At 43.0% G+C, this 230686-nt stretch carries 204 protein-coding genes and 2 pseudogenes (2 of these 206 running past the window's edge); 51 read left to right on the top strand and 155 right to left on the bottom strand.

What is annotated here, in order from left to right:
- From MKZ02_RS04675 to MKZ02_RS04665, 3 genes are all read left to right on the top strand, one after another.
- On the top strand, nucleotides 1-816 hold the 3' portion of the coding sequence (locus tag MKZ02_RS04675; RefSeq protein ID WP_340852132.1) for an S-layer homology domain-containing protein. 615 nt of this gene lie to the left of the window's left edge; only the last 816 of its 1431 coding nucleotides appear in the window; the start codon falls outside the window, past its left edge; its stop codon occupies nucleotides 814-816.
- Nucleotides 817-966: 150 nt separating this feature from the next.
- A complete protein-coding gene (locus tag MKZ02_RS04670; protein ID WP_120035064.1) occupies nucleotides 967-1428 on the top strand; it encodes a competence protein ComK in 462 nt (153 codons plus the stop codon).
- Nucleotides 1429-1710: 282 nt separating this feature from the next.
- Entirely contained in the window at nucleotides 1711-2172 is a 462-nt protein-coding gene (locus MKZ02_RS04665) for a low molecular weight protein-tyrosine-phosphatase (protein WP_340852130.1), read from the top strand.
- A 96-nt stretch (nucleotides 2173-2268) separates the two neighbouring features.
- Here MKZ02_RS04665 and MKZ02_RS04660 read toward each other — a convergent pair whose 3' ends face one another.
- Nucleotides 2269-2643, bottom strand: a complete 375-nt coding sequence (locus MKZ02_RS04660; RefSeq protein ID WP_340852128.1) for a cytochrome-c oxidase — start codon at nucleotides 2641-2643, stop codon at nucleotides 2269-2271.
- A gap of 185 nt (nucleotides 2644-2828) precedes the next feature.
- Between MKZ02_RS04660 and MKZ02_RS04655 the strand changes: the two genes are divergently transcribed.
- Nucleotides 2829-3047 carry a hypothetical protein gene (locus MKZ02_RS04655; protein ID WP_259455622.1) on the top strand — a complete coding sequence of 73 codons (219 nt, stop codon included), beginning with the start codon at nucleotides 2829-2831 and terminating at the stop codon, nucleotides 3045-3047.
- An 88-nt stretch (nucleotides 3048-3135) separates the two neighbouring features.
- On the opposite strand, the gene MKZ02_RS04650 is transcribed toward MKZ02_RS04655, so the two are convergent.
- The 4 genes from MKZ02_RS04650 to MKZ02_RS04635 all read right to left on the bottom strand — a co-directional run bounded on the left by MKZ02_RS04650 (nucleotide 3136) and on the right by MKZ02_RS04635 (nucleotide 9679).
- The gene (locus MKZ02_RS04650) at nucleotides 3136-5601 is read right to left on the bottom strand and encodes an S-layer homology domain-containing protein (protein WP_340852127.1); all 2466 of its coding nucleotides are present in this window, start codon (nucleotides 5599-5601) and stop codon (nucleotides 3136-3138) included.
- A gap of 296 nt (nucleotides 5602-5897) precedes the next feature.
- Nucleotides 5898-7079, bottom strand: a complete 1182-nt coding sequence (locus MKZ02_RS04645) for a M14 family metallopeptidase (protein WP_120035074.1) — start codon at nucleotides 7077-7079, stop codon at nucleotides 5898-5900.
- 118 nt (nucleotides 7080-7197) lie between these two features.
- Nucleotides 7198-8442, bottom strand: coding sequence for a polysaccharide deacetylase family protein (locus MKZ02_RS04640; protein ID WP_340852124.1), 1245 nt, complete (start codon nucleotides 8440-8442; stop codon nucleotides 7198-7200).
- A 298-nt stretch (nucleotides 8443-8740) separates the two neighbouring features.
- Entirely contained in the window at nucleotides 8741-9679 is a 939-nt protein-coding gene (locus tag MKZ02_RS04635; protein ID WP_182917030.1) for a lysozyme inhibitor LprI family protein, read from the bottom strand.
- A 570-nt stretch (nucleotides 9680-10249) separates the two neighbouring features.
- Between MKZ02_RS04635 and helD the strand changes: the two genes are divergently transcribed.
- Entirely contained in the window at nucleotides 10250-12583 is a 2334-nt protein-coding gene (helD, locus tag MKZ02_RS04630; RefSeq protein WP_340852122.1) for an RNA polymerase recycling motor HelD, read from the top strand.
- 18 nt (nucleotides 12584-12601) lie between these two features.
- Entirely contained in the window at nucleotides 12602-13222 is a 621-nt protein-coding gene (locus MKZ02_RS04625) for a metallophosphoesterase family protein (protein WP_340852120.1), read from the top strand.
- Nucleotides 13223-13422: 200 nt separating this feature from the next.
- On the opposite strand, the gene MKZ02_RS04620 is transcribed toward MKZ02_RS04625, so the two are convergent.
- Complete coding sequence (locus tag MKZ02_RS04620; RefSeq protein ID WP_120035083.1) at nucleotides 13423-14829, bottom strand: purine-cytosine permease family protein; 1407 nt, start codon at nucleotides 14827-14829, stop codon at nucleotides 13423-13425.
- A 343-nt stretch (nucleotides 14830-15172) separates the two neighbouring features.
- Here MKZ02_RS04620 and speE (MKZ02_RS04615) point away from each other — a divergent pair, with 343 nt between their 5' ends.
- Nucleotides 15173-16033: a polyamine aminopropyltransferase gene (speE, locus tag MKZ02_RS04615; RefSeq protein WP_340852118.1), complete on the top strand. Its 861-nt coding sequence runs from the start codon at nucleotides 15173-15175 to the stop codon at nucleotides 16031-16033.
- 74 nt (nucleotides 16034-16107) lie between these two features.
- Nucleotides 16108-16665: an O-acetyl-ADP-ribose deacetylase gene (locus MKZ02_RS04610; RefSeq protein WP_340852116.1), complete on the top strand. Its 558-nt coding sequence runs from the start codon at nucleotides 16108-16110 to the stop codon at nucleotides 16663-16665.
- A gap of 39 nt (nucleotides 16666-16704) precedes the next feature.
- Here MKZ02_RS04610 and MKZ02_RS04605 read toward each other — a convergent pair whose 3' ends face one another.
- The 25 genes and pseudogenes from MKZ02_RS04605 to MKZ02_RS04490 all read right to left on the bottom strand — a co-directional run bounded on the left by MKZ02_RS04605 (nucleotide 16705) and on the right by MKZ02_RS04490 (nucleotide 39755).
- Nucleotides 16705-17502 (bottom strand): YwqG family protein, encoded by a 798-nt coding sequence (locus MKZ02_RS04605; RefSeq protein WP_120035089.1) that lies wholly within the window; start codon nucleotides 17500-17502, stop codon nucleotides 16705-16707.
- Nucleotides 17503-17586: 84 nt separating this feature from the next.
- On the bottom strand, nucleotides 17587-18363 hold the full coding sequence (locus tag MKZ02_RS04600; protein WP_120037972.1) for a sulfite exporter TauE/SafE family protein: 777 nt from the start codon (nucleotides 18361-18363) through the stop codon (nucleotides 17587-17589).
- 17 nt (nucleotides 18364-18380) lie between these two features.
- On the bottom strand, nucleotides 18381-18479 hold the full coding sequence (cydS, locus tag MKZ02_RS23975) for a cytochrome bd oxidase small subunit CydS (protein WP_445324260.1): 99 nt from the start codon (nucleotides 18477-18479) through the stop codon (nucleotides 18381-18383).
- Nucleotides 18480-18492: 13 nt separating this feature from the next.
- Nucleotides 18493-19505: pseudogene (locus tag MKZ02_RS04595) on the bottom strand (cytochrome d ubiquinol oxidase subunit II).
- The gene (locus MKZ02_RS04590) at nucleotides 19495-20832 is read right to left on the bottom strand and encodes a cytochrome ubiquinol oxidase subunit I (protein ID WP_120035091.1); all 1338 of its coding nucleotides are present in this window, start codon (nucleotides 20830-20832) and stop codon (nucleotides 19495-19497) included. The pseudogene MKZ02_RS04595 and the gene MKZ02_RS04590 overlap by 11 nt, the downstream one beginning before the upstream one ends.
- A 296-nt stretch (nucleotides 20833-21128) precedes the next feature.
- Nucleotides 21129-21764 carry a response regulator gene (locus MKZ02_RS04585; protein ID WP_120035093.1) on the bottom strand — a complete coding sequence of 212 codons (636 nt, stop codon included), beginning with the start codon at nucleotides 21762-21764 and terminating at the stop codon, nucleotides 21129-21131.
- On the bottom strand, nucleotides 21745-22797 hold the full coding sequence (locus MKZ02_RS04580; RefSeq protein ID WP_340852111.1) for a PAS domain-containing sensor histidine kinase: 1053 nt from the start codon (nucleotides 22795-22797) through the stop codon (nucleotides 21745-21747). Before MKZ02_RS04580 ends, MKZ02_RS04585 begins: the two co-directional genes overlap by 20 nt.
- Before the next feature lie 190 nt (nucleotides 22798-22987).
- Nucleotides 22988-24397, bottom strand: a complete 1410-nt coding sequence (locus MKZ02_RS04575; protein WP_340852109.1) for a rhodanese-like domain-containing protein — start codon at nucleotides 24395-24397, stop codon at nucleotides 22988-22990.
- A 27-nt stretch (nucleotides 24398-24424) separates the two neighbouring features.
- Entirely contained in the window at nucleotides 24425-24976 is a 552-nt protein-coding gene (locus MKZ02_RS04570; protein WP_120035099.1) for a DUF1641 domain-containing protein, read from the bottom strand.
- Nucleotides 24977-24999: 23 nt separating this feature from the next.
- Nucleotides 25000-26193 carry an NAD(P)/FAD-dependent oxidoreductase gene (locus MKZ02_RS04565; RefSeq protein WP_340852107.1) on the bottom strand — a complete coding sequence of 398 codons (1194 nt, stop codon included), beginning with the start codon at nucleotides 26191-26193 and terminating at the stop codon, nucleotides 25000-25002.
- Nucleotides 26194-26476: 283 nt separating this feature from the next.
- Nucleotides 26477-27418, bottom strand: coding sequence for a malate dehydrogenase (gene mdh / locus MKZ02_RS04560; RefSeq protein ID WP_340852104.1), 942 nt, complete (start codon nucleotides 27416-27418; stop codon nucleotides 26477-26479).
- A 20-nt stretch (nucleotides 27419-27438) separates the two neighbouring features.
- Nucleotides 27439-27822, bottom strand: a complete 384-nt coding sequence (locus tag MKZ02_RS04555) for a BMC domain-containing protein (RefSeq protein WP_340852102.1) — start codon at nucleotides 27820-27822, stop codon at nucleotides 27439-27441.
- Nucleotides 27823-27837: 15 nt separating this feature from the next.
- Nucleotides 27838-28110: a EutN/CcmL family microcompartment protein gene (locus MKZ02_RS04550; protein ID WP_120035108.1), complete on the bottom strand. Its 273-nt coding sequence runs from the start codon at nucleotides 28108-28110 to the stop codon at nucleotides 27838-27840.
- Between the two features lie 237 nt (nucleotides 28111-28347).
- A pseudogene (gene pduL / locus MKZ02_RS04545) lies at nucleotides 28348-28977 on the bottom strand (phosphate propanoyltransferase); the annotation flags it as partial.
- A 32-nt stretch (nucleotides 28978-29009) separates the two neighbouring features.
- On the bottom strand, nucleotides 29010-29306 hold the full coding sequence (gene eutM, locus MKZ02_RS04540) for an ethanolamine utilization microcompartment protein EutM (protein ID WP_041095247.1): 297 nt from the start codon (nucleotides 29304-29306) through the stop codon (nucleotides 29010-29012).
- 19 nt (nucleotides 29307-29325) lie between these two features.
- On the bottom strand, nucleotides 29326-30852 hold the full coding sequence (locus tag MKZ02_RS04535) for an aldehyde dehydrogenase family protein (RefSeq protein ID WP_340852096.1): 1527 nt from the start codon (nucleotides 30850-30852) through the stop codon (nucleotides 29326-29328).
- Between the two features lie 38 nt (nucleotides 30853-30890).
- Complete coding sequence (gene eutL, locus MKZ02_RS04530) at nucleotides 30891-31544, bottom strand: ethanolamine utilization microcompartment protein EutL (protein WP_120035114.1); 654 nt, start codon at nucleotides 31542-31544, stop codon at nucleotides 30891-30893.
- A gap of 15 nt (nucleotides 31545-31559) precedes the next feature.
- The gene (eutC, locus tag MKZ02_RS04525; protein ID WP_120035117.1) at nucleotides 31560-32507 is read right to left on the bottom strand and encodes an ethanolamine ammonia-lyase subunit EutC; all 948 of its coding nucleotides are present in this window, start codon (nucleotides 32505-32507) and stop codon (nucleotides 31560-31562) included.
- A 12-nt stretch (nucleotides 32508-32519) separates the two neighbouring features.
- Nucleotides 32520-33884 (bottom strand): ethanolamine ammonia-lyase subunit EutB, encoded by a 1365-nt coding sequence (locus MKZ02_RS04520; protein ID WP_120035119.1) that lies wholly within the window; start codon nucleotides 33882-33884, stop codon nucleotides 32520-32522.
- 18 nt (nucleotides 33885-33902) lie between these two features.
- Nucleotides 33903-35348 carry an ethanolamine ammonia-lyase reactivating factor EutA gene (locus MKZ02_RS04515; RefSeq protein WP_259455624.1) on the bottom strand — a complete coding sequence of 482 codons (1446 nt, stop codon included), beginning with the start codon at nucleotides 35346-35348 and terminating at the stop codon, nucleotides 33903-33905.
- Between the two features lie 144 nt (nucleotides 35349-35492).
- Nucleotides 35493-35987: a EutP/PduV family microcompartment system protein gene (locus tag MKZ02_RS04510; RefSeq protein WP_340852094.1), complete on the bottom strand. Its 495-nt coding sequence runs from the start codon at nucleotides 35985-35987 to the stop codon at nucleotides 35493-35495.
- Between the two features lie 13 nt (nucleotides 35988-36000).
- Nucleotides 36001-36342, bottom strand: coding sequence for an ethanolamine utilization microcompartment protein EutS (gene eutS / locus MKZ02_RS04505; RefSeq protein WP_120035123.1), 342 nt, complete (start codon nucleotides 36340-36342; stop codon nucleotides 36001-36003).
- A gap of 11 nt (nucleotides 36343-36353) precedes the next feature.
- Entirely contained in the window at nucleotides 36354-37637 is a 1284-nt protein-coding gene (eutH, locus tag MKZ02_RS04500) for an ethanolamine utilization protein EutH (protein ID WP_120035125.1), read from the bottom strand.
- 113 nt (nucleotides 37638-37750) lie between these two features.
- On the bottom strand, nucleotides 37751-38326 hold the full coding sequence (locus MKZ02_RS04495) for an ANTAR domain-containing response regulator (RefSeq protein ID WP_120035127.1): 576 nt from the start codon (nucleotides 38324-38326) through the stop codon (nucleotides 37751-37753).
- A complete protein-coding gene (locus MKZ02_RS04490) occupies nucleotides 38319-39755 on the bottom strand; it encodes a sensor histidine kinase (protein ID WP_120035129.1) in 1437 nt (478 codons plus the stop codon). Before MKZ02_RS04490 ends, MKZ02_RS04495 begins: the two co-directional genes overlap by 8 nt.
- A 731-nt stretch (nucleotides 39756-40486) precedes the next feature.
- Between MKZ02_RS04490 and MKZ02_RS04485 the strand changes: the two genes are divergently transcribed.
- Together MKZ02_RS04485 and MKZ02_RS04480 are read left to right on the top strand one after the other, a co-directional pair.
- Nucleotides 40487-40981 carry a sigma-70 family RNA polymerase sigma factor gene (locus MKZ02_RS04485; protein ID WP_120035131.1) on the top strand — a complete coding sequence of 165 codons (495 nt, stop codon included), beginning with the start codon at nucleotides 40487-40489 and terminating at the stop codon, nucleotides 40979-40981.
- 57 nt (nucleotides 40982-41038) lie between these two features.
- Nucleotides 41039-41584 (top strand): methyl-accepting chemotaxis protein, encoded by a 546-nt coding sequence (locus MKZ02_RS04480; RefSeq protein ID WP_340852092.1) that lies wholly within the window; start codon nucleotides 41039-41041, stop codon nucleotides 41582-41584.
- 43 nt (nucleotides 41585-41627) lie between these two features.
- Here the strand turns inward: MKZ02_RS04480 and MKZ02_RS04475 are convergent, their stop codons facing one another.
- The 6 genes from MKZ02_RS04475 to MKZ02_RS04450 all read right to left on the bottom strand — a co-directional run bounded on the left by MKZ02_RS04475 (nucleotide 41628) and on the right by MKZ02_RS04450 (nucleotide 47675).
- A complete protein-coding gene (locus MKZ02_RS04475; RefSeq protein WP_340852090.1) occupies nucleotides 41628-42497 on the bottom strand; it encodes a LysR family transcriptional regulator in 870 nt (289 codons plus the stop codon).
- A gap of 169 nt (nucleotides 42498-42666) precedes the next feature.
- Nucleotides 42667-43857 carry a M20 metallopeptidase family protein gene (locus MKZ02_RS04470; RefSeq protein WP_340852089.1) on the bottom strand — a complete coding sequence of 397 codons (1191 nt, stop codon included), beginning with the start codon at nucleotides 43855-43857 and terminating at the stop codon, nucleotides 42667-42669.
- The gene (locus tag MKZ02_RS04465; RefSeq protein WP_340852087.1) at nucleotides 43854-45335 is read right to left on the bottom strand and encodes a sodium:solute symporter family protein; all 1482 of its coding nucleotides are present in this window, start codon (nucleotides 45333-45335) and stop codon (nucleotides 43854-43856) included. The genes MKZ02_RS04470 and MKZ02_RS04465 overlap by 4 nt, the downstream gene beginning before the upstream one ends.
- On the bottom strand, nucleotides 45332-45532 hold the full coding sequence (locus MKZ02_RS04460) for a DUF3311 domain-containing protein (RefSeq protein ID WP_120035139.1): 201 nt from the start codon (nucleotides 45530-45532) through the stop codon (nucleotides 45332-45334). The genes MKZ02_RS04465 and MKZ02_RS04460 overlap by 4 nt, the downstream gene beginning before the upstream one ends.
- A gap of 494 nt (nucleotides 45533-46026) precedes the next feature.
- Nucleotides 46027-47235 (bottom strand): MFS transporter, encoded by a 1209-nt coding sequence (locus MKZ02_RS04455; RefSeq protein ID WP_340852085.1) that lies wholly within the window; start codon nucleotides 47233-47235, stop codon nucleotides 46027-46029.
- 11 nt (nucleotides 47236-47246) lie between these two features.
- On the bottom strand, nucleotides 47247-47675 hold the full coding sequence (locus tag MKZ02_RS04450) for a MarR family winged helix-turn-helix transcriptional regulator (RefSeq protein ID WP_406908934.1): 429 nt from the start codon (nucleotides 47673-47675) through the stop codon (nucleotides 47247-47249).
- 364 nt (nucleotides 47676-48039) lie between these two features.
- On the opposite strand from MKZ02_RS04450, the gene MKZ02_RS04445 reads away from it, so the two are divergent.
- On the top strand, nucleotides 48040-48534 hold the full coding sequence (locus MKZ02_RS04445; RefSeq protein WP_120035143.1) for a hypothetical protein: 495 nt from the start codon (nucleotides 48040-48042) through the stop codon (nucleotides 48532-48534).
- 141 nt (nucleotides 48535-48675) lie between these two features.
- On the opposite strand, the gene MKZ02_RS04440 is transcribed toward MKZ02_RS04445, so the two are convergent.
- Nucleotides 48676-49323, bottom strand: a complete 648-nt coding sequence (locus MKZ02_RS04440; protein WP_340852084.1) for a Bax inhibitor-1/YccA family protein — start codon at nucleotides 49321-49323, stop codon at nucleotides 48676-48678.
- 144 nt (nucleotides 49324-49467) lie between these two features.
- A complete protein-coding gene (locus MKZ02_RS04435; protein WP_120035147.1) occupies nucleotides 49468-49980 on the bottom strand; it encodes a DoxX family protein in 513 nt (170 codons plus the stop codon).
- Nucleotides 49981-50248: 268 nt separating this feature from the next.
- On the opposite strand from MKZ02_RS04435, the gene MKZ02_RS04430 reads away from it, so the two are divergent.
- Nucleotides 50249-51694, top strand: coding sequence for an APC family permease (locus MKZ02_RS04430; RefSeq protein WP_340852081.1), 1446 nt, complete (start codon nucleotides 50249-50251; stop codon nucleotides 51692-51694).
- A gap of 74 nt (nucleotides 51695-51768) precedes the next feature.
- Here MKZ02_RS04430 and MKZ02_RS04425 read toward each other — a convergent pair whose 3' ends face one another.
- The gene (locus tag MKZ02_RS04425; RefSeq protein ID WP_120035152.1) at nucleotides 51769-52698 is read right to left on the bottom strand and encodes a helix-turn-helix transcriptional regulator; all 930 of its coding nucleotides are present in this window, start codon (nucleotides 52696-52698) and stop codon (nucleotides 51769-51771) included.
- Nucleotides 52699-52792: 94 nt separating this feature from the next.
- Here MKZ02_RS04425 and MKZ02_RS04420 point away from each other — a divergent pair, with 94 nt between their 5' ends.
- The 3 genes from MKZ02_RS04420 (at nucleotide 52793) to modB (ending at nucleotide 55445) form a co-directional block, all read left to right on the top strand.
- Nucleotides 52793-53884 carry an ABC transporter ATP-binding protein gene (locus tag MKZ02_RS04420; protein WP_120037978.1) on the top strand — a complete coding sequence of 364 codons (1092 nt, stop codon included), beginning with the start codon at nucleotides 52793-52795 and terminating at the stop codon, nucleotides 53882-53884.
- Between the two features lie 96 nt (nucleotides 53885-53980).
- Nucleotides 53981-54787 (top strand): molybdate ABC transporter substrate-binding protein, encoded by an 807-nt coding sequence (gene modA, locus MKZ02_RS04415; RefSeq protein ID WP_120035155.1) that lies wholly within the window; start codon nucleotides 53981-53983, stop codon nucleotides 54785-54787.
- Entirely contained in the window at nucleotides 54768-55445 is a 678-nt protein-coding gene (gene modB, locus MKZ02_RS04410) for a molybdate ABC transporter permease subunit (protein ID WP_120035157.1), read from the top strand. Before modA ends, modB begins: the two co-directional genes overlap by 20 nt.
- Before the next feature lie 66 nt (nucleotides 55446-55511).
- On the opposite strand, the gene MKZ02_RS04405 is transcribed toward modB, so the two are convergent.
- The 19 genes from MKZ02_RS04405 to MKZ02_RS04315 all read right to left on the bottom strand — a co-directional run bounded on the left by MKZ02_RS04405 (nucleotide 55512) and on the right by MKZ02_RS04315 (nucleotide 75864).
- The gene (locus tag MKZ02_RS04405) at nucleotides 55512-56846 is read right to left on the bottom strand and encodes an ABC transporter permease (RefSeq protein ID WP_340852076.1); all 1335 of its coding nucleotides are present in this window, start codon (nucleotides 56844-56846) and stop codon (nucleotides 55512-55514) included.
- Nucleotides 56824-57513 (bottom strand): ABC transporter ATP-binding protein, encoded by a 690-nt coding sequence (locus MKZ02_RS04400; RefSeq protein WP_120035159.1) that lies wholly within the window; start codon nucleotides 57511-57513, stop codon nucleotides 56824-56826. The genes MKZ02_RS04405 and MKZ02_RS04400 overlap by 23 nt, the downstream gene beginning before the upstream one ends.
- Before the next feature lie 118 nt (nucleotides 57514-57631).
- Nucleotides 57632-58138, bottom strand: coding sequence for a VanZ family protein (locus tag MKZ02_RS04395; RefSeq protein ID WP_259455628.1), 507 nt, complete (start codon nucleotides 58136-58138; stop codon nucleotides 57632-57634).
- 71 nt (nucleotides 58139-58209) lie between these two features.
- Nucleotides 58210-59502 (bottom strand): hypothetical protein, encoded by a 1293-nt coding sequence (locus MKZ02_RS04390; protein WP_142927227.1) that lies wholly within the window; start codon nucleotides 59500-59502, stop codon nucleotides 58210-58212.
- A gap of 79 nt (nucleotides 59503-59581) precedes the next feature.
- On the bottom strand, nucleotides 59582-60703 hold the full coding sequence (locus MKZ02_RS04385) for a DegT/DnrJ/EryC1/StrS family aminotransferase (protein WP_340856325.1): 1122 nt from the start codon (nucleotides 60701-60703) through the stop codon (nucleotides 59582-59584).
- Between the two features lie 71 nt (nucleotides 60704-60774).
- Nucleotides 60775-61422, bottom strand: coding sequence for an acetyltransferase (locus tag MKZ02_RS04380; RefSeq protein ID WP_340852071.1), 648 nt, complete (start codon nucleotides 61420-61422; stop codon nucleotides 60775-60777).
- Entirely contained in the window at nucleotides 61419-62021 is a 603-nt protein-coding gene (locus MKZ02_RS04375) for a sugar transferase (RefSeq protein ID WP_340852070.1), read from the bottom strand. Before MKZ02_RS04375 ends, MKZ02_RS04380 begins: the two co-directional genes overlap by 4 nt.
- Nucleotides 62005-63261, bottom strand: coding sequence for a glycosyltransferase family 4 protein (locus MKZ02_RS04370; RefSeq protein WP_340852069.1), 1257 nt, complete (start codon nucleotides 63259-63261; stop codon nucleotides 62005-62007). The genes MKZ02_RS04375 and MKZ02_RS04370 overlap by 17 nt, the downstream gene beginning before the upstream one ends.
- A gap of 9 nt (nucleotides 63262-63270) precedes the next feature.
- Nucleotides 63271-63990, bottom strand: coding sequence for an acyltransferase (locus MKZ02_RS04365; RefSeq protein ID WP_120035169.1), 720 nt, complete (start codon nucleotides 63988-63990; stop codon nucleotides 63271-63273).
- Between the two features lie 49 nt (nucleotides 63991-64039).
- Nucleotides 64040-65203, bottom strand: coding sequence for a DegT/DnrJ/EryC1/StrS family aminotransferase (locus MKZ02_RS04360; RefSeq protein ID WP_340852067.1), 1164 nt, complete (start codon nucleotides 65201-65203; stop codon nucleotides 64040-64042).
- A 27-nt stretch (nucleotides 65204-65230) separates the two neighbouring features.
- Complete coding sequence (locus MKZ02_RS04355) at nucleotides 65231-66334, bottom strand: glycosyltransferase family 4 protein (protein ID WP_340852066.1); 1104 nt, start codon at nucleotides 66332-66334, stop codon at nucleotides 65231-65233.
- Nucleotides 66331-67623, bottom strand: a complete 1293-nt coding sequence (locus tag MKZ02_RS04350) for an oligosaccharide repeat unit polymerase (protein WP_340852065.1) — start codon at nucleotides 67621-67623, stop codon at nucleotides 66331-66333. The genes MKZ02_RS04355 and MKZ02_RS04350 overlap by 4 nt, the downstream gene beginning before the upstream one ends.
- A gap of 29 nt (nucleotides 67624-67652) precedes the next feature.
- Nucleotides 67653-68933, bottom strand: a complete 1281-nt coding sequence (locus MKZ02_RS04345) for a lipopolysaccharide biosynthesis protein (protein WP_340852064.1) — start codon at nucleotides 68931-68933, stop codon at nucleotides 67653-67655.
- Between the two features lie 21 nt (nucleotides 68934-68954).
- Complete coding sequence (locus MKZ02_RS04340) at nucleotides 68955-70283, bottom strand: nucleotide sugar dehydrogenase (protein WP_340852063.1); 1329 nt, start codon at nucleotides 70281-70283, stop codon at nucleotides 68955-68957.
- 12 nt (nucleotides 70284-70295) lie between these two features.
- Nucleotides 70296-71327, bottom strand: a complete 1032-nt coding sequence (locus tag MKZ02_RS04335) for a Gfo/Idh/MocA family protein (RefSeq protein ID WP_120035182.1) — start codon at nucleotides 71325-71327, stop codon at nucleotides 70296-70298.
- Between the two features lie 17 nt (nucleotides 71328-71344).
- Nucleotides 71345-73183, bottom strand: coding sequence for a polysaccharide biosynthesis protein (locus MKZ02_RS04330; RefSeq protein WP_340852060.1), 1839 nt, complete (start codon nucleotides 73181-73183; stop codon nucleotides 71345-71347).
- A gap of 357 nt (nucleotides 73184-73540) precedes the next feature.
- Nucleotides 73541-74311: a tyrosine-protein phosphatase gene (locus MKZ02_RS04325; protein WP_340852057.1), complete on the bottom strand. Its 771-nt coding sequence runs from the start codon at nucleotides 74309-74311 to the stop codon at nucleotides 73541-73543.
- 112 nt (nucleotides 74312-74423) lie between these two features.
- Nucleotides 74424-75128, bottom strand: coding sequence for a CpsD/CapB family tyrosine-protein kinase (locus tag MKZ02_RS04320; protein ID WP_340852056.1), 705 nt, complete (start codon nucleotides 75126-75128; stop codon nucleotides 74424-74426).
- Nucleotides 75118-75864: a YveK family protein gene (locus MKZ02_RS04315; protein ID WP_120035190.1), complete on the bottom strand. Its 747-nt coding sequence runs from the start codon at nucleotides 75862-75864 to the stop codon at nucleotides 75118-75120. Before MKZ02_RS04315 ends, MKZ02_RS04320 begins: the two co-directional genes overlap by 11 nt.
- A gap of 620 nt (nucleotides 75865-76484) precedes the next feature.
- Here MKZ02_RS04315 and MKZ02_RS04310 point away from each other — a divergent pair.
- The gene (locus MKZ02_RS04310) at nucleotides 76485-77165 is read left to right on the top strand and encodes a hypothetical protein (protein WP_340852055.1); all 681 of its coding nucleotides are present in this window, start codon (nucleotides 76485-76487) and stop codon (nucleotides 77163-77165) included.
- A gap of 175 nt (nucleotides 77166-77340) precedes the next feature.
- On the opposite strand, the gene MKZ02_RS04305 is transcribed toward MKZ02_RS04310, so the two are convergent.
- The 6 genes from MKZ02_RS04305 to MKZ02_RS04280 all read right to left on the bottom strand — a co-directional run bounded on the left by MKZ02_RS04305 (nucleotide 77341) and on the right by MKZ02_RS04280 (nucleotide 85738).
- The gene (locus MKZ02_RS04305) at nucleotides 77341-78270 is read right to left on the bottom strand and encodes an LCP family glycopolymer transferase (RefSeq protein ID WP_120035194.1); all 930 of its coding nucleotides are present in this window, start codon (nucleotides 78268-78270) and stop codon (nucleotides 77341-77343) included.
- A 251-nt stretch (nucleotides 78271-78521) separates the two neighbouring features.
- A complete protein-coding gene (locus tag MKZ02_RS04300; RefSeq protein ID WP_340852053.1) occupies nucleotides 78522-80591 on the bottom strand; it encodes a methyl-accepting chemotaxis protein in 2070 nt (689 codons plus the stop codon).
- A 145-nt stretch (nucleotides 80592-80736) separates the two neighbouring features.
- On the bottom strand, nucleotides 80737-82572 hold the full coding sequence (locus MKZ02_RS04295) for a WG repeat-containing protein (protein WP_340852051.1): 1836 nt from the start codon (nucleotides 82570-82572) through the stop codon (nucleotides 80737-80739).
- A gap of 226 nt (nucleotides 82573-82798) precedes the next feature.
- Nucleotides 82799-83521, bottom strand: a complete 723-nt coding sequence (locus MKZ02_RS04290; protein ID WP_120035200.1) for an SH3 domain-containing protein — start codon at nucleotides 83519-83521, stop codon at nucleotides 82799-82801.
- A 303-nt stretch (nucleotides 83522-83824) separates the two neighbouring features.
- Complete coding sequence (locus MKZ02_RS04285; protein ID WP_340852049.1) at nucleotides 83825-83998, bottom strand: superinfection immunity protein; 174 nt, start codon at nucleotides 83996-83998, stop codon at nucleotides 83825-83827.
- A gap of 105 nt (nucleotides 83999-84103) precedes the next feature.
- The gene (locus MKZ02_RS04280) at nucleotides 84104-85738 is read right to left on the bottom strand and encodes an S-layer homology domain-containing protein (RefSeq protein WP_340852048.1); all 1635 of its coding nucleotides are present in this window, start codon (nucleotides 85736-85738) and stop codon (nucleotides 84104-84106) included.
- A 395-nt stretch (nucleotides 85739-86133) separates the two neighbouring features.
- Here MKZ02_RS04280 and MKZ02_RS04275 point away from each other — a divergent pair, with 395 nt between their 5' ends.
- Nucleotides 86134-86634 carry a competence protein ComK gene (locus MKZ02_RS04275; protein WP_340852045.1) on the top strand — a complete coding sequence of 167 codons (501 nt, stop codon included), beginning with the start codon at nucleotides 86134-86136 and terminating at the stop codon, nucleotides 86632-86634.
- A 969-nt stretch (nucleotides 86635-87603) separates the two neighbouring features.
- Here the strand turns inward: MKZ02_RS04275 and MKZ02_RS04270 are convergent.
- The 7 genes from MKZ02_RS04270 to MKZ02_RS04240 form a co-directional block, all read right to left on the bottom strand.
- Complete coding sequence (locus MKZ02_RS04270; RefSeq protein WP_340852043.1) at nucleotides 87604-91731, bottom strand: S8 family serine peptidase; 4128 nt, start codon at nucleotides 91729-91731, stop codon at nucleotides 87604-87606.
- 596 nt (nucleotides 91732-92327) lie between these two features.
- On the bottom strand, nucleotides 92328-95384 hold the full coding sequence (locus tag MKZ02_RS04265; protein ID WP_340852041.1) for a YhgE/Pip domain-containing protein: 3057 nt from the start codon (nucleotides 95382-95384) through the stop codon (nucleotides 92328-92330).
- A gap of 1645 nt (nucleotides 95385-97029) precedes the next feature.
- A complete protein-coding gene (locus MKZ02_RS04260; protein ID WP_340852039.1) occupies nucleotides 97030-99696 on the bottom strand; it encodes an S-layer homology domain-containing protein in 2667 nt (888 codons plus the stop codon).
- 1531 nt (nucleotides 99697-101227) lie between these two features.
- On the bottom strand, nucleotides 101228-103936 hold the full coding sequence (locus MKZ02_RS04255; RefSeq protein ID WP_340852038.1) for an S-layer homology domain-containing protein: 2709 nt from the start codon (nucleotides 103934-103936) through the stop codon (nucleotides 101228-101230).
- A gap of 498 nt (nucleotides 103937-104434) precedes the next feature.
- Entirely contained in the window at nucleotides 104435-105544 is a 1110-nt protein-coding gene (locus tag MKZ02_RS04250) for a glycosyltransferase family 4 protein (protein ID WP_340852036.1), read from the bottom strand.
- Nucleotides 105545-105600: 56 nt separating this feature from the next.
- Nucleotides 105601-106317 (bottom strand): WecB/TagA/CpsF family glycosyltransferase, encoded by a 717-nt coding sequence (locus MKZ02_RS04245; protein WP_340852034.1) that lies wholly within the window; start codon nucleotides 106315-106317, stop codon nucleotides 105601-105603.
- A gap of 11 nt (nucleotides 106318-106328) precedes the next feature.
- Entirely contained in the window at nucleotides 106329-107624 is a 1296-nt protein-coding gene (locus MKZ02_RS04240) for a nucleotide sugar dehydrogenase (protein ID WP_120035216.1), read from the bottom strand.
- Between the two features lie 269 nt (nucleotides 107625-107893).
- Here MKZ02_RS04240 and csaB point away from each other — a divergent pair, with 269 nt between their 5' ends.
- On the top strand, nucleotides 107894-109000 hold the full coding sequence (csaB, locus tag MKZ02_RS04235; RefSeq protein ID WP_340852033.1) for a polysaccharide pyruvyl transferase CsaB: 1107 nt from the start codon (nucleotides 107894-107896) through the stop codon (nucleotides 108998-109000).
- A gap of 14 nt (nucleotides 109001-109014) precedes the next feature.
- A complete protein-coding gene (locus MKZ02_RS04230; protein WP_340852032.1) occupies nucleotides 109015-110181 on the top strand; it encodes a glycosyltransferase family 4 protein in 1167 nt (388 codons plus the stop codon).
- 191 nt (nucleotides 110182-110372) lie between these two features.
- Here the strand turns inward: MKZ02_RS04230 and MKZ02_RS04225 are convergent, their stop codons facing one another.
- A complete protein-coding gene (locus MKZ02_RS04225) occupies nucleotides 110373-111197 on the bottom strand; it encodes an STAS domain-containing protein (RefSeq protein WP_182917034.1) in 825 nt (274 codons plus the stop codon).
- Nucleotides 111198-111326: 129 nt separating this feature from the next.
- Here MKZ02_RS04225 and MKZ02_RS04220 point away from each other — a divergent pair, with 129 nt between their 5' ends.
- The gene (locus tag MKZ02_RS04220; protein WP_340852031.1) at nucleotides 111327-111809 is read left to right on the top strand and encodes a TspO/MBR family protein; all 483 of its coding nucleotides are present in this window, start codon (nucleotides 111327-111329) and stop codon (nucleotides 111807-111809) included.
- Here the strand turns inward: MKZ02_RS04220 and MKZ02_RS04215 are convergent.
- Nucleotides 111790-112062 (bottom strand): hypothetical protein, encoded by a 273-nt coding sequence (locus tag MKZ02_RS04215; protein WP_340852029.1) that lies wholly within the window; start codon nucleotides 112060-112062, stop codon nucleotides 111790-111792. The genes MKZ02_RS04220 and MKZ02_RS04215 overlap by 20 nt on opposite strands.
- Nucleotides 112063-112261: 199 nt before the next feature.
- Here MKZ02_RS04215 and murJ point away from each other — a divergent pair, with 199 nt between their 5' ends.
- Nucleotides 112262-113788: a murein biosynthesis integral membrane protein MurJ gene (murJ, locus tag MKZ02_RS04210; RefSeq protein ID WP_340852028.1), complete on the top strand. Its 1527-nt coding sequence runs from the start codon at nucleotides 112262-112264 to the stop codon at nucleotides 113786-113788.
- Nucleotides 113789-113793: 5 nt separating this feature from the next.
- Nucleotides 113794-115305 carry a hypothetical protein gene (locus MKZ02_RS04205; RefSeq protein WP_340852026.1) on the top strand — a complete coding sequence of 504 codons (1512 nt, stop codon included), beginning with the start codon at nucleotides 113794-113796 and terminating at the stop codon, nucleotides 115303-115305.
- A 96-nt stretch (nucleotides 115306-115401) separates the two neighbouring features.
- On the opposite strand, the gene MKZ02_RS04200 is transcribed toward MKZ02_RS04205, so the two are convergent.
- The 4 genes from MKZ02_RS04200 to MKZ02_RS04185 all read right to left on the bottom strand — a co-directional run bounded on the left by MKZ02_RS04200 (nucleotide 115402) and on the right by MKZ02_RS04185 (nucleotide 122393).
- Nucleotides 115402-117390: an S-layer homology domain-containing protein gene (locus MKZ02_RS04200; RefSeq protein ID WP_340852024.1), complete on the bottom strand. Its 1989-nt coding sequence runs from the start codon at nucleotides 117388-117390 to the stop codon at nucleotides 115402-115404.
- A 147-nt stretch (nucleotides 117391-117537) separates the two neighbouring features.
- Nucleotides 117538-118560, bottom strand: coding sequence for a C40 family peptidase (locus tag MKZ02_RS04195; RefSeq protein ID WP_340852023.1), 1023 nt, complete (start codon nucleotides 118558-118560; stop codon nucleotides 117538-117540).
- Nucleotides 118561-118944: 384 nt separating this feature from the next.
- Nucleotides 118945-120882 carry a S8 family serine peptidase gene (locus tag MKZ02_RS04190; protein WP_340852021.1) on the bottom strand — a complete coding sequence of 646 codons (1938 nt, stop codon included), beginning with the start codon at nucleotides 120880-120882 and terminating at the stop codon, nucleotides 118945-118947.
- 101 nt (nucleotides 120883-120983) lie between these two features.
- Nucleotides 120984-122393 carry an N-acetylmuramoyl-L-alanine amidase gene (locus MKZ02_RS04185; protein ID WP_259455631.1) on the bottom strand — a complete coding sequence of 470 codons (1410 nt, stop codon included), beginning with the start codon at nucleotides 122391-122393 and terminating at the stop codon, nucleotides 120984-120986.
- 1313 nt (nucleotides 122394-123706) lie between these two features.
- Between MKZ02_RS04185 and MKZ02_RS04180 the strand changes: the two genes are divergently transcribed.
- Complete coding sequence (locus MKZ02_RS04180; RefSeq protein ID WP_340852017.1) at nucleotides 123707-125344, top strand: hypothetical protein; 1638 nt, start codon at nucleotides 123707-123709, stop codon at nucleotides 125342-125344.
- Nucleotides 125337-128126, top strand: coding sequence for a DEAD/DEAH box helicase (locus MKZ02_RS04175; protein ID WP_340852016.1), 2790 nt, complete (start codon nucleotides 125337-125339; stop codon nucleotides 128124-128126). The genes MKZ02_RS04180 and MKZ02_RS04175 overlap by 8 nt, the downstream gene beginning before the upstream one ends.
- Before the next feature lie 133 nt (nucleotides 128127-128259).
- Here MKZ02_RS04175 and MKZ02_RS04170 read toward each other — a convergent pair whose 3' ends face one another.
- Together MKZ02_RS04170 and MKZ02_RS04165 are read right to left on the bottom strand one after the other, a co-directional pair.
- Nucleotides 128260-128409: a hypothetical protein gene (locus MKZ02_RS04170; RefSeq protein WP_182917035.1), complete on the bottom strand. Its 150-nt coding sequence runs from the start codon at nucleotides 128407-128409 to the stop codon at nucleotides 128260-128262.
- A gap of 26 nt (nucleotides 128410-128435) precedes the next feature.
- Entirely contained in the window at nucleotides 128436-128801 is a 366-nt protein-coding gene (locus tag MKZ02_RS04165; protein ID WP_120035239.1) for a single-stranded DNA-binding protein, read from the bottom strand.
- Nucleotides 128802-129040: 239 nt separating this feature from the next.
- Here MKZ02_RS04165 and MKZ02_RS04160 point away from each other — a divergent pair, with 239 nt between their 5' ends.
- Nucleotides 129041-129475: a YwpF family protein gene (locus MKZ02_RS04160; RefSeq protein ID WP_120035241.1), complete on the top strand. Its 435-nt coding sequence runs from the start codon at nucleotides 129041-129043 to the stop codon at nucleotides 129473-129475.
- A 123-nt stretch (nucleotides 129476-129598) separates the two neighbouring features.
- Here the strand turns inward: MKZ02_RS04160 and MKZ02_RS04155 are convergent, their stop codons facing one another.
- The 9 genes from MKZ02_RS04155 to MKZ02_RS04115 all read right to left on the bottom strand — a co-directional run bounded on the left by MKZ02_RS04155 (nucleotide 129599) and on the right by MKZ02_RS04115 (nucleotide 135736).
- Nucleotides 129599-129772, bottom strand: coding sequence for a hypothetical protein (locus MKZ02_RS04155; RefSeq protein WP_182917036.1), 174 nt, complete (start codon nucleotides 129770-129772; stop codon nucleotides 129599-129601).
- On the bottom strand, nucleotides 129772-130170 hold the full coding sequence (locus MKZ02_RS04150) for a hypothetical protein (RefSeq protein WP_340852015.1): 399 nt from the start codon (nucleotides 130168-130170) through the stop codon (nucleotides 129772-129774). The genes MKZ02_RS04155 and MKZ02_RS04150 overlap by 1 nt, the downstream gene beginning before the upstream one ends.
- 258 nt (nucleotides 130171-130428) lie before the next feature.
- On the bottom strand, nucleotides 130429-130851 hold the full coding sequence (gene fabZ, locus MKZ02_RS04145) for a 3-hydroxyacyl-ACP dehydratase FabZ (RefSeq protein WP_120035246.1): 423 nt from the start codon (nucleotides 130849-130851) through the stop codon (nucleotides 130429-130431).
- Nucleotides 130852-130865: 14 nt separating this feature from the next.
- On the bottom strand, nucleotides 130866-131009 hold the full coding sequence (locus MKZ02_RS04140; RefSeq protein WP_340856324.1) for a DNA-directed RNA polymerase subunit beta: 144 nt from the start codon (nucleotides 131007-131009) through the stop codon (nucleotides 130866-130868).
- A gap of 81 nt (nucleotides 131010-131090) precedes the next feature.
- Complete coding sequence (locus tag MKZ02_RS04135) at nucleotides 131091-131909, bottom strand: flagellar hook-basal body protein (RefSeq protein WP_120035250.1); 819 nt, start codon at nucleotides 131907-131909, stop codon at nucleotides 131091-131093.
- A 21-nt stretch (nucleotides 131910-131930) separates the two neighbouring features.
- Complete coding sequence (locus tag MKZ02_RS04130) at nucleotides 131931-132767, bottom strand: flagellar hook-basal body protein (protein ID WP_340852012.1); 837 nt, start codon at nucleotides 132765-132767, stop codon at nucleotides 131931-131933.
- 240 nt (nucleotides 132768-133007) lie between these two features.
- On the bottom strand, nucleotides 133008-134009 hold the full coding sequence (locus MKZ02_RS04125; RefSeq protein ID WP_340852011.1) for a rod shape-determining protein: 1002 nt from the start codon (nucleotides 134007-134009) through the stop codon (nucleotides 133008-133010).
- Between the two features lie 208 nt (nucleotides 134010-134217).
- A complete protein-coding gene (gene spoIIID, locus MKZ02_RS04120) occupies nucleotides 134218-134499 on the bottom strand; it encodes a sporulation transcriptional regulator SpoIIID (protein WP_120035257.1) in 282 nt (93 codons plus the stop codon).
- 322 nt (nucleotides 134500-134821) lie between these two features.
- Nucleotides 134822-135736: a M23 family metallopeptidase gene (locus tag MKZ02_RS04115; RefSeq protein WP_120035259.1), complete on the bottom strand. Its 915-nt coding sequence runs from the start codon at nucleotides 135734-135736 to the stop codon at nucleotides 134822-134824.
- 175 nt (nucleotides 135737-135911) lie between these two features.
- On the opposite strand from MKZ02_RS04115, the gene MKZ02_RS04110 reads away from it, so the two are divergent.
- Nucleotides 135912-136346 (top strand): VanZ family protein, encoded by a 435-nt coding sequence (locus MKZ02_RS04110; protein WP_259455632.1) that lies wholly within the window; start codon nucleotides 135912-135914, stop codon nucleotides 136344-136346.
- Between the two features lie 24 nt (nucleotides 136347-136370).
- Here MKZ02_RS04110 and spoIID read toward each other — a convergent pair whose 3' ends face one another.
- The 22 genes from spoIID to MKZ02_RS04000 all read right to left on the bottom strand — a co-directional run bounded on the left by spoIID (nucleotide 136371) and on the right by MKZ02_RS04000 (nucleotide 155406).
- Nucleotides 136371-137381, bottom strand: coding sequence for a stage II sporulation protein D (gene spoIID / locus MKZ02_RS04105; protein ID WP_340856323.1), 1011 nt, complete (start codon nucleotides 137379-137381; stop codon nucleotides 136371-136373).
- Nucleotides 137382-137657: 276 nt separating this feature from the next.
- On the bottom strand, nucleotides 137658-138974 hold the full coding sequence (gene murA / locus MKZ02_RS04100; protein ID WP_120035263.1) for a UDP-N-acetylglucosamine 1-carboxyvinyltransferase: 1317 nt from the start codon (nucleotides 138972-138974) through the stop codon (nucleotides 137658-137660).
- A 29-nt stretch (nucleotides 138975-139003) separates the two neighbouring features.
- Nucleotides 139004-139723 (bottom strand): YwmB family TATA-box binding protein, encoded by a 720-nt coding sequence (locus MKZ02_RS04095; protein WP_340852007.1) that lies wholly within the window; start codon nucleotides 139721-139723, stop codon nucleotides 139004-139006.
- A 210-nt stretch (nucleotides 139724-139933) separates the two neighbouring features.
- Nucleotides 139934-140170: a DUF1146 family protein gene (locus MKZ02_RS04090; RefSeq protein ID WP_120035267.1), complete on the bottom strand. Its 237-nt coding sequence runs from the start codon at nucleotides 140168-140170 to the stop codon at nucleotides 139934-139936.
- 118 nt (nucleotides 140171-140288) lie between these two features.
- Nucleotides 140289-140696: a F0F1 ATP synthase subunit epsilon gene (locus MKZ02_RS04085; protein ID WP_120035269.1), complete on the bottom strand. Its 408-nt coding sequence runs from the start codon at nucleotides 140694-140696 to the stop codon at nucleotides 140289-140291.
- Between the two features lie 22 nt (nucleotides 140697-140718).
- Nucleotides 140719-142137 carry a F0F1 ATP synthase subunit beta gene (gene atpD / locus MKZ02_RS04080; protein ID WP_120035271.1) on the bottom strand — a complete coding sequence of 473 codons (1419 nt, stop codon included), beginning with the start codon at nucleotides 142135-142137 and terminating at the stop codon, nucleotides 140719-140721.
- Between the two features lie 337 nt (nucleotides 142138-142474).
- Complete coding sequence (gene atpG / locus MKZ02_RS04075; RefSeq protein WP_120035273.1) at nucleotides 142475-143335, bottom strand: ATP synthase F1 subunit gamma; 861 nt, start codon at nucleotides 143333-143335, stop codon at nucleotides 142475-142477.
- A gap of 91 nt (nucleotides 143336-143426) precedes the next feature.
- A complete protein-coding gene (atpA, locus tag MKZ02_RS04070) occupies nucleotides 143427-144935 on the bottom strand; it encodes a F0F1 ATP synthase subunit alpha (RefSeq protein ID WP_120035275.1) in 1509 nt (502 codons plus the stop codon).
- 76 nt (nucleotides 144936-145011) lie between these two features.
- A complete protein-coding gene (locus tag MKZ02_RS04065) occupies nucleotides 145012-145551 on the bottom strand; it encodes a F0F1 ATP synthase subunit delta (RefSeq protein ID WP_120035277.1) in 540 nt (179 codons plus the stop codon).
- Entirely contained in the window at nucleotides 145551-146066 is a 516-nt protein-coding gene (locus tag MKZ02_RS04060; protein ID WP_120035279.1) for a F0F1 ATP synthase subunit B, read from the bottom strand. The genes MKZ02_RS04065 and MKZ02_RS04060 overlap by 1 nt, the downstream gene beginning before the upstream one ends.
- A gap of 286 nt (nucleotides 146067-146352) precedes the next feature.
- Complete coding sequence (atpE, locus tag MKZ02_RS04055; RefSeq protein WP_006838507.1) at nucleotides 146353-146565, bottom strand: F0F1 ATP synthase subunit C; 213 nt, start codon at nucleotides 146563-146565, stop codon at nucleotides 146353-146355.
- 80 nt (nucleotides 146566-146645) lie between these two features.
- Entirely contained in the window at nucleotides 146646-147371 is a 726-nt protein-coding gene (atpB, locus tag MKZ02_RS04050; protein ID WP_120035281.1) for a F0F1 ATP synthase subunit A, read from the bottom strand.
- 6 nt (nucleotides 147372-147377) lie between these two features.
- Entirely contained in the window at nucleotides 147378-147767 is a 390-nt protein-coding gene (locus tag MKZ02_RS04045; protein ID WP_340851983.1) for an ATP synthase subunit I, read from the bottom strand.
- Between the two features lie 6 nt (nucleotides 147768-147773).
- Nucleotides 147774-147992, bottom strand: coding sequence for an AtpZ/AtpI family protein (locus MKZ02_RS04040; RefSeq protein ID WP_120035285.1), 219 nt, complete (start codon nucleotides 147990-147992; stop codon nucleotides 147774-147776).
- A 527-nt stretch (nucleotides 147993-148519) separates the two neighbouring features.
- Nucleotides 148520-149659, bottom strand: a complete 1140-nt coding sequence (gene wecB / locus MKZ02_RS04035; RefSeq protein ID WP_340851980.1) for a non-hydrolyzing UDP-N-acetylglucosamine 2-epimerase — start codon at nucleotides 149657-149659, stop codon at nucleotides 148520-148522.
- Between the two features lie 21 nt (nucleotides 149660-149680).
- Nucleotides 149681-150310 (bottom strand): uracil phosphoribosyltransferase, encoded by a 630-nt coding sequence (upp, locus tag MKZ02_RS04030; protein WP_120035289.1) that lies wholly within the window; start codon nucleotides 150308-150310, stop codon nucleotides 149681-149683.
- Between the two features lie 198 nt (nucleotides 150311-150508).
- On the bottom strand, nucleotides 150509-151744 hold the full coding sequence (gene glyA / locus MKZ02_RS04025; RefSeq protein WP_120035291.1) for a serine hydroxymethyltransferase: 1236 nt from the start codon (nucleotides 151742-151744) through the stop codon (nucleotides 150509-150511).
- 175 nt (nucleotides 151745-151919) lie between these two features.
- On the bottom strand, nucleotides 151920-152495 hold the full coding sequence (locus tag MKZ02_RS04020; RefSeq protein WP_340851976.1) for a TIGR01440 family protein: 576 nt from the start codon (nucleotides 152493-152495) through the stop codon (nucleotides 151920-151922).
- Nucleotides 152496-152511: 16 nt separating this feature from the next.
- Nucleotides 152512-152952, bottom strand: a complete 441-nt coding sequence (gene rpiB, locus MKZ02_RS04015) for a ribose 5-phosphate isomerase B (protein ID WP_120035295.1) — start codon at nucleotides 152950-152952, stop codon at nucleotides 152512-152514.
- Between the two features lie 77 nt (nucleotides 152953-153029).
- Entirely contained in the window at nucleotides 153030-154322 is a 1293-nt protein-coding gene (locus MKZ02_RS04010; protein WP_182917037.1) for a methyl-accepting chemotaxis protein, read from the bottom strand.
- A complete protein-coding gene (locus MKZ02_RS04005; protein WP_340851973.1) occupies nucleotides 154309-154779 on the bottom strand; it encodes a low molecular weight protein arginine phosphatase in 471 nt (156 codons plus the stop codon). The genes MKZ02_RS04010 and MKZ02_RS04005 overlap by 14 nt, the downstream gene beginning before the upstream one ends.
- An 87-nt stretch (nucleotides 154780-154866) precedes the next feature.
- Complete coding sequence (locus MKZ02_RS04000; RefSeq protein WP_340856321.1) at nucleotides 154867-155406, bottom strand: manganese efflux pump MntP; 540 nt, start codon at nucleotides 155404-155406, stop codon at nucleotides 154867-154869.
- A gap of 197 nt (nucleotides 155407-155603) precedes the next feature.
- On the opposite strand from MKZ02_RS04000, the gene MKZ02_RS03995 reads away from it, so the two are divergent.
- Nucleotides 155604-156377, top strand: a complete 774-nt coding sequence (locus MKZ02_RS03995; protein ID WP_340851970.1) for a DUF3891 family protein — start codon at nucleotides 155604-155606, stop codon at nucleotides 156375-156377.
- A 55-nt stretch (nucleotides 156378-156432) separates the two neighbouring features.
- Here the strand turns inward: MKZ02_RS03995 and MKZ02_RS03990 are convergent, their stop codons facing one another.
- From MKZ02_RS03990 to MKZ02_RS03935, 12 genes are all read right to left on the bottom strand, one after another.
- Complete coding sequence (locus tag MKZ02_RS03990) at nucleotides 156433-157479, bottom strand: L-threonylcarbamoyladenylate synthase (RefSeq protein WP_182917160.1); 1047 nt, start codon at nucleotides 157477-157479, stop codon at nucleotides 156433-156435.
- 226 nt (nucleotides 157480-157705) lie between these two features.
- On the bottom strand, nucleotides 157706-158332 hold the full coding sequence (gene spoIIR / locus MKZ02_RS03985) for a stage II sporulation protein R (RefSeq protein ID WP_120035304.1): 627 nt from the start codon (nucleotides 158330-158332) through the stop codon (nucleotides 157706-157708).
- 59 nt (nucleotides 158333-158391) lie between these two features.
- Nucleotides 158392-159255 (bottom strand): peptide chain release factor N(5)-glutamine methyltransferase, encoded by an 864-nt coding sequence (gene prmC, locus MKZ02_RS03980; protein ID WP_406908987.1) that lies wholly within the window; start codon nucleotides 159253-159255, stop codon nucleotides 158392-158394.
- On the bottom strand, nucleotides 159251-160321 hold the full coding sequence (gene prfA, locus MKZ02_RS03975) for a peptide chain release factor 1 (RefSeq protein WP_120035309.1): 1071 nt from the start codon (nucleotides 160319-160321) through the stop codon (nucleotides 159251-159253). The genes prmC and prfA overlap by 5 nt, the downstream gene beginning before the upstream one ends.
- 484 nt (nucleotides 160322-160805) lie before the next feature.
- The gene (locus MKZ02_RS03970) at nucleotides 160806-161423 is read right to left on the bottom strand and encodes a thymidine kinase (protein ID WP_120035313.1); all 618 of its coding nucleotides are present in this window, start codon (nucleotides 161421-161423) and stop codon (nucleotides 160806-160808) included.
- A gap of 103 nt (nucleotides 161424-161526) precedes the next feature.
- Nucleotides 161527-161733 carry a 50S ribosomal protein L31 gene (rpmE, locus tag MKZ02_RS03965; protein ID WP_120035316.1) on the bottom strand — a complete coding sequence of 69 codons (207 nt, stop codon included), beginning with the start codon at nucleotides 161731-161733 and terminating at the stop codon, nucleotides 161527-161529.
- 136 nt (nucleotides 161734-161869) lie between these two features.
- Nucleotides 161870-163153: a transcription termination factor Rho gene (rho, locus tag MKZ02_RS03960; RefSeq protein ID WP_120035318.1), complete on the bottom strand. Its 1284-nt coding sequence runs from the start codon at nucleotides 163151-163153 to the stop codon at nucleotides 161870-161872.
- A 365-nt stretch (nucleotides 163154-163518) separates the two neighbouring features.
- Complete coding sequence (gene glpX / locus MKZ02_RS03955; protein ID WP_340851966.1) at nucleotides 163519-164484, bottom strand: class II fructose-bisphosphatase; 966 nt, start codon at nucleotides 164482-164484, stop codon at nucleotides 163519-163521.
- 105 nt (nucleotides 164485-164589) lie between these two features.
- Nucleotides 164590-165876 (bottom strand): UDP-N-acetylglucosamine 1-carboxyvinyltransferase, encoded by a 1287-nt coding sequence (locus tag MKZ02_RS03950; protein ID WP_120035322.1) that lies wholly within the window; start codon nucleotides 165874-165876, stop codon nucleotides 164590-164592.
- Between the two features lie 119 nt (nucleotides 165877-165995).
- Nucleotides 165996-166643, bottom strand: coding sequence for a fructose-6-phosphate aldolase (gene fsa / locus MKZ02_RS03945; RefSeq protein WP_120035324.1), 648 nt, complete (start codon nucleotides 166641-166643; stop codon nucleotides 165996-165998).
- A 208-nt stretch (nucleotides 166644-166851) separates the two neighbouring features.
- A complete protein-coding gene (locus MKZ02_RS03940) occupies nucleotides 166852-167715 on the bottom strand; it encodes a class II fructose-bisphosphate aldolase (RefSeq protein ID WP_340851964.1) in 864 nt (287 codons plus the stop codon).
- Between the two features lie 120 nt (nucleotides 167716-167835).
- Nucleotides 167836-168198 carry a response regulator gene (locus MKZ02_RS03935; RefSeq protein ID WP_120035326.1) on the bottom strand — a complete coding sequence of 121 codons (363 nt, stop codon included), beginning with the start codon at nucleotides 168196-168198 and terminating at the stop codon, nucleotides 167836-167838.
- Nucleotides 168199-168387: 189 nt separating this feature from the next.
- Between MKZ02_RS03935 and MKZ02_RS03930 the strand changes: the two genes are divergently transcribed.
- The gene (locus MKZ02_RS03930; RefSeq protein WP_340851962.1) at nucleotides 168388-168909 is read left to right on the top strand and encodes a DUF2529 family protein; all 522 of its coding nucleotides are present in this window, start codon (nucleotides 168388-168390) and stop codon (nucleotides 168907-168909) included.
- Between the two features lie 50 nt (nucleotides 168910-168959).
- On the opposite strand, the gene MKZ02_RS03925 is transcribed toward MKZ02_RS03930, so the two are convergent.
- The 10 genes from MKZ02_RS03925 to MKZ02_RS03880 all read right to left on the bottom strand — a co-directional run bounded on the left by MKZ02_RS03925 (nucleotide 168960) and on the right by MKZ02_RS03880 (nucleotide 183039).
- On the bottom strand, nucleotides 168960-170558 hold the full coding sequence (locus MKZ02_RS03925) for a CTP synthase (protein WP_120035333.1): 1599 nt from the start codon (nucleotides 170556-170558) through the stop codon (nucleotides 168960-168962).
- A 196-nt stretch (nucleotides 170559-170754) separates the two neighbouring features.
- Nucleotides 170755-171285 carry a DNA-directed RNA polymerase subunit delta gene (gene rpoE / locus MKZ02_RS03920; RefSeq protein WP_120035335.1) on the bottom strand — a complete coding sequence of 177 codons (531 nt, stop codon included), beginning with the start codon at nucleotides 171283-171285 and terminating at the stop codon, nucleotides 170755-170757.
- Nucleotides 171286-171376: 91 nt separating this feature from the next.
- The gene (locus MKZ02_RS03915) at nucleotides 171377-171598 is read right to left on the bottom strand and encodes a hypothetical protein (RefSeq protein ID WP_120035337.1); all 222 of its coding nucleotides are present in this window, start codon (nucleotides 171596-171598) and stop codon (nucleotides 171377-171379) included.
- Between the two features lie 212 nt (nucleotides 171599-171810).
- The gene (icmF, locus tag MKZ02_RS03910; protein WP_340851959.1) at nucleotides 171811-175080 is read right to left on the bottom strand and encodes a fused isobutyryl-CoA mutase/GTPase IcmF; all 3270 of its coding nucleotides are present in this window, start codon (nucleotides 175078-175080) and stop codon (nucleotides 171811-171813) included.
- 12 nt (nucleotides 175081-175092) lie between these two features.
- Complete coding sequence (locus tag MKZ02_RS03905; RefSeq protein WP_340851958.1) at nucleotides 175093-175731, bottom strand: TetR/AcrR family transcriptional regulator; 639 nt, start codon at nucleotides 175729-175731, stop codon at nucleotides 175093-175095.
- A 143-nt stretch (nucleotides 175732-175874) separates the two neighbouring features.
- Nucleotides 175875-177014: an acyl-CoA dehydrogenase gene (locus tag MKZ02_RS03900; RefSeq protein ID WP_120035341.1), complete on the bottom strand. Its 1140-nt coding sequence runs from the start codon at nucleotides 177012-177014 to the stop codon at nucleotides 175875-175877.
- A 14-nt stretch (nucleotides 177015-177028) separates the two neighbouring features.
- Nucleotides 177029-178165: an acyl-CoA dehydrogenase gene (locus MKZ02_RS03895; protein ID WP_340851957.1), complete on the bottom strand. Its 1137-nt coding sequence runs from the start codon at nucleotides 178163-178165 to the stop codon at nucleotides 177029-177031.
- 33 nt (nucleotides 178166-178198) lie between these two features.
- Nucleotides 178199-179050 carry a 3-hydroxybutyryl-CoA dehydrogenase gene (locus MKZ02_RS03890; protein WP_340851955.1) on the bottom strand — a complete coding sequence of 284 codons (852 nt, stop codon included), beginning with the start codon at nucleotides 179048-179050 and terminating at the stop codon, nucleotides 178199-178201.
- Between the two features lie 421 nt (nucleotides 179051-179471).
- Nucleotides 179472-180650 (bottom strand): acetyl-CoA C-acetyltransferase, encoded by a 1179-nt coding sequence (locus MKZ02_RS03885; RefSeq protein ID WP_120035350.1) that lies wholly within the window; start codon nucleotides 180648-180650, stop codon nucleotides 179472-179474.
- Between the two features lie 208 nt (nucleotides 180651-180858).
- Nucleotides 180859-183039, bottom strand: a complete 2181-nt coding sequence (locus MKZ02_RS03880; RefSeq protein WP_340851953.1) for a (Fe-S)-binding protein — start codon at nucleotides 183037-183039, stop codon at nucleotides 180859-180861.
- A gap of 212 nt (nucleotides 183040-183251) precedes the next feature.
- Here MKZ02_RS03880 and MKZ02_RS03875 point away from each other — a divergent pair, with 212 nt between their 5' ends.
- A complete protein-coding gene (locus MKZ02_RS03875) occupies nucleotides 183252-184445 on the top strand; it encodes a phospholipase D-like domain-containing protein (RefSeq protein WP_340851951.1) in 1194 nt (397 codons plus the stop codon).
- A gap of 43 nt (nucleotides 184446-184488) precedes the next feature.
- Here the strand turns inward: MKZ02_RS03875 and argS are convergent, their stop codons facing one another.
- Both argS and MKZ02_RS03865 read right to left on the bottom strand, forming a co-directional pair.
- Nucleotides 184489-186159, bottom strand: coding sequence for an arginine--tRNA ligase (gene argS / locus MKZ02_RS03870; protein ID WP_340851950.1), 1671 nt, complete (start codon nucleotides 186157-186159; stop codon nucleotides 184489-184491).
- A gap of 83 nt (nucleotides 186160-186242) precedes the next feature.
- Nucleotides 186243-186686, bottom strand: coding sequence for a DUF1934 domain-containing protein (locus MKZ02_RS03865; protein ID WP_340851949.1), 444 nt, complete (start codon nucleotides 186684-186686; stop codon nucleotides 186243-186245).
- A gap of 160 nt (nucleotides 186687-186846) precedes the next feature.
- Here MKZ02_RS03865 and MKZ02_RS03860 point away from each other — a divergent pair, with 160 nt between their 5' ends.
- Complete coding sequence (locus MKZ02_RS03860; protein WP_120035360.1) at nucleotides 186847-187188, top strand: hydrolase; 342 nt, start codon at nucleotides 186847-186849, stop codon at nucleotides 187186-187188.
- 127 nt (nucleotides 187189-187315) lie between these two features.
- On the opposite strand, the gene speB is transcribed toward MKZ02_RS03860, so the two are convergent.
- Both speB and speE (MKZ02_RS03850) read right to left on the bottom strand, forming a co-directional pair.
- The gene (gene speB / locus MKZ02_RS03855) at nucleotides 187316-188203 is read right to left on the bottom strand and encodes an agmatinase (RefSeq protein WP_340851948.1); all 888 of its coding nucleotides are present in this window, start codon (nucleotides 188201-188203) and stop codon (nucleotides 187316-187318) included.
- Nucleotides 188204-188235: 32 nt separating this feature from the next.
- Nucleotides 188236-189066, bottom strand: coding sequence for a spermidine synthase (gene speE, locus MKZ02_RS03850; protein ID WP_120035364.1), 831 nt, complete (start codon nucleotides 189064-189066; stop codon nucleotides 188236-188238).
- Nucleotides 189067-189256: 190 nt separating this feature from the next.
- On the opposite strand from speE (MKZ02_RS03850), the gene MKZ02_RS03845 reads away from it, so the two are divergent.
- The gene (locus tag MKZ02_RS03845; RefSeq protein WP_340851947.1) at nucleotides 189257-191311 is read left to right on the top strand and encodes a transglycosylase domain-containing protein; all 2055 of its coding nucleotides are present in this window, start codon (nucleotides 189257-189259) and stop codon (nucleotides 191309-191311) included.
- Nucleotides 191312-191544: 233 nt separating this feature from the next.
- Here MKZ02_RS03845 and MKZ02_RS03840 read toward each other — a convergent pair whose 3' ends face one another.
- Complete coding sequence (locus tag MKZ02_RS03840) at nucleotides 191545-192051, bottom strand: YwhD family protein (RefSeq protein ID WP_120035368.1); 507 nt, start codon at nucleotides 192049-192051, stop codon at nucleotides 191545-191547.
- Nucleotides 192052-192078: 27 nt separating this feature from the next.
- Nucleotides 192079-192723, bottom strand: coding sequence for a site-2 protease family protein (locus MKZ02_RS03835; protein ID WP_120035370.1), 645 nt, complete (start codon nucleotides 192721-192723; stop codon nucleotides 192079-192081).
- Here MKZ02_RS03835 and MKZ02_RS23970 point away from each other — a divergent pair.
- Nucleotides 192699-193034 carry a 2-hydroxymuconate tautomerase gene (locus MKZ02_RS23970; protein ID WP_259455636.1) on the top strand — a complete coding sequence of 112 codons (336 nt, stop codon included), beginning with the start codon at nucleotides 192699-192701 and terminating at the stop codon, nucleotides 193032-193034. The genes MKZ02_RS03835 and MKZ02_RS23970 overlap by 25 nt on opposite strands.
- 167 nt (nucleotides 193035-193201) lie before the next feature.
- Here MKZ02_RS23970 and MKZ02_RS03825 read toward each other — a convergent pair whose 3' ends face one another.
- From MKZ02_RS03825 to MKZ02_RS03815, 3 genes are all read right to left on the bottom strand, one after another.
- A complete protein-coding gene (locus MKZ02_RS03825; RefSeq protein ID WP_120035372.1) occupies nucleotides 193202-193705 on the bottom strand; it encodes a YwgA family protein in 504 nt (167 codons plus the stop codon).
- A 33-nt stretch (nucleotides 193706-193738) separates the two neighbouring features.
- Entirely contained in the window at nucleotides 193739-195037 is a 1299-nt protein-coding gene (locus MKZ02_RS03820) for an HD domain-containing protein (protein ID WP_120035374.1), read from the bottom strand.
- Between the two features lie 236 nt (nucleotides 195038-195273).
- Nucleotides 195274-195498: a DUF1450 domain-containing protein gene (locus tag MKZ02_RS03815; protein ID WP_340851945.1), complete on the bottom strand. Its 225-nt coding sequence runs from the start codon at nucleotides 195496-195498 to the stop codon at nucleotides 195274-195276.
- A gap of 218 nt (nucleotides 195499-195716) precedes the next feature.
- On the opposite strand from MKZ02_RS03815, the gene MKZ02_RS03810 reads away from it, so the two are divergent.
- Nucleotides 195717-196406, top strand: coding sequence for an RsfA family transcriptional regulator (locus MKZ02_RS03810; protein ID WP_120035376.1), 690 nt, complete (start codon nucleotides 195717-195719; stop codon nucleotides 196404-196406).
- A gap of 127 nt (nucleotides 196407-196533) precedes the next feature.
- On the opposite strand, the gene MKZ02_RS03805 is transcribed toward MKZ02_RS03810, so the two are convergent.
- Both MKZ02_RS03805 and pta read right to left on the bottom strand, forming a co-directional pair.
- The gene (locus MKZ02_RS03805) at nucleotides 196534-197379 is read right to left on the bottom strand and encodes a lipoate--protein ligase family protein (RefSeq protein WP_340851944.1); all 846 of its coding nucleotides are present in this window, start codon (nucleotides 197377-197379) and stop codon (nucleotides 196534-196536) included.
- Nucleotides 197380-197470: 91 nt separating this feature from the next.
- Nucleotides 197471-198445 carry a phosphate acetyltransferase gene (pta, locus tag MKZ02_RS03800; RefSeq protein ID WP_340851942.1) on the bottom strand — a complete coding sequence of 325 codons (975 nt, stop codon included), beginning with the start codon at nucleotides 198443-198445 and terminating at the stop codon, nucleotides 197471-197473.
- A 191-nt stretch (nucleotides 198446-198636) separates the two neighbouring features.
- Between pta and hemQ the strand changes: the two genes are divergently transcribed.
- Nucleotides 198637-199383, top strand: a complete 747-nt coding sequence (gene hemQ / locus MKZ02_RS03795; RefSeq protein WP_340851941.1) for a hydrogen peroxide-dependent heme synthase — start codon at nucleotides 198637-198639, stop codon at nucleotides 199381-199383.
- A 164-nt stretch (nucleotides 199384-199547) separates the two neighbouring features.
- Nucleotides 199548-199964 (top strand): spore coat protein GerQ, encoded by a 417-nt coding sequence (gene gerQ / locus MKZ02_RS03790; RefSeq protein ID WP_120037997.1) that lies wholly within the window; start codon nucleotides 199548-199550, stop codon nucleotides 199962-199964.
- Nucleotides 199965-200006: 42 nt separating this feature from the next.
- On the opposite strand, the gene MKZ02_RS03785 is transcribed toward gerQ, so the two are convergent.
- The 4 genes from MKZ02_RS03785 to MKZ02_RS03765 all read right to left on the bottom strand — a co-directional run bounded on the left by MKZ02_RS03785 (nucleotide 200007) and on the right by MKZ02_RS03765 (nucleotide 202449).
- Complete coding sequence (locus MKZ02_RS03785) at nucleotides 200007-200375, bottom strand: DUF423 domain-containing protein (RefSeq protein WP_120035383.1); 369 nt, start codon at nucleotides 200373-200375, stop codon at nucleotides 200007-200009.
- A gap of 10 nt (nucleotides 200376-200385) precedes the next feature.
- Nucleotides 200386-200673, bottom strand: coding sequence for a YwdI family protein (locus MKZ02_RS03780; RefSeq protein WP_120035385.1), 288 nt, complete (start codon nucleotides 200671-200673; stop codon nucleotides 200386-200388).
- A 317-nt stretch (nucleotides 200674-200990) separates the two neighbouring features.
- Entirely contained in the window at nucleotides 200991-201671 is a 681-nt protein-coding gene (locus MKZ02_RS03770) for a uracil-DNA glycosylase (protein WP_340851936.1), read from the bottom strand.
- 52 nt (nucleotides 201672-201723) lie between these two features.
- A complete protein-coding gene (locus MKZ02_RS03765) occupies nucleotides 201724-202449 on the bottom strand; it encodes a DUF4230 domain-containing protein (RefSeq protein ID WP_340851934.1) in 726 nt (241 codons plus the stop codon).
- 137 nt (nucleotides 202450-202586) lie between these two features.
- Here MKZ02_RS03765 and pdxK point away from each other — a divergent pair, with 137 nt between their 5' ends.
- From pdxK to bshB2, 3 genes are all read left to right on the top strand, one after another.
- Entirely contained in the window at nucleotides 202587-203396 is an 810-nt protein-coding gene (gene pdxK, locus MKZ02_RS03760; protein ID WP_120035394.1) for a pyridoxine/pyridoxal/pyridoxamine kinase, read from the top strand.
- A 106-nt stretch (nucleotides 203397-203502) separates the two neighbouring features.
- Nucleotides 203503-203856 (top strand): YojF family protein, encoded by a 354-nt coding sequence (locus tag MKZ02_RS03755; protein WP_406908982.1) that lies wholly within the window; start codon nucleotides 203503-203505, stop codon nucleotides 203854-203856.
- A 38-nt stretch (nucleotides 203857-203894) separates the two neighbouring features.
- Complete coding sequence (gene bshB2 / locus MKZ02_RS03750) at nucleotides 203895-204587, top strand: bacillithiol biosynthesis deacetylase BshB2 (protein WP_182917161.1); 693 nt, start codon at nucleotides 203895-203897, stop codon at nucleotides 204585-204587.
- 153 nt (nucleotides 204588-204740) lie between these two features.
- On the opposite strand, the gene ilvA is transcribed toward bshB2, so the two are convergent.
- Complete coding sequence (gene ilvA / locus MKZ02_RS03745) at nucleotides 204741-206000, bottom strand: threonine ammonia-lyase IlvA (RefSeq protein WP_259455638.1); 1260 nt, start codon at nucleotides 205998-206000, stop codon at nucleotides 204741-204743.
- A 454-nt stretch (nucleotides 206001-206454) separates the two neighbouring features.
- Here ilvA and MKZ02_RS03740 point away from each other — a divergent pair, with 454 nt between their 5' ends.
- The 3 genes from MKZ02_RS03740 to MKZ02_RS03730 all read left to right on the top strand — a co-directional run bounded on the left by MKZ02_RS03740 (nucleotide 206455) and on the right by MKZ02_RS03730 (nucleotide 210212).
- Nucleotides 206455-207810 (top strand): YjiH family protein, encoded by a 1356-nt coding sequence (locus MKZ02_RS03740; protein WP_340851932.1) that lies wholly within the window; start codon nucleotides 206455-206457, stop codon nucleotides 207808-207810.
- A 132-nt stretch (nucleotides 207811-207942) separates the two neighbouring features.
- Nucleotides 207943-209022: an AI-2E family transporter gene (locus tag MKZ02_RS03735; RefSeq protein ID WP_340851930.1), complete on the top strand. Its 1080-nt coding sequence runs from the start codon at nucleotides 207943-207945 to the stop codon at nucleotides 209020-209022.
- A 374-nt stretch (nucleotides 209023-209396) separates the two neighbouring features.
- The gene (locus tag MKZ02_RS03730) at nucleotides 209397-210212 is read left to right on the top strand and encodes an alpha/beta fold hydrolase (protein ID WP_340851928.1); all 816 of its coding nucleotides are present in this window, start codon (nucleotides 209397-209399) and stop codon (nucleotides 210210-210212) included.
- A gap of 68 nt (nucleotides 210213-210280) precedes the next feature.
- On the opposite strand, the gene MKZ02_RS03725 is transcribed toward MKZ02_RS03730, so the two are convergent.
- Both MKZ02_RS03725 and ybaK read right to left on the bottom strand, forming a co-directional pair.
- A complete protein-coding gene (locus tag MKZ02_RS03725; protein ID WP_340851927.1) occupies nucleotides 210281-211339 on the bottom strand; it encodes a hypothetical protein in 1059 nt (352 codons plus the stop codon).
- Nucleotides 211340-211465: 126 nt separating this feature from the next.
- On the bottom strand, nucleotides 211466-211921 hold the full coding sequence (ybaK, locus tag MKZ02_RS03720; protein ID WP_340856317.1) for a Cys-tRNA(Pro) deacylase: 456 nt from the start codon (nucleotides 211919-211921) through the stop codon (nucleotides 211466-211468).
- A gap of 101 nt (nucleotides 211922-212022) precedes the next feature.
- On the opposite strand from ybaK, the gene MKZ02_RS03715 reads away from it, so the two are divergent.
- Nucleotides 212023-212673 carry a LytTR family DNA-binding domain-containing protein gene (locus MKZ02_RS03715; RefSeq protein WP_120035407.1) on the top strand — a complete coding sequence of 217 codons (651 nt, stop codon included), beginning with the start codon at nucleotides 212023-212025 and terminating at the stop codon, nucleotides 212671-212673.
- Between the two features lie 121 nt (nucleotides 212674-212794).
- Complete coding sequence (locus tag MKZ02_RS03710; protein ID WP_340851925.1) at nucleotides 212795-214318, top strand: acetyl-CoA hydrolase/transferase family protein; 1524 nt, start codon at nucleotides 212795-212797, stop codon at nucleotides 214316-214318.
- A gap of 185 nt (nucleotides 214319-214503) precedes the next feature.
- Here the strand turns inward: MKZ02_RS03710 and MKZ02_RS03705 are convergent, their stop codons facing one another.
- Together MKZ02_RS03705 and MKZ02_RS03700 are read right to left on the bottom strand one after the other, a co-directional pair.
- On the bottom strand, nucleotides 214504-216327 hold the full coding sequence (locus MKZ02_RS03705; RefSeq protein ID WP_340851923.1) for a cation:proton antiporter: 1824 nt from the start codon (nucleotides 216325-216327) through the stop codon (nucleotides 214504-214506).
- A gap of 176 nt (nucleotides 216328-216503) precedes the next feature.
- The gene (locus MKZ02_RS03700; protein WP_340851922.1) at nucleotides 216504-217604 is read right to left on the bottom strand and encodes a fatty acid desaturase family protein; all 1101 of its coding nucleotides are present in this window, start codon (nucleotides 217602-217604) and stop codon (nucleotides 216504-216506) included.
- Between the two features lie 233 nt (nucleotides 217605-217837).
- On the opposite strand from MKZ02_RS03700, the gene MKZ02_RS03695 reads away from it, so the two are divergent.
- Nucleotides 217838-219484, top strand: coding sequence for an ABC1 kinase family protein (locus MKZ02_RS03695; protein ID WP_340851920.1), 1647 nt, complete (start codon nucleotides 217838-217840; stop codon nucleotides 219482-219484).
- A gap of 83 nt (nucleotides 219485-219567) precedes the next feature.
- On the opposite strand, the gene trpB is transcribed toward MKZ02_RS03695, so the two are convergent.
- Nucleotides 219568-220728 (bottom strand): tryptophan synthase subunit beta, encoded by a 1161-nt coding sequence (trpB, locus tag MKZ02_RS03690; protein ID WP_340851919.1) that lies wholly within the window; start codon nucleotides 220726-220728, stop codon nucleotides 219568-219570.
- Nucleotides 220729-220945: 217 nt separating this feature from the next.
- On the opposite strand from trpB, the gene MKZ02_RS03685 reads away from it, so the two are divergent.
- On the top strand, nucleotides 220946-222631 hold the full coding sequence (locus tag MKZ02_RS03685) for a S8 family serine peptidase (protein ID WP_340851917.1): 1686 nt from the start codon (nucleotides 220946-220948) through the stop codon (nucleotides 222629-222631).
- A gap of 199 nt (nucleotides 222632-222830) precedes the next feature.
- Complete coding sequence (locus MKZ02_RS03680) at nucleotides 222831-224393, top strand: sensor domain-containing diguanylate cyclase (RefSeq protein WP_340851915.1); 1563 nt, start codon at nucleotides 222831-222833, stop codon at nucleotides 224391-224393.
- Between the two features lie 12 nt (nucleotides 224394-224405).
- On the opposite strand, the gene purU is transcribed toward MKZ02_RS03680, so the two are convergent.
- Complete coding sequence (gene purU / locus MKZ02_RS03675; protein WP_120035424.1) at nucleotides 224406-225308, bottom strand: formyltetrahydrofolate deformylase; 903 nt, start codon at nucleotides 225306-225308, stop codon at nucleotides 224406-224408.
- A 215-nt stretch (nucleotides 225309-225523) separates the two neighbouring features.
- On the opposite strand from purU, the gene kynB reads away from it, so the two are divergent.
- The 5 genes from kynB to MKZ02_RS03650 form a co-directional block, all read left to right on the top strand.
- On the top strand, nucleotides 225524-226189 hold the full coding sequence (gene kynB, locus MKZ02_RS03670) for an arylformamidase (protein ID WP_340851912.1): 666 nt from the start codon (nucleotides 225524-225526) through the stop codon (nucleotides 226187-226189).
- Nucleotides 226176-227018, top strand: a complete 843-nt coding sequence (kynA, locus tag MKZ02_RS03665; protein WP_445324255.1) for a tryptophan 2,3-dioxygenase — start codon at nucleotides 226176-226178, stop codon at nucleotides 227016-227018. The genes kynB and kynA overlap by 14 nt, the downstream gene beginning before the upstream one ends.
- A gap of 34 nt (nucleotides 227019-227052) precedes the next feature.
- On the top strand, nucleotides 227053-228393 hold the full coding sequence (locus MKZ02_RS03660) for a sodium-dependent transporter (RefSeq protein WP_340851911.1): 1341 nt from the start codon (nucleotides 227053-227055) through the stop codon (nucleotides 228391-228393).
- A 168-nt stretch (nucleotides 228394-228561) separates the two neighbouring features.
- Nucleotides 228562-229944 carry an NADP-specific glutamate dehydrogenase gene (gene gdhA, locus MKZ02_RS03655; protein ID WP_182917040.1) on the top strand — a complete coding sequence of 461 codons (1383 nt, stop codon included), beginning with the start codon at nucleotides 228562-228564 and terminating at the stop codon, nucleotides 229942-229944.
- 145 nt (nucleotides 229945-230089) lie between these two features.
- Nucleotides 230090-230686: the start of a dicarboxylate/amino acid:cation symporter gene (locus tag MKZ02_RS03650; protein WP_340851909.1), read on the top strand. It continues 666 nt past the right edge of the window; only the first 597 of its 1263 coding nucleotides appear in the window; it begins with the start codon at nucleotides 230090-230092; the stop codon falls past the right edge of the window.

The raw sequence follows: 230686 nt of genomic DNA, 5'->3' as shown, positions 1-230686 counted from the left end.
CCGGACTTTTCCGTCAGCTTTTTAAATGTAGGACAAGGAGACGCGACTTTGGTTGAATTTCCTGATGGAAAGACGATGCTCATTGATGCCGGTCCTTCTGAAGCAGCCATTAAGCAAGAGCTCGCTGCGCTCAATATAAAAAAAATCAATGTTTTTGTCGCTACGCATCCCGGTGATGATCACATTGGCGGCGCAGATTATGTCATTAATGAAATGAATGTCGAAAAAATATTTGACTCCGGTTTACCAGGAACAGATGAGGAATATCAGCAGTACGTTCAAGCAGCTGAGAGAAAAAAAATCGACCGGAAAATAACACAAACCGGTCAACAGCTCTCTCCTAACAGCCAGGTAGATGTTGAGGTTCTCCACGCTAATCGTCATGCCAAAAATATCGATGACGGTTCCTCTGTCATCCAGATCACTCATGGAGAGATTAGTTACTTATTAACTTCTGAAGCCGGAAAAGCGGTGGAAGACCAGTTGATGGCAAATGCTTCTCTCCAGGCAGATATCTTAAAGACGGCCAAGCATGGGGCGGAAGGAGCCACTTCACAGCCATTTATAAAAGCAGTCGATCCGCTTATTGCTATTTTTTCAACAGATGGACGCACAGGCTATCCTGACGAAAATGTAAAAAAACGACTCGAAGATCATGGGGCTGATCTCTTTTCTACTGCCAAGGGAACGATTGTTACTATGGGCTCTCAAAATAGCTTTTACATTTTTCAAGAAGATAGATCTAATGTAAGAAATAACGAATTTGCTAGTTTTTCAGCGTCCAGCTTAAAAAGATACACGCTGTCCGACAAGTAAAGCAGAAAAAAGCACTTTATCTGTAGTAAAGTGCTTTTTTTGTTAATTTAAAACATATTTTTACTTTTTTTAGATATTTCATCCTAGTAAAAATTGTTTATAACTGGTACAATGAAATAGTATAGTAGAATAAGGGGGATTTGATACAAAATGGAATTTATTGAAAATTACAAAATCACAACCAATACCATGGCGCTCGTAGAAGAATATCATCAAGACTATAACTCGATCGTTTATGACAAAAATGGCATCTACTACACAAAACAAACCGTACGTTCCCTATTGAACGAAGCTTGCATCGAGAGAATCTCTACCTATGATGGCAGGATTAAAGCGGTGCGCCAACGCTTTCCCTACCGCAAAAAAACACCTCTGGTTATTTGCCTTCAACAACGCATCTGCGCCTTCCCTACTACATCACCAGACAACTATGGCTGCAAATGGATCTTCCCGTATCATATTCATATGGGCACCATGAAAGATGGGCAGCTGGTCGCCTCTTTTAAAAATGGGGTCCAATTAACTCTCTCCTGTTCACTCTATGTTTTTAACCGCCAAAGAGAACGCACTGCCAACTGCCTTAATTATTTTGAAAGCAATTTATTGAGCTAAAAATAAGGGCCCGTCCTCTGCTGTTTTACAACTATGCAGGACGGGTCCTGCTGGATGTACGGATTAGCCGTTTACACAGGACCGCCTTCTTCCCCATTCCTCATATATTCGTCCGTACCCTTTGCTTTATAACCCCATGTAGTGTGGGAACCTTTTGCGGACAGGGACATTGCTTTAACATCCCTCTCTACTCTGACACTAAATAAACATAGAAAAATGACAGATTATGTATGGTTTGGTACGATTGTTTATTATGAATAGGGAAGAGAGGACTGTGTACACATGATCAATGTATTATTTGTTTGTCTCAGGAACATTTGCCGCTCTCCAATGGCAGAAGCATTGTTTAGGGATCTAGTAAAAAAAGAAGGCTTGAAGGATCAGATTGTTGTCGATTCTGCAGGCACTAGCGGATGGCATGTCGATTCTCCGCCACACGAAGGGACATTAAACATCTTACGAAAATATAAGGTTCCAGCAGAGGGACTTGCCGGCAGACAACTCAAAAAAGAGGATGCCGAAAAATTCGACTATATCATCGGCATGGATGAAAGCAACATACAAAATATTAAAAAGATGCTCGGCCAACCAAGACAGCCACATATCATTCGCCTGCTTGACCTAACAGACCATCAAAAAGATGTCCCTGATCCGTACTATACTGGCGACTTTCAAGAAACATATGATCTACTGAGTGAAGGTTGCAAGCGGTTATTAGAGAAAATTAAAGAAGAACAACTGTGAAACAGCCAAAGTTTCCTGCTGAGCTTTTAAGCTTTTAACGCATTTAAAGACAGCCGTCTGCTGCATAAAGCAGTGAACAGCTGTCCTCATTTATTTTTACCGGCTTGCTTTTAAGTTTTTTAGTATATTAATGACAAAGAGAAGGATACCTAGCACGGTCAGTGTAGCACCTGTGGCGACTCCTGCAGTGTAGGAAGAAGATTTTGTGGTAATCAGCAAGAATAAGGAGAGCATCATAATAGGCAAACCAATGTTGTGGAGCCAAACGTGGGCTTTTGCCATTCCATTATGAGCGAGAGCGGGGAAAAGATGATAAACAATACCTGCAAGCATTAAAGCAGTCCAGCCAAGAAGATTTACATGTACGTGCACACTCGTTAAGTCATAGGAATGAACGATAGACATGTAGTACCCCAATAGAACGCCTACCGCGAAGTACACAACAGAAATCTTAATTAACCGAATAGCCATTGTTACTCCTCCTTTCTTATCTTAATTTATTGTGAAAGTTCGCTATAAATGACTCATCTGAAAAAAATTTTTCATAAGAAACTGCCCTCGCTCATGCTTGTTTTAGTTAAAAAAGTAACCATCGTTAAACCTGTGCTAGACTATATATGTAAACAGCCGAAATTTAAATGAAAGGAAGCGAAGCATTGAAAAAGTTTACTTTTGTCATTCCCATCATGATTCTCGTTGGATCCCTCTCTTTGTGGATGCTTAACAAAGATTATTCGGAAATTCCCCTTCAAACAAGACTGTTAATTACAGCGGGTGCTGTCATTTTTTCAGGAATTATTTCTTATTTTTTACTGGGCAGCGATGGTGAGAATGCTACCTCTTCTTCCTCTGGAAAAAAAAGAAAAAGCAAATAGCCAATTCTTTATACGTAAAAAAGCGGACCCGAAGAATTTCGTGGTCCGCTTTTTATTCACCCTTTAACCTAGCAATCTACTCTGTCAGTTAGTTGACTTTCACATTGATTGATGAAGTAGCCAGCGCCACTTTTTCATCTTTTGGTGTAACATAAACCACTAACGTACCTTCCGCACCGTTAGCTATAGTACCTGCCACCATTCCTGAAGAAATGGCAGGAGCTACTGAGAAGTCAGAGGATTTGCCAGAATAACTAACCGTTAATTTTCCTAATACCTCTTCATTGTCTTTCTTTTTATTTTTATTGAGATCTACAAAGATATCTCCATTTGTATCTATCTGAGGCATTAACTCTCCATTGCTTAGCGTAACATTTTCTGGTTTTAGTACCACAACCTCTGTTAAAGCTCCTGCCTTCGTGATATCTTTCACTTCTTCAAATTTTACCGACTTAATTACAGGGGTAGAGTCCGTCACCGTAATTGTGACCGTTTCTCTTGTTACCGTTCCTTCTTTAACAATGATTTGAGCAGTTCCCGCTTTTTTGCCGGTAACGGTGACTGTCTTTTTGTCTTCGTTTACCGCAACACTTGCCACATCTTCATCTGAAGAAGAAACTGAGTAAGCTCCACCAGCTAAAGCTTCAGAACCAATTTTAAATCCGCCTTGATTATATGTGTTCCAAACCAGATTCACTTGATTGTCTCCAGAACCGAACGCCACGTCCAGCTTTAAGTCGTCTGTAGAATTAGCTGTTTCCAGCTTTCTGCTAGCGACTTTATTATCATCAGAAATCGAAACAGCAACAGTTTTTAAAACTTGCGCATTGTTGGCATCTTTGATTTCTAATGTTGTGTCTCCTTTAGCAGAAGCTTTTGATACCACCTTGAATTCAGCTTTGCCATCCTTTGCACTGATTGTTGGATTCTCAGCAGCTGCGATTTCTGGATTTTTAGATGATATATTCAACTTGCCTTCATATTCATCCCCATATTGGTCAGACACAGTAAGTGAAACTGTATCACTATTTTCATTGTATAGCTTAACAGAAGACACACTTGAAGCAGCCGTGGCAGCCGTACGCGCTCCACTTACAACCATTAATGGAACTTCTACCTTGGCAGCATCAGCCGTGATTGTAAACACAACTGCACCGGGCTTGATTGGCGTGATTTTGCCATCGCCATCAATTGTAGCCACCGTAGGATTAGAAGACTTGTAAGTAAGCTTTGGTATGGCAATCGTAGCCCCACTTAGAGATGTGACCTTGCCTGCTGTCAATTGAGCCGCACCATCCTGGACAGATATCTTGCTGCTTTTTACAGTAACAGCCCCTTGGCTGACACCTGTTTCTTCAATAGACGATACATATTGATCAAAATTAAGGACTTTTGCTTCTTTCAGTTCAGACTCTACCTTCGTGTCTCCTTTTTTAAGGATAACTTTATACTTGAAAGTATCGCCTTCTTTAATTTTAGCTTCATCAATTTCACCCGTTGAAGCATCAGCTAATACTGAAGCAGTCGCTTGGAATTCTACTGTATATCCCGCTTGCTTTAATTGTTCAATATCAGCTGCTCCTGCCCCATTATTAATTGTAAAAGAAAGGTACTGTTTATCTTTAACTGCATCCAGACGAACATCAGCTACAGCAACGGAAGTAACCTTTAATGAGTAAGTAAACGGAAATTGAGTGACTTTGTCTGCTGCGCCTTCCACTTTCTCAATAAAGTTTAATTTTAATTCTTTATCGAGCTCGAACGGTTTTTCAAATGTGATGGTAGCTGATGATTTATTCTCACTTACTTTATAAGCTACAACATTGTTCCCTTCTAAATTAAAATTTTCAGATTTTAATTGATCAAGAGCAGAACCCGTAACTTTGATCTCCTTATTGCTTAATGCACTTATTTCTACTACTTCAGGAGCAGCTGGATTTTCGTCATTTAACGTTTCTAATTTATAAAGGAAGATAGCCAGTTCTCCGCGTGTGATCGGATCAGATGTACCAAATTTATTGTTTGCCTTTCCAGAAGTAATTTTGTTATCTACTAAAGCAGCCACAGCTTCAGTGTAACGGGAAGATACATCTGAGAATTTGACATTAGCTGTATTTCCTTTGACTTTATAGGCTTTCGCAAGCATAAGCGCTGCCTCGCCGCGTGTAATGGAAGCATCTGAGCCGAATGATGTAGCTGTTTTACCGTTGATAATGTTTTGTTCTTTTAACGCATCGACATAAGATTTGGCGCGGCCAGGAACATCTGTAAAACCAGAATCCTTAGCATTATTGATTTGCTCTTCAGTTAAAACGGCTTTCGCTACCATAGAAGCTACGTCTACACGCTTGATTTCTTTGGCTGTGCCAAACTGTGTCGAATTAATCCCATTTGTTATTTTATGGTCTACTAAATAATCAACTGCTTCCTTATAACGGCCGGAAACATCTGAGAAAGAGGCTGCTGCCATTGCAGGGGTAACAGCCGTTGCCACTAGCACAGCTGTTGCTGCTGTTGCAGTGAATTTTTGATACGATTTCGGTTGAAAAGCCATGTATACATTCCTCCAATATTATCTAACATTTTCACAAGTTACCATACATTCTACATTATACAACAACATGCAGTAGATTGTATTTGCTGCTTTATATCCCCAATTGCGGGTTAAACATAGACTTAATATGATACCTGTTCCTGCCTCTTGCTGCTTGTATTGATGATATTCTCCCTAATAAATGCATTTTTTAATAAATACATACAATGTTAGGTTTATAGTTTTTATCGACAATATTATAAATATTTAAAGGCCAGCTTTTCCCATTGTAAAGTAAGGAAAAACTGGCCTCTGTTCTATAGCAAGGAATGAATCAGTAATTTAGATACATCCTCGTAAATTTCATCAAATTGCGAAAGCGGAAGAGGATTTTCCCCTTCTCCGAGCTCAATTGTGAACCCTGGCTTGCGAAATTCCTGAATAAACCAATCTTTAAAGCCTGAATGGCTATCGACATAACGGACAGCTTTGTAGCCGCTCACCCGGGAAAATCGTTTGGCGAGCCCTTCAGATTCAGGAGGTTCTAACCCTTCATATCCCCAATAGAATTCTTTTCCTTGTGTATGGAGAGCAATTAGCCTCTCGAAGCTTTCCTTCCGCACTAAAGCAGCCATCGCTTTTGTCTCTGGTTCAGACAGTGGCTGGTCTCCCGGAAAATCCCGGGAGGACGGTGCCTTTGGCTTCCGTGTTGCTTCATATTCCCAATTAGCAGGAAATTGCTTATTTAAGTCTACCCCCCGTATGTTGGCTTTCCAGCCTGAGAAGTCATAGCCTCCTTTATTGATCGCCACTACTTTTTCCTCCACTTCAGGCTGTGGACCATTAAGCACTAAGTTTACTCCATCTGGATCAACCATCGGCACAGCTGATAGCTGTGTTTCCATATATACAGGAAGGGCCCTCACTTCTTTTATGGTTAATTGATTCGTTAACGAAAGCAAATATTCGTTTAAAAACTGCATCAAAATAGGAGTGGTAATCCATTCGTTCGCATGAAAAGAGGCGTTGATCTGTATCTTCCTATCTCCTCTGCCGATCCTCAAATCGTAAAGCGGCAAACCAAGGACACTTTTTCCAGCTTCCTTTCTTTTCATAAACGGATAAATGGTTAGCAGCCGATGCATATCCCTTCTCATCTGTTGAAAATCATAAGGTTGCTTGCCATTCACAATCAGTTCAGTAACTCTTACCGGAATACGCACTTTTTGTCCGATTTGCAGTTCATTAGGATTTATATGGGGGTTCAACAACAATAATGCATCTGCATCCATATCTTGAGCGGCAGCTAACTTCCAAAGCGTGTCCCCTTTTTGGATGGTCCGTATGGTTGCGGTGAACCCCGGAATTCGGATAGCCTGTCCAGGCTTCAATTTATTTATATCCATGTTTAGGTTTGAGTCAATGATCAGCGCAAGTGGAATGTCAAACAACTGGCTATAGTACCAGAAGGTGTCTCCTTTTCTCACAAGAATCTCCATACTGCCTTACAGCCCCCTTACAAAGACTTTTTACCATTGTATGTGGCCAACAGCAGAGCTATGACTAAGGGGTCGATCCTTCAACGCTTTATAGCGAGGAAGAATCGACCCCTTCTCTTCAATAAGTTCCTTCGATTTTTTTAATAAAGTCATCCATCGTATGAGCAGGGCTGATCCCCTGTCTTTTTAATGTATACGGATCATCCCCAAGCCTTACATTTCCTGTTTCGGTCGTAAAAGCAAGACGGATACCGGCTGCTTTGGCCGCTTCAATAGTATGAGGAGCGTATTGGCCCCACGGGTAAGCTAAATATTGGATAGAAGACGGGTCTTTAAGAGCTTGTCCAATATATTCCCGTCCCTTCACTAGATCCGCCTCAATTTCTGCCGTTGTTTTTGAAACTAAATAAGGTACTTGCGTATCTTTTTCTCTTAAATGCATCCCATGGGTATGATGTTGAAAACTGAAAACACCTTCTGTTTCACTTATTTCCTTATGGCCCATGTACTGCAAGGTCATCGGATCCCACGGCTGTGCCTGGGCTTTCACCTTTCCTCCGATAACAAATACAACTGCTTTTTGCTGATTTTGTTTCAAAATAGGGTACGCATACTTTTGAGTCGACAAGTAGTTATCATCAAATGTGACTACTGCGACTTTTCCAGGCAAGTTTTGATTGCGGGTTAAATAGGCATCCAATTCCTCCAGTGAAATCGTCCGCCATCCATTTTGTTTTAAATAATTCATTTGCTTTTCAAATTCCGCTACTTTGATGACCATAGAATTATTATAAAACGGCGTTTCCTGTGGATTCTCTACCATGTGGTGGTACATTAAAACCGGTATTCCCAAATCCTCTGTCACTTTATTCTTATGGATATAACCAACCTGACCAGCAAAATTTATAAGATACCAATCTCCTGATTTCCTTACGACCGGATAACGGATGTTGCCTTTAATTATAGCTATCCCTTTTTGCTCTTTATCGATTCTGTTATATACCACAGCTTCTGACTTTGTAATAATTGATAAATTGGTATTGCTTGCTGCTTTTGTCGGCAGGCTTTTTTGTACTTTCTTAGCCACTAAGAGGCTTGCACTTTTTTTAACAAAAGCCGTCCCATTTCCGAAAGAAATATAGTAATAGCCGTTGTCCTCTTTTAGCACTTCGTAAAATTGATTGGGTAAAAGTGTTCCGACGGCTAGCGGGTTGCCACTTACTTGTTCGTAAGCTGCAACTTGCTGTCTCGTAGTTATCCATTTTGAAGAATAAGCAGCTTCTCCCTTTTCAACGAAAAGGCTATTCATCAAGACAAAAGAAATACTAATAATTAAAGCGATTTTACTACATAACCCCTTCAAAATTCCCACTCTTTTCTATAAAATAGCTATATTTTATTAATCAAACAACCATACTATAGTAACATAAGAAACTACTAATAAAAAGAAGAACATGAAAATAATGCCTACCATCCCATTCCTCTCTTTTCTAGATTCTCTTAAAAAGCAAGGCTGTTTTTTCAATAATTGATTGGAGCAGAAAGCATCCGGCTGCAGGAAAAATCAACCACCGAATATAGCAGGGCCGTTAAATACATACATAAATAAACAAGGAGCCTGCTAATCAGACTCCTTGTTTATTCTTCCTCTATAATAGTAGTTATCTCATGTAAATATTAACGAGTTCATAGCATCTTTCCCTTGTGAGCCGTGCTTGCGTGATCACATATTGCACAGACGCAAAAGACCCTCCTTCATATGCCGCGGCTTCTGCATTGGCTGTACGATCTCTATATTTGATCCACTGGCGCTGCTTATCTCTCAAACTTTTCATTTCACTGGAAGAGAGCTGGGTCTTCAGCACACCATAAATCTCATTCAGCGCATCATCCCACTTTTTGTAGATAGCTCCCTGTGCTTCTTGCATTTCCGCTGTAGTACCGTTTTCATACATGTAGGTTAAATCTGCTAAGCTGCCGTCTATATTATATAACTTTTGCAGATACTTATCTTTTTTACTGGCAGCCGCCTCCGCCTCAGCACGCGCTCTTTCTTTTTCCTCTAAAGCCTCAGCTGCTTTCTGTTGTTGCAGCCGCTCATTGATAGATTCCTCAATGCTGCTTACCTCATCTGAAAATTGAGAGAGCTCTTGGTTTTTCTTCAGTTCATTGATAGAAGCCTGTGCATCATCATAATTGCCTTGCCCGATAGAATTCTTTATCTCTTCTAACTTTTTTGCTACCTCTCCAGATTGCTCTTTTTGACTCTTTGCTGTTTTAACATGCTGTTCTAATTCCTTTTTAATGCTTCCTGCCAAGTCTTCCTCTCTAAGCAGGCTATTTGCTTTCTTTATCGCATCTTCCCATTTAGCATCCTCTATCTCTTTCTTCACTTCATTATAAGCAGTCAAATCTTCATAAAGTCCTTTCGCTTCCTCATCTTTTGGCTTTTCATCCATCGCCAGTTCAAATGAAGCCTGCGCCTTATCAAACTCCCCGTTTGCCAATGCCAGTTTCCCCTGTTCCATTGCTTTATCATAGGTACCGTTACTGCATCCGGCTAACAAAATCAATGTCAATATTGCTCCTGCCCTCTTCATAAGTTCCTCCTGAATGATGATAATTGGTAAGTATAAAGTACCATAATCTATTAGCTGAGTATATAGGTTGTGATAAATTGGACACTTTCTGCAGCTGCCCTCCCAGCTCCTGCTATCATCTATACAAACGAGACTAGGAGGACAATCGATGACACCTCTCCTTCTGCCAAAACTGCAGTCGTTGAAGGCGGCAAAATCCTCACTGTCAGAAAAACCGTCAACTGGCTGGCTACCAGAAGAAAGCGGTTGATTTAACAGGAAAAGCATCGTGCTCCGATGGATTGCCGTGCACAGCCACTTTCCCGTCGCTGCCTTAAATGGCATAAAATAAGGGTTCAGCCTCCCTAGTCGCATGAAAACGATAGAAGACTAAACCCTTAATATCTGATATGCATGAATCGACAAGCATAGAAATCCATTCTAATACATTGAAAAAAATACGATCCTATGGTAAATTTATATAGATAAACATTGTATTATTAATTTAAGTATATTATCCCTATTTTAATTATATAATACAATCTGTTTGTTAGTCAACACTTATATTTATTTTTTTAAGGGGTGTTTGCTGTGAATTCAGAATTTCAGCAGGAGCAAAAACGAGTAGACAGTGTGATAGAAACGATTACGGAGCAAATCAGCAGATTGGAGAAAGAAACCTCCCGATACCGGAACGAAGTGGTTCAGATCCGCAAACACTTTTGGGATGAAGTCAAGGTGAATGTTGATACCTTCGACGATTTCCTCGAAACCATCATCGGCTTGAGGCAAGAAGCTCAAGCTCTGTCCGTAAGTCAAAGCACCCACAGACATGCATCGAAACGATTGTCTGCGCTACGACGTATGCAGGAGGTTCCCTACTTCGGCCGAATTGACTTTACGGAAGCTGGCACTTCCACTCCGGAACAAATTTATATTGGCATCTCCACCCTTACGGATGAAAGCGGTGATCATTTCCTGATCTACGACTGGAGAGCGCCGGTTTCGAGTGTCTACTACGATTGCCAGCCTGGCCCCGCTGAGTATGTGACACCGGGAGGCGTAATCGAAGGCAAACTGGAGAAAAAGTGGCAATATCTTATTCGCAGCGGCGTTCTCCATTCTATGTTCGATACCAGTCTCACCATTGGAGACGAGATTTTACAACAGGTGCTAGGTAAAGGTACTGACAAACATATGCACAATATAGTAGCGACGATTCAGCAGGAGCAAAACCGGATTATTCGTCATGATCGCGGAAGACTGCTCATTGTCCATGGAGCAGCTGGCAGTGGCAAAACATCAGCCGCCCTGCAAAGGATCGCTTATTTGCTCTACAAATATCGAGATAGCCTGAACGCTGATCAAATTATTTTATTTTCGCCTAATTCAATGTTTAACAGTTACGTGTCCAATGTGCTGCCAGAGCTCGGCGAAGAGAATATGCAGCAGGTCACATTCCAAGAATATTTGGACCATCGGCTAAGTAAACAGTTCCAAATTGAACATCCTTACGAGCAATTGGAATATGTATTAACGGCAGAGAATACTCCTGCGCACAAGTCAAGGGTTGCGAGCATCCGCTTCAAAGCATCCACCGCTTTCTTCGAGGCGATCCACTCCTACAGGAAATCACTAGAGTTATCTGGAATGTTATTTAAAAGAATTAGCTTCAGAGGAAAGACCATTGTTACCGCTCAACAAATTGCCGACAGGTTTTATAGGAGCGACACCTCACTCCGCTTTCATAACAGACTGGAACAGTTGAAGGATTGGTTAATACAGCAAATAGATGAGGCCGAAAAAGCCGAACGGACGAAACCATGGGTACAAGAAGAAATCGAGCTGCTTAGCAACGAAGATTATCATAAGGCTTATACGTACTTAGCAAAAAAACGAGGCTTTAAAGAGGAAGCAATAGCCGATTATGATATGGAGCCTAAAGCACTCGCCCAGTTAATTGTTCGGCAGAAGTTTAAGCCTTTACGGAAACAAATTCGAGCCTTTCGTTTCATCGATATCAAGAGAATATACAAGCAGCTTTTTACCGATCCTCTGCGGATCAAACAGTGGCTGGAGGAAACACCCTTAGAGTGGATGGATATTTGCCGGTTGACGATGGACGCGCTGGACGAAGACAAACTATTATATGAAGATGCTACTCCATTCTTACTGATGAAAGAACTCATACTAGGCTTTCAGACGAATAGCTCCATCAAGCACATCATCGTTGACGAAGCGCAGGATTATTCTCCGTTTCAATTCGAGTTTCTAAAACGTTTGTTTCCTTTTGCAAGAATGACTGTGCTAGGTGACTTTAATCAGGCAATATTCGCTCATGCCAGCGAGATGGTTGATTTTCAAACGCTTGCCGGTTTATACGGATCGGCAGAAACAGAAGTGATCAACTTGACACGCAGCTATCGTTCCACAAAACCGATTATTGAATTTACACGAAAACTTATACCTAGCGGCGACCGGATTATCCCTTTCGAACGGGGCGGCGAGCTGCCTGTACTAACACCATTGTCTGATCACGCAGACCTGCACCGCTGCATCGCCTCCAAAGTCGCAGATTGGCGAAAACTAGGCTATCACAGCATTGCCATTATCTGCAAATCAGCTGAGGAAAGTAATCATGCCTATGAAGCCTTGTCCAGCATCGAGGACATTAAGCTCTTGAAAAACGGCTCGATGGAATATGAACAAGGGGTGGTTGTCATACCTTCGTACTTGTCCAAAGGCATCGAATTTGACGCTGTCATCATTTATGATGCATCGAAGCAAGTATACGGCGATGAAAGCCTGCGCAGAGTTTTCTATACTGCTTGTACTAGGGCGATGCATGATTTACAGCTTTACAGCGTAGGTGAACCAAGCCCATTTTTACAAAACGCTTTGCAGGAAAATCTCATCCAAACTTGAGTTCATTGGTTTTTTACGATGAATAAGCAATCAAATGAACCGGCCGGCAATATGCCAGTTTTTCATCGCGACTTCCATACTGCCGGCTTTTTTATATGGAAAAAACAACATTATTCACTGGCTAAATACAGAATGGAGATGAAGACTTTGATAAAGATAGCTGTTTTATCGGATACGCATCTGCCGAAAAAGGGAAAACAACTTCCCGAAATAGTCATGGAGGGAATACAGGATGCCGATCTGATTCTTCATGCAGGAGATTGGACGAGCCTTGATGTATATGAGCAGCTACGGGAAATAGCCCCTGTTATTGGTGTCTTCGGGAATGTCGATCCGCCCGAGGTAAAAGATGTTTTTGAGGAAAAAAGAATCATCGAAGCTGGAAGGTTTCGTATCGGTATCACCCACGGCCATATCGGGAAAAAGAAAAAGACACCCGAACGCGCATGGGAGGCTTTCCAACAGGAAGAATTGGACGCCATTGTGTTCGGACACTCCCATATCCCTTACTCGCAAATGAACGATGACACGCTTTTGTTTAATCCCGGTTCCCCCACCGACAAGCGGTTTCAGCCCAGATTCTCTTATGGCATCATTGAAATAGGAGAAGCATTAGAAGCAAAGCATATCTATTTTTAAGAACAAAGGGACGGAGTCTGGGAATTTCCAAAAGTAGTTACTGTATACAGTCTGGATAAACAAGCCATCATTCTTGATAAATACTTCTTGATTCCAGATAAACAGCACTTCTTCCTAAATCTCCCCTCCAGTCTAGATAAATAGTACTTCACTCTTGATAAACACAAAAAGAGAGCAGGCCTAGCGCCTGCTCTTAACAGTTATGCGATATATTCATCTGCCTCTATGTCGTCAGCAGCTTTTTTGCTATAGTATTTGCCTTTTGTCACAATGGCGAGGACAATTGTCAGGACAAAGGCGATCACAGCCGCGAAGAAGGCAGCAACATTCTGCAAGAAGATTCCCATATATCCGAAGGCAGCTAAGGAGCCGATCACGCTAGCCACGATTAGAGAAACGACTCCAACCGGATTCCAGGCATACAAGTATTCCTGTCGATGTTCAAAATACCTCGGTCCGATTTTGAGTACCCTCTTCACAACGAAAGCATCGCATAAAAGCACAGCCGCCCAGGCAAGCAGGAAAACCCCCTGGAAAGTGAGCAAGCTTCCTAAATGATCCAACACACCGCCAAGCATTAAAACAATCGCTGCAATTGAAGTGAAAACCACCCAGAAATTCCGGCCCGGCTTAAATTTAAATACGTTCTCAAAAAAGTTAGCTAATGAAAGCGAACTGCTGTATAAGTTTGTAATGTTGATTCGGAGCTGTGTCAAGATCGTGAAGAGCGCCCCTCCAATGCCAAGAATTTGCACAAAGTAAACGCCCGGATTTTCTTCTCCCATCTGAACACCAAACCAAATCCCGATGACTCCCATAATAAAAAAGCAGACGAGCTGCGGTAAAAATCCTACAGCGAATACCCCAATTTTAAATTCTTCTTTTTTAATGAACCGCGCATAGTCTGACACGAGCAAAGCCATGATCCCCACGAGGCCATTCATAATCCCGATACAAGCAAGCAAAGAGGCTCCTCCGACTTCTCCTCCCTCCGGCAGAAACGTCCATATGCTTCCTGTGAAGGTAGATTTGTTTAGTACGATGAAAAAGCCTGCACCAAGCAAAAGAATGAAGAGAGGCAATGACCACTTTTGCAGCTTATCAAGTTGCTTAATCCCAAACCAGTTTAATGGAATAACAATCAAACCAAAAAAGATCATTAATCCCCATATAGGCACAAAGGAAATATATTCGTGGACAGCCGAAGCCATAATTGACCCTTCGATCGCACAGTACATAATAAAATTGAGTGCATAAATCAATGAAGTGATCGAAGCGCCAAAATAGCCAAATCCACCGCCTCTTGCCATTAAATTTACGTTTAACCCTGACTTCGCGGCATAAAAACAAATCCCTATTCCGACTCCCCCTGCTACGATTGTTGCATAAATCTCTGCCAGCAAGGCGTTCACTGCCCCAAATGAAATAGCCATTAAACTGCCCATTTGGATAAATAGCATAGCCGTTGCCACGCCTAGCGTGACATTTGTAATACTTGCCCAGCCCATCGTCCGGCCTTCTACAGGCACTTTTTCCAGTGAGAAGTCATCTTTTTTCTCTTCTCTGCTGATTTCTCCCTGCTCCGCTGGCTGTAATCTTTCTACCATCTCATCATCCCCCTACAAGCTTATTTGCATTTCTTCCTCATTTAAGAGTTAATTTCTATAAGCAAGTAACAAGCCAATTTATTGAATTCTCAAAATATATATCAAATTATTTTTGATTCTTTCTTTGTACCTATTAAATAGCTCTTTTCTCTTGTTTTACATTTACAAAAATAGCAAGAACCGTTTCGTTTTCTTTCAAAATTGCAATCTCACTTTCAGTTTTGATGATTTTTCATGATGATAGAAGCCTATAATTTTTAAAACTAGGAAAAAGAATAGACATTGGACAAGGGATTGTATAAGATGGGCGGTAGAAACGAAAAAGTACTAGGAGGTTACCGTTATGAAGGAGGAAAAAGTTAACCAATACATAAAAAATATCGAGGGGGAAATGTGGCTTGTGGAAGATGATCGGGATAACTTAAAAGTAAGCTACCGTATCAAAGAGATCATTTTCACAGCACAGTCTCCTTTCCAGCATATTATGGTTCTTGATACCTATGATTTTGGAAAAATGCTCGTGCTGGACGGAGTTGTACAATCAACTGAGAAAGATGGATACATTTATAATGAAATGATCACCCATGTTCCGCTCCATATCCATCCCGAACCGAAAAAAGTGTTAATTATTGGTGGCGGCGACTGCGGCGCAGCCAGAGAAATTATTAAGTATACAAGTGTTAAAGAGCTTTATTTCTGTGAAATTGATGAACTCGTGGTCAAAGCGAGCAAAGAGCACCTAAAAGGCGTTTCTGCCGGACTTGAAGACGATCGTGTCCATTATATTTTTGCAGATGGCATTCAATACATGAAAGAACACACAAACGAATTTGATGTGATCATTGTTGATTCATCTGATCCAGTCGGACCCGCAACTGAATTATTCGAATTCGGTTTTTATAAAAACGTCTTCGATGCATTGAAAGAAGACGGTTTGATGGTTTGCCAGAGTGAATCACCGATTTTCTATAAAGAAACAATGCAAAATACTTATCAATCTTTAAATCAGTTATTTCCTATTGTAAAACCATATACAGCTGTCGTTCCAACTTATCCCGGCGGCCTTTGGAGCTTTACTCTTGCCTCCAAAAAACATCAATCCTTTACTCAGCCAGACTATGAAGAAACGACGAAATATTTCAACAAGGATATCTTAGAAGCAAGCTTTGCCCTGCCTCAATTCATGTTGAATGATAAAAAGTAATCAAACCGGGTACCGTTAAAATTAACGGTACCCGCTCTTTATTTCATGACAAAACTAGTTAAGGGAGTGACACAATGGAAGTGAAGGTTAACGGCAATTCTCTGAAACTGGTGACAGGAGACATTACAAAACAAACGACAGAGGCTATCGTCAATGCGGCGAATGGATCATTGCTCGGAGGCGGCGGTGTGGATGGAGCCATTCACCGTGCCGCTGGCAAAGAATTGCTTGAGGAATGCAGAAAAATTCGAGAAGAAGCATTAAAAGGAGCGTACTTACCGACAGGAGAAGCAGTTATTACAAACGGATATAACCTTCCCGCGCGCTATGTGATTCACACAGTTGGACCGATCTGGCACGAAAATACGCAGAATGAAGAAGCGCTGCTGTCAAACTGCTATCAAAACGCCTTACAGCTTGCTATGGAAAAGGAAATAACGAGCATTTCTTTTCCCTCTATCTCTACAGGCGTCTATCGGTTTCCTATTAGGCTGGCTTCAGCAACGGCTCTCCAAACGATCGTTCATTTTTTGCAAAATTATTCGTTTGGTGAGGTTGTAATGACGCTCTTCTCTCCTCAGGATTATCATGTGTACGAATCCGCACTTCAACCATTGATTGAGAAACATTAAAAAGAGATGAGGGGCTATTTAGCCTCTCATCTCCTTCAGTTAATAACAATCCCAGTTGTAGAGAACATTTGTGAAGTTAAGGTTCCGCAAATCTTCTTTTGTGATAAAAAAGTTTCCGACTCCACTGTCTCCCCACATGATATCAAGGTCCGTATCTGTATCCACCTGAAGCAGCAGCACATTGTGATTCTGATACTTTTCCCTGTAACTGCGCGGGTCTTCCTGAGTAAAAAAAGGATAGCCGCCGATTTTCGATCCTGTGGCTCCAAAGGCCTCTGCATAGATTTCACCCAATTCCGTGCCGCTGCTCATTTCCTCTAAATCAATGGAAAGTTGCTCCATGCGGTAATCACCTTCAGATATAGGCTCCTCATCTAATTCAAATGATAATTTAATTTCATGTGTCACCGGAAAGAATTCTTCTTCTCCGGGCTTTATGTAGTTAAAATCAGTTGTAAGCTTTGACCGATCATCCGTAACATCCGCATGGTAAAGAATTCGAAAATCCTTCTGGCTTGTTCCGTCCTCGAAATCCATTCCTAACAAATCATCCTCTGGCGCAATGTAAAATTGCAAGATGCCCTTCTTTGGAAAGTCCTTCATTGGCGGTACTTCGGCAAAGTTAATTTGAGCCAGCAGCTGGAGATAGACCCCGTTCTCATCTTTCGGATGCTCCATATTTTTAGGCAAATACGGATGACCGCCAAACTTACTATCAAGCAAACCCGTGCTCGTACGGAGGCCTGCAATCTTTACTACCGGCTCCACCGTCTGCTCCAGCTCTTCTCGATACGGTTCCAATTCTTTCGGCAAATTAAGGCTACGATCAGCAGACATAGAAAACACCCCTTCCCTGAGTCACCAAACAGAAACATACGTTCCTATTTTATACTTGGAATTTTCCGATTGCAAGGAAAAGTTTTACAAAATATCGAGCCAAATTTTAATAGCTGTCGCGGCAATCAGGATCGCCAGCAGCCATTGTAAAATTTTCGTATTCATTTTTTGGCCGGCTTTAGCGCCAAGCGGTGAGGCAATCACACTAGCAATAATCATAATAACGGCCGGCACGAACAGCACCTGGCCGGTCATGAGCTTTCCAGCCGTTGAGCCGATGGATGAAATAAAGGTGATAGCTAAAGAGCTAGCAATCGTCATCCGAGTCGGAATTCTCAAGATGACAAGCATAATCGGCACTAACAAAAATGCTCCGGCCGCTCCGACAATCCCCGCTCCAATGCCGACGACAAAAGCAAGACCGGCGGCGAGCCAGCCGTTAAACGTCACTTCACTCATCGGCCGGTCGTCCAGGTTCTTTTTCGGCACGAACATCATGATAGCAGCGAGTGCAGCCAACACGCCGTAAACGACATTGATGACTTCCTCTGACAATCTCTCAGAGCCAAAACCGCCGACAAAGCTTCCGAGCAGGACAGCTCCCCCCATGTATATAATCAACTTTTTATTTAAATACTCACTCTTTCGGTACGCCCAAACGCCGGCAATGGTCGCAAAAAACACTTGCACCGCACTAATCCCCGACACTTCATGAGCGGTAAAAGCAGCAAATCCAAGAAGCGGCGGAATATACAGCAGCATCGGGTATTTAATAATCGAGCCACCAATTCCGACCATTCCCGAAATGAACGACCCGATAAAACCGATGAGAAAAATAACAAGCCAATAAGAAAGATCCATTTCTACCACTCCCATATTCAATCAAGTTTTTTCTGTTTCGCCCCCCAGGCAAAAACGCTCACCAAGGAAGCGATCACTATAAGAACAGGAGTATACATAATCAAAAAATGATGCATGGGTCCATCCCTCCTATTCCATTCCTTTTACATATTGGCGGTTAAATAAAAACAGTCTCAGCAGCAGGTACAGCGCCGGAATTAAAAGCAGCAGTCCGGCAATAAACGCCACAACTAAATAAATCGCCATCGTTTTGTTCGTAAACCCATCGTAGATTGTCAGCACCGGGTACAGCAGATAAGGATAATGAGAGATCCCGTATGCCAGAAAAGCGGTGAAATACTGGAGCATGACCGCTAAAAAAGCAGTGCCGTATGCCTTTCGTTTGTAAAATAAAGCAAGCGCGGTAACGAAAAAGCCGAGCGAAGCAACGAACATCCAGGAAAAATCGACCATCCGGGCGAAGTGCTCAGAGTTATGTGAACGAAGAGCATAGAAGACGATAATCGCCGCGATGACCGAAGGAGCACTCCAGCCGAGCGTGTAGCGGCGGACAAGCTGTTCAGCCTTGTAATCCTCTGCCTTCCGTGCATAATATGTTAAAAAAGCAGCCGATATAAATAGCACACTTACAAGAGAAATCAACACAACGCTCCATGAGTATGAACTCGTTAACAGCTCTGTCATTTTCAAGTGAACACCGCTGTCCGTAATGTCCAAGAATCCCCCTCGGAAATGGTTAACACTGTCGTCAGCGAAGCTGGGATTAATACACCGGTGATTCCGTATATAAAACTATAAAGCTTATTTTCTTTTGACCCGTACGTACCGAAGGCATAGTAGGAGCCGCGGATCGCCAGCAATATAATTGAAACGCTCGCTGGCACTAACAGGGCGGAACCAAAGTAATAGGCCGTCTTCGGAAAAAAGCCGACGATGCCCACAAAGAAGAAAACGAGAAACACATTCGTCACTTCCCATACCGGGGAAAGATAGCGCTGAATCATTTTGTGAAGAACATGCTTCTGTCCCGTCCAATCACTGTACAGACTAAAGAAACCAGCTCCAAAATCAACAGAAGCGACGATAACATAACCGAACAAAAAGAGCCACAACACACTGATACCTAACAACTCAAGAGACATGTAAATTCCCCCTTGCCTCTAGTTCCTCCTCTGCAGGATTGTTCTTAAACATGTTGCGCAGGACCACGACTGCCCCTACACCTAGAAGAACATATAAAGCACCGAATGCCATAATCATTGTATCCACATGAGGAGAAGACGTAGCCGCTTCCACTGTTTTCAAATAGCCACGTAAGATCCATGGCTGACGGCCCACTTCAGCGAAAATCCAGCCGACCTCAATGGCGATCAATGAAAGCGGAGCAGACAGTACAACCGCTCTCAGCAGCCATTTATTATACATCTTCTTTGGCTTCCATTTTGACAACACAACATAAGTGAAAGAAATCAAGAGCAACACCATGCCTAATGTGACCATAACATCGAACAAGTAATGAATATACAACGGCGGACGTTCATCTTCTGGAAACTCATTAAGCCCGACCACCTCCGTGCTTGGCAAGCTCCCTGCTAAAATGCTTAAAGCCCATGGAATTTTGACCGCACCGCTCACCTTTTGTTCTTCATCCAATTTCCCGAACAAAATTAGTGGGGCTTCTCCTTCCGTTTCAAAGTGCCACTCTGCGGCAGCAAGTTTCTCCGGCTGGTATTCTGCCAAGAACTTTCCGGATAAATCGCCGACAAGCGCCGTAGCGATTGAAAAAACTAATGCAGGAATTAATGTGATCCGCAACGCTTTTTTATAATAGCTATGCTTTCTGCCGCGAAGCAGATGATAAGCGGCAAGCGCCGCTAATATAAAGGCGGACGTCATGTATGCCGATACGAGCACATGCCCTACTTTCGTTGGGACGGCCGGATTAAACATTGCTTTAAGCGGTTCAACGTTCACAAACACTCCGTTGACAAGATCAAACCCTTGCGGTGTGTTCATAAACGCATTTACAGCTGTAATGAAAAAAGCGGACATGGAAGAGCCGATTACAACCGGAACAAGCAGCAGCAAATGAAGTTTCGGATTCTTAAACCGGTCCCATGTGTATAAGTAAATCCCTAAAAAGATCGCTTCAAAGAAAAAGGCGAACGTTTCCATAAAAAGCGGCAGCGCGATTAACTGTCCCGCTTGTTCCATAAAGGAAGGCCAGAGCAGACTGAGCTGCAGCCCAATCGCTGTCCCGGTTACAACTCCGACCGCAACGGTAATCGTAAATCCCCGTGTCCAGCGGCGGGCGAGCAATAAGTAGTGAGCATCATTATGCTTCAATCCCATCCACTGGGCGAGCGCGATCATCACCGGCACGCCGACACCGATCGTAGCGAACAAAATATGAAAAGCGAGTGTCATCTCGGTTAATATACGACTATATAAAACAGCATCATATGACATATTTCCCCCTCCTAGATCATCATCAAGCTGAGTATACTACCAAGAGCCACCATCATCGCTGTCCAGAAATAAGCTGTTTCTCTTTTTTTCATCGTATCTCTTCCTTTCTACTGTGATTGATAAGAAATCACCTTTCCCTTTCAGTATAGAAAGAAAGCGAGCACCGAGACATAGGGGCATCCCCCTATTCCTCTCGCGTTTTTGGCTACTTTATGAAGGTTTGGAGCGAAAGCATAAAAAGAGGATGTTCCTATGTTGCTTTGGAACACCCTCTTGAACACGATAGCCAGCGTTCTTTAATGAATATCGGAAAAATAGTTTTTAATGCCATATTGAATCATTTCATGTTTTTGCTTCAAATCCAGCTTGTTCATAATATTCGCTTTATGATTTTCGACGGTTTTTGCGCTAATATGCAGCTTTTCAGCGATTTCTTTATTCGTATAACCGAGCACCGTCAGCCGCAAAACCTCCTGCTCTCTTAGTGTTAACGGGGAAGACGGCTTTTCTTTTTCTTTCATCATCTTGTCAATTTGCTCTTCGCTTAAGTCGGTTCGGTAATAACGGTGCCCTTGATGCACATTATAAATTGCTTCATACAAATCACTCCCTTGGCTTTTCTTTAAAATATAGCCATGGGCTCCCGACTGGATCGCCTTGCGAATATACGCCTCTTCATCGTGCATCGTTAACAGCACGACTTTCATAGTTGGCTGCTGCTGAAGAAGCTGTTTCGTTGTTGTAAACCCATCCAGTCCATTCGGCATGGAAATGTCCATCAAGACGACATCCGGCTCTTTCTGCATCGCCAGAACGAGCGCTTCGTGACCGTCTCCTGCATCAGCCGCCACTTCAATATCCGCATAGCTTTCTAACAGTAAAATGATCCCTTTCCGGATTAAATCATGATCATCAACTACCATGACTTTCATCGATCTCTTCCCCGCTTTCATCTAACATCATTTTCGCTAAAATGGTTGTTCCTTTACCCGGTGCGGATTCAATATGAAAATGGCCGTTCAGCTGCTCGATCCGCTCACGCATATGTTCTAGCCCGAGCCCGCCTTTGGCCTGTTCTAGATCAAAGCCCTTCCCATCATCATGGACTTCTACAATCAATCGCCCTTGATCTTCTACGAGCAATAAATAGACTTTTTTCGCTTCTGCATACTTCACGACATTATGAAGACCCTCTTGTATAACTCGGTAGACATTGATCTCCACTGCCGAGGGCAACCGGCCGCTAATATTGGTCTTCAGTTCAATCGATAAAGAAGAAGTGGATTGAACTGTATGGATTAACGTTTCCAACGCGGAAACGAGTCCCAGCCCGTCCAAGCTCGTCGGCCGAAGCTGGTGGGAATACGCTTTAATGTCTGACATCGCGCGCTGGAGCTCTGCCCGCACCTCATTAACATAATCATGAAGCCGCTCATCAGCCTGAATGGTCGATTCAATCGCCTGCAATGCAACAGAGATAGTGTAGAGCGACTGACTGACGCCATCATGAAGCTCATGAGCCAGCCGCTTATGCTCCCGCTCCTGCACCTCGATCAAACGCTTAATCATCATTTTCGACAGCCGGACTTCCTCTTCCTTTTGCCGCAAGGTCTGATCGCGCAATACGAGCAAATACTCTTTTTCCTGGTGGTCCTGATCCTGGTAAATCAAAGCCGTGCTCATCTCGACGTCAAGCTTTTTTCCGTGGTAAACAGGCATTTGCGATAAAAAGTATGGCACTTCATTGCGTGCAATTAAATAACAGCGGTTTTCGCCGGCTTCAGCCTTTCGTTCCTTACAATAAGAGCAAAAAGGAACATGCTCGCCGACCGCCCAGCCAGTGAGCCGACCGGCTGCAGGGTTCATCAGCAAGATTTCACGGTTTTGATCCATAACGATAATGCCGTCTTGAATATGTTCAAATATTTGATTCAAGTATTTTGGGTCTACCGGATACTGTTCCATTGGCCTGATCCTTTCATTTTTCTTTTCCACTATTGTAAGCGAAAAACCGCCGGTGATTCACGTCTGCCGGCGGTTTCTTTTATTCTTTTATGTCGGTCCTCCCAAGGAGAAGATTGATTTCCGCTTCTTGATCAACGATATGCTTTCTTAAAACTGATTGAACAAGCAACTGTCTTGTAGGAAAGAACCGTTATTTTACGAGCTGTGGCACGTCTTTCTTCCAGCGTGAAAAGCCCCCTAAAAGGTTTTTTACCTCTTTGAATCCATTCGCCTGTAAAATGCTCGCCGCAATCGCAGACCGCACACCTGAACCGCATTGAATAAGAAGCGGCTGATCTTGCGGCACTTCCTCTAAGCGATCCGGCAGTGTGCCGAGCATCATGTGAACGGCTCCCGGAATATGTCCGGCGTCCCATTCTGATTGATTCCGGACATCCAGTACAGCCACTTCTCCTTTTTCTACTGCTTCCTGCATTTCCACAGGCTCTACATTCATATAACTTTCTAATTTAGAAGCTTGAGCTAAAGCAGTTTTCACATTCATATAGCCTTCTATACGGTCGATCCCAATGGAGCGAAGCCCTATTAATATCTCAGAAAGTTGACCTTCCTCAATCAACAGATAAAGCGGGGCTTCATAGTTCACGAGCCAGCCAGCCCAGTTTGTAAATGATTTATTAAACGGAATATTTACCGTTCCTGGAATATGTTCTTTAGCAAATTCAGCCGCTGAACGCGTATCAATAACCATATCTTGCTTAAGCCATTCATGAAGGGCAGAAGCATCCATCTCTTCAACAGGCACCGTCACATTCTTCAGCAAAGCCGGACCAACTTTGTTCACATGCTTCATGATAGCGAAATACTTAGGAGGCTCAGGCTGGCCATCGAGCAAAGCTTTCACAAAAGCCGCTTCATCGTTACATTTCATTGCCCAGTTAAACATCTTTTCATAGCCGACTGTCGAGGAGGGAATCGCCCCTAATGCTTTACCACACGCGCTTCCCGCTCCATGAGCCGGCCATACTTGTAAATAGTCAGGAAGCTGCTTAAAGCGTTGAATAGAGGTAAACATTTGCTTTGCCCCTTGATCCGCTGTTCCGCTGTACCCTGCTGCTTTTTCCAATAAGTCGGGGCGGCCCACATCACCGACAAACACAAAGTCGCCGGTAAAAATCCCCATTGGACGATCGGCACCGCCGCCGTGATCTGTCAGGATAAAAGAAATGCTTTCTGGTGTGTGCCCCGGTGTATGCATCACTTCCAATGTGATGTTTCCGACTTTGAACGTATCACCATCTTTCAACAGCTGATGATCAATCCTTTCAAGATTTTGGTATTTCCAATTTTCGTCCCCTTCATCGGATACATACATTTTTGCCCCAAACCGTTCGGCTATCTCACGAGAACCTGCCACAAAGTCCGCATGGATGTGTGTTTCTGCTGCAGCTGTCAGCTTCAGCCCTTCTTTGTTAGCCGTCTCGACATATTGTTCAATATTGCGGGATGCATCAATAACAAGTGATTCCCCTGTTTTTTGACAGCCGATTAAATACGAAGCATGAGCTAGCTTTTCATCATAAAAATAACGCAATAACATGTCCGTCACTCTCCCTGTTTTCTGCTTCTATTGAGTCTTTTTAGGCAATGTTTCAATCAGTGCTTGCACATAAGATAATACTCGCTGCACCGATGGATCTTTCATCCACTTTAATACGGTAAAGAGAGAAATATGCTGTGCATTCGCCTCTGCTTTTGCTTGTACTTCTTCCCATAGAGATTGACCTTTTTCCACTTTCTCACGAATCGGTTCTGTATATTCTTCCACACTATTTTGCAAATAAGCGATGGACTTTTCATCAGCTAATACATTTTCCACAAATCGAACAACTGTCTCCAGCTTTTCCATCAGTTCTAACAATAGAGGCAGTTTCTCCAGCAAACGAAGGGCAGCTTCCAGTGTGTTCATATCGATATTTATACCGTCAATCTTCTTTTTCACTTTTTCCATCGTATGTTCATCTTCCAGAACAGATTGTCCAAAGGTTAATAACTGGTCTGCCTGCTCTATCTTTGCTGTTAAATCAGGCAGTTTTTCAATCAGCTTTTGAAGAGAAGCCTGCACTTCCGGTTTGTTTAACTCATCGACCCAGTCCTGTTTTGAAATTGAAACCGTCATTTCTCTCCACTCCCTTCCCGCTGTTACATAATCCCTTTCAACATGCCATCCCAATATATAATGGGCAGCAAATCTTTTTTCATCATATACATACTGCGTCTTTCTTTCGCCTGATTGATCGGAAAAGATTCGCTCGGTATTTTTCCATATTTAAACTCCGCTAATACTAAGCTATTGTAGCCTGTTACAAGTGGACAAGAGCTATACCCATCATATGCTGCCTTCATCGGCTCTTCTTTTATGAGGGCAAGCATATTTTCCGCTACAACTGGAGCCTGCTTACGGATCGCTGCGCCGGTTTTGGACGTTGGCAGATCCGCACAATCGCCAAGGGCAAACACATTTTCATACTTATGGTGCTGAAGTGTATTTGGATGAACATCGACCCAGCCTGCTTCCCCTGCTAAAGAGCTTTCACGGATAAAGCCAGGCGCGCGCATGGGCGGAGTGACATGGAGCATGTCGTATTTCACTGTTGTTTGCTTTTTCGTATCTATATTTTCAAATACCGCTTCTTTTTGGGCTGACCGGATTTCAACTAAGTTTTCACGAAAGCGGGCATCAATTTTTTTGCGGGCCACCACTTTTTCTAATGTTTCACGGTATTTCTGAACATCAAAAATCGCCGGGTTGGCCGAACCAAAAATAACGTTTGTCTGTTCTCTCAGCCCCGTGCGGCTAAAATGATCTTCCGCCAAATACATAATTTTTTGCGGAGCTCCCCCGCATTTTACTGGTGTGGCCGGATGCGTAAACACGGCATTGCCGCCTTTAAATGTGCGGATCGCTTCCCACGTATAATCTGTATACTCATACGAATAGTTGCTGCAGACTCCGCCTTTGCCGAGGGCTTCTCTCAAGCCTTTCACGCCCTCCCAGTGGATTTCGATTCCAGCTGCTACAACTAAATAATCGTAAGAAAGAGACTCCCGATTCGCTAACTGAATCTTATTTTCTTCATGAGTAAAAGAAGCAACGGCTTGTTGTATCCAAACGGCTCCTTCCGGAATAACCTCCTCCATGCTGCGTTCTGTATCTTCTTTCTTGGCTGCTCCCCCGCCAACTAACGTCCACAGCGGCTGATAATAATGCTTATCTGCTGGATCAATAATGGCTACATCGTTCGCAAGCGATTTCATTCCATTCAACAATCTAGCAGCGGTGCTAATGCCTGCTGAGCCCCCGCCAACGATGACAATACGATAGTGTTCACTCATCTTTATCTTCCTCCCAGTTAGAATAATGACAAGTACAAGCTCTGTCCCTGTGAGTAACTCTGTGCTTATATATTCATGATAGAAGATACTTATTCGTGATACTATAGGGGGTTCCCCCTATATTTAATAGGGCCAGCTTTTTCTGAAATAAAAAAACTCCTTTGTAGAAGTTGATTTGTTAATAACAAACAAATCTTCTACAAAGGAGTTTCCACTTTGACTATTAAACTGCAAGAGGGCCTTGATTTTCTGCTCTCCTCAACCATACTGCGAATAGTTTCTATCAATTTTCCAGAATAGCCATCACTTGTTTAACGGAATGAACCGATTTATCGAGAGCAGCTTTTTCTTCAGCGGTAAGCGGCAATTCAATGATGCTTTCAATGCCTTCTCCCCCGATAATCGTCGGCACACCCAGATATAAATCCCGGTAGCCGTATTCTCCCTCCAGATAAGCAATGGATGGAAGAATTCTTTTTTTATCACGGATGATCGCTTCCGCCATTGTCACAAGAGAAGCAGCCGGAGCATAGTACGCACTTCCGTTTCCAAGCAAGTTGACGATTTCGCCGCCGCCTTTTCTTGTTCTTTCCACAATGGCTTCCAGCCGATCACTCGGGATAATTTTTTCCAATGGAATGCCTCCCGCGTATGAATAACGGACGAGGGGAACCATATCATCTCCGTGTCCACCAAGGACAAATCCAGAAATGTCTTCCACAGAGATATTTAATTCTTCGGCAACAAATGTGTTGAATCTCGCTGTATCGAGTACTCCCGATTGACCAATCACCCTGTTTTTTGGAAAATTAGTTGTTTGGTAACAAACATATGTCATTGCATCGACTGGGTTACTTAACACGAGGATAAAGCTGTCCGGGGCATATTCCTTCACCTTTTGCGAGATGGAACGCATAATTTTAGCATTCGTCGAAACCAGGTCATCACGGCTCATACCTGGCTTTCTAGCAATGCCCGCCGTAATGATTACCATGTCTGCGCCTTGAATCTCCCTATAATCAGCTGTCCCTTTAATCTTCGCATTAAACTTTTGTACAGGGCCGGCTTCCAGCAAATCGAGCGCTTTTCCTTTTGTCGGATTGCTTTGTTCAGGTGTATCAACTAGAATAACGTCTCCCAACTCTTTTTGGGCGATCATTAAAGCAGTTGTTGCCCCGGTAAAGCCTGCACCGATCACCGCAATCTTTGGACGCTTAAATGCCATGGCATTTGCTCCTTTCTACCTTATTCTTCTTTTTTAGGGGCTGGGTCAGCTTTCTTCCGATTCGTACGATTAGAAGCAGGAGCCGGCTTAACAGCAGACTTTTCTTCTATTTCAGAAGCTTGATTTAGTTGCTTTCGTCGTTGAACCATCCCATATGTTTCTTCATCCATACGGGGGATGACATGGGCAGAAACCAACTCTCCAACAAGTGCTGCTGCTTCTCTTCCAGCATCAACTGCTGCCTGGACAGCGCCTACGTCTCCTTCTACGAGAACGGTAACGAGGGCACCATCAATTTTTTCTTGATTGACTAATTCGACGTTTGCCGCTTTCAACATGGCGTCTGCCGCCTCAATTGAACCAACTAATCCGCGTGTCTCAATCATTCCAATAGCTTTTGGCATCCATCCCACTCCTTTCTACTGTTGTACAATCTCAGTGGAATCGACAATTCCAATAACGACAGCGTCAATCGGAAGAGGATTGTCCGGCATAATAAATCGGGCCGATCCTCCTTCTGTAATGATCACCTGATCACCTATGCCCGCTCCAATTCTATCAGCTGCAATAATTGGTGTATGGATAGATGAACCATCAGGATGGATAGGCTGGACAAACAATAGCTTTAATCCAGTAAGTCCATCTTCTTTTCTTGTCGCCCATACATTCCCAATAACAGTTCCCATTCTCATCTCCTCACCGCCTTACTTGTCGATCACCTGGATTTTTTTTCCTAACTCACGTGCTGTGTCTTTGGCTAAAGGGGTAACGATTGTTCCTTTTCCAACACGAATCACTTCTTCATTCATTTGTTTGACTTCATGCTGAGATAAGAGCTTGCCTTCAAAAACAGTGCTTAGCACTGGCTTTTCCTGTAGCACTACAGGAGCAGCTTGGACAGGCTGCCTTTGGCCTTCAACAATTATTTCGCCTACTTGTCCAGAGCGGATAAAGCCTGCATTGGCTTCATCAGTATCGATATGCATTTCTAAGCGGTAAGAAGGCGATACACGAATAAGTACCTTTTCAAAAGTGACCGGCCGTTCTGTTTCCGCCCTGACTTGAACGTACTGGCCATCCTGCACTTGAAAGCGCTCCGCATCCTCTGGCGCCATATGAATATGTGCCTGTGCAATAATCAATCCCTCTGGCAGATAGACACTGCCTTTCGGACCGATAACGGTAATTGGAGAAGATCCTTTAATATCACCAGATTGCCGGATCGGCGGCTTAAGTCCAAGTTTGAACGCATCTGTTTGACTTATTTCCACTTGGGTAAGATGGCGCGAAGGCCCGAGTACGCGAACCCGTTCGATCGCGCCTTTCGGACCTGATAAAATAACTGTTTCTTCTGCAGCAAACTGATTCGGCTGTGACAAATCACTTTTTTTCTTCAGTGCATAAGACGGGCCGAATAAAGCAGCCAAGTGCTGTTCAGACAGATGAACATGACGGGCCGATACAGCGATTGGAATGTGATTTGGCCTTTGTGCCAGCTCTTTTCTGCCCAACTGTTGGATTACCTCTTCCACAATGGATTGAATCCATTCTGAATCCATGAGCGTTCACCTCTCCTCTTACACTTCTTTGCTTACTCTACGATTTCTGGGGCTTTTGGCAAAATAGACTCCAATTCATTATGCGGGCGTGGGATAACGTGGACAGAATTCAACTCTCCAACACGCTGAGCAGCAGCTGCTCCTGCATCTGTTGCCGCTTTTACTGCGCCTACATCGCCGCGTACTAATACGGTAACGATACCGCCACCAACATGAACTTTTCCAACTAAGTGAACACTTGCTGCTTTCACCATTGCGTCTGCTGCTTCAATTGAAGCAACTAATCCTTTTGTTTCGATCATTCCTAATGCTGTCATTTCTCTTGCCATTTTACATTCCTCCTAATTTTTATTTGCTGTATTGTTCAATGACTTTATTGACTAGTTCCGCGACTTCTTCTACATTTACTTTTGCACTTTTTCCCATTGAAGCGATCACACTTTTTACAATCTGCTCGGTATCTGCGTTTCCTGTTGGCAAGCTGGATGATAATCCTCTTCCTTTTTTCGGAAGGTTCACCTCTTTAATTCCATAGGCCATCCGCTTAATATTGAGCAAATGACGGGCTGTGATATTGTCAGAGGTAATATTGCCACCAAATGACCCGCAGCCAAGTGTCATGGACGGGGCAAGCCCGGTCGTGCCGCCGACGGCTCCAACAGAAGATAATGTATTGACTAAAATTCTGGAGACTGGCATGTCAAGGGCAAATTCTCGTGCCAATGCGTCATCTTCTGTATGAATCGATAAGCTGTGGCCACGGCCACCTAAATCCAGAAGACGGCTGCATAATTGCTTTGCCTCGGCTTTGTTTTTTGCTGTATATAGCGCAAAAATAGGGGAGAGTTTCTCTAAAGAAAAAGGCACTTCCTTGCCAATTTCGGTTTCTTCTGCGACGAATAACCGAATGGAATCGTCAATATGAATACCGGCCAGTTCAGCAATGTATTGCGGGCTTCTGCCAACAATTTTCGGGTTGACCTTGCCAGGCACCGGAGAAATTACCTTTTCCATACGGGCCTTTTCTTCTTTATTCAATAAGTAAGCCCCATTGTTTTTTAACTCGCGCAGTGTGACAGCTAAGATGCTCTCGTCCACAATGATTGCCTGCTCTGTTGCACAAATCGTTCCGTAATCAAATGATTTGCTGTCTACAATCATAGCCACTGACTTTTCAATATTGGCTGTCTTTTCCAGATAGACCGGCACGTTTCCAGGCCCCACTCCGTAAGCTGGCTTTCCTGAGCTGTAAGCGGCTTTTACAAGCCCTCCGCCGCCTGTCGCCAAAATTAAGTGAACATCCGGATGCTTCATCAGTGACTGAGTTGCCTCCATCGATGCGTAGGATAGCCAGCCGATCAATCCCTCTGGTGCACCTGCTCCCACTGCTGCCTGCTCGCAAACCTTCAGCGCTTCAATCGTGCATTTCACCGCATAAGGATGAGGGCTAACAACGATGGCGTTGCGTGTTTTTAGCGCAATTAATGTTTTAAAGAAAGCGGTCGATGTCGGATTCGTTGTCGGAATAATAGCAGCCACTACGCCAAACGGTGCAGCAATTTCCACTACTTTCTTTTCCTTGTCTTCTCTGATGATGCCGACAGTCTTTTCATCCTTAATTGATTCATATACCGCTTTGGACCCTACTTCATTTTTTATCTTTTTATGTTCAGCTACCCCCATGCCCGTTTCCTCTACAGCCATCACAGCCAGCTCCTGAGACATGGCGAAAGCCGCATCGGCTACTGCTTTAACAATCTGGTCCACCTGTTCCTGTGAGTAAGACATATAACGTAACTGAGCTTCTTTTGCTTTCCTAACCGCTTCCCGCATTTCCTGAATGGCAAGCAAGTCGCGATCGATTGCTACAGACATACTTTCACACTCCTTCAAGGCTTTCCCTACTTAATCTGTCAGTAGCGAAGCGGATTTTTTGCCAGTTCGATAATCGTTTCCCGAAACGCATCGGCAGCTGCTCGGCAAGCTGATTGGCTTCCTGTTAACAAGCCGCCGCCATAATTCGTTTCCGAGGGAGGTTCGAACAGTTCGCAAATATCCACATCCGCTGCCTTCAATGCTGCATCCAGCCCGTAAATTGCTTCAAGAGGCGGAGCGATTAAATAGGCTAGCGCATCTCCTTCGTTAATTCCAGCTAAAGACGATAAATAGCTTCCGGTCCTTGAGACGACATGAGCGTATAATAGATGGCTTTCTTCCTCATTTAACGCTTCAAAGAAAGCGCCGGATTCAATTGTCGTCTCCACTGCTTCCAGTCCGCTTCTTACTTGCTCCGGCGTCGGTCCAGCCAGAATGCCGATCATTTCTCCAGATAATGGGCCAGACGAATAATTGGCTCCTGCATAAAAAGATTTGGCGTACACGACATCGACATCTGCGTACTTTGTCGCCTCGTCCAGTGCCGTGTAGCCAATGTCATCGCTCGTAACCGTAAACATTCCGAGGCTGCGGTGATGGCTTTTCAGCTTAAACTTTTCCGCCAAGCCTTGATCCACATTCGGAATAACCCGCACAGCGAGAATTTCAGCTTTTACACGAGGTAAGTGCATAGCTTGTTCCACCTCCTAGCCTTCTTTTTTGACGAGTGATACACCACTAGCTTGGTGTTTTAGGATTTTTTGAACGACGGTTCCGAGATAGGCACCTGCTTCAACCGGCGGAATGCCGCCTTTGTGAATATTGGAAACGACCATCCGGTCAGCTTCAATGACACCTTTTCTCGGCTTATAACACATGTAAGCACTCAGTGACTCTGCACTCACAAGACCTGGTCGTTCACCAATCAGCATAACGACCACATCAGGTGTTAGAATTTCACCGATTTCATCCATTAAAGCAACCCGGCCTTTGTCAACATAGAACGTCGTTCCTATATCGATCTTCAAGTTACTGAGCGACTGCTGTAAAGACAGGTAGACATCTTCTATATTTGCTTCCACCGCTTTAGCGCTCAATCCGTTAGAAATAACAATTTGTACCGTAGGCGAAGCTTGACAGCGTTCTTTAATTATCTCCCTCGCTTCGTCTGACAGCTGGCGGCCATAATCTGGACGACGAATATATTCTTCCTTATCCTTCACTCTCGTCTGAACAGAAAAAACGCCCAGGTTCTCTAATACATCGGGAGAGACTTCCCCGTATACCGCGTCTACTGCTGCTGCATGATCGAAACGAAACTGAAGCCATGTGCTCGTTCTTGGACGGCTGCCAGCCCGGCCAACAGCAATCCGCGATGGTGTTTTCTTGCGGAGCTCTTCAAGTTGCTGTTCCTTTTTTTCTAATTTTGCAGAATCAGAGAGCAGCTGCCTGGATACCGGATTGTCCCGCTTTGCCCGTTCCGCCTGAAGAGGTTTAAACTGAACCTTCTCCGGCCCTGATTGAACTGCTTCAGCTGGTGCAGGAGCTTTTGGCTTCTTGCTCCATAAAGAGATTTCGGGTTCTTCAGGCGGCTGTTCCTGGCTAAGCTTCTCTACAACGAGCTTCGTAATCGAAGCAATTAATTCTTCCTTCATTCCCCTCGCCCCCTATTTGAAAAATATTGTCGGATCACCTGCATATTTGCTCAGTCTGCCGTTCTCAAAAATCCCCATTTTCTCAAGCCATTCAGCAAATTCAGGAGAAGGCGATTTGCCGAGCGTCTGTCGCAATGTAGCGATGTCATGATAGCTCATTGACTGATAGTTCAGCATACAATCATCACCCATTGGAGTAGCAATAATGAAATTTACCCCCGCTGCTGTTAAGAGCACTCCGAGGTCTTCAATGTCGTTTTGATCGGCACGTATATGATTCGTATAACAAATGTCCACTCCCATTGGCAGGCCGTGCATTTTCCCCATAAAGTGGTCTTCAAGACCCGCGCGGATGACCTGCTTGTTGTTGTACAAATATTCTGGGCCAATAAAGCCGACAACCGTGTTTACAATATAAGGATTATAGTGTCTTGCAAATCCATAGTTTCTTGATTCAAGCGTCATTTGATCAATGCCGTAATGAGCTTCTGCTGATAACTCCGAGCCTTGTCCGGTTTCGAAGTAAAGACGCTCAGGACCCGAACTTGTTCCAAGTTTTTTGGCCATGTCTGCTGCTTCATGAAGGAGCGGAGCCGAGATGCCGAAGGAGCGGTTTGCCTTTTCCGTCCCAGCGATGCTTTGGAAAATCATATCAGCCGGGGCTCCTCTTTCGATGGCTTTCATTTGAGTAGTAACATGTGCAAGCACACAATTTTGTGTTGGAATCTTCCATTCCTCAATGAACTCGTGGCTCGCTTGCAACAGCCTTTTGACGCTTTCAACAGAATCGTCTACCGGGTTAATGCCGATTACCGCATCGCCAACTCCATAAGACAGACCATCCTTCAGCGAAGCAACCATTCCCTCGATGTTATCTGTTGGATGATTTGGCTGCAGTCTTGAAGCAAGTGTGCCTCGCTGTCCAATAGTAATATTACATGTAGATAAAATCTCCAATTTGCTTGCCGCATGAACAAGATCCAAATTGGACATTAACTTTGCGACGGCTGCGATCATTTCACTCGTTAGCCCCTGGCTGATACGCTTTAACTCCCTATCTCCGGTTTCGTCATCTAAAATATATTCACGTAGTTCAGCAACCGACCAGTTCTGCATGTGCTTATAAATGGGTTCATTTATATCTTTTTCAATAATGAAAGACACTTCATCTTTTTCTGCTTCAATAAGCGGATTGTTGCGAATATCAGCTAAAGTGATGTCACTTAAAACAGACTTAGCTGCTATCCGCTCTTGTACCGTTTCTGCTGCAATGCCTGCCAGCCGATCCCCGGATTTTTCCTCATTTGCTTTTGCGAAAAGATCTTTCAAATCGTTAAATTGAAAGGTCTTCCCGCCAATCGTTGTTTTAAGCTTCAATTTGCCTGCCTCCTTACTTTATGAATGGAAAGTGAGTGTTTTAATGACTACAGGCACTACTCCTGATTCAAGAACCTGGCCGATGTCCATGTAATCGCCTTGTTCCACCTCAATTTGATCGATGCACAGCACACTTTCATCCGGCTTTAACGCCTGCAATGTCTGTCCAAGAACTTTTGCATGATCACTCTGCAACGCAATAATGAACGGCTGCAGTGGGTTTGGCTTTAGCCACCGGCACCTGACAAGCTCCTGGGCAATAGACTGAACATCTCTAAATTTAAGATGCGGTAAATTAGTTAAGTAGAGGACAAAATTCTGCCCCTCGTTTCTAGGGTCATATATAGAAATGGCTTCTTCCATGCCGCTGCGCAACTTGGTTACCCCCGTTGAAGCTTCCCCTTCAAATGAAACTTCAAAGACCGGAAGATTTTTTTGAGGAAGCTGACTGCGCTCTACTTGAATGGTAGCTCCGCTAATATCAGTCGTTTGCGTCCCTGCTCCAAGAACAGTCGCCCGCACTGTTTCATCTGGCCTTCTCCACTCATAAAGCTTCAGGCTCTCTTCCTTCATCATCGCTTGGGCAATCTCTATGCCGATATCATCATAAACAGCAGGAGAAGCAGTTGGATCTTCTATTTGATACATGCACTCTGATACGCCGCCAGAAAAAATAATCGCGTCAATCTCGCCGGCCCATTGCGGAGGATGGCCTAACAAGAGAACTTCATCCCCGCTTATCATCGACTTGTTCAACACCCTTCCGATGACCGCTGCCATGTATTCTGTCACCTTATGAATATCAGGATGGTCTTTATTGTCACCCTCTTGCAGCGACCAGCCTTCCTGTCGGATCAGCCTTTCAACAGGTGGGGAAATGCTATGAACCTTTTTATCTTTGAACTCAATAAGTCGACCACCGATGTGAAGTGTGCACGTACCTGCCAGCTTGCCATCTTCATAGACAGCAAGATTGGCCGTTCCACCTCCAATGTCAATGTTAGCCACTGACTTCCCTGTTCGCTTCGAGTAGTTATAGGCTCCCGAGCCTTTAGCCGCAATGATGCCTTCTAAATCTGGACCAGCAGTTGCCACTAAAAACTCCCCAGCTACAGCAGACAAGTGATGAACCGTTTCCTCTGCGTTTTGCTTTGTAGCCGTTTCTCCGGTAATAATAACAGCGCCTGTTTGAATGTCATCTGGTTTTACACCCGCTTTCTCGTACTCGCTTTTCACGATGCTCTCAACTGCGTCCATATCGATGACTGTGGAGGACACTAACGGGGTCCGGAAAATCGGACTGCGGTATAGAACTTCTTTATCGATGATTTCAATTCTTGGCACGTGTGCTCCGCCGGCCATATTCATGAGCGAAAAACGGCTGATTACTAGTTTCGTTGTGCTTGTTCCCATATCAATGCCGGCACTTAGCAACGTTTCTACATGGGATGCTTGGCTTTTCACACTTTTGCACCACCTTAAAAAAACAAAAAACGCCCCTGAGAATCCGTTTGCAACGAATTCAACAGAGGCGCCTTTGCCTGTTTCTATACTTTTGTGAATGTAATACGTTAAATATAACTAAAAAGTCATCTGTTGTAAAGGTTTTCACCTGAAAATGAAATCAAGCTGCTGGTGTGCAGCGGCATACTCCTTCATTTCCTCCAGGGAGCAGCAGGCAGCAAGATCTCGTAATACATCGATGTTTTTTCCGGAAAGGGCGGATGTCACAATAATCGGCCCTTCCGCTATCGCTTGCTTTAGTTTCTGAATCGTGCTTTCTATATTAGCAGCAGGATGATCTGCTTTCGTAATCACCCCTACCGGCAACTTGGGAATTCCAGAGCTAAATCCTGGAGGGAACACCATTTTATCTCCTGTAGCATCCTGAATATAAAAGACGTGTGTCACTTCTAAAGCTGTCGCCATGATATTTTTATAGAATAAAGGATTCTCAGTATATTCACCAGGTGTATCTACTACCCAGTCATGGTAAACAAGAGCCTGCGTCTTCACCGCTTTCACTGGTTTATTTAACAAAGCATTGGTTAACGTAGATTTGCCTGCTCCGATGGAACCGATTAACATGACTCTATTTTTCATTCCACACCTCTCCTCACGATTTGGTTATTGGTGAAGAAGTGTAACCGAGCTGTTCGGAAAGAAAGCGATTAATTTCAATCATAGCCATTTCCACTTCCGACACACTGCCAACGATGACTAAACTGCCTGTAAAACGATCGAGAAAGCCAATCGACACACTGGCGGCCTTCGTAGCAAGGTCACCGGCGATGATGACTGTCTCGCTTGGCGTCAACGTCAGTATCCCTAAGGCGCCCGCTTCCTGGATCCCGAGCTTTGTATACATATCGGGGTCCGGATTGGCAATTAAGTGGCTGAGTGTTATTTGCTTGCCAGGAACGAATTCCTGGATAAATCGTTGTTTCTCTTCACCCATTTGTCTTCCTCCTATTGTGCTGTTTCTTGCGTTTGTGTATTCCCATCTACCACTACTTCTCCCTCTTCTAAATATTCACCCGGGCGGATCGTTCCGTTTGCACGGTCCTCTTCTTCCAGACGAAGGGCAGTCGGTACCGATAACCAGTAAGCCAGACCAATAGCAACGACCCCTGCAGAAATCTTCCCGATAAGAACAGGTAAAATTAAATTAGGCTGAAAGTTAGCTGTGAAAGATAAGTGATCACCTAAAAGAAAGGCTGCACAAACGGCAAAGGAAATGTTGATCACCTTGTCTTTTGGTCTCATGTAACGAACGAGCTGGAACATGGCCAATATATTGGCAATCGTCGCAAGCAGACCCGCGCTTCCGGTTGAACTAAGCCCAATTTTTCTGCCACCTGCTTCTAACGGCTTAGCTGCATATTTACGAAGCAAATATACCATTGGGAACGCTCCAGCCAGCATGATGCCAATGTACCCTGCTGTTTCTAAAGCACGGAATTGGTCTTTCTTATCAGCCATGATTGGATCAAAGCCCCATACGCCGAATAAAGTAGAGAAAAGACCAGTAAAGATTTCGACGATAGAGAAGACTAAGACAAGTTTAATTGCTGCATCCATCACTTTCCCAAAAATCATAAAGCCGCGAATCATTGCTTTTGGGAAGAATTTCAGCCCCGCTGCAATGGCCACTACAAAAATGAGCAACGGCAATAAATTCACTAATATTTTACCGTAAGATAAAGCAAACTCGTAAGTCGAATTACTAGTTGTATCAATGACATCACGAACTTTCGTATTAAATAAAAGCGTTAAGGCACTGGCGATAAATGCTCCAATCGGGATCGTTAATACTCCTGACATCACTCCGAGTGCCATGTATTTATGGTCTCGTTTATCCAGCATGGCAAGCCCCATTGGAATTGAAAACACAATGGTCGCGCCTGCCATGTAGCCGACGATCATAGCCATGATCCATCCTTCATATGTTTCCTTTAGCACGCTTGCTAATTGGTAGCCTCCCATGTCCGTTGCCAATATGGCAGTAGCTGCGAGAGCTGGATCCGCTCCGACAGAATTAAAAAGTGGCCCAATCACTGAATCAATAAATCGGGACAAAAATGGAATAGAGGCCATAATACCTGCAGCCGGGACAAAAATATGGCCGACAGTATGAAGGCCGTTCATAAATTCTTTTCCAAGCCCTTCCTCTGGATTGCGAATAGCTGCAAAAGCTCCCAGCACGGCACAGGTCATGATAATATACACGACAATATTTCCAATCATGCTCATATAACTCGCTCCTTTTTTAATAATTTAAATAAAATGCAATAAAAAAACAGACCCCTCCCGGTGGTTTCATACCATCGTTAAGCGTCTGTGCTTAATTATTTATTCACTTGTCATTAGACCTCTTTATATTTAGCAATAATTTTATCAGCTGTCTGGTTCATCGACAACCGGTGTTTCATGCTGAATTTCCTCATTTTCTGGTAGGCCTCTTCTTCGGAAATCACCAAGTTTTTCATGAGCAGCCCTTTCGCTCTCTCGACAAGCTTGCGTTTTTCCACCTGCTCATTCGCTGCTAAAATTGCTTCCTGCATCGATTTCATCTTAGCAGCCTGGTTCAGTGCCACTTCAACAGCTGGCAGCAAGTTCATCTCGGATACCGGCTTGACAAGATAGCCAACTACATTTGCCTGCTTGGACTTTTCCACAAACTCTCTTTGACTATAGGCGGTCACTAAAATAATAGGAACATCCAGCTTGCTGGAAATGATCTTCCCTGCTTTTAATCCATTTAATTTAGGCATTTTAATATCCATAATAATCAAATCCGGCTTGAGTGAAAAAGCTAGCTCCACCGCCTTCTCTCCGTCACCTGCTTCTCCGACTACTTCATACCCGTTATCTTGCAAAATAGAGGAAATATCTAAACGGATAAGCGACTCGTCTTCCACTAGTAAAATCCGTTTACTCATACTCTTTTACTCCCTCCTGCTCCAGTGTAAATGACACGATGACAGTGGTTCCTTGTGAGGAGGACCCGATATAATATTCTCCGGATAAATCATGCTCAATTAAGTTCTTTACAATATCTAATCCCAGTGACCGCTTTACTTCTTTCTTCATCCCCACTCCATTATCGGCTACCGTTAACGTGATCTTGCCATTCTGTTCAGTAAAGTTCACATCAATTGTTCCGGAAGTACGGTTTTTAAATGCATGTTTAATAGAATTTTGTACTAGCTCATTCACAACAAGTGCAATCGAGACAGCTTTTTTAGAATCAGCTAAGATCGGCTCTCCGCGACAATTCAACTGAAAATCCGCTTGGTCACAGCCGCCGTTTTGAATGATCATTTGGGCAATTTTGTTTGACAAGCCGACAATGTCTACTTCATCATCGTCCACGTTATCATTTGCCAAAATAATTTCATAAACAGAAGCAATGCTTAGCACGCGATTCAAGCTATCCGTTAAATAGCCTCGACTTTCTTCGGATACGCCTTTCCTGATTTGCAGTCGCAGCAAGCTCGCTACTGCCTGCAAGTTGTTTTTGACCCGATGGTGAATTTCTCTAATGACGACGGATTTAACAACGAGCTCTCTTTCTTTCATGCGCAAGTCTGTTACATCACGAATAAGGATCAACATGCCCGTCACGTTGTCATCCTTGTAGATGTCTACTTTTTTTACCTCTAAAAAGAATTTAGATACTTGAATTTCCTTAATTACAAGGTCCTTATTAGAATGAATGACGGGTTGAATAAAAGGCAGGACCTGCTCTGCCGGTTCTCCTTCACACTTATCTAAGTTATAGACCTCAGTAATGAAACTTTTGGCCGATGGATTTGCATAGACTATTTTCATAGAAGAATCCACAAGGATAAAGTGCTCCTTCATAATATCTGACAAGGCAGGACGCTCATGATCCGTGCCGAAGAACAGCTCCCATAACATCTCGGTTGCATGAGAAAGCGATTTCATCTCCTGCACTTCCTTAGGATCATGCTCCTCTTTAATAAGCATGCCAATCACTTGGTTATCGTCATTTTTAATAGGGGCCACACTTTGTTTTACAAAAATCCCCCTTTGTGTCACGGCTTTATTAAAGAGAATGCTTTTTCCTGCTCTCATAGCCAAAAATACACTAGGCTCAAATTGCTCATAGACCACTGTACCAACATACGGCTCATGATAGAGCGTTTCACCAGTAGAAGGAGAAGCTTCCGCTACAACAATCGCATTAGTGGGTTCTTTCATCTGACAATCTATGAAGACATTCGTTCCTGTTAAATCGGCAATCAATTGAAGCTGCCGTGAAACTTCCTCAATCTTTTCGATATCCCTCTTGCCTAACAAAGTATGCTCGCGGCACAGCCTGCCAACTTGAGAACAATTTAACAATAGGACACAACCCTCTATTCCACCAATATTTATAAAATTCCAAATAATTATCCACAGTATAATTTAAAAATTAAGCAAGTGTCAATCATCCATTTTTAAAAAACTGACAAAATATGATGGGCTGTTTTTTTGAATTTCTTCCTTATAAAAAGAAGATCCCCCTTCTCTCTTCTTTGCTGATAGTCATTCAAGCCTATAGAAACCTCTCCATCTGCGCCATAAATTCGCAAATACTCCAAAAAACAACAAAATATTATAAAACTATTTTATTATAAAAAATCATATATTTCCAGTTTTTTCGTACAGAAGACACCAAATGGCCATTCCTGTCGATTATGTAATTATTAGCATCTGCTATAAAAATATACCTTTATAAAAATACTTATGGAAAAGGAGAGAGCAATGAGATTTGAAAAAAATCGCCGTTATTTAAAATAGTTTTTCATTGTCGGATACTCTCTTAAAAACCGGCGCCAATATCTTCCGTGTATGTGATCTTTCTTAAACGGCCAGCACAATATTTGTGAGGAACTATGTTATTAGAGGACTTTTCTCCACTTCACATCACTTCGTTAACTTGCCATCATTAAAATCCCCATATCTCCCCACCGAATTTTACTATTGCTGATTGGAAACAACAGGTTAGCCGGGTCGATCTTAAAATATGATCCCGGCTATGCTTGTCTTGACCCGGGAATACGAGGATGCGCGCTTCCTAAAAGGAAGATTCAATGCCAAATTTTAATGAAACAGTGGCTCAGTTTACTCCCATGATTCATCATGTTATGAACACTCTGCACATCTATAAGGATAGAGATGAATTTATCCAAATCGGAAAAATTGCTCTTTGGCAAGCACAACAAAAATTCGATGAAAGCAAAGGCTTGTTTTCTAATTATGCTTATGCCTATATGAAAGGCGAGATGAAGAAGGCGATGACAAAAACCAACCAAATAGAAGAACGGCACGTGTATCCCGATGATCTTTTTTGGGAAGCAAGAGTAGATGAACAAGAGGAGAAATCACTTGAATTAGAATTATTGCTTTCTTATACAGAAGGCTTGAGCACAAAAGAAAAAAACTGGATTATCTATACTTTTTATTACCATTTGACTGCAAAAGAAATAGCTGCCCAAGAGAACGTATCTCTGTCCGCCGTCAAAAAGTGGCGCAAGCAAGCCATCGCAAAACTAAAAAGCAAAGGCTCCAGCCTGCTCACTGATTAAATAGCAAAAAGCTGGAGAGCAAGCTCTCCAGCTTTCTTCATGCGCCTGGTCTTTATTTTGCAACCGAATCCTTTATTTCTTGAATTGCAGTTTATTGCTGACAGCACCGAACAGCTTGGAAAAATCATCGGCGAGCTCAAATTTTCTTCTGACAAGATTACAAATATTATTGCCATAGTCAAACAAATGGCCGAGCAAACCAACTTGCTTGCTCTCAATGCTTCCATCGAGGCAGCACACGCTGGCATACATGGCATTGGCTTTGCCGTAGCGGCTCAAGAAGTCCGCAAGCTAGCTCAGCAATCCAAACAATCTGTCGAACAGATCACTACACTCGTTTACAATTCGGCTTCATTCACAAATCAGGCCGTTAGTACGACGGCCGACGTTAAACAAAAAGTTTCTCTCGGTTTAGAGAACTCGGCCCAAACCCAAAAGAAGTTTCGGCAGATTCTTTCGGCAATCGATCAAAATGACAAACACATTAATCGAGTGGAAGCAGATGTAACAGAGCTTATCCAAATTATTCATGCAATCAGCGGCGATACCCGCAAAGTAGCCGTAACTGCTGAAAGCCTATACCAAACGGCCAGTACCCTGTAAAATCAAAATCCTTCAAATGTTAGACACTTGAAGGATTTTCGTATTACCTGCTTATCGAATTCCACGTTTCCTTCACTAAACTGGAGAAGGTTTGAATGGGCCATTCCTTTTCCCGGCTTTTACGGTAAACGATAGACGTGTTGAGCTCTCTTGAAAAACGATGAAGAACCGTTAATGTTCCATCTTTTATTTCTTTTTCAACAGTGGCTGAGCCTAAAAGGCACACACCTATTTGATTGAGGACAGATCGTTTGATCGTCTCTTCACTGCTGCATTCAATAAGGGAAGGAGGAGAATAATTCATCTCCTCAAATAGTTTTTCTGATATGGCTTCCAGATTTTTATCGATTAAGATGGGGGAATGCTCAAGCACATGAGACACTCCCAACTTTTTCAATAATTCTGTTGAGGCAACAAATAAGAGAGCCTCTTTATCAATAATGACTGATTCAATGCCAGGAAGCTGATACTCAATCCCGACAATACCAATGTCCGCCTTCTTGTCATGAACCATCTTGATGGCTTCAACACTATTACAGGAAACCAGCTTAATATTGACCTGAGGATACCGGCTGACATAGTCTCTCATAATCAAATATAAATAGTGAGCACAATAAAATTCCGGGCTGGCGATAACAAGATTTCCCTGGAACTTATCTAGTTTGTTTAAATCCTCTTTCATCTCTTGCAGTTGAGTAAAAATCCTTTCTCCATGTTTCTTGAGCAGCTTTCCCGCTGGAGTTAGAAATGTTTTATTCCCTGAACGAGAGATTAAGGAGTGGCCAAGCTCTTCTTCTAATGCCTTGATTTGAATAGTAACAGTGGGCTGTGTATAGCCCAACTGTTCAGCTGCCTTCGAAAGATTCAATTGTTCAGAAACCACCATGAATGTTCTTAAATTTCTTAATTCCATCCTTCAGCACTCACTTTTCCTATCATAATGATTCATTTTACATGAGAAAAGGGAATAGCCAAACTTTTATTAACCGGCGCCCATACTGTAGGAAATTCGCTCACAAAGCTAAAAGGCCACACAGCTGGCTTTTTCCTTCTGTATGGCCTTTCTTTATTATTTACATTTTTTACGGACGGATGCGGCCATCAGATAAATAATTCAGCGCAGCCGCGATAAATACTTTCCCAATCATTAGCATCGCTCTTTCATCTACATCAAACTTCGGATGATGGTGCGGAAATGTGGCGTTAATTTCCGGATTTTCTCCACCTGTAAAAAAGTAAGTGCCCGGGACTTCTTTTTGATAGTAGGCAAAATCTTCACTCCCCATCATTGGCGAAATCTTCTCTACTTTCTCTTCACCAAATAGCAGTGCAGCCATTTCTTCTACTCGGCTCGTTTCAGCAGGATCATTCCACATAGACGGCGCATCCCTATAATAAGTATACTCACAATCAGCCCCCGTTCCGTCACAAGTTGACCGAGCCACTTGACCGATTGTTTCTTCAATTAATGTGCGCGTCTCTTCGTCAAATGTGCGCACAGTTCCTTTGATAGTTGCCGCATCAGGGATTATATTGGGCGCACTTCCACAATTAATCGCGCCAACTGTTAGGACAGCCGACTTCAGCGGATCGACACGCCGGCTGATGATTTGCTGCAAATTCAGCACAAGCTGGCAGGCGGTAACGAGAGGGTCAACGGTTAAATGCGGCTGTGAGCCATGACCGCCTTTTCCTTGCACGATGATCTCAAACTCGTCTGCGGCAGTCGATGCATATCCTTCACACACCCCTACCTGTCCTACTGGGACGTCAGACATGACATGGGCTCCGTAAATCACATCCACTCCATCTAAACAACCGTCTTCAATCATTGGCTTTGCTCCACCCGGTGTAAGTTCCTCGGCAAATTGATGAATGAAAACAATGGTCCCGCTAATTTCTTCTTTTACTTCACTTAATACTTTTGCGACTCCAAGAAGGGCTGCCGTATGGAGGTCATGTCCGCAAGCATGCATCGCTCCCGGGATACGTGACTTGTATTCAACTTCCTTTTCGTCCTGAATGGGCAGCGCATCAAAATCTGCCCGCAAAGCGACCGTTTTCCCCGGCTTTCCGCCTCGCAACAAACCGACGACTCCTCTGCCGCCTACCTCCGTGCGAACTTCCAACCCTAACCCCTTTAAATAATCGCTAATTTTTTTAGGGGTCATTTCCTCTTGAAAAGAAATTTCAGGATACATATGGAGATCCCTTCGAAAAGTGACCATCTCAGGGTATATTTCATCTAATTTGGCTGATAATTGACCGATCATGACAAAGACTCCTTTCTGTCTGTTGCTTCTTTAGCGACAAAACCTTGCACTATAACACTAACAATAATCGTCACTAACGTATTTAATGCCAAGGCAACAATTCCGATATCCAAATCCTTAATAACTTGTGGCAGGGATGGGAAGAGTGTACCGAAAGACGAGTTGTTAAATGTTGTATACATAACAGCTGCTACACCGACGACCATTCCGGCAAATGCTCCGTATTTGTTCACAAAATTATGTTTCAAAAAGCTGAAAAGCAGAGCTGGAAGCAGCTGGGCAATAAATCCATAACCGAGCAAAAGCAGTGTAACGATTGTGTTGCCGCCATTCACAGTAAAATATGTGGCAGCTAGCGCAACGACCGGCACTAAATATTTCGCCACTTTTGTTACTTGCTTGCCTGTTGCAGATGGCACCATTGCCTTATATACGTTCAATGAAAGAGATGTACTCGTTGCCATGAGCAGCATCGACCCTGGAACAAGTGCTGTTAATAATCCGGCTGCGCCAATTAAGCCGATAAACCATGGATCAAATGTTTGAATCGATAACTTCAATAGGGCAAAATCGGTATCAGCTCCTGTTAATCCTGGTACTTGTCCGATAGCAGTAAATCCTACAAAAAAGACAAACAGCAGCATTAAAGAATAAATCGGTTGCATAATCGTATTTTTTCGTATCGCTCTGGAACTTTCAGAAGAATAGATGGCATTAAACAAATGCGGCCATACCATCCCCCCAATTGCACTCAATAACGTAGCAGAAATGAACCAGGAAATGCTCAGTCCCTCATCAGGCAAGTGAAAAAAGCCCGGCTTTATTTTTTCTACCGCCTCAAACATCGGCTGAACCCCGCCGTAATAATGAAGAGGTAAATAAATACCTAGAAAAAGAACAATAAAGAAAATCATAAAGTCCTTCAAAACAGCGGTCCAGGCAGAACCGTGGATCCCTGATACCATTACATAAACGGTAAGGGCTGCTGCTCCAATCACAACGGCAACGGAGGGTGAAATCGCTCCATAAGAAGCAGCCGAAACGATAATCCCGAGGCCCTTCAGCTGTAAAATGAGGTAGGGTACCATAGCAATGACACCGATTATAGCGACTAACACCCCTAAAAATGGACTATTATATTTGCTCGCAAAGAAATCTGGCTGAGATACTAATTTTTGAGACTTTGCATATTTCCAAATCGCTGGAGCAATCCAATACATCATAATAATGGAAAGCGGTAAATAAACGATCATATAAGCAGCAGGTGCCCCTTTGTCATATGCCCAGCCGCTTCCGCCGAGAAAAGTAAACGTCGTATTCATCTCACCAGCGAGCAAAATGAAAATAAGAAAAGCTCCAAAGCCCCGACCTCCAACCGCCCACTGGTCAAGATCCATCTGCTTGCCCTTTTTCGCTTTAATTCCTAAAAAGATGGACAGCACTAAAAATAATAAAATAACAATTAATGCACTATTCATTCGTCCACATCCTCCAGATTCCTAGGATCGAAGTGATAAATCAACCATAGAAACCCACTAATTAATACCGTCCATAGCACAACCCAAAAGAAAATAAACGGCATGCCAAGAATATACAAATCAACTTTGTTTACAAATGGCAATCCCCCTAATGATCCGATGAAAGGAATAATTGATAACAGGATAATTCGCTTCATACATGCGCTCCTCACGAAGTAATAAATTGATTGTTCCCTCACTCACATTATGCATAGAAATTGTATAAACCAAACTTCAGATAAATACCACTAACAGTTGTGAAGATTCAGTAAAGTCTGCTTATAGCCTACCGATGTAGCCGCTTACAACTATTGCGCAATAGCTTTCTGCTGTACAAGTTTTTACTCTGTAATCCTATCACAGTTTCTCAGGCTCCATCATTGAAGGTTTATATACTTGCTATAAAAAAAATTAATACTTGCATAAACTTATTTTGAATCTATGAGAAAAATAGAGAGTTTTATCTGAATTTTAAATAAACAAACGAAAAACCTGACTCCCCTGAACGAATAATCATTCTATAAAAATGTATATTTTTTCATTCAATCCTCCAAAGAAATGACACTCATCATTAACAAAAGAATGCTTAGAAGCTCAACAAGTCTTTTAAAATAAAAAAGAGTTCCAAACAAACGTTTGGAACTCTCCTTTATTACATTGCGGTCGATGCGCTCATTTCCTCTCTTAACTCCTTTTCCTTTCTGCCATATAGGAAGTAATAAAGAACAGAAAATGCAAGAACAGCAATGCCTAGAATCGTATAAAGTGCACTATAACCAGTATGCGGGATAACCAGCCCGAGCACATAAGGACCAAACCCAAGGCCGGCATCAAGAAAGATAAAGAAAGTCGATGTTGCCAGCCCCATCCGGTGAGGAGGTGTCAATTTTACGGCGATTGCCTGCGTGCTGGACTGCATGTTTCCAAAACCAAGCCCGATTAAGAAGCCTGCTGCCAGCAGAGCGAAGCCGTGTGCTGCGGTACTGAGCAGAAGCATTCCTGCTCCAAATAGCAAAAATGCAGGATACATGACAAAGTTAGCCCCTCTCACATCCATTAACCGGCCGGTAAATGGACGGGAGACTAAAACGGCTGCCGCATACACGATAAAGAAAAAGCTGGCCGCGTCCACCAGGTTGATCTCAATCGCATAAAAGTTAATAAACGAAAGAACGCTTGAGTAACAGAAAGCTACAGCCAGCGTGACGAAGGCAATGGGCAAAGCTCTTGGTTCAACAAAGCTCGAAAGCTTCAGACCTTTGGTTTCCGCTGCTTTTACAGCTGATTCTAACGGTGGAACCTTCACTAAAAAAGCAACGGCCAGGCTAATTAATCCGAGGACGAGACAAAAAGAGAAAATGATCGGAAAGCTTGTATGCTGGCTCATGAACAATCCGATAAAAGGACCGATCGCTGTGGCGAGCGTCGCACTCATCGTATAGTACCCGATCCCTTCTCCTTTTCGCGTTGCCGGTATAATTTGAGCTACAATTGTACCGGTAGCTGTACTTGCTATACCGAGTGTCAGACCGTGGACAAAGCGGTTAAACAACAGAAAAGTAATGCCTAAATCTACAAAATATAGAGCTGTTGCTAAAATGAAGAAAATTAGGCCAATAAATAATGTTCTCTTGCGGCCGATAGAATCAATCATCCGGCCGATAAATAAACGCCCGATCAACGTCCCGATAATGAAAATCCCTGTTACAAGCCCCGCCTGGCTGGTTGATGCCTCGAATTCATTGACGGCATAAACTGCGATAGTCACCATTAATAAATAAAAAATCAGCGTTAGGACAAAGTTAATAGAAGAAACAACAATAAAATCCTTGGTCCATAATTTTGGTTTTGATTGACTCACACTTTCATCCCCTATTTTAAAATGTTATGTTGAATGTCTTTCATCATACGAATGGCTGTTAACTGCTCTTCTTCAGAAATTCCCTCTAAAATCTCTTGTTCGAATGCATCTACAGTTGCCCGTACCTCCTTATACACCTCGTTGCCGAGCTCCGTCAGCTGCATTCTCTTTTCCCGTTTATCCTTTGTCGGCACAGCTTCTAAATATCCGAGCTCTTTTAAGCGATGAACCGTTCGGGTCATAGTCGGCTTCTCCACACTCTGATAGTTCGCTAGTTCCACAAGTGTGGCAGATCCAAAATTAAACAGATAATACAACACCGTCCATTGCGCCCTATAGAGCCCATGCTGGCCAAGAAGTGTGTTCAGCCGATTTTCAAACGGGCGGTATAGCATTAACAATTGATAAAAGAACTTTTGAAAAGTTTGAATTGAAATCACTTCCTACAAAAAATAGTTAGCTTAGGTAACTAATTTAATATAACAAATAGCCAAATCTTTGTCCAGTCCTCCATAAATATTTATAATAAGGATAAAAAAGGAAGGAAGATCAGAAGTGCCCTTCAGTGAAAAGAAAAAAAATCACCGTTATTCCCTGTCTAACCTTTTTCTCGATTTGCTCCTCGCCATTCCGGAATTGCTGCTGCTGGCTGTCCGCTCGCTCCTTATTGGATGTAGATATGCCGTGCGCTGGGTGTTAGAAATCCTCTAGTCCTCACTCTACTCCTTTTCATGGGCAGCAATCACAAAAAAACAAGGGATTGCATACTGTAAATGGAAGTTACTATGAAAGGAGATCAGATAGATGGATTATAGAGATTACTCTGATTACTATTCTTCCTTTCCTTTTGGAGGAGAAGATCAATTACTGGAAAGTGAAGCTTTATATGATTTTCCAGAAGACCGTCAATTTCTATTTCCAGGGTTTCCGGGAGTTTCCGGACCGACCGGCCAGCAGCCGACCTTCGGATTACCGGGAATGCCACCTGGTCCTCCTCCAGGAATTCCAGGAGGAGGGCCGGGTGGAGGAGCCCAGCCGGGTGGCCCGCCAACTTCACCGCCTCCCGCCTTTACCCCTCAGCTTCAACAAGGGGGCATTTCCCCCCTCGCCATTGATCCCGGCGCCATAAGAGGATGCTTGTTCCGCTACACTTATGTTTGGCTGACAAACGGTCAGAGTTTCTGGTACTATCCAACCTTTGTAGGAAGAAACTCTATAGCCGGATGGCGCTGGAGAAATTGGCGCTGGGTATATTTTGGCACAGACTTGCGAAGAATCCGTTCCTTCCAATGCTTTTGAGGATTCATATAGCCCAGAGCAGGCTGCCTTTAGGCAGTCTGTTTCTCCTGTTTGCAGCATCATACAACTCATTGGCTGCTATTCTCTTTTATGGAATATATCCAAAAGGGTCAGTCTCTCTAAGAGACCGACCCTTTCTTTTTAATCTTCACTTAAAATTCCAATCACACGCAGTAGATTGATGAATAAGTTAACAAAGTCTAAATACAAGTTAAGTGCCAAGAGCGGAACCATATCTGCAGTAATAGTCATACGCTTCATTTGGTTAAAGTCATACATAACGTAAAGAGAAAAAAGGACGGTTCCAATGATAGAATAAACAAACATGGCAGTTGAAGAAAATGGCCAAAATAAGTTCATAATCGATAACGTAAGGAGTGCTAATAAAACCGTGAGCAACAAACCGCTTAAAAAGGATAAGTCTTTTTTTGTCTTCACGCCAGCAACGGCCATTGCCAAAAACACAACAAACGTAGAGGCTAAAGCCCCCAATACGACTTGTGCTCCGGAAGTCATTAAATAGTAAGCAACAATTGGATAAGTGGTGATTCCGGAAAGGAAAGTGAATACATATAAGAACGTATATCCTACCGCTTTTCTTTTACGCAGAAAAAAAGCACCAACCAACAAAAGAATTTCTAATACAGCCAAAGGTAAAAACAGCGCTGGCGGAACAACCGTACCGACGCTCATTCCAAAAAGCGCCACACCAAGAGACAGCACAAACGCCCGTAGAACAGCATTCATATGGTTATGATTCGACGCTTCAGGTATCGTATAAGACGACATTTCATGACCCCTCCATTAATTTTTACTAACCTATACGGCTTTTTTGCCAAAAAGTTTCAAAAAAGCAGGTAAAAAATAAAAATCATTTAGATTGCCTGAGGAATCATCTTCTCTTACGTCCAGAAGGAGTTGTATGATCCTGTCTCAGGCGCTTTTAGAAAGCGTGCCTGTCTCCGATTTTTTGGCAAATGCCTTTTTTGCATAAGGATAGATCCAGTGGTCAAAGCCTATTCTTCCAGCATTGATTCCAGCAGCCAAAATAAGCAACCCAATAATAACCATTTGCGGATTTGTACTTGTCGTGCCAGAAAGCATGTAAGAGAAATTCATAACAAGCCCCATCAATACTGCATAGGAAGTGAAGGCTCCTAAAATCAAACCGAGACCGACCAGAAATTCTCCCCAGGGCACCAGCACATTAAAAATTCCGATGTTCGGCAAGGCCACTTCTCTTAAAAACTCGCCCCACCACGGCTGTACAGCCGGGTGATCGCCGGACATTTGTCCAATTGCCCCGCTTAGGAAGCCTCCTGCATCAAACTGTCCGCCGCTGATTTTCTCCCAGCCGGCATGCAGCCACTGCCATCCAAGATATAAACGCAAAAAGAACAGTAAACCGGCCGCATAACGATTCTCTTTCAAAAAATGAATAAACATAAAAATCCTCCTAAACTATTAATTGATAATGATTATCATTATCTTTTAAAGGGACAGTATCGTCAATATGAAAATGGTAGCAAAAACAATACGTGACTATTTGACGAAATATTTAGAATAAACAGAAACAATGTAATATAATAGAAGAAGACAACTTGTTTTACATATCTGGATACATATAGGGAAGGGGGTGCTGTTTAATTAGTAAAGTAATTCCAGTTCATTACCTCGTGTACGACTCTGTTAAATTTTGATTGGAGGGGAACGAATGAGTGAACAAAAATTTCTGAAGACGCTAGGAAACAGAGATGTGCTTTCTTTGGCATTCGGGGCGATGATTGGCTGGGGATGGGTCGTGACAACCGGGCTGTGGATCTCCGAAGCGGGTTCGTTAGGTGCCATTCTTGCTTTCGTCATTGGCGGAATCGTTGTGACGTTCGTCGGCTTAACTTACGCGGAGCTGGCCTCCTCTCTCCCGCTAGCCGGCGGCGAACATGTGTATAGCTATAAAGCGATGGGAAGAGTACCGAGCTTTATTACTACCTGGGCGATCGTACTCGGCTATGTATCCGTTGTTGCTTTTGAGGCGGTTGCTCTTCCAACTGTCTTTGAATATTTAATTCCAAACTACAGCAAAGGTTACTTATATACAATTGCGGGCTGGGATGTAACAATCACCTGGGCGGGTGTCGGCATTCTTGGATCGATTATTATCGCCTGGATTAATTACCGCGGCATTAAGTTCTCTATGGCCATTACCTTTATTCTCACACTCGTTATTGCCATTGCCGGAATCCTGTTAATCACTGGCAGCTCCATTTCAGGCAGCACTGCCAACATGCAGCCGTTTTTCGAAAAAGGGACGGCCGGATTATTAACCGTTATTATTATGACTCCTTTTATGTTTGTTGGATTTGATGTTATTCCGCAAGCTTCCGAAGAAATTAATCTCCCGCAAAAGCAAATTGGTAAATTGTTAATTTTTTCCGTTATGCTCGCTGTCGTTTGGTATGTTGCCGTTATATTCGGTGTTTCCCGCATATTAACCCCGGCTGAAATGGCCGAATCGAATCTCGTTACGGCTGATGCGATGGCAAAAGCGTTCGGAAACAGTCCAATGATGGGCAACATTCTTGTGCTTGGAGGAATCGGCGGCATTTTAACAAGCTGGATTGGATTTTATGTAGGCGGAAGCCGGGCCATTTATGCACTCGCCAAATCTGGCATGCTTCCGAAATCTCTCGGAGAACTGCATCCCAAGTATAATACGCCGCATAAAGCGATCCTCTTAATCGCTGTTTTGTCTACTGCCGCTCCGCTGCTCGGACGCCCGGCTTTAGTCTGGCTCGTTGACGCCGGCGGATTGGGATTAGTCGTCGCCTGGTTTATGGTTGCTGTGTCCTTTATTATCCTGCGTAAAAAGCTACCGACGATGCACCGGCCATTTAAGCTGCCCGGCGGCACCACACTCGGCTGGATTGCCGCTCTCATGGCGCTTGGAGTCTCGGTTCTCTATATGCCTGGCATGCCTTCTGCCCTTGTCTGGCCGTATGAATGGATCATCGTCTTCGCCTGGGTCATCATGGGCTTTGTGTTCTATAAAGTATCGATGTCTAAATACGGGACAGCTAACTCCGACAAGCATATGGACAAGGAAATTGACCGGGTGATTCAATATGAGGATGATCCTGAATTAGAAAAAAAGAGTCTTTAGACTGTCTGGGAGCTGCCCAAACCGGGCAGCTCCTCTTGGTGATCATGCAGCGGACAGATAAAGAGGGAGTTTCCCTACGATTCAAAAATGACCTTCCCTGTAAGACGAGTGTCGTAACCGTTTAACTGCTCTAGCTGAGATCGGTATTCAGGCGAAGAAACGGCTGCCTTTATGACTTTGATCAATTCTGCATTTTCTTTTGTTTTTAAAATCACTACATCATATTGCTCTGTAATGAGAGGAATAAAGTCAACATTGACCATTTTAGCGGCGCTTTCAATGCCTACGCCAGCATCAGCCTGCCCGCTGGCTACTGCGGAAGCAACGGAAAAGTGGCTCGTTACTTCTGTTTCATAGCCTTCGATTGACCTGGCAGAGAGGCCGTTTATTCGCAGCTGTTCATCGAGCAGCACTCTTGCCCCGGCTCCTTTTTCCCGATTGACAATCTTAACAGGCAGATGGGCCAGATCACTCCATGTGTTAATAGTTTTCGGGTTTCCTGGCTGTACATAAATCCCAGCCGTTCTGCAAACCAAATTAATAAGAATAAACGGCTGGCTGACTAATATGCGCTTTACATATGGGAGATTGTACTCGCCTGTGTCGCCATCATACAAATGCACACTTACGACATCACATTCTCCTTTATACATAGACATGAGGCTGTTTAAGCTGCCATTATACAGTCTTAAAGGCGTCAAAGAAGCATGAGATTCAATATATTTGCTCAGCATGTCCAGTACGATGTCCTGACCGCTGATGACTATTTGGCTTCTCGCTGGCCTAGCTTCCTGCCGCTCTGCAGAAGTCTCTCTTTCTTCACGGGCTGTACCTGTCCTTGTTTTCAATTTATACTCTTCAAGATCTTGTTCTTCTACCCTCATTTGCCGGCCAACCCGATAGGCAGGCAGCTCCTCTTTTTTGATTAAATCATAAACAGTCAGCTTTGATACTTTTAATAGCTTTGCCACTTCTTCAATTGTATATGATGAGTCAGAATTCATGCGCTCACCCCCTCTTTCTTCTAGTGACATATTATTATAATAAGACATAAAGAGTAATAATTCATATAATTTAATATTCGAAAGGATTATGATGGTGGCTGAATTAAAATTACAACACATCTATAAAAACTACAATAGAAAGGTTACGGCTATAGAAGACTTTAACCTTGATATTAAAGAGAAAGAATTTATTGTATTCGTTGGCCCTTCAGGCTGCGGCAAATCGACTATTTTGCGAATGATTGCCGGACTTGAAACAATCTCACAAGGTGATTTGCTGTTAGATGGCAAACGAATGAACGATGTGCCCTCGAAAGAGCGCGACATTGCCTTGGTCTTCCAAAACTATGCACTCTACCCTCATATGAACGTCTATCAAAACATGGCATTTGGGCTAAAGCTTCGTAAATATGCAAAGGAGGAAATTGACCGCCGGGTGAAAGAAACAGCGTTCCTCCTTGGTCTTGAATCCTGCCTGGACCGCAAACCAAGTGCGCTCTCCGGGGGGCAATGCCAGCGGGTCGCACTCGGCCGTGCCATCGTTCGTGATGCTAAAGTTTTTTTAATGGACGAGCCTTTATCGAATCTTGATGCTAAGCTTCGCGTTCAGATGCGCGCAGAGATTATAAAGCTTCATGAACGCCTGCAAACAACGACCATTTATGTTACACACGACCAGACAGAGGCCATGACAATGGCTACCCGTCTCGTTGTTATGAAAGAGGGAACCATTCAACAGATTGGCTCCCCGAAAGAAGTATACGATAATCCAGTCAATACATTCGTCGGAGGTTTCATTGGTTCACCGGCCATGAACTTTTTTGCCGGTACTCTTTCAGAGCACGCCTTTCAGCTCGGAACGGTGTCCATTCCAATTCCTGAAAGAAAGCTGGCCTGCTTGCGAACGCAAGGATACGTAAATAAACCGATCATTCTTGGCGTCCGCCCGGAAGACTTTTATACAGAGCCTCACGGCGATGCGATGATTCAAGTAAAAGCGGAAGCCGTTGAATGGCTGGGAGCAGAAGCCGTGGTGCACGGAAAAATCTCCTCCCATTCCTTTGCTATCCGGTTTAATCCAAGAGCTGACTTTCAATCTGGCCAAACTTTGTCACTGTCAATCGATATGAACAAAGCTCATTTCTTCGACTCAAGTACAGAAACACGCATTCTCCTTGGCGAATAGAAAAAGCAATTTTTTAAAAAGTACGAAAAAACTATTTCCGTTTAGTTATAATTAGATATAATCTTTTATAACTAATTATAAAATAGGGGTGTGAGGATGAAAAAACATTTTAAGCTAACGGGCATTTTATTGTTTGTATTGATGCTAATGGCGGCATGCTCAAACAATAAGAGCGCTGAATCAGCGGACAAGAACGCTGTCACTGGAAAACAGAAAGAAGTAGAATTAACGATTTCCGCAGCTGCCAGTCTGAAGGATGCGATGGATGATATGCAGGCAGCCTATGAAAAGGAACATCCCAATATCAAGCTGAAATTCAACTTCGGCAGCTCTGGTTCCCTCCAGCAGCAAATCTCTCAAGGAGCGCCAGTGGACTTGTTTTTTTCCGCAGCAGAAGAGAAGTTTGACGCATTAGTGAAAAAAGGAAAGATCCGTAAGGAGGACGGACTGGATCTTCTCGGCAATGACCTTGTATTAATTGCTCCAAAACAAGAAAAGGCTCCTATTAAGAGCTTTAAAGATTTAGGAAAAGCCGGCAAGATTTCGATTGGTATGCCAGAATCCGTACCGGCTGGAGAGTATGCAAAGGAAACATTGGAAAAGATGAATCTGTGGAATACAGTGGAATCCAACATCGTTTACGCGAAGGATGTACGCCAGGTTCTCTCTTACGTTGAAACTGGAAATGTAGATGCAGGGATTGTCTATAAAACCGATGCCCTTGTTTCAAGCAAAGTAAAAATCGCGGCTACAGCTGATCCAAAAATGCATGGACCGATTATTTATCCGGTGGGGGTTATTAAAGACTCCAAACATTATAAAGAAGCCAAGAACTTCTATCATTATTTGCAAAGCGATGAAGCGCTAAAGGTGTTTAAAGACTATGGCTTCACTTCTCAATGAAGCATCCATCGAAGAATTCCTAAGTCCGATTTGGCTTTCTTTAAAAATAGCCATTACAGCCGGTGTTGTAGTGATCATAGCAGGAACATTAGCGGGACGGCTGTTAGCAAGAAAGAACTTTAAAGGACAAGCCGTTTTGGAAACCGTACTTATGCTGCCGATGGTGCTTCCTCCGACAGTGGTCGGCTTTTTTCTCATCGTTGTCTTTGGAAAAAACAGCCCAGCTGGAAGGGCCATTGAATGGCTCTTTCATCAACCGATTATTTTCACCTGGTGGGCCGGTGTGATGGCTTCGGCTATTGTCGCCTTTCCACTCATGTACCAATCCGCCAAATCTGGTTTTCAAGCTGTTAGCCGCGATATCGAAGATGCAGCAAGAGTCGACGGAGCGAGTGAATGGAAAGTCCTTCTATTCATTTCCATACCGCTCGCTTCTAAAGCCCTCATTTCTGGAAGCATCTTAAGTTTTGCCCGGGCTTTAGGAGAGTTTGGCGCTACCTTAATGTTCGCTGGCAACATACCCGGGGAAACCCAAACCATTCCGACAGCTATCTACATAGCCATCGATTCTGGCAATATGACCATGGCCTGGCTATGGGTGCTCTCCATCGTCCTCCTCTCTTTCGTTATGCTGCTCATCGTGCGGATGAGACAATAAGAAAATAGATCAATAGAGAGCTGTCTTACGAAAGTGGACAGCTCTCTTTTCACATCGCTTTCCTTACTACTCAAATCTCAATGCTTGGCTCGGATTCATTCTTGCCGCTTTCAATGCCGGATAAATGCCAAATAAAATACCAACGGCAAACGAAGAAGTCAAGGCCAGCTTCACAGCCCAGAGCGGCAGAACGAGCGAAAAGATAGAAATGGTGTCATTCCAGAGTTCAATAAATAAATAGCCGATCCCCAAACCAATCAGCCCGCCAAGAAAACAAAGAAGAAGCGTTTCAAAGAGAAACTGCACCATCACTTGAAATGTCGTCGCTCCCAGTGCTTTGCGAATGCCAATTTCCCGTGTCCTCTCCCTGACCGACATGACCATGACATTCATAATTCCTGTTCCACTAATAATGAGAGCTGTCACGGTAATCCCAGCGAGCATTGCTTGCAAAATCGCTGTGACTTTATTAAGTGCCTCCAACATCTGCTCTTGCTTCACGACGCTGAAGTCAATCTCCTTATGATTTTTTTTTATAGCCGCAAATACGTCACCGTCGACCCGGTCAATGACCGCGGTGCTATCCGCTTCCACGATCATTTTGTTTAAATTTTTCATATTTGTTTCCTGTAAAGCCGTTTCAATCGGCATCACGACATTGTTGTCAGTACTTGAACCAAGTGAGGCATTTGGCGCCATAACACCGATAACCTTGTAATTCGTCCCGTTCATCACGACTTCTTTGCCGATAAGTGAAGCTTCCTGCTTCTCGGCCGCTGCACTCTGTGGCGCAAGCGAAGAAAATAGCCGCTGCCACCATGGCTTGGTCGCTGCGTCTGCCGGTTCCCTTGTTTCTTCCGGCCTACTTTCTTTTCCAAGCAGCCCTTCATAAATATTGCTACCTAAGACGACAACTCTCGCTTTCGCTTTTTGCTCTTCCTTCGTAAAAAAGCGCCCTTCAGCAAGCTTGGCATGCTGCACTCTGCTGTATTGATCCGTGCTGCCGACGAGGACTGCCTGCAGCTTTTTTATATTCCTCCCTTCTCCCGTCTGTACGGTTGATACAGTTTCCAAGTGAGGTGTGACTGAGCGGACACGTTCCACTTTTTCTATCTCTTTCGCATCCTCATACGTCAGCGTGCTCGGCACGCTCGTTAATCCGCTCAAAAGATCTTTTTGCCCGCTCACGGTATCGAGCACTCGGCCGGGAATAACTAAAATTTGCTCCGCGCCAAGTCCCCCCATCTGCTTAAGTAGCGTATCTTTCACACCAATAGAAATCGAAGCCAGCACAATGACCGCAAACATTCCAATGACGACACCAGCCATTGAAAATAGCACCCGAAAACGATTCGCCCATAGCCCCAAACATGCCAGCTTAAATCCTGTAAGCAGCTTCATTGGCCGACTCCTTCAATATGCCGTTCTTCAATAAAAAAATACGTTCTGCCCGTTTGGCTACTTCTAAATCATGCGTAATCATCACGATGGTCGCCCCGTCTTTATGTACGTGTTCCATTAATTGCAATACTTCATCGGTGGTTTCTTCATCCAAGCTTCCCGTTGGTTCGTCTGCCAAAATCAAGCCTGGCTCATTAACAAGTGCCCTTGCAATCGCCACTCGCTGTTTTTCCCCGCCGGATAGCCGGTTCGGCTTTTGATTCTTTTTATGCAATAGCCCGACTGCGTCGAGCATTTGAAGCACCTTGGCTTTCTTTCCATTCCTTCTTTTCTCCCCATACGTAAGCGGCAAAAGCACATTTTGATAAACAGACAGATTGGGGATAAGGTGGAAGTGCTGAAAGATAAATCCAATCTCCTCATTGCGCAAAGCGGTCCGTCTGCGTGCACTCATTTGATGAACACCCTGCCCTGCCAACTCATATTCTCCACCATCAAGCACATCTAGCGTCCCTAACAAATTTAACAATGTACTCTTCCCCGATCCGGATTTGCCCATAATCGCCACATATTCACCTTTTTCAATATGCAGATTTACTCCTCGCAAGACGGGCAGCTTCTCTCCGCCGGAGCGGTAAACTTTTTGTCCGTTCCGCATTTCAATCATGACATAACCTCCTCTTCCTTTACTAAATATAAAAACCCCGTGATTATCCGGAGCTTATCCAGCATAATCACGGGGTTTTTTATTCGTCTCGATCATTGGCATTTGAAAAACTGTTCAATTACACGTTTATCTTGGGCAACAGTCTGTTTGGCCTTCTTATGTATAGAAATACATAAAGAGTGAGCGCTAACACTGCTCCAATCATATCCAAAAACACATCATTAAGAAGTGGTGTCCGCCCTCCTGTATAGAGCTGGTGCCATTCATCCATCCCGGCATACAGGAAGGTGCCAGCTAAAGCCACCAGTATGCCTTTCCTCACCCGATTCGGCTCCCATACTACGTATACCCGAAATAAGGCGACAGCTAATAAACCGAATAAAAACAGATGAGCAAACTTACGGATGAAAAACTCAAGAAAATAGTAGTATCCTTGCGTCTCAATAGATATCTCTTTTCCCCAATAGGTTACTCTGCAGGCGGACAGCACGCCGGAAAAAGGTTCTCCGGGAAGCACCTGCTCCAGAAAGGGCACAAGCGATTGCTCCTCATAGGTTTGTGAAGAAAAAGAATAAATGATCCCCGCCACAATCAGCAGCATCGCCATCCTTACTAAATACTTCATGAAAAACTCCTTCGGTATCATTGAGTATCCCATATCCTTCTATCATCTGCTGGACAACAATCAGTTGGCCATTATTTCATTTTTGAAGCCAGGACAGCTAAAATTTCCTTAAAGCCATTGTTATAAGTATTAGAAGCGGCAGCAGAGAAATGATTCGCCTTTGTCTTGGCAGGACCTGAATACAAGTCTACTGCCTCGTAAGGCAGTGGAAATTGTTTTGCCAAATCAGCGTATACGTATTTTATTCTGTCGGAGCCGAGAAATACCCACCAGCCCATCGTAAAAGTTCCTGACAGCTCGTATGGTCCGTATCCATTGTTCCGCGTAGTCGCATAATTCCATCTATACAGCCCGTTACGGCCATCCATGAAATTATTTAACTTGTAATAAGGCTTCTTGTCATCGGGATCAACAAGAACCTTATCAAAAAACTGCTTTTCGAGCCCTTGGCGAACGTTCAGAAATAACTCTCTTTGGGATGAGCCTTTCGGATAGGCCTTAATAAAACTTGTGATCCATAGCGGGAAACGGTGGAAATGGGATGAATCAGCCGCTATCCCCTCTACTGGCTTTGCTGCCTGAATATTTTTTTTGTTATGGTACCCAGCATATAAGTAATCCGGATGGTCACTCCATACGCCCGGCTGGAATAACCACCGTCCATCTGCGTAAAAATGACTCTCTTGCTGAAATACCTGATAGTTTATTTTTAAAATATCTTTAAGCACCGGATCATTTTGGAAGTGTCGGCTTAAATCAGCAGCAATCGCAAATGTAAAAAACTCTTCATCCACGAATGCCCGATAATAGTGACGGTCTACCTTTTCATTTTCAAGCTTCCATAATACCCGTTGTCTCATCCCGCCCCGAAAATCTTTTTCTCCCCATTGCCACGCGGGCACTTCCAGCCATAGCTGCTGGATTTCACTTAATAAGTAATCCGCCAAATCATTAATGTGCTGCTTGTCGGCACCTTTATTCTCTGCTAATACGATATATTGGCTGATTAAATAATAATACTGCAGGGTGGACAACCGCTCCCCTTCCGCATGAATATTCAGCTCTTTGTGCTCGGCTGGGTTAAAATGCTGGAAATATTCTTTAAAATCACTTGTAAGCTCCTCATTAGAAGAAGAGTAAGCATAATGAAGAGGAACCATGAGCAAGTGCCCTGCATCATAAAAATCACGGCCGGATTGCAAGTCCTTTTGTAAATACACACGGATTGTGCTGTTCCACAAACTCTGTTCCTTCTCATTTAGCTTGCGGTTCACATCTTCATCCTCATGCCTGTTAGTAAAGATCGTTATACAGGTGACTGCGAAAGTAACCAGTAAAATAAAAACTATTAACTTCTTATTCACGGTATTTAGTCCTTTTTATTTGGATCTATTACAGACGGAAACTGTTTCTGCTTTGATTCTCGTGAAAAGTATGCACTCGTCAGATGCTTATTTTTCCTTTTACTGTTTTCTTAATTGTATCAATCACTTTCTGTTGCTGGTCTTCAGTCATACTTGACCCTGAAGGCAGACATACACCCTTTTCAAATAGCTCATCTGAAACGCTTCTTCCTTTTTCATGGGGATAATAAGCTGCTCCTGCAAATACCGGCTGCAGGTGGAGCGGTTTCCAGACAGGGCGCGCTTCAATATTCTCCGCCGCTAACGCTTCTATTAGCTGTGAAGGGGACACTCCAAGCTGGTCCTCGTCCATTGTGAATGTTGTCAGCCAGCGGTTATGCACGGTTCCTTCAAGCTCAGGCATAAATTCCACCCCATTCACATGGCTAAGTTCTTGTACATACCGGTTGAAAATAGCTCTTCTTGCTGCTACACGTTCATCAAGCACCTCCAGCTGCGCTCTGCCGACCCCGGCTAAAATATTGCTTAGGCGGTAATTATGGCCTGTTTCGCTATGCTGGTAATGAGGCGCCGGATCGCGGGCCTGCGTCGCCAGAAAGCGTGCTCTGTGCAGTGCTTCCTCATCGTTTGATATAAGCATCCCCCCGCCGGACGTTGTAATAATTTTATTGCCGTTAAAAGAAAACACGCCGAATTTGCCGAACGTCCCGCTTTTTCTGCCTTTATATTCAGCTCCAAGCGATTCTGCCGCATCTTCAATGACCGGCACGTGATAGTGATCACAAATCGCTAACAGCTCATCCATTTTTGCACTTTGGCCGTATAAGTTGACGATAACGACTGCTTTTGGCAAGCATCCGGCTTTCTCAGCATCAACAAAAGCACGCTTTAAAGCAGGCGGAGACATATTCCAGCTATCGGGCTCCGAATCAATAAATACCGGTTTTGCCCCTTCATATACAATCGGGTTTGCACTTGCTATAAAGGTCAGTGACGAGCAGAATACGATATCCCCTTTCTTCACATCAAGCAGGCGGAGAGCCAGATGAATCGCTGCTGTGCCTGAACTAAGCGCTACCGCTCCTCGCATACGCACATAATCCGCCAGCTCCTTTTCAAAGTTATCCACATTCGGACCAAGCGGGGCAATCCAGTTTGTTTCAAATGCTTCATTTATATACTTCTTCTCTCTTCCGCTCATGTGAGGCGGAGACAGAAGAATTTTCGATGACTGTACCAACGTTCTCCCTCCTTCTCTTATGTGTAAAGCTTTTAATCAAGTGACTCATGTATATATTGAATAATCTTTGCCGGTGTACCGACTGCGGTTACTTCTTCTGGTATATCATTGATGACAGCGGCACCAGCCCCGACGACTGACCACGCCCCGATCCTTTTCCCCGGAATGACAACAGCCCCTGCCCCAATATGAACGCCTTCCTCGACATGCACACTCCCGGTAAGAGCGGCATTGGGAGAAATGTGGGCAAAATCTTCAATCTTGTTGTCATGCTCAATAACAGCCGCCGTATTAATGATGGCATGCCGGCCAACGAAAGTATCCGCATTTATGACGGCATAAGGCATGACAACTGTTCCTGCTTCTACAACAGCCGAGGGACTGATCACTGCCGAGGGGTGAATGAGTACGGCAAATTGCGCGTCTATAGATGCTAACCGTTCGGCCATTTGCTTTCTTATCCGGTTATCTCCAATTGCTATAACAAACCTCACCTCTTCTCCCGCTTGCTTGAGCTGTGATGCATACGAAACAGGAGCGAAAATCAATTCGCCCCTTTTCTCGGGAGACGGATATTTATCATCTAATAAAGCAACTATTTCATATTCTGCTCCCGCTCGAATAATATCCTGGATAACCTTGCTGTGCCCGCCTCCACCGACAATCGCAATTTTCTTCATTTCTCCACGCCTTTCGAACCTGTAAACTTCTCCATCGTCACATGCCCCGCCTGACTGATTCCTTCCGATTTAAATACTTTTAACACGGTCATGCCTAATATTTTCATATCCAGCCAGAAAGAACGATTGTCAACGTACCACACGTCCAGCAGGAATTTCTCTTCCCACGAAAGCGCGTTGCGGCCATTCACCTGCGCCCAACCGGTAATGCCGGGACGCACCTCGTGCCTCCTCGCTTGCTCCGGTGTGTAAAATTCCAAATACTCCATCAGTAATGGACGCGGACCGACCAGGCTGAGGTCACCTTTTAACACATTAAATAACTGCGGCAATTCATCGAGACTCAGCTTCCGAAGCAGCTGTCCAAAAGATGTCAGCCTCATATGATCAGGAAGCAACTGTCCGTTTTCATCATTCTCATCAGTCATTGTCCGAAATTTATAAACAAAAAAAGGCTTGCCATGCAAGCCGGGACGCTGTTGTTTAAAAAGGACGGGCGAACCCAGTTTTAAGCGGATCAAAAAAGCGGTCACCAAGAGAACCGGCGACAAGAACATTAGACCAAGGAAAGAACAAATAATATCAAACGATCTTTTCATTGATTTCTACTCCCTCTGTGTCTTGCAGCATGACAGCCTCGAGCTGACCGCCTAGCACTTCCCATGAATAATGCTCTTTCACGTATTCTCTCAGAAATCTGCCCTCTTCCTGGAGCTTCTTGGCAGAGTGGAAAGCGTCGACAATTACTTGCTTCAGCTTTTCTAAATCATCCTGTGCATGAACCCCTTTCACTCCACTCAACGAACCTGAGAGATCCGGGTTAGCGATCATGACAATCGGAAGGCCAGCAGCCATATAATCATAAATCTTATTCATGCTGAACCCCCATTTGTAAAGCGGGGTATCCAATATTGAAATAATGCCCATCTGAACCTTGCTCAATAAATAAGGAATATGAGATTTCGGCACCGGGTCTTTGAAAGTGATATTGCGAAGGTTTTCTTTTTGCACCCGTTCCATTAATTCTTGCTTTTTTGCGCCTCCCCCGACTAACAGCAAATGAATATCCGGGTGATCTTGCAACATGGAAAATAAATCAATAACAGGTTCTAAATGATTAGCGATTCCATGTGAACCGATATAGGCGACCACAAACTTGTTTTCCAGTCCCTTGAACATTTCATCGACATGAAGCGTCTTCTCTACTTGTTCATATGGAGACAAGTTCACTCCGTTAGGAAGATAGATGACCTTGTTCGGATCGACTCCCCTCGACTCTACGTAGTTTTTCGCCTTATCAAACAGCACGATAATCCGCTCGGCTTTTTCGTATAAAAAGCTTTCTAACTTATATAAAACGATGGCTAAAGGGTGAGTGGAAGAAATTTTTCCAAAGTCAACAAATGTTTGCGGCCATAAATCGCGCTCTTCAAAATAAAATTTACAATTCGCTTTTTTGGCTGTTAAATACCCGACAATGGCTGCTAAAGGATGAACGCTTGAACCGATCACGATATCAGGCGACTCTTCTGCACAGCTAGCTATAGCGATTTTATAGCTTTTTAACGTGTAGCTTAAAATGTTTTTCACTCGTCCTAGCGAATGGCGATAAGCCGGGGTGTTAATCCAGACATACTTTATTCCATTGATCCATTCCACTTCACTCGGCTTTTCTTTACTGTGGAAGACCATCTCCTTTTTGGAAAAGTGATTGAACGAAGATGCAAATATTGTGACCTGATGCCCTCTGTCAGATAAATGCTTCGCCAAATCAAAATGCCTCGTTCCGCCAACATGCGCCGGAGTGGTTGCGTAATGATTAAAGATCCATATGTTCACTTTATACCCTCACTCTTGATTTCTTAATAATTGCCCGGCTGGCACTTCCCTTAATTTTTTGGCCGGTGAACCGACAACAAGCTCTTCCTTTTGTATATCCTTCGTTACGACGCTTGCCGCAGCCGCTGCCCCATCCTCATGAATAACTTTTCCTGGAAGAATGGTCGAATTTGCTCCGATGCGGCCGCCATCTTTAATCGTGACTCCCTTAAATTTATCGAATCTTTCCTTGCTTCTGCCCATATAGTTATCATTGGTTGTTACGACACAAGGAGCAACAAACACATCATCACCGAGTTCAGAATAAGCAGTAATATAACAATTGGTTTCCAGCTTGCATCGCTTCCCTACTTTACAGTCATTTTCCACTGCGACTCCGCGGCCAATAATCGTCCGCTCGCCAATCATCACTCGCTCACGAACAGTGGCTAAGTCAGCGATAAATACATCATTACTAATTTCTGCGTTCGCATAAATAATTGCCGATGTTCCAATCGTGACACCTGATCCAATGACAGCAGGCGGAAGCTGTGTCGTTTCCGGTAAGATCGAGGATTTTGCTCTCGTTGGCTGTTTTCCAATGACGGCATTATCCTGGATAATTACGTTGTTTCCAATCTGTGTTCCTTCATATATAACGACGTTATTGCCAAGCACTACATTGTCCCCAAAAGATACGTTCTTTCCAATAACAGAATTATGGCCTCTGCTTACGGACACATTCATCATTGATCTCTCCTTAGAAAAAACCGCCTGGTAAACAGGCGGTTTTGATAGTCTATTTTGTAAGTTCTTTTGTTGCTTCCACTGATTTCTGTTCCTTCTCAAAAGCATTCTCATAAAATGCCACTATCTTTTCAATGATATAATCTTGGTCGTCCTGCTTTAACTCGGGATACATCGGAAGCGAAAGGGCTTCTTTAGCCGCTTTCTCCGTTTCTGGCAAGTCCCCCTCCTCGTAGCCAAGCTCTTTAAATACCGGCTGAACATGAAGCGGCTGCGGATAATATACCATGGTAGCAACTCCCTTTTCCTTCAAGTATTGCTGCAATTCATCACGTTTCGGCACACGCAATGTGTACTGGTGGAACACATGGTAGTTCCCTTGTTTCTGGACTGGCGTTTGGACAATTCCTTCCAGTTTAGTCTCCAGCTGATCTGTATAATAAGCAGCGCGTTCGCGACGGCTATGAGACCACTTATCCAAATAAGGGAACTTTACATTCAAAATAGCAGCCTGCATCTCATCGAGACGGCTATTATAGCCTAAAACATGATGATAATATTTCGGCTTGCTGCCGTGTACTCGGATAACCCGGGCCTTTTCTGCAAGCTCTTCATCATTTGTGACAATCATTCCGCCGTCCCCGTAGCCTCCCAGGTTTTTTGTCGGAAAAAAACTGTACGTTGCGGCTGTGCCAAGCTCTCCGACGCTCTTGCCGTTTTGTTTGGCGCCAATAGCCTGGGCAGCATCCTCAATCACAACTAGATTATATTCATCAGCGATGTGCCTGATCGCTTCCATATCTGCCATTTGGCCGTATAAGTGAACAGGGATGATAGCTTTTGTCTTCTCTGTAATGGCTGCTTCGATTTTGGCCGGATCAATATTAAAGGTGACCGGATCAATATCGACATACACAGGTACTGCGCCAGCGCGCGCGATAGCTCCCCCTGTTGCAAAAAATGTAAAAGCTGTGGTAATGACTTCATCGCCTGCTTCCACTCCTGCAGCCTGTAAGGCAATGTGAATTGCGTCACTGCCGTTACCGACACCCACTCCATAATTCACTCCGCTATACTTGGCTACATCGGCTTCGAGCTGTTTGACATTATCCCCTAAAATAAATTGAGAAGAGGACATCACTTCATCCAGCTTGGCCATAACTTCTTTTTTCATTGATTGATATTGTTCAGATAAATCGAGCATTTTAATCTTCATAACAAACTCCTTATGTATCTAAATTTATTAAGCGAGACTCTCATAAACCGCTAGCAGCTTCTCATTTTCCCTTTCCCAGTTATATTCTGTTTCCACCGCCTTGCGGCCATTTTCCCCCATTCGCTCTGCTTCCTCCGGATGATCTACTAACCATTGGATCGCAGAAGCAATTTGCCGCGGATTTAACGGGTCGACGCAAAGGCCGCATTTCCCTTTTTCCACGATAATCCCTTCCCATAGCGGGAAATTGGAGGCGATTACTGGCAAACCTGCTGCCATATACTCAAACATTTTTACTGGAAGGGCATCAACGTAGTTTATCGTCGGGTGCAAGACGACGAGTCCTGCCTTTGACTTCCGGTATATTTCTTTCACACCTTCCCGATTTACATAGCCCAACTCACCTACTTTTGCCCAGCCTGGCAGCGCAGCGACCATGTCTCTTTCCGAAGCAGTCACAAATTTTCCACCAAGCAGCAGGGAGACACTTTCTGTAAATTGAAGAGCCTCCACCATTTCACGAATCCCTCGGATAGCGGTGATGCCGCCAACATAGCAGGCTACATTTTCTTTTTCTGCCCAGGAAACATTATCAATCTTCAACTCTTCCAGTATGGGATAGTTATTAACATCACGCGCTTGGCAGCCCAATGTTAGAAAACGGTCCCGAATATGAGGAGTAGCAGCTAAAATGGCATCAAATTTCCGTGCCGCCCTATTTTCAAATTGTTCAAAGGCAGCAGAGATCCCTTTTCGCAGATAACTCGGCAGCCATTTCTTTGATAAAATTTGCCGCGGCACATCTTCATGGACATCATAAATCACTTTTTTGCCAGCTTTTTTCAGCTTTAAGCCGGCAGGGATTAGTTCAGGGTCATGGAAGTGATAGACATCCGCATCTATTTCGAATCCCTTTTTCAACACACGGTCAACTGTTTTAGTCATCCGCCTTAAACGATTTCCATTTTCCTTGGATACGCCGTGCAGCTGTACTCCATCAATAACGGAGTCAGGCGCTCCCGGTACAACAAGATGCACCTCATATCCCGATACAGCAAGAGAGCGGCACTCTTTAATAAATATTCTTGTATCGTTATGAGGATGGACTGACGTTAAGTGACATATCTTCATTTTTTACTCCCTATCGTATTTATTTCATTTGTAAACAGACTGTTGGCAAGCCAAAGCATTAAAATGGCAAATAAAATTCCATGCGTCAGCAAGGAGGTGAAAAATGCCGCATTAATCAATGACATGGCAGGGATCACGAGAATAGACATGGCCAGAAAAGAAGGCACCGAAACAGATGCTGTATCGATGAGCTTTAATAAGAATGCAAGCAGCAATGAAAATCCTAGCACCCCTAACACTCCAAAATTCAAATAAGCGTCTCCAAAAAACCCGACGTTAGGGGCAAAGTTTTCCCTGTTGTAGTATGAGAGCGCCACTAATTGCACAGGCGTCATGTGATAGATGTTGTCATTGATAAAGCTTAAAAAAGAATGGGAAAGCTTGTACTTCTCTATCGGCTGAAAAAAGTGGTAATAGACATAATGCAAGTTGCTCGGTACGAAAAACAAACGTCGGATAAAAATGGATGCCATGTAAAACGAACCAAAAAAGTGATAAATCCCAATGCATATCGAGAGCAACAGTGAAGAGCCTAAAGACATAACGAGCAGCAAATTATCTCTTAGCTTCGTTTTCTCAAACAGTTGGAATCCAACCAAGACTAACGGCGCAAAAAGAAAGCTTTTAAAGTTAGTCATCGAAAAAAGAAATACTTGCAATAAGATAAATATCCCGGCAATCTTAAAATTCCGCTTGTACATCGCAACGGCGATAACCAGCATATTGACGACATGAGCCTGCCATGGCAGCAAATAGGCCAACACCTTGTTATTCGTATTGGCGTATGCCTCTCGCACTTGATAAATTTCCATTAAATTCAAATTAATTCGACCGAGGCCGCCTTGTGCAATTAACAGCCCATAAACGATAAGCGACATGCCGCCAATGATTATGAAAGTTAAGCTTTTTCCTTCCTTAAGCTTCACCAAGCGCACTTTTGAAAACGTGCTGACGATCAAAATGATGAGAGATAAGGAAATAGTAATTGAATAAATAAACGGCCGAGGCTGGTTTTGCAGCCAAAACAAGGCCGTTAAAGGAATATACAGCAGCACAATGATTAAATAGATAACAATTTTGCTCGGTGCTTTTTTGCTTTCCAACAAAGAGATAGCAACTAGGAAAATTATTGAAGCCAGTATGTAGGACTCAACCATTTTCGGAAAAGATTCATATAGAATGAAGCCCTCATAAGAGAAAATGGGATTAATAATCGTTGTATAGCTGTATTCCAAAAGAATTTTTAAAGCAAGTAAAGAAATGAATGTGACTGTCTTTGTTTTTATCATGTATCTCTCCAAACAACGAATATATTCATTTAGTCGCGCGTATGACCGGGATCCCGGCTAATGTTAAAAATGAAAAATAAATATAAGCTATAAAAAAGCAGTTCGTGAATGGAATATACGAAGACCACTCCTTTTATATTCAAGTAGACCGAGCTAATCCAAAGCACCGAAAGGGTAGAAACTGCCCTTATTCCTTGAATGAGAGAAAGCAGCTTCACTTTTTGTTTCACAAAAAATACGACACTGAGCGGAGAGACAACAAACTTGGCGTAATAGCCAAAGGCTAAGATTTGCGACAGCTCTCCTGCCATCCGCCATTTTTCACCGAATACAAGCGCAAATCCCCACGGCCCCGCAACAACAAGCAGAATGACAGGAAGAACGCCAATACCTGCAAGCAGCATGAGAACTTTTTTTAACACATGCAAAAAAGATTTTCCTTCAGCGTGCAACTCAGCTACTTCACTTAAAAACACTTGCGCCACCGAAGCGGAGATAAGGGAAATCGGCATGGCCGCTACCCGTATCGTTAAACTGTAAAATCCAACAATGGCTTCGGAAAAAAAACGCATTAAAATAAACACCGGAGCCTGGACAGCCAGGTTGTCAAAAAAAGCGGATGAGCTGTTGTACAACGGATAATGCTTATGCTTTGCCGCCGTCTTCCATAATAATGGAAAGTCGTATTGGCGAAAATCAAATAAAGAACCGATCTTTTTTATTCTCGTCTGATACATATTGGAAACGACGTAACCAAGTACATTTCCTAAAATCAGCCCAACCGATTGAAGGCCTGTCCAGCCGAACACGATGGAGGCCCCGCTGGTGACAGAGCTCCGGAGCACCTTCCCTTTAGAAAGCACTCCGAATTCCTTATGCTTGTTCAAATAATAATTTAACCCCTGAGAAATCCCCATGACGAGAAGTGTGAGCGGGATATATAACAGGAGCGACGAGGCTTTCTCCAGCTTAAATAAGCGAAGTACCGGATCATGAAAGAGCTGTTCCACTGCCAACAGAAGAACAGTAAAAAGTATAGAAGAAACGAAGACTACCTTGAACAGCTGTTGGCTTTCTTCCTCTGATTTCACCGTATTGATGGCAAACTCATATCTGCCTGTTGTATACACAATCAATAAAGCGCAGACAGACAAATAAAAGCTAAAATAACCGAACTCCTCCGGGCTGTATATTCTTGTCAGCACCGGTGAAGCCACAATATTAATCAATTGAGCAAACAAGGTAGCGGAAAATAAAGCTGCAAAATTTTTAAGAAAACGATTGGCATTTAACCTTTCCATTGCTATCATTACAGGCACTTCCCCGGCTATTTACAATTTTAAATATTTGCTCTGTTCCTTATTTCTGTAAGTGTTGCGCGTATCAAATATAGCCTGTGACTTTCTCATAATCGTCTGATAATCAAACGAGCTATGGTTCGTGGCAATGACTGTCAAGTCAGCTTGCTCAAGCAACTCGTCCGTCAAATGCGCCGTGGTATGTAACTTTCCTTTTAGCTTAAATTCCTGGACATGCGGATCGACAGCAGTCCAGTTAGCCTCAGCCTGGGTCATTTTCTCAAGAATAGGCAAGACCGGTGATTCCCGGTAATCATCAATATCTTTCTTATAAGCCACACCTAACACAAGAATATTAGAGCCTTTTAAAGCTTTTCCGCGCTCGTTCAAAATTTCCATACAGCGCTGAATAACAAATTCCGGCATGCTGTCATTAATTTCACCGGCTGTCTCAATTAGCTTTGTATGATAGTTATATTCGCGCGCCTTCCAAGTGAGGTACCATGGATCAATCGGGATGCAGTGGCCGCCAAGCCCCGGTCCCGGATAAAATGGCATAAAGCCGTATGGTTTCGTTGCCGCAGCATCGATGACTTCCCAAACATCTATGCCCATCTTATTGCACAGGATCGCCATTTCATTTGCCAAAGCAATGTTAATGTTGCGGAACGTATTCTCAAGCAGTTTTTCCATTTCAGCCACAGCCGGACTGGACACTTCATGCACATCACCTTCCAATACAGAGCGGTACATCGTAGCCGCTACTTTTGTACAGGTTTCTGTCATGCCGCCAACGACTTTCGGTGTGTTTTTCGTGTTAAAGTCTTTATTGCCGGGATCGACCCGCTCCGGAGAATAAGCAAGAAAAAAGTCTTCGCCGCACACTAATCCGTTCTCTTCAAGAATTGGCTTAATTAATTCCTCTGTCGTGCCCGGATAAGTCGTGCTTTCCAACACAACGAGCGTTCCTTTTTTAATATGCTTGGCAATAGCTGTGGCAGAGCTTTGGACATACTCCATGTTCGGCTGTTTATAAACGTCCAGCGGCGTCGGCACACAAATGGCCAAAGCATCTACTTCTTCAATAAATGAATAATTAGAAGTAGCTTTTAGCTTGCCGGAGTGAACAAGTTCCTCCAGATCCGCGGCGACTACATCGCCAATGTAATTCTCCCCTTGATTTACCTTCTTTACTTTCTCTTGCTGCACATCAAATCCGATAACATCGTAGCCGGCTTTTGCCTTCTCTACCGCCAGCGGCAGCCCTACATATCCAAGGCCGACGACCCCAATGACGGCTGTCTTGTTTTTCAATTTGGTGATGAGCTGTTCGGCTGTATTAGTGATCGTTTGTGTTGTCATAATTACTCCCCTTTACATACATACTTTGACAGGCTTCATATAAATTGGTTCATTTCTCGCAGCTGATTCGTAAAAAGCAAGAACAAGTTCCAAGGCTCCCCTGCCGTCTTCTCCTGTAACAGCCGGTTCTTTATTCTCTTTTACCGATTCCATCATGTCCTCAATAATGCACTGATGTCCCGGTGTTCCCCACGGATCAGATTTAACTTTATTTAATATCTCTTCGGTTTCTTCCTCGGACATGCCCTCAATTGTTAAGCATTCAAAGTAGAGGGCATTCGGTCCGCCAATTTTCACTGTGCCTTTCTCGCCAAAGATCGTAATCGATTCTTCAAAATTGCTTTGATACACCGTTGTAGAAGCTTCCACTGTGCCAAGGGCTCCTGATTCAAAACGGATCAATCCGGTTGACACATCTTCCGCTTCGATGTTCCGCAAGCGCGTCGCTTCCATGCTGAAGATTTGTTCAGGCTGTCCCATGAACCAAAGCAATAAATCGAGAGTGTGAATCGCTTGATTCATCAACACGCCGCCGTCATACTGTTTCGTGCCGCGCCACGGAGCCTGGTCATAATATTCCTGATTTCGGTTCCAGTTGACGGTAGCATTAGCATGGCTGATTTTCCCCAGCAGCCCCTTGTTCAAAATATGTTTCAGCTCTTGCACAGCTGGACGAAATCGGTTTGGGTGAACAACCGCCAGCTTGACGTTATGCTTCCTACAGGCATAAATGATTTGATCCGTCTCCCTTAAATTCATCGCCATCGGTTTTTCCAAAATAATATGCTTCCGTGCTCTCGCCGCCTCTTCAGCTAATGGCGCATGTAGGCCGCTCGGTGTGCAAATGCATACAATATCTATGTCCTCTCTTTGCAGCATCTCCGCAAATTCGCTAAATGGCTCTGCCCCGTACGTGTCTGTATAATATTCCATAGCTTCTGGCACCTTATCGCACACAGCGACAAGCTTTGCCCCTTGTATGTTTTCAATAGCTCTAGCATGTTTTTTCGCAATAAAGCCACAGCCTGCAATAGCAAAATTCATGACTAAACTCCTTCTTTCTATATTAGTAATCCGCTAACTTCCTTCATTAACTGCTGCAGCCCGTCTTTCGCATTCGCGATATCTATTAACTCTTTTTTCAGCATCCGGCTGTTTTTTGAAGGAAGAGTATCAATAAATTCCCACAGCACTTCCGGTTCCACCTGAGCTGCCTTGCCGACATGGATTTTCGGGAAGACCTGTTCGGGATGAATTTCATTTTTGTTCAGCAATTCCTCGTACATTTTTTCACCTGGGCGTATCCCGGAAAACTTAATGCCTACCTCTTCCACGCTGAATCCTGATAGTTTAATAAGGTTCTTGGCAAGATCCACGATTTTGACAGGCTCTCCCATATCAAGAACGAAAATTTCGCCCCCTTTAGCAAGCGCACCCGCTTGAATCACAAGCCTGGATGCTTCTGGAATGGTCATGAAGTAACGTGTCATTTCGGGATGGGTAACGGTGACCGGTCCCCCTGCCTGAATTTGTTTTTTGAACAGTGGAATGACGCTTCCTCTTGAACCGAGCACGTTGCCAAACCGGACAGCGACAAAGCATGTGTTGCTTTGTTTATCAAGCTGCTGAATGATCATTTCAGCAAGGCGCTTCGTTGCCCCCATCACATTTGTCGGGTTTACCGCCTTATCGGAAGAGATGAGGACAAACTTATTTACACCAGCAGCACAGGCCGCTTCTGCTAAATTTTTTGTGCCGAAGATATTATTTTTAACAGCTTCCTCCGGATTGTGTTCCATGAGTGGCACATGCTTATGGGCAGCGGCATGATAGACAACATCTGGACGGTAGTCCTCCATGACCCGGAACATGCGCTCACGATCCTGAATGTCGCCAATGATGGGGATAATTTCAATCGTTTCCTTGTAGCGAGTGCGCAATTCCAAATCAATTTGATAAATGCTATTTTCTCCATGCCCGACAAGGATGATCTTCCGCGGCCGGAACGTGCTGATCTGGCGGCAAATCTCCGAACCGATCGACCCGCCTGCCCCTGTGACAAGCACGGTTCGGCCGGTTACATATTCTGCGATGCTTTCAATATTAAGCTCTACTGGGTCCCGACCAAGCAAATCTTCCACTTGCACTTCGCGAAACTGGCTAACCGGCACCCGGCCAGTGATGACATCTTCAATGAGCGGCATAATCTGGACCTTCGCGCTCGTCTTAGCGCATTGTTTGTAAATATGTTGAATTTCGGAGCGTTTCAATGAAGGAATCGCAATAATAATGTGGTCTATTTTCCACTGCTTCACCAATCTCGGTATATCCGCTGTTTTCCCTGCTACAGTGAGTCCATGAATTTGCAGCCGTTGTTTGTTGGTATCATCATCTACAAGCACAACCGGATGGAAATCAGCATCGTTATGATTAAGCAGCTGCCGGACGACCATGGAACCACCGGAGCCTGCTCCCACAATTAACGCTCTCTTTTTTCCCTTACCCCTTGCCATAAAATGATTGCGGTACAAGCGCCAGGAAAAACGGGAACCGCCGATTAATAAAATATGCAGCATCCACGTAATTAAAAGCACGCGCACATAAATATCCTGAAAAGCAACGAGTTGAATAACAGCTGTCGTTATAACGGATAAGGTGACCGCTTGTACAATAGCTATCAATTCATGGACACTCGCATATTCCCAAGCTTTCTGGTAGAGCCTGTAAAGAGCGGCAAACAAATGATGGCTCGCTAAAAGTGAAATCGAACTAATAGCTAAGGTGCCTGCATTATAGATGTTCATGTAAGGATGCAGCAGGAAATAGCCGATATAGATGGAGAATAAAACGATAGCTGAATCAAGCGCAGCTAACAGCGACAGCCTTTTTTGATACGTCAATGCCATTCACCTCTCTCAATTTTCAAAAGTCATAGTGTTATGCAAAACAACTAATAGAAAACCACTCTCCAAATGGGCTTTTATTAATTGTCTTTCCAAATGCTGATCGCCAAGCTGAATAGATGAAGCTTGTAAAGAAAATTGGGCATCTAACCCACCCTCACGCTGCACTATTGACGACTCGCGTCTAAGGTCCCGGATATTCCAAACCCACAGTACAGCCGAGTGCCTCCATTGATAACGGTTAGGAGGCATCACCAGTTTTAAACACAAATACATTTTTACTGCTTTTTTTGGATATTTATCCAATCGTTTCAGTGAAAAAAATAAGCTGGATGAAATCCTGCTATTTAAAAGTTAGAAAATGCCTAAAAGCTTCTTCTTTTTATAAATTTTCTCCGGTGGATTTTTATGAAGATGTTCCCCATTTACGAGCAGCTCAGCATTTTCCTGAAAATAAGCTACATAGTCGCTTCCCAGCTTGCCCGCTAGCCGTGTATAGGCCTCCGTCATTTTAAATGTGCGCGCAGTTGTATTGTGAGCGTCTGAAGCGAGCAAATGTGTTAAATTAGCTGTGATAAGCTGCTCGGTGAATTGTTGGACTTTCCTCCCAAACTTACCGATATAAGAAGCGGCAGTAATCTGTGTAGCTGCTCCGCTTTTCACGAGATCGTACAGTCGGTCTGGCTTCTGGATAAACTCAAAGTTGCGCTCCGGATGAACAATGATAGGAAGCAAGCCCTTCATTTGAATATCGTAGAATAGCTGTTCGGTGTAATGCGGGACGGTGCTGGCAGGGAATTCAATAAAAAGATAAGCAGAATTTCCCGAAGCAGTCAGAAGCTCCCCCTTTTCATAGTCCTCCAGCAATTCTCCGTAAATCCTGATTTCCTGTCCCGGCAGTATGTTCACGTTCACGCCGGCTTTCTTCAACTCCTCATTTAAGTGATCAACACTCGCCAATATGTGGGCCCTTGTATTGTCGTATGCGCCATTCTTATGATGAGGCGTAGCGATAATAGAGGTAATTCCTTCTCTTTCTGCCTCTTTTGCCATAGCAATACTTTCTGCAAGCGTGGAGGCTCCGTCATCAATACCGGGCAATATGTGACAATGGAGGTCAAACATATGCTCATTCCCTTCTTTTCTACTTGACAAACAATGAAAAAAATCACATAATTATCCTATTAGGACAGGTGTCTATTTGCTTAGTTTTTAGTTGGTTACCAATTTTAAAGGTTCACTTGTTCCCATAATAATAGTAGTAGTTGGTTTCCTTTAATTTCCGGTTGTTTAACACGACCCCAAGCGGCTTCGCTTTTGCAGCCTGAAGCAGCTCTTTCGCTTTAATAGCGCCATCTACTTCTGTTTTGCCGCTATTAATGACGAGCAACGTCCCATCGCATTGGTTTGCCAATACCTGGGCGTCAGTTACCGCAAGCACTGGCGGTGTATCAAAGATAATCGTTTCATAGGAACGATAAGCTTCTTTAAGAAACTCTGCCATCATGCGGGAACCTAGCAGTTCGGCCGGATTAGGCGGAATGGGACCTGACAGCAGAACAGCAAGGTCTTGCACAGTAGTTTCTTTTACTGCGGCAGCCAAACTCTTTTGTTTGGCAAGAACATTTGTTAATCCGACTGTATTCATAAAGTTAAATGTATAGTGCATAGTCGGCTTCCTCATATCTGCGTCGACAAGCAATACCTTCTTTCCTTGCTGGGCAAATACAATGGCCAGATTGGCCGCTGTTGTTGATTTTCCTTCACCGGGGCCAGCGGAAGTAACGAGCAGTGAACGGATTTCTTGATCAACTGCCGAAAATAAGATGTTTGTACGGATTGTTCGGTATTGTTCAGAAATCGGCGATCTCGGATCCATTTCAGTAATTAGGTTCCGTCTCGTCTGACCAGGAGTCTCATTTTTCTTTCTTTTAAGAACCAATGCTTTCACTCCTCACAACTGCTTTTTTCTCTATGGAAGCATGACCTTTTTCTTTTTTCGCTGCGTGAATTACGGTCACACTTCCAAGCACAGGAAGCTCAAGAAGCTTTTCAACATCCTGCTCGGTTTTTACAGTGTTATCCATGTACTCAAGCAAAAATGCAAGACCGATTCCCACCATTAATCCAACGACCAAAGCGATAACGATATTCAAAAGAGGTTTAGGTTTGACAGGCGATAAGCTGTCGCTCGCTTCTGCTTCAGCAAGAATGCTCACATTATCGACATTCATAATCTTAACGATCTCATTTTGAAATACACGAGCCGTTTCATTTGCGATATCGGCCGCGATAGTTGGATCTTCATCCTGTACAGCTACATTCACCACTTGTGAATCCTTTTCACTTTGAACGTTAATCTTCCCGTTTATTTCTGCTGCTGTCATATCCAAATCAAGATTTCGAACGACTTTATCCAAAATAGCCGGACTTTTAATAATGACATTATATGTATTAATTAACTGCAGATTTGTTTGAACCTCAGCCGGATTGTATAGCTGCTGCTCTGATTTCGCCTGGTTCACAAGCAACTGAGTAGATGCCTGATAAACAGGGCTAAGAACGAAATAACTGATGACTCCACTAATCAAAGCTGCCGCAAATGTAATAAGCAATATCAGCTTGAATCGCTTCTTTAACGTACCTACTAGTTCTCGCAAGCTAATGGTTTCTTCCATAAAATCCTCCTAAGTAATTGTCGAAAAAGGAATTAATTATCGAAATTGTAGCACATGAAGAATAAATTTCCATAAGTTATTATCTGAAGTTACGGAAAATTAATATTATTGTAATGTTTCTTGTAAATATTACATATACGGAAATTACGAGGGTACTGGTAAAAAAGATATTTTACTTAGAAATGAATCGCTCCACTTCCTTCTGTTAGCCTCTGAATGACTTGCTCTTCATCTTTAATCTGCGATGTTACCCACTAACAATTGTCCTTCTCTTCACAGCCCACAATCTTCGACAACACTTTTTCTCTTTCTCTTATCCGCTTTCTTGTTTAAGGATTTTTCTATATTACTGCCAAAAAGTCTCTCCCCCTCTCCTTCTTTCTTGCTCCTGCATGATTTACTAATTTTTTTATAATCAAATAAAGAATAATTGGAACGAAACCCGATTATTCCCATAAAAAACTATAGACATCGTATCTCATATTTTTATGAAATTCAAATATTAATAAATAAATAGTTATATACTACCAACTTTATGTATATATTACTTTTTGAACTATTATTTGCTAATAGCCATGCTATACTATGTTAAAAATTAATTGGCGGAGGCTGGTAATTGTATGAGGAAGTTTGTCAAACTCGCTTTAGCAGCTTTTCTGATACTGGCTATTGGCGCCGGAGCTGCAATCTATTACTTTATGAAGGTAAAACAGTACGATGTAGCGGATCGAAAAGTAGACGAAATTACTGAAAAACAGTATAGCATTCAACTGCCGAATGGGACCCCACTCCCGGAAGGAATCAAAACAGATGAGGATGGTAGTGTTTGGATCGATAAAAACGGTCATTATATACTAGAGGACGGCAGCACGGTGGATCCGCAATCATGGATGACAAAAGATCGTCCTGCAAATAATGGAAAAAGTCCCAATGAAACAGTTAAAAAAGCAACAGTCGAAGAAATTAAAAAACGCTATGCACCTACGTTCAGCCACTTAGAAAGGCAGGCAAAACAGCAACTAGGTGCTTTAGTCGGGCAAGCTAAAAATGAGTATTCGGAAAAGGCTGCTAAAGGGGAAAAAATTAACCCTGCTTATTTTTATCAAAAATATACCGGTGCAGCAGACACGGTCGAAGCTAAAACAGATGCAGCATTTAATACTGTATATCTTACACTGGAAAATGAATTAAAAAGCAATCACTATAGCGCTTCTCATGCCAAGTCATTTAAAACAAGCTATGAAAATGCCAAAAAACAACAGAAGGAGGCATTGCTGTCGAAGGTTGCTGGCCAGTCATGAGAATAGAGAAGGGAGCGTATCTCTATACAGAGATACGCTCCCTTCTCTTCATCGTTCTCTCACTTCAAAATAAAAATATAAAAATCAGGTAATTATATGTATTTTTATATGTAGAAAAAAGCCCCATAAAATGGGACTTTTTAAATAAAGACAAACATCTACAAAATAATTAGGTTTATTGCAGATTTAAGTGCTCTTTAAATATAGTAGACACTCTTTCTTTTTCTTCATCAGGCACAATATAATAGTAGATACCGTCTATTTTCTTTCCGGTTCCTTCTATCTGCTCCTGCTTAATGTTATTCCGGGCACCGGCATAGTTCTTTTGAATGGCTCTCATTTCATCTACGGACAAATTCGTTTCCATATTCGTTTTCAACGCATCTAATATGTCGTTATACTTCCAAATTGAATTGATGCTTGCCCCTTTATTAAGGATACCTTGTATCACCTGGCGCTGACGGGCTTGTCGACCAAAATCGCCTTGTGGGTCTTCTTTACGCATTCTTGTGTACTCCAAAGCCTGCTGGCCGGTTAAATGGATCGTTCCCTTGTCAAAGCTCTCGCCCCCATAAGAGAAGGCAAATGAATTTTCGACATCTACACCGCCGACGGCATCTACCATTTCCTTAAATCCGTCCATATTCATTTCTACATAGTAGTCTACTGGAATATCCAGAAACTCTTCCACTGTTTTTGCAGACATGTCTACTCCGCCAAAGGCATAAGCATGGTTAATCTTATCCTCTTTTCCTTTACCTGCAATATTTACGCGTGTGTCCCGAGGGATACTTAACATTTCCACAGAGTTTTTCTCACCATTTACGGACATTAAAAGCATCGTATCCGAGCGTCCCTTATCTCCTTCACGTTCGTCTACGCCAAGCAGCAAGACCGTAAAGGCATCTTTATTTTTCAAGGACACGTCCTTCTCACGCTTCTCCGATTTTTCCAGCGCTGATTTATTTACGATATTTTTAAGAGCACTGTTAAACGAAGAATATACATTAAATGCGAAAACCGCTCCAATGACTAATATGATCAATAATATAAGGCTAACAAACTTTCTCTTTTTTCGTTTCTGTCTGGTCCTTCTTCTTTCCATTTTTCCATTCTCCTTTTTAGTTTCCCCTATGCACAATTTACTACTTTTCTAGATTATCACGGAATTATGATTTAGCAAGAAAAAAGGACAGGAATCTTCTAAATAAAACAAAAAGACGCAGGCAAACGTTTGTCAACAACTCAGTTCCTTATGCCTATTCTTTTGGATAAGAAAAAGCAGAGACTGCCTATTTTCTCTGCTTATGAACATGGCCGTTTTTGAAAAACTCCCTCTCTCTCCAGAAAATTCTCCTAAATCTTAAATTGATGAATCGCTTCCTGTAACTGTTCGGTATGCTGGGCTAATTGAGCCGCATGCTGGGCCAACTCATTAGAGGAAGCTGCTTGTTCTTCCATAGAAGCAGCAATCTCTTCTGACGTAGCGGCGGTTTCTTGGGAAACGGCGGATATTCTTTCGATCGCTTTCACAATATGATCTTTTTGCACTTGCAGCTTATCGATGGAGTTTGTTTCCTTCTGAATGATCTGAATCATATTTTGCATAAATGCCATTAGTTGTTCATTAGATTGGGTAACTGATTGGACCGCCTTTTTTTGCTCATCACTAATCCGGTTTGTCTCAGCCATGACTTGAACCAGTTCCTCTGTTTCTACGAGCACGCGGTTGATCGTTTGCTGAATGTCTTCCGCCGAACTCTTAGACTGTTCCGCGAGGCTGCGAACTTCATGTGCGACAACCGCAAAGCCTTTCCCGTGTTCACCGGCTCTTGCCGCTTCAATCGAAGCATTTAGAGAAAGCAAATTGGTTTGCTCAGAAATTTGCGAGATAGCAGAAGTCACTTCCGATATCGACTTTGACTTTTCGTTTAAAGCTGCCACAAGTCTTGTTACCTTCTGAAATGCCTGTTCGAGAAGATTGGAAGAATCGCTTAATTGTCTTACCTTCCCACTGGCATTTTCCAGTTGTCCCGACGCAGCATCCAAAGCTCTTTCTGTTGATTGCGCTTGTTCCAGCAATTGGTCAATCTCCCAATTTAACGACTGAATAGTGCCAACGCCCCGTTCGATTTCCTCCGTTTGATGACCGGCTCCATTGGCAATTTCCTCAACAGAGCGGGAGGCGTTAGCAATAGCCGAACTGTTCTCAGCCGCAATCGTGTTCAGTCCAACGGTCGATTCATTGACACGCTGTACGTTCCGCTCGACTTGTTGAATAAGGTCTCTCATCTTATCAATCATCTGATTATAGCTAACGGACAAATCACCAATTTCATCATTGGATTGTACGATAAATTGTTCCTGTAAATTGCCTTCCGCCGTTTTATTTAACGTGCGTCTTAAGTTAGAAATAATTTGAACTAACTTTCTAGCTAAGAACATTGCAAAGAGGATGCCAATCAGCAAACCGACAGCCATGCTCAGCATACCCGTTTGTTGAATGTCCTTCATCTTGCTGGCAAATACACTCTGAGGAGTAAAAGAAATCACTTTCCAATTCAGCTCTGGAATAGTGGAGGTGTGTGCTTTGTATTCCTTTCCTTTCCATGTGAAAGTGTGGGGCCTGTCTTCTTTTTTATAAAGATCCGTAATCCAGCTGAATTGGGAATGGAAATCCGCTGAGTCTTTCATTACATCTTCTACACCCGCGATCTCGCCGCTTTTGGCAGGATTCATGTTCTTCCCATCGGACCCCTCGATAAAAGAAGAAACAATTACCCCCTGGGCATCGAGAATCGCCAGTTTATTTCCTGTCGACTTTTCAATCTTCTCTCGAGCTTCCCCAATTGTAGACAGGTCTACATCATAGCCGAGACCGCCCACCATTTTGCCGTTAGACATAACGGGCGTAATAATAGATGTCATGACCTTATTAGACCCTTCTTCTCTGTATACATCCATCCATAGCGTTTTCTTATGCTTGGATAATTGTTTATACGTTCTTGTTTCACGCACATCTTTATTGAAGTCGGCGTACGGTGAAATATGAATCTTGCCTGTCTTCCAATCCATGAAATAAGCGGACATGATCAGCTCATTATTTTCCTCTACCGTCTTCATAAGAGACTCAATGGCAGGAATGGCATTTTTCTCTTTTAATTGATTGGAAACGATAGCAGAAAGTTCTTCAGCTGATTGCTCAAATGTTTGAAGATTCATTCTTACCTGATCCACAGTCATACCCGCATTGCTCTTGTTTGATTGGTTATCGTCTTTTTCTAGCATATCGCCAACCGTTTTGTACATAAACAAAATAGTCGCTGCAAGCGATAAAAAAACAGCCAAACAAATAGCGAAACTCCATTTTACACGGAGAGGGATTCTTTTCTTTCTTTTCTTCTCTGATGTAGCTCGTGTGCGCATCTGTTCTTAAGCTCCTTGATGAAATTTCCTGCATGTTGTTACTTAGGATAAATGTTTTATCGGCCTGTCTCCTCACATTTAAAGTAGTTTTATCAAGGAATGAAAAATAAGAATTTTCTATACAAGGCAAAGAATCTTTCTTGCCTTAATTATTTTTTTTAAAGGACTTTTTAAATTCCAAATATTGATCTTTGTATTCTTCATATGTGTCCCAGCTGTCAAACTTCAGCCCTACGATTACTTGTGAGCCGTCGGGATATACTGTTCGCTCATAGACACGCGTGTATGATTGGTCGTTTGCATCTATTCGATACCACTGAACGTGAGCCTTTTCCGTTTTTTCATTCTTTACATCACTTAATGTCTCCAGTGATGGATTTAACGCTATTTCCTCGGGATCTTTTTCTGCTGATCCTGCGAAAGCGAAGAAGGAAACCGGTGAATGTTCTGCCACAAACGTAACCATTTCAAAACCCGAGCCTTCGTCATTTTCATACGGATAAGAAGGCTCTGCTTGGAAATGTTCAGGACAGTCAATCGAAAAATAACCGGCATCAAATTGTGTGCCTCCTTCTGAGGTAACGACTCTTGAATCGGTATCGCCCCTCTCTACTGCTGACTCCTCTTCCCTATCCATAATGTTTTGATACTCTCCTGTATAAGGATTAAAATCAAAGAAGCCGTACGTCGCAGTATGTCCTTCTCCTGTTTTTGGATCGTCAATAACAAACTCATGAACCCAAAAGCGGTAGTTTCCCTTTTCTGTCATTCCTTCAAAATAAACTTTATATTTAGACTCAGCTAATCTAAACTCTTGGTAAAGCCGTGTTGCCGCTTCTTCTTTGCTGATCGGTTCTTGCTCCTTTGTCTTTTCTGACGGCAAGTCGCTTAGTTTAATTACATATTTCCCTTTAGAATTAATGTAACCTGTGTTTTGTCCGACGGTTACTTCTGCCAATCCTCCGCGAAAGGGCTCAGCACTTGTAAATTGAGGAGAGATCACCATTTCTCCTGCCTCATTTGCATACCCCCATCTTCCGTCTATCTTTACTGCTGCTAACCCATCTGAGAAAGTGGAGGCTGATTCAAATGCCGGCTCTTTAATCCACTCGCCTTTTTTGTTGATGATCCCCCAGGAACCGCCTGATTGAGCAAGGCTCGCCTGATTGCCAAATTCAAGTGCATCATCATACTGAAAAGGTATCGCTTTTTCTCCTTGCTTATCAATATAGCCCCAGTGCTCCTCACCTGTAGCTTCATCTAGAATCATCGCTGGAGCTAAGCCGTTGTGGAATGATTGAATGACTTGGTAGGTGTCTTGGGAAAGGATTTTCCCCTCTTTATCTATTAAATAAGCGTGGGCATACTGGCTTGGAAGAATAACGGCCCGCCCTTCACTAAACGGCAAAACAGTCGTTGTATTTCCTGCAGACAGGTTCGGCAGCTTTTTCATATCTCCATTCGTATCAATCAAATGGACCTCCCACTCTTCCTCGGCATCATTAGGATACACTCCAAGAGCGAGCCCTTCCGAAAAAGAGGAAGCAGTAAAGTATACTGGATGAATCTGAAGATTCCCCTTCTTATCTATATATCCATAACGGGGCATCGTCTCATCTTTACCCGCATTTGCTGAAATGAGCGCATAGCCATTAGAAAAAGGTTCAACTGCCTCATACTTGGACGTGAAAACTTCATCTCCTCTCTTATTAATAAAGTACGTATTTCCCCCTTTCGATACTTGAGCCAGTCCGTTCGAAAACGGAGCGGCAGAGTCAAATGGCCCCGATATGGCAATTTTGCCGTTTCCATTCACATAATGATTTCCTGTATCTAATTGCACGGGAACAGGCAGCCGTTCTGCTCCCGCTCTGTCCTGTTCACCTTTCACTTGACTTCCTGAATGAGAAGCGCTCGATCCCTCTTCTCCACATCCTCCCAGTAGCAGAAAAGCTCCTAATGCTACATACAACCGTTTCATTTCATCCCACATCCTATTTTTTACTTAAAGCGGTGAATCAGAAGAATTCTCTGCTTTGCTGTCCTTGTATACTTTGGCGTAAAGTATGATCCTTTAAAAGCTTGATTCTTTCCATTCGATGTCTTTCAAATTGATTTCATACGCTAAACAAGCGGAGGGAGTCCCTCCGCTTGTTTCTCAGCAACCCATTATCGGCTATCCTTTTCTCTACAGGCTGCTATACTACTTACCACTGGTAACTATATATTTTCCAGCTCGATTTCGAATATTGTTTAATCAAAAAGAGCTTTTGCTCGTATTCGTACATATCATCTTCGCTATTTTGATACACATTTAAGTATTGAGCGCCATTTTTCGTGTAATATGTAACGGTTGGAGGTTTGGGTGCGTCTTGAGCATACCAGTCAAATCCCCATATTCTGAAGGCTGGAAAGTCTGTAGCAATCCATTCATATAAAGGGTTGCCATATTTATCTTTTTTGCCTGTCGGCCACATGTCGTATTTAATCAGTGCATCAATATAAGAAGCCGTGTAGCTAGTGGCTAGAACAGAATGGATTTGCTTTCTCGTGTAAGAGCGCTCATAGCTCAGTTTGTCCATTGTGCCAATAGCCCGGTCTGTAATCCGTTTTGCCTCTTGATTAGACATCTGACTATAAAAACGCAAATATCCGGTGGAAACATACCCTTTCTTGTTATTCACCCTTGTTTCTGACCAACCATTCTTTGTTTGTGAATAGATCGTCAGCTTCGTGTTATTTTTTAAGGTTGCTATTACTTTGTAACTGCCGCCTGGACCGCTGCGAACATTGAGAACCCCTGATTTAATATCCACATACCCTGTTTTTGTCCCCGCTGCTTCTACATTAGATGAAAATATAATTGAGAAAGCCAAGGCAGTCATCAGCATAGCCAGAACTGCTCTCTTTATTTGTTTGCTTATCCCCATTCTCTCTCCCCCTTAAAATTAATAATTCTATTTTACTAGTACCAATTATCTAAGTAAATATTAACTTTTCTTTATTTTTACACTTTTTAGTTTTCTATTCATTATCTTTTTACTTGTCTGCGTAAAAGGCTCCATTATACTTGTTTGTTGATTTTGCCCGCTGGCGGACGCCTTCTGCTACAATTAACTATCGAAAAACAATATTCTTCAAAAAGTCTTACATAATATTAGATTTTATCCCCTGATGTCCTACTCTCTATAACGACTAAGTTTTCTCATCAAAATTTTTTCGTTGATTAACTATTAGTCATGGGTTAATGCCCATACGAGCGATACGACCCAGCCAACGAGAGACCAGCCAAGGAAAAAATTTAATGCGAAGATCGCTACTTTGTTTCGCTTGTTTCTTATAAAAGCGATAATCGTAGGAATTAAATAAAAGCATAAAGCAATGAATGCAACAATAAATAACGACATGATTCTATCTCCCTCAACCTATTTATTTGACTAGCCTTACTAAAAAAGGGCTGTTCAAAGTCAGGGATTAACTGACTTCAAACAGTCCTTTCTAATCCTTATGCATTATTTTGTTGATAAACGGTACAGAAAAATCGCTAACTGGCCGCGTGTTAATTTTTGGGACACACCGAAGGATCTAGCAGAAATACCATTTGTCACTTTATTAGCTACAAGGGCATCTACTGCGTCTCTGTACCGGTCAGATACATCCGTAAAAGAAGAAGAGCCGTTTCCGGACAGCTGATACGCTCGCTGTAAGATAATTGCAATTTCACCGCGTGTTAACGAATCATACGCGCCAAATCTCGTGTCTGTTTTTCCGCCAACAATGCCTTCTTCTTTCAAAGCATTTACCGCGCCAACGGCTCTTGCTGGCACATCAGCAAACCCTGAGTCTCTAGCTGTTTCTGTATTTAAATTCAACGCTTTCGCTAACCAGACAGCTGCATCTGCACGGCTGATGTTTTTGGAAACACCGAATTCTGTTTTAGACAGGCCATTTGTAATTTGGTGGCGGACTAAATAATCAACAGCTGGCCGATAAGCAGAAGAGACATCCTTAAACTGAACCGTCACCGGCTTTAATTCAGGAATGTCTAATGTATAGATTCCTTGAGAATTTGAAGAGTAGCCGCTGACGCTCACAAAATAATCTTTGTTAGGCGTCAGGCTATACGTGATAATTTGTGTATGAGGATTGTCTTCCTCTCCATTATACGTAGTTACCCGGTCGAGCTGTTCCCCATTTTCGTCAAGCAGCAACACTTCCGAATAGAAAAATGCACTTGCTTTGATATTTACTTTCGTAGGGGATTTCACGCGCAATTTGTAATAATCAGCGCGGTCGTTCCAGCTGATCAGCCCTTTTACCGTACCGGTACTTGGAAATGGCTGGGCAGTCACTGCCCCGTTGTTCCCTTCCGTTTCTGTATTGCCGGCTGCTGTGTGCGAGACCTTTAATTTGTATTTCCCTGTGTAGCTGGATGAATACTTGCTCACTTTCGCGTAATACTTGCCTGGCTCAAGATAAACTGTGAAAAATTCCTTTTTAGGTGTTTCCGGTTTTCCTCCCCGAACGCTCGCATCATCCCACACTCTTTGATCTGTTGTGTGATTGATTAGGCTGAAGGAAACTGCTTCAAGATAAGAATCTAGCTGAATGGTTACTTTCCCAGCCTGTTTTACGTCGAATTCATAATAATCCTCAGCATCATTCCAGCTAAGAAAACCAGTAACCGGTTCATGAGGCAAGGTAATTTTTTGGGCAGCCTCTGTTCCATTATTAGGCTCCATTTCATTCGCTTGTGAGCTTACAAAATCAGCCGTGACTCGATAGCTTCCGTTATAGGAAGAAGAGTATCGTTCAACAATAACGGTGTAGCTCCCCTCTTCTAAATCGACAGCATAATTTTCCTTAGCTGGATTATCAGGTTTTCCACCGCGCACGCTGTGAGAAAATACTTCTTTGTTATTTTCATCTACTACTTCGATAGACACCGCTCCAAGATAAGATTGCAAATCGATCGTAAACGTACCCGAATGGGTCAATGTATATGTATAGCGATCCTCGGTATTCGTATCTGCAAGCGTTCCGCTGTATGCCTGTCCAAATTCATTCTGGGCTGCAGAAACGGGCCCTGCCTGAAAAAGCACAACCATAAACAATAAAGCAAAAAAAACAGCAAAATTTCTTTTCATCGTATCCCTCCCGAACTTTTATACTAGTTCTTTTTAACCAACAAGATTATTTTACATTAGTAGGGATATTTTGCAATACGAAATATTTTGAGGATTTGCATCGAATATTCTTCCTAATGAAATGAAAAAAGTTTCAACATAAATCAACAAGATGAGCAAATGCCTTCTATTTATTACCATTATTTTCTTTAAAATGATAAACTTTTACACCAATAAAAGAAAAAGAGCTATTTAACTGCTAATTTGCTATGATGTCGAAATAAAAAGAATACGTATATTTACTTAGATAAAAGTATTTTATGTATTTTTTTCAAAATATTTGATGTTTTTATACTAGTAAAAATATACCAGTTTGTTATAATGAAGAGGATATTGTTAAGAAGGGGGTTATATTGATGAATATAATGAAAAATTATGAGATTTCAATGAACACCATGGCTCTCGTCGAAGAATATCATCTAGAGTACAACACGATTATTTATGATGTAAACGGCATTTATTACACAAAGCAGACCGTCAAGTCCTTGCTTGAAGAGGCTTGTATTAAGAGATTCTCCACTTATGAAGGCCGGCTGAAGCCTGTCCGCAAGCTGCTTGATTACGTCCAAAAGACACCTTTGCTTATTTGCCCCAACCAGCGCATTTGTGCTTTTCCAATCACATCGCCACAAAAATACGGCTGCCCCTGGATCCTGCCTTACCACGTACAATCCTATGAAATGAAGAACGGCAAACTGATCGTGACCTTCAATAATGGCATACAGCTGCCACTTAACTGTTCACTGCGGATCTTCAAAAATCAGCTGGAACGGACCGCTAATTGTCTTAATTACTATCAGCGGATGATGTCCATGTTAAGCAACTCTCCTTTTGATGAGCTGTCTACCCACTTATAATTAGCGTCGTATGAATAAGAGTGTTAAAAGGGCTTGCAATCTATTTTTTAGCGAAAACTTATACATACTAAATGAGAAATCTTGTTTTATTTAGAAGAAGAGCTATCGTCTTATAAAAATACTAAGAAAGCCGCTTTTATAAAAAAAGCAGCTTTCTTTTCCTAGCTTTATCTGTTCGTATTAACACCCTTAAATTCTTTAATTGTTCTGCTAACTGGCACCGTCTGTACTTTATGTTTTTATCTCTATAGGGAATGCTTCATATAAAAATAGAAAGAAAGGCTCTATTCCCTGCAGAGGCTTTCTTATAAAATAATTTTCTTCCGTCAGATTGAAGGGATAATAAGACGATCTATTACAAGCTCACATAGAATTATTTAAATTAAAAGACCAGCAATTTATGCTTTATTTACTGGAATACAATAATCCGGATTGCTTTTGTTCTGCTCTTCATCTTGGTCAACTGTACGGTTGATGATCGTGTTTACATTACCGTCCCTTCAATAGCCTTCAATAATAAAGACTTTGTTAAAAATAGAGCCTGCTATTTAGCAGTTTTTTATCGTGTTATCATCCGAATGGGTAAAAAAACCTCACCTAAAAGGTGAGGTTACATTCTTCGAAAGATTAGAAGTGTTTACTTCCATTTGATTCTCTTACTTTGACAGTATCGTCAATTGAATTTCCATCTTTATTCTTTATTAATCTGTGTGGAGTAAACTCAATATAGAAATCCGCATTAGCATCACCATTGGCATCTGGAAAAACATTATATAGATTCCTTGTAGAATCAAGTTCTATATAGTCTACAGAAGGCTCATTGCTCTCTATAATCACATTTCCTACAACCCTAAATGTGAAGAGATTAAACTCACCAATCAAAGCTCATTGTGTCTGACCATTGGTTGATCCCGATTGCTAAATGATTAGTCCCCGCAATATCTAGTTGGTTTCTTATTACTTGGGAATTTATTCTATTTTTTTATTTACTGTAATAACTGTAGATCTTTTATTTCCTACCTTGTCCTTTGCTTCCATTGTTATTCTTGTACCGGCTGCATACTCTCTATCCAGCTGGATCGTAAAACTGCCATCTTCATTCGTAGCCGTTTCACCTGCTACGTTGTTATTTACTTTCACTACAACCGTTCCAGGCTCATTCAGTTTACCGGAAATGGCCGTCATTTTTTCCCTTACTACAGGCATAATCAAAAATACAGGAGCAGCCATGTCTTTTAATACATTCGTATAGACTGGTTTGCTTTCCTGGCCCGCCTGGTCTTTCGCTTTTACCATCACCTTCGTGTTGGCAGGCAGTTCAGTTTGCAAAGAAACGGTGAAATTCCCCTGCTCATCTGACAAACCTTCGCCCAGTTCTTCGACAATCTGAAGACGGGCATCAACCCGATAAAGTTTGACTGACGCTCTTTCGGATACCTTGCCGCTCACAAAGCTGGATGTATGATAGATCGGGTTTACTTTTGCAAGAATAGGGGCCGTTTTATCTTGAACGGTAAGCACTTCTTCTTTCTTCAATCCAGCATAGTCTGTGATAGCAACCGTTACGTTTGTTCCAGCCATCAGCTTTCCGACAGGAATTTTAAAATTCCCTTGTCCGTCTGTCGCAACCGGTGTTTTAGTCATCGGCAATGAACCGGCTTGCACATAAATTTTTGCTTCTTCGCTCACTTTTCCTTCAAAAAGGGAGCTAGCATCATTCAATTTAATAGTATCAGCAAGCAGTTGAGGAGCTACTGTATCTTTTTCTACTGTGACAGTCACTGTCTCACTTTCCAACGCTTTCGGTTTAGCCAGATCTTTAGCTATTAATGTAATTATAGTACCTGGAGCTCTTCGATTTACTAAAATATTGAATCGCCCAGTCGCATCCGTTTTAGCTGTGCCAACTGCTTTTCCATCAATCAAAGCTGTAACTGTAGCGGCTTCACTGACTTTTCCTTCTACATATTTAGAAGTTTCATAGATTGGCTGAACAGAGTTTGTTTGAATAACTGGATTGGTTCCATCCGTCACCGTAACCTTTTTCTCAGACTTGGCTGTGCCGCTGTCCCAGAAGATAAAAGTGACCGGTGTATTAGCAGTAAGTTGCGGCACTGTAACTGTGAAATTTCCGTCTTTATCTGTCGTAACTGATTTAATCTTGTTCTCGCCCACCTTTATTTCCACCCGGCCTTCTTCACTTAATTGGCCGGTCATCACTTGCTCACCTTTATCGGTCAAAACAATAGTTTGCGGTAAAATCAGCTTAAGCGGAATACGGTCTTCTATTACCATCGCACTCGTTAATTTGCTTTTGTTTTGTGCTGTATCTGTTGCCTCTAAAGAAAGCTTCGTGCCTTTTGGCAATTTTTCTACAAGTTGAAGTTTAAACGAATTATTTTCACTTGTTGCTGTTCCAAGTGTTTTTTGAACAATTCCTTTTGAATCGACGACAGAAATTTTAACTGTCGCTGCTTCATTTACACTGCCTTCAATGTAATTGGAAGTATTGTAGACAGGATTTACTTTTCCGATTACCGGAGCTGTTTCGTCTTTTACTTCAGTCTCAACGGTTGTTACATTTGGTTCTTTGGCATTATCTTTAATAATAAGTTTAACCTGATCGCCTGCTTTTAACTTGCCGGCTGCTAATTTAAAGTTGCCATTTGCATCGGTTGCTACTGGCGTTTTCGTCAAAAGCGTATTTCCTATTTGCGCCTGTACTTTTGCTTCTTCACTTACTTGCCCTTCAATCAACGTCTTTGCATCTGAAGCGAGGACCTTTTGCAATACAGGAGCTACTGTATCTTTTAAAACAGCTACTGTTTTTTCTTCTGTTTGTTTTGTACCAATGGCCGCTTTCACAGTAACTATTGAGCCAACAGGCAAATAGCCAATTTTAATCTTAAAGTGGCCCGCCGCATCAGTATCCTGGGTAACTACTTTACCAGTGCTGCTGACTTTCACTGTCACTTTCGCTTTTGCACCGATGTCCCCTTCAACATACTGAGAACTGTCATACAGTTCATTCACTGCGATAATTTCAATAGGCAAGTAGGCTTCCAATGCTTTCTTGGCGTCAATCAATTTTCCGCTAGCAACATAAGCTCCTCCTGTTGTCATCGCCTTGCCGGTTGTTTTTAATGCATTCATTATTTCTGCAGGTGTACCGCTGGAATGGACGCCCATCATTAAAGCAGCAACACCTGTGACATGTGGAGCAGCCATTGACGTTCCATTCTTGTACTCATACTCATTAAATCTAATGACTCTCTCTGGATATTCTAAATTCACTTTTGTCGTTGCTGGATTTAGCGAAGAATAAAAATCAGCATACGGAATAGAACGAACCTGATAATTGCTAGATTCATAGGCTGTTCCACTCACGCCTTCTACGTCACCGGCGTAAAACTCATCGATGACATGAATCCCTAACATATCGGTAACAAATGAGCTTTCTTCATTGCCCCAAATCGCATCACGACCTGAAAGCAGCAAGCTGCCCCCGTCATTCATATATGTTTTCAGGGAATGAGTATCTGTGCTGGTCAAAGGAAATTCATCAGCTGTCCCATAAGCATCACCGGTAAACCAAATGACTGTTTTATATTTCTTTAACGTGTTGGCATCTGGTCCATTTTCTGATTGATTGATTATTTGGGTTGTATACGTATAACCCAGAGACTTTAATAACTCTTGATAAATAGATAGGTAAGAGCTCATATCCGCATCTGATTCATCATCATCCACTAACAGGATTGGCGATGACTTGTCTCCCAAGAAATTCATTGCTTTTTGAAAAGCCGCTTTTCTCTCTGTGAGGCTGGCGATATGTTCAAAACCAAACCCATTGACGATTGCTTTGTAATTGCTTCCTTTTACTTCTACTCCTGCTCCGAGGCGGGGCAAAGAAACGGGATCACGATGAGGAACTGTACTTAATATTGATACGCCAGGAGCTGACACATCGACTGACGACTTGCCATAGTTGGAAAAGCCCGCTAGTCTCCCTTGATTATCAACCGCTGCTACCGTAAGGATATTTGCACTCTTGTAACTGGCTGGATAAGAAGGCATCGAATCAATATTGCGCCCATCATTTCCAGCGGCCGCAACAAATAACATTCCTGAATCAGCAATCGCCCGTTCTAATGCATCTCCCGCAGCGCCATCATCACCACCCCAACTATTGTTGGAAACTTTCACTCCCATACTCTGCGCATATTCAATAGCTTGAATGGCATCAAACGTTGACCCGCCATCGGGACCGAGAAATTTAAGCGGCATAATTTTAGCATTCGGCGCAATGCCGGCCACTCCTTGTGCATTATCCATGCTTGCTGCGATGGTGCCGGATACGTGCGTTCCATGTTCGTCCCCATCTTCTTCATCATAGACAGTATTATCATTATTAAAGAAGTCCCAGCCATGAATATCATCTACATACCCGTTGCCATCGTCATCGACATGAGGCTGGCCGTTCTTTTCCTTTTCATTCGTCCATATCTTATCAGCCAAATCTGGATGATCAATGTCTGTTCCTGTGTCAATCACAGCAACCACTGTTTCCTGCAAATGTTTATCCTTAATGAAATTCCAAGCTTCTGGCAGGTTAATATCCATGTCAGACTTGCCTGTCTGCCCTAAAATTGTCTGTCCTGTATTATTTAATCCCCATAACTCATTAGAATAAGAATCATTTGTGAATCCCGCTGCCGCATACTGATAGTTAGGCTGCACATGGGCAATCGACTTATCCTGGGTAAGTGTCTTCATTAGCCCTTTGGCCGTCTGTTTTTTTGCATCAAATGTAACGAGGGCTACATTCTTATTTTTAACCTTCTTATTTACTTTGAGGCCATGAGTCTTTAAGACACTTTCTGGCTTCATCCCTCTCTTAAACTGAACAATCAACTCTCCCGGAACGCTCTCTTGCTTTTTCTTCTCTCGATCCGGCAAAGATAAAGAATGCGCGTTTCCTTCTTTTAATTTATCCATTGCTGTGTTCTCTTCTTCTGCTTTGACCGGACTGGCGCCTACAGAAAATGCAGAAAACAAAAGTACCCCTGCTAATGCCGCTGAATATACGTTTTTCACTGCCTTTCCTCTCTTTCAATTAGGAATAAAAGCTTTAAAGTTACTTATATATCGGCATATATATCTATTACTTTTAGCATTAGTTTCTTTTTTATTTAACAAGTATTTCGACAAATATATAAAAGAATGGTCAGCAATAAATAAAAACAGAGAGCTGATAAACAGCTCTCTCTTTTTAAACTCCTATTTAATTGTAAATTGCCCCTAATTGTTTAGTTTCACTCGAATACGAATATAGTTATGAATGTAAAAATTCATATAACTTGGCCATTATATATAAAAAGCTTCTTGAAGAAAATCGCTTCAGTAGACAAGATTACTGTAGAAGAGAGTTATGGTACCCGTACTATAATTTTAGCAGTAAACTCTAGAAAGTGTTGACCAAAACTGCAATCCTGATCTAGAATTGGCAACTATACATGAGGACCGCTTTAGTACTGGTTATCACAGCTAAGCCTCCCCTTCTTATTTGAACTTATTAGAGGATAAGGAGCTTTTCTCTGTATCTTGAAAAGCGCTCTATGTCCCTTGAAATAAAGCAGGTAGAGAAAAAGTTACTTTTTCTCTACCTGCTTTGAATTAATAAACGGATACGGCTAAATAACAATCTTACTTTTCTTAGCTTTTTCCATAAATTTATCACTAGACTTATTGAAGAATTTCTTTAATCCTATCCCCATGATCAAGGCAATGATAAAGTAAACCACTAGATAAATAATTTGCTTCCACGCAAATCCCCATATGATTCCTCCCACTGCCTCTCTTAAAAGGGCAATCGCATGTGTAAATGGCAAGAAGGAATGAATATGTTGAAAGAACGGCGGGGCCATTTGAACAGGGAAAGTTCCTCCTGATCCACCAAGCTGCATAACCATTAAAACAATAGCTAATACTTTCCCTGTGTTCCCGAATACAGAAACTAACGTGTATACAATTGTGACAAAGACTGCGCTTATCATAATGCCAAACAAGACATACAGAAATTTATCTACTACATAGGTGTGCATAATAAACAAATTTCCGGTTGTTACAATGAGGGCTTGTGTAATACCAATCCCCACAAAAGTCAATAATCTGCCAAGGTAAGTTTCGTAACTCTTAAATTCTGCCTTTTCGTCGATATCTACTTTTAACGACGAAACGAGAAGTAAAGCACCTACCCATAATGATAATACGCTATAAAAAGGATTCATTGCCGAACCATAGTTCGGGATTGGATAAAGTTTATGCTCATCTAATAATACAGGTTTTGCAAGGAAATTACTTACCCCTGACGGATCCTTTTTCAAAATATCAATTAATTGGTCTAAGTCTCCCTCTTCCTCTAACTTCCGAATCTTTTGAGCGATATCGCTGACTGTATCTTTTGCTTTAGGAAAATATTTATTGGCTAATTCAAGCTTTTCTTTTCCCTCATCTACCCCCTTAGATGCTTTTTCAAGTATGGTACGAACTTTAGGAATTTTTTTGTTTACTTCATCTAAAACATCAGATACATCATATAAAGCGCTTGTTGCATCTCTTGTTATAGCTTTATATTTTCTAGAAAGATCACCACTAATAAATTGGATCATATCTTCTATCGAACTATCGATTTTTCTTGATAATCGATTTACATCTTCTAATTTATCTTTACCTGTTGATTTGGCCTCTTTAATGCGGGCAATTACCTGATCAATAGACGTTTTTGTATTTTTGAGATTATCCTGTATGGTTTTAATTCGTTCAATTTCCTCTGTAACAGTATTTGAGTCAATAAAATCTTGAACATTTTGCAATCCATTTTGAATAGAATCAATAGAAGTTAATCCGCGATCGACTCGACCGACCATTCTCTCTAAAACAGCGATGGTTTTCTCAGGATTTTCAGCCGTTTCTAACAAATTTGCTAATTTATTGTCTACGGTGGTTTGCGAATTTTGAAGTTGATTGAACTTTTCTCGCATATTTTTGTCTATTTTTTGCAATTCTGACACTGCCTGATCCAATGCATTTTTGCTGTTCACATCATACTTTTTAATTGCTTCATCTATACGCGCCTGCGTTGTTTTCAAACTTTCCTCAAGTTGAGTTAATATTGTCAGACTTGGGCTTTCTCCCTTTTCTGCCATCTCTAAAGCCTTATCAACAATTTGTTGAGCTTTCTGAAGTTGACTTTGTAAGGATTTGAAGTTTTCTTCTAATCCAGCTATCCGTTCACTGTTCGTAATGTCACTGGCAATTCCTAACAAGTTAACTATTTTATTTACTCTTTCTAAATTACTCTCAATCAAAGAAGAAGTGTTTTCAAGCTCTTGTTTTACTAATTCAGGGTCGATTTTCTCTCTGTTTTCTTTTAGTTTTTGCACTGCATTTAAGGCTGAATTATTTATCTTGCTAGCACGCTCCATAATATCGGCCATTCCAGTAGAAAGTTCGTTTAACTCTTTAATAAGTGTTTGCACTCGCGGATAAAGCGTTGTATCGTAGTTTTCACTTAATGTATCTAAATTATCGGCTAGCTTGTCAGAAAGACTTTGAGTTTGCTTGATTATATCCACAGCAGGGTTATTTCCTGACTTTAAATCTTTAATCATTTGTTGAAGATTAAGTTTTAATTGTTTTAAGTCCTCCTCATTTTGTTCCAACGATTTTTGTAAATCTTTTATTTTTGAAGAATTTTTGAGACTTTGATCTTGTTCTTTTAAATATTTATATATATCCTCCAAACGATTAGATGCTTCATCTAATTTATTTTGTTTTTCTCGGAGAGAACTAATGAGTTGGTCTAGATCCTCACCTTTTTCCGATAAGTCATTTGTAAATTGAGGAACTTTCCTAAACGCTTTTTGAGTACTGCGTAAATTAGTGGTAATGGCATCAATAGTCTCATTTACTGTCTCTTCATTGTCTTCCAGCTTTGTAATTAATTGCTTGTTCAGTCTCTGTGCTTTATCATGTATATCATCCATTCGCTCGAGTGACTCTCCCGATTTGTCAACCGCGGCATCAGCCAAATCTAAATCACGCCCTGCAAGTTGTAATTTAGAATAAATGTCTGGCATATCCTCTTCTAAACGAAAGATGGCATTTCTGACTTTTTCAATATTGTCCTGATTACTTTCTAGTTCAATCCCAAGTGAATTAAAAACCGTCATAATTGTTTTATTTGCTTCTTTAATAAAATTGCTTTGAATATTTTCAACTACGGCAGAGGCACCTGATTTTGTTACTTTAGGAGAAATTGCATTGACTTTTTCATTGATGTAGTATTCAATCTTCGGTTTTTCAATGTCATCTGTCGTTACACTGATCAATTTCTTGGAAAAATCTTTTGGAATGATAATAGCAGCATAGTAATCTCCATGCTTCACGCCTTTAACGGCTTCATCCTTAGAAACGAATTTCCAACCTAAATTTTTATTCTTTGTTAAAGAAACTATCACTTCATCTCCAATATTGAATTCCTTATCCTGAATTTTCGCTCCTTTATCTAAACTTACAACAGCAATGGGCACACCCTTTGTATTTGAGTAAGGATCCCAAGAGGCAGCGATATTAAGCCAAGCGTAAAGAGAAGGCAAAAAAGCAACGGCAGCGATAACAATCAACGCCGCCGGGTTTTTAACAATATTTCTAAAGTCTGTTTTAACGATATAGAAAATATTCTTCATATATAAACCTCATTTCAATAACATTTCTCTATAGCAATCTATGAGCTATCAATAGCCTTTAATGGCTGAGTGAAATAGCGCTAGATCCATTTCGATGATGGCTTAAAGCTCTTTTTCTAACATCTCTCACTCTCCTAATACTCTTTTCCATCGCCTCAGAAAAACCCACATATGAAAAAACTAGACCCAATTCTGCATTAGCCATTGGATTGTTCTAAATAAGAGAAAAACTATATACTCTTTTTACGAATAGACGTTCTGTAAATATGGATAGCGCTAGTAACGCTTTGTTCAAACAAATCATTTCTTGTATAAATGAATCGGCTAAGGAATTCTTTACTAGAACATTCTTTTGACAAGTGGCCTCATCACAAAAAAACGTTAAAAAATGAGCTTATAGCTGTAAACCTGCCTAATGGTAAAAAGCATTAAGCCGATAGATAAAACGCATCAATTATGTAAAAAAGTTCATTAATCGTCCCATGCTGATAAATAAACGTTAAAAAGAAAGCTTTTGTCACTTTCGTGCTATTAGACGATTCCTCTTCTCGTTCATAATCTATATTAAAAAAACATTTCAGAAATACCTTCATTAAAACAATATGAAAATCACCTTAATCAACCTGTTGTAAATCTATGCCATTTACTTAGCGCTCTTATCATTCTATAATAAATCAATTAAAGAAACTAGTAAACCATCTTTAGGCTTTCGGAGGAGTGCCCTTATAGATTCAGTTATAAGGGTAATTAATAAGACGCCATTTATTTTGAATAGCTAGGTTATAAAAGCAAACTTTTATATTAGTATAGAGTTGATGCATTCACATATAAATCAATTCATGTCCGTTTGTTTTTTTAAAATCCTCCCAGAAAAGTCAACTTGTAAAAAGGATTATTTTAAAATAAAAAGATAGAATGGTCTCGTCCATTTCATCTAGACGGCAAGATGTTATATGCGCATAAAGGATATCCGCATTTACACATTCTATTATGGATATGTAAGAATGCCCTATTGGCAAGGCACTAGCCTACCCCTTCTCATAGGACTTCAAACGTTCTGTTCCTTCTTTATTTGTTGAATGAATTAGCTTATATGACAGCTATCAACTCCATTTGGTTGATTCTTTGTATCCAAACAATCTATCCACATATCACAAAATAACGACAATCCCCTTCATTATCTTTAAACTCACGATATTCGCTTGTTTGACCGGTATTCTTTTCTCTCTTTCCTTTATACTCAGCCACTCTATTTGTTCTATTTCCCGTTCTTCTATATGTTCATTCCTATTTTTTCTAAATATAGAAATAACCCTCACTCTACAATGGAGTCAGGGCATATATGATTAGTTCGTAATTGTCATATCTATTTAACTTTTTTATTGGTTCTGTTATATTTAATTGTTGATTTTCACTGCAGGAGAACGCTTTCCGTTACAATCAACGATTAAAAAAACAACATTTACCTTTAACAGAGCCTTTTTATTAAAGCGGTTTTTGAGCAAAAAAAACCTGTAAAGATCTCTTCTTCTCCGTCAGGAAGATGCCATCAACACATATTAGGCGATGGCAGTGATTCTCTTTCTACCCACAGAACTTATCAAACGTCTTTCGATACATTTCAAAAAGCAACAGACACTTCTCCTCAACTTTGAGATATTTCATTGAGAATTCCTATAATATAATCTGATGCTTGTTCACGTTGCTCCAAATCTTGTACCGCATAATTTGAATTATGTGTGTAAATTAATTTAGCAGAGGAATAGTCCTTTTGTTTGAAGGTCTTACTAGTAAAGATAACGTCAAATACATTTCTCGCATCATTTTTAGCTAAAGCAATGGTAGATCCTGTGCCAAATGCATTTCTCTCTGTACCAATAACATTAAATTGTTTGGCTACCTCTGCAGCTGTTCCTGCTTTAGCATATACAGCTTCACTGTAAGTAATTTCAAGTGCTCCTGATGCCAAATCTATTACTTTTGCACCGATAATGATGGGAGCAGCATAATCGTATACGTTTGTATCGTTAACTGCCACTTTATACTCCATTCCTTCATTTTCAATCCCATTTACATCTTTAAGTGTATCTGCCCCGATTGATACTATGAGTTCTCCGCTTTCGACAGCACCCGTTTGGAATTTAACCGAATCAGAGGTCGGGGTAATCGTTAATGTATCTTCATTGACTACATACTTCAGCAAGCTTGAACCTGTTAATGTGGCTGATTGGAAACGCCCGCCTATAGATTTTATAAACCCTTCCACTTTAAGATTAGACTCATCTAACCCGGACGCTACAATCTTTTCATCAAATTGAACTGTCACTTTTTCAGCGGAATGTAATATTACCTTTTTTATTTTTGGGGCTTCTATATCAACCCCTTTAACAATCGTTTGTAAATCAGCTTGATTCGTTTTTCTATTAAAATCAGCTACAGGGGCAGTTGATTTCGTTACACCTCTTTCGATAAGAACCCGGTAGGATTTTTTAATATCTGGGATAAACTTAGTAGCAATATCTGTATGGTCCCTTGCAAAAGCACTAGCGACATCTTTAATTACTAGTGTTTTACCAGTAGGGTCTCCACCGTAAACGCTGACTGCAGTTCCACCCGCAATTAGGTATCTTTCTCCGTAACCGTCGATATTAATGTCCCCTGCCTCAACGTCTTCAATAGCCACTGGCTGATCAAATGTCAAACGTAAATCCGCCTTTTCTTTGTTATCCACCTGTTGGATAAATTCAGCATTCACGATCGTAGCTGCCTCGTTTTCAGCCGCCATGGCTTTTATGTTACGAATCTCATCATTTACAGCATTACGAAATCTATCATTAACCGCCACTCCAGATGGTAAAGAAATCGTATAAGTCAATCCCTCATCAAAGGTGTCTTCTTCATTTGTCGTTATTACTAAACTGTCACCTGAGAAACTGACTTTACTCACGTCCATAGTTGTACCGTTGGCTCTTTGAATCGTAAAAAGATATACATTTACCAAAACTGAATCAGAAAGGTCCTGATCAAACGCAACCGTTATTTCATTTGTCCCTGTTACACGCGCCAGTTCTACTTTAGGCTTCGCTTTAGAAATTGTAGGGGTATTGAATGTTGTAACAAGTTGAGAAGGAGGCAATGCAGAGCCGTTATCCGCTTCTAAATTGGGATTCATTTTGATTTTATATGTTGTACCAGCTTGCAATACGCCTGGATTAATTTTGAACTTAACCGCTGATTTTGTCGTTGCATCTACCCATGCGCTCTCTCCAAGTACACCATTTACTTTTACGCCATAAGCATCGAACACTTCATAATTTGCTATATTTCTTGCCTCTTCATCCATCTTTTGATCGAATTTCACGACCACATCATTTCCATCTACCTTTACTTCGGGCAGTTCCAGGCCTTTTAAAAGAACAGTCGGATCAGATTTCACCTTCACATTTACAATTAGTAAGTCTTCCTTGTATTCGCTGACTACGGCTACTGTGTATGCTTTGCCTTCCACTAGCTCCTGTTCACGTTGATTCAGCTTATTGGGTTTTAAAATAACAGTGGTCGTCTTTTTGTTCTCACTAAAACTGATCATTTCAGAAACGAAGTTGGCTGTTCTGGCTGATTCCGTCACATCAAATGCAACTATCTGATTTCCAGCCTTTTCAATGTAAGCAGCCAGCTCTGCATCAACCGCTTCATCAAAAGTGACTTCAATTTGTCTTCCATTGATCGCCTTTACTGATTTAATTGCAGGAAGAAGGGCTTCCTCTTTAATCTGAGTGGCTCTATATAAGAAAATAGCAAAGTCACCACGTGTCGCATAATCCTGTGTCCCAAATGTGGTTTCCGATGTTCCCTTTGTAATTCCATACTTTACTAAAGCCTTCACCGCATGTATGTATTGGCCTCCGACGTCAGTAAAAACAAGTTCTGTATCATCCGCCTCTAACTTAAAGGCCTTTGTAAGCCATACAGCCAGTTCACCGCGTGTGATATAATCTTGAGAACCAAAAGTAGTTTCCGTTTTTCCATTGGTGATTCCCGCTGCTTTAAGAGCATTTACCTCTTTGATTGCACGAGCTGGGACATCAGTAAAACCGGAAGATGGGACAGATTCACTATCAAGTCCCAGTGTTTTCACAACAAATATAGCTGCGTCTACCCGTTTGATAGGTTCATAGGTTCCGAATGTTCCATCTGTTTTCCCTTTCATTCCTTTAGAAACCAAAAAATTGACTGCTTCTTCATATCTGCTTCCTACATCAGGAAAACTTGAAGCAAAGGCAGATAAAGATAGATGAGCTGATACGATCATAACTATAACAACACTTATAAAAAGTTTATAAACAAATTTTAGGAAAAGCACTATGTAAGAAAACCCTCCCATACTTTTCAAGTTTATCTTCATTTTATTTATCGTGAAAACAAATAACTTACAACATAAAGATCGTTAGAGATAAAATAGAATAAACAGAATTAGATGAAGCATATTATCCATTTTAATAATAAAAAACAGCATTTTTCCATGGTATATATATCCAGTGGCAAGGAATAATTATTTATCTTATAGCCTTTGTCAATCTAGACATGAAACTTGTCCTTTCCATCTTGCTTCATTGTTATTCTCCACTTTAGCCTAGTCATACACTATCCGATTATTCTTTACATTCATGCTTTTCGCTTAACAAAAAGACAGCAGGCCAAATGAATAGCCCACTGCCTTATTAATTTTCAAATATATGAAGGTTACCTGACACCCTATCTTTGTTTTCTTCATAGAAACTGTAACACTTTCTTCTGCACACAGGAAATCATCTTCTGCTTTTCTAAAATCAATACAAACATTATATCCGTTACCGGTGTTAAGTCTCCTAATATTTGTCTTGAAGCTTGCCCTAAGTCTTCATTATGCTTAACATTTGCAAAAAGTCGGATATCGTTATAACCCTCACTATCATTCCAACTTGCAGTAACTGAATTTGTTGTGGTCTCAGTGGGCAATCCGACTAATATAACTGGAGGTCCACCAGTTTGTAAAAAGCACAGATAGCTTCTCCATCGTCTATAAATCTCCAAAACTTTCATGTTGAAAATAAAACCATCGCATGGAGCTTATCATCAGTAAGAGTTTACTTACTCTAAAATAATTTTATAAAAAAAGAGCAATCATAAAAGTATGATTGCTCTTTTAAAGCCTTTTATTCAAGAAACGAATTTTAGTAAAATAATTTTCTTATAGAACTGCCACTGACTGGGTCTCTACGCTCCTACATGCTTTCCTCTTCTTATATGTTACCATACAAGTCCAAACGGCATGTGATCTTCACTACTATGAACCCGAAGCCATCTTACTAGTGTCAATGGTGCTAACACACCTCTTCTAATAAGATTTCAAACGTTCCATTATATGCATCCCTTATTTTAACGACCTTAGGCCTCCACAGCCCAATATGAATCCAAATGGTTTAACAGTCAATTGTGCCATTCGCAATTCGATTATTTCAAATCGAGCGTACGTTGTTGAGCTGATAGCGCAAATAATTGGCAACAACGTCAGTTCATATCACTTAAAGTGGATTCGTTATCCTAGCCATAGTCAGCTTTTAAAGAACCCCTCCTTAGGACTTTCACCTAAGTACGTCTTCACCTGACTTCATCCCTTTGAGCTGTTAGTCTCGCACTGGATGCAGGAGGATTAGGCACATGAAGTTGATTGTTATCATGGGACGGAATTACACCGTTCAAATACATATAATAGTTAGAAAAAGCTGCCAATTAAGGCAGCTCTCTTCCATTCGTTTCACAGATAATAATCTGCTTATCAAATAACGTTTCGTTTATTTTTATTACTCAGCTTTTTTAACACCAGTAATTGTTTGTGTTACTGCTTCATTTCCTTTGTCATCTTGAACAAGGACATTTGTGTTTTTAGTGTAATTTACTTTTACTTTAGAAAGATCTAAGTCTGTTTTGAAAGTATCAGCTTCATTAAATGTTACTTCAATTACCTCAGTACCTGCACCTGAAACTGATTTTCCGTAAGCAGCTTTGCTTGCGTTAGCTACAGTGAATTGTGCAGCTTGTTTCACTGCGTCGTCCCCTTTGAAGACAACAGCTTCACTAAACGTAACATTTAAACCGTCAGCAGCTGCTTTTTGAGCACCAATAATTACTGGGTTTGCACGATCAATAATATCTTTGTCTTCTAAGCTTGTAGATAAAAGTTCAGTATTTTCAACATTGCTTACTTTGCCTTTAATAGAGTCTGCAGCAATTGTTACTAAGTCATCAACAGCACCTGTTGCAAATTTCACTTTGCTGCTAGCCGGTTTAAGTGTTAATTTATTTCCACTTACGCTGAATTTAACTTGTGAATCGCCTTGTAACGTTGCATTAGTTGCAAAGTTACCATTGTCATATAATTCAAAGCCTTTTACTTTGATGTCAGATGCTCTTAAGTTGCTTGCATTAATATCTTCTTTGAACTCGACAACAATTTCATCAGCAGAATTCATACGGATTTTATCAAATTCAGGTGCAGAAATACTTACACCACCAACAGTAGCTTTAAGTTTCTCTTGATTTGTTTTAGCATTTGCACCAGCATCTGTTTTAACAACGCCAGCAGCTAATTCAACCGTGTATGTTGCACCATCTTCAGGAGTGAATGCATCGCCACCAGTGATTGCAAATTTAGATTTTACATCCTTAATAATTACTGTTTTACCGGAAGTATCTCCAGGGTAAATTTCTGCCTCTAAAGCTCCAGTGATTGCATAAGTATCGCCACCGTCTTTAATAACGATTTGATCACCTGTTGCTTCATTTAACTTCTCAACATCTACGCGTTGGTTAAATGTTAAAAGAAGATCTGCTTGGGCTTTGTTATCTACTTGTTGTTGCAACTTAGCAGATACTGATGTTACTTCAATGTCTTTTTGAGCTTGCGCTTTAAGACCTGTTACCTCTTTGTTAGAAGCGTTAGCGAAGTAAGCATTCTCTACTCCATTAGCCGGAAGGTCAATTGTATACGTTAAGTCAGTGTCTAAAGCATTGTCAGCAAAGCTAAGAACAATTTCTTTAGCATTAGTACCAGCTGCTACACCAGTTACCTCTACAGTTTGTCCACTTGGTTTCTTCACTGTAATTTGTTTTGCATTAAAGTGATTATCTGCTGCTAAGTCCTTATCAAAAGTAACAACGATTGTATTATCAACTACACGTGCCACTTTTGCAACAGGTTGTGCTGCTGTGATAGAAGGTGTTTTAACAGTGATTGTCCGTTGGCTGTCAGAAAGTGTTTTTCCAGCATCAGTTTCAACAGCTTCAGCTACTTTAATTTTATATGTCTTACCTGCTAAAAGACCTTTGTCCTTAGCAAGCTTGAACTCAACTGATTTTTTCTCAGTTGCATCTACCCATTTACCGTTACCAGCTTCTACAAACTCGGAAAGAGCACCGATTTCTTTGTCATTTTCATATACTGTATAGTTTCCAACCGTTTGAGCTGAATCAGCCATTTTTGTTTTGAAATCAAGAACAATTTTATCTTGATCAGCATTTACTGAGAAATCAGGAGCTTCCGCACCTTTTTTAAGTACTTGAGGACCGAATTTTTGCACGATTGAAGAAACCGTGTTGTCATCTCCATCCATCAAAGCAACTGTGTAAGATACATCTGCCTCAAGTTGGCGTGTTGTTGGCTCCTTGTCATAAGTCTCAGCCAAAATAACATCTGCTTTTGTGCGGTCAGCATTAAAGCTGATTGTGCTTGATTTGATAACATCCGCACTGTTTGCTGTTTGTCCGCCATGGAATACAACAAAGCGTTCGCCGCTTTTTTCGATTTCCGTTGCAAGATCTTCATCAACTGCTTTTGCAAATGTTACTTCAAGTTTTGTGTCGTTGATTGCTTCAACTTTTGCCACACCTGGTTGAGGTGTTTCATCCATTGTTTCTAATTTGTAAAGGAAGATTGCAAATTCACCGCGCTTGATCGGATCTTGCGTGCCGAATTTAGAATCTGTTTTACCAGAAGTGATTTTTTTATCTACAAGCGCTGCTACCGCATCTTTGTATCGGTCAGATACATCTGTGAAATTAACGTTCTTAGCATCGCCTTTAATTTTGTAAGCATTCGCAAACATTAACGCTGCTTCACCACGGGTGATTTCGTCGTTTGCTCCAAAGCGAGTGTCAGTTTTACCATTAACAATACCAGCTTCTTTAAGAGCATTTACTTCTTTCACACCACGACTTGGCACGTCTGTGAAGTTAGAAGCTTTTGCATTATCAATTTGTTGTTGTGTAAGAACTGCTTTCGCTAAAATGATTGCGAAGTCAACACGCTTGATTTGTTGATCAACACCGAATTGTGTTTCGTTAATACCTTTTGTAAGGTTATTTTTCACTAAGTAGTCCACTGCTTCTTTGTAACGTAAACCTACATCAGTGAAATCTTGTGCTGCAAACGCAGGTGTTACTGCAGATGCTACCATAGTAGCTGTCGCCGCAGTAGCAACAAATTTACGATAAGACTTTGGTTGGTAAGCCATGTAATAGTTCCTCCTGTTTTGTAAAGTATTCTTTAAATTTATGAAACCAACTAGCCATAAAACCAGTTGTTCATTACATCGGTTGATGTCGAGAAATCTTTAGTCCCAACTTAACAATATTACGTAATTTACGTAATGTTTGTATTGGTTGGAAGATTTAAACTCAAAATCTATTCTACCAAAGTGCTGTTGTTTTTCAACCGTTTTTTTGCTATTTCCATATTTTAATAAAATTGTTACATTTGATATAAATATGAAAATAACTCGCCTGTTTTTGGCGATTCTTGTAGATAAAATTATAATTTGTGGTATGAAAAACCATAGCTTTCTCATTATATACCAATTAAGCAGGAAATTGAAAGGATTTTTACCAATAATTTTGTCTCTTTTCTGTTACAGTTGTAGAAAACTTGGAAAGGAAAGCGTTTTTTTGGCGCTATCTTTCTTAAAAAATCACAGAAAAAAACCTGAAAGGATGTCTTTCAGGTTACGTTTATTTCACTTTTGCTGGGCTGCTAGCTTTGTATACAATGCCCGGGTTTGCTGTTCAAGCTGCTCTAAGGAGTAATGGCGGGACGCATATTGATATAATATTTCACCCATTGCCGCGAGCTGTCCTTCCTCCTGGCGGCTCATTGCCTGGCCCAGGGCCTCGGCATAGGCCGATGGGTCCTCTACCGGCACGATCCAGCCCGTCTTCCCTTCCTCAACTAGTTCTTTCACCCCACCGACATCCGTCGTCACAATCGGCACGTGCTGATTGGCTGCTTCCAGAAGAGCGAGCGGAAAGCTTTCACTGTAGGAAGCAAGCAGCGCCAGGTTGGAGGCGGCGTAGATTTGATCCACGTCGGAACGAAAGCCGAGAAAGTGGACATGGCTATTCAGCTGTCGCTTCTCCACTTCCTGCTCCAGTTCTTGTTTGATCGGTCCGTCCCCTACGAGCAGCAGGTGCGGGCGCTTGTCTGCTTCCATCTTCTGCATTGCGTCAAAGACAACGGTGTGGCCCTTGATCGGGTGAAGGCGGGCAACCATTGTCATGACGAAGTCTTCATCGGTCAGCCCCCATTCGGTACGCGGAAGCGGCGGGGCCGTTTCTTTCGTAAAATGGATGCCATTGTAAACGGTGTGGATTTTATGACCGTCGATGCCCAGCTTCATCAGGTTCTGCTTAAATCGCTCGGATACGGCAAAGTAGCTGTCCATTCTCTTGACCGCATACATGCTGAGCGCTGTGAAAACCTTCCCCTTTACTCCGGACTTCACAAAATCAAGGGACGGGTCGCTATGGACGGTCGTCACCCAGCGGATGCCGGTTTTCTTTTTTAAGTAAATGCCGAACAGGTTGGCGCGTGGGCCGTGTGTATGTAAAATTGTGAACTTCTCTGATTGAATGAAGTGGACGAGCTTTTTCAAAATGGAGAGATCGTAACGAGAGCTCTGGGTAAACACTTCCGTACGGATGCCCTTCGCTCTCGCCTCCTCCGCAAACGAGCCCTCCTGCATGAGCGCCAGAACCGCTTCCTCTTGAGCGAATTGCTCCAGCAGCGTAATGACATGCTTGCGCGAGCCGCCTGTTTCGGCTCCTGTAATAAGATGGAGTACTTTCATGACATGCCTCCTTAAAAAAAGTGCCTGGCCTCTGGAGAGATGCCGGGCACTTTGTATTATTTTTGAAATAAAATTTTGAGCAAAAACTGCGGCAGCGCCATTTGACGCTTGAGCCGCTTCGGCTCTTTCATGAGACGATACAGCCACTCCAGGCCAAATTTACGGTAAAAAGCCGGTGCCCGCTTGACCTTGCCGGAATAGACATCGAAGCTGCCGCCGACGCCCTGGAAGACCTTCACGTTTGGCAGCTTCGGCATGTTCTCTTTAATCCATAGCTCCTGGCGCGGACTGCCGAGTGCAACGAATAACAGAGCTGCGCCGGATTCACGGATTTGCTTCACGAGAGCTTCCTGGTCCTGTACGTAGCCATTGGCATAGCCAGCTACACGCAAGGAAGGAATTTTCTCTTCCAGCTTTTCTTTCGCTGTCCGAACGACCTCTTCCTTTGCCCCGTAAAAAAAGACACTATGCCCTTCATCGGCGGCAAATTGGAGAAGGCGCCCCATCATATCCACACCAGTCACCCGCTCACGCAGCTGGCCCTTTTTCAGCTTGGAAGCGATGATCATGCCGATCCCGTCAGCAATCTGGTAGGTGGAATTGTTAATCAATTCTTTAACGAGCGGGTCGCGGCCGGCGGTCATCACCTTTTCTGGATTTACCGCAATGACCGTAGACTGCTCCCCGTTGGCTATTCTCTTTTTCAAATCAGCGATAATCTGCTCATACGTGTAGGGCGAGACAGACACGCCTAAATATTGTTCTTTTTCCATTCCAGACATCCTCAGCTATTGATTGGCTTAACCGCAATGGCTTGCAGGCCAGTCACGTCACCGATGCGATAGACCGTAAGCCCTTCTTCCTGCTCCAGGTTCGTGCAGTTCTTCGTATCGAAGACAACCGCCGTTTCCATTTCGGACAGCAGGACGTTTTTGTCCATCTGTTTGAATTCATTGTGATCCGTTAATACGACGAGCAGATTCGCCCCTTTCACCGCTTCTTCGAAGGAAACGAGCGGGAACGGCACTTGTTCTTCTCTAACGTGCGGATCATGAACGCGCACATCATAGCGCGGGTTGGCCAGCACTTTTTCCACGATTTCGATCGCCGGGCTTTCGCGCACATCATCAATATTGCCTTTGTACGTTAAGCCGAACAGCGCAATTTTTGGCTCCTTCAATTCAGATGTCAGCTTGATGATCTGCTCGATCACAAAGTCCGGCATCGAATTATTAATATCGCGGGAAAGCTGGATCATCAGCGCTTCTTCTGGTGCTTTTTCCACGATAAAATACGGGTCAACAGCAAGACAGTGGCCGCCGACGCCTGGTCCCGGCTGGTGAATATTCACGCGCGGATGCTTATTGGCAAGCTCAATGACTTTATGGGCATCGACACCGAGGCGGGCCGAAATCTTCGCCAATTCATTAGCAAGCGCAATGTTCACATCACGGAATGTATTTTCCATCAGCTTTGACATTTCCGCTGTCACCGCTTCTGTTTCAATGACATCGCCTGTGACGATTTGACGGTACACATTCGCTGCCTTTGTTGCGGCTTCCGGTGTAAGGCCGCCGACGATGCGTGTATTCTCCACCAGCTCAATTAAAATACGGCCCGGCAATACGCGTTCCGGACAGTGGGCAATCGCCACATCTTCTTTCGGGTTAAAACCGGCCGCTTCGATGATCGGCGCTACTACATCATCCATGGTGCGCGGCGGAATCGTGGATTCGACGATAACGACGTTCCCTTTTTTCAAGTAAGGAACCACGGCTTCTGTCGCACTCCGAACATAGTCCACGTTTGCCGTGCAGTCCTCATGAATCGGCGTCGGTACAGAAATAATGAAGGCATCTGCTTCCTCCGGTTCCAGAGAAGCACGCAGCTTGCCGGAGTCCACTACCTCTTTCACCACTTCTGGAAGGCCGACCTCCTCAATAATAATCTCACCTTTATTTAAACGCTCAACAACTTGTTTGTTGACGTCTACTCCTACGACCGAAAAACCGGCACGCGCAAAAACAGCCGCTGTCGGCAGACCAATATATCCTAATCCAATGACGCAAATTTTTTGCATGTGAAAAAATCCTTTCTAACAGAAGTTGTTCAAAACGGGCGGATTACTATGAATGGTTCCCCTGTATTCCTACAGCCATCGCTAATTGCTTGAATTTCTTTTCCTGCCGTTTTGAACGTCTATCCTATGCCAGTATAATTGAATTTCATTGCTTCCAATAGTATAGCAAATTCACTTTCAGCTTGCACTAATTTCATTGAATGTCCTTGCTATCAATGATAGAATGATCTGTAGCTTTTTAAGCATTTGATTTGAAGGAGGACATCCGTTTGAAGGTTGTGATTTCGGGATTTTATGGATTAGGCAATACTGGTGATGAAGCGATCCTGGAAGCGATTGTAGATAATTTACGAAATGAGATAAAAGACATAGATATTACTGTGTTTTCCTTGTCGCCAGAGCAGACGGCAAAAGAGCACAATGTCAAGACCGTCTACCGCGGCTGGCGCCATGATAACAAAGGAAAAATCCGGGCGCTGCGGCAAGCGGATCTATTGATCAGCGGCGGCGGCGGCTTGCTGCAGGATACATATCCGACGAAGTTTTTGTTCGGCCCGCTTCCTTATTATTTGCTTATCGCTTTTTTAGCAAAGCTGTGCGGAGCGAAGGTCATGTTCTTTTCACAGGGCATTGGACCCGTCACTTCGACATGGGGCAAAATTCTAATGAAAGTGTTCGCCAACCGTGCTGATTTCGTGACAGTGCGCGACCAGTACTCCAAAGATTACTTGCATAACCTCGGTGTGAAGCGGCCGGAAACGGTTGTAACAGCGGATATCGTTTTTGCTTTCCAAAAGAAGCCGGACGATTCTTGCTTGAAGAGCCTGCCGCTGAAGGGCCATGAAAAGCTTGTAGCCGTATCGACACGGCCTTGGTTTGAACACGATGATTATTATGGCAAGCTCGCTGAAGTGCTAGATGAACTCATTGCGACAGAAGGCATCACCCCGGTATTCGTGCCGATGGAAGGCCACCATGATGTGGATGCGTCCAAGCGCGTCATGCAGCTGATGACACGGGCAGATGACTGCTTCCTGCTCGGCGGAGACTTTACGCCGAACCAGTATTTGAATTTTATCGGCGAATGCGAAATGACGATTGGCCTGCGCCTGCATTCCTTGATCTTCTCGGCGCTTTCCCATGTGCCTCATATCGGCATCAGCTACGATAAAAAAGTGGAAAGCCTCTTAAAGCGCTCCGGCATGTGGGAATATTCTTTCCCTTTAGAAGCATTTGATCCGGCAAAAATGAAAGAAAATGCCCGTTACGTGCTTGCCAATCGCAGTGAGCTCAGTAAAGTGGTGGCCGGCAATGCAGCTGAAATGCGCAGAGAGGCCTTAGAAAATATTGAACTATTAAAGAAAAAATTTATGTGAAGCGAGGGTTTTTGATGAAGATTTTGCTTGCGACGGTCTACCATTATCCACATACAGGCGGCTTGTCGGTTCACGTGGCAACGCTGAAAGCCGGGTTAGAGGCGCGCGGCCATGAAGTGGATATTCTTTCTTTTTCTGATATACCCGAGTTTGAACAAAAAGCGAAGGTGCGCGGCCCGGGCTTTTTAATGAATAAACTATCTAAAGGAAAAGGCTTTGTGTACGGCTTGAAGGCACGGAAAAAAATGCTGCAAAAGCTGATGGAACAAGTGAAGCACAAAAATTACGACATCGTGAACGCCCAGGAAGTATATGCGACATTCGCAGCGCTCGATGCCGGGCTTCCAGTTGTATCCACAGTACACGGCTACCTAACATATGAGGCACTCAGTGCCGGCAACATTTTAAAGGATAGCCCGGAAGAACGCTTTTTAATGGAAGAAGAAGTAAAAGCTTACCGCAGTACGCGTGCGATCATTACAGTGGATACGCGCATTAAAGAATATGTAGAACGGGAGGCGGGCGTGACGGGTACCGCCATCCGCAATTTCATTAATGTAGACGACTTCCGCCCGGACACAGAAAACAAAGCGGCCTACCGCAAGAAGCACGGTGTATCCGACGACGCTCCTGTCTTTTTCGTGCCGCGGCGATTAACGAAGAAAAACGGCGTCATCTATCCGATTCTCTCCTTGCCGGCTGTATTGGAGAAGTACCCGAACGCCCAGTTGATCTACGCGGGAACCGGTGAAGCAATGGATGAAATGAAGCGCTTGATCGCTGAAAGAAAGATTGAAAACAATGTGACATTGCTCGGAGCGATTCCGCATGATGTCATTAAAGAGTATTACGCACTGGCAGATGTTATTTTAGTGCCGAGTGTTCACTCTGCCGGCGTGGAAGAAGCTACATCGATTTCCGCCCTGGAAGCCATGGGCTCCGGCCAGCCGCTTATCGCCTGTGCTGTCGGCGGCTTAAAGGAAATCGTCGATCATAACGTGGACGGCCTTCTCGTCGAGGAAAAAAATGTGGAAGAGTTATCCGCTGCTATGGTTGAGCTGCTGAATGACCCAGAAAAAGGACGACAGCTCGCTGAACGGGCCCGTGCGAAGATTGAAGCTGAATACTCGCACCTTGCAGCTGCTGAAAAATATGAACAAATTTACCTTGGAGCAAAATAATGAAACCCCCGCGCCGATTGGCCGCGGGGGGTTTTCTTTAGTTCGTCCCTTTTCTAATAAAAAGGAAGCATGTTGTATAGCCAGGCTTCCAGCTTTTGAACCTTCAGCGGGATGACCCGCTTTTTATGATCGTTTTTTACTCTTTTCCTATAGAAAGAGCTCCGAAAGATCTCTCTTCCGGAGCCTGATGTTTAAAAATTAATCGCTCGTGCTAATGTGCTAACCGTATGAATAGCCTCAAAATCAAGCCCCAGCTGGACAGCTGTCTGAGCAATTTCTGGACGGATGCCAGATAGAGTGGATTTGACTCCAATCAAATTTAGGGCCTCAATCAATTGGAACAGCTGGTAAGCCACCATCGTGTCGATCATGACCACACCAGAGATATCAATCAGCAGGTGACTCACTCGCAGCTTCGCACACTGCTTTAATGTATTTTCTAAAATAAACTTGGCTCGTTGCGTGTCAATGTCACCGACTAGCGGCAACAGAGCTGTTCCGCCTTTTAGCATAATGACCGGCGAGCTAAGTTCATTAATCATTTCTCGCTGAGCCTTAAGCATTTTTGATTGATACATATACGTTTCTTCAGTAAATTTGAGGATAACGTTATCAAACGCTTTGACGAACTTATCCTTCCACTGATCCACAAGCTCATCGCTGACATCCTCATTGTTTCTGGCGAATTCATGGATAAATTCCATATAGAGAAGGCGCACCCTCATAAACTCGCGGATAATAAAGTGAATCGGTGTATTGAGGTGTTCCTTGCTTCGGGATACTTCAAAAATCCAGTCATCAAACTTCTTATAAAAAACAGATTCCTCTTCAATGAGGAGATTGCACAAATATCCATGGAACTTAAAATTTTGTTCCTTTAACTCAGCAATCACATCAGGGTCATTGGAAGCGTACACACCGGATGGATCACTTTTATCTAGCGAATCATACCATTCTTCTGTCAGTTGTTTCGCCTTTCCTGTTAAGAAATCATACATTCTTTTATTTAATTCCACTCGTTTCCCCCCTAACCGGCATATTTCTCTATCGTTCATTATATATCAATTAAAAAGACGAAACCAAAGAAAAGTTTAAACAGGCCAAAAGAAAGAAATAGATAGAGTAACAACTGTAGGAGGGACTGTATGGAATTGTTAAAGGTAGACGGAAAAGTGAACGTGGGAAAACTAGCATCGAGTGTCCTATTGCCTGTGGTCGGCGGATCCATCGTCGGTTTTCTGGCGACAAGAAACGCCAAAAAAGAATATAAAAGCTTAAAAAAGCCAAGCTTTGCTCCTCCATCGTGGGTATTCCCAGCAGCCTGGACAGGGTTATACACAACGATGGGCATTGCGCGTTACCGGGCGTCAGCAAAGGTAGAACAGAAAGAGCGTCTTCTCTCCTACGATATCCAGCTCGGTCTGAACTTTCTCTGGTCGTTCTTGTTCTTTAAATGGGAACTGCGCGGGGCCGCTTTTGCAGAAATTGCACTGCTCCTCGGGATGATCACGTTAACCGCCTATGAGTTTTACCAATTGGACCACACTGCCGGAAATTTAATGATCCCTTATGCCGCCTGGGTCGCATTTGCCCTCAGCTTAAATTATTCTATGTGGAAAATGAACTAAAACGCCGCGCCATGCGGCGTTTTAGTTTGTCGACAAAAGGGGAGCGGAATAAGATCGTTCCAAACCCTGTTGGTTGGAATGGAAGGCGCAAAGACTCCTGCGGGATCAGCGGGACAGGTGAGACCCCGCAGGCACTTTCGCGGCGAGGAGGCTCACCGCCTGCCCCGCGGAAAGCGAAGCGCCTGGAACGAAAACCAACAGCCCGATTCACAAGCAAAATAAAAACGACTGCAGACAAACTCTCGAATTTCATTGAGTTTGTCTGCAGTCTGAAACGCCGCGCCATGCGGCTTTTTTTATGAACGGCCACCAGGAATGAAGATGCATTCTTTTGTTCATTATGAGCGAATCGATCTACTTGATGATCACAGCAGACGCTTAACTTCCCAGCTGATTTACGGTATTATTAAGTATTGGGTTTTTCATTCCTATTTTATATTGAGGTGGGTTTTGTGTCGTTGAAAAAGACGGCTCTCTGGCTTGGTTTGCTTGCGCTTGTTGTCAAGCTTTCCGGCTTTTTGAGAGAGAGTATTATTGCAAGGGAGTTTGGAGCCAGTCATTATACAGATGGATACTTGCTGGCATTTTCATTTATCACGCTTGTGATTGCTATGATTTCCGGCGGATTTAATAATGTGTTTTTGCCTATGTATGTCAAAAACCGGAAGGACGAGCCTGAGAAAACAGAACGAAACGCAAACGCGATCATGAACTTGACCGTTCTGCTCTTCCTTGTCATTTCTGTTGTCGGGTGGCTGCTGGCCCCTTACTTTGTGCCGGTCATCTATGGCAAAATGCCGCCGGCTACAGCTGAAATTGCCATTTCGGTTACCCGTTTCTTCTTCCTGTTTATGAGTGCGATCGCGCTCAACGGAATTCTCGATTCTTATTTGCAAGGACGGCGGATTTTTGTGCCTTCCCAAATCTCCAAGCTGTCCGCTACACTGATGGGCGCCATCTTTGCTTTGCTCTTTTCCGATCAGTGGGGCATTAACAGCCTGGCATACGGATTTATTTTCGGTACAGTTCTCGGTATTCTCATTCAGCTCTTCTTCCTTTGGAAAAAAGGCTGGCGCTGGCACCCTGCATTGAAAGTCGAGGAGCAATTTCAGCGGGCTTTTCTCGTATTGCTCGTTCCTTCTTTGCTTAATTCAGTAGTTGGCCAGATTAATATGTTTGTCAATAAATCGTTTGCTGTTAGTACCATTCCCGGGGCAGCCACTTATTTAAATAACGCGTCCCTGATTACGAGCATTCCGCACACGATTTACGGAACAACGATTGCGGTTATTATTTTTACCTTATTGTCTGAACAAGTCGATGAGCAGAAAAAATTCCAAAATACCTTTTTTATGGGCATGCAAGTTTCCCTGCTCACTTTAGCCCCTATCGCAGCCGGGTTGTTTTTAGTCGGACAGGAAGCCATTTCTTTCATCTTTGAGCGAGGAAAGTTTACCGCTCAGGATTCGTATAACACGTATCTCGCTCTCGTGTACTACTTGCCGACCATTGTTACTCAAGGACTTCAGTACATTGTGTCGAAATCAATGTATGCACGCGGGAAGACAAAAGTGGTTTTCCGGATTAGTGTCACGACCATCGCTTTGAACGCGCTTTTAAACTGGCTGTTCGTCGGTCCTTTCGGCTATCCTGGACTGGCGCTGACAGGATCGTTTGTCTCGATTTATTATTTAGTTGTCAGTACGATATTCGTATACAAAGACTTTGAGAAAAATGAAGCAGCACGGCTGCTCGGTCTCGTTGTTCGCGTACTGATTGTGACAGCCTTCATGGTCATTCCGCTATATCTATTAAAAATATTTACGCCGATTTCCCAATTGTATTCACTCTGGCAGCTCGCTATTATCGTTCCGCTCGGCGTGCTACTTTATATAGTCGGTCTCTTCCTCTTCTATAAGGAAGGATTTAATCAATTACTGAACCTTCTCAAGCGAAAAACACGTGCACAAGGCAGGTGAACAAAATGAAAGGTTGGATGTTGGCGGCCTTTGCCGTCATTCTCCTGCTAGCAGGCTGCTCGGAAGAAGACAACAGCAGCCAGGCTGCAGCGACGGTGACTGTGCCGCTCGGCGAGTTGAATCTCATTCTCGCTCAACATTTACCACTGCAAAATAAGAAAGAATCCAGCCTCTCTTCTTTTTATAAAGATGTGCTTTACACTTATAATTGGGGGGATCGCGGCCAGTTAAAGGTGAAGGTGCGCACGCTTAACAACGGGGATCGCTTCGTAATGATGCAGCTGAGGAATATGTCGAACGCACCGCTTTCCCTGGAGGCCAAGGTGAAAGACCCTCGAGCAGACGATTACTACTTTATCAATTGGCACCGGGAGATAAAAGCGCGAAAGCATGATCCAGTGATCGGCAACGATGTGACAACCCCTCCTTCCGGCCTGCTTCGTTACTCGGTGGATGGCGACTTTTTATATGAGGCAGTCGTCAGTAAACAATATCATTCAAGGACAAAAACACAGTTGTATGATAATGGGGAACAAAGCGTCGTGCGGGAACTGACAGCCGAAAAAGAAGCCCTTCAGCATGATGCATCTGGTTTCTCTTTTTCACTGGAAGCACCGCCGAAGCAAATGGCGGAGCAATGGTTCTTACTGGCGAAAGAACCTTTATTTAAAGCCGGGGATCACTTAAGCAGCTGGATTGACTTCCAGCATGTTCATTATAAAGAAGTAAATAACTGGTTCACCGTCAACGGGGCCATGAAAAAACTCCCGTGGTCGATTGAGCCTTTTACAAAAAAAGGCTATGGCCGCCACCTCGGTACGCTAATTGAAAAAGAAGCGATTGATCGCTATTTTAAATTCGGGGATCGCTATTTTTATGATTTGATGGTCCAATCAACAGCTAATTTACTCGAGTACCGCCAAGAGCAAAAAAGCTCAGTCTGGAAAACAGAATACACGAGCACTTGGCTGAAACAAAAGTACGATATTACTTCTTCTTATGTAGATACACGTCATAATGAATTAATCTCTTTATACTTATACCGGATCGGCAAAGAATTTGATGAAAAAGAACTAATGAAGGCTTTGCCAACTTATGCGGATTACTTGTTGAACTTAATTGCGATTAAGAATATTGTTCCTACTACAGAAGGCTATTTGCCTGCTGATTACTATTCGCCACACCAGGGCAAGCAATTTATCCATACATCGCTTAATCACGCACTCGGTGAAGCAAATATGTTTATCGACGCGTATAAAGCGACGGGCAATAAAAAATACTTGCTCGCTGCCCGTGAAATCCGTCTTGGCATTGAATCACTCGGCACGAAATGGATTCGGCCTAACGGAGATCTATGGTACCAGGTCAATCGTGATCTTACCTTTGATGGCAATGATTATGAGCAGCTGACGTTAGACGATCTTGAACGCCACGAGAAAAGGTGGCAGGCGCTCGGCGGTAACAAGAGCCCTGTTCTGCAAAAATTAATAAAAAGCAAACGAAAAGCCATCCGGTAATTTCCGGATGGCTTTCTTTGATGAGCGCCCCCTGTTTTTATGCACAAGGCTTTAGGCATACAAATCCCCCTCCAAAGTGATGGAGGGGGATGTCATTTATTTGGCAATTGGCAGCGGCGTCACGTATTGAGAGAACACATAAGCCTCTTTATAGCGCAATTCGTCAGAAATGATCTTTTGCCATCCAGAAGCAGGAGCACCGATCATAACGACCGGCATACCAGCTTCTCTATACTTGAATTGGATCGCACCGTTCGGAGTAGAACGAACGTTTAATCCTTCGACATTCGTTAAGCCAATTTGGTATTTTCCGAAGTCTTTTTTCCCTAAGGCTTGGTCGATACGATACATGTGGCCGGCAACTTTTCCGCCCCATGCAATATCAGATGCATATTTCACATTAATACCGACACCTTTATTCCCGGCGGCCGCACCGTTGGAAACACTTTGTTTCCAAGCTCCCACAGGGTTCGGCACAACATAGCGGTCATTCAGATAGCCATCGGCTAAATGGTTAACACTGGCTACTGGAGATGGGAACGACTTTCCTTCTTCTGGCTTGCTGTCGTAGACGGCAATGCCGAACAAGTTATTATTTACTTGTGCATGTCGGCTCATGCCGTAATCACTTTCATGAATGGCCATTGCCAAGACTAACAAGGCATTGATACGTTTTTCGGCTTCTACCTTCTTAAGCGTAGCGCCAAGGCCGATTAATTTGCTCTTTTTCGTTGCGTCCTTATATTTGGCAAGCCCTGTCGCTTGTCTTTCTGCTAGAGCTTTTTTGATATAGCTATCAAGCTGTGCAGCTGTATAGTTTGTCGTCGTACGGGCGGATAAAAATTGGAAATATTGATAAGCCGTACCGACTACCCGGCCTTGATCATTATAGAAAGTGGCATTGTCCCAGCTATAGTATTTCTGATTGGCATTCAGGAAGCTCGGTGCTTTTCCAGCCACATAAGATACAGGGCTTTTCGATCCAGGCTGATACATAAAATGCTGCAATTCCCCATTGCTCACCCGATAATAACTGCGGCCCGATGCTCCTTCAAAAGGAACAAGCGTGCTATCGCTGTGCTTCATGTAATAGTCTCTGCCTCCGAGCGACGCTTTTACATAGCTGTCGGTTGAAGTAATATATTTTAGTTCGGCTCCTTTGACAGCATAAGACCGAGCTGTAACGAAACCTGGTTCACTGTACAGGTTAACGGTTGCGCCGCTGTTTCCAGCAAACACCATGCCGCCATTTGTCGGCATATAGATGATTTTTTTATTCTTCAAGACCAACTCTTGTCCCCGTTGCTCCATCACTTGTTTAGCCGCAGCGAAGGTGCTGTACGAACCGGAAGCATAGGTCAGCTTGCCGCTCGCATCAATGGTCGCCACCTGATAAGCTCCCGTTGGGGATGGTGTTGGCTCTTCTTTCGGAGGGTCAGGCGTTGGAACAGGCGGTGGCGTTGGTTCCGGTGAAGGATCCGGCTCCGTGCTGCCCGATGTTTTCTTTGCTTCTAACAGGCGGTAAATAAAGGCGGCCGCATGATCGCGTCTCGCGTTTTCCATAGGATTAAACGTGGTCGCGGAATAGCCGCGAATAATATTCAACACATAGTTTTTGCCAATTGCTACTTTATGGGCGGAGCTTAAATCCTTAATATCGGTAAAAGGGGCCGCCGTGTATTTCACATCCATTTTTAAATAGTCCAACGCATTGCTGATCATTAAAGCCATGTCTTTTCTTGTAATTAAATCGTCTGGATGGAACCGTCCATCTGATCCACCGTTGACAATTTTCGCAGCTGCGGCCGCATTAATACCAGCGGAAAGCTTTAATGAAGGCGATACGTCTTTAAAGACCGATGGACCTGAAGGCAAGTCAAGTGCTCTCGTTAAAAATGTCGCAAACTCTGCCCTTGTTACGCTTTGATGCGGTCTGAAATCCCCGTCCTGATAACCTTGCATAATTCCCTGGTCAATCATTGCTTGTATTTCATCCTTCATGGCCGCTTGCGGGTTTAAAGGCGCGATAGCCGGGAATAATAAACTTAATGATATAGCTAAAGCAATCGCTTTTTTCTTTTTCAAAGTAATACTCCTTTCTAGGAACTAGTCTTTTGCACTCTCTTATTCTATCGGTCTCATTCAAGAATTTAATAGAATAAATGGATAATTTTTATAGAATGCTGATTAAAAAATAGCCCCGGAATAATTTCCAAGGCTATGATTCTTCTATTATTTTGCATTCATCGCATTATAGATAGCAGCTGAGAATGCCTCACGAGTTGCACGGTGATCGCCATAGTATTTTTCAGTTTTAAAGATACCTGTTTTATCGATCACGCTCATTGTCACAATTGGTTCATATGCCCAGTAACCGCTTTTGATTTCAGCGTATGGATTAGAGGCAGCAGCTGCATTGCCAAGCTTTAATTCAAAAGCTTTTTGGACAATAACGGCCATCTCTGTCCGGCTCATGTAAGCTTCTGGACGGAATGTTTTATCAGGGTAACCATTGATGATGCCAGCTTCACGAATAGCGGCAATGTCTACTGCAAAGCGGTTAGATTTCGGTACATCTTTGAAATGGCTCATAATTTCCGGCTTGCCCTTCAATACACGGTTGATAATCGCTGCGGCTTGTCCGCGTGTAACCGGCTCATCTGGTCTGAATGTATAATCATCAAATCCTTGGATGATATTTTGATCTGTCAACGTTGTAATGGCATCGTACGTAAGAGCTGTTTTTGGTACATCCTTGAAACCGTCAAAATACTCAACAACACGTTTTGAGCCCGCATATTTTGGACCCCAATAGTTATCATTTAAAGAAACTAAAGCAATTCCTTTACTAGAGGTTGCATTTAATACCATATTGTTTCCTGCATAAATACCAACGTGGGAAATCCCCGCTCTGTAAGTGTTTTTGAAGAAAACTAGATCTCCAGGTACTAACTCGCTCTTTGAAACAGCTGTACCGATTTTATATTGTTGATCTGTTGTTCTTGGAATAGAAATGCCAGCTGAGTGCTTATATACATATTGAGTGAAGCCGGAACAATCAAATCCTCTTGGCGTTGTTCCACCAAATACGTAAGGGACACCCATGAATTTCTTTCCGTACTCTACTAATGATGCTCCAATTGACGTTGCTGCTTGTGCTTCTGTATGTGAAAGTGCTGGTATGGCGACTGGTGCGGTTGTCATTAACATAAACGAAGCTAATCCACTTGCTACGATTTTTTTAAATTTACCCACTGTAAACCCCCTGCATAGTTTAAAAAGTTTTGTCTTTTTTTCCTGTTTTTTCTCACTGAGGCTATTGTAACAAATATAAGTCTGCTATTCTTTTACGTTTGCATTACATTCATATGTTCCTATGTAACTTGCAAAAACACTGGTTTTACAACGCTTCCAAACTCTCCATATTTAGGAATTCAACAAGTTTGCAGGAAAACGGCTATTTTTCAGCAAAATATACATATTTGCGTAACATTGAAATATTTATGTAATAAAACTGATTATTCAGTCGTTTAATTAGTGACTTCTTTTTAAGAGCGGATGTCTAATAAATGAATTGTATTCCCTCCCAACTGGAAAAGCTGCTTGTCGATGACAAGCAGCTTTTCTGAAGGATCTTCTTTATCTAAGTTGTTCATTTGTCGTCTTGGCCAGGAAGGCGGCAAAGCCAGCCCGATTAATGGCTGTAGATGGCCGGAATGTACCGTCTTCGAAGCCACTAATAATCTTCTTGGCGGCAAGGCCGTTAATATACTCATAACCCGTCACTTTTGAATTAATGTCTTTGAAAGGACCTGTTTGCTCGCCGGCAATATGATAGGCCTTTGCAATTAAAATGGCCATTTCTGCCCGGGTAACCGGCTCATTTGGTCGAAACGTGCCGTCCGGAAAACCGGAGATAATCTTTGCTTCAGCTAGTGACTCAATGTAGCCAGATGAGCTGACAGCAGCCGTCACATCTTTAAAGCGAGTATCCTTTTTGGTGCCGTCCAGCCCCAAGGCACCGCCAAGCAAAATGGCTGCCTCGCTTCGCAAAATAGAGCGCTCAGGCCGTATTTCTCCGTTCGAATATCCTTTCATCACACCTTCATGGTACAAATACGTAATAAAGCGGTTATACCATTTATCCAGCGCGACATCTTGTAACACGGGGGCTGGATTGTCGACCCGCAGGGAAAGAAATTCAGAGCTTTCCTTGCCATTCACAACTGGGTGGAAGTAATACTGTACAGAGCCTTTCGTGGCGTAATCCGTCAGCTCTGAGGCCGTTACTCCCTTACTTATCAGCGTATCAAAGCGATACACATTATAAGTAGTGAATCTAGCAGCGGCTGTGCTTGTGTCGATGGTGATTTTCCCCTTGCCATCTGTACTGTAAGGTAACGCGACAGCTGAATCGACTGCATTTTTGTCGGTCCGTGCAAGGCCGTAACCATAGAAGTCATCTTTGCCAGGTGCACCAAGATCTAATGCATTTTTCTGTAGCAACAGGCGAATATGTTTGTTCGTCATGTCCGGATATTTTTCTTTATACAAGGCAGCAAGGCCGACGACATAAGGCGAGGCCATCGAAGTGCCTGAAAGTGTCTTGTATCCGGTTGGCTCATTGGTTCTTATAGTAGTTGGATATGTACTATAAATCTTTTCGCCTGGTGCCGCCAGCTCTACTTCTTTGCCGATGGAAGCCAGTGCGCCGTGACTTTTATTCTCGTCCACTGAAGAAACAGCGATAACTTCTGGGAACTTAGCCGGGTATTGAACGGATGAAAGTTCACCGGTTAAAGGCTTTCCTTCATTTCCTGCAGCAGCGACAACAAGAATGCCGCTATCATAGGCGCGCTTGATCATGCGGTGAAGATATTCGTCCTCATAAGGTGACGTGATACTAATATTGATAATGTCCATTTTATTTTTAATGGCCCACTCCACTCCGGCCATCATCGTCGACGTGGTGCCCTCACCTAATTTATCGAGCACTTTCACTGAATAAATTTGAGCATTAGGTGCAATACCGACGACTCCAATGGAATTATCCTTTGCTGCAATAACGCCAGCGACATGAGTACCGTGCCCGTTATCGTCGTTATAAGAATTTTTACAGCCATCGATCCTCAGCACCGTCATCAGACAGGCTCCGCCGGCTACTTGAAGATCGGGGTGTTTCGTATCAACGCCTGAGTCGAGAATTCCGACTTTTACCCCTTTGCCAGTTAATGTACTAGGAACGCGCTTATCCGCCTCTATGGCCTTATAGCCCCATTCTACGCGCTGCGCACTTTTTTGTACTGGCTTGTCGTATTCGATCGAATGAATGCCCGGATAAAACTCTAGCAACTTCTTCTGAGCATCTGTTAATTCGACAGTCGCCGCTGGCAATTCGTTAAATACATAATTTACGTCCACCGTGTATTTTTCCAGCAGCTGTCGATCGACTTTCTCATTAAACAAAATAATAGCTCTCTTTTTCTCAAGCACGTTTGCATTTGCATCTGTAGGAAAAACATGAAGAAAGAGAAGCGCAGCAAACAATAGAAGAGAGTATTTTATCGTCTTACTCAAAGCGACCACCTCTCTTTTTGCAGAAATAAAATAAAGGAGACAGCAAGCTGTCTCCCCTAATTGTAACTTTTATTTTGATAGAATTCTATTTTATAAATTTCCTATTTTGCCACATCGTACAATGGATCAACTTGGTAACCTTTGGCTTTATAGTAGTCCAAAGTCCCGTAATAGATCGCTTTGGCAGCTGCGTTTCTCCAGTAATCAGAACGAAGCATATCGTTGTCCTTTTTCGTGTCAATGAAGCCAAGCTCCACCAAAACGGCAGGCATGGTATTTTCACGAATAACGTGGAAATTACCATTTTTCACGCCGCGGTTTGCTAAATTCCATGCCGCAACCATACGGGCTTGAATCTTGGATGCTAGCAGCTTGCTGTCTGTAACATTTGGATTCTTGTAAGCGGAATAATAATAAGTTTCTGATCCTGTACCGCCGCCGGCATTCGCATGAATGCTAATGAAAGTATTCGCACCGGCAGATTTTGCAAAGCTCACACGATCTCTTAATTCGACAAATTTGTCTGTCGAACGTGTCATTTTCACTTGGAAAGGTGTTTTCTTAAATAAATTGTTGAGCTTTAATCCTGTGTCAAGCACGACATTTTTTTCATAAATTCCAAATCCAGTAGCACCGGAATCATGTCCCCCATGGCCTGGATCAAGAACAATGACTTGCTTGGCAATACGCGGATCCACATTGCCGGCATTCGTTGCTTCAGCCGTGTTACGCAAATAAGAACCATGCACAAATCCTTCAAGAGAGCCATATTTAATGTAATTCCATGAACCCACTTTATAAGCGCTCTTCACTTGTTCATCCTGTTTAACTGCTCCCACTTTCGGATAAGCATCGCTTGGTCCTGTACGGACATTTAAGCTGTCTACGTTAATCCAGCGGGCATCTTTAAACGTCACTGTGTTGTCGACTAAACGGAATTGCGGATTAATAGCGCGCGCCAAAAAGACGGAGAAGTCCGCACGAATAATCAGTTCATCCGCACCAAAAGAGCCATCTGCTTTCCCTTGAGCAATGCCGCGAGATTTCAGGGCATTTGCTGCACCAGACAGCTTGTTGCCATACTCATATCCAAACGCTTTGCTAATCATTACCGCCATTTCACCGCGGGATACTTCTTGGTAAGGATGGAACGATTTGTCGCTGTACCCGGCAAGGATGCCTTTGTCAGCAGCAGATTGGATATAGCCTGAAGCAAACATTCCAGAACCGACATCTTTAAAAGAAGTTGGCCGTTTCGTACCATTCAGCTGAAGCGCACGTCCGATCAGCGTAGCCGCCTCTGCTCGAGTCATCCGTTTATTCGGACTGAACTGAGTAGCCGAAGCCCCTTGAGCAATTCCACCTTGCGCCAAATAGTAAATTTCTTTTGCCGCCCGGTGGGAAGCACCTACATCTGTAAAATTCGTTGCAGCCTGAGCTGTATTATTAACTCCGAATAGAGGAATGACCAATAGAAATGACAAAAAGACTAAAAAAGCACTTTTTTTCACACCTCTACCTCCTTTCTTATTTTTTTCCATTTTAACATATTCATTTTAAAACAAACGCCAATCTCAAAATCTACTTTTTAAAATTCATTGAACAATATTACTATCAAATTAAATAAAAGTATTTTCACCCTTAATTTGCCATAATGTCGTAATAACTGTAATTATGTTGAAAAAATACTAAATATTCTACCTGTTACCCATTCATCTATTTTCTTGCAAGAAAACTTCTATTCTCCTGCATAGACATTCCAATTTCTCTCAAGATTAAAGAACTATTCTCCAGGGTATAGAGTCATATATTCGTTGGCTGTATATCGTTTATCAGTTGATTTTCTTAAAAAATTTGTAACAATCCCTGCTAGTTCGCACGGGGGTTTCGCTCTCTGTCGGAGTTTGACGAGCGGTTCTTCCACATGCCCCCATGCTGGACAGCGGACTTCCTGCTCCTCCTTCCGATCAGTCAACATCGAATCGCTGTCGCTCTTCGTGTTTCCTTTATCGCATATGGAGCCGTCCAGTCTCTACGCCGCTGAACAAGCGCCTTCCGCTTTTCTTTGGCCAGCTATGAGCTCCATCGGCTCGAGATCATAAGCCCATCCCGTTAGAAGGTTACAGAACAGCCTTCTACCCGGCTCGTCTTATGCTTGCCGCCGATAGGCGGGTGCTCTTCGCTTTTCTTTTGGCCAGCTACAGGTGCTAGCGTGTACGGCGGTTTCGCTCTCTCCGTCGGAGTCTAAAGAACGACTCCTTGTCGAGCCCTCCAACCTCCTATCACGCTAAACAAGCACCTTTCGCTTTTCTTTGGCCAGCTATGAGCACCATCGGCTCGAGGTCATAAGCCCATCCCGTTAGAAGGTTACAGGACAACCTTCTACCCGGCTCGTCTTATGCTTGTCGCCGATAGGCGGGTGCTCTCCGCTTTTCTTTTGGCCAGCTACAGGTGCTAGCGTGTACGGCGGTTTCGCTCTCTCCGTCGGAGTCTAAAGAACGACTCCTTGTCGAGCCCTCCAACCTCCTATCACGCTAAACAAGCACCTTTCGCTTTTCTTTGGCCAGCTATGAGCACCATCGGCTCGAGGTCATAAGCCCATCCCGTTAGAAGGTTACAGGACAACCTTCTACCCGGCTCGTCTTATGCTTGTCGCCGATAGGCGGGTGCTCTCCGCTTTTCTTAAACCATCTTTTTTCTGTTGCTTTTTTGTTTTATAATGAAAAGATATGAAATTTCTATGAGAGCGTCTTTGTAATAAAGATTTTTTCCTGTTTCTTGTAGAAAGAACCCTAGTTTTCCTAGGGTTAAGGAGGTCTCAAATATGGCGGTTGAGTTAGAAACATTGAAGGGTCAACTGGATGCTTTCGGCGCAGAATTAAAGATAGAATTGAGCTCTGCTCAATCTAAGGATCAAGAAATTATGGAAGCGGGGTTCCGTCAATATTCAAACGAGCAGGTGGCGCTCAATCACCTGTCCACCGGCCTCATCAGTGGTTCGGTCGCACAGCCTGATGGCGAATCATTTCAAGTACACCTCGATCTCTCGTCCCCTCATTTAAGCAGCTGCACCTGCTCCCAAGACGGCTGGTGCGCTCACCAACTGGCAATTTTCTTCGAAGCTCGCCAGGAGACGGCAAAGTCTGCTTATGACTTTTTACGTGACTGGCAAACAGTAAAGCCTGATCCGGCTGCGATTCCTGGTGTGATGCGGGCCAGCGATTTATTAAAAACAACGATGGCGGCCAATGATGGACCAGAAGCTTGGATGAAGCGTATAGAACACGCAGCAGAGGAGCGTCTGGCGGCCCGTTCTGTTCATAAAAACCCCTATATTGTTGAATATGAAGGGAAGCAATTATATGAGTATTTATTAAAGCAGCGGCCAGCGAAAAGAGAATGGCAGCCGCTCTATGAATTGTATGTAAGCTTTGGATTGCTGACCTTTACCACAAAGTTGTTTAGCGGAACGACACTTTCTAAAGAATTGTTGCAGCGCTCCTGTTCCTCTTTTTTATTTTATATTGTAGAAGAAGCAGCCGATGCGGCTGAAGATATCGGGATGCACGCTCTGCCGTTTGAATTCGATCCATATATTCATTACTTGCGTAAGGAAACGGCTTCCCTTCTGGCTTCCGAGAGCACGGTGTTTACTGCCCAGCGCATCGATCTGTACCGTCAGTTATGGACTACTCTTTTCAAACGAGAAGCGTGGCGAAACGAAGAGCGCCAGCGACTGCAATCGCTGCTTCAGGAAAAGCAAGAGCTGACCGTATCTATTGGCTACTTGCACCACCTTTATTTGGCAGACGAGCTGGATGCCTTTATGGCCTTTGCTAAACATCTACCTGATACAGGAGTCGATTTATACCTTTTCTGGCTCATGGAAGCATCCAATGGCAAATACTATGAAAAGGCACGAATGCTGATCAAAATTATCGATCAAAAACTGGAAGGCTATTTGCAGCAGCTTGAACAAAGCGGCAGCATACAGAGCCGGCGATTTGTCCATTGGTTTTTAACCTATATCGATTCTGATTGGCTCATCGAAAAAGAACCTGTGCTGTATAAAAGCCTGCTGGAACGCATGCTTCCCTACAGCTATTCAGAGCTCAGCTTCTATTTCATTCAGACCGAACGATACAGAGAATGGGTAGAGTTACAATTATGGATGGATAGTGAGCTGCCGGATCTTGACCGCAACGGGCTAAAGGAAGCAGCTAAGCAGGCGCCACAGGAGGTATTGCCGCTTTATCATCATGGTATTCTTCGTTTAATTGAAGAGCGCAATCGCGCCAGCTACAAAAAAGCGGTTCGCTATTTAAAACGGCTGCGGACATTATATAAAAAGTTAAAACGTTCCGATCGCTGGGACGTCTACATTCATCTCTTACTGGAAAAGAAAAAACGGCTGCGGGCTTTCCAGGAAGAATGCAGAAAGGGTCAGTTAACGGATGCTTAAAACGAGAAAAATCATAATTCATATGGAATGGCTTGAGGATAAACATTTTTTTCTCCGGGCAGCCGCGGAAAATGGCCGCCCTCTCCCTCCCTCTGAGTGGGTAAAGCAACTGTTTCTCAGTCATGAAGAGAGCTTTTATGGTTCTCTGCTTGAGGAGGCTTCTTACCATGGGGAAGCAGGGATTCTTCTCTCTTCCTGGCAATGGGTCACCCTATTTAAAAATGAACAATTCAACCGCTTTATCCGTTGGGAATGGGATGAAGTGGGGGATTTCAGCCTTGCTGCCGCTCCGGCTATCTATGAAGCGATTACCGATGGGAGTTTCGTGCCTCACTTTACAGAAGAGGGCCTCTCTTTTCAAGTGCCGGACTCCGTTTGGGAAGAATTCGCCCCTGACTTTTGGGAGGAAGCGGTTGTAGGAATAAGCAATCGCGAGCTGGTCGCTGTACTTTTTCAAGCGTGTGCGGAACAAGCATTTAAAGAAGCCGGTGGCGCTCAGGCAAAAGTCAGCCGGCTAGCTGGCGGAAAATTGACACCGGAGGAGCTAAACCGCTATTTCGATGCAGACCGCTGGCAGGAATGGCTGAACATGGAGGACAGCGCCACTCCGTTCTCTGCCGGTCTGCGTTTGACAGAACCCGAAAATGATCATGATCATTGGACGCTTGAGTGTGTGCTCATTAGTCGGAAAAACAATGAAAAAATTTATCCTCTGGTTGGAAAGATCCCAAAGAGCTGGCAACTTTATCTTTCAGAAGCCGAGGAAGAACAAGCACGCTGGCTGCGGCTCTTCCCTTGGTTGGAGGAAGAAGGATCACTTTGTTCGAGCTTGTCGGAAGAGCTGGCTTTTCTCTTTCTGACGGAAGCAAGTGAAAAATTGATCCAGCTTGGCATTCCGATTCTTTTGCCTTCTTGGTGGGAGTCCATCCGGAATACATCTTTGTCATTATCCGCAAAAGTGTCTACCACAGCAACGAGCAGGCCATCATTTGTGGGCTTGCAGGCTATTCTTGACTTTAACTGGCGCCTGTCGATGAACGGCGCTGATTTATCTGAGGAAGAATTTATGGAGCTGGCTGCGAACAATCGCCGGCTGGTAAAAGTAAATGGAGAATGGATTCAGTTAGACCCCGAAATGGTGCGCAAGATTCAAGGGCTAATGAAAAGAGCCAAAAAGGAAGGCTTGCGGCTGCAAGATTTGCTGGAGCAAGAGTTCGTTCCTGAAGAAGAGCCAACTGATGACTGGAGCGATCCACGGCTATTTGCTCATATTCAAATTGAACTGAACCGGTCATTCCGTAAAATGATGGCCCAGTTAAAAGACACGTCTTCTATTCCGCTCATGTCTGTCCCTGCTGATTTACACGCTGAATTGCGGCCATACCAACAGTTTGGCATGAGCTGGCTGTTGTTCTTGCGCTCATGCGGATTTGGCGCAGTACTCGCAGACGATATGGGTCTTGGAAAGACCATCCAGCTCATTTCTTACTTGCTTCATGTCAAAAGCCAAGAACAGCCTACAGCTCCGGCGCTGATTGTTTGTCCAACCTCTGTTCTTGGCAACTGGCAAAAAGAGCTGGAGCGTTTTGCACCAAATCTACGGGTCATGCTTCACTATGGAAACAGTCGGAAGCAGGGAGAAAGCTTTGAACAGCTCGCCAGTGAAACAGACGTAGTTTTAACCACATACAGCCTGTCTCACCTCGATTTTGAAACCTTGTCAGCCATTGAATGGAATACCGTAGCGCTCGATGAAGCTCAAAATATAAAAAATGCCCAAACAAAACAATCCCGTGCTGTGCGCAAACTAAAAGGCCGACATCATATTGCATTAACCGGGACACCAATGGAAAATCGACTCGCTGAACTGTGGTCCATCTTTGACTTCACAAATCATGGTTATTTAAACAGTCTCGCTCACTTTCAGAAACATTACATTGTACCGATCGAAAAAGATGGGTTAAAAACTAGAATTGAACAGCTCCAAGCAAAAATTCGCCCGTTTTTATTGCGGCGGACGAAAAATGACCCGGATGTTGAATTGAATCTTCCTGAAAAGCTGGAGCAAAAAGAATATTGCCCGCTTACAACTGAGCAAGCGGTGCTATATGAACAGCTCGTTAATGAAACAATGGAAGAAATCCGAAGACTGGCGGCTTTTGAACGCCGAGGGCTCATTTTGCAAATGCTCAATAAAATTAAACAGCTGTGCAATCATCCAGCACTTTATTTGAAAGAACAGGAGCCGGCACATATTGTAGAACGTTCAGAAAAGATGAATAAGCTGATCGAGCTGACGGGAAATATTATTGAACGTCAGGAAGCCTGTCTGGTTTTCACTCAATATATTGGCATGGGGGAAATGATCAAGCAAGAGCTTGAAAAGCAATTTGCAATTACTGTTCCTTTCCTGAGTGGAAGCACGTCCAAGGATCAGCGTGACCGCCTCGTTGCCGAGTTTCAAGAAGGCCGCTTCCCAGTCTTTTTACTTTCGTTGAAAGCAGGTGGCACTGGACTGAATTTAACTGCCGCCAATCACGTCATCCATTTTGACCGCTGGTGGAATCCAGCCGTTGAAAACCAGGCAACCGACCGAGCTTACCGGATCGGCCAAAGCCGGTTCGTTCACGTGCATAAGATGATCACAACGGGAACGCTGGAAGAAAAGATTGATGCCATGCTAGAGAAAAAACAAGCACTGAATGATGAAATTATTAGCAGCGACCAGTGGATCACAGAAATGACTGATAATCAATTGAAGGAACTTTTAGAATTGAGATAGCCCATGCGAAAGAGCCAGCTCTGAGGAAGAGCTGGCTCTTTTATGAAGGACTATTTCGAGGATTCGTTATGCGTAGAGCCTGTTCGGCTAAATTGAATGGATGATTGAGGTATCATCTACAACGGATCATGGATCATTGTGCAGCCGGCTGTGGATTTTTCTGAAGGTGCTGATGTTCTAAACGTTTTAGTTTTTCTTCAACGACGCGGAGTCTGGCAAGGGTTTTGCCGAGGCAGTAGGTTACTTCTTCTAATCTTTTTTCCAGGCGTTCATTTGAAATCATTCTTTTCTCCCTCTTCTCTTTTCCATCTAAGGTATGGGCAAAATCGGCAGGAGCTCGGAAGAAGTGCCGGAGCGTTTCTTATCCATAAATCGGACCGTATGAACGCTTACTTCTGTTACATACACCTTTTTCCCATCCTTATTTTCATAATTCCGTGTCTGAATGGTACCAAGCACACCGATTAACGATCCTTTTTGACAGTACTTGGCCGTATTCTCCGCTGAATGGTTCCAAACCGTACAATAGATAAAATCGGTTTCTGCTATCCCCTCTTGATTGCGGTACGGGCGGCTTACCGCCACCGTCATATTTAAGAATGGACGGCCATCCGCCGTATATTTTACTTGGGGATCTTTCGTCAGCCTGCCAACGAGTGTCACTTGGTTAATCAACCCTGTCCCTCCTTTCTGTTAAGATGCTTTTATCATAATCAAGCGGGCATGAAGAGTAAAAACGACATTTCAGATATAAGCATCCATATTTTACAAATAATTGACGTTTATCTGCAAAAAGAGACAAATGCTTCTTTAGAACGTAAAAAACCCACCCATTCAAGTTTGTATGGTTCTTTATGGGAACGTGCTATACTTTCTATTAGGAAGCCATTGAAAAGGAAGGGAGCGTTATTTGCATGAAAACCTTTAAAATTGCCGGCTTTTATCTTGCCGGGCAAAACGAAGCCCAAGAAATCGAGTTACTAGATGGGTTGATCATTAATAGAGAAGATGACAAGCGTTCCTGGCTGATTGAACTATTTGTTCATCCAAAGTACGAAGAAGTATTCCATCAATGTAAAAAACAAGAAGACGAGCTAAAGGTTGAGGTGCTGATTACTCATCCGAATAATGACCCAGCACTCTTTTTCGCCCAAGTGAGAGGATTAAACCATTTAGAGGGCGGTCTCAGCATCCTCCTTGAAGGACGGCTTCGGCAAATGAGAAATGAATACGCTAAGCAGGTTCTTTCCGATCTTGTACACAAAGGATTAAGCGGGGAAGATCTAATCGATTCATTTAATACTTGCTTGAAGCAGAGAAAAAATGCTCCATCCGTGAAAAAAACCTAAAAGCCATCCGGCCTGATTATCAGACCGGATGGCTTTTTCTATTGACCCGGCTCATAATTGGTCCTCTGAGTGTGGACGAGCAGAAGGCTATAAAAAAAGAGCTGGCTTTTCTGCAGCCGCTCTTTAGTGGATAAGGCCAGACTCAAGGTCATTCTGGCCAGTATCGATTGTATGATAGAGTTTTTGGATTATATATTGAATGTCCTGCTTTCGATAGGCGCGGACCGGTAATTCTTTCTCATAGACCTGATAATAAAGAATGGCAGCAAGAGATAGCTCTAATTCATTAGCTGGCATCAGCTGCTCTTCTTTTTTTTTAGCTGATCAGTTAAAAGCTCAATATAAAACTTTGCTTCTGATCGGCAGGAAAAGTCAAAATCAGTACCCATTTTCTTTTGCAAAACAGCAAGTTCTTGGAGCTGCTCTGCTATAGGCTCTTCCGAAAAGACTTTTTCAATGACTTCATTAATCTTTGCAGCCAGCTCTTCATGGAACTCGGGGCTTGATTTCATTTCGCTGTCCACCTTGCTATACCAAGAGGAGCTTGTATGAATGTAAGTTCTCCACTCATCCATGAAATCTTCAAAGCGATATGCTTTTTCATCCCATGAAATTTTAGCCATATATTGTTCAAATGCTATTTTAATTGAACGAGTGATACTTATTTTTATACCTTGCGATAAACTGCTTAACATTTACAACAAGTACCTCCTAGAGAGTCTTGATGAAACCCTGTGAAAATGGTAACATCTATTACTTTATCACATCTATACAGGATTTGACAAAGTTTTTTCAAAAAAACAAATGTAGGAAAATTTTAATGGCTTTCAGGAAAAAGGGCTGGCTCGGCTATAGTGCTGCCTGCCTATAATCTTTAAACTATCATATCATTCTCTTATATAAATGCCAAAAAATAAAAACAGAGAGCAAGAGTCTCTCTGTTTTTATTTTACTTATTTTAAGGCAAATGTAATTTCAGCTTCACAAGCAAGTTCACCATTTACTGTTGCAACAGCTTTCCCTTTTCCAACAGGCCCCCGCAAGCGCGTCATTTCCACTTCAAGGCGCAGCTGATCACCAGGTACTACTTGGCGTTTGAAACGGCAACTGTCAATGCCTCCAAAGAAAGCAAGCTTGCCACGGTTCTCTTCTTTCATTAACATGGCCACCGCTCCTACTTGGGCGAGAGCTTCAACAATTAACACGCCGGGCATCACCGGATAGTCCGGAAAGTGGCCATTAAAGAACTCTTCATTGGCTGTTACATTTTTTATACCGACCGCTCTCTTTCCTTCTTCTACTTCAAGGACTTTATCAACAAGCAAAAATGGATAGCGGTGCGGGATAATTTCTTTAATCTGTTGAATATCTAGCATCTTTTTCCTCCAGGTCATAATAAGCTATTTACCAGTACCTCTACTAAGTGTATCCATGTTGCGGGCAGAAAAACCTCAAGCGGGTTTCCATTCCCGACGACACTGTAGCCCACTATGGCTCCTACTGTTGCAAAGAGTGCGAGCAAAAACAAATTCACGACAAACCGGCCAAGAGGTGTGAGCCTGGTACGCTTTTTTTTCTTTCTTTGCAAATCTTCAGTCACATTGTTTCGTCCCCTCTAGCGTACGCCGTTAATCAGCCCCATCATTTGGTCGGCCAGAGAGATTGAGCGGGACTGAAACTGATAGGCCCGCTGCACGTTTGTCAAATCTGCCATTTCCTTTGCAAAATCAACATTCGATTTCTCGAGTGCACTTTGCTGGAGGGCAACATTTGTCCGATTAGCTGCGGTTACTTCCTGTACAATTTCATTTTCTGGGACAGCCGGATTATCAGGCATCGTCAATAAATTCGACCCTACCTGCGTTAGAAATTGCGGCCGTCTGACTTCTACTACTCCAATGTTAAATGCTTGTCCACCAACGCGCAACCTGCCGCCCGCCTCAAGCGTAATATCCCCATTATTCGGATTGAAAGTAATTGGTTGATTGTCTTCTCCTAGAACAGGATGGCCTTCTTTAGTCACAAGCATGACTTCGTTGTTATTAACGGGAGTAACTGCAAATGATCCATCACGCGTATAATGAACTTTGCCTTGTCCATTTTCCTGAACGAGTACTTTAAAAAATTGATTTTCTTTTGTGAAAGCAAAGTCTAGTTTGCGGCCAGTCTGCGCTATACTCCCCTGCACACCCACTAATTGTGACTGGCTAATCTTTGCGCCAGTTCCGACACGAATACCATTTGGTGTTAAACGGCCACCCTCTGCGTCTGTGCGCAGCATATTGTTTACATTCTGGTTTATCAGATCTGTAAAAGAGGCTTCTCGGCGCTTGTATCCGTTTGTATCAAGATTGGCAATATTATGGCTTAGTATATCGAGCTTTTGCTGCAACTGACCTAATGTATTAGCAGATGTAATTAATGTTTGATTCATTCAGTATCCTCTCCCGGAAGATTAATTCACTCGGCCGATTTCATTAGCGGCCTTTTCCATGCTGCGATCATAAGCAGCTAATACTTTTTGGTTCGCTTCAAATGTCCGGTAGGCAGACATCATATCCGTCATCGTCCGGGCAGTGTCTATATTGGAGCCTTCCAGAAACCCCTGCTGCATGCGGAATTGCACATCATTACGGGCATCCACTTCAGGAAGCGTGCCATTCTCCAAACGCAGCAGGCCGTTTCCCTCTTTTATTAAAAGATTGGGATTTTCCGCAAAAGCCAGGCCGATCCGGCCAACTGGTGCCCCTTCTTCTGTAATCTGGCCATTTTCATCAATCATTATATTGTCTGAATTTAGCTGAATACGGTTTCCAGCTGGATCAAGAACATAATGACCACCCGCTGTTGTTAGAAAACCGGCGTTATCCAATGTGAAATTGCCATTTCGCGTATAACGCTGAACGCCGTCTTGACCTTGTATTTTAAAGAATGTCATTCCCCTTTGTCCAGTATCTTCATTCACAGGTACATTGACATCTAAAAGAGCTACATCCGTCTTTAAGCCTGTTTCCCGTAAATCTCCCTGAGAAAAGTCAGGCATCGTTTCCTGCATATATACTCCAGTATTCAAGGAACCTATTTGCTGGTGAAACGGGAGATTCAACTGTTTCTGAATAGGCACAGATCCTTGATCGATCCGCTGCAAGAGCATTTCCGGAAAAGCGCGCAAGGAAGAACGATCCGCTTTATAGCCGGGAGTATTGGCATTTGACATATTATTAGAAAGCATTTCAGTTCGCCGCTGCTGGGCAATCATACCCGAAGCTGCTGTATAAAATCCGCGAAACATATATCCACCTCATCAAAAATAAGATCTTCTCTTGACATTGACATTCCAGAAACCGTGAAGCAACTCGCAAGTGCTGATCTTTCTTCTATATAACTTCCATCTCAGTCTATCTACTTAATTTTTAGTCCTATGTTTGCTTTATTATATCACTCTTTTTCATCGGCCAAAAACTAGAAAAAGTTAATAACATTTGCTCATTTAAATAAAAATTTAAAAAACGAGATGAGCCGCTCATCTCGTTTATGCTAACTTTACTTTTGACAATTTATCTATGTTATCAAGCATGATGCCCGTTCCTACTGCTACGCTATCCATTGGATTTTCTGCAATAAATACCGGCACCTTCAACTCTTCGGCCAATAGCTGATCAATGCCGTGAAGCAACGCACCGCCCCCAGTTAAAATCACGCCGCGGTCAATAATGTCAGCGGATAACTCAGGCGGCGTCTTTTCAAGCACATCTTTTGCCGCTTTCACAATTACAGCTATCGACTCTCTAAGAGCTCCTTCAATTTCCTCCGAATTAACCACTAACAGGCGCGGAAGACCAGAAACCATGTCACGGCCGCGAATTTCCATCTCTTCGCTGCGTCCGCCTGGATAGACGCTGCCGATTGTAATTTTAATGTCTTCAGCTGTGCGTTCCCCGATTAACAATTTATACTCTTTCTTAATGTAATTTAAAATTTCATTGTTAAAATTGTCACCGGCCATTTTAATAGAAGCAGCTGTCACGATCGAACCCATGGAAAGAACAGCGACATCCGTCGTACCGCCGCCAATATCAACCACCATGTTGCCGCTCGGTTCGAATATATCCATTCCTGCTCCAATCGCTGCCACTTTCGGTTCTTCTTCTAAATAAACAGTTTTCCCGCCGCTTTTTTCAGCAGCTTCACGGATCGCTTTTTGCTCCACGCTCGTAATGTTCGTTGGACAGCAGATCAAGATGCGCGGCTTTGAAAGCAAACCTTTTAAGTTCAGCTTGTTCATAAAATGCTTTAGCATCGATTCTGTTACGTCAAAATCGGCGATCACCCCATCCTTTAGTGGACGGATAGCTATAATGTTTCCTGGCGTTCTACCGACCATACGGTGTGCCTCTTCACCTACAGCAAGGACCTTATTCGTATTTTTATCAATGGCCACGACTGAAGGCTCGTTTAATACAATTCCTTGGCCTTTCACGTGAATCAATACATTTGCTGTCCCCAAATCAATTCCAATGTCCTTTGAAATCATTAGAGCAGCCCCCCTTTTTTTATTAAATAGTTTTTATTTATTTCCATCTTTTTATGTCTATTTTCGTATGAATCAGAAAGAGTTCCCAATTTTTTATTCTACCATACTTGACATGAAAAAGCCGGATTATTTGTAAATTTTCTCATTTCTTCACACGCAAAAAAATCCGCCCCACGAGGCAGATTTCCTTTTTTATTTATGCGAATGATCATACTTCAGCTCCTGAACCACTTGCTTTTCTTAATGCGTCTGAATACTTTTTCTTTGTCGCTTCACCCCCGCGCAGGTGACGAATAGATTTGTGATAATCCAGAATTTCTTTCACCTGCTGAGCAAGTTCTGGGTTCACTTCCGGCAGCCGCTCCGTCAGATCTTTATGCACAGTACTTTTCGATACTCCAAACTCTTTTGCGATCACCCGCACGGTTTTCCTTGTCTCCACGATATACTTACCAATTCTGATTGTCCTCTCTTTGATGTAATCGTGCACACCGCTCGCCTCCTTCATTGGATGTGAGACGTGTGAAATGAGACTCGCTTTCGCTTGAATGAAATAATATAAACCCGCATGCAGCAGTGCCTGCACGCGGAAAGAAAGCTCTCACTTTCTTCTCTTCGGCAACTAGACTGCTCTTGTTATCATCAGGTATTTGTTCGTCTAACGACTCCTCACCTCAAACCATCCCTTTTGCTTTATACAGGTTTTATTATTACTATATTGGGGTTGGCAGGAAAATATGTACAGGAGTAGGGAATTTTAATTAAAAATGGCCAGGTTCCATTTGCATAGAATAAATAAAAACAGCAGCCCATTATGAGCTGCTGTCATCCTTTTCAATCGTGCTGCTATTCTGTTCTTGACTAGAAGGACTTTCTTCTGTTTCTTCAACTGACTCTTCTGTCGCATTGTCAGTGGATTCCTCTGTCGTACTGTCGGTAGATCCCTCTGTTGCACTGTCAGTGGACTCCTCTGTCGTACTGTCGGTAGATTCCTCTGTTGCACTGTCAGTGGATTTTTCTGCTTGTACCGGCTTAATTGATTCTTCAATCGCCGCTACCGTTTTATTAAAACATTCAAGTGGGTTGATAGCTACATTATCTTTGCGCACTTCAAAGTGCAAATGAGTGCCTGCTTTTTCGTTAAAGAGACTTTTACCAGCTTTTGCGATAACATCCCCTTGGGAAACTTGATCGCCTTCTGCTACTTTAATATCTTTTACTGATTGATACTGCGTGACAAAACCATCAGCATGTTCAATCACAATAACGTTGCCCAGCAAAGCATCGTTTTCCTGTACCTTCGTTACTTTTCCGCTTAAAGCGGCTGTAACATTAAATGTTTTGCCTTCTTTTGTTGCATAATCAATTCCTGTGTTTGGCTGGTACGTATTATTATAGACTACAAGAGCTTCTTCTTGTTGTTTTTCAGAGGCCTTCTCATCATAAAAGTTGGTTTTGATGACTGCTTTGTCTTCATCTTTTAAAGGCAAAGCCATTTGCTCCACAGATGAATTGACTTCTTCCGCCGGCTGATTAAACATTTCCTCATCTACAGCACTTTCTTTCGGGCCTTTCACTTGCTCTTTCCCCGGGCCTGCCATTTGGTACCAGACAATGCCTGAAATTAAAATTGCGGCACTCATTAAGTAGATAGCAGGGAACACCCAGCGGTTTTTAAAGATTTTTTTCAGTTTTTGAGAAGTGTTTTTCTTTTCTCCCTCTCTCATGTTCATCACCTCAGCAACCAGTGTGAACACTTTCCAATGAATCTATACCTCCATTTGGAAAAATTTTCGTTTTTGGAAAAAACGTTATAAATATGCCACAAAACCGAAAATGAGAGAGTGACAAATCATGATAGAATGGGATAAATCTTATAATCAGTTAAGGTGGTGTATCTATTTGAAAAGATTGGCAAAAAGCTTGTCCACTATTGCTCCTTTTCTCTATATGGCAGCCGTATGGATGATGTCTAGTATGCCGGATAATGTGATCATTGAACTCCCTCAAAGTGAGGTAGACCGCTTTTTTAAAGAATCCCTACATTTAATTGAATTTGCGATTTTATATAGTTTAATTGTTAATGCTTTTTTAGCCCATGGGCGCTTCACAAGCACCGTTCACTTGGCGGCCGCTTTAATTGCCTGCTTCTATGGATTTATTGATGAAATTCATCAGGCGTTTGTTCCGTCGCGTTCCGCTACGGTCATTGACGCAGTAAAAGACGTGACAGGAGTACTCGTCTGCTTTTTTATCGTTCAATTTACGTATTTTCAGCGGCCGGACAGTTTAATCAGTCGTCTAATGAACAAGTTCACTCATTGGGCAAGCTCCTAACTCCTTGTGTCAGATAACAAGGAGTTATTTTTTTGCTGTCACTTTTTCTTTCACAAAGCTTTCGGCGCTCTCTATTTTCGTCTGCTGATAATAATGAGCGATAATTTGTCTGTAGTTTTTCCCTTCTTTTGCCATGCCATTTGCGCCGTATTGGCTCATTCCCACTCCATGTCCATAGCCTTTCGTCGTAATAATCATATTCCCCGACTTCATGACCCAGCTGAAATCAGACGAAGCTAGTCCGAGTTTTTCACGTACTTCCCTTCCCGAAAACTCTTTTCCGCCAATCTTTACTGAGGCAATGCGTTTTCCTGGAGTACGAGCAGTAATTGTACCCGCCTCTGCTGTTTCTTTTACAGATACCCCCAGTTTCCTTTCAAACTCGGCGAGCGGCATCACCTTTTTAGAACTATATTCAGGAGAAGCTTTATCCCAAGGACTTGCTACACTCTTTAAATAAGGAAGCGGCTCATTCCAGTAGTCTTCTGAGTTCTCTGTGTAGCCGTTACTCGTTGAAAAGAAGGAAGCGGTAATCGGGGTGCCATTGTGCGTGATAATTTGTCCTGCTGTTTCTTGTACAGCCTCATCAATTTTTTCGGATTTCCATGTAAAATCATTCCCCCAGACTTTCTTTAACTCTTCCTTTGTTTTAAATACTTGGTGAGCAACAGTGTCTGTCACATTTGCCTGGCCATTGACTTTACTGCCACTCATGATCTGCTTGACCACAAATGTTCTCGCTGTTAAAGCTTGGGCTTTTAGTGCTTCCTTTTCAAATGAAGCTGGCATTTCTGCCGCCACTACCCCGGCTACATATTCCTCAAGCGGAAAAGTTTCCGTCTGCTTAGTATTTGAGCGAAATACTGCTACTTCTACAGCCGGCTCCTGCAAAGCTGCTTCAGGTGTTTTTTTCTTGGTTGTTTCGGCTGCTTCCTCTTCTTCTGATGAAAACAAAATAACGAGTAGCGAGGGAACAATAACAGCAACTGCAATGAGTCCAGCAAGGAGAAAGGAGATAGAGTGTCGTTTTTTCATCAAAAAGAGGCCTCCATTTATAGTATTGAGCACAAAGTGAATGCTCACATTTAAGAATATGGCAGGCACTGTATCGATATGACTTTTTTCTTTCTCCCTTACTTTCTGATGTTGGATCAAGGCTTTTGCTTGCTGTTTCTATCCGCATCATACATCCACATAGATCCGCTTGGCCAAATGGTTCATGTATTAGGTAAGTAGTAGTCACCTTTTGCTGCAAAATGAATAAATAAAAAGAAGCTGCTCTGCAAACTAGCAGAACAGCCTCTTTGAAAATTAAGCATTAATATCTGTAATGATTTTTTCAGAAGATGAAGTCGGCATTTCTTCCTCTTCTTCCTTTACTCGAATAATATCTGCGCCGAGAGCGGCCAACTTGCCGTGGAAATTAACATATCCACGATCAAGGTGCTTCAGCTCTGTTACGCGTGTATAACCTTCTCCAACAAGGCCTGCTAGAATTAACGCAGCGGCTGCACGCAGATCAGTGGCTGCCACCTCTGCACCTTGAATGTCTGCCGGGCCGTTAATGATGACCGAACGGCCTTCAATTTTAATATTGACGTTCATGCGGCGAAACTCTTCTACGTGCATAAAACGATTTTCAAATACCGTTTCAGTAATCATGCTCGTGCCTTGTGCTTTTAGCAGTAGAGCCATCATCTGCGATTGCATATCTGTCGGGAATCCTGGATGAGGCATTGTTTTAATGTCAACGGCCTTCAAAGCTTCAGGACCAACCACGCGCACACCGTTTTCTTCTTCTGTAATTTGCACGCCCATTTCCTTCAGCTTGGCAATTAATGAAGACATATGTTCAGGCACAGCCCCTTGAACAAGTACATTGCCGCCTGTAATAGCAGCAGCTACCATAAAGGTTCCAGCTTCAATACGGTCAGGAATGATTGTATGGTCAGCTCCCTGAAGCTCATTGACACCTTCAATTCGAATCGTTTCCGTACCGGCACCGACTACTTTTCCGCCCATCGCATTCAGCAGGTTAGCAAGGTCTACAATTTCCGGTTCTTTAGCTGCATTTTCAAGTACAGTCGTGCCGTCAGCTAAAGCAGCGGCCATCATAATGTTTTCCGTGGCCCCTACGCTTGGAAAGTCAAGATAGATTTTTGCTCCTTTTAATCGTGTTGTCACTTCAGCCTCAATGAAACCATTTTCTACTCGTACAACCGCACCCATCGCTTCAAATCCCTTTAAATGCTGATCGATTGGGCGCGAGCCAATGGCACAGCCGCCTGGCAAAGCCACTCTTGCTTTTCCTGTACGTGCAAGCAATGAACCCATGACAAGAACAGACGCCCGCATTTTGCGTACATACTCAAATGGCGCCTCAACGAACAACTCTTCAGATGCGTCTACGGTTACTGTATTATTTTCAAAGTGAACCTGACAGTTTAGATGACGAAGTACTTCATTTATTGTATATACATCAGAGAGAGTCGGTACATCCCGAATCACACTCTTCCCTTTACTGGCTAATAATGTAGCGGCGATGACCGGCAGAACTGAATTTTTTGCGCCTTCTACTTTCACAGTTCCGCTTAATTTATGACCGCCGCGGACGATAATTTTTTCCAAACTTTTCCCCTCCGCGTCCAATTTATATATTAATATTCAATCGTAATGAGAGGCGTGCCTATCACAAAATTCGTCTCAGTGCCTCTCTGTTTTTTTCTTAGTCCAACTTGTACATTCATTTCATGATCCGAGAGCGGAAGATTGCTCGTGAAACGCTCCGAATAAATAGATAAAGAGTAGAAGTCCGTTTCAGAAACAGCTTCTCTTTTTTCAGCTTTCCAGTTCGATAGTAATTTATCAAGTTGATTTGACAAAACTTCTTCAAGTGTACCATCAAACTTCCCTTTGATACAAGTAAAAATCTGTGGCGTTCTATGGAAAATCTGTGAATATGTAGATTGAAACTCTTTTGCCAAGAAGGATCTAATCTCCTTTTCATCGGCTGCAGTGACAGAATAGAGCATGTAGGCAACACCTCCGGCTGTGTCAGAAGAAATCACTTGGATCCTCTGTTGAACGGTTCCTTGTGTGTGTTCAAAAAGATAGCCATGAGTATTTGCCGTATCAAGAGACGTAACTTTCCATTCGGTTAAGAAGGCTTGAAGTCTGTGAGCCGCCACATCCGGCTCTTCTGTCAAGCGTTCGCGAGTATGTAAGGTCCATTCTTCGATCGATCCATTCACACCATTCACACTGTCAGTTAAGAGCAGCAAAGAACTGCCTTCGCCACTTGCAGTTGTGTTATTCCCCATTAAAAATACAATGAAACAAACTATTAACAGATAATATCTACTTTTTAATAGATTCATTGATATCCTCTCCCTTACTACCAGTGTGACCTGGGTGGGAAAAGATAAACAGGGAAAAACACGACAAATTACATGCTTTGTCGACAATGCCAATTGTTCAAATATTCACTTGTGTTTATATAGAAGCCTTGAGAGATATAAATCTCCCTAAAGAAATAATATACAAAATAGAAAAAAATACAAGCATGTAAGAAGAACTATTTTCAAATTTTATTGGAATAAAAGCGGCAATTGGCGGGACCACATGAAGTAATCAAGGAAGAAATTGCTGACCGATGAACCGATCGCAATGGATAACACTATAAATAACAGGCGCGCTTGGAACACATGGTTGGCTTTAATCAATTGATCCAACCGAATAGCCTGCAGTGCCCAAAAGGATAAACCGATAAAGACAAGATGTGACAAGATACTGAACAATGCATCCTGCCCAAAATTTGCCATCATTTGCACCCCTCCCTCATTGACTAGATTTATAACAATTTTATATTAACGATGAGAAGAGCAGACAACTTTCCTTCTCTTTTAGAGGAAAAACCTCCCGTTTCCGGAAGGTTTTTCATTGTTATACTCTGCCTTCATAAACGTCAATACGGTTAGTTGCCCGTTTTAATGCTAATTCAGCACGTTTAAAATCTATATTGTCTTGTTTATTGCTCAGTCGGCTTTCTGCTCTTGCTTTAGCCTCTTTTGCCCGGGCAATGTCAATATTTTCCGCTGTTTCAGCCGCTTGTGCTAATATCGTCACCTGATCTGGACGGACTTCTAAAAATCCGCCGCTGACCGCGACCAAATCAGGTTTTCCAGCGCCTTTGTTTAAGCGAACAGCGCCAACTTGTAAAGGGGCGACCATTGGAATATGCCCTGGTAAAATACCAAGCTCACCTGTCTGAGCTTTGGCACTTACCATTTCAACATCCGATTCATACGCCGGGCCATCAGGAGTGACGATACTGACTTTAAATGTCTTCATTGTTTAACCCCCTGGTCCCTTATTATACCTCTACGCCCATTTCTTTCGCGCTGGCAATTACATCTTCAATGCCACCGACTAAGCGGAATGCATCTTCAGGAAGATGGTCATATTTGCCGTCAAGAATTTCTTTGAATCCACGAACAGTCTCTTTAACCGGCACATAAGAACCTGGCTGGCCAGTAAATTGCTCCGCTACGTGGAAGTTTTGTGATAAGAAGAATTGGATACGGCGCGCACGTGCCACGACCAATTTGTCTTCTTCTGAAAGCTCATCCATACCGAGGATAGCAATAATATCTTGAAGCTCTCTGTAACGTTGCAATGTTTGCTGCACTTGGCGTGCTACACTATAGTGTTCTTCCCCAACAATTTCTGGAGAAAGGGCACGAGATGTAGAAGCAAGTGGATCCACCGCTGGGTAGATACCCATTTCTGAAAGCTTACGCTCAAGGTTTGTTGTTGCATCTAAGTGAGCGAATGTTGTAGCTGGAGCCGGGTCAGTATAGTCATCGGCTGGTACGTAAATCGCTTGGATAGATGTAACAGAACCCACGCTTGTAGATGTAATGCGTTCTTGCAATTGACCCATTTCAGTAGCAAGTGTCGGCTGGTAACCAACCGCAGAAGGCATACGGCCTAAAAGGGCAGAAACCTCAGAACCTGCTTGTGTGAAACGGAAAATGTTATCGATGAAGAAAAGAACGTCCTGACTTTGCTCATCACGGAAGTATTCTGCCATTGTCAAACCTGTTAAAGCAACACGCATACGTGCACCAGGAGGTTCGTTCATTTGGCCGAAAACCATCGCTGTTTTGCTAATAACGCCAGAATCGCTCATCTCGTGATAAAGGTCATTTCCTTCACGAGTACGCTCTCCAACACCAGCGAATACAGAGATACCGCCGTGCTCTTGAGCGATGTTGTTGATCAATTCCTGAATAAGAACGGTTTTACCTACACCGGCACCACCGAAGAGACCGATCTTACCACCTTTAATATATGGAGCAAGCAAGTCTACTACTTTAATACCTGTCTCAAGAATTTCAACTTCTGTAGAAAGCTGTTCGAAGCTAGGAGCTGCACGGTGAATCGCATTGCGCTGTGCAGTTGCAGGAATCTCTTCATTTAAGTCAATTGTTTCACCGAGTACGTTAAATACACGGCCAAGTGTAATGTCTCCTACTGGTACAGAGATCGGCTGACCCATGTCTATTACTTCTGTATTACGCTGTAAACCGTCTGTTGAATCCATGGCAATCGTACGCACTGTATCATCGCCTAAATGGATAGCTACCTCAAGCGTTAACTCAACGGCGTCTTTATCAGCTTGTGCAGCAATTTGCACTTTTAACGCGTTATAGATCTCAGGAAGTTGGCCGCTTTCAAACTTCACGTCAACGACCGGACCCATAACTTGAAGAACGCGTCCTTTGTTCATCTCTTTCCCTCCTGTCGTAATCGCTCAATCTATCATGTTGTGATCATTCATTACATGTAATATTGTCTAGCTGCAGGCGCTTAGCGGCTAGTGGACTTCCTGCTCCTTCTTGCGATAAGTCAACATCGGATCGCTCACGCTCTTCGTGTTTCCTTTATCTCATGCGGAGCTGTCCAGTCCATACGCCGCTGGATAAGCACCTTCCGCTTTTCTGGTCTAGCTGCAGCGGCCAGCTCGTACGGCAGTTTCGGTCTCTCTGTCGGAGTCTGAAGAACGACTCCTTGTCGAGCCCTCCAACCTCCTATCGGGCTGATCAGGCCGCTTTCGCTTTTCTAGACTACTCTAACGCTGCTACGCCGCCGACAATCTCTGTAATTTCTTGTGTGATTGCCGCCTGACGTGCACGGTTGTATTGCAATGTTAATGTATCGATTAATTCTTTTGCATTGTCTGTTGCAGTTTTCATCGCAGACATCCGGGCAGCATGCTCACTGGCTTTGCCGTCAAGAAGCGCACCGAAAATCAAGCTTTCCGCATATTGCGGAAGAAGAACTTCCATAATCTCCTCAGCTGCCGGCTCAAATTCATAAGCCGTAAGCTTTTGAGAAGACGTAGCAATATCAGTTAAAGGCAGCACTTTCTTTTCTGTTACATCCTGCTGAATCGCGCTGACAAAGTGATTGTAGTACATGTAAAGCTCGTCGTACATTCCTTCTGAGAAGAAGCTGACCGCTTTGTTTGCGATATCTTTAATGTCAGAAAAAGAAGGCTGATCAGGCAAGCCGACGATGTCTAAGCCCACGTTCATTCCCCGATGAAGGAAGAAATCGCGGCCCATACGTCCAACTGCAATAATTACGTATTCATCTTTAGAAGAATGACGTTCTTTAATTTTGTTGCTGACAAGGCGAAGAATGCTGCTGTTATAAGCTCCCGCCAAACCGCGGTCAGAGGTAATAACCAAATACCCGGTTTTTTTAACGGGGCGGGAGACTAGCATCGGATGTGTTACATCTTTGCTGCCAAGAGCAATGGATGCGACCACTTCCTGAATTTTTTCCATGTAAGGAACAAATGCTTTGGCATTTGTTTCGGCACGGTTCAATTTAGAAGCGGAAACCATTTCCATCGCTTTTGTGATCTGGCTCGTCTTTTTAGTAGAAGTAATCCGAGTCTTTATGTCGCGTAACGATGCCACTGGTTCTCACCACCCTTTTTTATGTTAGAAATTTACCTAGAAAGAGGGAAGGATCATTTCGACCCACTCCCGCTTTTGACTATCTGGATAATTATTCGGACTTCGCGAACGTCTTTTTGAACTCGTTGATGGCTGCTTTCATTTCATCATCAGAAGCAAGTTCTTTCGTTGTGCGAATATGTTCTAACACGTTTGTATGGTTGTGATCTAACCAGCTTAACAGTTCATCTTCGAAACGTCGGATATCTCCTACTGGAATATCGTCTAAAAGACCGCGTGTCAACGCATAAAGAATAACTACTTGCTTTTCAACTTTAAGCGGCTTGTTCAAGTCTTGCTTTAACACTTCAACAGTACGCGCTCCACGATTTAATTTTGCTTGGGTAGCTTTATCAAGATCAGAGCCGAACTGTGCAAACGCTTCGAGTTCACGGTAAGCAGCTAAGTCCAGACGAAGAGTACCGGCTACTTTTTTCATCGCTTTAATTTGAGCGGACCCACCAACACGTGATACAGAAAGACCAGCGTTAATCGCAGGACGTACGCCTGAGAAGAACAAGTCAGACTGCAAGAAGATCTGTCCGTCAGTGATAGAGATAACGTTCGTTGGAATGTAAGCAGAGATATCGCCTGCTTGTGTTTCAACGAATGGAAGAGCTGTAATTGAACCTGCTCCTAATTCATCGTTCAATTTAGCTGCACGCTCGAGTAAACGGGAGTGCAAGTAGAAAACATCACCAGGGTAAGCTTCACGACCTGGAGGACGACGTAATAATAAGGAAAGTTCACGGTAAGCTGCCGCTTGTTTAGATAAATCATCATACACGATCAGAACATGTTTACCGTTGAACATGAACTCTTCTGCCATCGTTACTCCAGCATATGGAGCAAGGAATAGCATTGGAGCTGGTGAAGACGCGGAAGCAGTTACAACGATTGTATAATCAAGCGCTCCATGCTTACGAAGCGTTTCAACTGTTCCACGAACAGTAGATTCTTTTTGTCCAATAGCGACATAGATACAGATCATATCTTGATCTCTTTGGTTAAGAATTGTATCGATCGCTACAGTTGTTTTACCAGTTTGGCGGTCACCGATAATCAATTCACGTTGACCACGGCCAATTGGCACAAGTGCGTCAATCGCCTTAATTCCTGTTTGTAAAGGCTCATGAACAGATTTACGATCCATAACTCCTGTTGCCTTGCTTTCAATCGGACGAGTTTTTGTTGTATTAATCGGGCCAAGACCATCTACAGGCTGTCCAAGAGAGTTTACAACGCGGCCGATTAATTCTTCCCCAACAGGGACTTCCATGATGCGGCCTGTGCGACGTACTTCATCACCTTCACGAATATCTGTGTAAGGTCCAAGGATGATAATACCTACGTTGTTTTCCTCTAAGTTTTGTGCCATACCCATGACACCGTTTGAGAACTCAAGCAGTTCTCCAGCCATGACATTGTCGAGGCCATGAGCACGAGCGATACCATCACCTACGTGAATAATTGTACCGACATCGTTTACTGTAATGTCTGACTGGAAGTTCTCAATCTGCTTTTTAATCAGCGCACTGATTTCTTCAGCTTTGATGCTCATGAATTTCACCCCTCATATAATTGTAGTAGTTGTATTCGAACAAGAAACAAAATACAGATATTTTGCTTTTCATTCGTTATTTTGCTATTAATTGTTTTTCAAGCCGATCTAATTTCCCACGCAGGCTACCATCAAAAATACGGTTGCCAATGCGCACCTTTAAGCCGCCAAGTAACTGCGGATTGATGATATTCGTAATTTCCAGAGCTTGTTTGCCCACTTTCTTGGCAAATTGAGTGGAAATTTGCTTCGTCTCTTCGTCTGTTAAAGGACGTACAGACTCAACAGTTGCTTCAGCGAGACCTTGCTCTTCATGAGCTAGATTCGTATACGCATCAACTACGGCAATAATATCTCCTTCACGATGACGCGAGATTAAAAGCATTAATATGTTAGTCACATAAGTAGAAGCCTCTGAAAAAGCATTCTTTATCAGTGCTTGTTTTTCTTCAATTGTTAGCTTCGGAGAGTCAAGTAGAGGAAGCAAGTTTTTGTTTTCCTGAAAAACGGCTTTCACTACCTGCAGCTCTTCTCCGATCTGCTGAAGTTGCTGATGTTCTTTGGCAATTTTGAAAAGAGCCAGCGCATAGCGTTTTGCCACTACGGAATCACTCATCACTTTTCCCCTGCCTCTTGGATATACTCGTTAATCAGTTTTTCTTGATCTGCTACACTTAAATCTTTTTCAATTACTTTAGAAGCAATCAATACAGATAAAGAGGCTACTTGCTCACGAAGAGATGCCATTGCTTGTTCAGTCTGCTGCTCAATTTCCATCTTAGCAGACTCTTTTAAGCGCTCGGCTTCTGCACGAGCAGCCGCAATGATTTCTGCTTTTTGACTGTCGCCCACTTTCTTGGCATTCTCAATGATTTCTTGAGCTTGCTGGCGAGATGCTTTTAATTCTGCTCGAGTTTCTTCTAATAATTTATTTGCTTCAACCCGGCTTTTTTCTGCCGCGTCAATTTCTGATGCAATATGATCTTCACGCTGTTGCATGATTCCCATTAAAGGTCCCCAGGCAAACTTTTTAATCAGCGCTAGTAAAATAATAAACATGATCAATTGGAACAAAATGTCCCCGCCGTTAAAGCCGGCTGACGATCCAAGTACGAATGCGTTTGCTAACACGCCCACTTCACTCCTTTCAAGAGTTTCCCCCCCCTCCCCTTCTTGAGGAAAAGGTCTGTATAAAAAGAATGGAACTGCTTGTTACACTTCGAACATAAAGCAATGGCGAAGGTTCGCTTGGAATGATCTTCGCCATTGGAACAAAAATCCCTTAATATGTTTACCTTGTCCAGCTGTAGCGCCTAGCCGCTCGAGATCACAAGTCAATTCGGCTGCATGGCTGAAAAGCGCCATTCTGCCAAATCGCCTTATGCTTGTCGCGGCTGGACAGGCGCTTCCGCTTTTCTTACTGACCTTGAACCATGAACGCGATAACTACAGCGATGATAGGAATCGCCTCTACTAACGCTACCCCGATGAACATTGTTGTTTGAAGCATACCGCGAGCTTCTGGTTGACGAGCGATACCTTCAACTGTTCTAGATACGATAAGACCGTTACCGATACCTGCACCAAGTGCGGCTAAACCGATTGCGATTGCTGCTGCTAAAAGACCCATTTTAAAATTTCCTCCTTTAAATGTATAAATAATGTATTTGTTTAAAAATAGGTTTGTTCATTAGATGAACTGGGTATATTTTAATGGTCGCTGCTCACTTTGTGAGCAATATAAACCATTGTTAACATGGTGAAGATAAATGCCTGGATTCCACCGACAAAGACGGAGAATCCTTGCCATGCTAATGTTGGAAGGATGGCAGCTAAATGTCCGCCCACTCCTGTAGCAAGGCTTCCTGCTAGCAATCCAAGAAGGATTTCACCAGCAAAGATGTTTCCATAAAGTCGAAGGCCAAGAGTCAGCGTATTAGCAAACTCCTCTACAATTTTCAACGGGAATAAGAATCCCATTGGACGGAAGTAATCCTTTCCATACTCTGTAAAGCCCTTCATTTTAATTCCATAATAATGTGACAGAGCGACAACCATAACTGCTAATGTTAGAGTGATCACCGGGTCTGCTGTTGGAGATTTCCACCAGAGCACGCCATCTTTTACCACTGAAAATGGAAGACCAAGAAAGTTGGAAACTGCAATGTACATAAGCAGTGTAATTCCAAGAACATGGAAACGTCCTCCCGTTTTCCAGTCCATGTTACTCTTGACGATCCCTTTCACAAAGTCCATGATCCACTCAAAAAAGTTCTGCAGCCCGGTAGGCTTCATTGCCAGTTTTCTTGTGGAAATAACTGCAATTAAGAAAACGATTGCACTGGCAACAGTGATCATTAATACGTTGGCTAAGTTGAAAGTTAAAGTAAAACCGTCAAATACTTCCCAATGATATAATGGATTTTCGTGATGCAACTGTTTTCACCTCTCTTCCCCGGTTTTTCTTTTTATTAGAAAATGAATAAAAAAATCTATCATAATGACAATATAGGATGCCATTAATCCCAAAACTGTACTGATAATGTTGAAATGATCCGGATAACGAAGGGCAATGAGAGCAGCTGCGCCAGCGGATGCCATTCGTGACATCGTGCCTAGCGATTGGACTTTATTGCCGCGCTCAAGTGCGGTGTTGAAACGTTGCATCCGCTTCAACATTAACCAGTGGTTGAACAAGCTAAAAGCTGTTCCAAGAATGAGGCCGCCGAAAATCGCCTTGTAAGGCATAATTCCCCAGCAGAAAACAAAGATGGCGAGCAAATATAATAAATACTTTCGATGTCTGGAAAGTGAGTGCTGGAGTTCCCCCATAATTTATTAATCCTCCGAATTGAAGTGGTTAACCGTCTTAAGCATAGAAAAAACGCCCGCAGTTAATCCTAAGAGCAGTCCGATGATTAAAAAAAGTGGTTCAGTTTTCCATTTTTCATCAAGCCAGCGTCCGGCAAAAATCCCGATGAGAATAGATCCTGTCAACTGTGCCAAAACTGCACTGTACAAACTCATCGCCTTAAACGCACTTTTACGGCTCTTCATGTAAAACACTCCTGCCCACCGTGGGTTCTACCTAAAAAAAAAGCGTTTACGCTCAGTTCATAGTATTTGCTCTTTTCCCTTTGTAAGCATACAATAGGGGTATTTTAATGTCAACGCATACTAAAAAAAACCTCAAAAATTGTATGTTACATTTCACAAATTGATCAAAATTTAAATCTTTCCATAAGAATTACTTATCACAGGTGATAAGTAAAAAATAATTGTAAAAACATACCCTTTTCTGAATAAAAATTTCTTTTCTTTCCCTCGGAAGTTCATTTGATTTCGGCTTATTCTCCATTGCCAATCCTCAAGTCTACCAAAGATCTGCCGATTGGCCATTAAATAAAAAAAGGAACTGTCAGGGCAGTTCCTTTTTTTATTTAAGTTTCTGTTAATGATAAGCGTTGATTTGCACTCGTCTTCTACTGGCTCCCCTCCCCCACATGATGAAACTATACGAATGTAAGATGGAGGAGCCTTTGCGACTTTCGCTTCAATCAACATAGACCTTTAACAGAGCCTCTTTAAAAACGGTCCGGCTTTTGATCCGTTGCTTTAAAATGATAAAGGATCGCTTCGCAAATGCGACGGGAAGCTTCCCCATCTCCATATGGATTGGAGGCCTTAGACATTCTCTCATATTCAGCCTGATCGTTCAGCAATTCAGTCGCCATCCGATAAATGGCTTCTTCATCTACACCGGCAAGCTTTAATGTACCGGCTTTAATTCCTTCTGGACGTTCAGTGGTATCGCGAAGGACAAGAACAGGCACACCAAGAGAAGGCGCTTCTTCCTGCACGCCGCCAGAGTCAGTTAAAATCAAGTGTGCTCTCGCCGCAAAGTTATGGAAGTCGATTACGTCAAGCGGTTCGATAAGATGGATGCGCGGATCATTGCCGAGAATTTCACCAGCAATTTCACGGACGACCGGATTCATATGCATCGGGTAGACCACTTGAATATCGTCGTTTTCTTCAACGAGTCGCTTGATTGCACGGAACATGCTGCGCATCGGCTCACCAAGATTTTCACGGCGGTGAGCAGTCATTAAGACAAGGCGATCGCTGCCAAGCTTATCCAGCACTTCATTGCTGTAGCTCTCTTTCACTGTTGTTTTTAGCGCATCAATGGCTGTGTTGCCTGTTACAAAGATGGTTTCTGCTTTTTTTCCTTCATTAAGTAAGTTCTCTTCCGCTTCATCTGTAGGTGAGAAATGAAGATCAGCCATGACTCCTGTTAATTGACGGTTCATCTCCTCCGGAAACGGAGAGTATTTATTCCATGTGCGCAATCCTGCTTCAACATGGCCAACGGCAATTTGATTATAGAAAGCAGCGAGACTTGCAACAAATGTAGTCGTTGTATCTCCGTGTACGAGCACAATATCTGGCTTAACTTCTTTCATTATTCCGTCAAGCCCTTCCAATCCACGCGTCGTTACATCAATAAGTGTCTGACGATCCTTCATAATATTTAAATCGTAGTCTGGAGTGATGTTAAAGATCTCAAGCACCTGATCGAGCATTTGCCGATGCTGCGCCGTTACAGTGACAATAGATTCAAACTGCTCAGGATATTTCTGCAATTCCAGAACGAGCGGAGCCATTTTAATCGCTTCAGGGCGCGTTCCAAAAATGGTCATTACTTTAATCGGGCGGTTCATCTTCTTTGCACCTACTTCTAATTATTTTGTTCCAAACAGGCGATCGCCTGCATCTCCCAATCCTGGTACAATGTAGCCTTTTTCATTCAGCTTTTCATCCAAGGCAGCAATGTAAATATCAACATCTGGATGGATTTCCTGGATAGCCTCTACACCTTCAGGAGCCGCCACTAAGCACATAAATTTAATATTCTTTGCTCCACGCTTTTTCAAGGAATGGATCGCTTCTACTGCTGATCCTCCTGTAGCAAGCATTGGGTCTACTACGATAAAATCACGCTCTTCCACATCCGTTGGGAGCTTTACATAATATTCAACAGGCTTTAGTGTTTCCGGATCACGATATAGCCCGACATGGCCTACTTTAGCAGCCGGAATTAATTTTAAAATTCCATCTACCATGCCAATACCAGCACGGAGAATGGGAACAATGCCTAGCTTTTTGCCAGCAAGAATTTTAGCATTCGCTTCACATACCGGTGTTTGAATGGCTACTTCTTTAAGAGGCATGTCCCGTGTAATTTCAAAAGCCATCAGCGTAGCCACTTCATCTACTAATTCACGGAATTCTTTCGTTCCTGTTTCTTTGTCGCGAATAATCGTTAACTTATGCTGGATTAATGGGTGATCGAACACATATACTTTTCCCAAAATTATCGCTCCCTTATGTTAATATCTCAAATTATGCCATAAAAGCTTCCGACGGCAAAAAAATAAGCCGCACACGCAGCCATTCTTCCACTTCTTTCAGCAAGCTTCCATCTAATTTTACATAAAAAGCAGAAGAAGAACAAATGGGAAAATATAAAAAGCCCGGGAATGATACATTTCTTTCCCGGGCGGAGCCATTTAGCTGTATAAAGGATATTTTGCTGTTAAGTCAGCTACACGCTGGCTTAATTCCTTAAGCTTTTCTTCATCTTCATGGTTTTTAAGTGCTGCTCCGATAAGAGCTGCTACTTCGTCCATTGCCTCTAGATCAAAGCCACGTGAAGTGACCGCTGCTGTACCGATACGGATGCCACTTGTTACAAATGGGCTTTCCGGATCAAATGGAATCGTATTTTTATTAACCGTAATACCGATGTCATCCAATACTTTTTCCGCTACTTTACCTGTTAGGCCAAGAGTTTGCAGATCGATAAGCAGCAAGTGGTTGTCTGTACCGCCTGATACGAGATTGATGCCTTCTTTTACTAAGCCTTCTCCCAAACGCTTGGCATTGTCGATGATTTGCTGTGCATAGGTTTTGAAGCTCTCATCTAACGCTTCTCCGAAAGCTACAGCTTTCGCTGCAATGACGTGCATGAGCGGGCCACCTTGGATACCAGGGAAAATAGACTTGTCGATTTTCTTAGCAAATTCTTCTTTACAAATAATCATACCGCCGCGAGGGCCACGTAATGTTTTGTGTGTCGTTGTTGTTACAAAATCAGCGTATGGAACAGGGCTTTCATGAAGTCCAGCTGCTACAAGGCCGGCGATATGCGCCATGTCAACCATTAGATAAGCGCCTACTTCATCTGCAATCTCACGGAATTTAGCAAAGTCGATCGCACGCGGATAAGCGCTCGCTCCTGCTACAATTAACTTCGGCTTATGTTCGATTGCCTTTTGGCGAACATCGTTATAATCAATTTGCTGGTTTTCTTTGCTTACTCCGTATTCAACGAAGTTGTATTGCACACCGCTGAAGTTTACCGGGCTGCCGTGTGTTAAATGGCCACCATGAGATAAGTTCATTCCGAGAACTGTATCACCGTGCTCCAGGATAGTGAAATAAACAGCCATGTTTGCCTGAGCGCCAGAGTGAGGCTGCACATTCACGTGATCGCCGCCGAAAATTTCTTTCGCCCGGTCGCGAGCTAGATCCTCAACAACGTCAACATGCTCACAGCCGCCGTAATAACGCTTGCCCGGATAGCCTTCCGCATATTTATTGGTTAACACGGAACCTTGTGCTTCCATGACTGCCTGGCTGACAAAGTTCTCAGAAGCGATTAATTCAATTTTAGACTGCTGGCGTTTTAATTCATCTTGAATGGCTTCAAACACAGCCGTATCTTGTTCTTTAAGGATACTCATTTTCAAACCCCTTCCATTTCTAAGAATGATATATGTCTTTATGTATTGCTAATTTTTAAAATTCATTTATATTCTAACATGTTTTTGGCTTGTTTTAAATCAAATAAATATAAAAGCCGATCTTTTTTATAAAAAAAAGCCGACTTTATTATTAAAAGCCAGCTAAAACTTAACATTAACCAGAGCACTTCTCGTCGGCATTCGTTTTTTTATACACCGCTCTGACTCCTCCGATTAACTTCGGCCGGGTTCTGGCCATCGTAACATGCGCATGCCCTACTTCTTTCACACTTGTCCGCAACGGGACAGCGACATGCTTCAAATGCATGCCAATAAACGTATCGCCAATATCTATGCCTGCATCAGCTTTAATAAATTCAACGACGGCGCTATCTTTCTTTTCATTAAAGGCGTAGGTAGCCATCGATCCCCCTGCCTGACGAACTGGCACCACTGCCACTTCCTCAAGCTGCAGTCGCTGAATTTGCTCGCGGTCTACTACAAGCGCACGATTTAAATGTTCACAACATTGGAAAGCAAGATACAGTCCGTATTCATCTGCAAATGCCTGCAATTGTCGGTACACCATTTCAGCAATCTCCAGCGTGCCGGCTGTTCCAATTTTTTCTCCGGCAATTTCGGAAGTCGAACAGCCAATGACGACTATCTGTCCTTTTTGGAGACCGGCCTGTTGCTGAAACTCTTGCAACAGGCGACCGAGCTGCTGTTCCCACTCTTTAAGCTGCAACAAAGCTCATCCCTCCAGTTTATTTTTCTTCATACGCTTTAATTTTATTAAGACGGTTTTCATGTCGGCCGCCTTCATAGTCAGTTGTCAGCCATACTTTCGCAATTTCCCGGGCAAGACCCGGACCAATGACCCGCTCTCCCATAGCAAGCATATTGCTGTTGTTATGCTCTCTCGTTGCCTTTGCACTAAAGACGTCATGAACGAGGGCGCAGCGAATCCCTTTCACTTTGTTAGCCGCAATACTCATTCCAATACCTGTGCCGCATATTAAAATACCACGGTCAAATTCCCCGTTGGCTACCTTTTCAGCTACAGGAACAGCATAATCTGGGTAATCAACAGATGTACTGCATTCACACCCAAAATCTTCATATTCAATGCCGAGCTCATCCATCAGATCTTTTATTTCTTTTCGAATGTTTACTCCACCATGGTCAGATGCAATGGCAATTTTCATGTTGATAATCTCCTTTTGGCTTGATCAATTTTTTTCTATTTTGTCACAATAGGAGACAAATGAAAAGCCCGATGTCTCTAAAGCTGGAATTGTGTAATCGTTGATTTTAATTCTTCCGCTTGTTTTTTCAGTTGAAGAGCAGCCTGTTCAATATCATGCATCACTTTGGTTTGGTCTTTTGTAGCCTGTGTCACTTCAACAGCCCCAGCCGATGTTTCCTCCGCGATTGCTGCTACTTCCTCAGATTGGTTGGATGTATCTTGGATGCTGCCAAGCTGCCTGTCCACCAGCTGAGAAATAATTTGTACAGCCTCTGCTACTTCATGGATCTTTCCAGTCATCTGTTCAATAGCAGAATTGGCTTTAGACCCCTTTTGAACCTCTTTATTGACAGTTTGTACTTGTGAAGAAATCTTTTGGACAACTTGATCTACTTCCTGCTGAATATGCTGGATCAGCTCTGAAATGCCACTGACAGCCTTTGCGCTCTCATCAGCCAATTTACGGACTTCTTCTGCTACAACGGCAAACCCTTTTCCATGTTCGCCAGCACGCGCTGCTTCAATTGAAGCATTGAGCGCTAGAAGATTGGTCTGAGCTGCAATGTCACCGACGAGCTGAATAATCTGTTCAACTTTACGTGCATTTGTCTCCAGCCTCTTAACCGCCTCGAGTGACTGTTCATTTTCTGTAGATAATTGTTCCATACCCGAAATGAGCGATTGGAAAATCTCTTTATTGATCTTCAGCTCTTCTACCATTTCTTCAGCTTGAGCGGCCGAATCCTTTGCCTTTGTTTGCACTTCAGCAGCGAGATGCGTGACATCTTCAATCGATTCTGCCGTAGACTGAATAGCCACTGCTGAATTTTCAGCTCCAGCAGAAATCTCATCTACCGTCCGAAAAATTTCTTCGGCTCTTTCGGAAGCCCGGGTTGCTTCTGTCGATATGCGCACAACACTTTCATTGGTTAAAGAAAAATTATTATCAATGCTATGGACCATGCTTCTCAAATTGCTAAGCATGTGATTAAAAGCAATACCAAGGGAACGGATTTCATCTTCACTTTCAGGAAGTTCTACATCCTCCTTGATATTGCCTTGCGCTGCTGCCAGTGTAGCTGCTTCTAATCTCTTCAACGGCCGGACAAAATAGCCCCCAGCTACATAGGCAAGAATCCCCGACCAAATAATACCTAACAGTAAAGTAGTGACCGTGAACAAAGTTTCGTTCATCCAAGAAAAATAATTAGGATAAATATAATAGATAAAAAAGCCGCTCGTCGTATAAGTAATTAAAGCTAAAATTGTGACGAGAAAAACAAGTTTCTTTCTTAATCCAAATTTCGCTTCGCTTCTATATCTCATCATGACCCCTCTCCGGAATGTCTCCTGCCCGGCTTTGCATTTTTTTTAATGCCTCGGTGATTAATTCATCCAATTCCACATAAGTTTGACGATAATTTTCAAGTGATCCCCCGTACGGGTCAGCGACATCTCCTTGCTCCCCATAGACAAACTCTTTCAATGTCCATAGCTTGCCAGCAGAATGAGGAAACGAAGAAAGAACCGCCTGTTTATGGCCGGTTGTCATAGTAAAAATGACATCCGCCCAATCGACTATCTCTCTAGATATCCCTTGAGACAGATGTTGAATAGGAATGCTATTTTCCTGTAACACTTGAATGGCATGCCTGGCTGCCCGGTCACCTGCTGCTGCATAAATCCCTGCAGACCGTACATCCCATCCTTGCTTCTTATGCTTCATAATTGCTTCTGCCATCGGACTTCTACATGTATTTCCTGTACATACGAACAATATGTTCAACCGTTTTCACCCTCCAGCTGTTTTCTTCTCCTCTTATTATATAAGATTTTTATCAAAGAGGGTAAAAAGTTCTATATATTTTTCCAATTAAAGAAAAAGAAGTTTAAAACCAAACGCCAGCAAAATGCAACCGCCAAATGCTTCGCTGTAAGCCCCAAGCCAACTGCCCGCCTTTCTGCCAATCAACAGTCCGCTCCAAGTTAAACCAGCTGCAATGCCGCCGAACAGAAGCAGTACAAGCAAAACTTCTGCTCCATAAATCCCTAATGTAAGGCCAACCGAGAAGCTATCCAGACTGACGATCAAAGAGAATGCCATCAATCTCCAACCGAAAGGAACCGACCTTTCTTCCTCTTTTTGTTGAAAAAAAGCAACAATCATTTGAGTACCAGCAATTATGAGCAGCAAGCCTCCAATAAGAGAAGCAATTGTCCCAAATGTATCTGTAACAAATCGGCCAGCTATTATGCCAAGAAGCGGTAAAATAATATGAAAACTGCCGATAATGATTCCAATATAAAAGATCCGCTTTAACCTGATTGGCGCCATGCCTATTCCTAAGCTTGCTGAAAAAGCGTCCATTCCTAACGCTAAAGCCAGTGTACTCAAAGTAACGACTTCACCCATCTTTGCTTCATTCCCTTCCTTGTTGGACGTGCCTCTTTTCAACATATGCAGGAATGCTCGAATACTTTCTTGAATAGATGCCAAATGAGAAAGCGCAGTAAAGACATGGTGGAATACTTTTAAAACCAAAAGCAAGATTGCCAGCACACGATAAGGGAATAAATAAAAAAATACTAAACTTGAGAGGGTGAGCACGAATGATCGTTAGAGAGCGTAAGAACGAATTTGTACTAATTGAACAGGATCATCACGCACAAATTTCTGGAATCATCATGTCCTATTGGAAAGATTCACTGTTTTCTGCTCCAGAATTCAGGCGCTCCGTCGAATATGCCATTTTTCAGCACGACTGCGGCTGGAAACCATTTGACACAGACCCCTTCTGGAATGATAAAAAAGAGGCCCCGTATACGTTCGTTGATTTTCCAGTGCTGCCAAAACTTGTACTTTACAAACAAGGAATTGATGAGGTGGAAAAAAACGATCATTACGCTGCTCTCTTATGCAGCATGCATTATTCGGCTTTTCTTAGAAACGAGGCTTTAGATGAAGTAAAACCATTTCAAATAAATGAAGAACAGCGCCGGGAGCGGCTCATTGCTTCTCTTAAAATTCCAGACCCATCTTTGCCCGATTCACATTACAGACTGTTACAGCTCGGGGATAATCTTTCTTTATATATTTGTCTGAACGAGCCCGGGACAACGAAAGAGCAGGAACATCCCTTCTTTTGCAAAGGAATTCCTCTTTCTGCCGCCTTCAACAAAATAGAGAAAGATAACATTCAGCTTTATTGGCAAGACAAACAAACCATCGCTATGGACCCTTTCCCTTTTAGAGATAAAATTCTTATCACACTTAAACAGAAGACTCTGTCAAAAGACCAGATTGCTTCCCAAGGGTTTCTTGAAAGCTATAAAAAAACCAGCTTTTGTGAAACACCCATTCAACTCATGCCATCATATAAATAATTAAAAAGGAAACCAGAAAAAGCGGCAGTCGCCGCTATCCGGTTTCCTCTTTTTTCTATTCTTCACATACCCAGCGATGAGCGGCTGCTTTTTCCAGCCGGTTCATAATGGCTAAACCAACCCCCGACGTGGGGAAAACTTCGGAATAGATAATATCTACATCTGTCTCATTAAAAGCGCGCAATACATCGTAAAGAGAATGCGCCACTGTTCTTAAATCCTGGCGGCTTCCACATGGAAAAACAACATCCGCTTCGTAGAAAGAGAGATTCTCCTCTGTTGTTAACACGCCAACTTTTTTCCCTTGCTGCCGCTGCTCATCAATATTTGACTGAATCCATTTACGGCTGCCATCTAGCAAATAAACAGGAGCTTCCGGGGCATAATGTTTATATTTCATTCCAGGCGACTTGGGCCGCTGCTTTGCATCCGTCAACGCCGCATCAATCCCAGCTTCCCCGGCAACCTCCTCAATTTCTTCTTTTGTAATGCCACCTGGCCGCAAAATAACAGGAATGTCTCCTGTACAATCCACAACTGTAGATTCTACCCCTACTCCAGTATCGCCGCCATCTATAATTCCCGCAATCATTCCATCCAGATCATCTCGTACGTGCTTTGCAGAAGTAGGGCTCGGCTTGCCTGATCGATTAGCGCTCGGTGCTGCAATTGGCAAGCCCGCTTCCCGGATGACAGCCATGGCTACAGGATGATCGGGCATGCGGACCGCTACCGTTTCAAGCCCTGCCGTAACCACTTCCGACAGCCGGTTTGGCTGCTTTTCCAAAATAATAGTGAGCGGACCTGGCCAGAAGGCTTCCATTAATCGTTCAGCTGTTTCTGATATGTTGACCGCTACGTCTGCTACCTGTTGCTTTGAAGCGATGTGAACAATTAGTGGATTGTCAGCTGGGCGGCCTTTTGCAGCAAATATTTTAGCAGCCGCTTCATCTGATAAGGCATTTCCTCCTAGTCCGTATACCGTCTCAGTTGGAAAAGCCACCACCTCATTTTGCTTTAATAAATCAGCTGCTTCCTCAATTTGTGGATATGTGTCTAAAAAATCCACACCCTTATCCACATACCAATGTTTTGTTTGCATTTTGCTCATTTATCTTTCATTCCTTCTTTTTTTGTACGATTTCTGTGTTTCTTGTTAATAAATCAGACACTTCTGGAAAGATATGCACAAAATCATACCCATTATCCACATTGTGTGGATAACTTTTTTAGTTTTGTTTATAAGTCTGTGGGTAAATGTGGATAAATTTCTGAAAAATCAATCGTTATTATTTTTATCCACAAGATGAAAAAGCCATCCTCACTTTTTACTTATTCTTCTTGAAAAGCTCAACGATAGCGAACTTTACTTTTGGAACTTGCTCCTCACCTTCTGCATAGACTGGTACTTTCTGCTGGTCTGAGTGGTTGTTCTCTTCCACCCCGGGACTAATGGCTGTACCATTTGAAAAATCAAGAAAACAAAGCGGGGGATAGAGCACACACCACCAGTTCGCCCCATTTCCTTCACCAATTGTAATAACGATTGCCTCATATTCACCAGCAGGGTAAAGAAATTGCCCATACAGCTTCGTTGGAAACTTTGCTTGTCCAAAATTAACCTTAATGTTTGTTTGTATCCCTTCCTCCCTCGCACGCTTTATAGCAATCTCTTGAATTTCCGGCAGTTTGCTTTTTAAAAGGCGGCGGGCTTCCGGCAAAGATTCCAGATTGGATACCCACTTTGTAATCTCTTTATTCACATCGTCTCTGATCTTTCTTTTTAGTTCCTGGTCAGTCGCATTATCGCTATTCGCAAGAATTCTCAGCCTGATCGCTTCCTTTGGAATCACGATGGTTTCTTCCGCTTCTGCTGCTTGATCAGGAATATATAAACTCATTATTGTACCGATTGATAAAATTAGTAAATAAATGCCTGCAATTAATCTATTCATTGTTTTCCCCTCCTGGCTATCAGTCTGTCCAGAAAAGAAAAACTTAAACAATGAAACTATTAAATTTTCACAAAAACCATTCTGTCTTTGCCATTAATATCATTTTTAACACTGATGACCGCTTCTGGAAAAACGCTTTGCAAAAGATCAGATACCGCTTTTCCCTGGCCCCCTCCGATTTCAAACCCAATCAATGCTTTTGCATTCAATACATGGGGCAGCTGTTCACATAACCGACGGTAAATATCAAGGCCATCCTCTCCTCCAAATAAAGCCAGTTCCGGCTCATGATCAACCACAACGGTTGATAACTCTTTTTTATCAGTTAACGGAATATAAGGAGGATTAGACAGAAGAATATCCAGTTTTATTCCCTCCTCAATGAAAGGAGCCAGCAAATCTCCATGCAAAAACTGAATATTAGCCTGCAATGTCCTGCTATTCTGTTTGGCTGTCTGCAGCGCTTTTTCCGAGAGATCCGAAGCATACACGGTAAGCTGCGGACGTTCAAGCTTCATCGTAATAGCGATAGCTCCGCTTCCCGTCCCAATATCCGCCATTACAAGTTCCTGATCCTCTTGGAAATGCTCGCTTATCCCTTCTAGCGCATGCCAAATCAATTCTTCCGTTTCCGGCCGGGGAATCAGCACATTCCCGTTTACAGCGAAAGATCTTCCATAAAATTCTTCTCTTCCAATCATATGCTGGATGGGAATACCTTCCCCATGCCGGCTGACCATTTCCTTAAAGGTTTGCTGTTGCTGCCCTGTCAGCTGCGCATGCATATTTGCCAGCAACTCTGAGCGTTTCATCTGCATAACGTGCTGCAACAGTAGTTCTCCCGCATTCTCATCCCGCTCTTTCTCTCTTAAAAAAGAAGAAGCCCATCGAAGGGCCTCATATATTTTTTGTGTCATATTAATCCTGCAAATTCTCAAGCTTGGAAGACTGTTCTTCCATAATAAGTGCATCTAGCACTTCATCTAGCTTGCCTTCCAAAATTTGATCAAGCTTTTGCAGAGTTAGACCGATGCGGTGGTCAGTCACACGGTTTTGCGGGAAATTGTATGTTCGGATACGCTCAGAGCGATCTCCAGAACCGACAGCCGATTTTCTTTGCGCGTCATATTCCGCCTGGGCTTCCTGTTGGAACTTATCATATATACGGGCCCGGAGAACTTTCATCGCTTTTTCCTTATTCTTAATTTGGGACTTCTCATCCTGACAGGAAACAACGATCCCTGTCGGAAGATGCGTCAAACGAACAGCTGACATCGTCGTATTAACACTTTGGCCGCCCGGTCCGCTCGAGGCAAATGTATCAACTCGAATATCTTTGTCGTGGATATCCACTTCCACATCTTCCGCCTCTGGAAGACAGGCTACCGTAGCTGTAGATGTATGAATCCGTCCACCTGATTCCGTTTCTGGAACACGCTGCACACGATGGGCACCGTTTTCATATTTCATCTTGGAGAAAGCACCTTTTCCGTTAATCATGAAAATAATTTCCTTATAACCGCCAAGGCCCGTGGAGTTGGCTTCAATGACCTCTGTTTTCCAACCTTGCATCTCCGCATATCGGCTGTACATACGATATAAGTCACCGGCAAACAAAGCCGCTTCATCTCCGCCCGCTGCCCCGCGAATTTCCATAATTACGTTCTTATCGTCGTTCGGGTCTTTTGGAATCAAAAGAATTTTCAACCGTTCTTCCAGCTGCTCAAGCTGATCTTCAAGCTCCCCTATTTCTTCTTTCACCATTTCACGCATGTCAGCATCAAGCTTTTCATCAAGCATTGCCTTGGCATCCTCGTATTGCTGCTTTGCTTCTTTATATTCACGATACACAAGCACAGTCTCTTGAATGTCAGACTGTTCCTTTGAATAATCTCTGAGCTTGCCAGGATTATTCACAATTTCCGGATCGCTTAACAGTTCATTTAACTTTTCGTAGCGGTCTTCCACCGCCTGTAAACGGTCAAACATAATGTCACCTCAAATTTCGTCCATAATGTTTTCATTATAATATATCGAAAAAACCAGCACAATGTAAAAAGAAAAAGCGGAGGGTGCTTGTCTAGTACGATAGAAGGTTGGAGGAATACCTAAAGGAGTCGTTCTTTGACTTCTTTAGGTATTTCGAAACCGCCGTACGCACTAGCGTCCGCAGCTGGACAAAAGAAAAGCGGAGCCGACTGTACTCCCCCGACAAGCATAAGACGAAATGGTGAAGTGACGTTCTTTAGCCACACAACCAGATCGGCTTATGTCCTCGAGGGGCAAGGAGGCTCAGCTGGACAAGAGAAAAGCGGAGGTGCTTGATTCGCGGCGTATGGACTGGTTCACCTTTTACTGACAATACGTTTTTCCCGGAAAAGAAGCTGTTATCTGGAAAAGCATTGTTTTTTTCTAAAAAGAAGAAGAGGACGTCCGATGGACGCCCTCTATGAATTTGTAGTCAGGCTAAAACCTATTGGGTTTTTTCAACAGCTGCTTTCTGCTTATGTACAGAGGTAAGCGGCACTTCGTGATGGTGGCGGCAGCGCGCTTCATAACTTTCAGCGGCTCCAACTAAGATAATGGGATCGTCATATCCCGCCGGCTGTCCATTAATCAAACGCTGTGTCCGGCTAGCTGGTGATCCGCAGACCGTGCAAACAGCTTGAAGCTTTGTAACGAGTTCAGCAATCGCCATTAATGCCGGCATCGGACCAAACGGCTCTCCCCGAAAATCCTGATCAAGGCCGGCTACAATCACACGATGTCCACGGTTGGCGAGCAACTGGGCAGCTGAAACAATGCCCTTATCAAAAAATTGAGCTTCGTCAATCGCAACGATATCCACATCAGGCGAGACAGCTGCTAAAATATCAGCCGACTCTGCTACCGGTACTGCAATCACAGCAGACCCATTATGGGAAACGACTGAGTCTTCGCTATAACGATTATCGATTTTTGGCTTAAACACCACGATTTCTTGCTTTGCAAACTGCGCTCTCCTGACACGGCGGATCAGCTCTTCAGATTTTCCCGAGAACATGCTGCCGCAAATCACTTCCACCCATCCGGTTTGTTTCATTACATACATTGAACAAGCCTCACTTTCAACATTCCTTCTTAAAAATAGTCCCAAAAGGCAAAAAACAGGCAAGCAGTTAATAAATAACTCCTTGCCTGTTTTCATTTTTAACTTACTTATTCTTCATGCCGTATTTTTTGTTGAAGCGATCAACACGTCCGCCAGCATCAGCGAATTTTTGACGGCCAGTATAGAATGGGTGGCACTCAGAGCAAACCTCTACGCGAATTTCCTCGTTTACGGAACCAGTTTCAAACTCGTTGCCGCATGCACATTTCACCATTGCTTTTTTATAATCTGGATGAATAGCTGCTTTCATTCTTGTCATCTCCTTCCGCCCTGAATCATTCTGAAACAGAGTTGTCTATACGAAGTACGGAGTTAGTTCTCCATACTTATAGGCTGAACACACTGGTATTATTATAACAAGTATTTGTCCAAAAATCAAATACCAATTATAAAATCCGTTTAGATGAACCGCCTGCTTTAATTTCCTCTACTAATTGCTCAATAAAGTCCTCGTTTGATTTCGTCTGGCGCAGGCGACGCAGGAATTTTTCGGCAAGATCTGGTGAATCGGACATCGTCTTGCGGATAGACCAGATCATATCAAGCTGACCTTTCTCAATGAGCAGCTCTTCCTTACGCGTGCCAGAACGTTTAATATCAATAGCCGGGAAGATCCGACGCTCAGCAAGCGAGCGGTCGAGGTGGAGTTCCATATTTCCTGTCCCTTTAAATTCTTCATAAATGACATCATCCATACGAGAACCTGTATCTACAAGAGCCGTTGCTAAAATCGTCAAGCTGCCGCCTTCTTCGATATTCCGCGCTGCTCCGAAAAAGCGCTTCGGGCGGTGAAATGCGGCTGGGTCAATCCCTCCGGAAAGCGTGCGTCCGCTCGGCGGAATAACAAGATTGTATGCCCTTGCCAGTCTTGTAATACTATCCATTAAAATAATTACATCGCGCTTGTGCTCTACAAGACGCATCGCTCGCTCCAGCACAAGCTCCGCTACTTTAATATGATTTTCCGGCACTTCATCAAACGTTGAACTGATAACTTCTGCTTGAACAGACCGCTCAATATCAGTTACTTCCTCCGGACGTTCATCAATCAGCAGAACGATTAACTCTGCTTCTGGATGATTGGCAGTGATAGAATTAGCAATCTCTTTCAGCAAGATCGTTTTTCCTGCTTTTGGCGGTGCCACAATTAATCCCCGCTGACCAAAACCTACAGGAGAAATTAAATCCATGATTCTTGTGGAAAGATTTTTTGGACTGGTTTCAAGCTTAATTTGACGATCCGGATATAAAGGAGTCAATGCTGGAAAGTGGACACGCTCTTTAGCAGATTCAGGATCGTCCCCATTTACTGCTTCGACGTGCAGGAGGCCATAGTAACGCTCGTTTTCCTTCGGAGGACGTACTTTACCTGATACTTTATCGCCGTTTCTCAAATCAAACCGGCGAATTTGTGAAGCAGAAATATAAATATCCTCGGAACTTGGCGAGTAGTTGATCGGTCTTAAAAATCCAAAGCCCTCAGACTGAATAATCTCAAGAACGCCTTCCATGAAAAAGAAGCCTTGCTCCTCCGCGCGCGCTTTCAAAATAGCAAAAATTAATTCTTTTTTCGTTAGCTTACTGTAATAAGAAATCTTGTACGTACGCGCAAGCTCGTAAAGTTCCTTTAATTTTAAATTCTCTAAATAAGAAATTGTTAGTTCTTCCATTTCGGCACCACACTTTTATTTAATTCTCACCCTATGTAAGTAAGATGAGCCGTTCTTTCTTTATTTAGCTGCGCCTTATTCGGGTTCGAATCTAGGCCGTTATATGCTTTCCGAGCCTGTCCCATGCTAATTGCTCTAGGCATCGGCTCTGCTTTTCTTTAAAATAATATCTATTTTAACCTGTTAGGGTAATTGCCGCAATAATTGAATAAAAAAGGAGGGAACATTGCGTTGATACACATTTTCTGGGCAATATTGTGAGTGGCGTTGAAAAACAGCAAAGGCAGGCTGAAGAGCCGGTCACTCCCGGCATAAGCCCGCTCCGTGCTGTTGAATGAATTAAATAAAAACAGTTTCTTTATATGTTAAGGCTTCATAACTAAGTTCGGCTTCTTCTCCAAGCTGTGACGGCCATCAATAAAACGAACCGTACCAGATTTTGCTCTCATAACGACAGAATGAGTCTGTCCATAGGAACCTTTAAATTGAACACCACGCAGCAGCTCACCATCTGTTACGCCTGTTGCTGCAAAAATTGCATCGTCCCCACGTACGAGGTCTTCCATACGAAGCACTTGTTTCAAATCGATGCCCATTTTTTCGCAACGCTTGATTTCTTCATCATTTTGCGGAAGCAATCTTCCTTGGATCTCTCCGCCAAGACATTTTAACGCTACCGCTGAGATGACTCCCTCAGGAGCACCGCCGGAACCAAATAAAATATCGACGCCTGTTTGATCAAAAGCAGTATTGATCGCAGCTGCTACGTCGCCGTCTTCAATTAATTTAATACGCGCACCTGCTTCACGAAGCTGGGCGATGATATCTTCATGGCGTGGACGATTTAGCACTGTGGCTACCACGTCTTGGATATCTTTATTTTTCGCTTTAGCGACAGCTTTTAAATTATCGAGAACGGATGCATTGATATCGATTTGCCCTACAGCTTCAGGTCCTACTGCAATTTTGTCCATGTACATGTCAGGAGCGTGCAGAAGGTTGCCATGATCTGCTATAGCAAGAACAGCCAATGCATTCCATCCACCTGATGCAACAATGTTGGTACCCTCCAGCGGATCGACTGCAATGTCTACTCGAGGACCATAGCCTGTTCCGAGCTTTTCACCGATATATAGCATCGGAGCTTCATCCATTTCACCTTCTCCGATTACAACCGTTCCTTTCATTGGGATGGTATCAAACACATCGCGCATAGCAGTAGTTGCCGCATCATCCGCTTCCATCTTCTGCCCTCTCCCCATCCAGCGTGCAGAAGATAAAGCAGCTGCTTCCGTTACCCGGATAAGCTCCATTGATAAACTTCTTTCCATCTTATATTTTCCTCCCGTATTAGAGCTGCAATTTAATAACTTTAAAAGTATAACCTAATTAACATATATATTGTAACACATTAACGGGAAATGAGGGGGAAGAATTCAGCCACTTTTCATTTGTCCTATATCTTCTTCTGACAAGCCTTCGCGCCAGAGCTCTGCACCGAGGAGGCTGAGTTTTTCCACAAGCATGCTGTAGCCCCTGTCAATATGCTCAAGCCCTGTTATTTCTGTTAACCCTTCAGCCATCAAGCCGGCAATCACGAGAGCAGCCCCTGCCCGCAAGTCGCTCGCCTTCACTTTCGCTCCTCGGAGCTGGACAGGTCCATTAATAACAGCCGATCTTCCTTCCACTTTCATGATTGCATTCATTCTTCGCAGCTCATCGGTATGCTTAAAACGGGCAGAGTAAATCGTATCCGTAACAATAGAAGAACCTTCTGCTTTTGTTAAAAGTGAGGTAAAGGGTTGCTGTAGGTCGGTCGGAAATCCTGGATATACAAGCGTCTTTACGTCAACAGCCTTAAGCTTATCCGCTCGGCCTACAAAAATTTTGTCATCTCCTATTTCTACGGGGACATTCATTTCTCGCAGCTTGGCGGTTAGCGATTCCAGATGAAGCGGGATGACATTGTCAATCACGATACCATCTCCTGCTGCAGCTGCCAAAATCATAAATGTTCCTGCTTCAATTCGATCGGGGATAATTGTGTGGCGGCAGCCATCGAGCTTGTCCACGCCTTCAATACGAATAATGTCGGTGCCTGCTCCTTTAATTTTAGCTCCCATGTTATTCAACAGGGTAGCTACATCAATAATTTCTGGCTCTTTTGCAGCATTTTCAATAACAGTCTGCCCCTTTGCCTTGACAGCAGCCAGCATAATATTGATGGTAGCGCCGACACTGACAACATCCAGGTAAATCCGGGCTCCCCTTAGCTCATTCGCCCGCAAGTAAATAGCTCCCTGCTCATTTGTTACTTCCGCTCCAAGCGCTTCAAATCCTTTAATATGCTGATCAATCGGCCGTGGCCCTAAATGACAGCCACCCGGCAAGCCGATTACCGCTTTTTTAAACTTTCCGAGCATGGCTCCCATTAAATAATAGGAAGCACGCAGCTTTTTTACTTTACCATTTGGCAAAGGCATGGCCACCATACTCGTTGGATCGACAATCATTTCACCATTTTTAAAAGTGACTCTTCCGCCGATCTCCTCGAGCAATCCTTTCAGTATATGAATATCGGAAATATCGGGCATTCCTTCAATTGTTACTGGAGATTCCGCTAAAATAGTAGCTGGCACTAAAGCAACTGCACTGTTTTTGGCTCCATCTACTTTAATTGTGCCTTTTAACGGACGTCCTCCCACAATCTTCAGCTTTTCCATTTTATGCTCCCTTCTTTCACGCACTGGCTAAGCATCGAAAAAGAACTGCTTCATCATACGCTGACTATTTTCACTAAATATAGTTTATCCCACTGAAGTAAAAACATGTAAAAAATGTTTTATTTTACTTGGCGTTTATCCCAATCAGCCAAAAACGCCTCAATTCCTTTATCTGTTAGCGGATGGTTAAACATTTGCTTCAGCACTTTAAATGGTACAGTTGCAATGTGGGCGCCACGTAAAGCTGCATCTGTAATATGTTGTGGATGGCGGATAGAAGCAGCAATGATTTCTGTATCAATGCCGTGAATAGCAAAAATAGAAGCAATCGTTTCAATAAGATCCAATCCATTATGGCCGATATCATCAAGACGTCCCAAAAATGGCGAAACATAAGAAGCGCCTGCTCTCGCTGCTAACAATGCTTGGTTTGCGCTGAAAATTAACGTTACATTCGTTTTAATACCTTCTTTAGCGAAAACAGAAACCGCTTTTAATCCTTCTGCTGTCATCGGAACTTTTACCGTGATATTCGGTGCAATCTTTGCTAATTCACGGCCTTCTTTGATCATTCCTTCTGCATCAAGCGCAATCACCTCAGCGCTGACTGAATCACTCACCAAATCAGTAATTTCCTTTAAGCGCTCTTCAAAAGGAACAGATTCCTTCGCCACTAAAGATGGATTTGTTGTCACACCTGATAGAATGCCCCAAGAATGGGCTTCTTTGATTTCTGTCATGTTAGCTGTATCGATGAATAATTTCATTATATAATCTCTCCTTTAATTAGTTGGCTATTGCAGCGCCTGCTCCTCAGGGTTATAAGTTCGTCCAGCTGTGTGGCTAAAAGACGCCACTTCACCGGCCCATCTTATGCTTGTCGGAGCCATTCGGGCGCTTCCGCTTTTCTAAATTGAAACCGCCTTACTTCAATAAGGCGGTTTCTTTTATGCATCTTTATAGGATAAATAAGCTTTACGCTTTTCCAGAGGAACCAAATTCACGCATTTTTCCTTTAACGGTTTCTTTGATTGTCTCGCGTGCAGGTCCTAGGTACTTACGTGGGTCATATAAATCTGGTTTTTCAGCGAGAACTTCACGCACCGTTTTTGCTGATGCTATTTGGTTTTCTGTGTTAACATTAATTTTTGCTGTTCCAAGGGAGATCGCACGCTGAATGTCTTTTGTTGGAATACCAGTACCCCCGTGAAGTACGAGTGGAACGCCGGTCAAATTCATTACTTCCTCCATGCGGTCAAAGCCCAATTTCGGTTCGCCTTTGTATGGACCATGAACAGAACCGAGAGCTGGAGCAAAGCAATCCACACCTGTTTCACGGACTAATTGGTCACACTCTGCCGGAATGGCATAAGCAGCTTCCGCATCTTCCACGATCAAGTCATCTTCCTGTCCGCCAATACGGCCGAGCTCTGCTTCAACAGATACACCGTGAATGTGGGCAAGCTCTACTACTTTTTTTGTTAGCTCAATGTTTTGCTCTAATGGATGATGAGAGCCATCGATCATAACGGAAGTGAAGCCTGCTTGAATTGCTTTGGCACACATTTCAAAGCTGGAACCGTGATCAAGATGAATAGCTACCGGAACGGTTACTTCATACTCTTCCATTAGGGCCTTTACCATAGCAACGACAAACTTGAAACCACCCATATAACGGGCTGCTCCTTCAGAAACCCCAAGAATGACTGGAGACTTTTCTTCTTCAGCCGCCTGCAAAATAGCTTGAGTAAATTCAAGGTTGTTGATGTTAAACTGTCCAACAGCATACTTTTCTTCTTTTGCTTTATTTAGCATATCTGTCATGGAAACTAAAGGCATGATTATTTTCCTCCTCGATGAACTAAGTACACATCTTAGTATACACTTACGAATAAATTTACATTTGTATCATACCAAAATAACCGGCCCTTTACCAATGGAAAAGCAGCCGGTTATCCTTTAGGAAAATATGTATTCTTTTACTGTTGTGCGGATATCATCAATATCAAATGGTTTGGCAAAGTGCGTGAGCGCCCCAAGATCCTTTGCTTTTTGAATCATATCCAGCTCTCCGTAGGCCGTCATAATAATGACACGGATGCTTTTATTTTTTTCCCTCATACGTTTTAAAATTTCGATGCCGTCCATTCCTGGAATTTTCATATCCAACAACACTAAATCAGGTGAATGATTATCTACAATTTCGAGAGCTTGTATGCCATTCGCTGCCTGAAATGTTTCGTACCCCTCTTTTTGAAGAACTTCATTTAGTAAAATGCGTATACCAAATTGATCGTCTACAATAAGTATTTTCCCACTCAATTGCCTCTCCCCCTGATCTTAATTGTCTTTCTATTATGTTATGTATGGTTTAAAACAACTGACTATTTCTTGCTCTATGTTTAATTCTTGTTCGACACTCGAAATTCCTGCTTACGGAAATAATTTATGACTTTTGCTCCCGAGTTAAAAGACATGTATAATATACTTCACGATTAAGGAGGACGAACGATGTTAAAAATGTTTACCACTCAATTAAATGGTCTTTTCCAACGGATTGCCGATAAAGAAGCGGAACAAATGGAAGATGGCGCCCGCCTTCTGGCCCAGGCAGTAATCGGAGAGGGACGAGTTTATATAAAAGGATTTGAAGAAATGAAAGCCGTAGAGGCAGAAGCAACGGCCGGAGCTGAAGCGCTCTCCTGCTTCCAATCGTTTGAAGCCACCGATAACATAACAGAAAGTGACCGGGTGCTTCTCGTTAGCCGTTTTTCCCATGACTCCGAAGCTGTAGCTTTAGCTGCTGCTCTTGAGGAACGAGGCATTCCCTTCGTTGCAATAGCCGGACTTGTGCCCGAGGAAGAGCACTCACTTCACGAAAAAGCCGATGTGTTTATAAATACAAAGGTTACGAAAGGGCTTCTTCCTGACGAAAATGGCGGCCGTACAGGCTTTCCTTCTAGTCTCGCTGCCCTATATATTTACTTTTCCCTTAAGCTTACCATCGATGAAATTTTGCAGGAACAAAATTAAACAATGAAAAAAGCCTTTAAAGCACACATGCTTTAAAGGCTTTTTCTTTCTTATTTATTAGCCAAAGTCGCTTCAATGAATGCACGGAAAAGCGGCTGCGGGCGAGTTGGTCGTGACGTAAATTCCGGATGGAACTGAGCTGCTACAAACCACGGATGATCAGCAAGCTCGATGATTTCCACGAGACGGCCATCTGGACTTGTACCAGAGAAAACAAAGCCTTTTTTCTCCATTGCTTCACGGAACTCATTGTTAAATTCATAGCGGTGACGATGACGTTCGTAAACGACTTCATCTTGATAAGCTTCATAAGCCTTTGTTCCTTTTTGTAATTTACATGGATACAAGCCAAGACGAAGCGTTCCGCCAAGATCTTCAACATCTTTTTGTTCTGGCAGCAAGTCGATGATCGGGTATGGAGTTGTTGGATCAATTTCAGATGAGTTGGCACCCTCTAATTGAGCAACGTTTCTTGCATATTCAATAGAAGCAAGCTGCATGCCAAGACAAATACCAAACAACGGAATCTTGTTTTCACGAGCATATTTAATTGCCTCAATCTTACCAGCAATACCACGATCTCCAAAACCGCCTGGAACGAGAATGCCGTCTGCACCCTTCAAGCGCTCTTCCGCATTTTCAGCGACTAGTTCAGCAGCGTTGATCCAGTCAATTTCAATATCCGCGTCAAATGCGTAACCAGCATGACGCAAAGCTTCTACAACTGAGATATAAGCATCTTGTAGTTCTACATATTTACCAACAAGCGCGATTTTTGTCTTTTTCGATAAAGTACGTACTTTATCCACGAGCGCTTTCCAGTCATCCATTTCCGCATCATGGCACTGAAGTTTTAAATGACGGCAGACAAGCTCGTCCATTTTCTGTTCTTGGAGAGAAAGTGGGACAGCATAAAGAGTATCGGCGTCCATTGCTTCAATAACCGCTTCCGGAGCAATATCGCAGAAAAGAGCTAGCTTATCTTTCATTTCCTGTGAAACAGGCAACTCCGTACGAACAACGATAATGTTTGGCTGAATTCCAAGACTGCGAAGCTCTTTCACACTATGTTGTGTCGGCTTTGTTTTCATTTCACCGGCAGCTTTCAAATATGGAATAAGCGTACAGTGGATATACATTACGTTATCGGCACCGACATCGCTCTTGATTTGACGGATAGCCTCTAAGAATGGCAAGGATTCAATGTCCCCTACTGTTCCACCAATCTCTGTAATAACAACGTCAGCTTTTGTTTCTCTGCCTGCAAGGAACACACGGTCTTTAATTTCGTTCGTAATATGCGGAATGACCTGAACCGTACCACCCAAATATTCACCACGGCGTTCTTTGCGCAAGACTGTTGAATAAATCTTACCTGTAGTGACATTGCTGTACTTATTTAAATTAATATCGATGAAACGCTCGTAGTGCCCTAAATCCAAGTCTGTTTCTGCTCCATCGTCAGTAACGAATACTTCTCCATGCTGGTAGGGACTCATTGTTCCCGGATCGACGTTAATGTATGGATCAAACTTTTGAATAGTCACCTTTAATCCACGATTTTTTAACAAGCGTCCCAGGGAAGCAGCTGTGATCCCTTTACCGAGAGAAGAAACAACCCCGCCTGTTACAAAAATATATTTAGTCAACTTGAAAAGCCCCCTTCAATCTATTGTTTCTTTATATTATTAAATGAATACACTTATTTTATCGGGGCAAAAAACAAAAACGCCCCAATTACTTAAAAGTAAAGGGAGCGTTATAAGCATAAAAACGTCTCTTTAAAGAGCCCAAATAAAATACTACAATTTGAAATAAAGGAAGTCAAGAAAAGATTAATTTTCTTTATTTTAAATCTTCTTCCTCATCGTCGTCCAAATCATACTCATCTTCTTCGCCAAGATCATCTTCGAATTCGTCATCTTCATCCAACTCATCCAGATCTTCAAGCTCTTCTACTTCATCAAGATCTTCGAGATCCTCATCTTCAAAATCGAGATCTTCTTCAAGTTCGTCCACTTCATCCAATTCGTCTTCATCGAAGTCTGGTTCTTCTTTTGCTGCTTTTTTCGTTTTCTTCTTTTTCGCTTTTACAGTCGGTGTAGCTTCCTCTTCTAATTGATCGACTGGATACCAAGCACGCAAACCCCAGCGATTTTCTCCAAATGTAATAAACCGGCCATCGATATTCAGGTCAGTATAGAATTGGATCATTCGCGATTTTAACTCGGCATCGCTCAATTCTTGATATTGCTGAATTTGAGAAAGCATGTCCTGAAATACTACCGGTTCTTTGCTTTCTTTTAAAAGAGCGTAAGCAATTTCAATAAAGGACATTTCCTTCAATTCTTCTTTAGATAGTTGCTTCAAATTCACATCCGCACTTCCCTTCTCTATTTACGCACTCCACTGGAGTGAAAAGGTCATATTCACCATTATAAACATCGACGCTTTCATTATGCCATATTTATGTAACGATTTCCGCTTTTTTTTTGTCCGCCTTTTTCGACACGTCCTCTTCAGACGGCTTTTCTGCCAAACTTTTCTTCTTCATTTCCACATATGTCCGATAAAATAGAAAAAATGACAATAAAATAAAAGGGATGGCTCCAAGCTGGATCTGATAAAGCCAAAAAGCTGCGGGCACACAGGCGCCTAGCCATATATAGTTCAACCACTGCTTCATCATTCCACATCCCGCCTTTTACCCTTCCCTTATTGTATACTTTCTGGTAAACATTATAAAAGAAAATAAGTGATCATGTAAAAAAACTTTACATCATGAATGTATAAAAGCGGTCTTTTCCCCATTACGTTACCCTTTATTTTACAATTATAATCTTTCTTCGTGAAAAAAATACCGTGAAAGAGAATACCTGTTTCTTCCACGGCTGTTGTTACTCACATATTTCTTCTATATTGTCCGCCTACTTCATAGAGAGCTGTTGTAATTTGCCCAAGGCTGGCAACTTTTACTGTTTCCATTAGTTCAGCAAAAATGTTCCCTCCATTCACAGCAGCTTCCTTCAACCGTTTTAACGCTCGCTCGGCCTCCTGTTCATGCTTTTGCTGGAACGCATGCAACTCACTGATCTGATGCTCTTTCTCTTCTTTCGTTGCTCTTGCTAATTCCATGCTATTGATCTCTTCTTCGGATGGCGGATTTGGATTCAGATAAGTATTAACACCAATGATTGGCAATTCACCCGTGTGCTTCAACATTTCATAGTGCATCGACTCTTCCTGGATCTTCCCTCTCTGATACTGAGTCTCCATTGCCCCAAGCACGCCCCCTCGATCATCCAGGCGCTCAAATTCCTGCAGCACGGCTTTCTCTACAAGGTCTGTCAACTCTTCAACGATGAAGGAACCTTGCATTGGGTTTTCATTTTTTGATAATCCATGCTCCTTTGTAATAATGAGCTGAATCGCCATAGCACGGCGCACTGATTCCTCAGTAGGTGTAGTGATAGCTTCATCATAAGCATTTGTATGAAGTGAATTACAATTATCCTGCAAAGCCATTAGCGCTTGCAGTGTCGTCCGAATATCATTAAAATCAATCTCCTGCGCATGGAGTGAGCGCCCGGATGTTTGAATATGATACTTAAGCTTTTGCGACCGCTCATTGGCACCATATTTCTCACGCATCGCTACTGCCCAGATTCTTCGGGCAACGCGGCCAATTACTGTATATTCCGGATCTAGACCGTTTGAGAAAAAGAAAGACAAGTTCGGTGCAAAATCGTCAATCGCCATGCCGCGGCTTAGATAATACTCTACATAAGTGAAGCCATTCGCCAAGGTAAAAGCAAGCTGGGAAATCGGATTGGCTCCGGCTTCAGCAATATGGTAGCCGGAAATCGAGACAGAATAGTAATTGCGAACCGAATGATCAATGAAATATTGCTGGATATCTCCCATCATACGCAGAGCAAATTCCGTGGAAAAAATGCAGGTATTTTGCCCCTGATCCTCTTTTAAAATATCAGCCTGCACGGTTCCTCGAACTGTTTTTAACGTTTCAGCCCGCACATCGGTAAATTCTTCAATTGTAAGTATGCGGCCAAGCTCTTCTTCTTTCCGCTTTACCTGCTGATCGATTGCCGTGTTCATAAACATCGCCAAAATAATCGGTGCGGGCCCGTTGATCGTCATGGAGACCGAGGTAGACGGATGACAAAGGTCAAAACCGGCGTACAGTTTTTTCATATCTTCCAGCGTACAGATACTCACGCCGCTTTCGCCGACTTTCCCATAAATATCCGGGCGGTGATCCGGGTCTTCCCCATACAGGGTAACCGAGTCGAAAGCCGTGCTTAACCGCTTTGCTGCATCATCTTTGGACAAGTAATGAAAGCGGCGATTGGTTCTTTCGGGCGTGCCTTCCCCTGCAAACTGTCGTTTAGGGTCTTCTCCTTTCCGCTTAAACGGAAAAACACCGGCTGTGTAGGGAAAGAAACCTGGCCTGTTCTCTTTATATACCCAACGAAGAATCTCTCCGTAATCAACAAACTTCGGCAGCATCACTTTAGGAATTTTAAGTCCTGATAAGCTCGTTGTTGTCAATTCTGTTACTATTTCTTTGTCACGAATTTTGGTGACGTATTCAGAAGCCGCATATGTCTCTTTTAACTCCTTCCACCCGGCAAGGATCTTTTTCGATTCAGCGGTCAGCTGCTCCTCAACAGCCGCTTTAAATGTTTCAAGCGGTCGAATGACTTCTTTGCCAGCGCCGTTGGCTCTCGCTTCCTTTAATGCCCCCTCAAGCTGGAACAGCCGGCGGGCAATTTGTTCCTGTTCTTCTGCTTTTTGATGATAGCGCCTCACCGTTTCAGCAATCTCTCTCAAATAGTAGCGACGATCATTAGGAATAATAACGTTTTGCTTTTCCACATCTACTTCTTTACTGAAGGATACTTTCCAGTCGGTGCCAGCTTTTTCATTAATCTTTTCTACGAGTGCGGCAAATAAAGCATTCGTGCCCTGGTCATTGAATTGACTGGCAATCGTTCCATAGACCGGCATATGATCGAGCGGCTCATCAAATAGGTTGCGGCTGCGCTGATATTGCTTCTGTACCTGGCGTTTAGCATCCTCCGAACCTTTTCTTTCGAACTTGTTAATAACAATTAAGTCAGCATAATCAATCATATCAATCTTCTCAAGCTGGGAAGGTGCCCCGAACTCACTCGTCATTACATACATGGACAAATCGGAAATTTCAGTAATTTCTGCATCTCCTTGCCCGATTCCGCTCGTTTCTACAATGACAAGATCATAACCAGCTGCTTTTACAACACGGATCGCATCTTTCATAGCGAGTGAAAGCTCAGAACGGGAATTTCGGGTAGCAAGACTGCGCATAAACACCCGGTCAGAGAAAATGGCATTCATGCGAATACGGTCACCAAGTAGCGCACCGCCTGTTTTTTGCTTTGTTGGATCGACAGATAAAATAGCGATTTTTTTGTCGGACAATTCATTGAGGAAGCGGCGGATCAGTTCATCGGTCAAAGAGCTTTTCCCTGCACCACCTGTCCCGGTGATACCAATGACTGGGGCTTCATTGCTTAAAGACTGAATTTGTTCAAACGCAGCAGCTGCTTCGGCTTTTTCTTCCTTATTAGCCCCTATTTGATTCTCCGCTAGTGAAATCAATTTTGACACAGCCGTAATATCCCCGTCTGGCAGCTTGTTAATGACTTCTCCCAGGTTGCCAGATACAGTAGAAAAATCACATTCTTTCAGCATGATATTGATCATGCCTTGCAAACCATTAATCCGGCCATCCTCAGGTGAAAATATCCGCGCAATCCCATAATCATGAAGCTCTTTTATTTCCCGAGGAATGATAACGCCGCCTCCACCTCCGTAAATTCGGATATGCGGGCAGCCTTTTTCTTTTAACAGATCATACATATACTTAAAGTATTCCACGTGGCCGCCCTGATAAGAGGAGATAGCAATCCCCTGTACATCCTCCTGGATAGCAGCGTTTACAACCTCTTCGACCGAACGATTATGGCCGAGGTGAATCACTTCTGCACCGCTCGCCTGCAAAATCCGGCGCATAATATTAATCGATGCATCATGCCCGTCGAAAAGGCTGGAAGCTGTCACAAAACGAATATGATGTTTTGGTTGATAAACCCCCACTGTCTGACTCATTTCTTGTCCCCCTTATTGTTTCGCTTTGTAGCCGTTAATGCCTAAGAACAGCAAATCCGTCTGTACATTGATATAATCTTCAATCGTAAAGTTTTTTTGCAATGTCCAGCGTCGAAACCCCCACATTTGTCCCTGCACAAAAATATTTTGGGCGAGCATATGAATCTTTTGTTCTTCGATATCAAGCTCTCCATTCTCTACACAACGGCGGATCAGCCTTTCAAACATGCTCACCATATCCATTTCCTTCTTAAGAACGTAAGGCAAAGCATCTTTTGAAAGAGATTTCGCTTCCTGATACATAACAAGCACTTCATCCTGCATATCATCTACGACTTTAAAATAATAGCCGATGCCAAGCTTCAAGCTTTCCAGTGTACCTGCCTCTAGATCAATTTGCTGCAAGCGATCTTTTACCTGATCATAAATGCTGTCACATACAAGATAAAGAACATCTTCTTTTGTGCGAATATATTCATAGAGCGTTCCGATACTAAACCCTGCCGCTTTTGCAATTTCTCTCGTTGTTGTTCGATGGAACCCTTTTTGTTTAAAAAGATGAACGGCCCCTTTAATCATTTCAGAACGTCTTTTTTCGATTAATTGCTCGTCTTTTACAGATGCGTGTACTTTTCTCTTGCCCGCATTCAATGTTATCAACCGCCTTTAATAAATACATAGCAAGAGCAGAAGAAGCGGTACTCTCCTCATCTGCTCTTACATTTGCTGTTATTTTACTCTTTTAAATTTGCTGTTTAACATTATAACCGATTTTGTCCGGGCCAGAGCTTTAATTATTTTGTAACCATTCTCGAAATGACTAATCTTTGTATTTCTTGCGTGCCTTCATATATTTGGGTAATTTTCGCATCACGCATATAGCGTTCAACCGGATAGTCCTTCGTATAGCCATAACCACCAAAAATTTGTACCGCTTCGGTTGTAACCTTCATTGCTGTATCACCGGCCATCAGCTTTGACATCGCCGATTCTTTTCCATATGGCAAATTGTTTGATTCAAGCCAAGCAGCCTGATAAGTGAGCAAGCGGGATGCTTCGATCCCAGTGGCCATGTCAGCTAACTTAAAGGAGATGCCTTGATTCGCAGCAATCGGTTTGCCGAATTGTTTGCGCTCTTTCGCATATTCAACCGCCGCATCAAGCGCTCCCTGGGCAATGCCGACTGCCTGGGCGGCAATGCCGTTACGTCCGCCATCTAAGGTCATCATAGCAATTTTAAACCCTTCTCCTTCCGAGCCAAGGACATTCTCTTTCGGCACGCGGCAGTCTTCAAAAATAATCTCTGTTGTAGGTGATGAACGGATGCCAAGCTTCTTTTCTTTTTTGCCGACAGAAAATCCCGGAAAATCTTTTTCTATAATAAATGCTGTTGTACCACGTTGTTTCGAAGCTGGATCTGTTAAGGCAAATACAATATAGATATCGGCGATACCGCCATTTGTGATAAAGATCTTCGAGCCATTCAAAATATATTCATTGCCCTCCAGACGGGCTGTTGTTTTCATGCCGCCTGCATCAGAACCGGAGCCAGGCTCTGTTAATCCGTAGGCGCCAATCTTTTCCCCCTGGGCCATCGGCTTTAAGTATTTTTGTTTTTGCTCTTCAGTGCCGAACTTATAAACCGGCCAGCCAGCGAGTGACGTATGGGCGGACAGGGTAACACCTGTCGATGCACAAACTCTTGACAGCTCTTCTACAGCGATACAATAAGCTAAATAATCGCTCCCAATGCCACCGTACTCTTCCGGCCAGGGAATGCCCGTTAATCCGAGATCTGCCATTTTGCGGAAGAGCTCCATGTCAAAGCGCTCTTCTTCATCTCGTTCCGCTGCTGTTGGAGCGACTTCATTTTTAGCAAAATCCCGTACCATTTTGCGAATCATTTCATGTTCTTCTGTCAGTTGGAAGTTCATCTTGTTCCCCGCCTTTATTTGATTAACTGTTTGCTGATAACGATCTTTTGAATCTCGCTCGTACCTTCATAAATTTCTGTTACTTTTGCATCTCTGAAGAACCGTTCCACGGCATATTCTTTCGTATAACCATAGCCGCCGTGTACTTGAACAGCTTCGATTGCTACATCAACGGCTGTCTTTGATGCATACAGTTTTGCCATTGAAGCCTCTTTGCCACAGGCAAGCCCTTGTGATCGCAAACCGGCTGCACGGTAAACGAGCAATTTTGCTGCTTCCACACTTGTTGCCATGTCAGCAATTTTAAAGGCAAGCCCTTGTTGAGCGGCGATCGGTTTTCCAAACTGCTTGCGCTCTTTCGCATATTGTGTAGCTTCCTGCAGCGCTGCTTCGGCAATCCCCAATGCCTGGGCAGCAATGCCGATACGACCGGCATCCAGATTTGCCATTGCAATTTTAAATCCTTCACCCTCTTTTCCAAGCAGCTGCTCGTGCGGCACTTTCATATCTTCAAAGGTTAACTGCACGGTGCGAGAGCCATAAAGGCCCATTTTATGCTCATCTTTGCCGATGATCAGTCCCGGTGTATTTTTTTCCACTATAAAGGCTGAAATGCCCTTGGAACCTTCTGCCGGATTGGTTGAAGCAAAGACGATATATGTATCTGCTTCTCCCCCGTTTGTGATAAATACTTTTGAACCGTTTATCGTATAATAATCCCCTTGTTTGACTGCTTTTGTTTTTAAATTGGCTGCATCCGACCCAGCTCCTGGTTCGGTCAGGCAAAAGGCCCCTAAATACTCTCCGGTCGCCAGCTTCGGTACATATTTACTCTTTTGCTCTTCTGTGCCAAAATACAGAATTGGATTGGTGCCGACAGATGTGTGAACGGATAAGATAACCCCGACTGTAGCACTGACTTTTGACAGCTCATTTATCGCAATAATATAAGAAATAAAGTCCATCCCACTGCCATCATACTCCTCAGGAATTGTAATTCCCATTAAGCCCAGCTCAGCCATTTTCTTAATCAATTCACGAGGAAACTCCCCCTTCTCCATGCGTTCCACAAACGGTGCGATTTCACTTTCTGCAAAATCCCTTACCATTTTCCTCATCATCTGCTGCTCTTCTGAAAATCGCAATTCCATATTTTTTCCTCCTGTTGTTTAAGGTTAGGCGCTTTAGTCGTATGTGTAGAAGCCGCGACCGGTCTTTTTGCCGAGCCAACCGGCTTTCACATATTTGCGAAGCAATGGGCAAGGACGATACTTATCATCGCCGAAGCCATCATGAAGCGTTTCCATAATGTATAAGCATGTATCAAGGCCAATGAAGTCAGCCAGCGTTAGCGGTCCCATCGGGTGATTCATACCGAGCTTCATCACTTCATCAATCGCTTCTTTTGTTGCTACTCCCTCATACAATGTATAAATTGCTTCATTAATCATCGGCATCAGTACCCGATTTGCTACAAAACCAGGAAAGTCATTGACCTCAACCGGCACCTTGGAAAGGGTTTTTGTTATATCCTCAATTGCTTGATACACTTCATCTGCTGTTGCTAGACCGCGGATAATTTCAACAAGTTTCATCACGGGTACAGGATTCATGAAATGCATGCCGATCACTTTTTCTGGACGATTTGTAGCAGCCGCAATTTCTGTAATCGGAAGCGAGGAAGTATTGGTTGCTAAAATTGTATGTGCCGGCGCAATTTTATCTAATTGGGAGAAGATTTTACACTTTATGTCCATGTTTTCTACCGCTGCTTCAATAACAAGGTCTACCTCATTCGCATCCTGCAAGTCTGTTGATGTAGAAATCCTCCCGATTATTCCGGCTTTTTCTTCACTTGTCATGCGCTCTTTTTGTACTTGACGAGAGAGATTTTTCTCAATGACTCCTATCCCGCGTTCAATAAATTCAGTTTTCAAATCATTTAAAAGCACTTCATAACCAGCCTGGGCACAAACCTGGGCGATACCCGATCCCATTTGTCCAGCTCCAATAACCATTAGCTTTTTTACTTCCATAATTTCCCCTCCCATTGTTTAATTTGTGCGCAAATATGCCCTTTTGTCAGTACCATTTGGAATGGATAAGCGCTGGCTTAAAAATGGTGTACACCTTCTACAAGGATCCAAGAACCACGCCTCTTGAAATTTCCCCAATCCCCTATCGTGCTGAATGAGCGCCTTTCGCTTTTCTTTTTTCCAGCTGCAGGCGCTAGCACGTACGCTGATTTCGCTCTCTCTATCGAAGTCTGAAAGACGACTTCTCGTCGAGAGCTCCAATCCGCTAGCGTGCTGAGCTAGCGCCTTTCGCTTTTCTTTTGTCCAGCTGCAGGCGCTAGCACGTACGCTGATTTCGCTCTCTCTGTCGAAGTCTGAAAAGCGACTTCTCGTCGAGAGCTCCAATCCGCTAGCGTGCTGAGCTAGCGCCTTTCGCTTTTCTTTACACTTCAATCATGATGGCATCGCCTTGGCCACTTCCGCTGCAAATAGCCGCAATTCCAATGCCGCCGCCTCTTCTTCTCAGTTCATAAGCAAGTGTCAGAATAATTCTCGCTCCACTTGCCCCGATTGGATGACCAAGGGCGATGGCTCCACCGTTTACGTTCACTTTCTCAGGGTCAAGATCAGCAATTTTACCACTTGCAAGTGCAACGGCAGCAAAAGCTTCATTGACTTCAAATAAATCAATGTCCTGGAGGGACTTTCCTGTCTTTTTTAGAATTTCATTAATGACAAGCCCTGGAGTTTGCGGAAACTTGCTCGCTTCTACGGCTACTTCCGCATGACCGATCACTGTGGCAAGGGGCTGTTTCCCTTCTTTTGCAGCCCGCTCGTCACTCATTAGGACGAGTGCCCCAGCTCCATCGTTAATTCCTGGCGCATTGCCCGCTGTGATCGTTCCATCTTTACCAAACGCCGGGCGCAGCTTTGCCAATACCTCTTTATTGGTATCTTTGCGAGGAGCTTCGTCTTGCTCTACTTTGACAGGGTCTCCTTTTCTCTGTGGCACTTCAACTGCGACAATCTCTTCTGACAAGCGGCCATTTTCAATAGCAGCTATTGCTCGTTCATGACTGCGACCCGCCCATTCATCCTGCTCTTCTCTCGACAGACCAAATTCTTCAGCTGTTTGGTTTCCATAATTCCCCATATGGACCCCCGTAAAGCTGCAGGACAATCCGTCATGAATCATCAAATCAACCATCGGCGCATCTCCCATCCGCATTCCCCATCGTCCTTTAGGAAGCGCATAAGGAGCATTAGACATGGATTCCATGCCGCCCGCAACAATGACCTCTTCATCGCCTGCTCGGATGATTTGATCGGCCATCGTGACGCTTCGCAAGCCAGATGCACACACTTTATTAATGGTTTCTGTTTTCACTTCCCAAGGAATCCCTGCTTCCCTAGCTGCCTGTCTAGAAGGAATCTGTCCCTGTCCTGCCTGAAGAACGTTCCCAAAAATCACTTCATCCACTTGATCAGGGCTTACCCCTGCGCGTCTTAAAGCCTCTTTAATCGCTATTCCCCCAAGCTGTGAAGCCGATAATGTGCTTAGTCCCCCACCAAATTTTCCAAAAGGCGTACGAGCCCCATCGATAATTACTGTTTTTGCCATGATTATTTCCCCCTTCACCCATTTTAAAGAAAACGCTTTCACCACTTTGACTGAACGCTCGCTCGAAAATTCCCCATAAGAAAAGGGACATTTTTCCCTTTTATACTCTTATATTCTTTTATTTTAAAGAAAATAAATTAAAAATCAAACGAAAATAATGAACATTCAAAAAACAAAGGAGCGAGAGAGGAATTTCCTCTCTGCTCTATTATTTTTTCTCTTGTGTATCAGCAGCTGTTTCAGCGACGACTGCTTTACGTTGCTCTTCAGCCTGCTCTTCTTCCGGAAGTTCCTCCACTTTTTGTGGACCGATAACAGCTTTCTCTAGCAATTCGGCTACATCATAAGTGGCGACGGTTTCTTCCACTTCCTTCGCTTTTGTGCCGTCGGAGAGCATCGTCAGGCAGTAAGGGCAGCCGGAGCTAATGACAGATGGGCTGACTGCCAGCGCCTGCTCCGTGCGTGCTACGTTAATGCGATGGCCAGTATCTTCCTCCATCCACATCAGTCCGCCGCCTGCTCCGCAGCACATACCGTCCTGCCGGTTGCGGGCCATCTCTACCAGTTTTACACCTGGTATCGCCTTTAAAATTTCCCGCGGCGGGTCATAGACGTCATTGTAGCGGCCCAAATAGCAAGAGTCATGGAAGGTAATTGTCTCATTGACCGGATGCTGCGGCTTCAGGCGCCCTTCTTTCACAAGCTGCGCAAGCAGTTCTGTATGATGATATACCTCTGCTTTGAAGCCCATCGCCGGATATTCATTTTTGAAAATATTGTACGCGTGCGGATCAATCGTGATAATTTTCTCTACACCGTTTTTCTCGAACTCAGCTATATTCGCTGCCGCCAACTCCTGAAATAAAAATTCATTGCCCAGACGGCGCGGCGTATCGCCAGAATTCTTTTCTTTGTTCCCAAGGATCGCAAACTTTACCCCAGCCTCGTTTAACAAACGAGCAAACGAAAGAGCGATTTTCTGGCTGCGGTTGTCAAATGCGCCCATTGAGCCGACCCATAACAAGTATTCAAAGTCCTCTCCTGCTTTTTTCATCTCTTTCACTGTTGGCACATGGACATCGTCGCGTAGATCACGCCAGTTTTCTTTTTCCTTTCGATTGAGCCCCCAAGGGTTCCCCTGACGTTCAATGCTTTGCATTGCCCGCTGGGCTTCCGGGTCCATTTTTCCTTCGGTTAAAACAAGATAGCGGCGCAGATCAATAATTTTATCGACGTGCTCATTCATAACCGGACACTGGTCTTCACAGTTGCGGCACGTCGTACATGCCCAAATCTCCTCTTCGGTAATCACATCGCCAATCAGGCTGGGGTGATACATAGCAGCTGCTGCTTCTGCCCCACCAGCCAGCGCCAGCTGGTTCCCTTGTGTGTTGGCAAAAGCAAATGCCGGCACCCATGGCTGTTTCGATGTCACGGCTGCCCCTGTGTTCGTTAAATGGTCACGCAGCTTGACAATTAGGTCCATCGGCGAAAGCATCTTCCCGGTACCGGTAGCCGGACACATATTCGTACAGCGCCCACATTCCACACAAGCGTAAAAATCAATCATTTGCAGCTGATTAAAGTCCTGAATCCTTCCGACACCAAAGGTTTCTTGCGTTTCATCCTCAAAGTCAATTGGCTTTAATGTCCCCGGACGATCCAGGCGATGAAAATACGTATTGACTGGCCCGAAAATTAAATGAGCGTGTTTGGATTGTGGCACATATACAAGGAAGGTGAGCAAAACAAGTAAATGCACCCACCAGGAGACATAGAAAAAAGCAATGGCCACCTTGGTGCTGATTCCTAAAAAGACTACAGCAATAGTAGAAGCGACTGGTTCGATCCACGTCCAGTGAACATCTGCTCCTTCATGCCAGATGAGATCCAAGCCGTTTCCAATTAAGACAGACAGCATTAAGAGTCCGATAAAAATCAGAACGAGGCCATTTTTCCAGCCGCGCTTTAAGCGAACAAGCTTCTCTACATAACGACGGTAAAATGCCCATACGACGGCTACAAGAATCATTAAGGTCACTAGTTCCTGAAAAAACTTAAACCCTCCATACAGCGGGCCAAGCGGCAGATGTGCCCCTGGGACAATACCCTTGATAATAAAGTCAATGGCACCAAGCTGCACGAGCAAAAACCCGTAAAAGAACATGACATGAATGGCACCGCTTTTTTTGTCTTTCAGCAACTTTTTCTGCCCGAACACGAATACCCAAATTTTCTCCAATCGCTTCTTCACATCGTTGTCAAATGCTTGTTTTTTGCCCAACTTCATGTATTCATAACGAGTTTTTAATAAATAAACGAATAAATACACCCCGTAAGCGATTACAAAAATAGTTGCAATTAAGTTGATCCATAGCAGTCCGTTCATAACCCCTTCCCACTCCTTTCTAAAGTAGCTGCTTCTTACCCCTTTGCAAAAACAGTATTACTATTCAGAATGTTTATACCTTTATTATATTATGAATGAGCATTCAGTCAACCTCTAATTAAAATATTTTTTACGCAATTCCTATGAGAGTCTTTTTTTCTTTTTGGGAAGCATAGAAGTAATGCTGCTTTCTTTAAGGAGGAAAAAGATTCATGAGGATACTTTTCTGGCTCGCTCTCTTCGCTTCATGGCTTGGGCTGGATCTTTATTTCGGCCAAAAAAACGCAGAAAGGCAATCTTTCCAGCGAACGTACCCAAAGAGAAGGGGATCGATTGATTTTATCTGCAGCGGCCCTGAGTTTTTTCAGCAATTTTTTTTCGATATAAAAAATGCTCGTAAACGTGTGTACTGCCTTTTTTATATTGTAAAAGACGATAGTGTTACACGAGAGTTTTTTCACCTATTGAAAGAGAAGGCAAGCAGCGGCATAGAGGTATATCTACTCATGGATTGGCATGGGAGTTTAAAAGTAAAAAGACGCCATCTGGATGATTTAAAACAGTCCGGCGTACAAGTGAGCTTTTTTGGTAAACCCCGGCTTCCTTATTTCTTTTTTACTCTTCAGCAGCGGAATCACCGAAAAATCACCGTCATTGATAGTACAGTTGCCTATCTTGGCGGCTTTAACGTCGGTCGCGAATATATAAATAAAAGCAAAAACCCGCAGCTTTCTCCATGGCGGGATTACCATTTACGCTTAACAGGTCGCAGTGTTATTGATTTAGAAGCAGAGTTCATTGCTGATTGGAACCAGGAGAATCGTCCTCATCTTCGGCAAGTGGAGACAGATTTGGAAAGCGAAAGCGGAGTGGAACATGTTATTTTCCCTTCTGGAAACGGAAATCTTCAAGAAAAATTAATCAATCTCATCCAGCACACCCAGCACTCTATTTTTATTGGAACGCCTTACTTTATTCCAACGAAGCCTATCTTTGATGAGCTCCTCCGCGCACTGGAGCGTGGTGTCTGTGTTACGGTTCTGATTCCCGGTAATGAAGATCATCCGCTTGTAAAAGAAGCTGCCTGGCCATTTTTAAGAGAGCTGCTGCTTTTTCCAAATGCCCGTGTTCAATCATTTACAAACGGGTTTTACCACGCGAAAATTATTATTTTCGATGATAAGGTATGTGATCTTGGCACAGCAAACTTTGATGCCCGTAGCCAGATCATCAACTTTGAGTGTAACTGTTTTATTTACAGTGAGGCATTCATTCATCAAATTCGGCCTTTTCTTGAGGAAGATCTAAAAAACAGCCGACCGCTTGCAATAAAAGATTTGTACCCTTTCACTTTTAGCGAAAAGGTGAAAACAAAAGCTGCCCATTTATTGAAGGATTTTTTGTAATAGAAGAAAGCTTGCCCTGCAGTTTGCAGGGCAAGCTTTTTCTTTACATTTTTTCAGGTGCGGATACGCCAATAAGCTGCAGAGCATTTTTTAATGTAATCTGTACAGCTTTTACTAAAGCAAGGCGAGCTTCAGATAATTGTTTATTATTTAGATCTAACACTTTTTCCGCATTATAGAAGCTATGGAACGCAGCGGATAGTTCTTGAATATAGTTAGCAATACGGTGCGGGATACGCTTCTCAGCAGCTTCCGCCACCACTTGTGGAAAATCGCCGACTTTCTTTAGCAAGTCGATCTCTTTCTCAGCACCGATGAGTGACAAGTCTGCTTCTTTGTTAACTGTGATCTCCTGTTCTTCTCCCTGGCGCAAAATACTGCTAATACGGGCATGTGCGTACTGTGCATAGTAGACAGGATTCTCATTTGACTCAGATACAGCCAGATCGAGGTCAAAGTCCATATGTGTGTCACCGCTTCTCATAGCAAAGAAATAGCGAACAGCATCTAATCCAACCTCTTCAACAAGCTCCCGCATCGTTACTGCTTTTCCGGTCCGTTTGCTCATTTTCATTTTCTCGCCGTTTTTGTATAAATGAACAAGTTGAATAACCTCAACTTCTAAATTATCCGGATTATAGCCAAGTGCTTCTACCGCTGCTTTCATTCGTGGAATGTAGCCGTGGTGATCGGCTCCCCAAATATTGATTACTTTTTGGTAGCCGCGCTCAAATTTGTCTCTATGATATGCAATGTCTGGCGTTAAATAGGTGTAGGTGCCATCATTTTTCACTAAAACGCGATCTTTGTCATCCCCGAATGCCGTTGAGCGGAACCAAACCGCCCCATCCTCTTCATAAATATGGCCTTTTTCACGTAAGGCAGCAAGCGCTTCATCAATCTTTCCATTTTTGTAAAGGGAAGTTTCCGAATACCAAACATCGAATGGAACACGAAAATTCTCCAGGTCAGTTTTTAGCTTTTCCATTTCATACTTCAGGCCATATTCCCTGAATGCCTCATATCGCTCTTTCTCCGTCATTGCAGCGAACTTATCACCAAACTCATCAGCTAACTTTTTTCCGATGCCAACGATGTCCTGACCGTGGTAACCGTCCTCCGGCATTTCCTTGTCTTGGCCGAGCGCCTGGAAATAGCGGGCTTCAACAGATAAAGCCAAATTGTTGATTTGGTTGCCAGCATCGTTAATGTAATATTCTCTGGTAACGTTGTAACCGGCTTTTTCAAGCACGTTGCACAAAGAATCGCCGACAGCGGCTCCCCTGGCATGACCAAGATGCAAATCTCCCGTTGGGTTGGCAGATACAAACTCCACTTGAACCTTTTCATTGTGACCAGCGTCTGTTTTTCCATAATCCCCGCCTTCTTTTAATACAACTGGAATCAGGTCGGTTAAATACGCGTTGTTCATATAAAAGTTAATAAAGCCAGGACCAGCAATTTCAATTTTTTCAATGGAGGCTTTTGAGAGATCAAAGTGAGCAATAATCTCTTCTGCAATGGCACGCGGAGCTTTCTTCGCCACGCGAGCCAGCTGCATCGCCATGTTCGTTGAATAGTCACCGTGTGCCTTTTCCTTTGGCGTTTCTAATACTACAACGGGAATTTCTTCTTCCTGAGCTAAACCGGCCTTCAACACTGCCGCCTTTACTTCCGCCTTTAACTCCTCCTGTACCTTCTCTGCTACGTTCATTTCTATGATACCTCCTCGATATTCTTCGATGCTTTAAAGAATGGGAAATGCCCCTTGTTATGTTCCTCCTATGAAACGTTTCTCTATGTACTTTTAAACGTAAGATCCAGTGTATAACTGCCCACTGCTATTCCCTGCATAAGCAAATGGTAGTCAAGCTGGAGCGCTCCTTCAAGTTGCGATTCTTTGTATGTATGGCTGTGCGACAGCTTGTTTGTTCGAGTTGACATAGCCAATGTGCCTTGAGGACTCTCGTATGAACCATTCATTTGTTCCTTCTCGTTAAACGGCAGTCTCATCTTGATAGCACCGCTGCGTAAAATAACAGCGCCTTTGTCAGAAAACTTCACAATCGTTTGAATCGTGCCCTCTTCTTGAACTTCATTATACTTCAAAAAAAAGGACCCATTCTTTTCCTGAAATTCCCCGGAGAGCATAAATTCAAAAACTTCCTTCTCTCCCTCATGTTCAATGCTTGTTGTTAAATGGATATCGACAGGAACAGATGCTTGCGGATTCTGTACCAAGCTGTTCACATCCTTTTAAAAATTCTTCCTTATAACTTATTAAGTATAAAAATGTTTATTTAAAAATGCAATGGACATCGTTTAAATTTCGCTGAATGCATGATTAAAGGGGGATCACTTGTGGTACATCAATAGAAAAAGGGATTGGAGTTGTTGAACGATGGAAGAGGTAAAAAGAATATACTATGTAGATCCTGCCAGTAAAGAAGTGTTGCCCACCGCTGCAAGTGAAGGCAATTTCAGAATAGAAGCCACTGATCAGGAGGCCGCTTTTATCAAGCGTGTCTTTGAAGAAGAATATGGAGCTGAGATTGAAACCTTTGTCCGCGCTCATGTTCCTTATCTCGATTATTCTTACAAAGAAAAAAATGATAAGTATGACCGGGCGCTTATCGCCATTTACGGTTTGATTTATAAATTTGGCGACGAGCAAGCCCGACGCCATATTGATGAGATGGGCATTTTAGATGAATACCGCCTCAATGATAGAAAAGACTTTTAATTATATTTCCCAAAAGAATTAAGCACCCGGCAATCTCGTATGCCGGGTGCTATTTTAGAAGGCTAACCAATCGGCCTCCCCTGATTGAGTACAACGTCTCATTCTATTCTCTCTAACCGAACGGCTCTTACTTTGCCTTGTTCACTAAGCCCCAGCCAAGCAGCATTTCACGAATTAGCTTAGCGGCAGTATTGGCCGTTTGTTCGGAAGGATCGTAGATTGGAGCGACTTCTACAAGGTCACCGCCAACAACGTTCACTTCGGAATGGGCAATTGCATGGATAGCCGCCAGCAATTCCTTGGAAGTAATTCCTCCTGCGTCCACCGTTCCAGTTCCCGGAGCATGAGCTGGATCAAGAACGTCAATATCAATTGTGACATATACCGGCCGGCCAGCAAGCTTCGGCAAAATTTCTTTCAGCGGCTCAAGTACTTCAAATTTAGAGATATGCATCCCATTTTTCTTCGCCCATTGAAACTCTTCTTTCATTCCGGAACGAATACCGAAGGAGTAAACATTTTCAGGATGAATCAATTCAGCAATCTTTCTGATTGGCGTAGAGTGGGAAAGCGGTTCGCCTTCATACTCTGTACGGAGATCTGTATGGGCGTCCATATGAATAATTGCCAGATTAGGATATTTTTTTGCGATAGCCTTCATGACCGGCCAGGAAACAAGGTGCTCGCCGCCCATGCCAAGTGGAAATTTTCCGTCTGCTAATAGACTGTCAATGTAGTCCTCGATTAAATCCAGACTTTTTGCTGCATTGCCAAAAGGCAGCGGAATATCCCCCGCATCAAAATAATTAACCTCCGCCAGTTCGCGATCCAGATAAGGACTGTACTCCTCCAAGCCAATTGATACTTCACGAATACGCCCCGGGCCAAAACGGGAACCTGGACGGTAGCTGACTGTCCAGTCCATTGGCATGCCGTATAAGACTACCCGGCTGTTCTTATATTCCTGCTGGGCACCAATAAAGATGTTGCCCGAATACGCTTCATCAAAACGCATAACTTTCCCACCTCTTTTATCAAAATAGCCGATTACTCAGTTAAATCTTTTACAAATTTCGGTAGAACGAACGACGCCTTGTGCAGTTCCTTCGTATAATATTTCGTCTCAATTTCGTGGAAATGCTCATCGCTCACTTCCAACGGATCATATTTTTTTGAGCCGATGGTGAATGTCCACATACCACTCGGATAAGTAGGGATATTCGCTGTATACAAGCGTGTAATTGGGAAAATTTCTTTTACATCACGCTGTACTTCACGAATTAGATCTGCTTTGAACCAAGGATTATCTGTTTGTGCAACAAAAATACCATCCTCTTTTAGTGCTTTGGCAATGCCGGCATAAAAGCCCTTAGTAAACAAGCTTGCTGCCGGGCCAACTGGTTCTGTTGAATCAACCATGATTACATCATATTCATTTTCACTCTTAGCAATATGCATAAACCCATCATCTACACGTACATCCACACGCGCATTGTCCAGTTCCCCTGCAATTTCAGGCAGGAACTTCTTTGAATATTCGATTACTTTACCGTCAATATCAACAAGTGTTGCTTTTTTCACTTCCGGATGCTTTAACACCTCGCGGATGACACCGCCGTCCCCACCACCGACAACTAAAACATTTTCCGGGTTTGGGTGAGTAAACAATGGTACGTGTGCCACCATTTCATGGTAAACAAATTCATCTTTTTGAGATGTCATAACCATGCCGTCTAAAAACAGCATGTTGCCCCATTCCTCTGTCTCCATCATTTCTAAATATTGAAAATCGGTTTGCTCTGTATGAAGCGTACGCTTAACCTTCATTGTAATCCCAAAGTTTTCCGTCTGTTTTTCTGTATACCAAAGTTCGCTCATGTCATCTCTTCCTTTCTGCAAATGAATGTTTTCCAATTGCACTGAAAAAAGTATAGTGGAATCCCGCAAAAATTCAAGTTATTTTTTCCGCCGGTTCCATCTGTATGAAAATATCCCTCTACTACGTTTAAAAATTAGGAATTTTTTTCATACTATGTGTAATTATTCTTTTTAAGGCAGGTAACCTTATATGACAGTCATTACCCTGTCAGGCTATCACAAAACAGTTAAATGGATACGCGCAGGATTGTTTCTCGGTCTTTTTGCTGCGGCTGGCCTGTTGCTGCTTATTGGAGCCGGTTTTTTATACGTAAAGATGCTGGGCGAACCGGAAGTGGCCGTCCCGCAGTCTACAATTTATTATGCCGCTGACGGACAGGTGATCGGTGAAAGCTATACCGGGGAAAAAAGGTATTGGGTCAGTCTTGATAAAGTATCCCCCTACCTTGTTCAAGCTACTCTTGCTGTAGAAGATAAGAAGTTCTTCGAGCATAATGGCTTTGATTTTAAACGAATGGCAGGAGCGGCCGTCGCTGATGTGAAAGCCATGGCTAAAGTTCAAGGAGCCAGCACGATTACCCAGCAATACGCCCGAAACCTGTATCTTTCCCATGATAAAACATGGAAGCGTAAATTGTCTGAAGCGCTCTATACCGTTCGGATTGAAATGAACTATACGAAGGAACAAATTTTAGAAGGTTATTTAAATACAATTTATTATGGACACGGGGCCTATGGCATTGAAGCTGCCAGCCAATTCTATTTCGGCAAGAGTGCAAAAAACCTGTCATTAGCAGAAGCCAGCATGCTCGCCGGCGTACCAAAGGGCCCCTCTATTTATTCGCCCCTTTCGTCACTAGCAAAGGCTAAAGAACGACAAAAGGTAATTTTAAATGAAATGGAAGAGAGTGGTGTGATTACACCTGAGCAACACCAGAGAGCAGTTGCAGATAAAGTGCACATCATTGGTGAGCATTTGCATACCGATTCGGAAGCAGCTCCCTACTTTCGGCAAGCTGTCCAGCAAGTACTCGCTAATAAGCTAGGCGTGGATGAACAGACCATTGCACTTGGCGGACTGCGTGTTTACACTACGTTAAACAGGGAGCATCAATACATTGCCGAGAAAACCATTAAAAAAGTGATTCCTGACGATTCCGACATTCAGCCCGCATTCGTTTCCATTGAACCGAAAACACACTTTGTCACTGCTCTTGCTGGAGGAAAAGACTTTAACGAGAGCTCTTATAACCGGGCAACCCAGGCTATTCGCCAGCCAGGATCGACATTTAAGCCATTTTTATATTATGCGGCACTTGAAAACGGCTATACTCCCGCCACCCGGCTAACAAGCGAAAAAACAGCCTTCCAGTACGATAATGGCCAAAAGGTATATAAGCCAAGCAATTTTAACCAACGCTATGCTGACGGAGAGGTAACCATGGAACAGGCGCTTGCTGTTTCAGATAATATTTATGCCGTTAAAACACACTTGTTTTTAAAGCCGGAAACCCTTGTTAAAACAGCAGAGCGTTTTGGAATATCCACCCAGCTAAAACCACTGCCGTCACTGGCACTGGGTACATCCGGGGTCCGTGCGCTCGAAATGGTGAATGCTTACGCCACCATAGCAAACGGCGGAAAATACGAAGAGCCTATTTTTATTCAGCGGGTAGAGAATGCGAACGGAGAGGTTCTTTACGAACATAAACCGGACAAAGAGCAGCGATTTGATAAAAAACAAACAGCCGTACTCACTCATATGATGACCGGGATGTTCGACAAAAATCTAAGTAGCTATGCTAGTGTGACCGGCGCTTCGCTCGTGCCGAAAATGACACGTCCCTACGCCGGCAAGTCAGGGTCAACTACTTATGATTACTGGATGATCGGATTCACTCCCCAGCTGGCTGCCGGCATATGGACAGGATATGACGATGGCAGGGAAATAAGGAAAGTTGAGGACAAGCATTATGCCAAAGACATGTGGCTCAGTTTTATGGAGAATGCTCACCGAGGCAAAGCGGTGAAGAAATTTCCAAAGCCTAAAGGCGTCATCGCCGTAGATATCAACCCGGAGAATGGAAAGATCGCGAGCAGCCACTGTCCAGTAACGAGAAAAATGTATTTTATAGAAGGGACCGAGCCAGAAGAATACTGCACGGATCATTTACCGAAAAAAGAGAAAACCAAAGAAAAGAAAAACGAGGAAAGCTGGATGAAGCGTCTATTTCCTCTTTTCTAGACAAAAACTCTACTATTTTTACCCTTTTTGTCTTTGTCAAATGATGCGCTCACCTAACTAAAATAGGACAAGAAAAAACCCCGGATGTGCGGTCCGGGGCTTTTTCTTGTCCTAGCTTATGCAATTTATGCATTACCTTAAGTGTACTTTCTTTCTAGTTATTGGGCAAGATGTGAACATCATTTTCAAAAAACGTTCAAATATTGTTCACTAAAAAGGGAATAAAAGGATAATCAATCTGTTAAGTCTTCCTTTAACTTTGCAGAAGAGTTTTCCCACATTTCAGCATTATGATTTTGTAAAAAAGCTTTCAGCACCTCTTTCGAAGGAGCATCCATATGTTCGACAATCACATGGCTTTTCAACGATTTATCCATGCGATTCACATGTTCGGGAAGCGACTTGTAGCCGCGACGTTTTTCACGATTGACCGTTAACTCGCACGCTGTGACACCTGCATAGAAGGGGCCCTTCTCTCCCTGGTCTACCGTTACCCAGACGAGCCAGTATGGCTTGGCGCCTTCCGGAACCTCTTCTTTGTTTGAGAGGAACTTAATTCCTTTTTCTACAGCACTGCGGGCGTGCATAGCACCTACATCAATGAAGGCTTCTCTCTCCTCCACGTCGATAAAGACTGGAGAAACATTCTCCAGGGAAAGAGCTCCTTTTCCAAAGCCTTTGTGACCATCTGTTGGATCATTTTTAATAATATTAAAGCCAACCTTTTTCTTTTTTTCCATAAGACATTCTCCTTTCTTACAGTCGCATTAACCAAACAGTATCATAAAAATCGTGTTAAAGCCTTGAATGATGGAAGGCAACACAAAACTAAAAATTGGCTGGATTGTGTATTGATAAAGCGGTGTAATGACAAGAATCAAAAAGATTAGCGTGCCATACTGCTCGTACTGCGTTAACTTAACCCGGACAGATGGCGGGACGATATCCTCGATAATCCGGTAACCGTCAAGCGGCGGCAGCGGCAACAGGTTAAACACGAATAAAACAACATTGAGCCAAACCATCATATTAAGCAGATCAATAAAAAATGGCGGCAGCCCTGCACCAACAGAAAAAAATAAAATTCCGTAAGCAATGGCGGCAATTAAAAAATTGCTCAGAGGGCCGGCAAGTGATACTAGTATTCCTGCAAGGCGGGGATTTTGAAAATTTCGGCGGTCAACCGGTACTGGCCTTGCCCATCCGAATCCAGCAATTAAAAGTAAAATTGTCCCGATAGGATCGAGATGATGAACAGGATTGAGCGTTAGCCGGCCTTGGTTCTTTGCCGTATCATCCCCGAATTTATGAGCAACATACGCATGGGCAAATTCATGGAAGGTGAAGGCCACAATGAGCGTAATCACGACAAACGGCAGTTCCTGCAATGAAAAAGCTAAAAATCGGTCCAAATGTTAAACCCCTTTATTTTATTTTAGTAGAGATTTTCATCTTGATATATTGCTTGTCCCCTTTGAAAAGCATACAATTTGGTTGTATTGTTATTGAACCATATGGAAGGGAGCCAAGAAATATGCCTTACGTAACTGTAAAAATGCTAGAGGGCCGTACAGAAGAGCAGAAAAAGGCGCTTGTCGAAAAAGTGACAGCCGCTGTGACGGAAACAACTGGCGCTTCTGTGGACAAAGTAGTGGTTTTCATTGAAGAAATGTCTAAAAACCATTATGCTGTTGCCGGTAAAAGACTCAGTGACGAAGATTAATGGCTTAATCGGTAAAAGAGTCCGTTTGAAAGCGGGCTCTTTTATTGCCCCATTCCGTGCTCCTTGAAGACTTGAGGCTATCAGCCACTCTCGTTACATGGCTGCAAATCATCATTTCATCAACTCAGCCTAGGCTTCTCATTCCTTAGCATCGGGTTTTGCTTTCCTTATTGCAGTTGGGCTTTTAACTGCTCAATATAAGTATAAGCTTCTTCAATCTCTTCCTCGGTGTAGCGCTGTTTTCTTTTTAATGTAAAAATCTTTTCTGCTACTTCCTCTCTCGTCAGTGCATCGAAGTAAAGAACGGTAGACACAAGCTCAAGGAATCGGGCGCTTTGGTTATTCATTTCTGTGACCGCTTCCTGTAAATGCGGTATGTCTACTTCAGCATGCTGAAGAAAAGCTTTGCCTTCTTCTGTTAACGTATAACGGTATTGATAATAACCGCCTTTTTTCTCTCTAACTTCATCAATAAATTCCATGTTGCATAATTCTTCCACTCGAAGCGTTAGCTCTTCTGAATAAGGGCCATAAAAATGAAACTCAAATTTCTCCTGAAAAGGAAATGAAATTTTCTTCGCAATGTAGATCATCTTTTGCAGTTTTTTCCGCCCAATGACTTCTCCGCAGGCCGCAAAGACCCCCATCAATTTTGCATGCTCTTTTAACAACTTTTCTCAACTCCCACTGTATCATTCCCGGCGTCAGATTTCTAAAATGGATCGTATTTGCCGTTTAATATTGCGTTTTGACGAATCGTCATTTAATAAATCGGCAGGAAAATATAACTTATGGTCTGTTCGTCTCTTACCTGAAATGGCATCAACAATATCCGACTCACGTGATAGTTCGCGCAGCTCCCCTGTATTCATCAACAAGTAAATCGGCAACCGCTCCTCTTCTTCTCCCGGCCGATAGAAATCGTAAGGAAGGTCCGACGAAGAATCAAACACAAGATAGTATTCCGGGTCAATGCCGGCTTTTCTAAACAATGCTTCCAGCTCGCTATGCTTGCGGTACTCTTTAGCAGGGTCAAATTCGACGTACTTAAATAAATCTCGATTGACAAATCGGCGGCACAAGTCACTTAGAATCGGATCTTTTTCTTCCTGCCAAACTTGAAAGTAATACAGCATGACCGCTTCATCGAGTTTCAAGTAGTCTGCAAGACTATATTGCTCTTGAAAGATGGAGTAAAAATGCAAAGGTGCATATGTAAAAGCGTAGCCTTGGCGGTCCAGTTCTTTCGCCCGATGGAGAATTTTTGTCAGCAGAACTTCTGCACTTCGGGTTACCGGATGGAAATATACTTGCCAATACATTTGATAGCGGCTCATAATATAGTCTTCTACCGCATGCATCCCGCTTTGCTTGAAGACAACTTGATCCTCACGCGGCCGCATCACACGCAGCAGGCGCTCCATATCAAAATGTCCGTAGCTGACCCCAGTGAAATATGCATCACGCTGGAGATAATCCATTCGGTCTGCATCAATCTGGCTCGAGATTAAACTGACAACAAGCTTGTTTTCATGAGTTTTGCCAATGACCTCTGCCACTTGTTTAGGAAAGTCTTTACTCACTCTTGATAACACAGCATTCACTTCAGTTTCTCCAAGAATAATCTGCTTCGTAAACTCTTCATGATCGAGCTGAAACACTTTTTCGAATGAATGTGAAAACGGTCCATGTCCGACATCATGCAAAAGAGCGGCACACAACGAAAGCAGGCGGTCCTCCCTGTTCCATTCTGGACGCTCTGCAAATACATCGTCGACAATGCGTCTAACAATCTCATAAACGCCTAGTGAATGATTAAAACGGCTATGTTCCGCTCCATGGAACGTCAAATATGTCGTTCCAAGCTGACGAATCCGACGCAGCCGCTGGAACTCTTTTGTACCGATCAAATCCCAAATAACTAAATCGCGAACGTGGATATAACGGTGAACAGGGTCCTTAAACACTTTTTCTTCTTTCAGCTTGCTCTTTGCGTACTCCATTTTGTCCCCCCTATTCATACTTATTCATTATTTTAATTATAGCGAAGAAATTATGAAGATAGGAGGAAGAAACCTTCTTTCTCCTGCATATAGTGAAATAAAGGGGGCGTTCTATGTGCTCTTTGTCGAAGAAATACCGGTAGGAAACGAAGTTCATAGAATCATTCACCGATTCTGGAGCCGGTGCTTCTTAAACAAAAAATCACCTTATCCAACATCCGACAGGTGATTCATCTTTATCTCTTTAGCTTCTTCTTTACTTTTTCCATAAGTTCTTCTTCAGTTAAAGCAGCAACCGGTCGGTTATTGACAAAAGTAAATGTTTTTTTACGGCCAGGGCCGCAGTAAGACTGACAGGCTACGTCGATTTTTGCTTCTGGATCGATGCCCTTCAGCTTTGGCACAAGAGTTTTCAAGTTAACTGCCTGGCAATCATCGCAAACTCGAAATTCGTTTGCCATCTATATACAATCCTTTCTTAAATAAGGTTAAGCTAAACGGTATTTTACATCGAAAAAAAACGGTTGGCAAGCACTCGAATCGTCCTTGAAGCTTTCGTGTGCCGGCTAAACAGGGAAACTAGCAGAAAAAAATTATTTTTTAATATTGGTATAAATCTAACGTATTTGGATCATCCTGTCAGTAATTAAACTTTTACTAAAACAAGGAGTTGAATGTAATGAAAAACAGACAAGATGCATGGTCAGAGGAAAATGATCTATTGCTCGCTGAAACAGTATTGCGCCACGTGCGTGAAGGAAGTACACAATTAAATGCGTTCGAGGAAGTGGGAGATCAGCTAAACCGGACTTCTGCTGCCTGCGGCTTTCGCTGGAACGCAGTTGTTCGCCATCAATATGAAAAAGCACTCGCTCTCGCTAAAAAACAACGCAAACAACGCAACCGACTGCTTGGAAAAGAACAAGGCGGCAAGAAAAAATTGTTGTATCAGCCTCCTGTTCCTTCTATTGAAGAAGTCGAGGCTATGTCTTTGCCGCTTCCTAATGATATAGAGATAGAAACTGAACAGCTGCCGTATGTGTCACCGGTGAACAATGAAGAACTGTCTATGGAAAAAGTGATTGCCTTTTTACAAACTCTGTCTAGCACTACTTACCAGTCAGACCGTCTAAAACAAGAGAATGCAAGATTAAAGCATGAAGTAGAGCAGCTGACAAAAGAGAAAGCCGCATTGGAAGAAACTGTACGCGAGCTAGAGCAAAACACTGTCACTATGCAAGAAGACTATGAAACACTAATAAAGATAATGAACCGTGCCAGAAAGCTCGTTCTCTTTGATGAAGAAGAGCCTAGTCCTACAGCCTTTAAAATGGACCGCAACGGCAACCTGGAAAAGCTAGCTGAATAAATAAAGGTGTCCCGAGAGCTTCGTCTTTCGGACACCTTTCTTTTTTGACAGCCTGCTGCTGATTGAATACATGAATATGAGAAAAGAATATAGAAACCTTTTAGAGATGCCGCTTATCTGTTTTTCTTCAGCTTTCTGCGGTCAAGGCTTTTTCATTGCGTTCGGTTACGCGCTGTAAATACCCTTGGTAAAGATCCACTTCTTCTCCATGCAGTGAACTCGCATAGAGACGGCCGGCATGTTGATGAAGAGTATTTAAAAACCGCAGCATCACATCTTGGACAGTAAGTTTGCGGCCCAGCAGTTCAGACAATGAAGCCATCACCTCGGGCTGGATATCAGGGTAATCCCACTTGGTTATTTCTGTTTTTTTGGCTGTCTCGTAGAAGCGGCGGATAAGTGATGCTCTTTCTGAGCCGCTGCCGCTTACACATAAATAAATCTGAACAGCCACTCCACGGCGAATGCGCCGTTGGGAAATGCCAGCAAACTTTTTTCCACCGATGCTTAAATCATAACTTCCCGGACAATAAGAGCCTACAATTTCATAGGCGTCAATCCTTGCAGAAAAGCCGGAAAACATTTGTTTAATCAACAGATACATCGCTTCATAGCCACGATCAATATCAATCCCTTTTTCTGTATCAGGAAAAATAAGCGATAAATTAAGCACACCCTCATCAAGTGCTACAGCAAGCCCCCCCGAGTTACGAACGATAACTTGTAAACCAGCTTCTTGTAAAAGCTTGATTCCCTCCTGCAGGAAAGGAAGTTTTGTGTCCTGGATACCGAGCACTACGGTGTTATGGTGAACCCATGCTCTCGCAGTCGGTGGGCTGGAGCCAGCACCGACTGATGTACATAATGTATCATCGGCGGCAAACGACTGAAGTGCGCTGAACATCGGCCCTAAGCTTGACTGATCAATCAGGCGCCACTCCGGCTGCTTAAGTAATTGTAGCGATTCATTCATAATGTGTTCTCCTTCTCGATAGTCACATCAAAAAAACCGGCAGACGCCGGTCTGACCTTACTTTATCGGGAACAGTCATTCAATGCAACTGTTATTTTAGTGACTGGGCAGCAGTAATCAGCGCCAGTTTGTACACATCTTCTTCACTGCAGCCGCGGGACAGGTCATTCACCGGCGCATTCAATCCTTGCAAGATCGGTCCAACCGCTTCAAAGTTACCAAGACGCTGGGCAATCTTATAACCGATATTCCCTGCTTCTAAGCTTGGAAAAATAAAGACATTGGCATCTCCTTGAATGACCGAATCCGGCGCCTTCTTCCTAGCAACAGACGGAACAAATGCTGCATCAAATTGAAATTCTCCGTCAATGACCAATTCTGGTTCTCTCTCTTTCGCTAATTGGAGGGCTTCTTCCACTTTTTCCGTTTCCGGGGACTTCGCCGATCCTTTTGTCGAGAAGCTCAGCATAGCAATCCGCGGCGAAAGGTCAAACATTTCTGCCGTTTTGGCACTCTCAATGGCAATTTCCGCTAAATCATTGCTATCTGGAGCAATATTGATCGCACAATCAGCAAAAACATATTTCTCTTCTCCACGTACCATAATAAACACACCAGATGTTTTTTTGACTCCTTGCTTTGTTTTGATAATTTGTAAGGCCGGGCGAACCGTATCAGCTGTAGAATGGGCAGCCCCGCTTACAAGCCCTTCGGCATAGCCTTTGTAAACAAGCATTGTACCAAAATAATTTTCATCCATTAAGATATTCTGTGCTTCCTCTTCTGTTGCTTTGCCTTTCCGGCGTTCAACGAATGATTGAACAAGTTCATTAAGACGACTGTCGCTTACAGGATCAACAATTTCGATTCCTTCCAGTCCTGCTTGCAGCTGGGAAGCCTTCTGCTTAATTTCCTGCTCATCGCCGATGAGGATCGGTGTTAACAGATTTTCTTTCGCCAGCCGGCTCGCAGCAGCTACTATGCGTTCATCATGTCCTTCCGGGAAAACAATTCTTACGTTCTGTCCGGAAAGCTTGTTTTCTAAAGCCGTAAATAAATCACTCATTCCAATTCCCTCCTTATCCCTTCCTATACTCAGGATACCTTCTACAGTTATGATTTTACATAATAAAATGTCTCTTCTCCATCATTCCCTCTCCTTTTTATGTTCACACACCCGTCAAAGCACTTTTATGGATTGCCTCCAGATGTATGTTATATTAATAACTGAAAACATTTACATAAGGAGTGAATAAGATGAGTGAAGCTGCAAAAACAATTGACGGCTGGTATTGTCTGCATGATTTTCGTCTGATTGATTGGACGACTTGGAAGTTGCTTTCAAGTGATGAACGTCAAACAGCTATTTATGAGTTCCAGCAATTTCTCAATAAGTTAAATGCCGTTCACGAGGCAAAAGAGGGAAGCCATGCGTTTTACAGCATCGTTGGCCAAAAAGCTGATTTTATGCTGATGATTCTTCGCCCGACAATGGAAGAGTTAAATGCTATTGAAACGGAATTCAACAAGTTAAAAATTGCCGAATTCACAATCCCAGGCTATTCTTACGTATCTGTTGTCGAATTGAGCAATTACTTATCCAGTGATGAAGATCCATATCAAAACCCGCAGATTCGTTCCCGCTTATATCCTGAGCTGCCAAGAGCAAAGCATGTTTGCTTCTATCCAATGGATAAGCGCCGCCAAGGAGAAGATAACTGGTACATGCTCCCAATGGAAGAGCGCGGGAAACTTATGCGCAGCCATGGCATGATCGGCCGCCAATATGCTGGCAAAGTGAAACAAATTATTACTGGGTCTGTCGGTTTCGATGATTATGAATGGGGCGTTACACTATTCGCTGACGATGTGCTTCAATTTAAAAAACTTGTATATGAAATGCGGTTTGATGAAGTCAGCGCCCGTTACGGCGAATTCGGAGCGTTCTTTGTCGGCAATCTGCTCGATGATTCTAAGTTGGAGCAAATGCTGCAAATTAATTAAAAAACTGCCTAAAGCCTTTTCTACATTTTAGAAAAGGCTTTTTATTTTGTCATGAAACTCAAATTTCCACATACACATTAATTGACAACCGATTTGAAAAATCTATTCGTTCAAGGAGGGTTCCTGTGAGTCCATCAACTGCTAGTCCATATAGGCAAAGTGGTATGCCATCTTATTATTATCAGCCCTATCCAATGTATACAGCCCCTACTACTCCAAGCGTACCTCCCGGGGGCATATCATCTTCACCAGGAGGCGGAATAAATGTCCCTGGCATGCTGCCTTCAGAACAGTCATACATCGAGAATATTTTTCGTCTGAACCGCGGAAAACCAGTAACAGTCTACACAACGTTTGAAAACAACCGTGAATGGAATGCGAAAATCTTTAAAGGAATTATTGAAGCTGCCGGACGTGACCACTTAATCTTGAGTGATCCGCAAACAGGAATGCGCTATTTAATCCTGATGGTCTCTTTAGATTATGCTACCTTTGATGAGCCGATAGAATACAATTATCCGGTCCCTGGTGGAGCGGGGGCAGGAACAGGTGGCGGACTTGCTTCCTATCCGCCACGTTAATTAATAAAAGCTGCTCTCTTTTTTCAGAGAGCAGCTTTTATATTAGAATTTTATAGCCGCTAAAACGAGCAGCACCCAGCCCACTAGAAAAGCAACACCGCCAATTGGCGTGATAGCTCCTAGCACTTTGATCCCCGACAGCGTGAGAGCATACAAGCTGCCTGAAAAAATAACCGTTCCGATAAGCATCATCCAGCCAGACCAGTTCAACATAGAGCTAAACTGGACTTGCCCTATAAGGATACCAACTAGAACCATTCCTAAAGCGTGAAACATTTGGTATTGAACACCGGTTTTCCAAATTTCCAAGTACTTCGGCTCTACTTTCCCTTCCAAGCCGTGGGCGCCAAACGCGCCAAGCGCTACAGATAAAAAGGCATTGATTGCCCCAATGATAATAAATAGTTTCATTTTCTTCTCCTTAAAAATCAAATATAGAATCGCCATTTGCCCCATCGTCCGTTTGAAGCTTTTCAGCCTGGCTTAATGCTGGTTGCGCCGGCTGAGAGGCTACCTGCCGAATCGGCAGTGACTCAGGGAGGACAGCCGCTGCTCCTGTCTTGTCTGACTCATCAAGCAGCACTTCACATAACGTCCGGACGGTGTAAATATGCTGCTTCATCATGCCACTTTTTTCAGCAAGTCGTGCCTGCCGGATCTCTTCTTCTATTTTATTTAAGACGGATAAATGAGAAATGTTTATTTTCATGCACCTCCTACTACTTTTTAACGAGCTTAGGCGTGAATTGGCGGCATGGATGACCAGAAGCCTGCAGAACGAATGCTGACGGCAGCTGCCTCGTCTTAAAACCGTATGCCCGACAGCCGCGCGGGCTTTTGTGGTCCCACGTAACAAAAAAGTATTTGCACTGAAAACAATTCACCTTTTCCATTTATCCGCTCACGCCCCTTCTGCTTTTCATTCTAACAAATTTTATCCAATCGGAATAAGAATTCTTTTTGACAAAGGCGAATGCTGTCATTTATTAGCTTTGTTTCACGTGAAACAGCGTATATTGACGAAATTTATTGATCGTTTATTTCCCAATGAATCGGCTCTTCTCCAAACCTCTCCAGACATTCATTGGCTTTTGAAAAAGGACGGCTGCCAAAGAAGCCTCTTGAAGCCGATAGAGGACTTGGATGCGGTGCTTGAATGATGCAATGTTTCTTTTCGTCAATCAGCACAAGCTTCTTTTGAGCTGGCTTTCCCCATAAAATAAACACAACGGGCTTTTCACGGCTGCTGATCAAGGAAATAATCCGGTCCGTCAGCTGCTCCCAGCCTTTTCCTTGGTGGGAATGAGCTTCACCTTGTCGCACAGTCAGCACGGTATTGAGCAAAAGCACCCCTTGCTCTGCCCATGGCACCAAGTAACCGTTGTGCGGAATGGGACATCCTAAATCGCTATGCAGCTCTTTAAAAATATTTCGCAGGGAAGGCGGCACTGGAACATCCGGCTTCACTGAAAAACTTAATCCATGCGCTTGTCCAGGACCATGATAGGGGTCCTGTCCGAGAATAACTACCTTTACGTCTTTATAAGCTGTATAACGAAGAGCATTGTAAATATCATCCATATTAGGGTAAATTGTTTTTGTTGCATATTCCTTTTTGAGAAATTCACGCAGCTCCTGGTAATAAGGTTTCTCAAACTCTTCCGCCAGCAGCTCGCCCCAGTCGTTTTGCAATATTTTCTTTGTCATTCCCACCACTCCTTCTCCATCATCCTGATAATTGTTAGAATCTGGTCTCTTACTATCCTGAAATCTTTACAGTTGCTTTATACCCGATATGCTCAAAAAATTGCTCAAGCGATTGTATGGCATTTTCTTCGGCTTTTTGAAGCAGCCCCTGCTCAACCGCTTCTTTTTTAATTAACTGCCTAGCTTCATCTGCAAGGGTATACCCTTCTTTCCAATCCACCTTTCCCCGAAAGATTCCTTCCACTGAGAACAGCTTTACTTGATCAGTCATAAGAGCCGGCTCTTGCAAAATTTTTGCTCTGGGGATATAGATTTTAATTGTTTTATTCTTTTCATCCACTTGAATATCCGCTTTTGATAGTTTACTTAAATCCACACCTGCGAGCACTTTCCCAGGCACAATTAACAAAACTTTCCTTTTTGTTCCCGGCACGTCTACACCAATCTTTTGTCCAAAGAGCTTATTGTCTTCCTGTTCAATTACTGCCTTTACATAAGCTTCTGCCGTAGCCAGTGAATTTAAATTCTTGATTTGTTCAACAAAAGCAGCCGGCTCTCCTTGCCCGGAATCAGAATATAAAGATAGGAGACCAAACGTTCCAAGGGCAAGCATAACTAACACAAAGAGAGCGAGCAGCCATCTTGTTGCTTTTCCTGTCAAGAACACAGGCAGTCCTCCTGTTGCCGCTGCTGTAGATGCTGTCTCACTGCGCCCGGCCTTTAGTTCTTTTATAAGTGCTTCCAGCTGCTCCAGCTTTTCCCTTTCCTTGCGGTCCATCTCATCCCTCCTATATGGGTTTATTACCCTTATCTTAACAGCCATGCGCGCCAAAAGGCTTGTACAAAATGTTTTAATTTTTTAAAATGTTAATAGCAACTTATATCGCTATACACTCAAAGGAGGATTTTTGCAGCATGGAAATGAAAAAAGTATTAACCATTGCAGGATCAGATACAAGCGGCGGCGCAGGCATTCAAGCAGATTTGAAAACATTTCAGGAGCACGGTGTCTATGGAATGACGGCGCTGACAACCATCGTGACGATGGACCCCGACAATCATTGGAGCCATGGTGTTCACCCGCTATCTATTGATACACTAGAAGCCCAATTAAAAACTGCCATGTCTGTCGGAATTGATGCTGTAAAAACCGGGATGCTGGCAACTGCTGAGATCATTGAAGTAGCAGGCAAGCATATTAAAGCCAATGGACTAGATAAAGTCGTGATTGACCCAGTTATGGTATGCAAAGGGGAAGATGAAGTCTTAAATCCGGAAGCACCGGTTGCTATGCGTGAATTTTTACTGCCGATCGCTACCGTTGTAACACCGAACTTATTTGAAGCCGGACAACTTTCTGGAATTGGGCCGATCCGTACATTAGAACAAATGAAAGAAGCCGCTAAAAAAATTCATGACTTGGGCGCCAAAAATGTCGTTGTGAAAGGCGGCAAACAGCTCGAGCATGAAAAAGCAGTCGATGTCTTCTATGACGGCAATGAATTCACTGTATTAGAAGCCGAAAAAGTAGCCACTACTTACAATCATGGAGCTGGATGTACATTTGCTGCTGCTATTACAGCCAACTTGGCAAAAGGACAAGATGTAAAAACGGCCGTATCTAATGCGAAAGATTTCGTCAGCGCAGCCATTCGCCACGGCTTCAAGCTAAACCAATATGTCGGTCCAGTTATGCACGGTGCTTTCAATCAAATTAGAAACTAAGAAATTTTAAGCCATCCATTGTTAAAAGGATGGCTTTTTAGGCTCATTTTTCGCAATCCCTAATTATTTCTTGTAAAATGTTCATTACAGGTGCTTATGGAGGTGGATGAACGTGGAGCCAATTATTGTAGCAAAGGTTCAAGAATCGATTGACCGATTTGCTCAGAAGGAAGTATATATCCATTTAGAAACGACGAATGGAGCTTATGCCTCTCACTTTGATGAGAAGTTTTTTTCAGCAGGTGCTTATATACGCAATGCTAAGCTCGTTTACGAGCATGGAAAAATAGTTGGGGAAGGCCCCTACCGCGTCGGGCTGAAATTATCAATTGGCTGGGTATATGCAGAAGGACTGACCCATTTCGGCTTCGATGAAAACGGCAGGCTGCTTCTTGCCGGCCATGGCTTTGACGGAAAGCTCGCTGTTGCTTTGCAAATAGGCGAAGAACCGTTTAAATAATTTGTAAAGGAAGGTGATTCTCCCATATGTTAACGGAAATTGAAAAAGAACAGCACGTACTCGTTATTTTTCCGCATCCTGATGATGAAGCCTTTGGTGTTTCTGGCACTATTGCTACACATAGAAAAAGAGGGACCCCTGTTACATATGCTTGTCTGACACTTGGGGAAATGGGACGAAACCTCGGGAATCCGCCGTTCGCTACCCGGGAATCGCTGCCGGATATCCGTAAGGCTGAGCTGATAAAAGCTGCCGAAGCAATTGATATTCAAGATTTGCGCATGATGGGATTACGTGATAAAACGCTGGAATTTGAAGATGATACGAAAATGGCCGATCTCGTTTCCGGTTTGCTTGCTGAGTTGAACCCTTCTCTTATCATTAGCTTTTATCCCGGCTTCGCCGTGCATCCCGATCATGAAGCTACCGCGCGCGCCGTTATTCGTGCCGTTCGCCGGCTCCCAGAAGATAAACGACCGAAGCTTCATCTCGTTGCGTTTGCCAATAATACAGACACAGATCTTGGGGCACCGGATCTTGTCTATGATATTTCAGACGTTTTCGAGCAGAAGATGGCTGCCTTGCGCGCTCATATCTCTCAAACGGCCTGGATGCTAAAGGAAATGGAAAAGCTGCTTGCGCAAAATGACGAAGCAACTATTCAGCGCATAAAGTTTGAACGCTTTTGGAATTATCGCTGGGACGATGACAAGGTAAGCGAGCTGCAATAAATTAAACAAGAGGATGACCAAATAGGTCATCCTCTTGTTTTGCTCAGGCTTTATCAAAAATAATTTTATCTGGAATAGAGAACAGTTATCCGGAAGTTAATTGCTTTTTTCGAAAAAACACGCCAGCCCCTGGGCCGGCGTGCATATCGGCAGTTAAATCAATAAATTAAATAGGAATGGATCATTGTTAATTTCAATATACGGGAAACCTTTTTGCTGCATGCGTTCAATGAGCGGCAAATAATCTACTTTTGATTTCAGTTCGATACCTACGAGAACCGGTCCTTCATCACGATTCGTGCGCTTTGTATATTCAAAGCGTGTAATGTCATCATGCTCACCAAGAACTTCGTGCATAAATTCACGTAAGGCGCCAGCACGCTGTGGGAAGTTAACGATAAAGTAGTGCTTCATGCCTTCATAAATAAGCGACCGCTCTTTAATTTCCTGCATGCGATCAATATCATTGTTGCCTCCACTAATGACACAAACGACATTTTTCCCTTTGATTTCCTCTTTATAAAAATCAAGAGCGGCAATAGACAAGGCTCCAGCTGGCTCAGCGATGATCGCATTTTCATTGTATAAGTTCAAAATCGTCGTGCATACTTTCCCTTCCGGTACAACAACGATATCATCAATCACTTCACGGCACACTTCCATCGTTAAGTGACCTACTTGCTTTACTGCTGCCCCGTCAACGAATGGATCAATTGATTCCAAAGCAACTACTTTATCCTGGGCTAGCGAGGTTTTCATCCCTGCGGCCCCCTCCGGCTCAACACCGATCATGCGAGTGTGAGGGCTAATGCTTTTCATATAAGAACCAACGCCTGCTGCGAGACCGCCTCCCCCAATGGAGCAAAAAACATAATCAATCGGCTGAGGAGCTTCATTCATAATTTCTACTCCTACCGTTCCTTGTCCAGCAATCGTTGGATAAGCATCAAATGGATGAACGAAGACCATCCCCTCTTTCGTGCAATATTCCATGGCTGCTTCGTATGAATCATCAAATGTATCGCCAGTTAAAATGACTTCAACATTTTGGCCACCGAACCGCTTAACTTGGGAGATCTTTTGTCTTGGCGTTGTGGACGGCATGAAGATGACGCCTTTAATATTTAACTGGTTGCAAGAGAAAGCAACTCCTTGCGCATGATTACCAGCGCTCGCACAGACGACTCCTTTCGCTCGTTCTTCCGGTGGAAGATGGTAAATGAAATTGTACGCACCGCGCAATTTAAATGAACGAACGACCTGTAGGTCTTCTCTCTTTAAGAAAATATTACACCCGTAACGGGCAGAGAGTAATTCATTTTTTTGCAACGGCGTCTTGATCACGACGTCTTTTAATGTTTGATTTGCCACTACGATGTCTTCTACTTTTATTTTTGTTAAGGCTTTACTCACATTTTTCCCCTTCTTTAATTGAATTTTAAGAATTATTTTAACATACCTATTCAGAACATGGATAAAAAATCCCGATATTTCTTTAAATTTTCTCATTTCAGTCATTTTAACATAGATTTCTCTTTTGGCTTTCAATAGGAATTTTTTATCTGTCCCTTTTTATTTAGCTCCAGATAGAGAGTTATAAAAAACTCCTTTGGCTTTCACATTTTTGCATATTTAAAAATGAATATTTTTAAATACGCAAACCTTCCAATTATTATTCAATATTAGTAAATTTTTGAATAAAAACGTTTTCATACCCTTTTGTTTATGCTATATTCAGAAGGGAGGTTTGAATCTTTTGTATATTTGAATAATAATAAAGGGGGTTGCATTTTTAATCACTTATGTATAAAATTTAAAAATAATTAATATTTATACAAACATATACATAGAAAGGAACATGTATTGAATGGAAATTACTACTTCTAGAAGCTCTTTATCTAGTATTTTACGTTTTGTTATTCCTTCCTTAATAGGAGTTTTCTTTTTTATGACGCCTGTGCCGATTGATGGAGAGCTGACTATTCCTATTGCTATTTTATCTAATTCTTTGCAGTCAGCTATGGGCAATGTCATCCCAACGATTATGACGTATTTGGTCGTATTAGCGGCTGTGGGTACTATTTTTGTCAAGACTATGCGCCCGGCGTTTGTCCGCCGTTCTCCGTTTCTAGCTTCATTGTTTGATGTGGCGCCAGTTTGGGCTCTCGTACGTATCATCGGTGCCATATTTGCTGTGATGACCCTTTATAAGCTTGGACCTGAATGGGTGCATTCCGAAAATACAGGTGGCATGCTTTTGTATTCACTCCTGCCGATTCTATTTTCTACCTTCTTATTCGCTGGCTTGTTATTGCCACTGTTACTCAATTTTGGACTGCTGGAGTTCTTTGGCTACTCTCTAACCAAAGTGATGCGCCCTCTCTTCAAGCTTCCCGGCCGCTCATCGGTTGACTGTCTGGCTTCCTGGCTTGGTGACGGGACCATTGGTGTCCTCTTAACAAGCAAGCAATATGAAGAAGGGTTTTATACAAAGAAAGAAGCCGCTATTATTGGCACGACGTTTTCTGTCGTATCGGTTACATTCTGTTTAGTCGTGATTAACCAAGTCGGATTAGCCCGCTATTTCCTTCCTTTTTATGGAACCGTTATTTTGGCAGGGATCGCTTGTGCTTTAATCTTACCGCGCATCCCTCCTCTTTCTAAGAAGATGGATACGTTTGTAAATGACGAAGTGAGAAAACATGATGATGAAAGTATTCCGGAGGGCTATACACCATTTAGTTATGGTTTTGAACAGGCGGTTGCTCAAGCTGAAAGAAACAAACCGTCAGCTGTCGTGAAAGATGGGATGCAAAATGTAATCGATATGTGGCTCGGGGTCGCCCCAATCGTAATGGCGATCGGTACGATTGCTTTAATTATTGCTGAAACCACTCCATTCTTCCAATGGCTTGGCCTGCCATTCATTCCATTATTAGAATTATTGCAAGTGCCGTTTGCTCAAGAAGCCTCGGAAACGATTGTTGTTGGGTTTGCCGATATGTTCTTGCCGTCTATTATCGGATCAGGCATTGAAAGTGAGTTAACTCGCTTTGTGATTGCCAGTCTTTCTGTTTCCCAGCTTATCTATATGTCTGAAGTCGGCGGCCTTCTTCTTGGAACGAAAATCCCGGTTTCTATTAAAGACTTAATTTTTATTTTCTTATTAAGAACGCTTATCTCCCTGCCAATTGTCGCGGGTATGGCACATTTATTATTTTAATGAAACACTTTTGCACATGCTTTCGTATGAAAGTGTGTGTTTTTTATTTCACATTGGCGGTTTCTTTATTCTAGTAAATATTTGTATAATGTGAATAGCAGCTTTAAAGAGCGGAAGGAAGTGTAAAGTTGAGTGGTCAATAAAACATGGTTTCAAACAGGAATTGCACTTGTGCTGGTCCTGATTATTATTTTGTTGTTCAGACAAATAAATGATATTTTCAATCCACTAGTCATTGTTATGAAAACCGTATTTTTACCTCTTGTTCTTGCCGGGGTCCTGTTTTATTTAACGCGCCCTGTCGTTAACTGGCTGGAAGGAAAGAAACTGCCAAGATGGGCTTCGATATTAAGCGTATTCCTCCTGTTGATTATCACTTTTTGGGTGTTATTTGCGCTGATTGGCCCAATTGTGAATGAGCAAGGGGCAAGACTGGCAAAAAATACGCCGCAGATGGTTCAAGTTGCAGAAGATGCCATCAATTATTTAATGAATGAGAAAGAACGTCTTCCTCAATTTGCGATTCAATCCCTTGAAGACGCAGAAGGAAAAGTGGAAGATTGGGCAATGGCTTTTGGTACTTGGTTAATTAACTTTTTGCAAGGATTACTGCAAACGGTGTTCTTAACCGTACTCGTTCCATTTTTCCTATTTTATATGCTAAAGGATAGAGAAAGATTTGCGCCTTTTCTAGCTAACTTTTTTTCAGGTCACCGCCGGCAATGGATCCTCCGGACGTTAAAAGATTTAGATGAAACCTTACAATCCTACATCCAAGGTCAGCTGCTCGTTAGCTTTCTTGTCGGCACCATGTTATTAATCGGCTACTTAATCATCGGCCTGGATTATTCATTAATTTTGGCGCTGATCGGCATGGCAACTAATGTGATTCCTTTCCTTGGGCCTTATCTTGCAGTAACACCGGCATTGCTAGTCGCTTGGATTCAAGATCCACAAATGATTATCTGGGTCGCCCTCGTTATGCTGATTGCCCAGCAAATTGAATCAAACTTGATTTCCCCAAATGTCATGGGAAAAGCGCTCGACATCCATCCGCTTACAGTTATTACCTTAATTTTAGCTGCTGGTAATATTGCGGGTATTTGGGGGGTTATATTGGCCATCCCTACATATGGAATTCTGAAAACGATCGCTGTGAATCTTTATGCAGCACGCCGGGAAATTAAAGATGTAGCTACGAAAGATATATAAAATTTGCAACACCAGTGTCTTCATCGTCAGATAGGCGCGATGAAGACCTCCTATCTTTATAGGAAGCCTTCATATCTGCTTTCTCTCCTCCTGTTCAATGCATTCAAAGCAACAAGCAGAGCCATCATCTTTTATTACACCATTAAAGAATCCGTCTAGACAGTAAAGGACTTTTCCACACCTTTTACATATGCTTACCTTCTCTTTCATTCTAACGACCTCCTTACTTTTTATATTAGAGATCTATTTTCATGTTCCTGTCATTATTTTCACATCGATAGCTTTTTATTTTCTGTATAATAAAAAACACTTGAATATCCTTGTTGTAAATGAAGAAAGCTAAAGAAAACCATCTAAGAAGGAGATTGCAGCTTGTGACAAAGCGAGATAGATTAATCATAGCCTCCCTGCTTGTTTCTCTTATCATTCTTATCGGTTATGGGACCTTCACAGTCCATTCTAAGATAAATACTCCTCCTCCCAATGTGACAGTTTTTGTACATGGGTATAAAGGAACGGCTGTCTCTTTCCGCTCTATGCTGAATCGCTTTGAAAACGAACAACAGTGGGGCAAAAAAGCAATCGTTTGCCGTGTAACAGCTGACAGCCAAGTACTCTGTGATGAAACAGGCCGTTTCTCCTCAAGCAGTCGGCTGTTCGTTCAACTGATCTTCGACAACAATCGGGCAAGCTTTGAAAATACAGCCTATTGGTTGTCCAAAGCCCTGCATACCTTACGTGAAAAATATAAATTCGAAGAAGTAAACATCGTGGGCCACTCAATGGGGGGCATCGTTTCTGTTAAATTTCTTGAGGAATATGCCAAAAAAACCGGCTACCCATTCATTAGCAAATTAGTCGTAATCGGTAGTCCGTTTTCAGGATTAAAAGATAGAAGTTATTTAAATCGAAACTCAGGGCCGGCAGCAATGGACTTAATGCCACAATCGGCAGCTCTGGAAAAACTGTTTAAACAAAAAGAAAATTTCCCCTCCGATGTACAAGTGATGGCCATTGCTAGTTCAGGAGATCAGCTTGTTTCTGTGGATAGTGCCCTTAGCTTAAATAAAATTGTACCAGCTTCAAACTTTCATCACGCCGTTATAACAGACCTTAGCCTTAATCATAGCGGCCTGCATGAAAGTAAAAAAGTAGACCAGCTGATCGGCCGTTTTCTGTGGGCAGAGTAATCAACAAACAGATGTCCCTTACGCTTCTAACGTCAGGGACATCTGTTGAATATTATATAGCAGTATCTTTATAGCTTTGATCTAATTTCTTCACATATATTAGTCAAAATGTGATGGCTCTCCATTTCAGGATAGCAAGCCTGCAGCTTTTCTCTGCACTTTTTACTTTCAGCTAAATAGGCCGTGCCTTTATTCATAAGCATCCGGTAACGCCCAGCAATCTCTTGAATTTCAGCCGCATACCTTTCATCCGTGCCCTCTGCCACAATCTCTTCATACAAATCAATGATGCTATCAGTTGCTTTCTCTGGAAAATACTCATGCGGGGCTGTGCTGTCAAAAATAGCAAAACTGAGTTCACGTACAATTACCATATCGATGCTGGCGGGATCGAAGCCGCAATGATACATTTCTACGTCATACCCTCTCTGTTCAGCGGCGGAAGCGATCTTTTTTAACATCGTTGACTTGCCCGTTCCAGCACGGCCTTTAATAAAATATCTTTTAGCAAGGCCCTCTGTTAAGTTATCAATAAAGTCCACCGCTCCTTTTGGTGTAGCAGCTCCTAAAAAGCGGTGTTTAATGAGGCCGCCTCCATTGTCAGAAAGACTTGGAATCAAGCGGGCAATCCATTCATCTGCTAACTCATTGGCTCTTTTTTTATTCAGCTGTTGAATATAAATGTCTTCCCACTCATCATGGACAGCCAAGGCTTTGCGGAAACAAGCATAAGCATTTTGCCGGGCGATTTCTTCCTGCTCTGCTAATTCCATTATTTCTCGTTCCTTATCTGCCGGCACAGATGCCTGCTCTGGAATTCTCACCTCATGTACATGCGGGCCGGAAATAGATGGCGCCAACTGCTTCATTAAAATAGCTGTTTGTTTTTTCGTTGCAATGATTCCCTCCACTTGGCCAGGATCTCCCGGACAATGCAACAATTCCATAGTTATTCCTTCCGCCATCAGCTGATCGGCTAGCTGCTTAAAACAAGCCGCTCTCTCTGCCGGTGTGCCTCCGTCCACGAGGAAGACTTGCCTTAGCCCTTGTAGATTTGAATCAAGAAGGTTGTGCAGTCCTTTTGCCGTATTTCCCCTCGCAAAATAACGAATCACATTCCTGCTCATTTTTGCACCTCTTTGTATCAGTTTTAAGAATGGTCCTCTCTCACTATATGCAAGGGCATTTGTCTATGTGACATATAGAGCAGGCTGCCAACGGAGAAACAGCTGTTAGTTGCTACTTAGGTTGGTTTATTTTATGATTTCATGTTCTGTCACTGCATTTGTAATCGTGATTAAATCGCCTGTTTTTAATTCCATTTGCCTGCCGATCTTGCCAGCGCTAACAATAACATTTTCCCGGGAAATAGTGCGCCGATCCAAAAAAGTAGGGTATAGTTTTTTCATGCCAATCGGTGAACAACCACCTCTTATGTAGCCCGTATATTTTTGAATGTCTTTTACAGGGATCATATCCAACTTTTTAGCCCCCGCTGCTTTAGCGGCTTTTTTCAAATCAAGCTCTTCAGCAACCGGTATGACAAATACGTATATTTCTTTATCCGTTCCAATTGTAACGAGTGTTTTAAATACGCTGTCTTCGCTTTTGCCGATCTTTTCCGCGGCGGATAGACCATCAATTTTTCCGTCGACAGGATCGTAAGCATACGTCTCATATGTTAGTCCAGCTTTATCAAGTATGCGCATCGCATTCGTTTTACCCTTCACTTCTTTCAGCTTCCTTTCCTCTTAAAAATAAGCCTGTTATGATAATTAGTATAAACGATTAAAGAGATGAGGTGTAACCTGTGGATCATGTGACTGTCACATCTATTATGAATGTAATGAAAGAGTTTCTACCGCCGCATACATCTATTGCAGTAGCCGATTCAGAAAAGTTTATCTACTACGAGCCAAGCAAGCTGATTGATTTGCGCATTCGTCCCGGAGAGCCCTATAAAGAAGGCAGCGGAGCAGCAAAAGCCATTGCCAACAGACATGAAATTTCGGAATACATTAATAGCGATGTATATGGAATACCTTACTATGCCATATCTATCCCATTATTTAACGGCGCACAAGTCACAGGAGCCGTTACAACTATCTTTCCAGCAAAGCCTTCTCCGATTGCAGCAAAGTTTTTTACAATTAAAGCTGAAGACCGCTGGTATCCGGTTTCTTATGAAAAGATTGTTTATCTTGAGGCGGAAAACCGAAAAACAAAAGTACAGGCGATCGGCGGAGAAGGCTATCATAAAATGAGCTTAACAGAGCTTGAGTTTATGCTGCCAAACGATTTATTTATCCGTGTGCATCGTTCATATATTGTCAACGTTAGTTTCATAGAAGAAATTCAGCCGGACTCCCACTCCACTTTTTTGCTCGTTATGAAAGATCGGACAAAGATTCCTGTTAGCCAAACATACTCCAGTTCCTTCCGAAAAGCATTGAATTATTAACTTCTGCTTCATGTACGTTTTTTTCTGCTTTGTCGCTTTTTAAAGGCTTTTCATGCAAAAACGAATGAGTAGACGCAGGAAGGTTGCTAGAATTATAAAAAGTGGCAAAGGGGGAATTTTAATGAACTCACGTATCACTAAACAGCTGCGCAGTGAAGAACTGCGAAAGAAAATTGTTTCAGCAGACGAAGCAGCCTCATGGATTAAAGATGGCATGACTCTTGGTTTAAGCGGATTTACACGAGCCGGCGATGCAAAAGCAGTGCCGATGGCATTAGTTGACCGAGCCAAAGATGAAAACTTCAAAGTGGATGTATATACTGGTGCCTCTCTTGGGTCAGATATTGATAAAATGATGGCAGAAGCAGGCATTATACATAAACGGCTACCTTTCCAAGCGGATGCTTCTATGCGAAAGAAAATCAATCAAAGAGAGCTGCTCTTTACCGATCAGCATTTATCACACGTGGCTGAAATGGTGCGTTCTGAGGTCTTGAATCCAATCGATTTTGCCATTATTGAAGCGGTTGCCATTACGGAAGAAGGCAATATTATTCCTTCTACTTCTGTAGGAAACTCATCTATTTTCTTGGAAAAAGCAAAGAACATTATTATCGAATTAAATCTTGCGCAGCCTGCTGCACTTGAGGGAATGCATGATATTTATGAAGTGGGTGAACAAGGAAAGCGTTTACCAATTTCTTTAACGTCTGTTGAGGGGCGCATAGGTACATCCAGCCTGAAAGTGAGCATGAATAAAATTAGAGGGATTGTTTTAACAAATATGCTAGATTCTCCTTCAACGATTGTGCCGCCAGATGAAGAAACGGCCATTATAGCCGATCATTTAATCGGTTTTTTGCGTGAAGAAATTAAAGCGGGACGACTTACTAACCAATTGGCTCCGTTGCAATCAGGAATTGGCTCTGTTGCCAACGCTGTGCTGCACGGATTAATTGATTCTGAGTTTGAAAATCTAAAAATCTATTCAGAGGTGTTACAGGACGCGGTGTTTGATTTGCTGGACAGCGGGAAAGCCCGCTTTGCCTCAGGCTGTTCAATTACTCTGTCGCAGGAAAAGATGAAAACTATTTTTCCAAAGCTTGACCAATATAAAGAGCAGCTTGTGCTGCGGCCGCAGGAAATCTCCAATCATCCTGAGATTATTCGCCGGCTAGGACTTATTTCCATTAATACAGCATTAGAAGCAGATATATATGGAAACGTGAATTCCACCCATGTTTGCGGCACAAAAATGATGAACGGAATTGGCGGTTCAGGAGACTTCGCCCGCAACAGCCGGCTGGCAATCTTTGTAACAAAGTCTATCGCGAAAAATGGAGATATTTCAAGTGTTGTTCCTTTCGTCTCCCACGTAGACCACACGGAGCATGATGTGGATGTTCTAGTAACGGAGCAAGGGTATGCGGATCTGCGCGGACTCTCCCCCGTGGAGCGTGCTCGTCTCATTATCCAGAACTGCATGCACCCAGCTTATAAAGAACAGATGACAGCTTATTTTGAAGAGGCTTTAACATATGGAGGCCAAACCCCTCATGTGTTGAATAAAGCTTTCTCCTGGCATCTGAATTATATGGAAAAGGGCACCATGCTGCAGCCTGAAGCTGCTTCCGCTAAAAAATAACTTTGTTTAGAATTCCTATTTTGTAACGTCTGCAAGATGGGCTTCAGCCTAGATGAAAAGCCACCCCATTCTTTTCATCTTAACAAGCGCTTTCGCTGAGACCATCTGGCGTTAATGATAAAAGCACTATTCTATCTTTTATGTAAGCTCTTAAAAAGCTGCCCGGCTGACAACCAGGCAGCTTTTTAGCTCTTCTGCTGCTTCTTGCGTCCTTCTCTTGCAGGAGGAGAGAGACTAACAATGATATCCCCTTCTTCTCCTTTCGGACTATTGTCTTTTACATAAAATAATACTTTTCCATCCGGCTTTAATATAAGTAGCAAAATAGTCTCTCTTGCCCTCTCCTTCACATATTGCTCATAGCTATACCGGGCTGTCAGCTCGGTTTTCCGGAAAATATAATGTTGTTTCAGCTTTTTATTCAACTCTGCCCAGGTAGCCTCTTCGGAAAATAGAATGCTTCCTCCAATCGCGTGGCTATAGTCTCCTGAAGCAAGCTGGCGATCTGTATCAGCGCTCAATTGAAATAAATTGTTTCTTCCCATTTCTGGCACAAATGTGTTACAGACCAAGGCATTGTATGCATCATCATCCGTGGCAGCTATCATGTATTCATAGGGAGTACGGTCCATTTCGTATTCAGCCTGTTCTGACAAAATTTCACCGTGATAAAAAGAAAGGCCCGCCGCTCTTGCTTTTTGCAGTCTCCTCCATGACTCATCAACGATTAAAACAGGCACATTTGCCTCATTCAATGCCACAGCCAGCCCTACGGTAAAATCGTTGCTGCCAACAACTAATACTCCTGGTTGAGAATCAACAGCCAGCTTCCACCTTTTTGCCAACCAGCTAATTGAAAACCCATGGGCACACACAGTGGCAAACACTAGGGCGAGCGTGAGAGAAGTTACAATACGAGCATCTTCGTAACCGGCTCTAAGAAGTGAATCGGCAAAATAGCCCGATACTGTCAAGGCAACAATTCCCCGTGGAGCAATCCAGCCCACAAGCCCTCTTTCTTTCGCTGTCAAATCCGTTCCAATAGTGGATATCCAAATGGATAAAGGGCGAACGACAAAGAGCATGAGAGCGACAAACAGTAAAATATGCCATTCAAAAATTTGCACCAGGACATCCAGTGACAAAGAAGCTGTCAGCATAATGAAGATGGAGGAAATAAGTAAAATCGATACGTTTTCCTTAAAGTGCCTCATATCTTTTATAGAAGGTATTGGCATGTTAGCCATTGTCATCCCCATAGCTGTAACAGCGAGCAAGCCTGTTTCATGCATGAGTTCATCCGATATGGTAAAGCATGCAATGACCAATACGAATACAAATGGAGCTTTTAAAAATTCGGGTATCGCTCCTTTTTCTACCATTAACCCAATACCTTTGCCGAGTGCCCAGCCGAGCAGCACGGCGAATAATGAAGCAGCAAAAAAGATAAATAATGCCGTGAGGTGAAACTCGCTGTGCGTAAAGACTTTAATAATTTCAAAAGCAAACACTGCTAGCAGCGCACCAAGCGGGTCTACAATAATACCTTCCCATTTTAATATCGCCGATGTCCGCTGTTTTAACTTTGCCTGGCGCAATAGCGGCAAGATAACAGTCGGTCCCGTAACAACGAATAAACCACCAATGACGAGAGCAGCAGCCCATGACAAGCCTGCAACATAGCGAGCAGCAAGTGAGCCAAAAATCCAGGCAAGCAATGCTCCCAGGGTGATAATCCGGATAATTGGCTGCTTAAGACCTTTGATTTCTTGAAGATTCAAATTTAAACTGCCTTCATATAAAATAATAGCTACCGCTATGGAAACAACGGGTTTAAATAGCTGTTCAAAATCTTCTTCTGGATTGATTAGACCAAGCACAGGCCCGGCGATCAGTCCTGCTACTGACATAATGACAATGGCCGGAAGCCGAAAACGCCAGGAAATCCATTGAGAAATGATCCCCAACAATCCAATCATCATAAGATGAAATAGCATCGAATCAAGCATAGTGACCTCTTTTCTTTGAGAAATACCGAAATGTCAACCATGTATTCCCTGATTCCGATGTTTATAAACGTCCTCTATAAAGGTGACAGCCGAGAAATAAAAGCTTTCCCTTTACAATTAATTGTTTCTCAACGCCAACAAGCCTGATCTCCTTTTTTATGGAGATCAGGCTTGTCTTATTCATTCACTGTCATAGAACGTGGTGCATCTTTTTTTGCTGCGGAAACTGAATCGGCTTCCTTCGGCTTGATATCGGAAGGATTCAGTCCATGACCAAGCGTCCCATAAGTGTCTCCTCCGACAGGATCTACAAGCTCCACTTGATTACTGTACAGCCGCGGTGTTTTATAAAGAGCAGCAAGCGCCTGAATCATCGGCATTTCATGGTATCTTTCCGGCCAGCGTTTTTTAAGCTCCGCTTTGACGAGCGGATAATATTTTGAACTCATTCCCGGATATAAATGATGTTCTGTATGATATGAAAAATTAAAGTGCAGCACATCTACCCACTTGGGTACTGTTACTGTCAAACTGTTAGCAAGCGGATCATTAACAGGGACGAGCGGATTTAAGCGGTGATTCGTTGCAATATAGGCCATGACAATAAAATTGGCAATCAAGAGTGGAAGCAGAAAAGCAAATGTCCACTTTAACGGCCCGATTAACAGCAACAGCCCGATCCATGTAAGCCAAGGAAACAGCAGCTGCATCCAAACTGACAAGCGCTTTTCTCGGTTAAATTCTTTTACAAAGCGCTTAAACATTCTTAAAGAATGCATCGTAAAAGTTATCGCTAAAAAGGCCATCCCTAAAAACCCTCGCAGTGACAGCGGAAGCCGATAAAAAGGTTTTAATATTTTAGCTTTTGAAAACTGTTCAATCGTTGGCCAGGCATCCGGATCTTTCTCCTCATCCTGCGTATGGCGATGATGTGTCATATTGTGCCACTTCACCCATAACTTCGGCCCGGTGCTTAGCGGAAAGAAAGCAATCCCTCCTGTTAATTCACGAAGCCAGGCTTTTCTTACGACCGTTCCGTGCAGAATCTCATGTCCCAGAAATCCCATAGCTGCAAAAGAAGTACCTAATATCATAGAAATAGCTAAGCTTAGCCATATGTTAAAATCGGTTAAACTAATCGTCAGAATCCCCGATACGACAATAACCAGATAGGCTAGTCCTCCCCAAAGGCGCCCGGGAACAGGGCTGAATGCTTTTTTAGGCAGATGCGGTGCTACACGAGCAGCATACCAACCGAATGATTGAAGCTCTTTCAATGTGCTATCCCTCTTTTCAAATGTATCTTATCTATAAACTATCGACTGACTGACACCTTCTCAACTAGGGCCAATCGTATCACTTTATTTTCACACTTGTCAATAAATTTGTTACTTGGTACTAAAAACAAGTTATATTCCTTGGTGATAACATTTATAGTAATTATTGTACAGAGCAGAATCTATTGATTTAAAATGAGGATAAACACTTTAGCCGGAAAGGAAGAAAATTTATGAAAAAATTCTCTCTTTACCGCATGTTTATTATTATAACAATGGCAGTTAAGTTCTTTTTGCAAGTAACTTTCTTTCACAAAAGATACCGAAAACGCTGGACAAGTAGAACCAATCAGAAATGGGAAGCGCTGCTGAAGCGCCAGGCAGCCGAATATCGGGAAACGGCTCTGCGTTTAGAAGGGCTATTAATTAAGCTTGGGCAGTTTTTAAGCACACGAGCGGATATTATGCCAGCAGCTTTTATCGAAGAGTTAGAAGACTTAATTGATCGGGTACCTAGTGTTCCCTGGTCAGCAGCGAAGGCTGTAATGGAAAAAGAATGGAATAAATCCTATACTTCCATGCTCCAGCAAATCAATGAGGAGCCTGTCGCTTCCGCTTCTATCGGGCAAGTGTATAAGGCCCTTCTGCCGAACGGGGCTACGGTTGCCGTCAAAGTTCAGCGGCCGGGAATTGACCGGATTATCTCAACTGACTTTAAAGCTGTCCGCATCGTCATGTGGCTGGCGGAGGTTTTTACCCCCTTCGGCAAGCAAACGGACTTGCCAGCCTTATATCAGGAAATGGAAGCAACGATCAGCCAAGAGCTCGATTTTCTAAAAGAATCGCAAAATGGGTTGTACTTTAAAAAACGCTATGAATTATTTGATAAGATAAGTGTTCCTTTTTATTATGAAGAATATTCAACGAAAAAAGTACTTGTGATGGAATGGATAGAGGGTGCGCGGATAACCGATTTAAAGTTCCTTGAACAAAATGGGATCGACCGCCGGAACTTAGCCGCCCGGCTTGTAGAAATGTTTCTAGAACAGCTTCTTCAAGAAGGAAAGTTTCATGCTGATCCTCATCCAGGCAATATTTTAGTCAGAAAAGATGGAACGATCATTTTGATTGACTTTGGAATGATCGGCGAAATTCAACGGAATGACGCTGCTTACATGCGCCAGCTTGTAGAAGGAATCATCCTTGAGGATTATGATCAAGTTGTCTCCGCCCTAGAAAGCTTGCGCTTCCTGCTTCCTGGAGCGGACAAAGAATTATTGAAAAATATTATTCAGACACTCGTAGGTCATTATACAAAACATACGTTTTCGCTAACAGACGACTTTTTAATGAAACAGCTGTTAGCTGATATTGAAAAAATAGTAAAGGATCAACCTATCCAAATGCCAAGCGAGTTTGCTTTTTTTGGCCGTGCTGTTTCTACGTTCGTCGGCATCTTATATATCCTTGACCCTGACGTCGACCTACTGGAGGTCAGCAAGCCGCTTATTTTTAAATGGCTACAGGAAAACCCTGAGCCTGGTCCTGTTTCTGACCGGACGGCCATCAACTTGCTTATGCAATCTGTTCGCCCTTTGTTGTCCATTCCACGGCAAATTCAGCAAACGCTGGATGAGCCGAGAAAATATCGGGAATGGAAACAGCGTCATGAGCATAATCGGCTTGAGCATGATTTTTTATTATCTAAAAAACGCGATGCCTTATTTTTTATCCTGCTCAGTTTCATTCTAACGGCTGTAACCAGCTTTTTTCAGCAGGAGTTATGGCTCTACGGAAGCGGCCTCCTCCTCGTCGTTAGCTTTCTCTACTATATAATGAGCGTACGTGCCCATCGGAAGCTGCTGCGGCGAGGAAAGTGACTTATCCTCATTTTACAATATACAGTCACTAGTCATTGTTGAATAAAAAAGTCCAGAAGAGAGTCTTCTGGACTTTTTCGTTATTATTTTAGCATTTCAAATACTTGCTCAACGTCCTTGTCGCCTCGACCGGAAATATTTACAATAATAATTTGATCTTTTTCCATATGTGGAGCGAGTTTAATTGCTTGAGCAACAGCGTGGGCACTTTCCAAAGCAGGAATAATCCCCTCTGTACGCGACAGCTTCTGGAATGCCTCCAATACTTCCTCGTTCGTCACGGTATAATACTCTGCGCGCCCGGTTTCTTTCATATAGCTATGTTCCGGGCCGACTCCCGGGTAATCTAACCCAGCAGCAATTGAATAAGTAGGCAGTGGATTTCCCTGCTCATCCATTAGAACAAGACATTTGAAACCATGTAGTTCAGCTGGCTTCCCTTTCGTAAGCGTAGCTGCCTGCTCCGGCTCAGCACCAATGAGACGGACAGATGGCTCATCAATATAATGGGCAAAAGCGCCAATGGCATTGCTGCCGCCGCCAACACAAGCGATGACAGCATCCGGCAAACGGCCTTCTTTTTCGAGAATCTGTTTCTTCGACTCTTCGCTAATCACACCGTGGAAATGCTTCACCATGGTTGGGTACGGGTGAGGTCCTACGGCGGAGCCAAGCAAGTAAAAGGTCGTTTTATAGTTTGCTACATAATCACCTAACGCCGCATCAACGGCATCCTTCAAGCGTCCCTGCCCGCTTTCCACAGCTACAACTTGGGCTCCAAGAAGCTCCATTCGAAAAACATTCAGTGCCTGGCGCCGGGTATCTTCTGCCCCCATATAGATCACGCACTCCATACCGAACATAGCACAAACGGTAGCGGTGGCTACCCCGTGCTGTCCAGCACCAGTTTCGGCAATAATCCGCTTGGCTCCCATCTTTTTCGCCAGCAAAATCTGGCCCATTACATTATTAATTTTGTGAGAGCCTGTATGGTTTAAATCTTCCCGCTTTAAATAAATTTTCGCACCGCCGAGCTGCTCAGTTAACTGGCTGGCATAGGTTAACGGGTTTTCTCGACCAACGTATTCTTTTAAATAATATTTATATTCATTCATAAATTCAGGTTCATCTTTGTATGCCTCAAACTGCTCAGCTAAATATTCTAAAGCTTCCTTTAATTCTGGCGGAACGAAGCTGCCGCCAAACTGTCCAAAATAGCCTTTTTCTGTCTCAACTCTACTCATCTTTCTCTTCTCCTCTCCGCAATAAAACTATTCTGAAAATTATCTATTACTATACCAATCCTGCGTTTATCAGTCAATTCACCTTTTCTTTTATTTTCACTATTTTATTAAAATGAGCCATTTTTTGCCGATATATAAATAGCAAGAAAATTCATTTTCCTCGCTGCCTCTTGGTCTCTTACTCTCAAATTTAGTATATAGGGGATGAAATATATAGATGAAACAACCACTGTTTAAATGTCTCGCTGTTCCTGCACTTATTTTATCGCTTGCCTCTCACCCGCTTGCTGCTCAGCCCCAGACAGCTGACCAGAAAAAAGAAGAAGTCATTGTAGTCTATAAAAATGCGACTGGGAAGAAGAAGGCATTGCTCAACAGTGTAGAAGTCGACCATCAATTCAAGTATGCCCCCGCTGTATCGGTTACTATGGAGCAAGGAGACATCAATCAACTGAAGAAAGACCGCAATATTGCTTATATTGAAAAAAACGTAGTCTTTAAATTAAAGGGAACAAAAAAGAAGGTACTCACAAAAAAGCAAGTAGATAATGCTAAAACAAGTGCTTTTATCTCCAGTGAAGAATCCCAATGGAGCTACCAAGCAGTAAAAGCTAATGAAGCTGCCCAAAAAGGCATGACTGGAAAAGGTGTGAAAGTAGCCGTTATTGATTCTGGTATCTCCCCTCATCCTGAGTTAACCATTGCCGGTGGAACTTCTACCGTTGACTACACATCCTCCTGGGCTGATGACAATGGACACGGCACTCACGTAGCCGGCATCATCGGAGCTCATCGGAATAGAACCGGCATCATCGGCATAGCACCAGACGCCAATCTCTTTGCCGTCAAAGCAATGGATCAACAAGGAGAAGGGACACTCCAAGATATTCTTGAAGGAATCGACTGGTCGATCGCTAACGGGATGGATATTATTAATCTAAGTCTTGGAACTGAAGCTGATTCTCGAATGATGCATGACATGATTAATAAAGCCTATGAAAAGGGCATCGTGCTTGTTGGAGCAGCAGGGAATGACGGGTTAGCAGCTGGGACTGGCAACACTGTTGACTATCCCGCTAAGTATGACAGCGTTATAGCAGTAGCAGCCGTTGATCGCTATTTAAAAAGAGGAAGTTTCTCTTCTACCGGGAATGAAGTGGAAGTGTCAGCGCCGGGAGTTGATGTTCTTAGCACATATACAGATGGACGTTATGCCTACATGAGCGGGACGTCTCAAGCCACTCCTCATATCGCCGGTCTACTTGCTCTCTTGAAACAGCAACATCCCGCTCTTTCAGGAAGTACTCTGCGAAATGAATTACTAAAACAAACGACAGACCTTGGTACACCCGGAAGAGATCCTTGGTATGGGTACGGATTAGCTACTTATGGAGAAACAGGTCCGTCTTCTGTTCAAGAACCTGCTGTAGATAACAGATTGCTATCCGCTTTTGAAGAAGCAGCAAATAAAATCGTCCAGGCCAACACCACTAAAAAGCTATGGGACTATGACTCTGCTCGTCATGCTATTAGCAAACTTCCAGATCAACAAGAAAAAGCAGAACTGCAGCTTGGGCTGAACAACATTCGCCAACAACTTGGCTTAATAGAGTTTTCTTCTCTCCTAAATCTTAAGCCAACCCACACATTGACGATTCGCTTCAGCCAAAGCATCGATTCAAAAACTGTTAATTCTTCGAGCGTTTTCGTGCGAAATGAAGGAGAATTTGTGGATGGCCTTGCTTTATCAACAAGCTCCGACGGAAAAACAGTGACAGTCAAAGCTCCGCCAGCCGGCTATACATCCGGACAAACTTATTTTCTCTATATAGATACGACGATTGCGTCGCCAACAGGAAAAGCTCTAAAGGCTCCTGTTATCGTTAGATTTACTATTTCCTAAGATAAAAAAACTGTTCTTCGCTAAGATTTCTTTACTTTTCATCATTTTAAGGACAAAAGTTTTAGATGAAAGAGAATTCAAAGGACAGTTTTTTGATTTTTTGTGAAAAATTGTCTATATTTTAAGAACAAACAGTTTTGCAAATCGCAAAAAAGGGTATAGGTCATAGGAGTTTATATCTATATAGGAGAAAACCATCATGTCTCTTCGCAAAAAAATAATCTTATTTTTTACTGCTGCGGTTGTCATAGGCCTATCCATTTTATATTTTTCTGCTCATTTTTTTATATTAACTCACTTCAAAGCTCTTGAAGACGCTCAGGCAAAGGAAAACATGCAACGCATTTTGCATGCGCTTACAACCTTTGAGGAGCACCTTGTCTCCCGTTCCTTAGATTATTCGGCATGGGACGATACATATGAGTATGCCTTGAAACCAAATAAAAAGTATGAGAAGAACAACCTATTGAACCAAACCTTTTTTACCAATGAGTTTAATGTGCTTCTTATCCTAAATAACGAGCAAAAGATTCTATTTAAAAAGGCCGTAAGGTTAGAAGAAGAAAGAGAAGCGGTTGTTTCTAAATCTCTTTTAGAAAAATTAGCAACTGATCCTCTCCTTTCTCGCATTTCAAAGCAAGATTCTTTTTCAGGTATTATTCGTCTGCAAGAAGGACCGATGCTGCTAGTCTCTCAACCTATTTTAAAAAGCGACTTAACCGGTCCACGCGCTGGTACAATGATTGTCGGACACTATTTGGATAAGCAGCTGGTTGATGAACTTCGTGATGATACTCTTTTACCGGTGGAACTGGCTGACTTAAAACGGACAGTGCTTCCAAAGGAAGTAGAATCAGATGATATCTCGACTATTATCTGGATGGATACGCAGAAAACAGACGAATATAGTGCCTATGCTGCCCTTCCGGATTTACATGGTAACCCCGCAGCTATACTGCACATTAAAGCCGACCGGCATCTCTACAATCAAGGCCGGAAAAGCGTTTTCTACTTGTTGCTTTTAATTGTAGCAGCTGCCTTGTTATTGCTAAAAGGCGCCCTTTCCTTTATTAACCGCATGGTGTTTCGCCGTCTTAACCGCTTGATGAAAAATATGATTGCCATTCAACAACACAATGATTTATCTGCCCGTATACGTGTAAGAGGAAAAGATGAAATTTCTTTGCTAGAGCTTGAATTTAACACAATGGTGGATTCTCTTGAAAATTATCGTCGTCATATTATGAATCTTGCCTATAAGGATAGCTTGACTCATTTACCAAATCGCACGTTTTTCTACAGCGAAGTTTCCATGCTGCTGGATAATTTAAAGGGCATGAAACGGATGGGCGCCATGTTATTTATCGATCTTGACGGATTTAAGGACGTAAATGACAGCTACGGACACGACCAAGGTGACTTACTGCTGCAAAAGACAGCTGTACGAATAAAAGGAGTGATCCGTGAGCAAGATATCGTATCCCGTCTCGGCGGAGATGAATTTATTGTTTTTCTATTCGATTTAAGAAGTGAAGAGGAAGCAGCTTGTATCGCCAACCGAATTTGCCAGCTCGTTGTTCAGCCTGTTCACTTAAATGAAGGACAAGCAGTAGTATCGGCCAGTATCGGCATTAGCTTATTTCCACAGGACGGCCAGCATCCCGATGAATTAATAACAAAGGCAGACCAGGCAATGTACGAGGCAAAGCGGAAAGGTAAAAATCAGCTGCATGTCTTTAAGAAAAAAGCCCACCATTTATAGGTGGGCTTTTTCTTATTGAAAAACAATCGTTTTGTTTTCGTGGACAATTACTCGATCTTCCAAGTGCCATTTTACTGCTCTCGCCAGTACACGGCGTTCAATAGAACGGCCAATCTTCTTCAAATCGGCTATATGATCCCGGTGATTGACCCGCTCGATATCCTGCTCAATGATGGGACCTTCATCAAGATCATTTGTCACATAATGCGAGGTTGCACCGATTAACTTTACTCCCCTGCCGTAAGCGCGCTCATAAGGACGGGCGCCGATAAAGGCCGGAAGGAACGAATGATGGATATTAATGATTTGATTCGGAAATTCGCTGACAAAATCCGAAGTTAAAATTTGCATGTAGCGTGCAAGAACAATCAAATCAATATTGTTCTCTTTTAACAAAGCGATTTGCTCTTGTTCCACCTGCTTCCGGATGTCTTTGTTAGCCGGGATGTAGTAGAACGGGATACCTAAAGACTCAACCATGTCTCTGGCCGCCTCATGATTGCTGACAACGAGGGCAATATCCGTTGGCAAGTCTCCACTTTGCCACTCCCATAATAGCTCAAGCAAGCAATGCGGCTCTTTTGAAACAAAGATCGCTGTCCGCTTTCTATCTTTTGTATAAGTGAACCGGTATTCCATAGCGAATGTATCTGCCAACCCTTTGAAATCCGCTTCCATAGCTGTTCGCTTCTCTGTTAAACCAGGGCAGTCAAACTCAATGCGAATAAAGAATGTCCCGCCTTCCGGATCACTGGAATACTGGCTGGATTCAATAATGTTCGCCTGAAAGTCTGATAAAAACTTAGAGATGGCTGCGACAATGCCTGGCCGATCCGGACATTTAACGAGCAATCTGCCCCGGTCCTTTCGTCCTTTTTCTTCTATTAAAGGGGTTGATGTTACGTTTGTTTCCATAAATAAAGCCCTGCCTTCTTCTGATCATTAATTATCCATTATACTGTAAAAAAAAATAAATGAAAATAGTTTTCTTCCGCTACTGTATTGGCATCTCTCTCCAGTTACATTATAGTCAAGTTAGGAATACAGCTCAGGAGGAGATGATAAGCCATCCATAACCGAATAGTTTGCTTTTAATAAAAATACAAATACGATGAGGAGGATGAAGCTCAATGACAGCAAAATGGCTAGATATCTCTCAGCCGCTTAACAGCCGAATTGCCCACTGGCCTGGCGATGTTCCTTTTTCTTATGATGTCTCTTTCACAAAGGAGCAAACGGGCTCTGTGACTATCGGCAAAATAACGACCAGTCTTCACACCGGCACACATGTTGACGCACCATTTCACTTTGACTCCAGTGCTCCGACGATTCTTGACCTTGACTTATCTATCTTTATTGGCAAAGCCCGAGTAATTGATGTATCTCACCTAAAAAAAGTTGGAGCAGAACAAATGAAAGCTTTCCCTTTAGAGGGAGCGGAACGGCTGCTTCTAAAAACCACACCTGTAAGCAGCCCTGAAATATTCCCTGAAAAAGTCCTTTCGCTCGATCCAGATCTTGGTCCCCTTTTAAAAAAATACAACATTCGTTTGATTGGCGTGGACGTTCCATCCGTTGATGCACTAGATAGTAAGGAGATGGCTGTCCATCATTCTTTCAGCCAGCATAATATTCATATCCTTGAAAATATTGTGCTCGATCACATAGCACCTGACGATTATGAATTAATCGCTTTACCTTTGCCCATTGAGGGTGCAGATGGCAGCCCTGTCCGTGCCGTTTTACGCCCTCTTGCAAATCGAGCAGGGAGGAAGGGAAAATATGACAATCAATAAAAACGATCCCTTGCAAGAATCATCCATTCATACTGATTTCACAAACAATATGACTTACGGCGAGTATTTAGACCTCAACCGACTGCTCTCCAGCCAAAGACGGCTATCCGGCCACCATGATGAAATGTTATTTATTATTATTCACCAGGTTAGCGAGCTATGGATGAAGCTGATTATTCATGAAATACAAGGAGCCATTGTTTGCATCCAAAAGAACGAGCTGCAGCCGGCATTCAAAATGCTGGCGCGCGTCTCTAAGATCCAAACTCAAATTATTCAGGCATGGGATGTTTTATCTACGCTTACTCCCTCTGAATACATGGAATTTCGCGACAAACTTGGGCAGGCTTCAGGTTTCCAGTCATACCAATACAGACAAATTGAATTTCTGCTTGGCTACAAAACATCCCACATTTTAACCATTTACAAAAAAAACCCTGAACTTCATGCCCTTCTAGAAAAAACTTATCACGCACCGAGTATTTATGATGCGGCTATTGAAGCCTTGGCCCGAGCTGGCTTTCCAATTGACGTTGACTTGCTTCAGCGCGATTATTCCATCACTTACACAGGCCATCCAACAGTGGAAGCAGCATGGTTAAGCGTATATAATGATGTGAACGCTTATTGGGACTTATATCAGCTGGCTGAAAAGTTAATTGATATAGAAGACTGGCTTCAGCAGTGGCGGTTTCGCCATATGAAAACTGTTGAGCGGATTATCGGATTTAAGATGGGCACAGGCGGCTCATCAGGTGTACAATATTTAAAAAAAGTGCTTGATCACCGCTTCTTTCCGGAATTGTGGGACTTGCGCACAAAGCTTTAGTGTTTTAGCAGACAGATAGAAAAGGTGAGTGTTTATGGAAAAAAAAGAACAATGGTCTTCTCGTCTCGGCTTTATTTTATCCTCCGCCGGTGCGGCGATAGGCCTTGGAGCCATCTGGAAGTTCCCTTATGTGACCGGTCAAAGCGGCGGCGGAGCTTTCCTGTTATTGTTTATTGTATTTACCTTATTAATCGGGTTACCGATGTTGATTTCTGAATTTATCATTGGACGCGGTTCTGGCCGAGAGGCTGTCAGTGCTTATAAGAAACTGGCCCCAAATAGCTTTTGGACCATTATTGGCAAATTAGGTGTAGTCGGCTGTTTTCTCCTTCTTTCGTTTTATAGCGTAGTAGGCGGCTGGGTGCTCATCTATACCGTGATGGCGCTTGGCGGGCAAGTCATTAAAAGCGGAGCAGATTATAGCAACCTCTTCGGACACGTTACCGGTTCTCCATCCATTACCATCGCCGGTCTTGCTGTCTTTCTTGTTATTAATGTTGTCGTGGTTGCTTCCGGTGTGCAAAACGGAATCGAAAAAGCAAACAAGTATATGATGCCGCTCTTATTTTTGTTTTTTGTTGTGCTCGTCATCCGGGCATTAACTCTTGACGGAGCAATGGAAGGTATCCGCTTTTTCTTGCAGCCTGACTTTTCAAAAATAACGTCAGAAGCTGTGCTTTATGCCCTCGGGCAATCGTTCTTTTCTCTTGCTGTTGGGTTTTCATGCATGGTCACGTACAGCTCCTATTTAAATAAAAGCGTCAGCCTTCCGACTTCAGCCGGTTCAGTTGCCATAATGAACATTTTTGTCTCTGTCCTTGCCGGCCTGGCGATCTTCCCGGTCGTTTTCGCTTTTGGCTTTGAACCGGCAGAAGGGCCGGGACTGCTGTTTATCGTTCTCCCTTCCGTGTTCTCGCACATGCCATTTGGCAGCTTGTTTTTATTTATTTTCTTAACACTGTTTTTATTCGCTACCTTAACCTCTTCCTTCAGTCTGTTGGAAATTATCGTAGCTGCTTTTCTTAAAAACGGTGCTTCCAGAAGAAAAATAGCGGCTATTGCAGGCACAATCGTCTTTTTTGCAGGCATTCCGGCAGCACTTTCCTTCAGTCTGCTGGCAGATGTTCAACTTTTCGGCAAAACCGTTTTTGATACGACAGATTACCTTGTGAGCAACATTCTTCTACCGCTTGGCAATTTATTAATCGCCTTGTTTATTGCTTGGCGAATGAACCGTGAACTTGTAAAAGAAGAATTTATGCTTAGCCGCCGGTTGAGCCCTGGGATCTACTCTACTTGGTACTTATTAATGAGATGGTTCGTGCCGTTGACTATTATTATTGTGTTTATTAATACGCTTGGTTTTCTAGGTTAATGGTTCGTGCCTTTGAGCCTTCCCCATGTGGAAGGCTCTCTTTTTAATCTCATTTCGGCATTGATTACATATCTTAATGGCATTGACGATATTATTTAGCGTGCCGTAAGATATAGATATATCGTTTAATTATTCATAAAATTCTTTATACAGGTGGGAGAGATGGAAATGAATATAACAAAAGAGATACCTAATTCTGGTATGAAAATAGCAAAATCCTATGTAGATAGCGTATATCAAACAGTTCAAGAGCGAAACGCCGGAGAAAAAGAATTTCACCAAGCTGTAAAGGAAATTTTCGACTCACTCATCCCTGTATTTGCCAAATACCCTCAATATATGCATAACAGCATCCTCGAAAGAATTGTTGAGCCTGAACGCATGATCACCTTCCGTGTTCCTTGGGTGGATGATCAAGGAAAAGTTCAAGTGAATCGCGGATTTCGCGTTCAATATAACAGTGCCCTCGGTCCCTATAAAGGCGGCCTTCGTTTTCACCCTTCTGTCAATGCAAGCATTATTAAATTCCTAGGTTTTGAACAAATTTTTAAAAATTCATTAACAGGCCAGCCTATTGGCGGCGGCAAAGGCGGATCTGACTTTGACCCGAAAGATAAATCGGATGGCGAAGTCATGCGCTTTACTCAGAGCTTCATGACTGAGCTTTCTCGCCATATCGGTCCGGATACAGATGTACCGGCAGGTGATATCGGTGTGGGGGCCCGGGAAATCGGCTTTATGTTCGGACAATATAAGCGGCTGCAGAATGCTTACCACGCAGGCGTTCTTACTGGAAAGGGCGTCAGCTATGGAGGAAGCCTGGCCAGAACGGAAGCAACAGGATACGGGACCGTCTACTTCGTGGAAGAAATGCTCAAAGACAATGGCCTGAGCTTTAACGGCAGTACAGTTGTCGTCTCCGGCTCAGGAAATGTCTCTATCTATGCGATCGAGAAGGCAACCCAACTCGGTGCAAAAGTCGTTGCCTGCAGTGACTCCAACGGTTATATTTACGACAAAAATGGAATTAATCTTGATACCGTCAAACGTTTAAAAGAACAGGAAAGAAAACGAATCAGTGAATATACAGACGAACACCCGGAAGCTGTATATGTAGAAGGCTGTTCAAACATTTGGAATATTGCTTGCGATATCGCTCTCCCATGTGCCACACAAAATGAAATCGACGAAGAAGCAGCCCAAACACTCGTTGAAAACGGGGTAAAAGCCGTCGGTGAAGGAGCGAACATGCCATCTACACTAGAAGCGATCGATGTCTTCTTGGAAGCGAAAGTTCTCTTTGCTCCTGCCAAAGCGGCTAATGCAGGTGGTGTCGCGGTATCAGCTTTAGAAATGGCCCAAAATAGCTCGCGTATGCCGTGGACATTCGAGGATGTAGATCAGAAGCTTCATACGATTATGAAAAACATTTATTCTAGCAGTGTCGAGGCTGCTGCTGAATTCGGCTATGAAGGAAACCTGGTGATCGGTGCCAACATCGCTGGATTTATGAAAGTTGCCAATGCTATGCTCGATCAAGGTGTTGTATAAGAGAAAGAGTGACCCCAAAGAGCCAGGCATCTCCTGTCCGACGGAGATATCTGGCTCTTTGCTTTGAGGGAAACCCTTTTCACAGCTTCTCAAACGTAATATGATAAGGAAGTTGTATATTCTCTAAGAAAGGCTGGAAAATTCGTTGAAACGTTTTCTGAAAAGCTATCGATTTACTTTTTTATTGCTCACAGCTATTCTTCTTGGCGGAGTTGCCGGTGTTCTGTTCGGCCCAAAAGCAGCATTAGTCAAACCGCTAGGAGATTTGTTTTTAAACCTGATGTTCATGATCATTATCCCGCTCGTCTTTTTTAGCATCTCTTCAGCTATTGCCAGCATGGACGGAATGAAGCGGCTGGGAAAAATCATGGCCAGCATTGTGATTGTCTTCCTGTTCACAGCGGCTACTGCAGCTGTGATCGGCTTGGCGGGCGCTTTTTTATTTAATCCACTTGAGGGAACAGACCTGACGGCGATTAAAAATATTATGGCTGAGTTTGATCCTGCAGAAGCAGAAACAGACAATGTGTCATTTGCTGCTCAGCTAGTAAATACATTTACTGTTAATGATTTTTCCTTGCTTTTGTCGAAAAGCAACATGCTGCAACTGATTTTCTTTTCCATTTTGTTCGGGCTGGCTACTGCTATGACAAAAGAAAAGGGAAAACCAGTAGCTGACTTTCTGGCATCTGGCACAGCTGTTATGATGAAAGTCGTTTCTATTATTATGTATTATGCGCCT

The organism is Pseudobacillus sp. FSL P4-0506, assembly GCF_038003025.1.
Classification (GTDB): Bacteria; Bacillota; Bacilli; order Bacillales; family Domibacillaceae; genus Pseudobacillus.
The sequence above is the reverse complement of the archived record's forward strand: the minus strand, read 5'-3'. Positions and strand labels throughout refer to the sequence as shown.

Excerpts from the sequence above, each read along its gene's own strand:
- MKZ02_RS04245 (WP_340852034.1), bottom strand. The coding sequence starts at position 106,317 with ATGGAAAAAGAACAATATTTAGGCGTGTCTGTCTCGCCCTACACGTAT.
- MKZ02_RS03815 (WP_340851945.1), bottom strand. The coding sequence starts at position 195,498 with ATGGCAAACGAATTTCGAGTTTGCGATGATTGCCAGGCAGTTAACTTG.
- MKZ02_RS04240 (WP_120035216.1), bottom strand. The coding sequence starts at position 107,624 with ATGCAAAAAATTTGCGTCATTGGATTAGGATATATTGGTCTGCCGACA.
- MKZ02_RS04295 (WP_340852051.1), bottom strand. The coding sequence starts at position 82,572 with ATGAAACGGTTGTATGTAGCATTAGGAGCTTTTCTGCTACTGGGAGGA.
- MKZ02_RS04350 (WP_340852065.1), bottom strand. The coding sequence starts at position 67,623 with ATGATAAAAACAAAGACAGTCACATTCATTTCTTTACTTGCTTTAAAA.
- MKZ02_RS04665 (WP_340852130.1), top strand. The coding sequence starts at position 1,711 with ATGATCAATGTATTATTTGTTTGTCTCAGGAACATTTGCCGCTCTCCA.
- MKZ02_RS04365 (WP_120035169.1), bottom strand. The coding sequence starts at position 63,990 with ATGATGAATGTGTCCGTAAGCAGAGGCCATAATTCTGTTATTGGAAAG.
- MKZ02_RS04010 (WP_182917037.1), bottom strand. The coding sequence starts at position 154,322 with ATGATGAGATATAGAAGCGAAGCGAAATTTGGATTAAGAAAGAAACTT.
- MKZ02_RS04040 (WP_120035285.1), bottom strand. The coding sequence starts at position 147,992 with ATGAAGAGCCGTAAAAGTGCGTTTAAGGCGATGAGTTTGTACAGTGCA.
- MKZ02_RS04290 (WP_120035200.1), bottom strand. The coding sequence starts at position 83,521 with ATGGGGATAAGCAAACAAATAAAGAGAGCAGTTCTGGCTATGCTGATG.
- MKZ02_RS03755 (WP_406908982.1), top strand. The coding sequence starts at position 203,503 with ATGAACGTGGAGCCAATTATTGTAGCAAAGGTTCAAGAATCGATTGAC.
- MKZ02_RS04635 (WP_182917030.1), bottom strand. The coding sequence starts at position 9,679 with ATGAAGAGGGCAGGAGCAATATTGACATTGATTTTGTTAGCCGGATGC.
- MKZ02_RS04250 (WP_340852036.1), bottom strand. The coding sequence starts at position 105,544 with ATGAAAGTACTCCATCTTATTACAGGAGCCGAAACAGGCGGCTCGCGC.
- MKZ02_RS23970 (WP_259455636.1), top strand. The coding sequence starts at position 192,699 with ATGAAAAAGCTAAAAATCGGTCCAAATGTTAAACCCCTTTATTTTATT.
- MKZ02_RS04555 (WP_340852102.1), bottom strand. The coding sequence starts at position 27,822 with ATGCCAAAAGCTATTGGAATGATTGAGACACGCGGATTAGTTGGTTCA.
- MKZ02_RS04440 (WP_340852084.1), bottom strand. The coding sequence starts at position 49,323 with ATGTCGTCTTATACGATACCTGAAGCGTCGAATCATAACCATATGAAT.
- MKZ02_RS04475 (WP_340852090.1), bottom strand. The coding sequence starts at position 42,497 with ATGGAATTAAGAAATTTAAGAACATTCATGGTGGTTTCTGAACAATTG.
- MKZ02_RS04175 (WP_340852016.1), top strand. The coding sequence starts at position 125,337 with ATGCTTAAAACGAGAAAAATCATAATTCATATGGAATGGCTTGAGGAT.
- icmF (WP_340851959.1), bottom strand. The coding sequence starts at position 175,080 with ATGAGTCAGACAGTGGGGGTTTATCAACCAAAACATCATATTCGTTTT.
- MKZ02_RS03880 (WP_340851953.1), bottom strand. The coding sequence starts at position 183,039 with ATGAACGGACTGCTATGGATCAACTTAATTGCAACTATTTTTGTAATC.
- MKZ02_RS04260 (WP_340852039.1), bottom strand. The coding sequence starts at position 99,696 with ATGATCGTATCAGCTCATCTATCTTTATCTGCCTTTGCTTCAAGTTTT.
- spoIIR (WP_120035304.1), bottom strand. The coding sequence starts at position 158,332 with ATGAATAGATTAATTGCAGGCATTTATTTACTAATTTTATCAATCGGT.
- trpB (WP_340851919.1), bottom strand. The coding sequence starts at position 220,728 with ATGAGTAGAGTTGAGACAGAAAAAGGCTATTTTGGACAGTTTGGCGGC.
- MKZ02_RS04315 (WP_120035190.1), bottom strand. The coding sequence starts at position 75,864 with ATGGAAGAAACCATTAGCTTGCGAGAACTAGTAGGTACGTTAAAGAAG.
- MKZ02_RS03845 (WP_340851947.1), top strand. The coding sequence starts at position 189,257 with ATGACAGTCATTACCCTGTCAGGCTATCACAAAACAGTTAAATGGATA.
- MKZ02_RS04170 (WP_182917035.1), bottom strand. The coding sequence starts at position 128,409 with ATGATTTCAAATGAACGCCTGGAAAAAAGATTAGAAGAAGTAACCTAC.
- fsa (WP_120035324.1), bottom strand. The coding sequence starts at position 166,643 with ATGAAATTATTCATCGATACAGCTAACATGACAGAAATCAAAGAAGCC.
- eutS (WP_120035123.1), bottom strand. The coding sequence starts at position 36,342 with ATGGGTGAAGAGAAACAACGATTTATCCAGGAATTCGTTCCTGGCAAG.
- MKZ02_RS04325 (WP_340852057.1), bottom strand. The coding sequence starts at position 74,311 with ATGTTTGACCTCCATTGTCACATATTGCCCGGTATTGATGACGGAGCC.
- MKZ02_RS04375 (WP_340852070.1), bottom strand. The coding sequence starts at position 62,021 with ATGAAAAGATCGTTTGATATTATTTGTTCTTTCCTTGGTCTAATGTTC.
- MKZ02_RS04405 (WP_340852076.1), bottom strand. The coding sequence starts at position 56,846 with ATGAAGCTGCTTACAGGATTTAAGCTGGCATGTTTGGGGCTATGGGCG.
- MKZ02_RS03725 (WP_340851927.1), bottom strand. The coding sequence starts at position 211,339 with ATGAGCAGGAATGTGATTCGTTATTTTGCGAGGGGAAATACGGCAAAA.
- MKZ02_RS04660 (WP_340852128.1), bottom strand. The coding sequence starts at position 2,643 with ATGGCTATTCGGTTAATTAAGATTTCTGTTGTGTACTTCGCGGTAGGC.
- MKZ02_RS03685 (WP_340851917.1), top strand. The coding sequence starts at position 220,946 with ATGAAACAACCACTGTTTAAATGTCTCGCTGTTCCTGCACTTATTTTA.
- MKZ02_RS03820 (WP_120035374.1), bottom strand. The coding sequence starts at position 195,037 with ATGGAGTACGCAAAGAGCAAGCTGAAAGAAGAAAAAGTGTTTAAGGAC.
- eutL (WP_120035114.1), bottom strand. The coding sequence starts at position 31,544 with ATGCACTTACCTCGTGTAAAAGCTGAAATTCTCGCTGTGCGGGTTATT.
- speE (WP_340852118.1), top strand. The coding sequence starts at position 15,173 with ATGAAGGAGGAAAAAGTTAACCAATACATAAAAAATATCGAGGGGGAA.
- MKZ02_RS03765 (WP_340851934.1), bottom strand. The coding sequence starts at position 202,449 with ATGGACCGCAAGGAAAGGGAAAAGCTGGAGCAGCTGGAAGCACTTATA.
- MKZ02_RS04445 (WP_120035143.1), top strand. The coding sequence starts at position 48,040 with ATGGATTATAGAGATTACTCTGATTACTATTCTTCCTTTCCTTTTGGA.
- MKZ02_RS04580 (WP_340852111.1), bottom strand. The coding sequence starts at position 22,797 with ATGGAACAGTATCCGGTAGACCCAAAATACTTGAATCAAATATTTGAA.
- MKZ02_RS04085 (WP_120035269.1), bottom strand. The coding sequence starts at position 140,696 with ATGAAGACATTTAAAGTCAGTATCGTCACTCCTGATGGCCCGGCGTAT.
- MKZ02_RS04115 (WP_120035259.1), bottom strand. The coding sequence starts at position 135,736 with ATGAGAGAGGGAGAAAAGAAAAACACTTCTCAAAAACTGAAAAAAATC.
- MKZ02_RS04425 (WP_120035152.1), bottom strand. The coding sequence starts at position 52,698 with ATGAATTCTGACTCATCATATACAATTGAAGAAGTGGCAAAGCTATTA.
- MKZ02_RS03930 (WP_340851962.1), top strand. The coding sequence starts at position 168,388 with ATGTTAAAAATGTTTACCACTCAATTAAATGGTCTTTTCCAACGGATT.
- atpD (WP_120035271.1), bottom strand. The coding sequence starts at position 142,137 with ATGAACAAAGGACGCGTTCTTCAAGTTATGGGTCCGGTCGTTGACGTG.
- gerQ (WP_120037997.1), top strand. The coding sequence starts at position 199,548 with ATGCCATCTTATTATTATCAGCCCTATCCAATGTATACAGCCCCTACT.
- speE (WP_120035364.1), bottom strand. The coding sequence starts at position 189,066 with ATGAGCGAACTTTGGTATACAGAAAAACAGACGGAAAACTTTGGGATT.
- MKZ02_RS04305 (WP_120035194.1), bottom strand. The coding sequence starts at position 78,270 with ATGGAAAGAAGAAGGACCAGACAGAAACGAAAAAAGAGAAAGTTTGTT.
- MKZ02_RS03890 (WP_340851955.1), bottom strand. The coding sequence starts at position 179,050 with ATGGAAGTAAAAAAGCTAATGGTTATTGGAGCTGGACAAATGGGATCG.
- MKZ02_RS04620 (WP_120035083.1), bottom strand. The coding sequence starts at position 14,829 with ATGGTAGAAAGATTACAGCCAGCGGAGCAGGGAGAAATCAGCAGAGAA.
- cydS (WP_445324260.1), bottom strand. The coding sequence starts at position 18,479 with ATGCATCATTTTTTGATTATGTATACTCCTGTTCTTATAGTGATCGCT.
- argS (WP_340851950.1), bottom strand. The coding sequence starts at position 186,159 with ATGAACGTAGCAGAGAAGGTACAGGAGGAGTTAAAGGCGGAAGTAAAG.
- MKZ02_RS04135 (WP_120035250.1), bottom strand. The coding sequence starts at position 131,909 with ATGAATCAAACATTAATTACATCTGCTAATACATTAGGTCAGTTGCAG.
- speB (WP_340851948.1), bottom strand. The coding sequence starts at position 188,203 with ATGCGTTTTGATGAAGCGTATTCGGGCAACATCTTTATTGGTGCCCAG.
- MKZ02_RS04380 (WP_340852071.1), bottom strand. The coding sequence starts at position 61,422 with ATGAAGAAAATTGCGATTGTCGGTGGAGGCGGGCACAGCAAGGTTATC.
- MKZ02_RS04395 (WP_259455628.1), bottom strand. The coding sequence starts at position 58,138 with ATGAAGTATTTAGTAAGGATGGCGATGCTGCTGATTGTGGCGGGGATC.
- MKZ02_RS03895 (WP_340851957.1), bottom strand. The coding sequence starts at position 178,165 with ATGGAATTGCGATTTTCAGAAGAGCAGCAGATGATGAGGAAAATGGTA.
- MKZ02_RS03810 (WP_120035376.1), top strand. The coding sequence starts at position 195,717 with ATGAAAAACAGACAAGATGCATGGTCAGAGGAAAATGATCTATTGCTC.
- MKZ02_RS04215 (WP_340852029.1), bottom strand. The coding sequence starts at position 112,062 with ATGAAATTCGAGAGTTTGTCTGCAGTCGTTTTTATTTTGCTTGTGAAT.
- MKZ02_RS04385 (WP_340856325.1), bottom strand. The coding sequence starts at position 60,703 with ATGAGCGGAAGAGAGAAGAAGTATATAAATGAAGCATTTGAAACAAAC.
- MKZ02_RS04285 (WP_340852049.1), bottom strand. The coding sequence starts at position 83,998 with ATGTCGTTATTTATTGTTGCATTCATTGCTTTATGCTTTTATTTAATT.
- MKZ02_RS03705 (WP_340851923.1), bottom strand. The coding sequence starts at position 216,327 with ATGCTTGATTCGATGCTATTTCATCTTATGATGATTGGATTGTTGGGG.
- atpE (WP_006838507.1), bottom strand. The coding sequence starts at position 146,565 with ATGGGTCTTTTAGCAGCAGCAATCGCAATCGGTTTAGCCGCACTTGGT.
- modA (WP_120035155.1), top strand. The coding sequence starts at position 53,981 with ATGAAAAAACATTTTAAGCTAACGGGCATTTTATTGTTTGTATTGATG.
- MKZ02_RS04510 (WP_340852094.1), bottom strand. The coding sequence starts at position 35,987 with ATGAAAAATAGAGTCATGTTAATCGGTTCCATCGGAGCAGGCAAATCT.
- MKZ02_RS04125 (WP_340852011.1), bottom strand. The coding sequence starts at position 134,009 with ATGATTTCAAAGGACATTGGAATTGATTTGGGGACAGCAAATGTATTG.
- fabZ (WP_120035246.1), bottom strand. The coding sequence starts at position 130,851 with ATGCTAGATATTCAACAGATTAAAGAAATTATCCCGCACCGCTATCCA.
- MKZ02_RS04095 (WP_340852007.1), bottom strand. The coding sequence starts at position 139,723 with ATGAATCTATTAAAAAGTAGATATTATCTGTTAATAGTTTGTTTCATT.
- atpA (WP_120035275.1), bottom strand. The coding sequence starts at position 144,935 with ATGAGCATCAAAGCTGAAGAAATCAGTGCGCTGATTAAAAAGCAGATT.
- MKZ02_RS04605 (WP_120035089.1), bottom strand. The coding sequence starts at position 17,502 with ATGTCTGCTGATCGTAGCCTTAATTTGCCGAAAGAATTGGAACCGTAT.
- MKZ02_RS04340 (WP_340852063.1), bottom strand. The coding sequence starts at position 70,283 with ATGACAACACAAACGATCACTAATACAGCCGAACAGCTCATCACCAAA.
- MKZ02_RS03995 (WP_340851970.1), top strand. The coding sequence starts at position 155,604 with ATGATCGTTAGAGAGCGTAAGAACGAATTTGTACTAATTGAACAGGAT.
- MKZ02_RS03915 (WP_120035337.1), bottom strand. The coding sequence starts at position 171,598 with ATGATGAAGCAGTGGTTGAACTATATATGGCTAGGCGCCTGTGTGCCC.
- pdxK (WP_120035394.1), top strand. The coding sequence starts at position 202,587 with ATGGAAATGAAAAAAGTATTAACCATTGCAGGATCAGATACAAGCGGC.
- MKZ02_RS04565 (WP_340852107.1), bottom strand. The coding sequence starts at position 26,193 with ATGAGTGAACACTATCGTATTGTCATCGTTGGCGGGGGCTCAGCAGGC.
- MKZ02_RS03840 (WP_120035368.1), bottom strand. The coding sequence starts at position 192,051 with ATGGAAAAAAAGAAAAAGGTTGGCTTTAATATTATTAAAAATGATCCA.
- MKZ02_RS04535 (WP_340852096.1), bottom strand. The coding sequence starts at position 30,852 with ATGTCTGTAGCAATCGATCGCGACTTGCTTGCCATTCAGGAAATGCGG.
- MKZ02_RS03950 (WP_120035322.1), bottom strand. The coding sequence starts at position 165,876 with ATGGAAAAGCTGAAGATTGTGGGAGGACGTCCGTTAAAAGGCACAATT.
- MKZ02_RS04230 (WP_340852032.1), top strand. The coding sequence starts at position 109,015 with ATGAAGATTTTGCTTGCGACGGTCTACCATTATCCACATACAGGCGGC.
- MKZ02_RS04205 (WP_340852026.1), top strand. The coding sequence starts at position 113,794 with ATGAAAGGTTGGATGTTGGCGGCCTTTGCCGTCATTCTCCTGCTAGCA.
- MKZ02_RS04400 (WP_120035159.1), bottom strand. The coding sequence starts at position 57,513 with ATGATTGAAATGCGGAACGGACAAAAAGTTTACCGCTCCGGCGGAGAG.
- MKZ02_RS03940 (WP_340851964.1), bottom strand. The coding sequence starts at position 167,715 with ATGCCTTTAGTTTCCATGACAGATATGCTAAATAAAGCAAAAGAAGAA.
- MKZ02_RS03885 (WP_120035350.1), bottom strand. The coding sequence starts at position 180,650 with ATGGCAAAAACAGTAATTATCGATGGGGCTCGTACGCCTTTTGGAAAA.
- MKZ02_RS03710 (WP_340851925.1), top strand. The coding sequence starts at position 212,795 with ATGAACTCACGTATCACTAAACAGCTGCGCAGTGAAGAACTGCGAAAG.
- MKZ02_RS03900 (WP_120035341.1), bottom strand. The coding sequence starts at position 177,014 with ATGAACTTCCAACTGACAGAAGAACATGAAATGATTCGCAAAATGGTA.
- MKZ02_RS03660 (WP_340851911.1), top strand. The coding sequence starts at position 227,053 with ATGGAAAAAAAAGAACAATGGTCTTCTCGTCTCGGCTTTATTTTATCC.
- MKZ02_RS04220 (WP_340852031.1), top strand. The coding sequence starts at position 111,327 with ATGGAATTGTTAAAGGTAGACGGAAAAGTGAACGTGGGAAAACTAGCA.
- MKZ02_RS03680 (WP_340851915.1), top strand. The coding sequence starts at position 222,831 with ATGTCTCTTCGCAAAAAAATAATCTTATTTTTTACTGCTGCGGTTGTC.
- MKZ02_RS04430 (WP_340852081.1), top strand. The coding sequence starts at position 50,249 with ATGAGTGAACAAAAATTTCTGAAGACGCTAGGAAACAGAGATGTGCTT.
- MKZ02_RS04495 (WP_120035127.1), bottom strand. The coding sequence starts at position 38,326 with ATGAGTAAACGGATTTTACTAGTGGAAGACGAGTCGCTTATCCGTTTA.
- MKZ02_RS03785 (WP_120035383.1), bottom strand. The coding sequence starts at position 200,375 with ATGAAACTATTTATTATCATTGGGGCAATCAATGCCTTTTTATCTGTA.
- MKZ02_RS03805 (WP_340851944.1), bottom strand. The coding sequence starts at position 197,379 with ATGAATGAATCGCTACAATTACTTAAGCAGCCGGAGTGGCGCCTGATT.
- MKZ02_RS03780 (WP_120035385.1), bottom strand. The coding sequence starts at position 200,673 with ATGAAAATAAACATTTCTCATTTATCCGTCTTAAATAAAATAGAAGAA.
- kynA (WP_445324255.1), top strand. The coding sequence starts at position 226,176 with ATGACAATCAATAAAAACGATCCCTTGCAAGAATCATCCATTCATACT.
- hemQ (WP_340851941.1), top strand. The coding sequence starts at position 198,637 with ATGAGTGAAGCTGCAAAAACAATTGACGGCTGGTATTGTCTGCATGAT.
- mdh (WP_340852104.1), bottom strand. The coding sequence starts at position 27,418 with ATGGCATTTAAGCGTCCAAAGATTGCGGTGATCGGTGCAGGCTTTACC.
- MKZ02_RS04160 (WP_120035241.1), top strand. The coding sequence starts at position 129,041 with ATGAAAACCTTTAAAATTGCCGGCTTTTATCTTGCCGGGCAAAACGAA.
- modB (WP_120035157.1), top strand. The coding sequence starts at position 54,768 with ATGGCTTCACTTCTCAATGAAGCATCCATCGAAGAATTCCTAAGTCCG.
- MKZ02_RS04065 (WP_120035277.1), bottom strand. The coding sequence starts at position 145,551 with ATGAGTGATTCCGTAGTGGCAAAACGCTATGCGCTGGCTCTTTTCAAA.
- MKZ02_RS04485 (WP_120035131.1), top strand. The coding sequence starts at position 40,487 with ATGCCAAATTTTAATGAAACAGTGGCTCAGTTTACTCCCATGATTCAT.
- MKZ02_RS04045 (WP_340851983.1), bottom strand. The coding sequence starts at position 147,767 with ATGGGGGAACTCCAGCACTCACTTTCCAGACATCGAAAGTATTTATTA.
- MKZ02_RS04310 (WP_340852055.1), top strand. The coding sequence starts at position 76,485 with ATGAGGAAGTTTGTCAAACTCGCTTTAGCAGCTTTTCTGATACTGGCT.
- MKZ02_RS04570 (WP_120035099.1), bottom strand. The coding sequence starts at position 24,976 with ATGACGGTTTCAATTTCAAAACAGGACTGGGTCGATGAGTTAAACAAA.
- MKZ02_RS04585 (WP_120035093.1), bottom strand. The coding sequence starts at position 21,764 with ATGAAAGTCATGGTAGTTGATGATCATGATTTAATCCGGAAAGGGATC.
- MKZ02_RS03875 (WP_340851951.1), top strand. The coding sequence starts at position 183,252 with ATGAGGATACTTTTCTGGCTCGCTCTCTTCGCTTCATGGCTTGGGCTG.
- MKZ02_RS04550 (WP_120035108.1), bottom strand. The coding sequence starts at position 28,110 with ATGAGAATGGGAACTGTTATTGGGAATGTATGGGCGACAAGAAAAGAA.
- MKZ02_RS04345 (WP_340852064.1), bottom strand. The coding sequence starts at position 68,933 with ATGATAGCAATGGAAAGGTTAAATGCCAATCGTTTTCTTAAAAATTTT.
- purU (WP_120035424.1), bottom strand. The coding sequence starts at position 225,308 with ATGGAAACAAACGTAACATCAACCCCTTTAATAGAAGAAAAAGGACGA.
- MKZ02_RS04155 (WP_182917036.1), bottom strand. The coding sequence starts at position 129,772 with ATGCCAGCTAATGAATTAGAGCTATCTCTTGCTGCCATTCTTTATTAT.
- MKZ02_RS04650 (WP_340852127.1), bottom strand. The coding sequence starts at position 5,601 with ATGGCTTTTCAACCGAAATCGTATCAAAAATTCACTGCAACAGCAGCA.
- MKZ02_RS04645 (WP_120035074.1), bottom strand. The coding sequence starts at position 7,079 with ATGGAGATTCTTGTGAGAAAAGGAGACACCTTCTGGTACTATAGCCAG.
- glpX (WP_340851966.1), bottom strand. The coding sequence starts at position 164,484 with ATGGAAAGAAGTTTATCAATGGAGCTTATCCGGGTAACGGAAGCAGCT.
- glyA (WP_120035291.1), bottom strand. The coding sequence starts at position 151,744 with ATGAGTATCCTTAAAGAACAAGATACGGCTGTGTTTGAAGCCATTCAA.
- eutM (WP_041095247.1), bottom strand. The coding sequence starts at position 29,306 with ATGGCAAGAGAAATGACAGCATTAGGAATGATCGAAACAAAAGGATTA.
- MKZ02_RS04255 (WP_340852038.1), bottom strand. The coding sequence starts at position 103,936 with ATGGCTTACCAACCAAAGTCTTATCGTAAATTTGTTGCTACTGCGGCG.
- MKZ02_RS03740 (WP_340851932.1), top strand. The coding sequence starts at position 206,455 with ATGGAAATTACTACTTCTAGAAGCTCTTTATCTAGTATTTTACGTTTT.
- prfA (WP_120035309.1), bottom strand. The coding sequence starts at position 160,321 with ATGTTTGACCGTTTACAGGCGGTGGAAGACCGCTACGAAAAGTTAAAT.
- eutH (WP_120035125.1), bottom strand. The coding sequence starts at position 37,637 with ATGAGCATGATTGGAAATATTGTCGTGTATATTATCATGACCTGTGCC.
- MKZ02_RS04150 (WP_340852015.1), bottom strand. The coding sequence starts at position 130,170 with ATGTTAAGCAGTTTATCGCAAGGTATAAAAATAAGTATCACTCGTTCA.
- MKZ02_RS04610 (WP_340852116.1), top strand. The coding sequence starts at position 16,108 with ATGGAAGTGAAGGTTAACGGCAATTCTCTGAAACTGGTGACAGGAGAC.
- MKZ02_RS03860 (WP_120035360.1), top strand. The coding sequence starts at position 186,847 with ATGGAAGAGGTAAAAAGAATATACTATGTAGATCCTGCCAGTAAAGAA.
- MKZ02_RS04460 (WP_120035139.1), bottom strand. The coding sequence starts at position 45,532 with ATGAAGCGAATTATCCTGTTATCAATTATTCCTTTCATCGGATCATTA.
- MKZ02_RS04465 (WP_340852087.1), bottom strand. The coding sequence starts at position 45,335 with ATGAATAGTGCATTAATTGTTATTTTATTATTTTTAGTGCTGTCCATC.
- MKZ02_RS04300 (WP_340852053.1), bottom strand. The coding sequence starts at position 80,591 with ATGCGCACACGAGCTACATCAGAGAAGAAAAGAAAGAAAAGAATCCCT.
- MKZ02_RS03770 (WP_340851936.1), bottom strand. The coding sequence starts at position 201,671 with ATGACAAAGAAAATATTGCAAAACGACTGGGGCGAGCTGCTGGCGGAA.
- MKZ02_RS04355 (WP_340852066.1), bottom strand. The coding sequence starts at position 66,334 with ATGAAGATATGTCACTTAACGTCAGTCCATCCTCATAACGATACAAGA.
- MKZ02_RS04670 (WP_120035064.1), top strand. The coding sequence starts at position 967 with ATGGAATTTATTGAAAATTACAAAATCACAACCAATACCATGGCGCTC.
- MKZ02_RS03970 (WP_120035313.1), bottom strand. The coding sequence starts at position 161,423 with ATGTATGTAATGAAACAAACCGGATGGGTGGAAGTGATTTGCGGCAGC.
- MKZ02_RS04625 (WP_340852120.1), top strand. The coding sequence starts at position 12,602 with ATGAATAAGCAATCAAATGAACCGGCCGGCAATATGCCAGTTTTTCAT.
- rpiB (WP_120035295.1), bottom strand. The coding sequence starts at position 152,952 with ATGAAAATTGCCATTGCATCTGACCATGGTGGAGTAAACATTCGAAAA.
- wecB (WP_340851980.1), bottom strand. The coding sequence starts at position 149,659 with ATGAACCGCCCGATTAAAGTAATGACCATTTTTGGAACGCGCCCTGAA.
- rho (WP_120035318.1), bottom strand. The coding sequence starts at position 163,153 with ATGGAAGAACTAACAATTTCTTATTTAGAGAATTTAAAATTAAAGGAA.
- MKZ02_RS04360 (WP_340852067.1), bottom strand. The coding sequence starts at position 65,203 with ATGAAGATTAAAATGCTCGATTTATCTGAACAATATCAATCAATGAAA.
- MKZ02_RS04470 (WP_340852089.1), bottom strand. The coding sequence starts at position 43,857 with ATGATCGGTCAATTATCAGCCAAATTAGATGAAATATACCCTGAGATG.
- MKZ02_RS04280 (WP_340852048.1), bottom strand. The coding sequence starts at position 85,738 with ATGAAAAGAAATTTTGCTGTTTTTTTTGCTTTATTGTTTATGGTTGTG.
- MKZ02_RS04575 (WP_340852109.1), bottom strand. The coding sequence starts at position 24,397 with ATGTTATTGCGTTATTTTTATGATGAAAAGCTAGCTCATGCTTCGTAT.
- MKZ02_RS04180 (WP_340852017.1), top strand. The coding sequence starts at position 123,707 with ATGGCGGTTGAGTTAGAAACATTGAAGGGTCAACTGGATGCTTTCGGC.
- MKZ02_RS04130 (WP_340852012.1), bottom strand. The coding sequence starts at position 132,767 with ATGTTTCGCGGATTTTATACAGCAGCTTCGGGTATGATTGCCCAGCAG.
- MKZ02_RS04265 (WP_340852041.1), bottom strand. The coding sequence starts at position 95,384 with ATGAAGAATATTTTCTATATCGTTAAAACAGACTTTAGAAATATTGTT.
- MKZ02_RS03990 (WP_182917160.1), bottom strand. The coding sequence starts at position 157,479 with ATGCAAACAAAACATTGGTATGTGGATAAGGGTGTGGATTTTTTAGAC.
- ybaK (WP_340856317.1), bottom strand. The coding sequence starts at position 211,921 with ATGCGCATACTTGATAAAGCTGGACTAACATATGAGACGTATGCTTAC.
- MKZ02_RS04435 (WP_120035147.1), bottom strand. The coding sequence starts at position 49,980 with ATGTTTATTCATTTTTTGAAAGAGAATCGTTATGCGGCCGGTTTACTG.
- MKZ02_RS04090 (WP_120035267.1), bottom strand. The coding sequence starts at position 140,170 with ATGATGGCAAATTTTGGGCAGGATGCATTGTTCAGTATCTTGTCACAT.
- MKZ02_RS04335 (WP_120035182.1), bottom strand. The coding sequence starts at position 71,327 with ATGAATTTTGCTATTGCAGGCTGTGGCTTTATTGCGAAAAAACATGCT.
- MKZ02_RS04275 (WP_340852045.1), top strand. The coding sequence starts at position 86,134 with ATGAATATAATGAAAAATTATGAGATTTCAATGAACACCATGGCTCTC.
- MKZ02_RS04000 (WP_340856321.1), bottom strand. The coding sequence starts at position 155,406 with ATGGGTGAAGTCGTTACTTTGAGTACACTGGCTTTAGCGTTAGGAATG.
- gdhA (WP_182917040.1), top strand. The coding sequence starts at position 228,562 with ATGAATATAACAAAAGAGATACCTAATTCTGGTATGAAAATAGCAAAA.
- pta (WP_340851942.1), bottom strand. The coding sequence starts at position 198,445 with ATGAGTGATTTATTTACGGCTTTAGAAAACAAGCTTTCCGGACAGAAC.
- kynB (WP_340851912.1), top strand. The coding sequence starts at position 225,524 with ATGACAGCAAAATGGCTAGATATCTCTCAGCCGCTTAACAGCCGAATT.
- eutC (WP_120035117.1), bottom strand. The coding sequence starts at position 32,507 with ATGAAGGAAGAATTAATTGCTTCGATTACGAAGCTCGTTGTAGAGAAG.
- spoIID (WP_340856323.1), bottom strand. The coding sequence starts at position 137,381 with ATGAAAAAACGACACTCTATCTCCTTTCTCCTTGCTGGACTCATTGCA.
- MKZ02_RS04590 (WP_120035091.1), bottom strand. The coding sequence starts at position 20,832 with ATGTCATATGATGCTGTTTTATATAGTCGTATATTAACCGAGATGACA.
- MKZ02_RS04600 (WP_120037972.1), bottom strand. The coding sequence starts at position 18,363 with ATGGATCTTTCTTATTGGCTTGTTATTTTTCTCATCGGTTTTATCGGG.
- rpmE (WP_120035316.1), bottom strand. The coding sequence starts at position 161,733 with ATGAAAGCAGCTATTCATCCAGATTATAAAAAAGCAATGGTGAAATGT.
- MKZ02_RS03695 (WP_340851920.1), top strand. The coding sequence starts at position 217,838 with ATGAAAAAATTCTCTCTTTACCGCATGTTTATTATTATAACAATGGCA.